Here is a 166,317-nt window from a genome sequence, read left to right on the forward strand (position 1 = left end):
ATGTGTCAGTTACATTCATGCTGACTGACACGACGCTTTCGCGAGCAGGCTCGCTCCCACAGTTGTTTTGTGTGTGCTGATCCTTGTGTGATACCCATGCTAGAGTGCTTGGCCCCGCCCCCCGGAGCCTGTCATGCGCCTCTTGACCCGCAGCCTCGCCGCCCTGTTTCTGACCCTCAGCCTGCCGCTGGCCGCCGCGCCGATGCACAGTCAATTCTTGCCGCCGGACGACCTGACCCTGCGCGACGCCGAACCCGAGCAGCAGCAACTGATGCAGGTCAGCGAATATTCCGTGGTGGTCGGTGCGCAGCGCCAGTCCAATCAGCAGCCGATCCCGGTCACTTCGTCGTTGTTGATTCGCCTCAAGGGCAAGTCGCTGAATAAAGGCGCGACCATCAATCAGGTGCTGGTGAGTTTCGATGGCGAAAGCAAGAGCCTGAAAAAGCCGCTTTACGACGACAAAAGCAAAACCCTGACGCTGTTTTACCCGCTTGCCCAATACCGCGTGGTGATTGATCTGTTGCGCAACGACACGGTGTATGTGCAGTTCCTCAGTTACGCCAACGGCCATATCTGGGCCGATTTGCACACCGGCGCGGTGCGAGCGCGTTGAGCCGGGCGGCCGGGCAGGGGTAAACTGCCGGCCCCGTATGATGTCTGCGAGCTGGAGTCGGCAATGCGTAAAGATAAGAAACAAGTGATTGGTGACGAGATCGGCGATGAGCAGATCAAGCTGTTCCTCGATTTTGAACCGGTCGACGCCACTTCGCCGTCGCTGCACAAACTGATCAAGGCTTACCGTGGTCTGCGCATCGATGATTTCGAGCGTTTTCTGGGCTTCTTCGTCGCCGCTGGTTATGACTTGGATGGCAAAGATGAGCAGGGCCAGACTTTCGTTGACCAGATCAAAGATCAGCGTAATGCCGCCGAGTACATCGAGTTGATCGACAAGGCCCGCAGTTGAGGTGTCCGCGATACCTGTGGCGAGGGGATTTAGCGAAACGTCGCACCGCCCCGTTGGGCGGCGAAGCGGCCCTGAAACCTGAATGCAGGGTGTGTCAGGCACACCGCAACTAATTTGCGACTGCTGCGCAGCCGAGCGGGGATAAATCCCCTCGCCACAAAGGTTGTGTTGTGAGCCAGCAGTATTGGTTGTTACCTGAGCATAAAAAAACGCCCCGCACTCAATGAGTACGGGGCGTTTTTCATGCGGCGCGATCAAGCGAAGCTTGGTGTCTCGCTGCTTTCTTCAACCAGTTCCAGCGCAATGTTGTTCTGCGTGTTGATCTTGCGATACAGCGCAGCATCGGTTTCCAGCACCTTTTCACGGGCCGGGAAGATTTCCGCCAGTTTGGCCGCCCACTCGCCGGACGCCTTGGCCGGGAAGCACTTCTCGATCAGTTCGAGCATGATCGAAACCGTCACCGAGGCACCTGGGGATGCGCCGAGCAGTGCGGCGAGGGAGCCGTCTTTCGCGGCAACCAGTTCGGTGCCGAACTGCAGGATGCCACCCTTTTTCGGGTCTTTCTTGATGATCTGTACCCGTTGGCCCGCCACTTCCAGGCGCCAGTCTTCGGCTTTCGCCTGCGGGTAGAAACGGCGCAGGGATTCCAGACGCTGTTCCATCGATTGCATCACTTCGCTGACCAGGTACTTGGTCAGGTCCATGTTGTTTTTTGCCACCGCCAGCATCGGCCCGATGTTGCCGGCGCGCACCGACAGCGGCAGGTCCATGAAGGAGCCGTGCTTGAGGAACTTGGTGGTGAAGCCGGCGTATGGCCCGAACAGCAGGGATTTCTTGCCATCGACTACGCGGGTGTCCAGGTGCGGCACCGACATCGGTGGTGAACCTACGGCAGCCTGGCTGTAGACCTTGGCCTGATGCTGCTTGACCACTTCCGGGTTGTCGCAGCGCAGCCACTGGCCACTGATCGGGAAGCCGCCGAAGCCTTTGCTTTCTTCGATGCCCGAGGCCTGCAGCAATGGCAGCGCCGCGCCACCGGCGCCGAGGAAGACGAATTTGGCGTCGACTTCACGGGTGTTGCCGTTGTTGACGTCCTTGATGCTGACGGTCCAGCCGGCGCCGTTGCGCTTGAGGCCGGTGACGCGCTTGCAGTATTTGACCTGGGTGTCCGGCGCGCTGGTCAGGTGCTTGAGCAACTGATTGGTGAGGGCGCCGAAGTTGACGTCGGTGCCGTTCATCACGCGAGTGGCGGCAAGGACTTCGTCCGGCGAACGGCCCGGCATCATCAGCGGCATCCACTCGGCCATCTTGCCTTTGTCTTCGGTGTATTCCATGTCGGCAAACGCATGGTGCTTGCTCAACACGTTGAAGCGTTGCTTGAGGAACGACACACCACTGTCACCCTGCACGAAACTCAGGTGCGGGACCGGGCTGATGAAGGATTTGCACGAGCCGAACGTGCCTTTTTTGGTCAGGTAAGACCAGAACTGCTTCGACACCTCGAACTGGGTGTTGATGTGCACGGCTTTCTTGATGTCGACGCTGCCATCGGCCGCCTGCGGCGTGTAGTTCAGCTCGCACAGGCCGGCGTGGCCGGTACCGGCGTTGTTCCACGGGTTGGAACTCTCCGCGGCACCGGAATCCATCAGCTCGACGACTTCCAGCTTGATCGCGGGGTCGAGCTCTTTGAGCAGCACGGCCAGGGTGGCACTCATGATGCCGGCCCCTACCAGAACTACGTCGACTGCTTCGTTATGCGCCATTTAACGCGTCTCCCAAATCTGCAGCACCAAATTGTCGGCATGGCTGCCAGGCGTTCCAGGGCAGGTCAGTGGGCCCGGGCTATCCGTGGTCAGGTTCGCCATGTCCGAATATTCGCAATTTTTCGCAACTTCGACGGATGCGTGCGGCCTGGTTTCAAGCGTTCAATGAACGCATTTTCGCGCAGGGCTGGCAATTCGACTTATGGTCGAGACATCCGTTTTCGTGCAACCAAATCCGTAGCGGACAGGCTTCAGGCTCCGATGTTCGAGGTATACCCGGTCCTGTGTCGTTGGGCTGTTTCAGACGCTAATGGTGCATGTTCAGACGCAAAACTATTCATTTGCTCGCCACACTCTTGTGAAGTTGTGAAAACCCGTTTTTTTCACGCTCTTTTGAAGACGTGAACCTCAAAAAAGGGCTGCCTTGGCCTGGCACCTGCCCGCAAGGGCAAAACAACGCGGTGGCCGAGCGTATGACAGCTCTGCAGATTCGCGAAAAGCAGGGGTTTTGCCGGAAGAACAGGCAAGCGCGCCAACTTCACTCGATCTGTGTGGGCGGCTCTCTGTGGGCGATTTTGATGTCGATGCAAGCGCATTGACGCTGTTGCGGGGCCCGATCAGGAGACGTCCTTATAATCGGGGGGAGATTGTAGCGAAGAAATGCGCGCAGTTGCTCGTGTTTAATGACTTTTATTAGGTATCCGGTCAGATGCTCAACTGCACCTGGGGCCGTGCGCGCATTTGTCGCGCTACCACCCGGGCGCTGGCGGGCAGCGGCTGGTTCAACCAGGTCAGGCGAATTTCTTCGATTTCCACCCAGCCGTCACCCATCGGTTGCAGGCTGCACTGTTTGAAAGCCTGGCAGTGACCGTTGCGATCGAGCAGGGCGAAGCTGCGGTGCAGCGGGCGTGGCGCGAACAGCGAGATCAGATAACGCATGGCAGAGTTCCTTGAAGGAGGACTGTTTCAAAGCTTGCCGGCGAGCCATGACGTCGCGGTGTATGGATGGTGAAGAATGTATGACAGGAACCGCCTTCGCCGGGGTGTGTCAGACATTTCAGTATTCACCGCGTCCCGCTGGTGAGCTGCAGTGGCCCACCGCTATACTGCCGGCCTGTTTGTGCCTGATTCTGGAGAGAAGAGCATGTTGCAACGCCTGTTGTTCGGTTTGATCACTGTCGCCGGTTTGACCCTGGCCGGCTGCGCCCACAGCCCGCAACAACTGAATCCGGAGCCGAAGCTGACCACGCAACTGGCACCGGTCGGTCGCGGCCAGCCTGTGGTCGTGCGTGTCGTCGACGGCCGTCCTTCGCCAACCCTGGGCACCCGTGGCGGTCTGTACCCGGAAACCAGCGCCATCACCGTGCAGCGCGAGCAGATCCTGCCCAAGCTGCAGGCCCAGGCTGAAGCCGCTGTGCGTTTGCTGGGGTTCACCCCGACCAACAACGCGCCGAACGCGCCGCAGTTGACCGTGACCCTGGCCGAGCTGAAATATCAGTCGCCGAAAGAAGGCATGTACGTGACCGAGGCGACCATCGGCGCGACCTTCCGCTCGGACGTGCAAAACGCCAACCGTCGTTACAGTGGCCGTTACGGCGCTTCGCTGGACCAGCGCTTCGGCATGGCGCCGAACCAGGAAACCAACACCAAACTGGTCAGCGATGTATTGAGCGATGCGCTGACGCGTCTGTTCAAGGATCCGACCGTGGGTCAGGTGCTGGCCGAGTAAGTTATCGGCCGCTGTGAAAAAGCCCGGTGCCAGTGATGGTTCCGGGCTTTTTTGTACCTGCCGATTCTTGATTCACCACCGCCCCTTGTAGGAGTGAGCCTGCTCGCGATGGCGCTCTGTCAGCAACATCAATGCTGGCTGACAATACGCTATCGCGAGCAGGCTCACTCCTACAGGGGAACGGTGGTGTGTCAGGCGGCTTGGGAATAGAACTCCAGCACGCTCACCCCTGTCAGCAAATCTGTCTCCGGCAAATCCGCATGCTGATGCCCGCCCAGCGCGCAATACACCAGCCAATGGCGATCCTGCACATTGAAGGCAAGGCTGCCGACCAGACTTTGCTGTTCGTCGTAAGGGGTGATGAGGTACAGGCGATCCTGGTTTTCAGCGTGCAGCATGTCGCGTTCCATGTGTGTTTCGAGGCGCGCAGGGTGAAGGATCCACATGACGATGCCGTGACACAGGACAGCCATCGGTCGATTGTCAGGTTATTTATCGCAAAGGCCGGGGCAGGGTGGCCAGGTTTGGGTAGAATTCGCGCCGCGGTCGTCGATCTGGCGCCTGCCACACCGATTTAGATTGAGGTCTGTGATGTCGTTGCACTTGATGACGCTGTTTACCGCCCATCCCGCCAAACTGATCAACCTGCTGGCCTTGCTGCTCGCGTTCCCCGGCAGTTGGCTGCTGCACGCAACCCGTCGCCGTGAGCAACGCGCGCAGGCCAGTCTTGCCGCACAGCGTCAGGCGCAGCCGAATGTCGAGCCGATTCTGGATTGGGCGACATTGCGCATGAACCGGTTTTTCTATCGTTTCGGTTTCGCCTGCCTGGGGCTGGCCCTGATCGTCTCCTGGATCAGCACGCGCTTCTGAAAGCAAAAGCAAATCCTGTGGCGAGGGGATTTATCCCCGTTGGAGTGCGCAGCGCTCCCCAGTTTCTTATCTGAGAAAAACAGGGCCTGCTGCGCAGTCCAGCGGGGATAAATCCCCTCGCCACAGCTGTTGCTTACAACGGCAACCCGGCCTTGACCCGGTACTGATTACGCACCGGCGTCGCATATTGCAGCACCAGGTATGGACGATGCTCCTCGGGGCAGGCGTCCAGCCGGTTCTGCCATTCTTCCTGCGCCTTGGCCAGTTCGTCCGCCGGGAACACTTCGGCCGCCTTCGGCACATTCAATTGCGGATCGGCATCGGCCCACTGTGCATACGCCAGGTAATGCACCGGGAACAGCCGATAGCCGCCGAGAATCTGCTTGTCCATCTCGATCGCCAATTGCTTGGTGTCTTCGAACAGCTCGGTGATCGGCGCAGCGAAGTTCACGTGCACCCGGCCCTTGTAGCCGGTGATGCCCTTGGCGATGCTCACATCATCTTCACCGGGCGCCTTGGTGTAGGTGCCGGTGGTGGCGCGGATATACAACTCGCGGGCCTTGGCCTGGTCGCACGGGTCATATTCATAGCTGATCGACACCGGCGTGAGATTCAGCGAACGAATCACTTCACCGAACGGCTCGTCCTTGCGGCTCATGTGGAACATCTTGAGGATCGCCGACTCGGTGCGGTCATCGCCATCCTTCGCCCGGCCTTCGGCCTGAGCGATCCAGATCGAGGCGCAATCGTTGCGGATCGAGTGGTTGATGTAGGCCGACAACAGTTGATAGGCGGCCATTTTCTCGCGGCGGCCAGTGATCGAACGGTGGACGATAAAGCTCTTGTTCAAACGCATCAGGTCGCTGACAAACGGCTTTTGCAGCAGGTTGTCGCCGATAGCGATGCGTGGCGTCGGCAGGCCGGCGTGGTACACAGCGTAATTGACGAAGGCCGGGTCCATGACGATGTCGCGGTGGTTGGCGATGAACAGATAAGCGCTGCCGGACTTGAATTGCTCGACCCCGGTGTAGGTCACACCGTCGGTGGCGCGCTCGATGGTGTGGTCGACGTAGAACTCGACTTTGTCCTGTAAGGTAGCCACGGACGTCACGTCGGCAAACTCACGACGCAGCCGATGGGCTATAAGAGGTTTGAGCATCCAGCCGAAGGCACCGGCAAAACGCGGGAAGCGGAAGTGGGTGAGGATATCTAGAAACGCCTTGTCGCCGAGCAGCCTTGCCAGTACCGCAGGTACTTCGCTGTCGTCGTAAGGTCGGATGGCATCGAATTCGCCCATCATGCTCTCTTGTTGGAAACGGCTAGGGTAAGTTAGGGGTTTGATCGAAAACCCGCAGGGCACGGTCTGAAAAAGTAGCCAGACAAAAATAGCCCTGCAAATAGACCGGCGATTATACGCACAAGTCACCTGGGAGACCGCGATGCTGGAAAATGCAGTGTATGAATGTCCGTATTGTGGTGAAGAGGTCGAGACCACGCTGGATCTGTCCGGCGGGGATCAGACGTATATCGAGGACTGTCAGGTGTGCTGCCGACCGATCACGTTTGTTTTGCAGGTGCATGATGAAGAATGGCATCTGGAAGTCTTCAGCGAAAACGAGTGAGGGGCGCTCATGCAGCGAATCTACGAACCGGCCAGCCTGATGGAAGGCGAAATGCTCAAGGGCATGCTCGCCAGCGAAGGCATCGAGGCGCATCTGGTCGGGCAGAATCTGCTAGGCGGCACGGGCGAACTGCCGATTTTTGGCCTGCTCGGCCTGTCCGTCGATAACGATCAGGCCGAATACGCCCGCGAGCTGATCACCGCGTACAATGCCGCGCTGCCGCTGCCCGGCGACGAACCGGAGAGCTTCCCCGGGACGCTGGTCTGTTAGGCTGACGTTCGTTTGATCAAGAGTCGTGTTGCCCCATGTGTGGACGTTATGCCCTGTTTCGCTGGAATCGCGACTTCGCGGCCCTGCCAGGTTTTCCCGCCGATCAGCAGGCGCAGTGGAACATTTCCCCTAATGATTCGGTGTTGATGCTGCGCGCCGCTGAAGACGGCGAGCGCACATTGGCCCGTGCGCGCTGGGGCCTGACGCCGCCGTGGCTGACCGACCTGTCGAAAACCCCCGCCCATGCCCGGGCCGAAACCGTGGCCGAGCAGCCGATGTTTCGTGAGGCGCTGCGGCTGCGGCGCTGCTTGCTGCCGGCCAACGGTTTCTACGAATGGCGCGGCACCCAGCGCAAGCGGCCATACTGGCTGACGCCGGGAGAGGGCTCGTCGCTGTTTTTCGCGGCGATCTGGGAGGCGTATCCGGTGCAGGAACAGGTCTGGCTGAGCACGGCGGTGATCACCCAGCCGGCGGCCAGTCAGCGCCGGCCTTTGATTCTCGATGAGGCCGGGCAGGCGGCATGGCTTGATCCCGAGACGCCGCTGCATGTCTTGCAGGGATTGCTTGCCAGTGAGCCGGCGGCGCTGCGTGAGCGGGTGCTGGCGAATCTGGTGAATGATCCGAAGCTCAATGGGCCGGAGTGTTTGACCCCGGGTTGAGTTGTCTGTGCCGGCCCTTTCGCGAGCAGGCTCACTCCTACATGGGAACGCATTTCAAATGTAGGAGTGAGCCTGCTCGCGATAAGGTTCGAAGAACCTTCCGGCGTCTTTAGACCTTGAACTGATTGATCAACCGCCGCTGCTGCTCGGCCAGCTTGGTCAGACTCGCGCTCGCCGAACTCGACTCATCCGCGCCGCCGGCCACTTCGTTCGCGACCTGGCCGATATTGATTACATTGCGGTTGATGTCATCGGCCACCGCGCTTTGTTCCTCGGCCGCACTGGCAATTTGCGTGTTCATGTCGTTGATCACCGACACGGCCTGGGTGATTGTCTCCAGCGCCTCGGCCGCTTTCGCCGCGTGTTGCACGCTTTCGTCGGTGCGGTTCTGGCTGTCCTCCATGACCCGCACTACATCGCGGGTGCCTTGTTGCAACTGCTGAATCATCGCCTGGATTTCTTCAGTGGCTTTTTGGGTCTTCTGCGCCAGATTGCGCACTTCATCCGCAACCACGGCAAAACCACGCCCCTGTTCACCGGCCCGCGCCGCTTCGATCGCGGCGTTCAGTGCCAGCAGGTTGGTCTGTTCAGCGATCCCGCGAATCGCCGTGAGGATCGCGTTGATGTTTTCGCTGTCCTTGGCCAGGGTCTGCACCACATCGACCGCCTTGCCGATTTCCACGGCGAGCACGCCAATCGAGTTCGAGGTGTCGCGGACGATCTGCATGCCCTGGCTGGCGGCCTGATCGGCATGGCTGGCCGCTTGCGCCGCTTGTGTGGCATTGCGCGCCACGTCCTGGGCGGTGGCGGTCATTTCCTGGACCGCTGTCGCCACTTGATCGATCTCGGCCAGTTGTTTTTGCACGCCGATGTTGGTGCGAATCGCGATGTCGGCCGTGTGTTCCGAGGAATCACTGACGCTCTGCACCGAGGTCACCACTTGCGTGATCATCGCCTGCAACTTGGCAAGAAAGGTATTGAAGCCTTTGGCAATCGAGCCCAGTTCATCACTGCGATCGCTGCTCAAGCGACGGGTCAGATCGCCTTCGCCCTGAGCGATATCGTCGAGCATGGCGACCATCTGCTTGAGGGGCCGCGCGATGCCGTGGCCCACCAGCCAGATCACCAGCAGACCGACAGCTGCGATGACCAAGCCGACCATGGCCATGCCAAAAGTGTCGGACTTGCGTTGGGCATCGAGTTCGGCCTGCAGGTTTTGCAGATCAGCCATGACCGCGTTGAGCGGCAGTTGCAGCATCAGCGTCCAGCGTGCATCGGTCTGGCCGATGCCGAACGGCAGGTACAGCTCGATGCGGCCCTTGTCGGTGTTCACCGAGTAGGTGACTTCGCCACGCTTGAGACTGGCCATGTTGGCGGTCTGTTCGGCGTCGAGGATGTCGCTGACTTTTTCGCCAAATTTGTTCGAGTCCCTGGTGTAGGCGACGATGCGGCCATTGCCGCCGATCAGCGCCATTTCACCCGCGCCGCTGTAGAGTTTCTGGTTGGCGGCGAGGAGCATGTCCTGAATGAAGTTCACCGACAGGTCAGCGCCGACGATGCCCTGGAAGGCGCCGTTGACCATGATCGGTTCGATAAAGGAGGCGAGCATGACGATCTTGTCGCCGACCTTGTAGGGCGCCGGATCGATCACACAGGGTTTTTTCGTTTCTTTCGAGCACAGATAGTACTCGCTGGCGCGCACGCCGGTGGACAGGGTTTTCTGATCGTCGACATCGGCCAGTTTGTCCACGCCTAGGGTGCCGTCGGTGTTGCGGAACCACCATGGCAGGAAGCGCCCGTTGGCGGGATCGATGCCGACCACGGCGCTGCCGATGTAGGCCGCGTCATTGTGGTCCAGTGCGTTTTTTTCCCAGCCAATGTAGGTACCGAGAATCTTCGGGTTCTTTTCGACGTTTTCCTTGATCAGGCTGATCAGTTGCTCACGGCTGATGCTCAGGCGCGGTTGGCCATCGGCACCCGCCGTGCCGAGCAGGGCATTGACCCGCACCAGGCCACCGGCAATCAGCAACGGTGCTTCGAGTTCGCGCTGGATCTGGCTGACCTGGGTCTGCGCCAGCGAGGTCAGGCGCTGCTCGATGACTTGCTCGAACTGCGCCTGGGTGCGCTGTTGCACCATCTCTTGCGTGCGTGCGCCGGAAAACAGCGCATACAGCACCAGCGCCGCGACCACGCTGAGGACGATGGCGCCGGCCAGGGCGGCGACGGAAAACTGGATCGACTTGAACTTCATGGGAACTCCGCACGCAAGAGGACAATCTGCGAGGGATTTATCGGCGGTGCCGGCAGGGCCATGAGCGGCGTTGGTCGGAATGAGTGGCCGGACGTCGCAAATGGATCGGTACGCGACGCAGTGGTTGTGTCGGGGTTATGCAGCTTTTCCGGCCGGCATGGCGGGAAACGTCTGAAAGTCGCTGCAACACGTCTGTTGTCTCTGGCGCCGATACCATTACCCGCCTAGGATACGCGACAGGTTTTCAGGGAGCTTTTGAATGAACAAGACATTGGTTGTAAGTGCACTGAGCGCAGCGCTGCTGCTGGCCGGGTGTCAGTCGGTCAACACCACCAGCGGCGGCGCCGTCGGGGTGGAGCGCAAGCAATACATGTTCAGCATGCTGTCCTCGCAAGAGGTCGACCAGATGTACGCGCAGTCCTATCAGAAGACCATCGGCGAGGCGTCGAGCAAAGGCGTGCTGGACAAGAGCAGCCCGGAAGCCAAGCGGGTGCAGGCCATCGCCAATCGTCTGATCGCCCAGGCGCCGAACTTCCGTCCGGATGCGGCGCAATGGCAATGGGAAGTCAATCTGATCAAGAGCGATGAGCTCAACGCCAACTGTGGTCCCGGCGGCAAGATCATTTTCTACACCGGGCTGATCGACAGCCTGAAACTCACCGACGATGAAATCGCCGCCATCATGGGCCATGAAATCGCCCACGCGTTGCGCGAGCACGGGCGTGAAGCGATGTCCAAGGCCTACGGCATCGAGATGGCCAAGCAGGGTGCCGGCGCATTGTTCGGTCTGGGTCAGGACAGCCTGGCGCTGGCCGACACTGTGGCCAACTACGGCATGACGCTGCCCAACAGCCGCGCCAACGAAAACGAAGCCGACCTGATCGGTCTGGAACTGGCCGCTCGCGCCGGCTACAACCCGAACGCGGCGATTACGTTGTGGAACAAGATGAGCAAGGCTTCCGAGGGTTCACCTCCGGAATTCATGAGCACTCACCCGGCCTCCACCAGCCGGATTGCCTCGCTGCAGGCGGCGATTCCGAAGGTGATGCCGTTGTACGAAAAAGCCCCGAAATCCTGAGTCGTCGCAGTTTCTGTAACGGATCGGATACAGGGGCCTGGAAGATCCATTGTGGCGAGGGGATTTATCCCCGATGGGGTGCGAAGCGCCCCGAAACCTGATGTCTCAGATAGACCGCATTTACAGGTTTGGGGCTGCTGCGCAGCCCATCGGGGATAAATCCCCTCGCCACAGGTTTTCAGTCGACAAGGTTAAACCCAGCCGCTGCTCTGCATCGCTTTATAAACCGCAACGATTGCCAGAATCAGGAACGCCGAAGCCGCCAGGCGACGGATCAGGGTCAGCGGCAACTTGTCCGCGGCAAAATTACCCGCCAGTACCACCGGCACGTTGGCAATCAGCATGCCCACGGTCGTGCCGATAATCACCAGCCACAGTTCCGGGTATTGCGCGGCGAGCATCACCGTGGCGATCTGGGTCTTGTCACCGATTTCAGCTAGGAAGAAGGCAATCAGCGTGGTCAGGAACGGCCCGAACTTGCGCGCGGTGCTGGCTTCGTCGTCATCCAGTTTGTCCGGGACCAGTGTCCACAGCGCAGTGGCGGCGAAGCTCGCGGCGAGAATCCAGTGCAGCACGGCGTCGGAAAAGAAACTGCCGAACCAGGCTCCTACCGCACCGGCTGCTGCGTGGTTGGCCAGGGTCGCGGCGACAATCCCGGCAATGATCGGCCAGGGTTTGCGAAAGCGAGCGGCGAGAATCAGCGCGAGCAGTTGCGTCTTGTCGCCGATTTCGGCCAAGGCAACGATAGCGGTGGGAACGAGTAACGAGTCCAGCATCAGGGATTTCCTAAGGGGCGGGTCGACACGGCTATGACACGTACAGCCTTCCCGCCCCGGGTAAGGTGTGCGTGTCATAGGTCTTGTCAAACCCTGCGATCCGTCTGTTGCGGACGCTGGGGTCGCATACGCCATGATCTGAGGATCAAGTATGTTGACGTATGCCGGACGAGCTTGGCGCTCGTGGGAGACTACTCCCCTAGGACGGAGCGGATTCTGCCTAGGCAAATCCGATTGGGCAAGAACAAATTTTCAACCGCGCTTGGCCCGATAAATTCGAAAGCCGTTGCCTTCTGCCTTGATCGCACAAACGCCCAGATGCTCTTCGATCAACGGCTGATACTTCAGGAAGCTATTGGCCACAAGTCGAAGTTCGCCACCGTTTTTCAGATGTTTGGCCGCTTTTCGCAGCAAGTTCTCCGTGGCGAAATAATCGGTATGCACGCCGACATGGAATGGCGGGTTGCTCAGAATCGCGCTCAAACCCATCGGCGCGGCGTCGATACCGTCGCCGGTCAGCACCTCTGCGTCCAGACCATTGGCGGCCAAGGTCAGACGGCTGCTCGCGGCGGCAAACGCATCCACGTCCAGCAGCGTCACCTGATTGTGCGGGTAGCGGCGTTTGACCGCCGCGCCCAGCACGCCGGCGCCACAACCGAAGTCGAGCAAATGGCCGCTCGGCAGTTTGTCCAGATGATCGAGCAACAGCGCGCTGCCGCGATCGAGCCGACCATGGCTGAACACGCCCGGCAGGCTGATGACTTTCAACGGGCCTTCAGCCAGCGGCAGTTCGTAGGTCTGCGCCAGGCTTTCCAGCGACTTGGCTTGCGGCGCGTTGGCTACGGTCACTTGCCAGAGCTGGCAATGGCGCGCGCTGTCGAGTTTGCGCGGCTTGCCGAACGGGTTGAGTTGCTTGGAGGCGCCTTCGATGCCGCTGCGCTTCTCCCCGACCAAGAACACTTCACGCCCGGCCAGACGCGACGCCACGGCGTTGAGGATGTAATCGGTCAGGTCTTTAGACTTGGGCAGGAACACCACGGCGCTGTCGAACTCACGCTCCGGCACGTTCACGCCGAACTGGCTGCGCCCTTCGAAGCGGGCTTCCAGCGCGGCTTGATCGCCCGCGTGCCAGCACCAGCCAAACGCGTTGGGCAGACGCCCAAGCAGATCGTCGGCGGGCAGCCCGGCCAGTAACAACGAACCCTGGAATAACTCGGCCTGACGAAGCAGTACTTCACTGCGCGGATCCATAACTGCTCCTCGAAAAAAAAGTGCCGCAGTTTATCAACTGACGACCCGCAGCGCCTCACCGCTGAAGAACGCCCGGGCGTTTTCGCTCAGTTGCCCGACGATGCGTTGCCGCGCCTCGCGACTGCCCCAGGCGTTATGCGGAGTGACGATCAGGCGCGGAATGTCGGCGGCGAGCAGCGGATTGCCGTGGCTCGGCGGTTCAACGCTGAGCACGTCCGTCGCTGCACCGCCGAGGTGGCCGCTGCGCAAAGCATCGGCCAGCGCCTGCTCATCGATCAAGCCACCCCGGGCGGTGTTGACCACGAACGCGCCGGGTTTCATCGCGGCCAGCTCGCGGGCACCAATGAAGTGGCGGGTGTGTTCGTTGAGCGGGCAGTGCAGGGTGAGGGCGTCGATCTGCGGCAGCAGTTGATCCAGCGGCAAGCGGTCTGCGCGAGCGGGGCGTCCGGGAATCTGCCCGAGCAACACGCGCATGCCGAACGCTTCGGCCAGCCGCGCCACGGCACCACCGAGTTCGCCGTGCCCGAGCAGGCCCAGGGTTTTGCCTTGCAGTTCAACGATTGGGTAGTCGAGCAGGCAGAACTGTTTGGCCTGCTGCCAGCGGCCTTCAGCGACGGCTTTTTGATAATCGGCCAGACGCGTGGCGAGGTTGAGCAGCAGCATGATCGTGTGTTGCGCAACGGACGGCGTACCGTAACCCTGACAATTGCACACAGTGATGCCGTGGGCGCGGGCGGCGCTGAGGTCGACGTTGTTGGTGCCGGTGGCGCTGATCAGGATCAGTTGCAACTGCGGGTTGGCAGCCATGGCGGCGGCGTCGATCACGACTTTATTGGTGATTGCCACGCTGGCGCCGTGCAGCCGTTCGCTGACGTGCTCGGGCAGGGTTTGCGCGAACAGTTGCAGATCGCTGAAGCATTCGCGCAACGGACCGAGGTCCAGATCGCCGAGGTCCAGCGAAGGGTGATCAAGAAATACCGCGCGGCGCGAGTTCGTCATCAACTGTACCTTTTGTGCTGTGAGCGGAGGGCGTACTCTGCCGAGCCTACCAGATGAAACAATTGGTTACTCAGAGCACGAAAGTCTGATGCGATGCATCGCAATGTGAATAACTCTGTGGCGAGGGGATTTATCCCCGTTGGCGCGCGAAGCGCGCCTGAAACTGGCAATCGCGTTGAAACAGTTACACCGCATGCACTGAATTTACGACTGCTGCGCAGCCGAACGGGGATAAATCCCCTCGCCACAGGTTCGAGTTCGCCGCGCATTTATGTTTGACCAAGCTGCCCCAAAGGAGCCCCCATGTACTGGACCGAATTCCTGACCGTTGCCCTGATCCACTTGCTGGCCGTCGCCAGTCCCGGCCCGGACTTTGCCGTGGTGGTGCGCGAAAGCGTGACCCACGGGCGTCGCGCCGGCACCTGGACGGCGCTGGGGGTGGGCACGGCGATTTTCCTGCATGTCGGCTATTCGCTGTTGGGCATCGGCCTGATCGTGTCGCAGTCGATCGTGCTGTTCAACGCGTTGAAGTGGGCGGCGGCTGCGTATCTGCTGTACATCGGCTTCAAGGCCTTGCGCGCGCAACCGGCCAAAGCCGTTGCCGATGATCTGCACCAGGAGGCCGGCGTCCGCACGGCGCGTGGCGCGTTTACCTCGGGCTTCGTCACCAACGGCCTGAACCCGAAAGCCACACTGTTTTTCCTGTCGCTGTTCACCGTGGTGATCAACCCGCACACGCCACTGGCCGTGCAGGCCGGTTATGGAGTTTACCTGGCGGTGGCAACGGCATTCTGGTTTTGCCTGGTGGCGCTGCTGTTCAGCCAGCAACGCGTGCGCGCCGGGTTCGCGCGCATGGGCCACTGGTTCGACCGCACCATGGGCGCTGTGCTGATTGCTCTCGGCGTGAAAATCGCGTTTACCGAGATGCATTGAGAGCTGGAACACATTAATCCCTGTGGGAGCGAGCCTGCTCGCGAAAGCGCTAGTACAGTCACCGAAGATGTCGACTGACCCGACGCCCTCGCGAGCAGGCTCGCTCCCACAGGTAGTGTTTTCTTCCAGATCAGCTCGAAATGCTGGCGCAAAGCTAGCATTTGTTCGGCTCTGCAAATCATTCCTTTGGCTGATTTGACGGTCACGCAGGCGCACTAGAGTACGAATCTCTCCGCCAACACCGTGCAGTCAGAAAAGGGATTCCTATGTTGCAGACTCGCGTCATTCCTCCGGCCGATGGGGCCTACCAGTATCCATTGCTGATCAAGCGGCTGCTGATGTCTGGCGCCCGTTATGAGAAAACCCGCGAGATCGTCTACCGTGACCAGTTGCGCTACAGCTACCCGACGCTGATCGAGCGCGTCGCTCGGCTGGCCAATGTGCTGACCGCTGCCGGGGTGAAGGCCGGTGACACCGTGGCGGTGATGGACTGGGACAGCCATCGTTATCTGGAGTGCATGTTCGCCATCCCGATGATCGGTGCGGTGATTCATACGATCAACGTGCGCCTGTCGCCCGAGCAGATTCTCTACACGATGAATCATGCCGAGGACCGCTTTGTGCTGGTCAACAGCGAGTTCGCCGGGCTGTATCAAGCCATTGCGCCGCACCTGACCACGGTCGAGAAAACCTTGCTGCTGACCGATCTGCCGGAGAAAACCGCTGACTTGCCGAACCTGGTCGGCGAGTACGAACAGCTACTGGCCGCGGCGAGCCCGCAGTATGACTTCGAGGATTTCGACGAAAACTCGGTCGCCACGACGTTCTACACCACAGGCACGACCGGTAACCCGAAAGGCGTTTATTTCACCCACCGGCAACTGGTGCTGCACACGATTGGCGTGGCGACGATCATGGGTTCGATCGACAGCGTGCGCCTGCTTGGCACCAACGATGTGTACATGCCGATCACGCCGATGTTTCACGTCCACGCCTGGGGTTTGCCGTACGTGGCGACGATGCTCGGCCTCAAGCAGGTGTATCCGGGGCGCTACGACCCGGAATATCTGGTGGCGCTGTGGCGCAAGGAGAAGGTCACGTTTTCCCACTGTGTGCCGACCATCCTGCAAATGCTGCTCAACGCCAAAGCCGCGCAAGACACCGATTTCGCCGGCTGGAAAATCGTCATTGGCGGCAGCGCGCTCAACCGCTCCCTGTATGAAAACGCCAAGGCCCGTGGCATTCAGCTGACGGCGGCCTATGGCATGTCGGAAACCGGGCCGTTGGTGTCCTGCGCCCATCTGAATGACGAGTTGATGGCCGGCAGCGAAGACGAACGCACCACCTACCGGATCAAGGCCGGCGTACCGGGACCGCTGGTGGAAGCGGCGATCGTCGACAGCGAGGGCAACTTTCTCCCGGCCGATGGCGAGACTCAAGGCGAACTGGTGCTGCGTGCGCCCTGGCTCACCGAAGGCTATTTCAACGAACCGCAGAAGGGCGCCGAACTCTGGTCCGGCGGCTGGCTGCACACCGGTGATGTGGCGACGCTCGACAGCATGGGCGTGATCGACATCCGCGACCGGATCAAGGACGTGATCAAGACCGGCGGCGAATGGATCTCCTCGCTGGACCTCGAAGACCTGATCAGCCGACACGCGGCGGTACGTGAAGTAGCAGTGGTGGGGATTGCCGATCCGCAGTGGGGCGAGCGGCCGTTTGCCTTGCTGGTGGTCCGTGAAGGCCATGTGATCGGTGCGCGGGAACTCAAGGAACACCTCAAGCCGTTCGTCGAGCTGGGGCACTTGAGCAAGTGGGCGATTCCGAGTCAGATCGCCCTTGTTACCGAAATTCCCAAGACCAGTGTCGGCAAGCTCGACAAGAAGCGCATCCGCCTCGACATCACCGAATGGCAGGCCAACAACAGCACCTTTCTGTCGACCCTCTGAGTACCTGCTGGCGCGCTGAAACCGGCGCGCCAGACCTCCCGAGCAAGCGCTTGGCTTGTGAAATCGAAAAAATCAGCCATCCTTGCCCTGCCGACCTGTGTCGGACTGGCGAAAGGACTGTTCCAGAGTGGTTGGCTGCTGCAAATCACACTTTAGAGGGATCAAGCAGTACCCCCTGCTGGCTATAGTCCGCTCAAGGACTTTTTAAGAACGGAGCACACGCACTGATCGGGGCGAGCAACTCTGGAGGTATTACGGGCAGCCCTGGCGCCCGGCCCTTCACAGCGTTTTTAAAAGTACTCACTGCCATAACAATAATGCACATGGAGTAGCGTCGATGACCTCAGTAAACCAGTTCTGGCGCCGGGCGAAACTGCCTCTGGCGGTCAGTCTTGCCTCCTCGCTCGCCGGGCCTGCATTCGGCGTCAGCTTCAACGTCGGTGAAATCGAAGGCCAGTTCGACTCGTCCCTGTCGATCGGTGCCAGTTGGTCTACTCAGAGCCCGAACAAGAACCTTATCGGCGTCAACAACGGCGGCCATGGCCTGTCGCAGACCTCCGATGACGGTCACGCCAACTTCAAGAGCGGCGAAACCTTTTCGAAAATCTTCAAGGGCATCCATGACCTTGAATTGAAATACGGCGACACCGGCGTGTTCGTCCGTGGCAAATACTGGTACGACTTCGAACTCAAGGACGAAAGCCGTCAGTTCAAGGACATCAGCGACAGCAACCGCAAGGAAGGCGCCAAGTCCTCCGGCGGGCAGATTCTCGACGCCTTCGTCTACCACAATTACTCGATTGCCGATCAGCCGGGCTCCGTGCGTCTGGGCAAGCAAGTGGTGAGCTGGGGTGAAAGTACCTTCATTGGCGGTGGCATCAACTCGATCAACCCGATCGACGTCTCCGCGTTCCGTCGTCCTGGCGCCGAGATCAAGGAAGGCCTGATTCCGGTCAACATGTTCTACGTCTCGCAGAGCCTGACCGACAACCTCTCGGCCGAAGCGTTCTACCAGCTGGAATGGGACCAGACTGTCGTCGACAATTGCGGCACGTTCTTCTCGCAGCCAGACATCATTGCCGACGGTTGCGACAACAACCTGCGCGTGCTGAACAAGCGTTCGCAGATTCCGGCCATTGCCCTTGGGCCGTTGGCGGGCGCCGGCGTCGATGTCAACCAGGAAGGCGTGCTGGTGCGTCGCGGTCCGGACCGCGATGCCCGTGACAGCGGCCAGTACGGCGTGTCGTTCAAGTACATGTACGAACCGCTGGACACCGAGTTCGGCGCCTACTTCATGAACTACCACAGCCGTGCGCCGATCTTCAGCGCAACCGGTGCGCCGCAGTCGGTCTACAACACCGCTGCCTCGCTGCCAGGGCCTTTCGCCGCGCTCGCGCCATTGCTGGTGGCGGGCAACTCGCAGTACTTCGTTGAATACCCTGAAGACATCCGCCTCTACGGTTTGAGCTTCTCGACCACCCTGCCTACCGGTACGGCATGGAGCGGTGAGATCAGCTACCGTCCGAATGCGCCGGTGCAACTGAACTCCACCGACATCCTGTTCGCCGGCGTGCGCCCACTGGGCGGCGCGCTGACCAACGCTTCGCTGCTCACGGGCGTGCCGGGTCAGGATCTGCACGGCTACGAGCGCAAGGAAATCACCCAGCTGCAAACGACCTTCACGCACTTCTTCGATCAGGTCATGGGCGCCAGTCGTCTGACCCTCGTCGGCGAAGTCGGCGCGACGTATGTCGGCGGGCTGGAAAGCCGCTCCGAGAAGCGTTACGGCCGCGATCCGGTCTATGGCCCGGGTGAGTTGCCGGCCACCGGCACTGCCAACACCTGCGCCAACATCCTCAACGCCAGCACCATCAACGGCGCAGGCCCCGGTTCACCGCAGAACAACCGCAGCCGCAATTGCGACAACGATGGCTTCACCACGTCGATGTCCTGGGGTTATCGCGGTCGGGCCATCTGGGATTACAACGACGTGTTCGCCGGCGTGAACCTCAGACCCAACGTGGCCTGGTCCCATGACGTCAGCGGTTACTCGCCAGGCCCTGGCGGCAACTTCGAGGAAGGTCGCAAGGCGGTCAGCCTCGGCGTCGATGCCGAATACCAGAACACCTATACCGCGAGCCTGGCCTACACCAATTTCTTCGACGGCAAGTACACCACCGTGGATGACCGCGACTTCGTGGCCCTCAGCTTCGGCGTGAACTTCTAAGCACTGCATTTCAGGACGAACACACATATGAAAATAACAAAGAGCCTGTTCCACGCCGGTGTATTGGGCCTGTCGCTGCTGGCGACCGGCGTCATGGCCGCGGTACCTGCTGCCGAAGCCGACAAGCTGGGCAAAAGCCTGACGCCAATGGGCGCGGAAATGGCCGGCAACGCTGACGGTTCGATTCCAGCCTGGAAACCGATGGCGAAGAACGCCGGCAGCGTCGACAGCAAGGGCTTCCTGTCCAACCCTTACGCCAGTGAGCAACCGCTGTTCACCATCACCGCCAAGGACGTCGACAAGTACAAAGACAAACTTGCCCCGGGTCAGTACGCGATGTTCAAGCGCTACCCGGAAACCTTCAAGATGCCGGTCTATCCGTCCCATCGCGGTGCCACCGTGCCGGATGCGGTGTTCGCCGCCATCAAGAAGAACGCCACGACCACCAATCTGGTGTCCGGCGGCAACGGTCTGGAAAACTTCGACACTGCCGTGCCGTTCCCGATTCCGAAAACCGGCGTGGAAGTGATCTGGAACCACATCACCCGCTATCGCGGTGGCAGCGTGACTCGTCTGGTGACCCAGGCCACGCCACAGCCGAACGGCTCGTACAGCCTGGTGTACTTCCAGGATCAGTTCGTGTTCCGCGACAAGATGAAGGACTACGACCCGGCGAACCCGGGCAACATCCTGTTCTACTTCAAGCAGAAAGTGACCGCACCGGCGCGTCTGGCCGGCGGTGTACTGCTGGTGCACGAAACCCTCGATCAGGTCAAAGAGCCACGTTCGGCGTGGGTCTACAACGCCGGTCAGCGCCGTGTGCGCCGCGCACCGCAAGTGTCGTATGACGGCCCGGGTACTGCTGCCGACGGCCTGCGTACCTCGGACAACCTCGACATGTACAACGGTGCGCCGGATCGTTACGACTGGAAACTCGTAGGCAAGAAAGAGATGTACATCGCCTCCGACAGCTACAAACTCGACGATCCGAAACTGAAATACGCCGACATCATCAAGGCCGGCCACATCAACCAGGATCTGGCGCGTTACGAGTTGCGCCGCGTCTGGCACGTGACGGCGACGCTGAAGGAAGGTCAGCGCCACATCTACGCCAAGCGTGATTTCTACATCGATGAAGACACCTGGCAAGCGGCAGTGATCGACCACTACGACGGTCGTGGTCAACTGTGGCGCGTGGCCGAGGCGCATGCCGAGAACTACTACGACAAGCAAGTGCCGTGGTACGCCCTCGAAACTCTCTATGACTTGCAGTCCGGCCGCTATCTGGCACTGGGCATGAAGAACGAAGAGAAGAGTGCGTATGACTTTGGCTTCACCGCCACCACCGGCGATTTCACTCCGGCCGCTCTGCGTCAGGACGGTGTTCGCTAAACCGCGATAAACCCGAGGCCGCACCCTCGCGAAACGCCCCGACTGGTTCGGGGCGTTTTTTTGCGTGCGGTTTTGCGCTGACCTGTGCACATCTCTTGTAGCCTTTTTGTAGCCATTTGTAGCAGCGACCTTCATTCCCTCTGCGTTTAAGGCTAGTCTGCGGACATCTGCAACGCCGCCAATAGCATTCAAACAAGAGCCGGCCATGACTGATCTGTCCCCGCTTCCGGGTCCTGCAAGCATTACCGTCGCCGCACTGGACGGGCGTTTTTTTCGCCCGCCACTGCCTGACGGCTATGTGCTGCGGCCGCGTCTGTGCGAACGCCTTCAAGCCGGGCTCGGTGGTCGGCTGTTGCTGGTCAGTGCCCCGGCCGGGTTCGGCAAGAGTTCGCTGGCGGTGGAGTTCTGTCAGAGTCTGCCGGCGCAATGGCAAAGCCTCTGGCTGGGCCTGAGTCCGCGTGACAGTGATCCCGGGCGTTTTCTCGAGCGCTTGCTCGAAGGTCTTCAGGACTATTTTCCAGCCCTGGGCGCCGGCGCCCTCGGCCTGTTGAAAATGCGTCAGCGCCATCAGCCGTTTGCTTTCGAAGAGTGGCTGGACGGTCTGCTGGATGAGTTGGCGCTGCAACTCGATCCTGCCGCGCCGTTGCTGCTGGTCCTCGACGATTACCACCTTGCCCAAGGCCCGGTGCTTGATCGTTGCCTGCAATTTTTCCTCAATCATTTGCCCGATGGCTTGCTGGTCATGGTCACCAGCCGGCAGCGCCCGGACTGGCATCTGGCGCGTTTGCGCCTGTCGCGCCAGTTGCTCGAACTGCACGAACAGGATTTACGCCTGACCCACGACGAAGCCCTGACCTTGCTTGACCGCCACAGCAGCTCACTGCGCGGTGAAGCATTGGAGAACCTGATCCAGCGCAGCGAAGGCTGGGTCGCCGGGCTGCGCTTCTGGTTGCTGGCGGTGTCCGAGGCGGGCAACGATGCCGCGCTGCCGCAAGCGCTGAATGGCGGGGAAGGGCTGATACGCGATTATCTGCTCGAGGAAGTCATCGATTGCCTGCCCGTCGAAGTGCAATCGTTTCTCTACGAAACCGCACCGCAGGAACGCTTTTGCAGCGAACTCTGTGACGCGGTGCGCGAAGCCCATGACAGCGCCGAGATCCTGCGCTTTCTGCTGGCCCATCAAGTGTTTCTGGTGCCACTGGACGAGCACGGTCACTGGTATCGCTACCATCATCTGTTCTCGGATCTGTTGCGCAGCCGGCCGATCGCGCAGGCGATGGTGCCTACCGCCACTCTGCATTTGCGTGCCTGTCGCTGGTTCAACGCGCAGGGTTTGCTCGACGAAGCCGTGGAGCAGGCACTGCGCGCCGGGCACCTCGATGTGGCGGCGAATCTGGTGCAGAACCTGTCCGAGGAACAACTGCTCGCCGAGCAGAACGTCGGCATGCTGCTGCGCTGGAAAATGGACTTGCCCGACAGCCTGCTTATCAGCACGCCACGGCTGATCGTGCTCTACAGTTGGGCGCTGGGGCTGGCGTGCCAGCTCGATGCTGCCGAAGAGTTGTCCAGCCACTTGAGCCGCTTCCTTCCGGCGCCTTCGGCCACGGCGCAGAAATCGATGCTGGCGCAATGGCTGGCGCTGAGCGGGATCATCGCTCGCGGGCGCGGCCACCGCGAGCTGACGCTGCGATATTGCACCGAAGCGCTGGAAAGCCTGCCGGCCAAGCGTTATGGCCAACGACTGATGTGTTTGTCGACGTTATCCAATCTGGCGATTGCCGACGGTGATCTGTGGCGCGCCCGGGGACTCAATCGCGAATCTCTTGAACTGGCACAGCGGGTCGGCAATCCGTTGTTCGAGGCACTGGCGCATTACGACCGCGCGCGGGTTTTGCAGTCGCGTGGCGAGATTCTGCGAGCGATGGATGAAGTGCATCAGGGGCTGGAGCGCTTGCGCGATCTGTCGCCGCAGCGATTGTACGCAGTGCGCGCGCGCCTGACGCTGTACGAAGGCTTTCTGTTGGCGATGCGCTTGCAGCCCCAGGCCGCGCGCGTGCGACTGCTGGCTGGAATCGCTGAGGCGCGCGCCTGTCGAGATATCAGCGTATTGATCGGGCACTGCGTCATCGCCCGCCTCGACGGTGCCAGCGGCGAGTTCGCCAAGGCTTTTGCCGAGCTCGCCGAAGCCGAGCGGCTGATGCACATCTGGGACGTGCCACCGATCTACTATCTGGCGATGATCACTCTGGTCAAATGTGAGCTGTGGCTGGCGCAGGGGCGTACCGATCTCGCCGAAGCGTGGCTCGCTCGGCTGGGGCAGACCTATACCGGCGAACGTGCCGCCGCACCGCCGGAGTTCCATCCACAGCTACCCTTGCATGTGGAACTGCAACAAGCGCTGCTGGATATGATTCAGGGGCAACCGATGCTCGCCGAAGGACGGCTGAACGTATTGCATGAAAACGGTCAACAGACCGGGCGGCAGTTGCTCAGTGTGATGGCGCTGACGCAGAAAGTCGCGTTGTTGCTGGCGGGTGGGCGTGAACCGGAGGCGCGCCGGGCATTGAACCAGGCCCTGGAAGCTGCGAGCGGAGGCGTGCTGCAGCCTTTTGACGCGTTGATCAACACGCATGCCGATTGGTTGCGTGGGCAATTGGCGTCCATCGCTTCGGCGCCCGTCGGCCTGCAACTACTTGAGCGCATCCCGCTTGCTGCCGCCCGTGCGGCAGCGGAATGTTCGGCAGCAGAACAACTGAGCAGCCGTGAATTAGCGGTACTGCGGCTTATCGCCCAAGGGTGTTCGAATCAGGAAATCAGTGAGCAGTTGTTCATTTCGCTGCACACGGTGAAAACCCATGCCAGTCACATCAACAGCAAACTTGGCGTCGAGCGGCGTACTCAGGCGGTGGCACGAGCCAAGGCAATGGGCGTTCTGAATTAGCCAAAAAACCCGACAAAAAAGCTCCGAACAAGCGGGGCTTTTTTGTCAGATACGGCCTGCCCGGCAGGCCGCGTGTCGCTGCTGCGAAGTCAGGCCACCAGATCGCTGGCGCCGAACGCGTTAACACCGACCAACTGGATTTCGAAGTCTGCCCCGGCGTTGCCCGTGACATTGCCCGACAGGACATGGTCGACGAAGCGCAATTGACCTGCACCCGTGAAATCAGCAGAACCGATGAAAGAGAAGCTATTGACGCCGCTCTGCAGCAGGTTGGCATCAAACATTCTCAAGTCGATCTTGTCGCCCTCCAAGCGGTTGAAGTCATTGATGACGTCGCTTGCAATGCCAATTCCCGTCTCGTTCAAGGCGCTGAAAACAAACTGGTCACTGCCGGTGCCACCGATCAGTGTGTCCTTGCCCCCGCCGCCCAGCAGGACGTCATTGCCAGCACCACCATCTAGCTGGTCGTTGCCTGCGCCGCCACTCAGTTGGTTTGCACCGCCATTGCCGAACAGCTTGTTGCTCTGGTCGTTGCCGAGCACGTTGAAGGCGCCAGTGCCGAAGAGTCGTACGCTTTCCACGTTGAGCAAATTGCTCAAGTTCAGATCGACTACGTTGTTCCCAAAGGCATCGTACTGAATATTGAGCAAGTCGCGGCCTGGGTCATTACCTTCCTGTATCCCTGCCAACTCGGCCGCATTATCCAGATTGTAGGTGTCGTTGCCGGCGCCACCGATCATCGTGTCGATGCCGGTGCCACCGTCAAGCACGTTGTTGCCGTCATTCCCCGTCAGCACGTTATTGAGTTCGTTACCGGTCAGGTTGATTGCTGCATTGCCCTGCAACAAGCCGTCTTCGACGTTATCGGCAAGTGTGTAACTCACGGAAGTCTTGACCAGGTCGTGACCACCCCATGGGTTTTCGCTGACGGTGTCGTTGGCATTATCGACCACATAGATGTCATCACCATCGCCGCCGCTCATTGAGTCCGCACCGCCACCGCCATCGAGCAAGTCGTTACCGTCCCCGCCGCTTATCGCGTTGTTGTCGGCATTGCCAAACAGTTTGTTGTCCAGGGCGTTACCCCAGATCGTGAAGGCACCTGCACCGTCGATTCGAACGCTTTCCACATTTACCAGCCCGGACATGCCAAGGCTGATGAACCCGCCCTGCCGGTCAGTCGAGAAATTGACAACCAACAAATCTCGCCCGCCGTCCGCCGTTTCCGTTATCCGCGACAGCTCGAAGGACTCATCGACGATATAGGTATCGTTGCCTGCGCCACCCTGCATGGTATCGACGCCAGCGCCGCCGTTGAGGATGTTGTTGCCGTCGTTGCCGATCAACACGTTGTCCAGTTCGTTACCGGTCAGGTTGAGTGCTGAGCTGCCCAGCAATTGAGCATCTTCCAGGTTGGCACCCAAGGTGTAGCTGATCCACGATTTGACCTGGTCACGACCTTCGTCCGCCAGTTCGACGATGACGTCGCCGACATTGTCAATGACGTAGGAGTCGTCACCCGCACCGCCTGTCAGCGTGTCGATCCCTGCGCCACCGTCCAGCGTATTGGCATCGGCATTGCCAAACAATTTGTTAGCCAGGGCGTTGCCGGTCACGGTAAACGCACCGGCACCGTTGAGGCGCACGCTCTCGACGTTTTGCAGGTTGGCCTGGGACAGATCAATCAAGTCGTTCTGTGAGGCGTTGTACTGGATGTCCAGCAGGTCCCGGCCTGTCTCGTCCGCTTCCTGAATCAGTGCAAGCTCCTGAGCCTGGTCGAGAATGTACGTGTCGTTACCACTGCCACCGATCAGGGTGTCGATGCCGGCACCACCGCTGAGGGTGTCGTTACCTGCGCCGCCGCTGAGGATGTTATTGGCCTCATTACCGGTCAGAACGTTGTTCTGTTCGTTGCCGGTCAGGTTGATGGCAGTGCTGCCCAGCAGTTGGCCGTCCTCCAGGTTGGCGCCCAGGATATAGCTGACCGACGTTCTGACCAGGTCGCGGCCGTCGCCCGCCAGTTCAACGACGATGTCACCGGCGTTGTCGACCACGTATGTATCATCGCCTGCGCCGCCGGTGAGGGTGTCCGTTCCGGCGCCGCCATCCAGAACGTTGGCTTGCGCGTTGCCGAACAGTTTGTTGTCCAGAGCATTGCCGAGCAGGCTGAAGGCCCCGGTGCTGTTGACCCGCACGCTCTCCACGTTCAGCAGGTTGCTTTGGTTCAGATCGACCACGCTGTTCTGTGTCGCGTCGTAATAGATGTTCAGCAGGTCGCGGCCCGTGTCGCTGTCTTCTTGCACGAGCGCCAGCTCAGCCGCCAGATCCAGGTTGTAAGTGTCGTTGCCGGCGCCCCCGATCATGGTGTCGATGCCGCCACCGCCGTTGAGGATGTTGTTGCCGGCATTACCGGTCAGTACGTTATTGAGACCATTGCCGGTCAGGTTGAGCGCGGCGTCTCCCGTCAGTTGGCCGTCTTCAATATTGGCACCCAGGGCGTAGTTGATCGAGGCGATAATCTTGTCGCGGCCCTCACCAGCGAGCTCGACGATGATGTCGCCGTAGTTGTCGACTACGTAGGTGTCATCGCCAGCGCCACCGGTGAGGGTATCGACACCACCGCCGCCATCGATCCAGTCATTGCCGGCATTGCCAAAAATTTTGTTGTCGAGGGCGTTACCGAGCAGGGCAAACGCTCCCTCACCGTTAATCCGGACACTTTCCACGTTGACCAGGTTGGCCTGGTTCAGGTCGACGGTATTGGTCGAGGGCCCTGCTGCGTAGTTGATCATCAACAAATCGCGGCCCGGTTCGTTGTTCTCTTGCAGGAGCGCCAGTTCGGCTACCTGATCCAGGTTGTAGGTATCGTTGCCTGCGCCACCGATCATGGTGTCGAGGCCGCCACCACCGTTGAGGACGTTGTTGCCAGCATTCCCGGTCAGCACGTTGTCGAGGTCGTTGCCGCTCAGATCAAGCGCAGCGTTACCCTGCAGTTGCCCGTCTTCAATGTTAGCGCCGAGTGCGTAACTGAGGGAGGTCACGAGTTTGTCGCGGCCTTCGCCGGCGAGCTCGACAACGACGTCACCGTAGTTTTCAACCACGTAAGTGTCATCGCCCGTGCCGCCGGTGAGTGTGTCGGCGCCCAGGCCACCATCAATCCAGTCATTGCCGGTGTTACCGAACAGCTTGTTGTCCTGTGCATTACCCAGCAGGGCAAAAGCACCGGTGCCGGTGACCCGCACGCTTTCCACATTGACCAGCGTGTCCATGTTCAAATCAACGACGTTGCTCTGCGCGCCGGCGGCGTAGGTAATCGTCAGCAAGTCGCGGCCTTCATTGACGCGTTCGCCAATCCATGCAAGTTCACTTGCATTATCGAGAACGTACGTGTCATTGCCCGCGCCGCCGACCATGGCGTCCATGCCGCCGGCACCATTGAGAACGTTGTCCAGGGCGTTGCCGATCAGTATGTCGTCGAAGTTGGACCCGATGGCATTTTCTATCTTGGCGCCAAACGCAATCGACAGGCCATCATTGACCAGAAAGCCGGTGTTGTAGTTGGAAAAAGCCTTGCCTATCGAGCTGTAGGCGCTTTCGTTGAGGTTGATGCCAACCGAGGTGAGCTGGTTGCTGGCATCGATCGTGTCGTTGCCGCCGGCATCCCAGATCGTTTCAAAAATTGACTGGTCGGCGTCCCATTTGTAAACGTTGTCGCCCGTCTGCCAAGCCATGTTGGCGCCATACAGGCTCTGGATCGCCAGGATGTCGAGCACCATTGGCGTCGTTGGCTGGTAGGAATAGTTACTGTTGTAGCTCATAACCGTGTAATGGACATCGTCCAGTGTCGGTTCAAGCAAGGTGCTGTTGGTTTTGCTGGTATCGAAAGGATGCTTGAGGCCCAGCGCATGACCGATTTCATGCACAAACGTCAGGTAGTCGTAGGACCCCTTCGACGGATTCGGGTCATTGGTTTGCGGGCCGATCCAAACGTCGCCGGCCACCGGTGAGTTCGCCGGGAAATAAGCCCATGCGGCCGTCTTGTCGTCCATCAAGCGGTAACCACCGAAGCGCAGGTCACCCACATTGGTCAAGGTATCGCTGGTCAATGTGAAGTTGATGTTGGCGACGGCACTCCACGCTCCCAGAGCCTGAATCACCGAGCTCTGTTGGCCCTGTGTCAGAGCGTATAGCGCGTTGTATTCATTATCAGGGCTATAGTTGGTAACGAAATACGAAGTATTCGGCGCCATAAAGCTATAGCTCAGATTGGTTGGCCCAAACTGGCTCCAGTTGGAACCCAACCAATAAGTGCCTGAAAGCAGACTGTCGACGATTGCGACGCCAGTCAGTGATGAAGGCATGCTGGGGGAATAAGTACTCGGCGAAGGCATAGGATTTTCCTGAGTGCGCTGCGGCCCTTCCTGTGTGCGACCGCTACAAAAAATGCGATTTTGCACCAGCGCTGAATAATTTGACATCATTTGGCCATCATTTTCTGATCGATGGCGCCAAATATCTGACCTGAACAGCTTTTATCGACCTTTGCAGTAGAATCGTGAGCACCTGCCATTCGCCGTTTGTCGAGGATATTCATGTCCGGCACCACTCTTGCGCTTATCCGCGAAACCTTCCCCGTTGGCCCCCTGCAATGCAACTGCACCATCATCGGCGACCCGATCACAAAGAAAGCCATTGTCGTCGACCCAGGCGGCAACCCCGATCTGATCATGGCGCGCCTCGATGCCCATGGTCTGAAGGTCGTCAGCATCATCCACACGCATGCGCATCTGGATCACTTCCTCGCTTCCGGGCAGATGAAAGAAAAAACCGGCGCAACCCTGCATTTGCACAAGGACGACCAGTTCCTCTGGGACAACCTCGAGATGCAATGCCAGATGTTCGGCGTGCCATACACCCCGGTGCCAGCGCCGGACCGCTGGCTGAGCGACGATGAAGAGCTGGCCTGCGGTTGCGGCGTGGCAATTCACACGCCGGGACATACGCCCGGTTCCATGAGCTTTTGGTTTTCCGAGGCTAAGCTGTTGATAGCCGGCGACACGCTATTTCGTCGCGGGGTAGGGCGCACGGATTTGTGGGGCGGCGATCAAGCCACCATTGTGCGTTCGATCAAGCAGCGCCTGTACACGCTGGACGAGGACGCAACGGTCGTGACCGGGCATGGTCCCGATACGCGTCTGGGTGACGAGATGCGCGAAAACCCGTTTGTGCGGGCTTAAAAATTTCGTCACGAGTGTCGCGCGGAATTTTTGCGCATTGTCATGATCCAACGCCCGCGCAGGTCCATTAGCCAAGTGGCCGCTGCACCATAGAATGCAAAAAACCAGGAGCTCTCCATGTTCACCACGCGTCGTTTGATTATTGTCGCTACTGCCGTGGCCTTGCTGTCCGGCTGCGCCTCGCCCAACCCGTATGACAATCAGGGTCAGGCCGACGGTGGCTCGCAAGGCATGAGCAAAACCGCCAAATACGGCGGCCTCGGTGCGCTGGCCGGTGCACTCGCCGGCGCCGCCATCGGCCACGACAACCGTGGCAAGGGCGCCCTGATCGGTGCGGCTGTCGTCGGTGCCTCCGCTGCCGGTTACGGCTATTACGCCGACCAGCAGGAAAAGAAGCTGCGCGCGAGCATGGCCAACACCGGTGTTGAAGTGCAGCGTCAGGGCGATCAGATCAAGCTGATCATGCCGGGCAACATCACCTTCGCCACCGATTCGGCGAACATTGCCCCGAGCTTCTACCAGCCGCTGAACAACCTGGCCAACTCGCTGAAAGAGTTCAACCAGAACCAGATCGAAATCGTCGGCTACACCGACAGCACCGGCAGCCGCCAGCACAACATGGATCTGTCTCAGCGTCGGGCGCAGAGCGTGGCGACCTACCTGACCTCGCAAGGCGTCAGCGGTGCCAACCTGTCGGCCCGTGGTGCCGGTCCGGATAATCCGATTGCCAGCAACAGTGACGTCAATGGCCGCGCGCAGAACCGCCGGGTCGAGGTCAATCTGAAGGCGATTCCGGGCCAGCAATATGGTGGTCAACAGCAACAGCCGGGTACGGTTCAGCAGTATCCGTAAGCGATTGTCTGAATGAAGAAATGCCCGGTCTTGTGATCGGGCATTTTTTTTGTGGTGTCGCTGCCGGCCTATCGCGAGCAGGCTCACTCCTACAGGGGAACGCATTTCAAACTGTAGGAGTGAGCCTGCTCGCGATGAGGGCCTGACAGGCACCGAAGAACCAGGCACAAAAAAGCCCCCTGACAACACATTTGTCCGGGGGCTTTTTTATCAGCGAAGGCTGACTACTTCTTCAAACCGTAATGCTCATCGAGCATGCCCGGTGAGTTCGGGCTCTTCGGCGCATAATCACGCGGCGGTTCCTGATCACGCGGTGGCGTCAGGCGTTCACGCGGTGCCTGCGCGGCGTCGGCGTGCAGTGCGGCGATCAGGCGCTGGCGGGTCTGCTCGTCCAGGGCCAGACGGTTGGCGCCCTCGGCGAGATGATCCTGCACTTCCTGATAACTCTGGGTCAGCTTCTTGACCAGCATCGCCGTGCTGTTGAAGTGGGTGACCACCTCGTTTTGATAACTGTCGAAACGCTCCTGGATATCATCCAGTTGACGCTGCGTACGGCTCGGTGCGGCGTTCGGCGCAACGCGCGCGATCAGGAATCCAATGGCGACACCCACAACCAGGGCAAGAGTCGGTAACAACCAAACTAAGAGCGAGTGTTCCACGAGTCCTTCCTCTATAAACGGCTTTGCTTTACGTTAACGGCTCGAACCTGCGCTGTATACCGCGATTCACTCGCAATAGATTGGCACAGACAATTTGCTAGACGAGTCGACCCGATTCGAGGTCACGGAGTTCCTCCCTTGCTGATGCGTGAAACCCCTGTAGTAATTGACGGCCCAGTCGGGCAAATCGAGGCTTTGTACCTGGAGACTGAGCAGCCACGCGGCATCGCGCTGATCTGCCATCCGAACCCGGTGCAAGGCGGCACCATGCTCAACAAGGTCGTCTCGACCCTTCAGCGCACCGCGCGTGATGCAGGCCTGATCACCTTGCGCTTCAACTATCGCGGCGTCGGCGCCAGCGAAGGTACGCACGACATGGGCAGCGGTGAAGTCGACGACGCCCAGGCCGCCGCTGCCTGGCTGCGGGAAAAACACCCGGACTTGCCGCTGACCCTGTTCGGTTTTTCCTTCGGCGGATTTGTTGCAGCAAGTCTCGGCGGCCGTCTCGAAGCGCAAGGCGTGCAGCTTGAGCACTTGTTCATGGTCGCCCCGGCGGTGATGCGACTGGGCGAGCAGGATCAGCTGCCGCAGCACGGCGAGTTGACGGTGATCCAGCCGGAAACCGACGAAGTCATCGATCCGCAGTTGGTCTATGACTGGTCGGAAAAACTCCAGCGCCCCCATGAGCTGCTGAAAGTGGCAGAATGCGGACACTTTTTTCACGGCAAGCTGACTGATCTCAAGGATCTTCTGCTGCCGCGTCTCTCGAATTGATTGCAGTCTGACAAGCGATTACCCATGACCAACCGTACCCGCATTCTCACCGGCATCACCACCACCGGCACGCCGCATTTGGGCAACTACGCCGGCGCCATCCGCCCGGCGATTCTCGCCAGCCGCGACAGCAATGCCGACTCGTTCTACTTCCTGGCCGACTACCACGCCCTGATCAAATGCGATGACCCGCTGCGCATCCAGCGCTCGCGTCTGGAAATCGCCGCGACCTGGCTGGCCGGTGGCCTCGATGTCGATCGCGTGACCTTCTACCGCCAGTCGGATATCCCGGAAATCCCCGAGTTGACCTGGCTGCTGACCTGCGTTGCCGCCAAGGGCCTGCTCAACCGTGCGCATGCCTACAAGGCCTCGGTGGACAAGAACGTTGAAACCGGTGAAGACCCGGATGCCGGTATCACCATGGGCCTCTACAGCTACCCGGTGTTGATGGCGGCGGACATTCTGATGTTCAACGCGCACAAGGTGCCGGTTGGTCGCGATCAGATTCAGCACGTCGAGATGGCGCGTGACATTGGCCAGCGCTTCAACCATCTGTTCGGCCAGGGCAAGGAGTTCTTCACCATGCCTGAAGCGCTGATCGAGGAAAGCGTGGCGACCTTGCCGGGCCTTGACGGTCGCAAGATGTCCAAGAGCTACGACAACACCATCCCGTTGTTCTCCAGGGCAAAGGAGATGAAGGACGCGATCTCGCGGATCGTCACCGATTCCAAGGCCCCGGGCGAAGCGAAAGATCCGGATAACTCGCACCTGTTCACTCTGTTCCAGGCCTTCGCCACTGCGGCGCAGTCCGACGAGTTCCGCAGCGAACTGCTCGGCGGTCTGGGCTGGGGCGAGGCAAAGAATCGCCTGTTCCAGTTGCTCGATAACCAATTGGGCGAGGCTCGCGAGAAGTATCACCAGTTGATCGAGCGTCCGGCGGATCTGGAAGATATCCTGCAACACGGTGCGAAAAAGGCCCGCGCGGTGGCGACGCCGTTCCTCAACGAACTGCGCGAAGCCGTTGGCCTGCGATCTTTCGTCAATCAGGTGCAGGTCGCCGCGACCACCAAAAAGAAAGCCGCGAAAGCCGCGCGTTTCGTCAGCTTCCGTGAAGACGATGGCAGCTTCCGTTTCCGTCTGCTGGCGGCCGATGGCGAGCAACTGCTCCTGTCGCGCAACTTCGCCGACGGCAAAACTGCCGGGCAGGCGACCAAGCAACTGCAATCCGGGCAACCTTTGGACGTACGCAGCGAAGGCCTGAATTTCAGTGTCTGGCTGGAAGGCGAGTGCATCGGCGACAGCCCGGTTTTCGCCGACGCTGACGCGCGTGACGCCGCCATCGAGGCGCTGCGCATCGCCCTGACCCCGGCTCAGGACTAAACGGCGGCACGACCCGACCAAGGGCCGATTGCCATTCCCACAGGCCGTCGCTACAGTGACGGCCCGTTTTTGTTGCCTTGCTAACGAATTATGACGCCCCTAGAACGATATCAAGCTGATCTGAAACGCCCGGATTTCTTCCATGACGCCGCGCAGGAAACGGCTGTGCGTCACTTGCAGCGTCTTTACGACGACTTGATCGCCGCCGACCAGAACAAGCCGGGCCTGCTGAGCAAGCTGTTCGGCAAAAAAGATCAGGCGCCGGTCAAGGGCCTGTATTTCTGGGGCGGCGTCGGTCGCGGCAAGACTTACCTGGTCGACACCTTCTTCGAAGCGCTGCCGTTCAAGGAAAAGACTCGCACCCACTTCCACCGTTTCATGAAGCGTGTGCACGAAGAGATGAAAACCCTCGGCGGCGAGAAAAACCCGCTGACCATCATCGCCAAGCGTTTTGCCGCCGAGTCGCGGGTGATCTGCTTCGATGAATTCTTTGTCTCCGACATCACCGACGCGATGATCCTCGGCACGCTGATGGAAGAGCTGTTCAAGAACGGCGTGACCCTCGTCGCGACTTCGAACATCGTCCCGGACGGTCTGTACAAGGATGGCCTGCAACGCGCGCGCTTCTTGCCGGCCATCGCGCTGATCAAGCAGAACACCGAGATCGTCAACGTCGACAGCGGCGTCGACTACCGTCTGCGTCACCTCGAGCAAGCGGAGCTGTTCCACTATCCGCTCGACGAAGCCGCTCACGAAAGCCTGCGCAAGAGCTTCCGCGCGCTGACGCCGGAGTGCACCGCTGCCGTCGAGAATGACGTGCTGATCATCGAAAACCGCGAAATTCGCGCGTTGCGCACCTGCGATGACGTGGCCTGGTTCGACTTCCGCGAATTGTGCGACGGTCCACGCAGCCAGAACGACTACATCGAGCTGGGCAAGATCTTCCACGCCGTGCTGCTCAGCGGCGTCGAGCAGATGAGCGTCACCACCGACGACATCGCCCGTCGCTTCATCAACATGGTCGACGAGTTCTACGATCGCAACGTCAAGCTGATCATTTCCGCTGAAGTCGAGCTGAAGGATCTGTACACCGGCGGACGCCTGAACTTCGAGTTCCAGCGCACGCTGAGCCGTTTGCTGGAGATGCAATCGCACGAGTTTCTGTCTCGGGCGCACAAGCCTTAAACAGATTCGACAAATAAAAAAGGCCTGCGATTGCAGGCACTTTTTTATATTTTGAATTCACCTCAAAACCCTGTGGGAGCGAGCTTGCTCGCGAAAGCGGTGTGTCATTCAGTGTTGAATTCGACTGATGCACTGCCTTCGCGAGCAAGCCCGCTCCCACAGGGGATCTCTGTGTAGTTCGAAACTAGGCAGCCTGCTGAAACTGCTGCCGATACTGGTTCGGCGACAGTTCAGTGTGCTGGCGGAACAGCCGCGCAAAGAAGCTCGCATCGTCGTAACCGACTTCATAACTGATGGTCTTGATGCTCTTGCGCGTGCCGGACAACAAACCCTTGGCCGTCTCGATGCGCAGTCGTTGCAGGTAGTGCAGTGGCTTGTCACCGGTGGCGGTCTGGAAGCGGCGCATAAAGTTGCGGATGCTCATGCCATGCTCGCGGGCGACGTCTTCGAAGCGGAATTTGTCGGCGAAATGCTCTTCGAGCCAGTGCTGGATCTGCAGGATGATCACGTCCTGGTGCAGTTTCTGCCCGCCGAAACCGATGCGGCCCGGCGAATAGCTGCGCTGCACTTCGTAAAGGATGTCGCGGGCCACGGCTTGCGCCACGTTCGAGCCGCAGAAGCGTTCGATCAGATAAATGTACAGGTCGCAGGCCGAGGTGGTGCCGCCCGCGCAGTAAAGATTGTCGGCATCGGTGAGGTGCTTGTCCTGATTCAGGTACACCTTGGGGAAGCGTTCGGCGAAGGCGTTGAAGAAGCGCCAGTAGGTGGTGGCTTCCTTACCGTTGAGCAACCCGGCCTCGGCCAGCCAGAACACTCCGGTCGCTTCGCCGCATAGCACCGCGCCGCGCGCGTGTTGTTCGCGCAGCCACGGCAGGACTTGGGGGTAACGGGCGCACAGCGTATCGAAATCGTCCCAGAACGCCGGGAGGATGATCACATCGGCGTTTTCCAGGCCGCCATCGACCGGCATGATCACATCGCTGAAGCTTTTCACCGGTTTGCCATCGGGACTGACCAGGCGCGTTTCGAATGCCGGTGTCAGGCCATGGCCCAGTTGCTTGCCATAACGCAGGCTGGCCACATGGAAAAAATCCTTGGCTTGCATGAGGGTGTAAGCGAATACCCGGTCAATGGCCAGGATGCTGACGCGCCGCAGGGGCGGGGAGACTTGCTTGGACATAATTCAACTTTTTGTTTTGTTTTTATAAGGGAAAGTGGTCACCAGACGGCTGGATCGTCTTATTTTTTGTCGGATGTGTCCAGTGTCCTGTAGCACAAGCCAGGCTTAGTCTCTGAAGGTCGTATTCCTTCAACAAGAAAGACAGGTGCCGCATGATCCCCAGAACCTTGTTCAGCCCCGAGCACGAATTGTTTCGCGACAGCGTACGAACATTCCTCGAAAAAGAGGCGGTGCCGTTCCACGGGCAATGGGAAAAGCAGGGGCATATCGATCGCCAGCTCTGGAACAAGGCGGGGGAGGCGGGGATGCTCTGCTCGCATTTGCCGGAGGAGTACGGCGGGCTGGGCGCGGATTTCCTGTACAGCACCGTGGTGATTGAAGAGGTCGGTCGCCTGGGCTTGACCGGTATCGGTTTTTCGCTGCACTCGGATATCGTCGCGCCGTACATCCTGCATTACGGCAGCGAGGCGCTGAAGCACAAATACCTGCCGAAACTGGTTTCCGGGGAGATGGTCACCGCCATTGCCATGACCGAGCCGGGCGCCGGATCCGACTTGCAAGGGGTGAAAACCACGGCGGTGCTGGACGGTGACGAGTACGTGATCAACGGTTCGAAAACTTTTATCACCAACGGCTTTCTCGCCGACTTGGTGATCGTGGTGGCCAAGACCGACCCGAAGGCCGGCGCCAAGGGCACCAGCCTGTTTCTGGTGGAGGCGAATACGCCCGGCTTCGAGAAGGGCAAACGCCTGGAGAAAGTCGGAATGAAGGCGCAGGACACGTCGGAATTATTCTTTCAGGACGTGCGCGTGCCGAAGGAAAACCTGTTGGGGCAGGCGGGAGCCGGGTTTGCCTACCTGATGCAGGAATTACCGCAAGAGCGCCTGACGGTGGCCATCGGCGGGTTGGCCTCGGCGGAAGCGGCGTTGCAATGGACGCTGGATTACACCCGTGATCGCAAGGCGTTCGGCAAGGCGATTGCCGACTTTCAGAACACCCGATTCAAATTGGCCGAGATGGCTACAGAGATTCAGATCGGCCGGGTCTTCGTCGACCGCTGCCTGGAACTGCATCTGCAAGGCAAACTCGACGTGCCGACGGCGGCGATGGCCAAATATTGGGGTACAGACTTGCAATGCAAGGTGCTCGACGAATGCGTGCAACTGCATGGCGGCTACGGCTTCATGTGGGAATACCCGGTGGCCCGGGCGTGGGCGGACGCACGGGTGCAGCGAATTTATGCCGGCACCAATGAAATCATGAAGGAGATTATTGCGCGGTCGCTTTGATGATCGTTCCCACGCGCAGCACAGGAATGCCGCCGGGGACGCTCCGCGTTCCGCTGTTGAGGTGATCTGACTGGCCTCTTCGCGAGCAGGCTCACTCCTACAGGGGAGCGCATTCCAAATGTAGGAGTGAGCCTGCTCGCGATCGGTTTTATGGATCAATCAGGGGGCAGGATTCGGATGATCCTTGTGAATCGCCTCGATCCCGGCCAGCACTTCATCGGAAAGCTTCAGGTCAAAACTGGCAATGTTGCTGTCCAGCTGTTCCAGCGTTGTCGCGCCAATGATGTTGCTGGTCACGAACGGTTGCTGCGTAACAAACGCCAGAGCCATTTGCGCCGGATCCAGGCCGTGTTCACGGGCCAGCGCGACATAACGGCTGCATGCCGCTTCCGATTGCGCGTTGAAATAGCGGCTGAAGCGGCTGTAGAGGCTCAGGCGGCCTTTCGGTGGGCGGGCTCCGCCTTCGTACTTGCCCGACAGGAAGCCGAACGCCAGTGGTGAATAGGCGAGCAGGCCGCATTGTTCACGGATGGCGATTTCCGCCAGTCCGATTTCAAAGCTGCGGTTGAGCAGGTTGTACGGGTTCTGGATCGACACCGCCCGGGGCCAGCCACGGGCTTCAGCCAGGGCGAGAAAACGCATGGTGCCCCACGGCGTCTCGTTGGACAGACCGATATGGCGGATCTTGCCGGCCTTCACTTGTTCATCGAGGGCTTCGAGGGTGTCTTCGAGCGGGGTGAGGTTGGCTTCGACCTTGTGCTTGTAGCCCAGCTGTCCGAAAAAGTTGGTGCTGCGCTCCGGCCAGTGCAACTGGTACAGGTCGATGTAATCGGTCTGCAGGCGCTTGAGGCTGGCGTCCAGCGCTTCGGTGATGTGCTGGCGGTTGTGGCGCAGGTTCTTGTCGCGGATGTAATCGATGGTGTTGCCGGGACCGGCGATCTTGCTGGCGAGAATCCAGTCGGCACGGTCGCCGCGGCTTTTGAAGTAATTGCCGATGTAACGCTCGGTGGTGGCGTAGGTTTCGGCTTTCGGCGGCACCGGGTACATCTCGGCGGTGTCGAGGAAATTGATCCCGGCCTCTTTGGCCCGTTCGATCTGGGCGAAGGCTTCAGCTTCAGTGTTTTGCTCGCCCCAGGTCATGGTGCCGAGGCAGATTGCACTCACGTTCAGGTCGGTACGGCCTAGCTGGCGATAGTCCATCGGGTGCTCCTTGGGCAAAACAATCATAAAAGCAGGTTGAAAAATTTTTCGCAATCTGCATAATTGCCGACCTCTTTCTGCAGTGGAAGTGATGCGCCGCCGCCGAAGAATCTTGCCGTTGAACGGACGCGCCGACCCGAGCCCCCGAAAGCGTCTGTATCCGGCTGCCTTTGACTTGTCAAAGTACGCACTATTCAGTAAGATCCGCCGTCTAATTTACAGGCGGCCCCTGAGGCTATAAAGAATGAAAACTTTTACTGCTAAACCGGAAACAGTAAAGCGCGACTGGTTTGTCGTCGACGCTGCTGGTCAGACCCTGGGTCGTCTGGCCACCGAAATCGCGAGCCGTCTGCGTGGCAAGCACAAGCCTGAGTACACTCCTCACGTTGACACCGGCGACTACATCGTCGTCATCAACGCCGAGCAGATCCGTGTTACCGGCGCTAAAACCACTGACAAAATGTACTACTCCCACTCCGGTTTCCCGGGCGGCATCAAGTCGATCAACTTTGAAAAACTGATCGCCAAAGCCCCTGAGCGCGTGATCGAGACCGCGGTTAAAGGCATGCTGCCTAAAAACCCGCTGGGTCGCGACATGTACCGTAAGCTGAAAGTCTATGCGGGCGCTGCACACCCTCATACTGCTCAGCAGCCCCAAGAACTGAAGTTTTAACGGAATAGTACATTATGTCGGCGACTCAAAATTACGGCACTGGCCGTCGCAAGACCGCAACCGCACGCGTTTTCCTGCGTCCGGGTACTGGTAACATCTCCATCAACAACCGTTCGCTGGATAACTTCTTCGGCCGCGAAACTGCCCGCATGGTAGTTCGTCAGCCGCTGGAGCTGACCGAGACTGTCGAGAAATTCGACATCTACGTCACCGTGATCGGCGGTGGTGTAAGTGGTCAGGCTGGCGCAATCCGCCACGGCATCACTCGCGCTCTGATGGACTACGACGAAACCCTGCGTAGCGCTCTGCGCAAAGCTGGCTTCGTTACCCGCGACGCCCGTGAAGTTGAACGTAAGAAAGTGGGTCTGCGTAAAGCGCGTAAGCGTCCGCAGTACTCGAAGCGTTAATTCCGCTTCCACGTTCAAAAAAGAACGCCCGATTCCTCACGGAAGCGGGCGTTTTTTTATGCCTGCGATTTATCAAAGAATTGCGTTGTGACAACTTGCCACATCCGTAGACCCCCTATACTCCAAGGCTTGAGGGGGTTAGCCCCGGGTAATTAACCTTGTCAGAATTGGGGGTTTTCATTACCATTCGGGCAAAATTTTTATAAGTAACATTTGATTTATTTAGTAGACGCCTGATTTAACAGGCCAAAAAGCTGATGGGAGAGGACTGAATGAGCAATGACGGCGTGAATGCAGGCCGGCGTCGCTTCTTGGTAGCAGCCACATCCGTGGTGGGTGCTGCAGGAGCGGTGGGGGCTGCGGTCCCGTTCGTGGGGTCATGGTTTCCCAGTGCCAAGGCGAAAGCCGCCGGTGCACCGGTGAAAGTGAATGTCAGCAAAATCGAGCCAGGACAGCAGATGATTGCTGAATGGCGCGGCCAGCCGGTATTCATTGTCCGCCGTACCGAGGAAATCCTGGGGAATCTCAAGAAGATCGAAGGCCAGCTCTCCGATCCGACTTCCAAAAACTCCACGCAACCCACCTATGTCGACCCTGAAGTGCGCTCGATCAAGCCGGAAATTCTGCTGCTGATCGGGATCTGTACGCACCTGGGTTGCTCACCGACTTTCCGTCCCGAAGTGGCACCTGCGGATCTGGGCAAAGACTGGGTAGGCGGGTATTTCTGCCCGTGCCACGGTTCCCATTACGATCTGGCTGGCCGCGTCTACAAGTCGCAACCTGCGCCTTTGAACCTGCCAGTTCCCCCGCATTCCTATGAGACCGATGACCTGATTGTCATCGGCGTCGATACGGAGAAAGCGTGATGAGCAAGTTCATGGATTGGGTTGATGCGCGCTTTCCCGCGACCAAAATGTGGGAAGACCATCTCAGCAAATATTACGCGCCAAAAAACTTCAACTTCTTCTACTTCTTTGGCTCCCTGGCGCTGCTGGTGCTGGTCAACCAGATCGTCACCGGTGTCTGGTTGACGATGAGCTACACGCCGTCGGCAGAAGAAGCGTTCGCCTCCGTCGAATACATCATGCGTGACGTCGAATACGGCTCGATCCTGCGGCTGCTGCACTCGACCGGCGCCTCGGCGTTCTTCATCGTGGTCTATCTGCATATGTTCCGTGGCCTGCTTTACGGTTCGTACCAGAAGCCGCGCGAGTTGGTTTGGGTGTTCGGCATGCTGATTTATCTGGCGCTGATGGCCGAAGCGTTCATGGGTTACCTGCTGCCGTGGGGGCAAATGTCCTACTGGGGCGCGCAGGTGATCATCTCGCTGTTCGGCGCGATTCCGCTGATCGGCGATGACCTGACCCAGTGGATTCGTGGTGACTACCTGATCTCCGGAATCACCCTGAACCGCTTCTTTGCCTTGCACGTCGTGGCGCTGCCGATCGTGATTCTCGGACTGGTGGTGTTGCACATTCTGGCGCTGCACGAAGTGGGTTCGAACAACCCTGACGGCGTCGACATCAAGAAGCACAAGGACGAAAACGGCATCCCGCTGGACGGCATCGCCTTCCACCCGTACTACACGGTGAAAGACATTGTCGGCGTCGTAGTGTTCCTGTTCATCTTCTGCTTCATTGTGTTCTTCTTCCCGGAAATGGGTGGCTATTTCCTCGAAAAACCCAACTTTGAGCCGGCTAACCCGTTCAAGACGCCTGAGCATATCGCCCCGGTCTGGTACTTCACACCGTTCTACGCAATCCTGCGCGCGGTGCCGGATAAGCTCCTTGGCGTTATCGCCATGGGCGCGGCGATTGCCGTGCTGTTTGTGCTGCCTTGGCTGGATCGCAGTCCGGTCAAGTCGATGCGCTACAAAGGCTGGCTAAGCAAAATCTGGCTGGTGGTGTTTTGCATTTCGTTCGTGATCCTCGGCGTTCTGGGCGTGCTCGCCCCGACACCGGGCCGCACGTTGTTGTCGCAGGTCTGCACCTTCCTGTACTTCGCCTACTTCATTCTGATGCCGTTCTACACCCGGCTCGAGAAGACCAAACCGGTTCCGGAAAGGGTGACTGGCTGATGAAAAAGTTATTTTTTGCTCTGATTTTTGCTGCGCTGCCTTCCCTCACTTTTGCTGCCGGGGGCCACGGTCCGGAACTGGAAAGTGTCGACATCGACGTCTCCGACAAAGCCGCCCTGCAGGATGGTGCGCGGACCTTTGCCAACTATTGCATGGGGTGCCACAGCGCCAAGTTCCAGCGTTACGAGCGCGTCGCCGATGACCTCGGCATCCCGCACGAGTTGATGCTGGAGAAGCTGGTATTCACCGGTGCCAAGATCGGCGATCACATGAATATCGGCATGCAGCCGAACGACGCCAAGACCTGGTTCGGTGCGGCGCCACCGGACCTGACTCTGGTGGCTCGCGTGCGTGGCACCGACTGGTTGTACGGTTACCTGAAGTCGTTCTACGAAGACCCGGCACGTCCATGGGGCGTGAACAACAAGGTCTTCCCGAACGTCGGCATGCCTAACGTGCTGGTCGGCCTGCAGGGTCGTCAGGTCATCGGTTGCAAACAGGTGCAGATCGTTGAGGACGGCAAGAAGCAATATGATCCGCTGACCGGCACGCCGCTGACCCATGAAGCGTGCGATCAGTTGACCATCGTGCCGAAATCCGGTGCTCTGAACGAAGAGCAGTTCGATGAGAAGGTCAAGAATCTGGTAACCTTCCTGGCTTACTCGGCTAACCCGGTTAAGCTGCAACATCAGCGCATCGGTACTTATGTCTTGCTGTACCTGGCGTTCTTCTTTGTGTTCGCCTACCTGCTCAAGCGTGAATACTGGAAAGACGTGCACTGATACGCTTCAAGCATTGCTGTTAATCGCGCGCGCCCAAGGGCGCCTCCGCTAAAGCAGGGTCTGCTCAGTCAGACCCTGTGGGAGGTGCCCTCTGGGCGCGCGCGTTTTTCCGGTTCCGACAATTTCAACAAGCGAGGAGGATCGCCATGGGCGTGACCAATCGGTTGGCCTGTTACTCCGACCCCGCCGACCACTATTCCCACCGAGTGCGCATCGTGCTTGCAGAGAAGGGTGTCAGCGCAGAGATCATTTATGTGGAAGCTGGTCGTCAGCCGCCTAAACTGATTGAAGTGAACCCTTACGGCAGTCTGCCCACGCTGGTCGATCGTGACCTGGCGTTGTGGGAGTCGACCGTGGTGATGGAATATCTGGATGAGCGTTACCCGCACCCGCCGCTGCTGCCGGTTTATCCGGTGGCGCGGGCCAATAGCCGTCTGCTGATTCACAGGATTCAGCGTGACTGGTGCGGGCTGGTGGATCTGATTCTGGATCCTAAAAGCAAAGAGGCCGCGCGGGTCGTGGCACGCAAGGAATTGCGCGAAAGCCTGACGGGCGTTTCGCCGCTGTTTGCCGACAAACCGTTCTTCCTCAGTGAGGAACAAAGTCTGGTGGATTGCTGCCTATTACCCATACTCTGGCGTTTGCCGATTATGGGTATTGAACTGCCGCGGCCGGCCAAGCCGCTGCTTGATTATATGGAGCGCCAGTTTGCGCGTGAGGCATTCCAGGCGAGTCTGTCTGGTGTCGAACGCGATATGCGCTAAGGCTTAAGGAGCCGCTATGAACTCCAGTCGACCTTATCTGGTCCGCGCGCTCTACGAGTGGATTGTGGATAACGATTGCACCCCGCACATGCTGGTCAATGCCGAGTACCCGGCAGTGCAGGTGCCGCAGGGTTTCGCCAGCGACGGGCAGATTGTCCTGAACATCTCGCCCAGTGCCGTGCGTCATCTGCACATGGACAACGACGTGGTGACCTTTGAAGGTCGCTTCGGTGGTGTCCCGCACAGCCTGTACGTGCCGATCAGTGCGATCCTGGGTATCTACGCCCGGGAGAATGGTCAGGGTATGGTGTTTGATCTCGAGTCGCCGCTGGACGACGAGGAAGAGATCGACCCGGACGATCTGCCGCCACCCGACAGAGAGCCACCGCGGCCAAGCGGCCGGCCAAGCTTGAAGGTTGTGAAGTAATAAAAAAGGCGATCCGAATGGATCGCCTTTTTTATTACGTAGGAGCTGACGAGTGCACAGCTCCTGCGTAATCAGGTCAGTCGATGTACTCGAACAGCTTCACGATTTTCTGCACGCCGGAAACGCCCTGAACCAGATTGGTCGCCTGGGCGGCTTCCTGTTTGGTCAGCAGGCCCAGCAGGTAGACGATGCCGTTTTCGGTAATGACTTTGATGCGCGAGCCAGGAATGCTGGCGTCGGTGAGCATCTGCGTCTTGATCTTGGTGGTCAGCCACGCGTCGTTCTGGCGGGCCAGCAAGGAGGATGGTTGCAGCACTTGCAGCTCATTGTGCACCTTCTTCACGCGCTGGACGTTGGCGGCAGCCTGTTCCGCCTTGGCCTTGAGGTCTTCGCGCGGGGTCTGACCGGCCAGCAGCACGACGCCGTTGAAGCTGGTGACGACAATGTGCGAATCGTTATCCAGGGCCGGATCGGCCTTCGCCACGTTCACACCGACTTTGGTTTCGATCAACGAATCGTCGATCTTGCTACCGAAGGTGCGCGTGCCGCGGTCGTCTTCGATCGGCGCTTCACGGCTGGCGTTCACCACCGAGGTGCAGCCGCTGATGCCGAGGCACAGGGTCAAGGCCAGAAGGCCAAGGCGATTAGGGGTCATTCTTCACTCCCGAACAGTTGGCTGTCGATCAGATCGCAGAGGCAATGGATCGCCAGCAAGTGGACTTCTTGAATACGTGCAGTGACATTGGCCGGTACGCGAATCTCGACGTCCTCGGGCAACAGCAGCGACGCCATGCCGCCGCCATCGCGTCCGGTCAAAGCTACGACAATCATTTCGCGATCATGTGCGGCCTGGATCGCTTGAATAATGTTCGCCGAGTTGCCGCTGGTCGAAATCGCCAGCAGGACATCGCCCGGCTGACCCAGTGCGCGAATCTGTTTGGAGAACACTTCGTTGTAGCTGTAGTCGTTGGCGATCGAGGTGATCGTCGAGGTGTCGGTGGTCAGGGCAATCGCCGGCAGGCTCGGGCGCTCGCGTTCGAAGCGGTTCAGCAGCTCCGAAGAAAAGTGCTGGGCGTCGCCGGCGGAGCCACCGTTGCCGCACGAAAGCATTTTGCCTTCGTTGAGCAGGGCGTTGACCATGATCTGGCTGGCTTGCTCGATGTGCGGTGCAAGTACGTCCATCGCCTGTTGCTTGGTGTCGATACTGGCCTGGAAAAGCTGGCGAATTCGGGATTGCATGTCCATCTGTGTGACCTTAAGTAGCGCGGCTGTCCGGCACATGAATGTGCAGCCCGCAAAGCAAAGAGCAAAATTTATCGGTGGGATTGTCCGGGACGCAGCGCAGACGATCAACTGTCGAAAGCATTCTGCAGCCAGTTCAACTGATCCGGATGGCTGTCGATGGCCACCACGTCGAAGCGGCAGGGGGCGTTGGCCCAACGCGATTCGCGCTGAAGAAAATACTGCGCAGCGAGAATCAGCTTCTGCTGCTTGCGCCCATCGATGCTAGCGAGCGCGCCACCCCATTGGGTGTCTTTTCTGTAACGAACTTCAACGAATACTACTGTATCGCCATCAAGCATGACCAGATCAAGCTCGCCGCGTTTGCATAACCAGTTCTGCGCCAGCAGGCGCAGACCGTGTTGTTGCAGATGCTCGAGCGCCTGGCGCTCGGCATCCTTGCCGCTTTGCGAGCGTGACCTGTCGGGCATCAGCGTGGGGTGTCCGGCAGGCGTTGAACCTGACCGCTGACGAACTGCGCCCAAGGCAACTGACGCACAACACGCTGGGTCTGGGTCATGCCGAGGCTGCCCGACTGACCTTCGATGCGGCTGTCCGGCAGGGCTTTGAGCTGGCCCAGGCGCGGTGCCAGGCGATACGCATCGGCGCCCATCGCATACAGGCGGCCGAGACTGCCGGCAGCCTGTGGCCATTGCGCGACGACTTGCTGGCGCAGCGGGTCGCTGGATTCAAGCAACCATGGGGTTTCGCAGAAGCGAATGCCGGCCATGTCGTTGTACTGGTTGACGTCGCCACTGGCGCTGTACACATGGGAGGTCGCATAGACCGGAACGTCACCGGCGTACTGGAAGTTCAGGGTTGGCTTGATCTGCTGGGCCTGTTGCGGCGTCGCGGCGAGGAAGATGAACTCGATGTCCTGGCGACGCGAAGGCTGCGCGGCAACGTTGGTGCCGGCGGCATTCTGCAGGCTCTTGGCGCGGGCTTCGCTCTGGCGCAGCTGGAACATGTCGGCGATCTGCTGGGCCAGTTGCACTGGCTGATCGACACGTTCGGTGGCAACGATGCTGCCACCATTGGCTTGCCAGTCCTGGCTGAACGCACGCAATACGCGGTCGCCCCATTCGCCTTTCGGCACCATGATCGCGGCGCGGTGCAGGCCGTCGGCGCGGGCGCGACGCGAGACTTCGCGGGCTTCGTCCTCCGCGGCAAGACCGAACTGGAACAGTTGCGCAGGGCCCTGATCGCCTTCGCTGTAGTTCAGCGCAAGGGTGGTGATCGGCAGTTGCGGTCGGGTGCTCAGTTGTTTGACCAAAGGTTTTTCCAGCGGACCGACCACCAGTTGCACACCGTCAGCCTGGGCCTTGCGGTAGAACTCATCCATCGAAGTCAGTTTCGAGCTGTCATAGAACTCGATGGCAGGCGGCTTTTGTCCGGCCTGTTGCGCCTGATAGTGCGCGGCCATGAAACCTTCGCGCAGCGCTTTGCCGACAGCGGCCAGTTGGCCGTCCTGTGGCAGCAGCAGGGCGATTTTGCTCAGCGGCTGGCTGGCCAGTTCCTTGAGTTTGGTCAGCGGCAGCGGCAGAGTGATTGCGGCCGGATGCTTTGGATTCTGCGCGCGCCAGGTGTCGATTGCGGCTTGCTGCTGTTCCAGCGTGCCGGCAGTTTTCACCGCTTGCGCCAGCGCCATCCAGCCACCGAGGTCATCGGTCGCGTTCGGTTGCAGTTGATCGGTCGGCAGTGAGGCGATCAGGGTCCAGATCGCTTCGTGGTTCTTGCCTGCGGCTTCGCCTTCGAGCATTGGCGCGATGAACACTCGCTCGCGTGCGGCGGCCAGGGTCTGGCCATCGGCTTCCAAGGCGCGGGCACGAACGGTGCCGGTGCGCACTTGCTGCTCTTCAGGCATCTCGCCCAATTGTTGCAGGCTTGGATGGCTCAGGGCGGTCAGCGCGGCTTTCGGCTGGTTGCGCGTCATCGCCAGTTCGGCGGACAGTGTGTTGGCGAAAATCTGCTGGCCGGGCTTGAGTTGCTCCATCGGCACTTGTTGCAGGATTTGCGCGGACTGCCCGGCGTTGCCCTGGCGATAAGCCAGGTCTGCCGCGCTCAGGCGCAACAGGGCGGCTTTTTCCGGGGTTTTCGCCTGGCCAGCCTGTTCGAGCAGCTGCTCGATGCTGGCGTCCGGGGTCCGTGGAAGTTCGCCAAGGCTGGAGGAAGGGGAGCTGGCACACGCCGCCAACAAGGCAGCGAGGCAGAGGGCAGTGAACAGCCGCAGGCAAGCGATCATGTAAGTGTTCCTGATACTCGATCAAATTAGCGTGGAATTGTACCCAAGCACTGGCCGGGGCGCGATGTTACTGGCGTGAATCGATCAATTTAGCTGGCGCAAAGGGTGTCGCGCCGCACAACGGCATGAAAAACCCGGGGCGGGTGAAGCGCATCGCAAGCTGCGTGACGCGCTACAATGGCCGCTTTTACCGATCACGAGGTGTGCGCTTTGACTGCTCCAGGTTCCCTGAATTCCGCTGCTGGCTCGCTTTATGTGGTGGCGACGCCCATCGGCAACCTGGACGACATCAGCGCCCGGGCCCTGAAAATCCTTCGTGAGGTGGCGCTGATTGCGGCCGAGGACACGCGTCACTCGGCGCGGCTGATGCAGCATTTCGGGATTTCCACGCCGCTGGCGGCTTGCCACGAACATAATGAACGAGATGAAGGTAGCCGTTTTATCACCCGTTTGCTGGCGGGCGATAACGTCGCGCTGATTTCCGATGCCGGTACGCCGCTGATTTCCGATCCGGGTTATCACCTGGTGCGTCAGGCCCGTGCTGCCGGAATCAATGTGGTGCCGGTGCCGGGCGCCTGTGCCCTGATCGCTGCACTGTCGGCGGCGGGGCTGCCGTCGGACCGTTTCATCTTTGAAGGTTTTCTGCCGGCCAAGTCGGTCGGGCGCAAGGCTCGGCTGGAGGCAGTAAAAGAAGAGCCGCGCACGCTGATTTTTTATGAGGCCCCGCACCGCATTCTCGAATGTTTGCAGGACATGGAAGCAGTGTTCGGTGGCGAGCGCCACGCGTTGCTGGCCCGAGAGATCACCAAAACCTTCGAAACGCTTAAAGGCCTGCCGCTGTCGCAGTTGCGTGAATTTGTCGAATCCGACAGCAATCAGCAGCGCGGCGAATGCGTGGTGCTGGTGGCTGGCTGGACCGCCCCGGAGTCTGAAGAGGCGGTCAGCAGCGAGGCGATGCGCATCCTTGACCTGTTGCTTGAAGAAATGCCACTCAAGCGCGCCGCCGCGTTGGCCGCGCAGATCACCGGTGAGCGCAAAAACGTGCTGTACCAGGTGGCGCTGGATAAACAGAAGGGCGAGTAACCCGTCGCGCAGACAGGTTTTGCGGCTATTAGCGCTTGTTCTTCAGGCGCGCTGCCGTTAACCTTCGCGGCGGAGAGTCGATCGGACAGTCGCTGCCCTCTATGAAAATTAGGGGGGGGAGGAAAGTCCGGGCTCCATAGGGCGAAGTGCCAGGTAATGCCTGGGAGGCGTGAGCCTACGGAAAGTGCCACAGAAAATAACCGCCTAAGCGCGCAAGCGCCGGTAAGGGTGAAAAGGTGCGGTAAGAGCGCACCGCACGACTGGCAACAGTTCGTGGCTAGGTAAACCCCACTTGGAGCAAGACCAAATAGGGTCCCAAGGCGTGGCCCGCGCTGGGACCGGGTAGGTTGCTAAAGATGTCCAGTGATGGCCATCGTAGACGAATGACTGTTCAAGACAGAACCCGGCTTACAGATCGACTCTCCACCTTTTTCTTTCCCTGCATGAAGCAAAGACCACAGGGCTGTGTAATATCGGCAGGCCTGCTCTGAAGTTCGGCAGCGGCAAACGCAGTAATAGCCATTTCCCACCTGCTTCAATCAACAGCAGAAGCGCTTTTGTAATACCGAAAAAATCTTACTCTTAACAAATTACTTTAACTTTCGAGCGCAGCTTTCAGTGCAGCCTCAAGTTATGGGTCAAAAGTCTCCGCCAGTATCCCGTTGCACCTCCTTTTAAGCTCCTAAATCTCCGTTCTGTAAGGGTTTTCCTTTAATCCGCGCCTTGACGGTGTGGTGGGCGCATTCCTATAGTGTGCGCAAGTGGCGGAAAGTGGCATGAAGTGGGTTTTTTGAGCTCAAAACGATAAAAATTGGAGAAACGCAGACGTGTTTCGCGGAGCTAACGCTATCAGTCTCGATGCAAAGGGCCGTCTCGCCATGCCGAGCCGGTACCGTGACGAGCTCGATTCGCGCAGTTCTGGCCAATTGATCGTGACCATTGATGCCGTTGATCCGTGTCTGTGTGTCTATCCGCTCGACGAGTGGGAAATTATTGAAACCAAGTTGCGCGCGCTCCCTTCGCTACGCGAAGAGAACCGTCGCCTGCAACGTTTGCTGATTGGTAATGCCGTCGACCTCGAGCTCGATGGCAGCGGTCGTTTCCTGGTTCCGCCGCGTCTGCGCGACTACGCCAAGCTGGATAAGCGCGCGATGCTGGTGGGCCAACTGAACAAGTTCCAATTGTGGGACGAGGATGCATGGAACGCGGTGTCTGCCGCTGACCTTGCTGCTATTCAACAACCGGGCGCGATGCCTGATGAACTGCGTGATTTGATCCTGTGACTATTGATAGCGGCTTTAACCACATCACCGTACTGCTTGACGAAGCCGTCGAGGCTCTCGCCGTACGTCCTGATGGCTGCTATCTGGACGGCACGTTCGGGCGCGGCGGGCACAGCCGGTTGATCCTCAGCCAGCTCGGGCCGGACGGTCGACTCATCGGATTCGACAAGGATCCACAAGCGATTGCCACCGGGCAAACGCTAGCGGCCGAAGACGGCCGCTTTGTCGTTGTGCAGCGCAGCTTTGCCGAGCTGGGTTCGGTGGTTGCCGAGCAAGGCCTGACCGGCAAGGTCAGCGGCATTCTGCTCGACCTGGGCGTGTCGTCGCCGCAGCTCGACGATGCCGAGCGCGGTTTCAGTTTCCTCAACGACGGTCCGCTGGACATGCGCATGGATCCGTCCCGTGGCATCAGCGCTGCCGAATTCGTCAACACCGCGCCGGCTGAAGAAATCGCCCGGGTGTTCAAGGAGTACGGCGAAGAGCGTTTCTCCGGGCGTATGGCCCGTGCCGTCGCCGAGCGTCGTGATATCAAGCCGTTCGAGCGCACTGCCGATCTGGCCGAAGTGTTGAAAGTCGCCAACCCGGCGTGGGAAAAGGGCAAGAACCCGGCCACCCGCGCATTCCAGGGTTTGCGCATTCACGTCAACAACGAACTGGGCGATCTGGAGGCCGGCCTCGAAGCCGCGCTCGAGGCTCTGGAAGTGGGCGGTCGTCTGGTGGTGATCAGCTTCCATTCGCTGGAAGACCGCATCGTCAAACTGTTCATGCGCAAGCTGGTGAAAGGCGAAGCCGACAACCTGCCGCGCAACCTGCCGGTTCGCCACGTCGCGTTCGAACCGAAAATCAAAATCCATGGCAAAGCGCAGACGGCCTCCGACGCCGAACTCAAGGCCAACCCACGTTCCCGTAGCGCCGTCATGCGCGTCGCGGAGAAGTTGCGGTGAGCAAGCTTTTCGCCAAGCCACTGCCCGGCGGCAGCTTTCTGATGCTGCTGCTGTTTGTCGGCGTGCTCGTATCGGCGATCGCCGTGTCTTACAGCGCGCACTGGAACCGGCAGTTGCTCAACACGCTTTATAACGAACTCAGCGTGCGCGACAAGGCGCAGGCCGAGTGGGGCCGGCTGATTCTCGAGCAAAGCACCTGGACCGCGCACAGTCGCATCGAAGTGCTCGCCACCGAACAATTGAAGATGCACATCCCTGGCGCGGCTGACGTGAAAATGGTGGCGCCATGATGAAACTCGAAGGCGCACTGTTCCCTTGGCGCTTCCGCCTGATGGTCGCACTGCTTGGCTTGATGGTCGCGGCGATCTGCTGGCGCATCATCGACCTGCAAGTGGTTGACCGTGACTTCCTCAAGGGACAGGGTGACGCGCGCAGCCTTCGCCACATCCCGATTCCGGCGCACCGTGGCCTGATCACCGACCGTAACGGTGAGCCGCTGGCCGTGAGTACGCCGGTGACCACGCTGTGGGCCAACGCCAAGGAAATGCAATCGGCCAAAGAGAAGTGGCCGGCACTCGCTGCTGCGCTGGGCCAGGACCCGAAGGCCCTGAGCGAACGCCTCGAAGCCCAGGCCAACAAAGAATTCATTTACCTGGTGCGCGGGCTGACCCCCGAGCAGGGCCAGTCCGTGCTCGACCTGAAAGTGCCGGGCGTCTATGGCATCGAAGAATTTCGCCGGTTCTATCCGGCCGGTGAAGTCACCGCGCACATGGTCGGTTTTACCGACATCGACGATCACGGTCGTGAAGGCGTCGAACTGGCCTATGACGAATGGCTGGCCGGGGTGCCGGGCAAACGACAAGTCATCAAGGATCGCCGTGGCCGGCTGATCAAGGATGTCCAGGTCACCAAAAACGCCAAGGCCGGCAAGCCCTTGGCGTTGTCGATTGACCTGCGTCTGCAATACCTGGCCAACCGCGAACTGCGCAACGCGATCATCGAGAACGGCGCCAAGGCCGGCAGCCTGGTGATCATGGACGTGAAGACTGGCGAGATCCTCGCCATGGTTAACCAGCCGACCTACAACCCGAACAACCGTCGCAACCTGCAACCGGCGATGATGCGTAACCGCGCGATGATCGACGTGTTCGAACCGGGTTCGACCATGAAAGCCATCTCCATGAGCGCCGCGATCGAAACCGGCCGCTGGAAGCCGACCGACACCGTCGAGGTGTATCCGGGCTCGCTGCAGATCGGCAAATACACCATTAAGGACGTGTCGAAATCCGAAGGCCCGGTCCTCGACCTGACCGGCATTCTGATCAATTCCAGTAACGTCGGCATGAGTAAGGTCGCCTTTGATATCGGCGGCGAAACCATTTTCCGTCTGGCGCAGAAAGTCGGCCTCGGCCAGGACACCGGTCTGGGCTTCCCGGGCGAGCGCGTTGGCAACCTGCCGAACTACCGCGAGTGGCGCAAGGCTGAAACCGCGACGCTGTCGTACGGCTACGGTATTTCCGTGACCGCGATCCAGCTGGTGCATGCGTTCTCGGCGCTGGCCAACAACGGTCGCCTCGCGCCGCTGACCCTGATCAAAACCGACAAGATGCCGCAGACCACGCAAGTGCTGCCCGAAGCCGTGGCGAAAACCATGCAAGGCATGCTGCAGCAAGTGATCGAAGCCCCGCGCGGCGTGTTCCGTGCGCAGGTGCCGGCGTATCACGTCGGCGGCAAGTCGGGTACGGCGCGCAAGACCTCGGTCGGCACCAAGGGCTATGCCGAGAATTCCTACCGCTCGCTGTTCGCCGGTTTCGGCCCGATGAGCGATCCGCGTTACGCCATTGTTGTCGTGATCGATGAACCGACAAAGGCCGGTTACTTCGGTGGTCTGGTCTCGGCGCCGGTGTTCAGCCGTGTGATGTCCGGCACCCTGCGTCTGATGAACGTGACCCCGGACAACCTGCCGACCACGCAGCAGGCCAATGCCACCCCGGTCGTTCCGCTGAAAGCCAATGGAGGGCGCGGCTGATGTCATTAAGTCTGAACAAGATATTCCCCCACGCCGGCCACGATCTGTTGATCCGTGAACTGGCGCTGGACAGCCGCAACGTGCGCGCCGGCGACCTGTTTCTCGCCGTGCCCGGCGGCAAGTTCGATGGCCGCGCGCACATCGCCGATGCCTTGCAACGCGGTGCTGCGGCAGTTGCTTATGAAGTGGAAGGCGCCACCGTGCTGCCGATTACCGACGTGCCACTGATTCCGGTCAAAGGCCTGGCGGCGCAGCTGTCCGACATTGCCGGGCGCTTTTACGGTGAGCCGAGCCATCACCTGAACCTGATCGGCGTCACCGGCACCAACGGCAAGACCAGCGTGACCCAACTGGTCGCGCAGGCGCTGGATCTGCTCGGCCAGCATTGCGGGATCGTCGGCACACTCGGTTCCGGCTTCTATGGCGCGCTGGAAAGCGGTCTGCACACCACGCCGAATCCGATCGCCGTGCAAGCGACCCTGGGCGACCTGAAAAAGGCCGGTGCCAAAGCCGTCGCCATGGAAGTGTCGTCCCACGGTCTGGATCAGGGCCGGGTGACAGCGCTGGCCTTCGACGTGGCAGTGATGACCAATCTGTCCCGCGATCATCTCGATTATCACGGCACCATGCAGGCGTACGCCGAGGCCAAGGCCAAGCTGTTTGCCTGGAATGACCTGAAGTGCCGAGTGGTCAACCTCGACGACGACTTCGGCCGGCAATTGGCGGCGGAAAAACGCGAGTCGCGTTTGATCACCTACAGCCTGCTCGACAGCAGTGCGTATCTGTATTGCCGCGAAGCACAGTTCGACGACCACGGCGTGCGCGCCACGCTGGTCACGCCGCAGGGTGAGCATCACCTGCGCAGCACATTGCTCGGGCGTTTCAACCTGAGCAACGTACTGGCCGCGGTCGGTGCCTTGCTCGGTCTGGATTACGCCCTCGACGAAATTCTCAAGGTGCTGCCGAAGCTCGAAGGCCCGGCCGGACGCATGCAGCGTCTGGGCGGCGGCACGCAACCGCTGGTGGTGGTCGATTACGCCCACACGCCGGATGCGCTGGAAAAAGTCCTGACCGCACTGCGCCCGCACGTCAAAGGCCAGCTGCTGTGCCTGTTCGGCTGCGGCGGCGATCGCGATCGCGGCAAGCGTCCGTTGATGGCCGAAGTGGTCGAGCGTCTGGCCGATCAAGTGTTGGTCACCGATGACAATCCGCGCACTGAAGACCCGGCAGTGATTTTCGACGACATCCGTGCCGGTTTCAGCGCTGTGGATAAAGTCACCTTCGTGGCCGGTCGCGGCCAGGCCATTGCGCAATTGATTGCCGGCGCGACCGCTGACGACGTCATTGTCCTCGCCGGCAAAGGTCACGAGGACTATCAGGAAATCAACGGCGTGCGCCATGCGTTTTCCGATCTGGTCGAGGCCGATCACGCCCTGACCGCGTGGGAGGTGGCCCATGCTTAAGGCCCTGACACTCAGCGAACTGACCAATGCACTCGACGCCCGCCTGATCGGCGACGATGCCAGTTTCAATGGCGTGAGCATCGACAGCCGCGCCATTCAGCCCGGCCAGCTGTTCATTGCCCTGACCGGCCCGCGTTTCGACGGGCATGACTATTTGAACGACGTCGCCGCGAAAGGCGCCGTGGCCGCACTGGTCGAGCGCGAAGTCGCCGACAGCGCGCTGCCGCAATTGCTGGTCAAGGACACCCGTCAGGCGCTGGGCCAGCTCGGCGCGCTGAACCGTGCCGCGTTTACTCAGCCAGTGGCGGCGGTGACCGGTTCCAGCGGCAAGACCACGGTCAAGGAAATGCTTGCGAGCATCCTGCGCACGCGCGGTCCGGTGCTGGCGACCCGTGGCAACCTGAACAACGACCTCGGCGTACCGCTGACCCTGATCGAACTGGCGCCGGAGCACACCTCGGCCGTGATCGAACTGGGCGCCTCGCGTCTGGGCGAGATCGCTTACACCGTCGGGCTGACCAAGCCGCACGTCGCGATCCTGAACAATGCCGGCACCGCCCACGTCGGTGAGTTTGGCGGTCCGGAAAAAATCGTCGAAGCCAAAGGCGAAATCATCGAAGGGCTGGCGGCCGATGGCATCGCCGTGCTCAACCTCGATGACAAGGCTTTTGCTATCTGGAAGGCCCGTGCAGCCGGTCGCCAGGTGCTGACCTTTGCCCTGAGCAACACCGAGGCGAATTTCCATGCCAGCGATCTGGCCACCGACGCCCGTGGTTGCCCGGCGTTCAATCTGCACACCCCTGAAGGCAGCGAGCGTGTGCAACTGAACCTGCTCGGTACCCATAACGTCGCCAACGCCATGGCCGCCGCCGCTGCCGCCCACGCCCTGGGCGTGTCGCTGTTCGGCATCGCCACCGGGCTGGGCGCTGTGCAACCGGTCAAGGGCCGCACCGTCGCGCAGCTGGCGAAAAATGGCATGCGCGTGATCGATGACACTTACAACGCAAACCCCACCTCGATGTGCGCGGCCGTTGATATACTCGCCGGCTTTTCCGGCCGCACCGTCCTGGTGCTCGGGGATATCGGCGAGTTGGGCGACTGGGCGGAGCAGGGGCACCGCGACGTGGGCGAATACGCCCGAGGCAAGGTTTCCGCGCTTTATGCCGTCGGACCCAACATGGTTCACGCCGTAAACGCATTCGGTGAACAGGCGCATCACTTCGGCAGCCAAGCCGAACTGATCCAGGCCCTCGACGCCGAGCAGGACACAAACACCACCATTTTGATCAAGGGTTCGCGCAGTGCAGCGATGGAAAACATCGTTGCGGCTCTGTGCGGGTCCAGTCTGGAGAAACATTAATGCTGCTGCTGCTAGCGGAGTATCTGCAACAGTTCCACAAAGGCTTCGCGGTCTTTCAGTACCTGACCCTGCGCGGGATCCTCGGTGTGCTGACCGCGCTGGTCTTGTCGCTGTGCTATGGCCCGTGGATGATCCGCACGTTGCAGAATCGTCAGATCGGCCAGTCCGTTCGCAATGACGGCCCGCAATCGCACCTGTCCAAATCCGGCACGCCGACCATGGGTGGCGCGCTGATTCTGTCGTCGATTGGTGTCAGCACGCTGCTCTGGGCAGACCTGAGCAACCGTTACGTCTGGGTGGTGCTGTTGGTGACCCTGCTGTTCGGCGCCATCGGCTGGGTCGACGATTACCGCAAAGTCATCGAGAAGAACTCCCGCGGCTTGCCGAGCCGCTGGAAGTATTTCTGGCAGTCGGTGTTCGGCCTCGGCGCGGCAATCTTCCTTTATATGACTGCTTCCACGCCGGTGGAAACCACGCTGATTCTGCCGATGCTCAAGGACTACAGCATCCCGCTGGGCGCCGGTTTTATCGTGCTGACCTATTTTGTGATCGTCGGCTCGAGCAACGCGGTCAACCTGACTGACGGTCTCGACGGTCTGGCAATCATGCCGACGGTGATGGTCGGCGGTGGCCTGGGCATTTTCTGCTACCTGTCGGGTAACGTGAAATTCGCCGAATACCTGTTGATTCCTTACGTGCCGGGCGCGGGCGAGCTGATCGTGTTCTGCGGCGCGCTGATCGGTGCCGGCCTCGGCTTTCTCTGGTTCAACACTTACCCAGCGCAAGTGTTCATGGGCGACGTCGGTGCCCTGGCACTAGGCGCGGCACTGGGCACCATCGCGGTGATCGTCCGTCAGGAAATCGTCCTGTTCATCATGGGCGGCGTGTTCGTGATGGAAACCCTGTCCGTGGTCATTCAGGTTGCCTCATTCAAACTGACCGGTCGCCGTGTGTTCCGCATGGCGCCGATTCACCACCACTTTGAACTCAAGGGCTGGCCCGAGCCGCGTGTGATTGTCCGTTTCTGGATCATCACCGTGATTCTCGTCCTGGTCGGCCTTGCCACCCTGAAGCTGAGGTAGAACGAGTGTCTCTGATCGCTTCTGACCACTTCCGCATCGTTGTCGGCCTCGGCAAGAGCGGCATGTCCCTGGTTCGCTTCCTGGCGAACCGGGGCACGTCGTTTGCCGTGGCCGACACGCGGGAAAATCCACCGGAACTGGCCACGCTCAAGCGTGACTATCCGCACGTGGAAGTGCGTTGTGGCGAGCTGGACGTCGAATTCCTCTGCCGTGCCGACGAGCTCTACGTGAGCCCCGGCCTGGCGCTGGCGACCCCGGCCCTGCAAGCCGCCGCGGCCCGTGGCGTGAAACTGTCCGGCGACATCGAACTGTTCGCGCGTAACGCGCGGGCGCCGATCGTCGCCATCAGCGGTTCCAACGCGAAAAGCACCGTGACCACCCTGGTTGGCGAGATGGCGGCTGCGGCCGGCAAGCGCGTGGCCGTCGGCGGTAACCTCGGCACCCCGGCGCTGGACCTGCTCAGCGATGACATCGAGCTGTACGTGATGGAGCTGTCGAGTTTTCAACTGGAGACCACCGACCAGCTCAACGCCGAAGTCGCCACCGTGCTGAACATCAGCGAAGACCACATGGATCGCTACAGCGGTCTGCCGGCGTACCACCTGGCCAAGCACCGGATCTTCCGCGGCGCCAGGCAGTTCGTGGTCAACCGTCAGGATGCGTTGACCCGGCCGCTGATGGGCGAGGGCCAGCCATGCTGGACCTTCGGCCTGACCAAACCGGATTTCAAAGCCTTCGGTATCCGCGAAGAAGACGGCGAGAAGTATCTGGCCTTTGAATTCCAGAACCTGATGCCGGTGCGCGAGCTGAAGATTCGCGGTGCGCACAACCAGGCCAACGCCCTCGCGGCGCTGGCGCTGGGTCATGCTGTCGGCCTGCCGTTCGATGCCATGCTCTCGGCGCTGCGCACCTTTGCCGGTCTCGAACATCGCTGCCAGTGGGTGCGCGATCTTGACGGCGTGGCGTATTACAACGATTCCAAAGCCACCAACGTTGGCGCCGCACTGGCCGCCATCGAAGGCCTCGGCGCGGACATCGACGGCAAGGTCATTCTGATCGCCGGCGGTGATGGCAAGGGCGCCGAGTTCAAGGATCTGCGCGATCCGGTGGCGGCCCACTGCCGCGCCGTGGTGCTGATGGGCCGTGACAGCGACAAGATCGGTGAGGCCATCGGTGATGCCGTGCCACTGATTCGCGCGTCCTCGCTGGTCGACGCCGTCGCGCAATGCCGCGCCGCCGCCCAACCGGGTGATGTGGTGCTGTTGTCGCCGGCCTGCGCCAGTTTCGACATGTTCAAGAATTACGAAGACCGTGGTCACCAGTTCGTCCGCGCTGTGGAGGAATTGGCATGAACCTGAGAAACATCATCAAGCCGTACCCGTCGCCGCTGATCACCGGGCGTGGCATCGACCTCGACTTCCCGATGCTGGCCGGTTGTCTGGCGCTGCTCGGTCTGGGCCTGATCATGATTGCTTCGGCCTCCACCGAAGTGGCGGCGGCGCAGTCGGGCAGTCCGCTGTATTACATGATTCGCCACCTTATTTATGTGGTGCTGGGGCTGGGCGCGTGCATCGTCACCATGATGATCCCGATCGCCACGTGGCAACGCCTCGGCTGGTTGATGCTGCTCGGCGCCTTCGGTCTGCTGGTGATGGTGATCATCCCGGGCATCGGCCGCGAAGTGAACGGTTCGATGCGCTGGATCGGCTTCAGCTTCTTCAACGTGCAGCCCTCGGAAATCGCCAAGGTGTTTGTGGTGATCTACCTCGCCGGTTATCTGGTGCGCCGCCAGAAAGAAGTGCGCGAGAGCTGGATGGGCTTCTTCAAGCCGTTCATCGTGCTGCTGCCGATGGCCGGTCTGTTGCTCATGGAACCGGACTTCGGTGCCACTGTGGTGATGATGGGCGCGGCGGCGGCGATGCTGTTTCTTGGCGGGGTCGGACTGTTCCGTTTCTCGCTGATGGTGGTCCTGGCGGTTGGCGCAGTCGTGCTGTTGATTCAGATGCAGCCCTACCGAATGGCGCGTCTGACCAACTTTGCCGACCCGTGGGCCGACCAGTTCGGCGCCGGCTATCAGCTGTCCCAGGCTTTGATCGCGTTCGGTCGCGGCGAGTGGCTGGGCGTTGGCCTGGGCAACAGCGTGCAGAAACAGTTCTACCTGCCGGAAGCACACACCGACTTCGTGTTCTCGGTATTGGCCGAGGAGCTTGGCGCCGTGGGTTCGCTGTGCACCGTCGCGCTGTTCGTGTTCGTGTGTATTCGCGGCATGTACATCGGCCTGTGGGCGGAGAAGGCCAAGCAGTTTTTCGCCGCTTACGTGGCTTACGGTCTGTCGTTCCTGTGGATTGGTCAGTTCCTGATCAACATTGGCGTGAACGTCGGCCTGCTGCCAACCAAAGGCCTGACCTTGCCGTTCCTCAGCTATGGCGGCAGCTCCTTGGTGATCTGCTGCGCCTGTCTGGGCTTGTTGCTGCGCATCGAGTGGGAGAGTCGAACCCATCTGGGCAGCGAAGAGATGGAATTCCATGAAAGCGACTTCGCCGAGGAGCCGACTCATGGGCGCTAACGTATTGATCATGGCCGGCGGTACCGGCGGCCACGTGTTCCCGGCGCTGGCCTGTGCCCGCGAGTTTCAGGCGCGCGGCTATACCGTGCACTGGCTCGGCACACCACGCGGGATCGAGAACGAATTGGTCCCAGCCGCGGGTCTTGAACTGCACCGCATCAACGCCAGCGGTCTGCGCGGCAAGGGCAAGCTGTCGCTGCTCAAGGCGCCATTGATGCTGCTCAAATCGGTGTGGCAGGCGCGGGCAATCATGCGCCGCTTGAAGCCGGTATGCGTGGTGGGCTTTGGTGGTTATGTGACCGGCCCCGGCGGTCTGGCCGCGAAACTGGCCGGTGTGCCGGTGATCGTTCACGAGCAGAACGCCGTTGCCGGCACCGCCAATCGGTTGCTGGTGCCGTTCGCCGCCCGGGTGTGTGAAGCGTTCCCCGACACCTTTACTCTGTCGGACAGCCGCCGTACCACCGGTAATCCGGTGCGCAGCGAGCTGTTCCTCGATACACCGCGACCGGCGCTGGCCGGGCGCAAAGCGCGTTTGCTGATCCTGGGCGGAAGCCTGGGCGCAGAGCCGTTGAACAAATTGCTGCCTGAAGCCCTGGCCCAAGTCGCTGCCGACCTGCGCCCGGACGTGTTTCATCAGGCCGGCAAAAATCACGATGAAGTGACTGCCGAGCGTTACCGCGCCGCGGGCGTGGACGCGCAAGTGCAGCCATTCATCAAAGACATGGCCCAGGCCTATGGCTGGGCTGACCTGGTGGTGTGCCGCGCTGGCGCGCTGACCATCAGTGAGCTGGCGGCCGCCGGTCTGCCCTCGATGCTGGTGCCTTTGCCCCACGCGATCGACGATCACCAGACCCGCAACGCCGATTATTTGGCCCGCGAAGGCGCTGCCTTCCTGATGCCGCAAAGAACGACTGGTGCCGCGGACCTTGCCGCGCGCCTGACAGAGGTCTTGATGCAACCGCAACGACTCGAAGCAATGGCCCAAGCGGCCCGCCGACTGGCCAAACCCGATGCCACCCGTAGCGTGGTCGATACCTGTCTGGAGGTGGCCCATGGTTGAGAATCAGAAAGCCATGCCACAACCGGAAATGCGCCGCATCCGTCGCATCCACTTCGTCGGCATCGGCGGCGTGGGCATGTGCGGTATCGCCGAAGTGTTGTTGAACCTGGGCTATCAAGTCTCCGGTTCCGACCTCAAAGCGTCGCCGGTCACCGAGCGCCTGGAATCCTTCGGTGCGCAGATTTTCATCGGCCACCGGGCCGAGAACGCTGCTGCCGCTGATGTACTGGTGGTGTCGAGCGCTGTAAACACCTCCAACCCGGAAGTGGCGACTGCGCTCGAGCGCCGTATTCCGGTGGTGCCGCGTGCCGAAATGCTCGCCGAGCTGATGCGCTACCGCCACGGCATTGCCGTCGCCGGTACCCACGGCAAAACCACCACCACCAGCCTGATCGCTTCGGTGTTCGCCGCCGGTGGCCTCGACCCGACGTTCGTTATCGGTGGCCGTCTGAATGCCGCGGGCACCAATGCCCAGCTTGGCACCAGTCGCTACCTGATCGCTGAAGCTGACGAAAGCGATGCGAGCTTCCTGCACCTGCAACCGCTGGTGGCCGTGGTCACCAACATCGACGCCGACCACATGGCGACCTACGACGGTGACTTCAACAAACTGAAGAAAACCTTCGTCGAGTTCCTGCACAACCTGCCGTTCTACGGTTTGGCGGTGATGTGCCTGGACGATCCAGTGGTGCGTGAAATCCTGCCACTGGTGAAACGTCCGACCGTGACCTACGGCTTCAGTGAAGACGCTGACGTGCGTGCGATCAATGTGCGCCAGCAAGGCATGCAGACCTTCTTCACCGTGTTGCGTCCAGATCGCGAGCCGCTGGAAGTGTCGGTGAACATGCCCGGCAACCACAACGTGCTCAACTCGCTGGCCACCATCTGCATCGCCACCGACGAAGGCGTCAGCGATGAAGCCATCGTCCAGGGCCTGTCGGGTTTCCAGGGTGTCGGTCGACGCTTCCAGGTCTACGGCGAACTGCCGGTGGACGGCGGCCACGTGATGCTCGTTGACGACTATGGCCATCACCCGACCGAAGTCGCAGCCGTGATCAAAGCCGTGCGCGGTGGCTGGCCGGAGCGGCGTCTGGTGATGGTCTACCAGCCGCACCGCTACAGCCGCACCCGCGATCTGTACGACGATTTCGTCAATGTGCTGGCCGACGCCAACGTGCTGCTGCTGATGGAAGTCTATCCGGCCGGCGAAGAGCCGATCCCCGGCGCCGACAGCCGCAAGTTGTGCAACAGCATTCGCCAGCGCGGTCAGCTCGACCCGATCTACATCGAGCGTGGCGTCGATCTGGCGCCGCTGGTCAAGCCACTGCTGCGCGCCGGCGACATTCTGTTGTGCCAGGGCGCCGGTGATATAGGCGGTCTCGCGCCGAAGCTGTTGAAAAGTGAATTGTTCGCCGGCGCCGTGGCGGCGCCGGTCGAGGGGAAGTTGAAATGACTGCTGCCTACGCCAAACTGTTCTCCACCCTCGCGCCGAAAGACTTCGGCCGCGTCGCCGTGCTCTTCGGCGGCTTGAGTGCCGAGCGTGAGGTTTCGTTGAAATCCGGTAACGCCGTGCTCGAGGCGCTGCAAAGCGCTGGCGTGGACGCGTTCGGCATCGACGTTGGCGCGGACTTCCTGCAGCGTCTGCTCAGCGAAAAGATCGACCGCGCATTCATCATTCTCCACGGTCGTGGCGGTGAAGACGGCAGCATGCAGGGCCTGCTCGAGTGCGCGGGCATTCCGTACACCGGCAGCGGCATTCTGGCGTCCGCCCTGGCGATGGACAAACTGCGCACCAAGCAGGTCTGGCACAGCCTCGGGATCCCGACGCCGCGTCACGCCGTGCTGTGCAGCGAAGCCGATTGTATTTCGGCAGCGACGGAACTGGGCTTCCCTTTGATCGTCAAACCGGCCCATGAAGGTTCAAGTATCGGGATGGCCAAAGTGAGTTCTGCGTCCGAGTTGATCGACGCATGGAAAGCGGCCAGTACCTACGATTCGCAAGTGTTGGTCGAGCAATGGATTCAAGGTCCGGAGTTCACCATCGCCACCCTGCGTGACCAGGTGTTGCCTCCTATTGCCCTGGGTACACCGCACACATTCTACGACTACGACGCCAAGTACATCGCCAACGATACCCAGTACCGCATTCCGTGCGGGCTGGATGCCGCCAAGGAACAAGAACTCATGGAACTCACGGCCAAGGCCTGTGAGGCGCTGGGTATCGCCGGTTGGGGCCGGGCGGACGTGATGCAGGACGCCGACGGGCAGTTCTGGTTCCTCGAAGTGAACACCGCACCGGGCATGACCGACCACAGTCTGGTGCCGATGGCGGCCCGTGCCGCCGGTCTGGATTTCCAGCAACTGGTCCTGGCCATTCTGGCGGCCAGCGTTGAAGAGTCGAGAGGTTAAGGGCATGCAAGGCGCGCATCTCAGACATCAGCCACCCGCACCCGGCCGCAAGCCGGTGCCGCGGGGTGCCAGCCGAATGGTGGCGAAAGAGCCGATGTCCGCGCGCCTGCCGAAAGCCAATTTCAGCTTTCTGAAAAGTCTGTTCTGGCCGGTGCTGCTGGTGGCGCTGGGCTTCGGTACTTACGAAGGCGCACAGCGTCTGCTGCCCTACGCCGACCGGCCGATCAGCAAGATCGCGGTGCAGGGCGACCTCAGCTACATCAGCCAGCAGGCGGTGCAGCAGCGGATCGCACCGTTTGTGGCGTCGAGCTTCTTCACCATCGACCTTGCCGGCATGCGCACCGAGCTTGAGCAGATGCCCTGGATTGCCCACGCCGAAGTGCGCCGGGTGTGGCCGGATCAGGTGGTGATTCGCCTCGAAGAGCAACTGCCGGTGGCGCGTTGGGGTGACGAGTCGTTGCTGAACAACCAGGGCCAGGCGTTCACGCCCAAGGAACTGGCGAACTACGAACACCTGCCACAGCTGTTCGGCCCACAACGGGCCCAGCAGCAAGTGATGCAGCAGTATCAGGTGCTGAGCCAGATGCTGCGCCCGCTGGGCTTTTCGATTGCACGCCTGGAATTGCGTGAACGCGGCAGCTGGTTTTTGACCACCGGTGCCGGCAGTTCCGGCCCCGGCATCGAGTTGCTGCTGGGACGCGGCAACCTGGTGGAAAAGATGCGCCGCTTCATCGCCATCTATGACAAGACGCTGAAAGAGCAGATTACGAACATTGCGCGGATCGATCTGCGCTATGCCAACGGCCTCGCTGTTGGCTGGCGGGAACCCGTAGCGCCGACGACAGCCCAACCCGCTGTCGCAAAGAATTAAGAAGAGGCAGGACCCATGGCAAACGTGCAAAGCGGCAAAATGATCGTCGGTCTGGATATCGGCACCTCCAAGGTGGTGGCGCTGGTAGGCGAGGTCGCGGACGACGGCACGCTGGAAATCGTCGGTATCGGTACGCACCCGTCCCGCGGCCTGAAGAAGGGCGTGGTGGTGAACATCGAGTCCACCGTGCAATCGATTCAGCGCGCGATCGAAGAAGCCCAACTGATGGCGGGCTGCCGCATTCACTCGGCATTTGTCGGCGTGGCCGGCAATCACATCCGCAGCCTGAACTCCCACGGCATCGTCGCGATTCGTGATCGCGAAGTCAGCTCGGCTGACCTTGAGCGTGTGCTCGACGCCGCCCAGGCCGTGGCGATCCCGGCCGACCAGCGCGTGCTGCACACCCTGCCGCAGGATTACGTGATCGATAACCAGGAAGGCGTGCGCGAGCCACTGGGCATGTCCGGCGTGCGTCTGGAAGCCAAGGTTCACGTGGTCACCTGCGCCGTCAACGCCGCCCAGAACATTGAAAAATGCGTGCGTCGCTGCGGCCTGGAAATCGACGACATCATTCTTGAGCAACTGGCCTCGGCCTACTCGGTACTGACCGACGACGAAAAAGAGCTGGGCGTGTGCCTGGTCGACATCGGCGGCGGCACCACCGACATCGCCATCTTCACCGAAGGTGCGATCCGCCATACGGCAGTGATCCCGATTGCCGGTGATCAGGTGACCAACGACATCGCCATGGCGTTGCGCACCCCGACCCAGTACGCCGAAGAGATCAAGATCCGTTACGCCTGCGCCCTGGCCAAACTGGCCGGTGCCGGTGAAACCATCAAGGTGCCAAGCGTCGGCGACCGTCCACCGCGCGAGCTGTCGCGTCAGGCCCTGGCCGAAGTGGTCGAGCCGCGTTACGACGAACTGTTCACGCTGATCCAGGCCGAGCTGCGTCGCAGCGGCTACGAAGACTTGATCCCGGCCGGCATCGTGCTCACCGGTGGTACGTCGAAGATGGAAGGCGCCACTGAACTGGCCGAAGAAATCTTCCACATGCCGGTGCGCCTCGGTGTGCCGCATGGCGTGAAAGGTCTGGATGACGTGGTGCGCAACCCGATTTATTCCACTGGCGTGGGCTTGCTGATGTACGGCCTGCAGAAGCAGTCCGACGGGGTTTCGTTCTCCGGCATCGGCAGCCGCGACAGCTACAGCAACGACGAGCCACAGGCGCCGTTGCTGGACCGCTTGAAGAAGTGGGTTCAGGGCAACTTTTAAGCGCAGTTCGAAGCGTCAAGCTTCGAGCGGCAAGCAGTAGCAGTAGATGCACCGCGACAAAAATGCAGTAGGCGAAAAAACTAGAGAATGTAAGGAGAGGGAAAATGTTTGAACTCGTAGACAACATCCCCGCAAGCCCGGTAATCAAAGTTATCGGTGTTGGCGGTGGCGGCGGCAACGCTGTCAATCACATGGTCAAGAGCAACATCGAAGGCGTTGAATTCATCTGCGCCAACACCGATGCTCAAGCGCTGAAAAACATCGGCGCGCGGACCATCCTGCAACTGGGCACTGGCGTGACCAAAGGCCTGGGTGCCGGCGCCAATCCTGAGGTCGGCCGTCAAGCCGCTCTGGAAGACCGCGAGCGTATTGCCGAAGTGCTGCAGGGCACCAACATGGTGTTCATCACCACCGGCATGGGCGGTGGTACCGGTACCGGTGCGGCGCCAATCATCGCCGAAGTGGCCAAGGAAATGGGCATCCTGACCGTTGCGGTCGTGACCCGTCCGTTCCCGTTCGAAGGCCGCAAGCGTATGCAGATCGCCGACGAAGGCATCCGCATGCTCTCGGAAAGCGTTGACTCGCTGATCACCATCCCGAACGAGAAGCTGCTGACCATCCTTGGCAAAGACGCCAGCCTGCTGTCGGCTTTCGCCAAGGCTGACGATGTCCTGGCCGGTGCCGTTCGCGGTATCTCCGACATCATCAAGCGTCCGGGCATGATCAACGTCGACTTCGCCGACGTACGTACCGTGATGAGCGAAATGGGCATGGCAATGATGGGCACTGGCTGCGCCAGCGGTCCGAACCGTGCGCGTGAAGCCACTGAAGCGGCAATCCGCAACCCGTTGCTGGAAGACGTGAACCTGCAAGGCGCACGCGGCATCCTGGTCAACATCACCGCCGGTCCTGACCTGTCCCTGGGTGAGTACTCCGACGTCGGTTCGATCATCGAAGCCTTCGCTTCCGAGCACGCCATGGTCAAGGTCGGCACCGTGATCGATCCGGACATGCGCGACGAGCTGCACGTCACTGTGGTTGCCACCGGTCTGGGCGCGAAAATCGAGAAGCCTGTGAAGGTCATCGACAACACCGTTCACACCTCCATGGCTTCGGCTCAGGTGCAACAACCGGCTCCGGCCCGTCAGGAAGCGCCAGCGGTGAACTACCGTGATCTGGACCGTCCGACCGTCATGCGCAACCAGGCTCAGGCCGGTGCTGCGGCTGCCGCGAAGATGAATCCGCAAGATGACCTGGACTACCTGGACATCCCGGCTTTCCTGCGTCGTCAGGCTGATTGATGGAATGTATCAGGGCTATGAAGGTGATTGGTGTTCAGCAAAGGCATGGTCTGCTATCATCGCCAGCCTTTGTTGATACCAGTTCGCAATTTGCGCTGAAGCGGCCCAAGCCATGATTAAACAACGCACACTGAAAAATATTATCCGTGCCACAGGTGTAGGCCTGCATTCCGGTGAGAAGGTCTACCTGACCCTCAAGCCTGCGCCTGTCGACACTGGCATTGTGTTTTGTCGCGCTGACCTCGACCCTGTGGTGCAGATTCCTGCCCGCGCGGAAAACGTCGGTGAAACCACTATGTCGACGACGCTGGTCAACGGCGACGTCAAAGTGGACACGGTAGAGCACTTGCTCTCGGCCATGGCTGGCCTGGGCATCGATAACGCCTACGTCGAGCTCTCCGCGTCCGAAGTCCCGATCATGGATGGCAGCGCTGGACCCTTCGTATTCCTGATTCAATCGGCAGGCCTGGAAGAACAGGACGCCGCCAAGAAATTCATCCGCATCCTGCGTGAAGTGACAGTGGAAGACGGCGACAAGCGCGCCACTTTCGTCCCTTTCGAAGGCTTCAAGGTGAGTTTCGAGATCGATTTCGATCACCCGGTATTCCGGGACCGCACCCAGAGTGCAAGCGTGGATTTTTCCAGCACTTCGTTCGTAAAAGAAGTCAGCCGCGCCCGTACCTTTGGTTTCATGAGTGATATCGAGTACCTGCGCAAGCACAACCTCGCACTCGGCGGCAGCGTTGAAAACGCGATCGTGGTCGACGCGGATGGCGTGTTGAACGAAGACGGTCTTCGTTATGAAGACGAATTCGTCAAACACAAGATCCTCGATGCGATTGGCGACCTGTACCTGCTGGGCAACAGCCTGATTGGTGAGTTCAAAGGCTTCAAGTCCGGTCATGCACTGAACAACCAGCTGCTGCGCAAATTGATTGAGCAGACAGATGCCTGGGAAGTGGTGACGTTCGAAGACGCCAGCACCGCACCGATCTCTTACATGCGCCCGGTTGCGGCCGTGTAAGTAAAAAACCTCTCTAGTTTTTTGAAGGCCATCCTCGGATGGCCTTTTTTTATACCTGTGGTTTTTGTGTTGATTGGGATGACGCTATCGCGAGCAGGCTCACTCCTACAGGGAACGCATTCCAAGTGTAGGAGTGAGCCTGCTCGCGATAGGGCCGGTGAGGTCACCGCATCTCTCAAACCGACACCACGACCCGATTCCGCCCGCCTTCCTTAGCCTGATACAGCGCCTTGTCTGCCGCAAACAGCAACTGCTCCAAGGTCATTTCGCTGGCCGATGTCCACGTCGCGATGCCGATACTCACCGTCATCGCCCGCTCAGCCCCATCGACCCACGGCAAGTTCTCCACGGCCTGACGAATCTGCTCGGCAATCTGTTGCGCGCCGGCACTGTCGGTTTCGGCGAGAATCACCGAAAACTCCTCGCCGCCGTAACGCGCCACCAGATCCGCCGGGCGCCGGACGTTTTCGCTGATGACCCGGGCCAGCGTCTTCAACGCCTGATCGCCAGCCTGATGGCCATGCCGGTCGTTGAAGGCCTTGAAATGGTCGGCATCGATCATCATCACCGACAGCGGCTGGCCCGAACGCTGGGCGCGGAACCACTCGTGACGCAACGTCTGATCGAGCATGCGCCGATTGGCTACGCCGGTCAGGTCGTCGGTGGCCGCCAGCTGCGCCAGTTCGCGCTCGGCGCGCTGGCGCCGGCGCAACTCGCGGGCCAACAGCCAGGTCAGCCACAGCAGGCCCATGCACAGCACGCCGGTGGCGCCGCTGATCAGCAGGGCCGTGCGCCGCCACGTGCCGAACACTTCAGCGCTGGACAGCGCGACCATCACCGTTAACGGCAGATTGCCGACCCGTGAGTAGGTGTAGAGCCGGCGTTGTTCATCCATGCTGGACGTACTGGTGAAACTGCCGCTGCCATCGCGGTCGTTGAGAATCCGTATAACGTTGGGCCGATTGCCGAAGCTCTTGCCTACCGAGTCGCTCTGCAGGTACGGCTTCTGTGCGAGCAGAACGCCGTCGCTGTTGATGATGTTGAGCGTACTGTCGGTGCCGATGTCGAGGCTTTTGAACAGGTCGTCGAAATAATCGAGTTTCAACGAAGCGACGGCTACGCCAAGGAACTCGCCGGTCTGCGAAGCAATGCGCCGGCTGAAGCTGATCCGCCACTGGTCAGCCTCGTCGCAGTCGCAACGGGTCTTGAACGGTCGGCTGATAAACATGCCCATGTCGCGGTTGAACGCATGGGCGAGAAAATAATCCCGGTCAGCGAAATTGCCCGGTTTCGGTTCGATGCGCGAGGAGTCGGCGATCACCTCGCCGTGCTTGTCGAGCAACAGGATGTCGCCTTTGAAGCGTGCGGTGGTGGAGCGATCGAACAACGCCAGATGGCGGATCTGTGGCGAGACGTTTTGCAGATCATCACGCTGGGCGGCGGCGATCAGGCCTTGCAGCGTCAGGTCGTACAGTTCGACGGTACGCAGCACATCGGCGTCAATCAGTTGCGCAATGGTGGTGGCGCGACGGGTGGCAGCTTCCTGTGCACTGGCGTGCTCGCGGATCAGCAAGAAGGTGACGATGCACACCATCGCAATCACGGTCAGCAGGCTGCCGCCGATCAACAACAGTTCGGGGCGACCGGTCTGGCCTGTGATCGACGGGGTGCGGTTGGCGATCATGATGGGGTTTCGGTTGGAGTGGTTTCATAAGCTTAGTAGGTGCTGACGCCGGACAACCTTGTGGGAGCGGGCTTGCTCCCACAGGTACATCGCTCTGTCTGATAGCGTGGCGCAGCGCCGATCTTAGAAGACGTTGATCGGGTAGTCGATGATCACGCGGTATTCATCGGTATCTGAATCAATCGCGCCATAACCGTTGCCGCCACGGTTGGTCGCCCATTGCAGGCGCACCGTCAGGTCCTTTGCCTGGCCGCTTTGCACGACGTACTGCAAATCGACGTCGCGTTCCCAGTGTTTGGCGTTGCGGCCATCGGCGCTGTACCAGTTGGCATAGCCCTGACTGTCTGGATCAGCCTTGCTAAGGTCCAGCGTACCGCGCGAATAGGACAGCGCCGAGGTCAGCCCGGGCACGCCGACGCCAGCGAAGTCATAGGCATATTTGAGCTTCCACGAGCGCTCGTTCGGCCCGTTGAAATCCGAGTATTGCTGGGAGTTGTCCAGATAAACGCTGTCGCCCTGGCTGATGTAGTCGAACGGCGTGCTGCCATTGACCCGCTGGTAGGCGGCGGTGACGCTGTGGTGGCCGATGTCGACGGTGAAATGCAGGCTGTAGGTGTTGTTGTCGATCTCGCCGAGCAGCGCATCGCCGGTGTCCTGCGTGTGGTAGAAGTGCGCGCCTGGGTTGAGGCTGATCAGGTCGTTCAGTTGCCAGGTGTAGTCGAGGTCGTAGTAGTACTGGTGCCAGATGTCTTTCAATTCGGACGCGTACAGGCTGCTGGTCAAACCTTCGACGCCGCTCCAGGCCACGCCGGCCCAGTTCAAGTGCTGGCTCTCGGCGCCGTCCGCAAGGGTGCCGTATGAAGTGCCGATACGCGTATGACCGCTCTGGTTGTAGGGCTTGGTGAAGCTGGCCTGGCCACCTTCGATCAGCCAGCCATCGAAGCTATGGTTGCTCAGGCTGACGCCACGAAAAGTCTGCGGCAGCATGCGCGTGTCGCCGCCGGCGATCACCGGGTTGGTGAGGAACAGATCGCCGGCCTTCAACTCGGTATCGAACGCACGCATCTTCAACGTCGCGCCCGCGGTGGAAAACGACCCCGGCGCTTTGCCGTTGCCATCGCTGATCGGCAGGATGCTCGAGCCGTCCGTGCCGCCACCACCGTCGAGCTTCAGCCCGAGCATGGCGTGGGCATCCAGACCGAAGCCGACCGTGCCTTCGGTGTAGCCCGATTGAAACACGCCGAGAAAGCCCTGGCCCCACTCGATGTTGTCGTCCGCTTTCTGCAAGCGGTTGCGATTCATGTAGTAGTTGCGGGCGTTGAGGTCGAGGCTTGAACCGGCGACGAAACCTTGCGCGGGGGATTCATCGGCGTGGGCGACGGGTGCAATCGTTGCGGCTATTGCAATGAATAGCGGAGTAAAACGGACTGGGTAACGCACGTGCAGTGGAGCTCCTTGGGTCAGCTGACACCTCAATGGCTTGAGGGTGTTGATGTTTATTGTTGTTACAGACGAACCGGACGGCTTTCAGACCACAACGAAAAAAGGCCGCTGAACGGCAGCGGCCTGGAATGACGACGGTTGAACGGGAAGAGCCAAACAACCGCGTCGAGGGAAACGTTGGTGTGTTGCGCGATTCAGCTGTCGGTCTCGCTGGCTTGCGCCTGGGAAGTCGCAGCCTGCGGGGCTTGCGTGGCGTTTTGCGCCTTGGCCATCACCTCGGCCTGATGCTGGTCGAACGCCTGAGCGCGAGCGACGTTGTGCGCCACGAACGACTGCGATTCTTCAGCCATCGCCATTGGCGAGAGGATCAATGAGGACAAAACGAACGCGCTGGCAATACCCATACTGTTGGACATCTGGAAAACCTTCTTGCTTGGCAAGTGCTGTTTGGTGCGGGCAAAGATAAGGTTGCCGAGGCTGGCGAAACAGCGTGATTTTCATAAATGACTGTTACAGCACAAGCAAAGATCGGCACGGGGAACAACCCGGTCTGTGCTCAATGGTGGCCTGTGGCGAGGGGATTTATCCCCGTTGGGCTGCGAAGCGGCCCCAAGAATTCCAGCCTCAAAGATTCCTTAGACCTTGTGTACAGGATTTGCGACTGCTGCGCAGCCGAGCGGGGATAAATCCCCTCGCCACAGCGCTTGGCTGAGCATTCAGACCGGGAGTTGAATGCCGAAGGTATTCATCCCCCGGTCACTGCGCACAAACACATCCCCGCCATGCATCAGCGCAATCGCCTTGACGATCGCCAGCCCCAGGCCATGGTTGTTGCCACTGTTGCTGCGCGACGCATCGACCCGATAAAAGCGCTCGAACAATCGCGGCAAATGCTCATTGGCAATCGGTGCGCCGGGGTTGGCGACACCGATACTCACTTGACGTTCCTGCACCTCGATCAGCACTTCGATCACCTGACCCGGCTCGGTATGCTGCACCGCGTTGCTGAGCAAATTGATCAACGCCCGGCGCAGATGTGCGACCTCGATCTGTACCTGCGCATCGCCGCTGACCTGCACTTGAACCTGCGCGTCCTCAAGGATGAAATCCAGATACTCCAGCGTCGTGGCTACCTCCTCAGCCAGTGACGTCGAGGTCAATTTGGTCGCTTTGTTGCCCTGGTCGGCACTGGCGAGAAACAGCATGTCATTGACGATCGAGCGCAGTCGCTCCAGCTCTTCAAGATTGGATTGCAGCACTTCGAAGTAATGTTCGGCAGAACGGCCGCGGGTCAGCGCCACCTGGGTCTGGCCGATCAGATTGGTCAGCGGCGAGCGCAGTTCGTGGGCGACATCGGCGTTGAACGATTCCAGCCGCGACCAGGCCAGTTCGACCCGCTCCAGCGTCGAGTTGAACGACTCGACAAACTGCTTGAGTTCCGGCGGCAACGGCGACAGACGCAAGCGCCCGGCTCTTAGCGGTGGCGCCAGACGCTGGGCCTCCTGAGACAATTTGATCAACGGCTTCAAACCGATTCTTGCGACCCAGTAACCCAGCGCCGAGGCCAGCAGCACTCCGACAATCGCCAGGCTGATCAGGGCGATGAGCAATTGATGCTGGGTCTGATGCAGCGTCTCGGTGTTGATACCGATCATGAAGCGCAGCGGCGGGCGCTGGTCCTTGGCCGGGAACTGACTGACCAGCACTTTCAGCGGGTAAGGCTGATCGGGCAGGTGCAGGTCGTGCGTACCCAGCGGACCGTTGGCGGCAGCGCGGATCTGCGCGGTGAAATGGCCGTATTCGTAGCGCGGATCGCCGCTGCTGATCCAGAAACTGATGCGCTTGTCTTCTTCGCCGAGCAGCTTGAGTTTGTTGTTGATCTTCACCCAATGCTCCGGCGTGCCGTAACGGCCGACGGTGGATTCGAGCACGCTGTAGCGCGCGTCGAGTTCGGCTTCCGGCAGCAAACCCAGACCTTTGTCGACCTGTTGATAAAGCGCACCGCCAATCAACACAAACACCAGCAGCGCCACCAGCGTGAACATCCCGCTGAGTCTTAACGCAATCGAGTTACTGGACACCACGGCTCTCCAGCACATAACCCATGCCGCGAATGGTGTGCAGCAGTTTTTCATCGAACGGCCCGTCGAGCTTGGCGCGCAGGCGTTTGATCGCGACCTCGACGACGTTGGCATCGCTGTCGAAATTGATGTCCCAGACCATTTCGGCAATAGCGGTTTTCGAGAGGATTTCGCCTTGGCGGCGAGCGAGTACGCTGAGCAGGGAGAATTCCTTGGCGGTCAGGTCCAGGCGCGTGCCGGCGCGGGTGGCTTTGCGGCTGATCAGATCGATCCAGAGGTCGGCGATGGTCACTTGCACCGGTTCGTGGCCACCGCTGCGGCGGGTCAGCGCTTGCAGGCGGGCGACCAGTTCGAGGAAGGAAAACGGTTTGCCGAGGTAATCGTCGGCGCCGTCGCGCAGGCCTTTGATGCGGTCTTCGACGCGCTCGCGGGCAGTGAGCATGATCACCGGAGTCTGCTTGCGTGCGCGCAATGCCCGCAGCACGCCGAAGCCATCGAGGCCTGGCAGCATGACGTCGAGGACGATCACCGCGTAATCGCACTCCAGCGCCAGATGCAGACCTTCAACGCCATCGCGGGCGCGGTCCACGGTGTAGCCCTGTTCAGTCAGGCCACGGTGCAGATAGTCCGCGGTTTTTTCTTCGTCTTCGATAATCAGAACGCGCATGACCGCCTCAGTCTGTGGTCGCCAATGCCGCTGCAGGCAAAGGTTTTGGCCGGTGAAACAGCCGCTCGAGCCATAAGTATATGACCGGCGTGGTGAACAGCGTCAGCATCTGGCTGACCAGCAAGCCGCCGACCACGGCAATACCCAGTGGCTGGCGCAGTTCGGCGCCGGTGCCGTAGCCGAGCATCAGCGGCAGGGCGCCGAGCAGGGCGGCGAGGGTGGTCATGATGATCGGCCGGAACCGCGTGATGCACGCCTCGAAAATCGCCTCCTGCGGTGACAGCCCACGCTGGCGCTGCGCCTCCAGAGCAAAATCGATCATCAGGATGCCGTTCTTCTTGACGATGCCGATCAGCAGCACCAGCCCGATCAGCGCCATGATCGAAAAATCCTGGCCGCAGATCCACAACATGATCACCGCGCCCAGGCCTGCCGCCGGCAAGGTCGAGATGATCGTCAGCGGGTGCACGAAGCTTTCATAAAGCACGCCGAGAATGATGTACACCGCCACCAGCGCCGCGAGAATCAGCCACGGCTGGCTGGCCAGCGAACTCTGGAATGCCTGCGCTGCGCCCTGGAAGTTGCCGCTGATCGCGGTGGGCATGCCGATCTCGGCCTTGGCCTGATTGAGCAGAATCACTGCATCGCCCAACGCCACGCCGGGGGCGAGGTTGAACGACAGGTTGGCGGCGGGAAACATGCCGTCGTGGGCAATCGACAGCGGGCCGATGGTCGGTGCGTCGAACCTTGCCAGCGCCGACAGCGGCACCATTTCCCCGCTGAGCGGTGAGCGCAGGTAGAAATAGTTGAGGCTCTCGGCTTTGCCGCGCTGTTTGGTATCCAGCTCCAGAATCACGTTGTACTGATTGACCTGAGTCTGGAATTCGTTGATCTGCCGTTGACCGAACGCATCGTACAACGCCTCGTCGACATCGCTGGCGGTCAGGCCGAAACGCGCCGCGGCGCTGCGATCGATGTTGATGTGGGTGATGCTGCCGCCCAGTTGCAAGTCATTGGAAATGTCGCGAAACGCCGGGTTGCTGCGCAGTTTTTCGGTCAGGCGCTGGGTCCAGGTCGCCAGCGTTGCGCCGTCGTTACTCTTGAGTACGTATTGGTACTGCGCGCGGCTCGGGCCGGAGCTGAGGTTGATGTCTTGCCCTGCGCGCAGGTACAGCACGATGCCGGGGACTTTCATCAGTTGTGGACGGATGCGGTCGATAAACTGGCTCGCGCTCACGTCACGGTCGCCGCGTTTTTTTAGCGCGATCCAGAAGCGGCCGTTGGCGATGGTCTGGTTACTGCCGGAGACACCGACCGAATGGGAAAACGCCTGCACCGCCGGATCGGCGGCGACGATTTCGGCCATCGCCAAGTGTTTTTTCACCATGTCGCCGTAGGAAATATCCGCAGCGGCTTCGGTGGTGCCAAGGACAAAACCGGTGTCCTGCACCGGAAAGAAACCCTTGGGGATAAAGATGTAGCCGCCGACGGCCAGTGCCAGCGATAAACCGAACACACCGATCATCAGCTTCTGATGGGCGAGGGCGCGGCGCAGACCTTTCTCGTACCAGCCAAGCAAGCGTTCGCTGAAGCCGGGTTTGGCGTGGGCGTGATGCACCGGTTTGCGCATGAACAGTGCGGCAAGAGTGGGGGCCAGCGTCAGCGACACCACCACGGAAATCATGATGGTCGAGGTCGCGGTCAGGGCGAATTCCTTGAACAGTCGGCCGACCACACCGCCCATGAACAGCAGCGGAATAAACGCCGCCACCAGCGAGAAACTGATCGACACCACGGTAAAACCGATCTCGCCGGCCCCTTTGATCGCCGCCTCGCGCATGCCGTCGCCGGCCTCCAGATGGCGGTGGATGTTTTCCACCACGACAATCGCGTCATCCACCACGAAGCCGACCGCGACGACGATCGCCACCAGCGTCAGGTTGTTCAGGCTGAAGCCGAGCACGTACATCAACGCAAAACTGGCGATCAGCGAGACGCCGAGTACCGCCGAGACAATCAGCGTTGCCGACAACTGGCGCAGGAACAGCGCCATCACCGCGACCACCAGCAGGATCGCGATCAACAAAGTGATTTCCACCTCATGCAGCGAAGCGCGGATGGTTTGCGTGCGATCGATCAGGGTTTTCACTTCCACCGAGGCCGGCAGCATCGCTTCGAGGCCGGGCAGGGCCGCTTGAATGCGGTCGACGGTCTCGACGATGTTGGCGCCGGGCTGGCGCGAGATCACCAGGTTCACCCCCGGCCGACCACCAGCCCAGGCCTGTACGTAGGCGTCTTCTGCGCCATTGACGACTTTAGCGACATCGCGCAGGTGAACCGGGGCGCCATCCTTGTAGGAAACGATGAGTTGGCTGTAGTCCTCGGGATGGAACAACTGGTCGTTGGTCGACAGTGTGGAAATACTTGATTCACCGTACAGCGCACCTTTCGCCAGGTTGAGGCTGGTCTGCTGGATTGCCAGTCTGATGTCAGCGAGAGTCAGACCAATTGCCGCGAGTTTGTCCGCCGACGCCTGCACCCGAATCGCCGGACGTTGCTGACCGGTGATGTTGATTTGGCCTACGCCGTCGATCTGACTGATCTGACGGGCGAGCAGGGTTTCCACCAGGTCACTGAGTTCGGTGCCGGGCATCTGCGTCGAGCTGACGCTGAGGATCAGCACCGGACTGTCGGCCGGGTTGACCTTCTTCCAGGTCGGCAGCGTCGGCATGTCCTTGGGCAGCTTGCCGGCGGCGGTATTGATCGCCGCCTGCACTTCCTGGGCGGCGGTGTCGATGCTTTTGTCGAGGGTGAATTGCAGGGTCAGCAGGGTTGAGCCCAAGGCACTGCTCGAGGTCATCTGCGTCATGCCGGGGATGGCGCTGAATTGCACCTCCAATGGCGTGGCCACCGACGAGGCCATGGTGTCGGGGCTGGCACCGGGCAACTGCGCCGAGACCTGAATCGTCGGAAATTCCGCTTCCGGCAGCGGGGCAATCGGCAGGCGCGGGAAGGCAATCGCTCCGACCAGCACCAAGGCAATCGTCAGCAGGATCGTCGCCACCGGGTGATCGATGCACCACGTTGAAATGCCCTTGTGCGAGGTCATGGCTTCGGCTCCGCCTGCACCACTTGCGGCGGCTCGGTCATGACTTGCACAGTCGAACCCGGTTTGAGCCGCGACTGGCCGTCAGTGACCAGCACGTCACCGGCGTTGACGCCCTTGATGATGTCCTGACCGCTGCCCTGATAAACCATCTGCACCGGTACGGCTTCAACCTTGTCGCCGTTCACGCGATACACAAAATGTTGCTCCAGGCCGCGTTGTACGACGGTGGGCGGAACGACCAGCGAATCTTTATCCACAGCCGTCTGAATCTTTACCGTCACCAGCAAACCAGGCCAGAGCTTTTGGCTGGCGTTGGCGAATTCGGCCTTGGCGCGAAGGGTGCCGGTGTTGGCGTTGATCTGGTTGTCGATCAGGGTCAGATGACCTTCGCCGAGCAGGTTGGCGGTTTCGCCATCCGTGTCGGCGCCGATGTAAGCCTTGACCGGCGCTTTCTGTGGGTCGTTGAGCAAGCCTTGCAGGGTCGGCAGCATTTGCTGCGGCAGGGAAAACTCGACGGCGATCGGATCGATCTGGGTCACGGTAAACAGGCCCAGGGTGTCGGTCATGCGCAGGAAATTGCCTTCATCAACGGTACGAATACCGACGCGGCCGGTGACCGGGGAGCGAATCTGCGTGTAGGACAGTTGCACTTGAGCGGCGTCGATGGCGGCCTGATTACCTTGAGCCGTGGCCTTGAGTTGATTGACCAGGGCTTGTTGCTGGTCGTAGGTCTGCTTCGAAACGCCGTCGTCGACGCTGAGCAGCTTGTAACGCTTGAGGTTGAGCAGGGCAACTTGCAGTTGCGCCTGGCTTTCGCCCAGTTGCGCGCGGGCCTGATCGAGGCTGGCGCGGATCGAGCGGTCGTCGATGGTGGCGAGCAGGTCGCCTGCTTTGACCAGTTGGCCTTCTTTGACGAGGATTTTGGTGAGAATGCCGTCGATCTGTGGACGCACCACGACGCTATGCAGTGAAAGCACCGAGCCGATGCCGCTGGTGTAGCGCGGCACGTCTTTGGCGCTGACTGCGACGACGCGCACTGGAATAGCGGTCGGGGTGGTGAGCCTGGTCGGAGCGGGTTTGAGTGCAAACCACAGGCCGGCGGCTGCCAGCAGGATTAACAGAATGGCGAGCAGGGCTTTGTTTTTCTGGATTGGCATGCGGGGCGCCGGGGTTCGGAGTTGGGGCAGGTTGGGTAGTTATAAACGGGTTTGCAGGTCGGGAGGGTGACGGCTGGCTGTCAGCGCTGTCAGTTTCGGTGTGTATATATCCGTTGCTGCGGTAACGGCGGCTTAGGGTTTCGCCCTTACGGCGACTCACTTTTTTACAAGCGCCGAAAAAAGTAAGCAAAAAACGCTTGCTCCTGCGTTCGGCCCGCTCGCTGGGGCTCGGGGTTCCTTCGCTGCGGGATCGATACGGGGGGCAGCGCCTCCGGTTTGCTTCGCTGCACCTCCTCTCGCTGTGTTTGGCTGCGCCAAACGGTCGCTGCGCTCCCGCCCCCGGATCAATCCCTCCACTCAGCCTTCCGATGTCGCCCGTGGATCAAGATCAAGATCAAGAGCGGTACTCGAGCTTGCGCTCATTGTTTTGAGAGGGGCGGCTGCGCCGCGAGCTCCATGCAGGAGCTGTCGAAGGCTGCGATCTTTTGATCTTGCTTCTGCTTTTCTGTGGGAGCGAGCCTGCTCGCGAAGGCGAGTGATTGGGCAACACATCTCTACCGGTCAGTTTTGTTAAACGGTCCCCAAAAGGGACCGATCGTTCCCAGAAAAGGATTTGCTGGTCTGCAAGCCGTTCGGCGTGCGCTGCAAATCTCCAGGTGCCGAGCCATGGCGCACAGGTATACTGCGCGCCTTTGCGGCTCACTGATCGGGCCGACTTTTTGTTCCCGGAGCTTTTATGACTTCCCCGACCCAACCGTCGGTTGACGACGCTGTGAGCGACGTCCCGGCTGAAGTTGCTGACGCCAGCGAAACCAAAGCCGATATCCCCGCGTTCAAGTTCCCCTTCAAACCGGGCGAGCTGGCGTCGGCGAAAGGCTCGAATCAGCCGTGGTACAAGAATGGTGCGAAGAACGGCCACACCAAGACCCCGGGGATGGCACCGCCGGGGACGCGTCGGTCGATGGGTAAGCGCTGATATTCGCAAGTGACCGTGTCTTTGCTGGCCCTTCGCGAGCAGGCTCGCTCCCACAGGTCTAGTGTTCGGCACAGATCCAATGTGGGAGCGAGCTTGCTCGCGAAGGCGGCAGCCGCTACACCACGAATGTCAGATCAAGCCGCGCGCAATGAAATAAACGCATACGTCTGCGCCGGCTCAGTCACTACCTGCCCACCCGCGGCCAGCACTTGCCCCGCTACATCATCGCCGGATAAATGAAACAGCCAGTCGCTCTGTTCAGGCGTCAGCGGTTGCGCGCTCACTTGGTCGATCACCGCTGCAAACGCATCCATGTTCGGCAAGTACGCGGTAAACCCGTCACCCTTGAGCGCCGTGGTACGAATCCCCAGCCTTGCACAGATCGCATCCTTGAGCTGAATGTCATCCCGGTCCGCCTGCCGTGAGCGCTGGATCAGCGTCAGCAGTTCCTGATCGACCAACTCGCCGCCAACGATCAACGCCGCCCCTTGTGCCCAGGACTCGGGCGGGCAATCCTTGGCTGCGGGGTTGAGCGGGATGTGCGGATTGATTTCCGCCGGGTAAATCCGGCACACCAAGGGGCGCCGTTCATAGATCCGGCAGCGTTTGTCGTCGTCAAGATTCCGGCAGGGGCCGACGTTGTAGGCTGCGAAGGTGATTGCCACATGCGCATCTGTGGCCCCGCTGCGCACCACCACCGAACGGCGTTCGGCATGTTCGCGTTGCTGCGCCGGCAAGCCCAGGCCATTGCCGAGAAACGCCTCGACCAGGACGATCACCTGACCGCCATCCGCAGCCCACATACGGGCTTCGGTCAAGGTCAGCGGGACATGGTGGTCGGTGCAGCACTTGCCGCAGCCTACGCAGGAAAACGTCGTATTCATTGAGCGATCTGTCTTCAATCAAGGTATGAAACGGTGGCGGAAAACCACCGCACAGACTCGGATCGAAGCAAGTTATGCGCCACTCAACGGGTTTTCGCGGTTGGACGGATCGAGTCCCATTCGGTAACGAAGGCGGTTTTTGACTGTTTGTTGTACAGGCACAGTTCGCTGCCCTGCTGGCCTTTCATGTGTTTCTGCGGGTATTGGCCTTGCAACAGCACGGCGGTGTAGCCGACGCGATCATCGAATTGAGCGGGTGTGCCGACCGGTTTGACGTTTTTCAGGTTGCTGGCCTTGGTGCAGCTGGCGAGCACGGTTTTGTCGTACGCGGCCCAGGCGTCTGGGCTGGAGGCGCGGGCCTGGGGGGCGAGGGCGGTGAGGGCGAGCAGGGCCAGGGTGATGGCTTTCATGGTAAGGGCATCCTTGGTCGTGAGTGGCCAGGGTTGGAGTATGCCTGAGGGTTGGAAGTTGCCTGTGCCGGCGTCATCGCGAGCAGGCTCACTCCTACAGTTGGAACGCATTTCAAATGTAGGAGTGAGCCTGCTCGCGATGGCGCTGGATCATTCAGCGACCATCTCCCGTCGAACCACGTACATCCCGACACTTTCATACAACCGCTGCGCCCGCAGGTTGTCCTCCAGCACTCTCAAATCAACAAACCCTTCGCGCCGTTGCTCGAACACCTTGAAGGCATGCAGCAGCAACCCTCGCCCAAGCCCGCGGCCCTGCCAGCGCGGATGCACCACCAGATTCTTGATATACGAACTGGTCCAGCACTGCGCTACACCAACGACGCCCCCGGCATCGCAAGCAACGAAACACAGCGCCGGATCGTATTCAGGATCGCTGAGAAACCGCTGCTGCCAATCGTTCAGCGGCGGCACGCGGCCGCCACCGTCACGCTGCCCGAGTTGCATCAACTGATGCACCGCTGGCGCCAGTTCAGCGCAGTAAACGGACAATTCGATACCTGACGGCCATTGCGCATCCGGCCCGACTGCACCCAGGTCGCGCCGCATCAGAAAGCAAAACGTCTCGGCCAAGACTCAGTGACCGTTGGCCGCGACGTGCTTGGCCGCTTCGATCAATCGTTGGGTCAATTCCGGCGAGGAGAACTTGGTCAGCACCGCATTGGCCCCGGCCAGTCGCGCTTTTTCGCTGTTCATCGCACTGTCGAGCGAAGTGTGCAGCAACACGTAGAGGTGGGCGAAATCCGGGGTCTCGCGCAGGGTGCGGGTGAAGGCGTAGCCGTCCATCTCGGACATTTCGATGTCAGAAACAATCAGATTGATCTGCTGCGCGGTGCCTTGCAGGTCGAGCAGGCAGTCGATGGCTTCCTTGGCACTGCGCGCGGTGTGGCATTGCAGGCCGAGGTTGCGCAGGGTGTGCACCGATTGCTGCAACGCCACCTGGCTGTCATCGACCACCAGAATCCGCGCATTGCCGAGGACTTCGGCATCTTCCATGGACAGGTCGGTCGGGGCCATTTCGATCTGCGCCGGGGCGATGCTGTGGATGACTTTTTCGATATCCAGCACTTGCACCAGTGTGCCATCTACCGAGGTCACGCCAGTGATGTAAGCGCGCGAGCCGCCGGAGCCGAAGGGCGGCGGCTTGATGTCGGTGGTCAGGCAATGGACGATCTTGCTCACCGCCTGCACATGCAGGCCTTGCTTGGAACGGCTGACGTCGGTAACGATCAGGCAGCCGCCGTTCGGGTCTTCCAGCGGGCGTTCGCCGATGGCGCGGCTCAGGTCGATCACTGACAACGATGCACCGCGCAGAGACGCGATGCCTTTAACATGCGGATGCGACTCCGGCAGCTTGGTCAGCGGCGGGCAGGGGATGATTTCACTGACTTTCAGCAGGTTGATCGCCATCAGCTTGCCGCTGCGCAAGGTAAACAGCAGAAGCGAAAGTGAATCTGCGCGGGCTTTGGTGGAGGACATAAGAACCTTCTGTGGAAAAAGGTGATGGGCGAGGATGGAAATCGCCAGAAACCATTGATGCCGGGTTATCGGCGTCAAAGGGTGGGGCTTTAGGTCAGTTGTCGGCAGGAAAAAACATCTGTGGCGAGGGGATTTATCCCCGTTGGGTCGCGTAGCGGCCCCAAAAGATGGGACTGCTGCGCAGTCCAGCGGGGATAAATCCCCTCGCCACAGGTCATCAAGCAAGCTACATGGCGTGGTTATTTCATGCCCAAGCGCTTGGCCATTCGCCCAAGATTCGCCCGGTCCACCCCCAGCTCCCGGGCCGCACTCGCCCAATTATCCTGATTACGCTCCAGCGCTGCGCTGATCAACCGCCGCTGGAACTCATCGGTGGCACTGCGCAAATCCCCGTTGATCATTGGCATCTCGTCAGGCAGACCCGCTGGAGCCGGCTCAGCCAAGTTATCCACAACCTCTCGCGGCAAATCCAGATCTGTCGCGCTCAAGCTGAGAATCTTCGGTCGCACTTTGCAATTGCCCAGCGCCTTCAATGCACTGCGCCCGATCAGGTGTTCCAGTTCGCGTACATTGCCCGGCCATGCGTAGGCGAGCAGCGCCTCCTGGGCGTCGGCGGTCAGGCGCAGGCTGTTGAGGCCCATGCGCGAGCGATTCTGCTCAAGGAAAAAACCGCTGAGCAACAAGACATCGCGCCCGCGATCGCGCAGCGCCGGCACTCGCAGCGGGTACACGCTCAAACGGTGATAGAAGTCGGCACGGTAACGCCCGCTGCGCACCTCTTCGGCCAGATCGCGGTTGGTTGCCGCAATCAAGCGCACATCGACCTGATGCTCCTTGTCCGAGCCCAGTCGCTGCAACTGGCCGCTTTGCAGCACGCGGAGCAATTTAGCCTGCACGGTCAGCGACAATTCGCCGACTTCATCGAGAAACAAGGTGCCGCCATTGGCCAGTTCGAACTTGCCGCGGCGGTCGCTGGTGGCGCCGGTGAAGGCGCCGCGCACATGGCCGAACAACTCGCTTTCTACCAGCGTGTCGGGCAGGGCGGCGCAGTTGAGGCTGATGATCGGCTGGTTGGCGCGCGGCGAGGCGGCATGGATGGCTTGGGCGACGAGTTCTTTGCCGACGCCCGTTTCACCGGTGATCAACACGGTCAAGTCGCTGCCACCGACCAGATTGATTTCTTCGATCAGGTGTTTGTGCGCCTTGCTTTGGCCGATCATCTCGCGGTGCTGCTGGCCGCTGGCCTGACGGTAAACCTCGGCGCGTTGATGCTCGTCTTCGGCGCGAATCGCCAGGCGCTCGATGCGCTCGGCGGCGTTGACCGTGGCCGCGGCGAGGCTGGCGAAGGCTTGCAATACATCGAGTTCGATCGGTTCGAAACGCTCCGGGTCCAGCGCATCGAGAGTAATCAGGCCCCACAGCTTTTCATCGACAAATAAAGGACAGCCGAGACAGTCGTGCACTTCAAGGTGCTCGTCGAGGCCCTCGACCAGGCCGTCATAAGGGTCGGGCAAGTCGCTGTCGGCGGCGAAGCGCGTCGGCCCGGCGCCGGCCAGAAGAATCTCGAAACGCGGGTGCTCGCTGACCTTGAAGCGCCGGCCGAGGGTGTCGGTGCTTAAACCGTCGACCGCCAGCGGCACCAGGGATTCGCCATCCAGACGCAATAACGCCGCCGCATCGCAGGGCAACAGCGCGCGCATGGCTTCCAGCAGACGGCGGTAGCGCTCGCCCTCGGGCAGTTCGCGGGACAGGTCAGCGACCAGGGGCAGCAGGGTGGTGAGTAACGATTTGGCGATCATAGGCTGCTAGTCAAAAAGACACGATGTAGTCGAGATGACTATACGGCGTATCGAGTCGATATGACTACTCAATTTTTAAGTTATTGATCTATAACGATTATTTAGTTGGCACGAAACCTGATACCGCTAAAGCACTTTTCAAGAAAGCGCAGGAGTCACCTTATGCTTAGCATTCAGGATCGTGCCATCATCAAATCCACCGTGCCTCTGCTCGAAAGCGGCGGTGAGGCGTTGATCACCCATTTCTACCGGATGATGCTGTCCGAGTACCCCGAAGTGCGCCCCCTGTTCAACCAGGCTCACCAGGCCAGTGGCGACCAGCCACGGGCGTTGGCCAACGGCGTGCTGATGTACGCCCGTCACATTGATCAGCTCGACCAGTTGGGCGATCTGGTGGCAAAGATCATCAACAAGCACGTGGCCCTGCAGATCCTGCCAGAGCATTATCCGATTGTCGGCGCCTGCCTGCTCCGGGCCATTTCCGAGGTACTTGGCGACGAGATTGCCACACCCGAAGTGATGAGCGCCTGGGGCGCGGCGTACGGGCAACTGGCCGACATCCTGATCGGTGCGGAAAGCGCCATTTATGACCAGAAGGAACAGGCCGTCGGCGGCTGGCGCGGTGCGCGGGAATTCATCGTCGCGGCCAAAGTGCAAGAAAGCGCTGAAATCACCTCGTTCTACTTCGAGCCGGCGGACAAAGGCCCGATTCTCGCGGCTGAACCGGGTCAGTACATCGGCATGAAACTGATCCTCGACGGCGAAGAAATCCGCCGCAACTATTCGTTGTCGGCGCTGGCGAACAACGGTCAATACCGGATCAGCGTCAAGCGCGAGCTGGGTGGTCGCGCATCGAATTACTTGCATGATCAACTGCACGTGGGTGACAGCATCCAACTGTTCCCGCCATCGGGCGAATTCACCTTGGCGGCGAGTGACAAACCGCTGGTGCTGATCAGCGGTGGCGTCGGCATCACTCCGACTCTGGCGATGCTCGAAGCGGCGCTGGCAACCGAGCGCCCGGTGCACTTTATCCACTGCGCGCGCAACGGCAGCGTTCACGCGTTCCGTGATTGGGTCGACGGCTTAGCGGCGCGTCATCCACAGCTCAAGCGCTTTTATTGCTACGCCGAAGACGATGGCGCGAGCCCGGCAGCGGACAGCGTCGGTTTGCTCAGTCGGGAACAGCTCGGCGAGTGGTTGCCGGCGCAGCGGGATGTCGATGCGTACTTCCTCGGGCCGAAAGGGTTCATGGGCGCGATCAAGCGGCACCTGAAAGCGCTGGGCGTGCCGGAACAGCAAAGCCGATACGAGTTCTTTGGGCCGGCTGCTGCCCTGGAATGATCTGAGACCGAGTTGCCTATTCGCGAGCAAGCCCGCTCCCACAGTGGATCGGCGTCGAGCACAAGTCTTGTGTAAGGCGCGGTCAAATGTGGGAGCGGGCTTGCTCGCGAAGCAGGCGCCTCGGATCGGAATCATGAGCGCTGCCGCAAGGTTAATCATTCCTTAACCGCTCTATCGTTTATTGCCCCGGTGTAGACTTGCGACAATTTCAGCCGCCGGCCGGCTGGACCATGGACTAACAAGGGAAAGGCAATGAGCGAGGAAACGATTCGATTGGGCCGTGAGCGGCGTTATCTGGTGTTGCTGGGGATCATTTGCCTGGCGCTGATCGGTGGCGCGCTGTACATGCAGATCGTGCTTGGCGAAGCTCCGTGCCCGCTGTGCATTCTGCAGCGTTACGCGTTGCTGCTGATCGCCGTGTTCGCGTTCATCGGCGCGGCGATGCGCAGCCGTCGCAGCATCACCGTGTTCGAAACGCTGGTGGTGATCTGCGCGATTGCCGGGGCCGGTGTCGCCGGGCACCACGTGTACACCCAGTTCTATCCGGCGGTCAGTTGCGGCGTCGATGTGCTGCAGCCGATTGTTGATGATCTGCCGCTGGCAAAAGTCTTCCCGCTGGGTTTCCAGGTTGATGGCTTCTGCTCGACGCCGTACCCGCCGATCCTCGGCCTGTCGCTGGCGCAATGGGCGCTGGTGGCGTTTGTGCTGGTGGTGATTCTGGTGCCGCTGCTGACCTCGCGTAATCGAAAAGCGCTGCGCTGAGTCAACTTTTCAGCACAGGTGCCGATAAACAAAACGCCCCGATTCTCCGTGAGGAAAATCGAGGCGTTTTGCATTTCAGAGCGCTGGTGAAAACGCCGTGACGAACGGCAATGAAGTGTGCGGCAAGTGTGCGACATGTTGTCACACGCGAGCTGTCGCAGGGGCTGGCGAAGCGCTCGATTGCTCGCCTGTTACATAAAAACATTGGCCAGTTTCGACGTTTTCGGGCTTTAGGATGCATGTCCCGGATCAGGCAGTTTTAACAGCCTCGGGCAATCGGCCAAAACCCTTGGATCATCGGGCTTTGCGCCGATCGCACCCTCGCAGCAGGGTGGCGGAGCTGTCTGATTTGAGGCGGTTACACCTACAAATTTTGACGTTTTTGTTGAGAAACGATTTCGATAACATGGGCGACTTTTGCAAAAATGGCGAGGGATTGTTGCTCTGAGTGATAAAAATTATTTCGGGATAAGACATGGTGTATAGGGCGCTACCTATCTACAATCGCCCGCACTGAATTCCCGGCACTGTTCAGCCTTTATTAAGGAACTGATCAAGAGGTCGGGTGTCGAGCGAGCCGCGAGGCTTTCGAGACACCCAGGTGTCGGTGCCTTCCAACTTTCCGCACCAAATGGAATTGGTCTGTAACAAGGCCTTTGACCACGAATTCGAATAAGAACTGAACGCTGTCCCAAGGTTTTGTCGAGCGGCTGACGCGCGACGGGCGGCCCTTATTCAATCCAAAGAAAATGCCAACCCTTGGCAGGGTGAAGTGTTGGCGATCAAAACCCAACTGCATTGCGCAAGCTGCTTTAGAGGTCGTGAGATGAGTAAAAACAGGTACCCCAGATTACTAGGCCTAGTGCCGCTGCTCGGCACGTTGCTGCTGGGAGGCTGCAACATGACCTTGCTCAATCCAACGGGCCAGGTCGGCCTGGAACAGCGCAACCTGATCATCACCGCCACGCTGCTGATGCTGTTGGTCGTCGTGCCGGTCATCGTCATGACCTTCCTGTTTGCCTGGAAGTACCGCGCTTCGAACAAGAACGCCGTCTACACGCCGAAGTGGTCGCACTCGACCAAAATCGAAGTGGCGGTATGGACTATCCCGGTGCTGATCATCATTGCCCTGGGTTACATCACGTACATCTCGACTCACGAGCTGGACCCGTATCGTCCGATCGAGTCTGACGTCAAGCCAGTGACCATCGAAGTCGTCGCGCTGGACTGGAAGTGGCTGTTCATCTACCCGGAACAAGGCATTGCCACGGTCAACAAGATCGTATTCCCGGCGCACACCCCGATCAACTTCAAGATCACCTCTGACGCTGTGATGAACTCGTTCTTCATCCCGGGTCTGGGCGGCCAGATCTACGCGATGGCGGGCATGCAGACCAAGCTGCACCTGATCGCCGACCGCAACGCTGAAATGGACGGTATCTCCGCCAACTACAGCGGCGCCGGTTTCACCGGTATGAAATTCAAGGCTATCTCCACCACTCAGGAAGATTTCGACGCCTGGGTAAGTGAAGTCAAGAAGTCACCTAAACAGCTTGATCAAGCTGAATACGCGGCCCTTGCCAAACCGAGCCAGAACAACCCAGTCGAGCTCTACTCGTCGGTCACGCCGAACCAGTTCCAGATCATCGTCGACAAGTACGAAGGTATGAAGCCGGGCAAGCCGCTGAAGCACGAGAAGAAAGAGAAAGAAGTGGCGGCCACGGATATTGACGCGGGTTCGCATTCAGCTGCCGGGGCAGAGGAGTAAACGATGTTTGGTAAATTAAGTTGGGAAGCAGTCCCATTCCACGAGCCGATCGTGATGGTGACCATCGCCATGATCGCCCTCGGTGGTCTGGCGCTGTTCGCTGCGATCACTTATTTCAAGAAGTGGACGTACCTGTGGACCGAGTGGCTGACTTCGGTCGACCACAAGAAGATCGGCGTGATGTACATCATCGTCGCCATGGTCATGCTGCTGCGCGGTTTTGCCGACGCGATCATGATGCGTACCCAGTTGGCCATGGCCACCGAGGGTTCGCCTGGCTACCTGCCACCTGAACACTATGACCAGATCTTCACCGCTCACGGTGTGATCATGATCATCTTCATGGCGATGCCATTCTTCACCGGCCTGATGAACCTTGCAGTGCCGCTGCAGATCGGCGCGCGTGACGTTGCGTTCCCGTTCCTGAACTCCCTGAGCTTCTGGCTGCTGGTATCGGGCGTAGTGCTGATCAACCTGTCCCTGGGCGTCGGCGAATTCGCCAAGACCGGCTGGGTTGCCTATCCACCGCTGTCGGGTCTGCAATACAGCCCTGGCGTGGGGATGGACTACTACATCTGGGCGCTACAGCTATCCGGGTTGGGTACAACGCTGACGGGGGTCAACTTCCTCGCCACCGTGCTGAAAATGCGTACCCCTGGCATGAAACTGATGGACATGCCGATCTTCACCTGGACCTGCACCTGGGCCAACGTTCTGATCGTGGCTTCGTTCCCGATCCTGACCGCGACCCTGGCACTGCTGACCCTTGACCGTTACATGGATTTCCACATTTTCACCAATGAACTTGGTGGCAATCCGATGATGTACGTCAACCTGTTCTGGGCGTGGGGCCACCCTGAGGTTTACATCCTGATCCTGCCGGCCTTCGGCATCTTCTCGGAAGTGATCTCGGCGTTCACCGGCAAGAAACTGTTCGGCCACCACTCGATGATCTACGCCTCGGGCGCAATCTCGGTGCTGGGCTTCATGGTATGGCTGCACCACTTCTTCACCATGGGTTCGGGTGCCAGCGTCAACGCCTTCTTCGGTCTGGCGACGATGCTGATTTCCATCCCGACGGGTGTGAAACTGTTCAACTGGCTGTTCACCATCTACCAGGGCCGTCTGCGTTTCACCAGCCAGGTGCTGTGGACCCTGGGCTTCATGGTGACCTTCGCCATCGGCGGCATGACCGGCGTACTGCTGGCCATCCCGGGTGCTGACTTCGTGCTGCACAACAGCCTGTTCGTGATCGCGCACTTCCACAACGTGATCATCGGCGGTGCGGTATTCGGTTACATCGCAGGCTTTGCGTTCTACTTCCCGAAAGCGTTCGGCTTCAAGCTGCACGAAGGCTGGGGCAAAGCAGCGTTCTGGTTCTGGATTTCGGGCTTCTTCGTCGCGTTCATGCCGCTCTATGCACTGGGCTTCATGGGCATGACCCGTCGTCTGAACGCCACCACCAACCCTGAGTGGGTACCGTACCTGTACGTTGCCATGTTCGGTGCGGTGATGATCGCTGTCGGTATCGCCTGCCAGCTGATCCAGCTGTACGTCAGTGTGCGTGACCGCAACAAGCCAGAGAACATGTGCGAACACGGCGACCCGTGGAATGCACACACCCTGGAATGGTCGACCTCGTCGCCACCACCGTTCTACAACTTCGCTGTGCTGCCTAAGGCCGACTGCATCGACCCGTTCACCGAAGCCAAGGAAAACGGTACCGCGTACCAGCGTCCGGCCAAGTACGAGCCGATCCACATGCCGAACAACACCGCCACTGGCGTGGTGATGGGCGCGCTGTTGACCGTCTTCGGTTTCGCGATGATCTGGCACATCTGGTGGCTGGCGATCGCGAGCCTGGTGGGCACCGTCGTTTACTTCGTGATCCACGCTGCACGTGACGACCAGGGCTATATGGTTCCGGTTGAAACGATCGAGCGTATCGAAGCCGAGCAGCACAAGCGTCTGGTCGCGGCAGGGAAAATCCCGGCCGGTGCCACCCGTGTTGAAACCTCGTTGGAACAGGCTTAAACCATGTCGAACTTAGTGACCAATGTTGGACACGCCCATGGTGACCATGGGCACGATGACCATCACCACGACTCGGGCGAGATGACCGTATACGGTTTCTGGCTCTACCTGATGACCGACTGCATTCTGTTTGCGTCGATCTTCGCGGTGTACGCAGTACTGGTAAACAACGTTGCCGGTGGCCCGTCGGGCCACGACATCTTCGAACTGCCTTACGTGCTGGGCGAAACCGCTCTGCTGTTGTTCAGTTCGATCACCTACGGCTTCGCCATGCTGGCGTTGTACAAAGGCAAGAAGCAGGCGGTCCTGGGCTGGTTGTTCATGACCTTCCTGCTCGGCGCGGGCTTCATCGCCATGGAGATCAACGAGTTCCACCTGCTGATCTCCGAGGGTTTCGGTCCTAGCCGTTCGGGCTTCCTGTCGGCGTTCTTCACCCTGGTCGGTACTCACGGTCTGCACGTTTCGGCCGGTCTGATCTGGATGGGCGTGATGATGTACCAGGTCAACAAGCATGGCCTGACGGCGACCAACAAGACCCGTCTGAGCTGCCTGAGCCTGTTCTGGCACTTCCTGGACGTGGTGTGGATCTGCGTATTCACCGTTGTTTACCTGATGGGGACCCTGTAATGGCTAATGCACACTCCCATGACAGCCACGATGCTGGCCACGGCAGCGTAAAGTCGTACGCCATCGGCTTCATCCTGTCGGTGATCCTGACTGTGATCCCGTTCGGCCTGGTGATGTACCCGACCCTGCCGAAGTCCACCACGCTGGCGATCGTTCTGCTGTTCGCAGTGATCCAGGTGATCGTTCACCTGTATTACTTCCTGCACCTGGACCGTTCCATTGCTCAGCGTAACAACGTGATCGCGTTCGTCTTCACGGCGATTGTGATCGTGCTGCTGGTTGGCCTGTCGCTGTGGATCATGTTCAGCATCCACACGTACATGATGGCGAAGTGAGGTAGACCCGATGTCGCTCAAGCACTTTATCCAAATCACCAAACCGGGGATCATTTTCGGTAACGTGCTTTCTGTGGCAGGCGGGTTCTTCCTGGCCTCGAAAGGGCATGTCGATCTGGCGGTGTTTCTGGCCGCCATGATCGGTACTTCCCTGGTCGTGGCCTCCGGTTGCGTGTTCAACAACTGCATCGACCGCGACATCGACCTGAAGATGGAACGCACCAAGAACCGCGTGCTGGTGCAGGGCTTGATCTCCCTGAAACTGGCGCTGGTTTACGCGACCATACTGGGTGTTCTCGGCGTTGCATTGTTGTACAAGGTGGCCAACCCGTTGGCCGCGCTGTTCGCAATCATCGGCTTCGTGATCTACGTCGGCTTCTACAGCCTGTACCTCAAGCGCAAGTCGGTTCACGGCACGCTGGTGGGCAGTCTGTCGGGCGCCATGCCGCCAGTGATCGGTTACGTTGCCGTGACCAACAGCTTCGACATGGCCGCACTGACCCTGCTGGTGATGTTCAGCCTGTGGCAGATGCCGCATTCCTACGCCATCGCGATCTTCCGCTTCAACGATTACCTGGCCGCATCGATTCCGGTGTTGCCAGTGAAGCGCGGAATTCAAGTGGCGAAGAAGCACATCCTGCTCTACATCCTGGCGTTCCTCGTGGCGACCTTGATGCTGACCTTCAGCGGCTACGCCGGCATGAGCTACCTCGCCGTCGCCGCGGCCATGGGCATGTACTGGCTGTACATGGCCTGGACCGGCTACAAGGCAGTGGATGACACCGTCTGGGCACGCAAGCTGTTCGTGTTCTCGATCTTCACCATCACTGCGTTGAGCGTCATGATGTCCCTGGACTTCAAGGTGCCGGGCGAGCTGCTGCTGACGTACGCGCCATAAGGCTGCAGGCTTCATGAAAAACCCCGCACATTGAGAGATGTGCGGGGTTTTTTGTTGGCTGGCTTTAGGACGTGCCGATTTGCTTGCTTCTTGGTCCAACAGCTTGTCACGGTGGCTTGATGGGTGCGTAAGCTAATCCCAAATTTATGCAGGTGGTGAGACAGTCACCCGCCTCATGAACTCATCAAACAGCGGAACGGTGAATGCTATGAGTGCATATTCCGGACTGTAGATCATGCCCTTTTTGATCAGGCTATCGCGTACCGGGCCCAGGCTCGTAGCGTTTCGCCCCAGCGCTTTAGCTACATCGGTAGAGCGTTGTGGTCCTTCTCCCAACTCGGCAAGACAACGCATGTATTCCCTTTCAGCCGGCGTGGTGCGATCAAAGCGGACCCTGAAAAAAGACTCGTCAAGTTTCCGGATGCTTTCCTCTGTCGCTGCCTGCGCATCTGCCTCGGTTATGGACTGTTCTTTGGCAATGTTCCAAGCGGTATAGCCCCACTCCTGCAAAAAATAGGGATAGCCGTGGGTTTTTTCAAAAATCTCGCGCAATGCGCCGTCAGAGATGCTCGCGCCTTCTTCTTCAACAGGATCACGTAAGGCTTTCCAGGCATCTATCTCTAATAGAGCGCCCAGACGAGGAAACTCGAATAGTCGCTCAGCATAACTTTTGGCATCGCCCGCTTGCCCCGCAAGCTGCGGGAGACCCGCACCAAAAAGGATCAGAGGCAGAGCAGCCTGATTAACTGCGTGGATGCCGCGGATAAGCGCGCCCAGCTCGTCTTTGGAAAGATACTGTAATTCATCAATCAAAATGGCGACGGGTGTCCCTGCGTCCCTTGCCGCCTCCGCTGTTGCTATCAGGACGTCACGCAGATCATCTTCCAGATTGCCACTGTCGGCATAGCCAGCTTCGGAGTCTCCGCCAAGCGTAACTTCGGCCCCACCCGCTGCAATAGTGATATTGCCGATAAAGCTACGAAGTATGCGTATCCCTCTTTTGACCGCCTCGACCGTGCTCTGCACTCGGTCCAAACGCAATAGCACGCGGCGTAATACCGGAATCAGAAGCTGTTTCAACTCAGCTCCATCGTGAGCCTCCTGCATTTCGGCGAGATAACCCAATGCTAAAGCCCGGTCTTTGATCTGATTCAGGAGTACCGTTTTTCCGACACCGCGTAAGCCTAATATCATCAAGGATTTGGCGTGCTTGCCGCGCTTCGTGCGCGCCAATGCAGTATCTGCCGTTTCCAGTACTTCCGATCGCCCCGCTAACTCCGGTGGGGAAACACCTGCTCCGGGGTTGAAGGGGTTGGTATTCTTGTCCACAGCTTGATCTCATATGGAAATATTCATACTTATAGTGATAAATCGCTATAACTGCAAATAGTAGCTAAAGTACTTAGCACCAAGGCTGATTGCTTGGTTCGTTTCCCTATGACACTAGGTTTGCTGTCGGATGGAGACAATCGTAGCGATGTGCCCGCTCGACTGGCTTTAGTGTGGCGGGAGAGCCGAAGTGCTTTAAAACCGGCCTCTGTATAGGCTGGTTGCTCAGTGCAGGTAAAAGACCTAAATTTGGATCCAGATATGTCATCCGCACGTCCGCGATCCTGATGCGGGCTACAACTGGCTAAACAATTGGCTTAACTCAAAAGGCTGGGCGCAATGACCGAACGGATGACCTGCGATGAGCGCTTTATCGCCCTGGCCGAAGAACTGAGCTACGACATCTATGGCGAGAACACCGTCGGCGGCAATTACGCGCCGCTGATTCGTCATCATGATGAGCTGTACATCAGCGGCATGGTGCCGCGGGTCAATGGCAAGATTCTGTACCCAGGCCGGGTAGGGCTGGAGTTGAGTCTCAAGGACGCGCAAGCCGCCGCGAGCATCAGTGCAATGCGGTGTCTGGCGCTGATCGTCGATGCGGTCGGCTCACTGGACAAGATCCGTGCGTTGTTGCGGGTCACGGTGTATGTGAAATCGACCGCAGATTTCGTTGACCTGAGCGAAGTGGCCAATGGCGCTTCGGATGTGTTCAGTCATGTACTGGGGGACGCCGGGCGGCATACCCGCACGACCATTGGGGTGTATCAGTTGCCGAAGAATGCGGCGATTGAGGTGGACATGATCGCGGCCTTGCATCCTTCGGCTTGAGGTCGTCGGCGGCCCAAACAAAAAGCTCCGCCTGATCATTCAGCGCGGGGCTTTTTCGTGAAGCGCTCGTCAAATTACTGCGCCGCGATGCTGTAACCATCAAACGCCGTCTGCTGCTGCAGTGCGGTGATGATGTTCTTGCGGTTCACCGCCTGTTCCGTACCGGCGTTATCGACGAAGGTTTCGCTTTCCAGCTCGGCTTCATCGCCTTCGCCCACGAAGGTGAAGCCCAGAAATTCCAGCGCCTCACGGTCGACGTTCAGACGTGAACGCGGGGTGCGCATTGGCAGGGTTACGCTGGCGCCGTCCTTGCTGATAGTGAAGATTTCGACTTCTTTCTTCTTCGCAGCCTTGCTCTTGCCGCCGCTCGGATTGCTGATCGCCTGATGGGTCTGATTCAGTACTTTCAGCGCCAGACCATAAACGATTTCCTGAAACGCCGGATCGTCCTTGAAGCTGGACAGAATGCGGCCGATCGAGAACTTGCTGCTCAGATCCTCCAGCGCGGCGATGTCCGCTGCCTCTGCGTCTTTCAGACGCTTGAGTTCGCCCATCAGCTCGTACGCCTTATCGTCATCAAAGCTGTCATGCGCCTGGCGGATCGCCGCACGCAACTCGCGGATCTGGTCGCTTTCGCGGGTCGACTGGAACGCGTCCAGGACCATCTCGCTGATGATTTTGGCTTGTGGCAGGTGTTGTGAAAGATTGATGGAGTTTTCGTATTCCGCTTTGGACGACTGGGTGACTACGGATTCAGCGGTGTTGAAATCGGACATTGAAATTTCACTACTTTTTAACTTGGGTTGAGACGAGAAAGCACGAGGTCTTTTTCAGGCCGACTAATTTAGGGGAGCGGGGCGGCGTTGTCACGGGGCAACGGTCTGGTGGTCGGGATTTTTCAATGGCCCGGTCATTTCCCGTTCATGGCATCTTGCGGCTTGCCCCAAGTGCGCATCGCAAATTCGACAAACCGTCTCAGCTTCGGCAGTCGATAGCGATCCTGCGCATACAACAGGTGCATCGGCCGGCTCGGTGGTTGGTAATCGGCCATGACCTTGACCAGTTTGCCGTCGCGCAGATCCTGTTCCACCAGCGCATCGGGCAACATCATGATCCCCATGCCATTGCGCGCTGCCTGGTGCAAGCCGGCAGAGCTGTTGATCAGCATCGGCCCGCTCACGTCGACGAGCACTTCGCCTTCCGGGCCGCTGAGGCGCCAGCGTTTTTCCACCGATTGCCAATCGTCGCCGGCAGGGTAGGCGAAGGACAGACAATCGTGTTGCTGCAAGTCCTGTGGCGTGTGCGGCATGCCGCGTCGCGCGATGTACTGCGGGGAGGCGCAGACCGTCAGGGTGTAGTCGATCAAGGGCCGGGCGATCAGGTTGGATTGGTCGAAATTGCCCAACCGGAACGCGACATCGAGGCCGTTCTCCAGCAGATCCGGGCGGCGGTTGGTCAACACCACGTCCAGTTTCACTTGCGGATACAGCAAGGCATATTCGCTGAGGGCCGGGGTCAGTCGTTCGACGCCAAAGGTCAGTGGCGCGGCAATACGCAGCAAGCCGCGCGGCTCGTCCAGCGCTTGTTCGGCAAGGCGTTCGGAGTCGGCCACCAAGCCAAGCACTTCCAGACAACGTTGATAATAGACGCTGCCGAATTCGGTCAGCCGCTGGCGGCGGGTGGTGCGTTGCAACAGTTGTACGCCGAGCCGTTGCTCCAGCGCGCGCAGGTGATTTCCGACCATCGTTGTCGACATTTCGCACTCCGAGGCGGCTGCCGTCATGCTCCCGGTTTCGACCACTTTGACGTAGACGCCCATCGACTGGAACAAATCCATTATCAAGCTCAGCTTTTAAATGATTGAAGTTTTCGTGAGTTTATCCAGCTCAGGTGGCTAACCATACTGCAAACACACCGACCTGCACTGGAGTTTCGCGTCATGACCGCCGCCCTGATGAACACCTACCAACCCCTGGCCCTGAGTTTCACCAAAGGCCTGGGCACGCGCCTGTGGGATCAGGCGGGGCGTGAATATCTGGATGCGGTGGCCGGTGTTGCCGTGACCAACGTCGGCCACTCGCATCCGCGGATTGTTTCGGCGATCAGCGAGCAGGCGGGATTGCTGCTGCACACCTCCAATCTGTACAGCATCGACTGGCAGCAACAACTGGCCAAACGGCTGGCAGCGTTGTCGGGTATGCAGCGGGCGTTCTTCAACAACTCCGGCGCCGAAGCCAACGAGACAGCACTGAAACTGGCGCGACTGTACGGCTGGCGCAAAGGCATCGAGCAGCCGCTGGTGGTGGTCATGGCCAACGCTTTTCATGGCCGCACCCTCGGCACTTTATCCGCCAGCGATGGCCCGGCGGTACGCTTGGGTTTCAGCGACTTGCCGGGGGATTTCGTCAAAGTGCCGTTCGGCGATCTCGCGGCGCTGGAGCAAGTACAGCGCAAACACGGGGCGCGCATCGTGGCGATTCTGGTCGAACCGATCCAGGGCGAAAGCGGCGTACAAATCGCACCGCCCGGCTACCTCAAAGCCTTGCGTGAACTGTGCAATCGCCATGCGTGGCTGCTGATGCTCGACGAAATTCAGACCGGCATTGGCCGCACCGGGCGGTGGTTTGCCTTTCAACACGAAGGCATCGTTCCCGATGTCATGACCCTGGCCAAAGGCCTGGGCAACGGCGTGCCGATCGGCGCCTGTCTGGCACGCGGCCACGCGGCGGATCTGTTCACTCCGGGCAGCCACGGCAGCACTTTCGGCGGTAATCCACTGGCTTGCCGGGTCGGCTGCACGGTGCTGGATATCATTGAAGAACAAGGTCTGCTGGAGAATGCGCGGGGGCAGGGCGCACGGTTAATTGAACGCCTGCGCGCAGAGTTGGCGGAAAATCCGAATGTACTGGCGATTCGTGGAATGGGATTGATGATCGGCGTCGAGCTGAAACAACCGGTACGCGACCTGACGCTGATTGCGGCGCGGGATCATGGCTTGTTGATCAACGTGACTCGGGGCAAGACGATACGGTTGCTGCCACCGTTGACGATTGATGAGCGGGAGGTGGGGATGATTGTCAGAGGGGTTGGGCGGGCTCTGATGAACCACTCAGCTCAGGTTCAATAGTGATAGCGGCAACTGATGACACAAATTTCGCCGTCCTCAACTCCATAGACCAAACGATGTTCGGCCGTTATCCGGCGTGACCAGAGGCCGCTCATATTATGTTTGAGCGCCTCTGGTTTACCGACACCCTCAAAAGGTTCGCGCTTGATTGCTTTGATCAGAAGATTGATACGCTTGAGCCCAGCCTTGTCGTTCTGCTGAAACCACAAATAGTCTTCCCAGCCTGTGGGCGTGAACTCGATTTTCATTCTTCGATCAATTGCCTGACTTTGGCTTTGCCGGCGCGCAACTCACCAATGGATTTCATCAGCCGTTCGGCGTTGGCGGGGGAGCGAAGCAAGTAGGCTGTTTCTTCCAATGCGTTGTATTCGGCCAAAGACATCATCACTACTGGTTCACCTTTCTGCCGGGTGACCAATAGCGGCGCACGATCTTCATTGACGCGGTCCATAGTCTCAGCCAGGTGCGCACGGGCGGTGGTGTAGTTGATGGTTTGCATATTGAAGTCCTCGCTGGATGCAGAGAACGTACAGAAATGAGTACAGGATGACAAGGCGACACCTACCAGTGGTTGTTTCGCAGAAGGGCTGACTGCGATTTCACCCAGTATCGCTCAGTAATTATCGAGACGTTTCTGAGAAGGTTGTAATCCCCCTCCCTCCTGTCGAGTGTCACGAAGCCTTAGTATTGTCGTCCTGTGACATGCCCGTCGTAGGAAATGGCTACGGGTTCAATCCCGCTCATCCCCCAACTCCGGCGCCAACATCCTCGTCTTTATCGCCCCATTCGAGTTGTGCTGGACAATCTCGCTCGGCTGCCCCTGTTCATTGAAAAACACCTGACCAATCCCCGCCGAATTCCACAGCCGTTCCCCGGCCTCGGCATGTTCCGGGGTGTACGGCACGATGCGCATCAGCCGGCGCTTGGTGAACCAGTTCAACGGTGAACGCGGTGAGTAGAGCCAGCGGTTGAGGCGGTCGAACCATTCCAGCAGAGTCGGTGGAAACTCGTTCTTGATGCCGCTGCTGGTGATCTGCCAGATTCGCGGGCCGGCCTTGCGGTGTCGGATCAGGACTTCGTAGACGAAGGAATAATGCACATCGCCTGACAGCACCACGTAGTTCCCCGGGGTGCGCGAGTGTCGGAAAATGTTCAGGATCACCTGCGCGGCGCCGCGGTGGGCCATCCAGTTTTCCGCGTCGACCAGCAACGGATAACCGCACCAACTGAAAACCTTTTGCACGGTTTCAATCAGCTTCACACCAAAGATTGGCGCCGGCGAAACAATGATTGCCGAAGGGTGATCGAGCAATTCCTGCTGCAATTCGCTCAAGGCTTCCCAGTCGAGCAGGCCCGACGGTTGCTTGAGGGCCATTTCGCTGCGCCAGCGCCGGGTGCGCGTGTCAATCACCACCAATGCCGGACTGCTCGGCAGCACGAAATGCCACTGCTGAAAGCGCAGCAACCGATCAATCAGATCGTCCTGCACCGGCATGTCCAGATACCCGTCATCGCCGCTGGCGCTCAGCTGCGCGGTCTGCGCCAGTACATCCTTGAAGGCATCCGGGTTATTGCCCCAGCCCTGACACAACAAATAAGCAATCAGCGCATTGCCGATGATGCGCTTGGAGAACGGATGGCCGTAGGCCGTTTCTTCCCACTGCGCGGACAGATTCCAGTCATCGGTGATGTCGTGGTCATCGAAAATCATCAGGCTCGGCAGATGCGCCAGTGCCCGCGCGACGTTGCCAAGGCCAGCCTTGAAAGCATCGATGCGCGTCTGTTCGAGGGTGTAACGCTTCAGGCGTTCGGGTGTCAGCACCGGCGCGGTCGGGTTGATTAGCGTCCAGGGTGTCGGCGACCAGACCAGCATGTACATCGCCATGACTTCGGCGAACGTCACCAAGTGGTTGTCGGCGCTGCTGCTGGTGAAAATCGGTTTACGCGCGCCGCCGAAAAATCGCTCGCGCAAAGTCTCGTTGCTTTCCAGCGCCGGTAACAAATCCGCACGGTGGTAGTAACTGGCCGGGTGTTCGTAGAGCTTGGCGCTGTCGCTGACCACGGCACCTTCGAGGTGTTCGTCGAACAGGCCGAGACGCTCGATCAAGGCATGAATCGCCCGCAACATCGGCCCGGCGACATCGTCGGCGTAGACCTGATCGCCGCTCATCATCAGCAGCGCCGGACGTTGTTGCGCGTCGGTTTCGTCGGCCAACAGTTGATCGGCGCAGAGCAAACCATCGGTGGCCGGGTGATGCGGCTTGCGGCAGGAGCCATGCAGCAGTTGATCGATCCGCGAACGCACCACAAGGTTGGCTGAGGTGGCGCCGGCGTAAAGCAGATGCGGCGCCCATTCCGCGATGCCGTTGTTGCCGTCGATCAGCAGGTCGTAGTCGATAAGAGTGTCGCAGGGCAGGGCGCTTTCCAGTTGAACGTCGATCAAATGCACGAAGGCATGACGACCTACGGGAATGACCGTGCAATTCTGCGCATCGAGCGGAATATCTCCTACACCTTGCAGGCGCAAGGTCAGCGACAATTCACGCGTGCCCACCAGCCACAGCACCACGCGCGTCGGCTCCAGTCGCCGCAGCAGCGGGCCGGCGACAACGGCGGGCAATGGGGTCAAGTCATCAAGTGTTCGGGACATCCGCTTCAAGCTCTGGGCGCACAGCCGGCGATGATAACGCAGCCGGCGCCCGGAACGCTTAAGCGAGGCTTAAGTCGAGGTTTTCTGAAGATTCAACGCCAACAACCGCCACTCGCCTGATGACGCTTGCTCCTGCACCGAGCAGTCGAAACGGTAGGTGACATCGTCGCCATTCATGTTGCGCGCGGTCACGCTGTTGCTGAAGCTGTAGACCTGATCCTTGAAGCGCTTGGTCGTCAGCAACTGGCTGTCAGCGAAACGCGCCGAGGCCGGGAAGCGCAAAGCGCTGGTCACCAACGGGCTGCACATGACATAGGCGAGCATCGACTTGTCGCTGTCCGCATCGTGGCCGAGCTTTTTACTCAGAGCGGTAAGCGCTTTGCGACCCTCGGCATCACTTTGCTCCAGCACGGTTTGCTCCGCGATCGACTTCGGCGCGCGGCTGGCGTAATTCGGTAGCAGGGCTGACTCGGGAGGCGACGGTTGATTATCAGGCTCGATAGGCGAAAAAGTCGGCGCGGCAGCAAGTTGAGCGGCGCTCGATTCGCTTTCAGGCAGCAGCGAAGTCGGCTCGACGGTCTGTGCCACGATGCTCTCGGGTTGCTCGTCTTTATAGGCGGAGGGAAACAGCGATAGCGTGATCGACAGCACCACCAGACCCACAATGAAACCACCTGCCGCGCCAACGATATTGCCGTAGAAAATATTCCAGCTACCGCGGTTCTTCACCACCCAGCGCCACATGAAACCCCAGACAGCGACGAACGCCAGAAAACGCAGAAACTCCATTTGATCCTTTCCTTACCTTTCAACAATCCAGGCGCGATGCTAGATGAACAATGAGCGCCGACGATGCGCGGCAAGATAGCAAAACGGACGCGTCGTCCGGTTACGGTTGCGGAAAATAATTCGCTGCCAGAAACATCAACGTGACCATCCCGGCGGCAATGAGTGGACGGCACGATAGCAAAATAGTAGCGTCGCGCCACTTTCTTCACCTGCGTAACGGACTACACATGCACACGTTCTCGTCAGTCTCGCGTCTGATTTGCGCGATCATCTTCTCTGCCCTTACCACCCCGGCTTTTGCCTACTGGGAAGAAACTCCCGAAGTCGCCTGGAAGGGCTACCTCTCCGATTGTCACAATTATCAGGACGCGTTGAACAAGGTTCAAAACGGGGCCATGACTGCCAGGGACGCGATGATCCGAATCGATAGCTTGAACCGCACTGTTTTCGTCCATCGCGATCAACTCGCTCAGGCAAGCCTCGACTCTCCCGATTATGCCCGTTGCGAAAACGTCATTGCTCAAGCGACCGAAATCTGGAACAGGGAACATGACGTCCAGGACAAAGAGATTCAACAGCGATACTTCGAGGCTCAGGCCGAGCACGTAAAGTCACCGGAATACCAGCGCGCTCGCGCTCTCGGCTTTAGCGACGTCGGCGGACTCGGCAAGCTCAAAGAGCTCGCCGAGAATTCGGAAACGGATGGCGAAGCGTATCTGAAGACACTGATGATCACGGTCGATTGGGGATGCGGCCGACATTTTCGCGCCGTGCGATACGTCAAACCCTACGTGATCTACACCGCCCATCCCGATGAGGGGAGCTGCGCAGTCTATAAAGAGGTCGCGGTGCTGGGCGCAGACACGGTGGAGCAAGGCGAGACCATCGATCGCGACGCTATTTTCCAGTACGTGGGATGGAAAAAACTGACCGGGCCGGGCGGGTTTCCGCTCGACATCCGCGTCGTCAAAGTGCGCAAGTAATCCGCAGGTTTTTATTCAGCCAGAGGACGGACAGATGATCGACTTCGGCACTCAAAGAATGTCGCGCAAATACCCCTTCAGCGCGAGTAGCGGCTGACCCAGTTGCTCCAGCGAGCGCGCCTGACCAAACTCCGCCGACAACTTGTGCAACTCCCGCCCCAACGGCTTCTCGACCCCGCCCAGCGCATCCATCGCCAGGTTCAGGCATTGGTTCAGCTTGAACTGAATGGTCTGGACATCGCCGCGTTTGACCAACAACTCGAACACGTCCTTCTGGTAGTCGCCCATGACCATGTCATCGCGCAGGATCGGGCTCAGGCCCTCTTCTTCATAGGCGAGTTTAAGGGAGAAAAGGGCGACGGTTTCCAGTGAGGTTTCCATGGGTGTCTTGTCGTGTGAAGTGGAGGACTTGGAACCAATGCACTTACGGAAGACCGGTGGAGGTCTGCCGTGCGAGCGCGATTATACGGGCGGTGAATGCATTCAGGGCAACGAGCAATCGGTCAGCTTGCGTGGTTGCGGGATCTACACTCACAGTCGCTGGCGCAGCATTGACATCCACTTTGATACAGCGCTTTGATGACAAAGGCCTGAACATAAGTGGAGACCGCCATGGAATACGACACAAAACTGATTGACGACGCCGTCCTTGCCCTCTTGGCGGCTTACAGCTTCAACGACGGCAATGCCTGGAAAGGGTATGACTTCGAGATCATGAACCGTTTGCACGAGCAGGATTTGATCAGTGATCCGGTTAACAGGAACAAGTCGATCTGGCTGACGGAAGAAGGGCTGGAGCGGGGGCGGGAAATAGCTGAGCGGATGTTTGGAGCTAAGGCTGAGGCGGGAAAGGCATCAGGCTCTGAGAGCTGACCTGGAGCCCGCACGGCAAAAAACGCTTTCCCCCAAGCGAAAAAAAGACCCTGCTTTCGCAAGACCTTTTTCTCTATCTTGGTGCCGAGGGAGACTCGAGTCTTCCATGTAATCCGTGGTCTTCAGAGTATCCGCCGTTGAAGGGATACAAGCAGGGATACACCGCTGCTCCTACTGACGATCCGTTAAATCGTATATACGGTCTCAGAATGATTCTGAGCTACCACCAACAGTGAGTCATTCAACTTTTGTCGATCCGCTGAAAAATGTGCATCTCGGTGGCAATTTGGGCAAAGGGCAACACAGTTGGCCACGCGATCGCTTATCTCGACACCCAATATGTGGTGCACATCAAGGAATCCAGAATAGGAGCGGCTTGCTCCACATCCAGGGCGTTCACAACGTCCGTTGCAACGGTCAATGACAGCTCTTCGGACGTTGGGGTCTCTCGCTACCCTGGACACCGTGGCTTGATAACGTGACGCTTCGTCGCGACCCAGCAGCGATAAGTCGAGCCCAGCAACATCATTGAAAGTGTCGTCAATTAGCCCTATGCGATCAGTGGTGAGTGGTCGCTTGGCTATGTCCTCCACCCCGTCCCACTGCCATAGAACATCAGAGACTTGATGTCCTTCCTCAGAACGGTTGTCCATCAGCCACATCGTTGGGCTATCGCCATTGACCGCATGATTTTTCTTTTGACGTCCTAATTTTCCTGCGGCGATGAGGTTAGCGCTGACTCTTTTCTGCTCGTTGATGATGCCAGTCATGGCGGTGACAGGAATCAAAGCAGCAAACTTGATCTCACTCTTGTAGCGCTGCACCAGCAGTGCATGCGTCACTCCTTGGGGAGCTTCGCGACCGACTAGCTCAGCGATTGTTAAATCCCAATCGCCATCGTTTAACCGCGCCCGTAACTGCGCTGCGGAGTATTTCTCCGGTTGATCCTCCCAGCGCCAACATAACCTGACCCGAGCGCTGAACTTCACCCCCTCAGGATTGGTGGCCGTGAGTAATTGAGAGTGCCCTTTACGGCGGTCAGTAACATCGGTGAACCCCCTGCTTTCTAGAAATGGTTTGAGCATTCCTCGGGTTTCCCCTTCGGCTTGGATACTCTCAGGGGTGCGAAAAGCGCGCTTCTGGCTTTTGGATTCCATTCGTGCATACCGTTGGGTAGTGGAGATGAGGCATGTGCCAATCCGATTTTGAAGAGAGTAGCAGCGAGGATGATTCAGGTAGGCGGCCAACATTTTTCTGCCGGGGGCCCCTGAGGATTACCAATCCATACGGGGTCGGAAACCCGCAGAACTGCGTTAGTGGAAGGTTTTCAAAGTTACTGAAATTTCAGCCATTGAAATTGAAAGAATTCTGCTGAAAAGAGGCCATCGTTACCGCATCGGTAACGATGGCCTTTTGTGTTGATGATTATGGACACCTTGAGCCGTCAACCGAGTCAACCTGTCAACCAATGTAAAAAAATTAGCCACTACCAAGACCGCGCGGGTTTCGTGCCCCGTGTCATTCACAAACGCTCAGGGTCCCCGGCGACCTCCCATCATTGTGCAACTGCATTGGTGAACGGGGTGTTCACCCGGTTCACCTGTTCACTAAGCTGGGCACCCGTCCGCTAACAAAGTCCTGCGGGTTTTATGCCCCGTGCTATTCAGAAATCCTCAGGGGCCCCGGCAGTGTCTCATCCTCTTGTGCGATTGCACTGGTGAATTATGTATTTACCCAATTCACTTAGCTGGGCTCCTTCCGCTAACAGAGCCGGCGGGTTTCCGACCCTGTTTTAAAGTCACGCACGCCCTCCTCGGAGTCATAAACCGCGTTACGTTGAGCACTGTGAGATCGGGGGGAGGGTCCCAGTTGAAGGGCTGGCTCAAGTGAGAGCACGCATGCCGCGTTCGCGCTGAGGGTTTTCATGCATAGGGGTAAGGGGATATTGATTGTCAAAATTGGTGTTACAGGTGTTACTCGTGTAACAAAGACGCTATGCCTCTGTTTTATAAAGGTTTTTATGGTGTTACACACTCGCGGCTGCTGTGAAATAGAGCGTGTTACAAAACATTCCGGTGTTACATCCCGGCCGACGAAAAATCGCGTATAGACTGACTAGGTATGGCTAGAGATTGAGGGCGCTGTCTCAGCGTCGACGAAGCGAAAGGTGTCCTTCACCGAGTTTGAGAAAGGCTATTTGCCATCAGTATGGGGTCGGTCGTATTCTGAGTCAGCGAAACGAGCCAAATCTGAAAGAGCATTAGTCTGTAGTACAGACGGATACTTAAAAGAATTTTAATTTTACCAAGGAGAACTGGGTGAGTTTTTTTACGGAAGAGGAGACCAGCAACCTAAGAATCACAAATATGATTCTACACGTCGTTGGGAATGACGAGTTCGTTGCTGAGCCAGTTCGTGAAATTGAACACGAAGAGTTTTTTATTGCGAGAATACTAGATACTTCTGCTGATGCTATATATACGTTCAGAGAAGATTCTGCTACTAAATCGCTGCTTCAAGAGATTGCCCGGGGTACGTCAACTTTTGAACGAGGTGCTCAAAGCTTATCCGCAACATTTTCTCGCTGGCATGTGAATAGTAGTCGCGACGGCGCTCTTTTTATATTTGAGATGTCGGCAGGTAGTGAACGAACGAAAATCTATAGTTTGATTAAATATGACTATAGTGAGGCGATTGAGCAAGCAGCACCGGAAGACGGTGGTCTGCTGCGTCGCATAGTTCACGCGTTCGTCGCGGATAAAAAGGCAATTCAAAAGTCAGCGTTGATACGAGTTGTCGACGGAGAAGCTGAGCCGCTGGTGTGCGCTCGGGATCGGATGAAACGGGCTCCCGAGATAGTGGATTATTTTGCTAATTTCCTCGATGTTGTGAGGAGTATGTCGGATCAAGAGCTAAATCTGAAGGTCGTTACCCTACTCCGAGATACACTGTCTGCCTGCAAAGCCGACTTGCCGACATCAGTGCCAAGTGCATTTTCTATCGCCAAAGGGGCGTTGGCTCAAAGGAGAGAGATAAATGAGGACGCTATTATCGACTCGATTCTTTTAGCCGCAGGGAATCCTTCTGACGAGAGAGTTATTTCAAGGCTGCAAAGTACCACCCAAAGGAAAATACGTACTGCTAAGATCGAGAATCTTGTTTTTCCTACAGATCAATCGGTATTGGGCCGCCCTCCGATGCGGAGAATTCGAACTACTGAAGGAGTAACTGTGCTATATCCAGATGGCGTTGGAATGACCGTTGTACGTGAACCCAAAGCCTCGGGTGGCGAAATTATTACTATTGACACTCAGTCAATAACGGAAGATAAACTTGTATCTGATAACCCTCGCTGAACTACTGGATGAGCTAGTAGCTCGAGCAGGCGTTCTAGTGAACGAGGGCGATGAGCATCTAATTGTCTCTAACTTAACAGCTCAAGCGACGTTGCATATCCTTGGATTATGTCGTGATCTCCAGTGGGAATGTAGTGCTGTTGACGAAGAGCAGAATTTTACAGAACTCTCGAGTATTGTTGAGGATTTCGCGCCGTTTAAAGCTTTTATCAGAAAGCCTGAGCGCTCCGATGGCGCGTTGAGTATATTGACGCTTTCTGGTTTCAGTGCCTTTTTGGATCGGGGACATACTGCCCCCTGCTGGCGTATTGCTCGGCTGTCAAAACCGTTGACTACTCATGCCCATCATTTTACTGACTGGAGTTCGGAGTCGTCGTTTATCAGAGCTTCAGAAACTAAGTCCCCGAAATCGATAGTTAGAGAGGTCGGCTCCTCTAAATCCGTTCCTTTGGATATTCGACCATGGCTATTAACTAATATTTCTGAGCTTGATTTAGAGTTTCTATATCATGCAGTTTGGAGCGTAAAAGCATTCGGGGCATTGATATGCGCTATTCCGAATGAAATAGATCCTGGCAGTAATTCATTGATTTTCAAAGGGCCTCCAAAGCTAACACTTGAAAGGCCCTCAGTTACTGTTGAATTAATTTCTGATTTCGGACTTGAATCTTTCGCTGAACTTCAGAATGCGGTGGCTTGGTGTTATGAGAATTTTCGTGATGCAGAAATAAAGCACGGTCTCCTTGCGATAGAGATTGCTCGATCAGGCCGCTCAGATGGACGTGTTCAGGATTATCTGAAAGCAAATCTAGAAACCGCTTTGGAAAGTGCGAAAATCGCCTATCAGATGTCTATCTCTGACATAGCGAAAGACACGTTGAAATCTCTCACTGATCTTCGAAAGGCAATTACCGAAGACACGGCTAAAACTACCGATGCGACTCGGCAAACTATAACTGCCATAACTGGCGCCTTTGCCGTCGCGATTGGACTTGTTGCAGCGAGGCTCAGTACTACTATAAACGCTTGGCTGATATTGACCGTACTTGGAGTGGCGATAGCCTATGTTGGCATGATCGTATATTCGGGGTGGAGCTTTATCAGGCTGCAGCGCAACTTACGTGCGGATTGGCAGGCAAAATTGTATAGATTCCTGCCCTCGGTAGAGTACGAAAAAATGGTTGCAGCGCCAGCTAGGATTGCAGAGTCAACATTCAGAAATACCGCAATTACTGGGGTGATAGCTTTCATTTTGATGTGCGTCGGCGTGGCGATATTTGGGTTTGTGGAAGAATCGTCTATTCTCACAAGCAGTGCTGAGAACGATGAAATGAAAGTAGTGGGTAAGAAGGTTAATGCTGCAAATACCGTTAATGATTTACAGAGGTCTTCGTTTGTATTCCCTAGCCATTATCCGTTTCGCTCGGTATGGCTCTCACCATTAGCTGTGCGTAAGGGAGATCTATGGTACCCAATTGGAAGCTCGATAGAATCAGAAAGCTCACCGATGAAGTGAAGGACCTTCATCCGGTTCTTCATGAGCTGTTTCGGAACATGCCAAGCATTACTGAGGTTAATTATACTCAGGGTAATAGGGAGATGGGGGCTGACTTTGTATTAACAAAGTATGATGAAATCCTGATGGAGCAAGACTACGTCGGTGTAATTGTAAAATCCACTCCTATTAAGCAAAATCATGAAGATGTTCGACGGCAAATTAGAGAATGCGAGCACCGACGTCCAATTGAAGGTGGTAAGAAAGAAATATTCTTGAACGAGATCTGGATAATAACAAGTCAGGATATTACTCGTTCAGCTCAAGACAGTATTCATCACGAGCATAAGAATACAAAAATAAAATTTTTCGATTGTGAGAAGTTAACGCATTTGATTGATAGGTTGTACTCGCGGTACTGGGATTTTTCAAACTTCAATATCAATCAGTATGTTGCGAAGCAATTAACAATGATTGATAGTTATGGCGCGGATCATTCGTTGATCCCTCAAAAATTTGGCCATATAGAAATAATTCAACAAATTGTCAGAATTCCCCCAGAATTCAATCGGAAGTTCCGTAGAAAGCCGGCGATTCCTGTTGTGTTGTTAGACGAGTTGAAGAAAAACAGATTTATATTCATTCAAGGTAGCATGGGTGCGGGTAAGTCAGAGCTTGTAAGGGCTACCGCGCGAAAGCTATGTGAGCGCCAAACTCTGGATGAATTCAATGTTATTCCTTACTTTACGACATTTAGAGAAATCCGGGACAAGGCTAAATCGCTTCCTGAGATTGTTTCCCGAGTGGAGGCCGAGCTGAATGAAGAGAATAAGACGATTGTTTTGTTCATTGATGGATTGGACGAGACGGACGAGGATATGGAGGAAAAAGTCCGTTTTTTATGCGAGTCTGCGGTTTCGATATCCCCGCTAACTCACGTAAAGATGGTTGTTACATCCAGAATAATCCAGCAGGAAAATCATCAGGAAAAACTCGAAAAGCATTTTGATCGATATAATATTTGTGACTTGTCGCACTCGACTATCATAAATTTTATCGAGACACTTTGTGGTCAATTGAAAGTTAGTTCAAAATTTAAGGAGGATCTGCAAACATCTCCGTTAATGAAAGCTCTTCCTAAGACCCCGTTAAGCGCTATATTGTTAGGGCGATTAGTGTCCGAAAATATCAAGGAGTTGCCCTCGACATTGCCGGAATTGTATTCTAAATATACAGAGCTAGTGTTAGGTCGTTGGGATCTCCAAAAAGGCAATGGTTCCGAAAAAGAGTATGAGACGATCCAGCGAATAATTTCATTTGTAGCAGGGTACATGACTGAGAATGATCTCGAGTTTTTGGGGGTCGTAGAGCTTGAAGGTATTTTTATTGATTACCTTAAAGTGCGGCGCACTGGGCAGGATCCAAATCTTCTAATACGATCTTTTAAAAAGAAAACAGATATCATTGGTTTTGATCCCGATAGGAATGCGATATTTTTCAAGCACAAAACTTTCAAAGAGTTTTTCTATGCAACCTTGCAGTTTCAACAAAAGGGGTTGGAGGCGCCCATTAACAAACCTTTCGATTTGTATTGGCAAGGAACGGAATATTTTTATCTGGGGCTGGTGAAGGATGCGCCTCATAGGATAGAGCAGATAAGTAGGTTGACACCCGAGAATGAACTCGAATCTTTGGTAAAGTTATCATCTTTGTCCGATTTTCTTTTAGCGGCTTATCAAACACCGTACAAGGAGATTGAGACTGCGCTAAGTCGCGTCTTGGTAGATGCGGCTATACTATATGATGATGTTGTAAATAAGAAGAAAGACAGTTGGCTGAGGCAGTTACCTGAGCTTCAAATTCTTTGTCTCTTAACGACAGCTATTAAAAAATCGTACTCTTACGAATTTTTCCTGCCTGCACTGCATGAGTCAAAAATATTAGCGGAACTTGATGCGACGTTAAGTGCTGATCAAAAAAATGTGCTTTTGTTCTTCATCGATTCGGTGTTGGCAAATTTGAATGATGATCAGGCCTTTGTTTCTCTTGTGGAAACATATGAAGGTTCCTTGAGTTGGACACTTAAATTAGGAATTGATTTTTCCTCCCAGGATGCCAGTTTTATAAACTCTGCTACAAAGCAAATACAGAAAAAGATAAATAAATCAACTAAAAATAATAGAAATTTACATAGTTATATTTTGGAACTTCAAGATCGCCCGCTTAAAGACAGAAAAGATTTGGCGTAAAGCTATCGGAGCTCTTGAGCGTAGTTTTCTTGTTTTTCTAACTCAATAAAAAAGGCCCGATAGGGCCTTTTTTAGACGATGCTAATTATTTTTTCAACCATCCTTCTACGACATCGGCTCCATGCTTTGCTTTCCACTCTTTCAAAACTTTGTGATTCCCGCCTTTGGTTTCGATCATTTCACCGGTATTCGGGTTTTTGTAGACCTTGAGCTCACGTGGTTTTCGTGTGCTGACGGCCGGGGCTGCGGCTGTACGCCTCGCCGTGGTTTGCGGCTCTAGAATGTCGACGATATGCTTCAGGCTAAAACCGTAGTGTTCGAGCAGCTTGCGCAGCTTCGTTTCGAACTCGATTTCTTTCTTCAGTCCGTCATCACCTTTCAGTGCTTCCAGTGCCTGGAGCTGCTCAGCGAGGTGTTTTTCCAGCTGGCGGTATTCTGCGAGTTTAGACATTGTCTTTCCTTTTCGAAGTGGTCGTACTTAGTTATTAGGATAAAATGAGCTGGTTATAGTTCAGCGCTATTTTCGACGGTTCAGTTGGCTGTCAATGTGCGCAATTTCCGATTTAATCGCGTTAATGGTCAGCGTTTGTATTGGACTAGCTTTGCGCGGCCCTGAGTTGATGGTCGTCAGCAGGGCAGTTAGATGGGCCTTCCGAGTTATGAGCGTTTCAGACCAACTGGCGCTATTCTGTATCGGCTTGTTCATTACGTTCATCCTTACGTTGTTCCAGATCGCTCATAACTTCAGGTTGGTTCGGTGTCGCTAAGCCGTCGAGCCGGAACAAGTCCTGCGCGCAATACTGACGCGAGCGAGCTGATAGCTCTTCCCATGTCCACTTTCCAAAGTTCTCGCCTTGCTCCGGAACGGTGAGTTTCATAAGTCCAATCTGGTCACGGCCGATCAGGTTGTAATTCGCCCAAAGCTTTCCGCCCACCTCGAACAGCGTTTTTGCGGCCTCGTTCCATTGCTCTTCAAGTACCGTCTGCGAAAGCAACAGGGCATTGCGCTCTATCTCTTTGTGCTTTACCTGTGCTTCTGCGATGTATTTATCTACGGTGACCAGCTCCTGCTCTAGGGCTGTCATGATCAGGTGTTGGCGACGATTGTGTTCGGTGGCCACGGTGAGGTTCTTCGCAGCCTTTTGCGCATCAGTATTGGCTGTCTTCTCGCCTTCGATGTCGCCCCACGCTACAGCCTGCGCGTACGCCGTGGCGGCGTCCGTTTCGGCTTGGCGAGCTTTTGCCATGTCCTCTTCCGCCTGCTGCTGAATTTGCTCCAAGCGAGTGCTGAGGCTCTGACGTTTTTCCCTCAATTCCTGCTCATCAGCGGTCCAGTTATCCATCGCTTCGATGTACCCCGCCATCAGGGAATCGCAGTTGTCGAGGTTTTCTCGGCGACTGATTCGCCGGTCCAACAGATCTGCATTGAGATTGCGCGAGTCGAATTTGCCTTTCAATTCGCTGTACTTGTCCCGCAGTTCGCGCTGGCGATCCGGTTCGATATCCTCGTCGTTTTCCAATATCGTTTCGAGGGGCAGCATGTCGGCGCGGAGCTGTTGTGCCTCGCTACGCAGTTGGTCGCGACGGTCTTTCAGGTCTTGAATCTCGTTCATGTATTTAGTCTCTGTTCAATTCGATTGTGGGTTGGTTGGTTGAGTGGCTGGCGAGGCCGGGGAAAAGCCGGCGCTACCTCAATCAGCAGAGATGCCCTCAGGCAGCCCGAGCCTCGCTCTCATCCATTCCCGGAATCGTGTTTACGATGTAGCAGCGTTGTGTGCCTAGGCCCGGCAACCGCACCAAACTCGACGCCTTACCGTCATTCCCCGGCTCAAGGACGCCGCGCCGTAGAAGCTCTTTGTTCACCGCATTGATGTTCATGCCCCGGAAGATCTCCGAGCGCCATGCTTCAGGCAGTACGTAATAGGTGTTGGTGGTGTGCAGGGCATCGCCCAAACCGTGCTCCAACGTCTTACGAAAACCGAGTCGGTCGATGGTGCGCGGCCCGTGTTCATCGATTTTTGCCGCCGCCGATTCCCAGCGCGTGAAACGGCTTTCACCAAAGCGCTCGATGACCTGGCGCAGCCGCGCCAAGATCGCATCGCCCTCGAAGTTGCCAGCACCGCCGCGCTCGTTCATCCATGCGTTGAGGCACACGCGAGCAGCGGTGGTGGCGGTCCCGTCGGGCCAGCCGGTTATTCCCATCGCGGTGGCCAGCTCGCCCGCGGCGGCGGCGAGACCGAAGCGAGCGGCGGCTCGGTGCGCTTGTCCGCTGGCCGATGCCGGTAATGACTGGGCGATAAAACCTTCCAACGTGCGGCGCAGGATGGCGGACCATCCGTGACGCTTTCCGGGTTCACATAGCGCCGTCAGGAAGGCCGTGAGTGGTGTGCCGTAGTACTTCGTTACGCGAGCTTTGAGCGCGTCGGACAGCGCGGCCGCATCTTCGAAACCGTTAAGCACATCGAACATGCCGAGGCCCTTGCTGGCATCGGCTGGGACAGCGAGCATGCGCACTTCCATACCCGCCTTCAGTTCCTTGTTCGCTTCGGCCATGTGCTGCGCCAATGTTTTCTCCCCGGTGGAGAGAAATAGCAGGCGCCACTCCTGTACCTGGCGGCCAGCTTGCCCTCGATCGTTGGCGCGTGCCTTGCCGGTGCCGTTGCCGAGCATGTACACCGTCTCGCCGATGATGCGGGGGTCGCACATGCCGATTTCATCCAAGACCAGAAGGCCGTCGGAATGAGCGGCGGCGATGGATTCGAGCGCGTTGTCGGTCGAGCGCCACGAACGCACCAGACGCGGCCCGCCATAGATCGAGGCGGCGACTTGTAAATGCGTGGTCTTGCCGCCGGAGCTGTCGCCGTACAAGTGAAAGCCGCCCGACTCATGGCCAAGCATGTGCAGCAGCGGCCCCGCGAAGGCTACGCCGACGACAAACGCCAAACGGTGATTACCGATGCACAGCGCGCCGATCTTTTCCTGCCATTGCTCAAGCGTGCCGGCTTCGCTGATTGGCGGAAGTTGCGAACCGGCTTCGTAGAAGTGCAGGTGCTCGCTGTGCGCACCTACCTGCTGCTCGGGCAGAAGAAACGCAGTGTCATGCCAACCCAAGCGCGTGACCAGTCGTGCCCTTCGGGCGCTGTCGAAGCTGCCGAGATAGCTCTGCAAGTCATTGCGTGCATTGCGCCCTGACCGACTGCCTGCGAGGCGTAGCCCCATGTCCACCAGCGGCCCGAGCACGTCTTTGCCGAAGTCACCCGTCATGGTGCGGGCCGGGATGTTCCAGCGTTTCTTGGCGCCGTCGGGATCGTCGAATTCAACCAACAAACCCCAGTTCTGACCCTTGTCGTCGCGAGTACGGGCGAGGATCTCCAGTGGTGAACACACTGGACGCGCTTCACCGTCCTCACCGGCATAAAACACACCTTCGGACGTGAGTCGAAAGCCGCCGGGCATCAGGTCGGTTTTCGATTTTGTCGGACGCTTGGCTGCGGGTTTCATCTTCGCGTCCGGCTTGGCTTCAGTTTGCTCCGGGGATGGTTTTTCCTCGACCAAACCAAACAGCTCGCCGCTGCTTTGCAGCTCGGCGAAATGCGCGGCTGTCCAATTTTTGGTGAGCGCATCGGCGGCGTCATCACCGTCATCCCATTGACCACCTTTGGAGAAAGCGGCGCGGCCACTTTTCAGCGTGGGCTTACGTTTGAACGAGTCCAGAGCGATGAAACGGACCGAGTCGACGCCGATTTCGCGCAGCTTCTCGGCGACGGCCTCCATGCATGCTTTACCGCTGTTGTCGTTGTCAGGCCACAGCAGCACGTCTCGGCCTTTCAGCGGTGTCAGGTCGGCTTTGTGCCAAGAGTTGGAGCCGTTCGGCCAGCAGGTGGCCACGTGGCTCGGCAGCAGTTCGGCGGCAGCGTCGGCAGCTTTTTCGCCTTCGCACAAAACTACCGGTGCATCACTACGTTGAGCCAGTTCATCAAGTCGCAACAGCGGACGTGGATCGGGCAGACCCTGCCAGCGCCATTGCTTGATTTGGCCATCGGCGCGCTCGCACCATGTAAGGGGGGCAAAAACCTTCTTCGGCTTGCAGCCCTCATCGGGCGCGAGGTCGAAGCGATAGAGCGCCATAAGCGGCTGACCTTGAGCGTCACGGTAGATCCACACCTTGGACGGTGCGCCGTGCTGCCGATGCTTGGCCGGGCACTTGTTCATGGCCTCCGCTGGTATCGGCTGAATGGCAATCCACTCAGGTGCCTTTGTTTTGGCAGGAGCTGTCTTCGCATGGGCGGCGCCGGGCGACACGTTGAGCAATTCTGCGAGTTGGTTGCAGGCCTCGATGTCGGTGCCGCCGTCCAGATAGCGCACCAAATCAATCAGGTCGCCGCCCTTGTCGCCGGTGGCAAAGTCGGCCCATGTGCCTTTGCTCAAACTGATCTTGAGCGAACCGGCGCGCTTATCGCTGCGGGTCGGATTTGGAGCGGTGTATTCCTTGCCGCCGTCGACGCGCTTGCCGTTGGGCAGCCAGTGCGACAAGACACGATCAATGTCTTTCAGCGCGGCGGCTTTCACGTCGGCAAAACTTGGACGTTTCGTGTTGCTATTCGGGCGCTGGCTCATGTGTCAGCCCTCGGCAGAAACAGTGCGTCGTTGATGTCATCAATCAGCGCTTTGGCCATCTCGCCAAGGTACAGAGCAGGCCAACTGAAACGTTCACCGCTGTCACTCATGGCGGCGTCGAAGTTGAGTTGGTTGGCGTGATGCTGCAGCAGGGAAACCATCTCCAGTGCATCCTCGACCGGTACTCCGGCATTGACCCGGAACAACTTCAAGTCGGAGGCATTTACGCGAGTAAATGTGGCGTGACCGAGTGTGGTGGAGGTGTTCATAACGCACCGCCTTTTTGCATGGCGGGTGTCGAGGTGGTGTCACCGTGCAAGGCGAGGGTTTTGATCAGGCCGAGGGTGCCGCGCACGTCCCAAAGGATGGCTGCAATAACGTGGTTTGCGAGGCGGGGTGACTCGCTGTCGAAGTGATCTTCAAGCAGCGTCAGCACCGAGTCGGCTCGCGTAATAGCGCAGGTGATTGCGTCGATGGGCACGCCGGCTTCTGCGGTCGGATTCACGCAGAGCAGGTCTTCGGGCAGGGCGAAACTCAAAGCGTTGTTCATTGGGCACCGCCTGCGGTTTCGAGTGCGCGGGCTTTGGCCATGTGAGCGTTGTAACGGGAGAGGCGTGTAGCGAGGCTGGAATTGGCGTGTAGAGCGGCGAGAGCCATTGCACGGTGTGCAGCGGCGCGAATTTTGGACGGATTGAGGGCGTGCATCTGGCGAAGCTCCTATTGTTGAGGAGCTGCCACGTTCGTTACCAAGCGAATGGGTGGCAGCTGTGCGCAGGTTGGTAAACCGGGACAATAGGAACCCGGCAGACCCGAAGGTCTCCCACGCACAGCCGCCATAAAACGGATTTGCGGGCGCAAAAAAAGCGCCTGCAAAAGAGATATGGGCGCTGTTGCGCCTATTGTTCAACGGGTTACCAAGCCCGGTCACTGAGTTTGCAGCGACGGCCAAAGAGTAACGTCCGTTTTTCGAAAGTGCAACTGCGCTGATGGCTTGCGGTTTCTTCAGGTGCGGCATAAATTGTTCGTGCATGTAGATTGACCTCAACGCCTCCGGATCGCCCCCGGAGGCGTTTTCGTTTCAGGCATGGGCTTCCCAGCGCAGGGAAAGAAGGGGCAGGAAGCCACCCCTGAGCATCGAGCGGGCGTCTTCGTAGGCGTGAGTTTGCTGGCCTTCGTCGACGACCACGGCCCCGGTCTTTTCGCAGTGGAGAGAGAGGGCGCACCAGGTGCCGTCCGCCCAGCTCAGGACACTGACTATGCGACCTTGCTTTTCCTGTCGGCTGCGGTGGCGTTCAAGGCGCTGCATGAGGCGAGTAGAGAATCCGATCCGGCGCAGCACGGAGAACGGATGCATCAAGGCGTTATCCGCGATCCTGCGATTCATGCTGCCTCCTGCGCATTAGCGAACAGTGGAGGCGGTGTTTCGCCTTTGAGCCAGGCGAGGATTTTGCTGTCTTCAACACAGCGGCGACGGTGTACAACGGCCATTTGCTCGCGGCGTTGTGCGAGACACTCCTCGACATAACCGTTCAGGTCGGAGGTCAAGCGCATATCTTGATGAGCGCGCTCGGTTGTCGTCTTCTCGACGGCAAGATCCTCATCCGTGATGCGTTGCCATACCGCCGGATCGTTCGCGAATCCCGCTGATTGATCGACAAGCCAGTAGGTAACCCAGTCGGTCATGCCGCGCGATTTCAACGAGGCGAGGCGGCTTTCGCTCATAGCAAAATAGCCGGAGCCGTGAACGCTCGAAAACTCTCTGCGCACCGCATTTTTGCGGATCAGTTCGGGCAATTCCCAAGGATTGGCTTTGAGTGGAAGTACGAGACCGTCAGGGCTGAAAAAGAACGCTTCTTGCTCTTCGCCGTTCCAGCTCACGCCCGCAATAGTGCGATGGCGCCAGTTAATTTCACCAGGTTGATAGAGGCGGAATCCGATGCTGTACGAGTCAAAGAATGGTCCCTTGAAAGGGCAGTAATTGCGCTTCATGCGGCCACCTGATCCCGGGCCTCGATGCGGCTTTTGACCCAGCTCTGGACTTCAGAAAGAACCCACGCGACAGGAGCTCCGCGTGCGTTGCTATTGCTCAGTTTTACCGGTCGTGGAAAACCACTTTCAGGGCACTGCATCAGCTTGTATAGAGTCGAGCGCTTGAGTCCCGTAGCGATCTCAAGACGCGGCATGCGAATGAGGGTAGTGGCGGGATCAAACGGAGTGGCTAGATCTGGTACGGCGGAAGTAGAGTCAAAAGGATTAGCAAGATTTGAAAAGGTTGGAGCGGGGAACTGGGTGAGGTTCTTTGTCATTGGTATTGCTCTCGATTGGTTTGGACGAGAGCAATGGTCTAGAGATTGGGCGCCGGTGAGCAGTTCACTTCCATTTGAAATTTCAGGTTTACACCACGAAGTTGCGCTTGAGAATTGCCTCGACACTTTTACGAGACAACGCCTTTTCGGTTTCAAGGGCGATCCACTCAGGGCGCTGCGCGGGTGGCTTTGCAACTTCCTGCTCGAGCCAGGAATGTACCTTCGAGGTGATATCCCTGTGTGACATGCCGCTCGCCAAGTAATGAAGGGCCTGCTTAGTGATAGCAGCATCGCGAGTGGTCATGTCTTGAGCTCGCCCTATCCCACTGACGACGCCACCTTTCTTGCGAATGGCGTTTTTGATAGCCCTATCTGCGGTTGGGGTCAGCTCATCATCGATAAGGCAGGGAAGTGAAGTAATCGGCTCCAGATGAAGCGCGTATTGCTCGAGCGCCTCAATGCGTTCCCGCGGGTCAATCTGAGTCTCGACGAAATTACAGTAGAAGCTCCAAGGCCAGTCGGTCGGATGCTTCGACACGTATGACCAGACCTTCTGATCGGCTTCACGCATCCAGTCGCTCAAAATGCCGAGTGCCTTCACAGCGCAGGCCATGATGTAGGCCGCATGTGCCTCTCGATCCGAAGCAGCGTGACAACCGCTGTATTGACGAACCCAGTGTGCGAGGCGCGCTCTGTGGTCGGTAGAGGCGTACTGGAAAATGGTTTCCTCATGCATGGTCGCCTTGATGCACATGCTGCTGAGATCGCTGCTGATGCCGCTGCTCTGGATGCGCTGGCAACACTGATCGATCAAGTAACACACATCAGTGAGCTGTTCACGGCACAGGGCATAAAGCGACTGGTCCGATAGGAAACCCCTCAAGCCAGACGTGAGTGCCGAATGCGCGATGCTTTGGTTAGTAGTCATTGGTCAGTGGCTCGCGCATCGTCTGCGCTTTGATCCCGCGCCCTATATTTTGCGAGCGTAACCAGCGAAACCCCTCTTCAGCACGCGGTGAGCAGCGGCCCGCAGTGGGGAAAGGGCTCGTTTTGGCGTTACACATTTGTGCCGAGTTACACCGGGAGTAGGGAGCGCCGCGCATTCGTGTAACGGACTCGAAAGCCAATGAATTCGGTCGTTTCGCATAGGTCGTTACGCGAGTAACACCTGTAACACCGCTTTTGGAGGAAGTACGGATGTACGTGCTCATACCACCTCATCAAGAGGTGCGTGAGTGAGATTACCAGCAGCCAACTGATCTAGGTAATCCGCGTACCACTGCATCATTTTCACTCTGTGATCGAGATATTGAGCCTTGTTGTAGATCCCAGAGATTCCCTCTTCTTTGTGAGCTAGCTGCGCTTCTACGTGTTCTTTTGGCCAACCGTGTTCTCTGAGCAAGGTACTAGCGGTGTGGCGAGTTCCATGACCGACCAAACGACCTTTATAACCAACCGTTGCGAAGACTTTGTTGATGGTGTTCTCACTGATTGTCGGGTTCTTGGCTCCGACGCCCGGAAACAACCACCGACTGCGGCCTGTTAGACATTGGAGTTCTTTAAGAGCGGATAACGCCTGCTTGGGAAGTGGGCACACGAAATCCCTGCGCATCTTCATTTTGGCGGCCGGTGTCGTCCAGATGGCTTTATCAAGGTCGAACTCTTTCCATTCGGCCAAGCGGACCATTCCCGGTCTCGATGCCGTCCATATGCAGAGCCATGCTGCGGTTCGGGCCGTTAGTCTGCTGGGTGTGTGTTTTAGCGCGATCAGAAAGTCGCCAAGTTCAGGTTCCAGCAAATGAGGATGCTGTTGCGTTTTCGGTGCTTGAGCGGCGATATCGCGAAGTCGGCTTCCCGGGTCGTTCTCGGTCAGGCCTAATCCGATGGCTCGACCAAAGATTTGATTGATCCAGGTGCGACACTTTTCCGCAACGTTATGAGCGTCTCTCGCTTCTATGGATGCTTGCAGATCTGCGCAATCTGTCCGAGTGATTTCGTCGAGAGGTTTGTCCCCGAGCGCTGGGAGAATGTCCTTGTCGAGGTATGTACGAATCTTATTGAGGGTGGACGGAGCTAGACCCTTTTCTTCTTTCGCCTTTAACCAAGCATCAGCAGCAGCTCGGAAAGTTCGCGTTTTAGCTGCATCTATTGCCGCTTTTGCTGATCGCTTTTGCTCGAGGGGGTCAGCGCCACTGCTTACTACTTTGCGTAGCTCGGCAGCTTTGTCTCTGGCTAGCGCGCCGCTTACCTCTGGGTAACCCCCCAGCCCCATCCACGCCCAATTACCCGCCGGGCGTTTATAGCGGAGCTGCCAAGATTTGCCCCCATCAGGTTTGACCCTGAAGTAGAGGCCATTTCCATCCAGCTCCCGGTATTCCTTTGATTCCGGCTCCAGCCCCGCGAGTGTGGTATCTGCCAGAGGCCGACGCTTGATGTCTGCGCGCTTCATCCTTGTATCCCAAAGTTCGGTATTTTTCTCAGGATACAAGCAGGGATACAGGGATACAACGGATAAGGATGGACAGGGGTAGACAGACAGACACAAAAAAACCGGCCAAGTGGCCGGTTTCTTTGGGTCTGAGAGACTGGTAGAGACTCTCAGATACTGCTATGTGGTGCCCCGAGGGAGACTCGAACTCCCACTCCTTTCGAAAACGGATTTTGAATCCGCCGCGTCTACCAATTCCGCCATCAGGGCTCAATGGCGGCGAAGTATAGAGAGGTGATTACCGTTGGTCAATCACGTTTCATGGTCAATTTTCGATATTTCCGCTAGACTTTCCGGCCCTGCTAGACGAACCCCATCATGCGCGTTGCTGACTTTACTTTCGAGCTTCCTGATTCGCTGATCGCCCGCCACCCGTTGGCCGAGCGTCGCGGTAGTCGCCTGCTGACCCTCGATGGGCCGAGCGGCGCCCTGGCACACCGTCAATTCACTGATTTGCTTGAGCATTTGCGCCCGGGCGATTTGATGGTGTTCAACAATACCCGGGTGATTCCGGCGCGGCTGTTCGGGCAGAAAGCGTCCGGCGGCAAGCTGGAAATTCTCGTCGAACGCGTGCTTGATGCGCATCGCGTGCTGGCCCATGTGCGTTCCAGCAAGTCGCCGAAGCCGGGTTCGAAGATCCTTATCGACGGCGGTGGCGAAGCCGAGATGCTCGCGCGTCACGATGCGTTGTTCGAGCTGGGTTTTGCCGAGGAAGTGTTGCCGCTGCTCGACCGCGTCGGGCACATGCCGTTGCCTCCTTATATAGACCGCCCGGATGAAGGCTCGGATCGCGAGCGTTATCAGACCGTGTACGCCCAGCGTCTGGGCGCAGTCGCGGCGCCGACGGCGGGGCTGCATTTTGATGAGCCGTTGATGCAGGCGATTGCCGCCAAGGGCGTCGAGACTGCGTTCGTGACGTTGCACGTGGGCGCGGGGACGTTCCAGCCGGTGCGCGTCGAGCAGATCGAAGATCACCACATGCACAGCGAGTGGCTGGAAGTCGGCCAGGACGTGGTCGATGCCGTGGCGGCGTGCCGTGCGCGCGGCGGTCGGGTGATTGCTGTGGGCACGACCAGTGTGCGTTCGCTGGAGAGTGCGGCGCGCGATGGTGTGCTCAAGCCGTTCAGTGGCGACACCGACATCTTTATCTACCCAGGCCGGCCGTTTCATGTGGTCGATGCGCTGGTGACCAATTTCCATTTGCCGGAATCCACGCTGTTGATGCTGGTTTCCGCGTTTGCCGGTTATCCCGAAACCATGGCCGCCTACAAGGCCGCCGTCGATAACGGTTACCGCTTTTTCAGCTACGGTGATGCGATGTTCATCACCCGCAATCCCGCTCCAACTGCCCCTGAACAATCAGGCCCAGAGGAAACACAATGAGTCGCGAATGTCGAATGTCCTTTGAGCTCCTGGCCACCGATGGCAAGGCCCGCCGTGGTCGCCTGACGTTCCCCCGTGGCACCGTCGAGACCCCGGCGTTCATGCCGGTCGGCACCTACGGCACGGTCAAGGGCATGTTGCCGCGTGACATCGTCGCCACTGGCGCGGAGATCATTCTGGGCAACACCTTCCACCTGTGGCTGCGTCCTGGCACTCAGGTGATCAAAGAGCACGGCGACCTGCACGATTTCATGCAGTGGAAAGGCCCGATTCTTACCGACTCCGGCGGCTTCCAGGTGTTCAGCCTCGGCGCGATGCGCAAGATCAAGGAGGAGGGCGTGACCTTCGCTTCTCCGGTCGATGGCGCCAAAGTGTTCATGGGCCCGGAAGAGTCGATGCAGGTGCAGCGCGATTTAGGCTCCGACATTGTGATGATCTTCGACGAGTGCACGCCGTACCCGGCTGACGAAGACGTCGCGCGCGTGTCGATGGAGCTGTCGTTGCGCTGGGCCCAGCGTTCGAAGAATGCCCATGGCGATAACACCGCGGCGCTGTTCGGCATCGTTCAGGGCGGCATGCATGAAAATCTGCGCATGCGCTCGCTCGAAGGCCTCGACAAGATCGGCTTCGACGGCTTGGCCATCGGCGGTCTGTCGGTGGGCGAACCGAAGCACGAAATGATCAAGGTGCTGGATTATCTGCCGGGCCAGATGCCGGCTGACAAACCTCGTTACCTTATGGGCGTTGGCAAACCGGAAGATCTGGTTGAGGGTGTGCGCCGCGGGGTGGACATGTTCGATTGCGTGATGCCAACCCGTAATGCCCGCAATGGGCATCTGTTCATCGATACCGGTGTGCTGAAGATCCGTAACGCGTTCCATCGCCATGATGAATCGCCGCTGGATCCGACCTGCGATTGCTATACCTGCCAGAACTTCTCGCGTGCTTATCTGCATCACCTGGACAAGTGCGGCGAAATGCTCGGCAGCATGCTCAATACCATCCATAACTTGCGCCATTATCAGGTGCTGATGGCTGGTTTGCGCGAGGCTATTCAACAGGGTACATTGGCCGCCTTTGTCGATGCCTTTTACGCCAAACGCGGACTTCCCGTCCCGCCTTTGGACTGAGTTTTCTGACCCCAAGATTCAACATTTGCAACTGGAGTGCTAAATGAGCTTTTTTATCTCTAACGCCATGGCTGACGCAGCTGCACCGGCTGCTGCAGGCCCAATGGGCGGCGGCTTCGAGTGGATTTTCCTGGTCGGCTTCCTGGTCATTTTCTACCTGATGATCTGGCGTCCACAGGCCAAGCGCGCCAAAGAGCAGAAGAACCTGCTGAGCAGCCTGCAAAAGGGTGACGAAGTTGTGACCACTGGCGGCATCGCCGGCAAGATCACCAAAGTTGCCGATGACTTCGTGGTGCTGGAAGTGTCCGACACCGTTGAAATGAAGTTCCAGAAAGGCGCCATCGCCGCCACGCTGCCAAAAGGCACGCTGAAAGCGATCTAAGAGCAACAACTTCTACTCAATCGACGGGGCGCGCAAGGCGCCCCGCGTTCATAACGGGCGGCGTGATGCTGAACAAATACCCTCTGTGGAAATACATTCTGATCCTGGCGGTGCTGGCGGTCGGTCTGATTTATTCCGCTCCCAATCTTTATCCTGATGACCCGGCCATCCAGGTCAGCGGTGCAAGCACTGCGCTGCAAGTCAATCAGGCTGATCTGGATCGTGTGAGCACGGCGCTCAAGGAATCCGGCATCAACGTCAAGGCTGCGACGCTGGCGGCCAACGGCAAGGGCGGGCTGATCCGTCTGAGCAAGGCTGAAGACCAGTTGCCGGCCAAGGATGTTGTGCGCAAGGCGTTGGGTGATGACTACGTCGTCGCGCTGAACCTGGCACAGACCACTCCGCAATGGCTGCGCAACCTGGGCGCGCACCCGATGAAGCTGGGTCTGGACTTGTCCGGTGGTGTGCACTTCCTGCTCGAAGTGGACATGGACAAAGCCCTCGATGCTCGCCTGAAAGTCTACGAAGGCGACGTCAAGAGTCTGCTGCGCAAAGAGAAGCTGCGCTATCGCAGCCTGCCGCAACTGGGCGGCGCCATTCAGTTGGGCTTCAGCGATGAAGATTCCCGCGAACAGGCCCGTGCGCTGATCCGCAAGAACTTCAACGATTTCGACATTGTTCCGGCCGACCTCAACGGTCAACCGGTGCTGCGTCTGGCGATGACCCCGGCCAAGCTGGCGGAAATCCGTGAATACTCCATCAAGCAGAACCTGACCACGGTACGTAACCGCGTCAACGAGCTGGGTGTTGCCGAACCGATCGTTCAGCGTCAGGGCGCCAACCGCATTGTGGTTGAGCTGCCGGGCGTGCAGGACACGGCCGAAGCCAAGCGTATCCTCGGCAAGACGGCCAACCTCGAGTTCCGACTGGCTGCAGAGCCGGGCGCTTCGAAAGCCACTTCCGAATCGTTCGAATTCCGTGAAGGCAACCGTCCTCCGGCGCAGATCGAACGTGGTCTGATCATCACCGGTGACCAGGTCACTGACGCCAAGGCCGGTTTCGGCGAGCACGGCACGCCTGAAGTGAACATCCGTCTGGATGGCCACGGCGGCGAGTTGATGAGCCGTGCGACCCGTTCCAACGTCGGTCGCAGCATGGCGGTGATTTTCATCGAGCAGCGTCCGGTCACCACTTACACCAAACAAATGGTCAACGGCGTCGAGAAAGACGTCGCGGTGCAGACGTTCAAGGAAGAGAAGAAAATCATCAGCCTGGCGACCATTCAGTCGCCGCTGGGTGCGCAATTCCGCATCACCGGCCTGAACGGCCAGGGCGAGTCGTCTGAACTGGCGCTGCTGCTGCGTGCCGGTGGTCTGGCCGCACCGATGTACTTCGCTGAAGAGCGCACCATCGGCCCGAGCCTGGGTGCTGACAACATCACCAAAGGTATCGATGCGTCGCTGTGGGGCATGCTGTTCGTGTCGCTGTTCATCATCGCCATCTACCGCTTCTTCGGCGTCATCGCTACCGTCGCGCTGGCGGTGAACATGGTGCTGCTGCTGGCTTTGATGTCGCTGCTCGGCGCCACGCTGACCCTGCCGGGTATCGCCGGTATCGTGTTGACCATGGGTATGGCGGTCGACGCCAACGTACTGATCTTCTCGCGGATTCGTGAAGAGATCGCCGCTGGCATGACTGTGCAGCGGGCAATCAACGAAGGCTTCGGCCGGGCATTCACTGCGATTCTCGACGCCAACCTGACCACACTGTTGGTCGGCGGCATTCTCTTCGCCATGGGCACCGGCCCGGTGAAGGGCTTTGCAGTGACCATGTCCCTCGGGATCTTTACCTCGATGTTCACGGCCATCATGGTGACCCGCGCAATGGTCAACCTGATCTTTGGCGGACGTGACTTCAAGAAGTTGTGGATTTAAGGGGCTGCCATGTTACGTACAATCAACTTCATGGGCGTTCGCAACTTCGCGTTCGGCGTCACGGTTTTTCTGACATTGCTGGCCTTGTTCAGCGTCGCCACCAAGGGCATGAACTGGGGTCTGGACTTCACCGGCGGTACGCTCATCGAGCTGACCTACGAGCGTCCGGCGGATGTCACCAAGGTGCGCGAGCAACTGGCGACTTCCGGCTACCACGACGCCGTCGTGCAGAACTTCGGTGCGACCACCGATCTGCTGGTGCGTATGCCGGGTGAAGATCCGCAACTGGGTCATCAGGTCGCTGAAGCGCTGCAGAAGGTCGGCGGTGACAACCCGGCGACCGTCAAGCGCGTCGAGTTCGTCGGCCCGCAGGTCGGTGAAGAACTGCGCGACCAGGGCGGCCTCGGCATGCTGCTGGCGCTCGGCGGCATCCTGATCTACCTGGCCTTCCGCTTTCAGTGGAAATTTGCGGTCGGCGCCATTGTTTCGCTGATTCACGACGTGATCGTGACCATCGGTATTCTGTCGTTCTTCCAGATCACCTTCGACCTGACAGTGCTGGCGGCAGTCCTGGCGATCATCGGTTACTCGCTGAACGACACCATCGTCGTGTTCGACCGCGTACGTGAGAACTTCCGCGTGCTGCGCAAGGCGACGCTGATCGAGAACATCAACATCTCGACCACCCAGACCCTGCTGCGCACCATGGCGACATCGATCTCCACATTGCTGGCGATCGCGGCGCTGCTGTTCTTCGGCGGTGACAACCTGTTCGGCTTCTCCATCGCGCTGTTCATCGGTGTACTGGCGGGTACCTACTCGTCGATCTACATCGCCAACGTGGTGCTGATCTGGTTGAACCTGACCACCGAGGATCTGATTCCTCCGGCCAACACCGAAAAGGAAGTCGATGACCGTCCATAACGGCGATCGTTTTTCCGGCTGTCAGCCCAAGAAAGGCGCGAGTTGAACTCGCGCCTTTTTTTATGCTCCAAGGCTGGGAGAAGCGCGGGCTTGTCCCGTATGTGATGGTCAGGAGGTTCATGTGAACAAGTCGATGCTGGTTGGTGCGGTATTGGGTGCTGTCGGTGTGACTGCCGGGGGTGCTGTTGCCACCTACAGCCTGGTTAAAAGCGGCCCTGAGTATGCGCAGGTACTGGCCGTGGAACCGGTCAAGACACAGATCAAGACTCCACGTGAAGTGTGCAAGGACGTGACGGTCACTCGTCAGGCGCCTGTGAAGGATCAGCACCAGATCGCCGGTACGGTGGTCGGTGCACTGGCAGGCGGTCTGCTGGGCAATCAGATCGGCGGCGGCACCGGCAAGAAAATTGCCACGGTAGCCGGTGCGGTCGGTGGCGGTTACGCCGGTAACAAGGTGCAGGAGGGCATGCAGGAGCGTGACACCTACACCACCACGCAAACCCGCTGCAATACGGTCAATGACATCAGCGACAAGGTGGTCGGTTACGACGTGCGCTATTCGCTCGATGGCAAGGAAGGCAAAGTGCGGATGGATCGCGATCCGGGCAACCAGATTCCGGTCGACAAGGAAGGCAAGCTGATCCTGTCGCAGAATGAGCCGGGTCAGTAACGACCGACTGGTTTACAAGAAGCACCCTGCGGGGTGCTTTTTTTGTGCCTGCGATTCAAGCAACACCGCAATCCCCTTGTAGGAGTGAGCCTGCTCGCGATAGCTATTTATCATTCAAAACAAGTGGTGGCTGAAACACCGCTATCGCGAGCAGGCTCACTCCTACATTGGGTTTGTGGTGTGTCAGGCAAATTGCAGGCATAAAAAAAGCACCCCGAAAGGTGCTTTTGTGGTTCCGCAAAAAGCTTAACGCTTCAGCGAAGCCGGCAGGTGCGGCTGAATCGCCGTCAGGACTGCCTTGAAGCATTTGGTGTTGCCGGCAACGATGTGACCTTTTTCCAGGAAGTCGTGACCGCCGGTGAAGTCGCTCACCAGGCCGCCGGCTTCTTGAATCAACAGGGCGCCTGCAGCCATGTCCCACTCGGACAGGCCCGATTCCCAGAACGCATCGAAACGACCGGCAGCTACATAAGCCAGGTCCAGGCTCGCCGAACCGGCGCGGCGGATGCCGGCAGTCTGGCCAACCAGGGCGCGGAACATGCCCAGGTAGTTGTCGAGGTTGTCCATCTGATCGTCACGGAACGGGAAGCCAGTGCCGAGCAGGGCGCCGTCGAGGCTGGTGCGACCGCTGACGCGCAGGCGACGGCCGTTCAGTTGAGCGCCGCGACCACGGCTGGCGGTGAATTCTTCCTGGCGAACCGGATCCAGAACCACAGCGTGTTCCAGGCGACCACGGTATTTGCAGGCGATGCTGACGGCGAAGTGAGGAATGCCACGGAGGAAGTTGGTGGTGCCGTCCAGTGGATCGATGATCCACAGGTACTCTTCGCCTTCGATGCCGGTGCCGGCGTGCAGGCCGGTCTCTTCACCCTGGATCGAGTGATTCGGGTAAGCCTTGCGCAGGGCATCGATGATTTTCTGTTCAGCGGCGCGATCGACCTCGGATACATAATCCTTGGCGTCTTTTTCGTCGACCTTGATGGTATCCAGGCGCTCGATGGAGCGGAAGATCAGTTCACTGGCGCTGCGGGCGGCGCGCAGCGCGATATTCAGCATGGGCTGCATGGATGTGTCACCTAAGGTTGTTAAAGAAAGCCGCGCATTCTATCAGAACTTTTCTTCAGGTGAAGGACGCTGTTCGCTTTCATAGCTTAACGGTAGGCTGTTCTGTAAGATTTGCCCCCCTTTCCTGTGTCCGAGAGCGCCTCCCTTGCTGCAGAACATTCGTGTCGTCCTGGTCAATACCAGCCACCCCGGCAACATCGGCGGGGCCGCGCGCGCCATGAAAAACATGGGTCTGTCGCGACTGGTGCTGGTCGAACCGCGGCTCTTCCCGCATCACGAGGCCGATGCCCGCGCCTCCGGTGCCGGGGATATCCTTGAAAATGCGCAAGTCGTCGCCACCTTGGAAGATGCGCTGGTCGGCTGCAATCTGGTGCTTGGTACTAGCGCCCGTGACCGGCGTATCCCCTGGCCGCTGCTCGATCCGCGCGAATGCGGCAGCAAAGTGGTCGAGGAAGCCGGGCAGGGCGCAGAAATTGCCCTGGTGTTCGGCCGTGAAGACTCCGGCCTGACCAACGAAGAGCTGCAGCGATGTCACTTTCACGTACACATCCCATCTGACCCGACGTTCAGTTCGCTGAACCTTGGGGCGGCGGTGCAGGTGTTGAGTTATGAAGTGCGCATGGCCTGGCTGGCGGCACAGGGTCAGCCGAGCAAGATCGAGAAAGAAGAAGTGGCCTCGGTGAAAAGTGCCGAGCTGGCAACCATGGATGAGCTGGAGCGATTCTATGAGCATCTGGAGCAGACGCTGGTCGCCATCGAATTCCTCGATCCGGAGAAGCCGCGGCATTTGATGGCGCGCCTGCGCCGGTTGTACGGACGCAGCTCGGTCAGCCGGGCGGAAATGAATATTTTGCGTGGCATCCTCACGGAAACCCAAAAAGCGGCCCGTGGCGAGCTTCTGAAGCGGAAGGACTAAATGATGTTTGAGCGTTTGCGTGAAGATATCCAGAGCGTATTCCATCGAGACCCGGCGGCGCGTAACGCTTTTGAAGTCCTGACCTGCTACCCCGGCATGCATGCGATCTGGATTCATCGTCTGGCCGGCATGCTCTGGCGCAACGAGCTGAAATGGCTGGCGCGACTGGTGTCGAACTTCGGTCGCTGGCTGACCGGGATCGAGATCCATCCTGGTGCGAAAGTCGGGCGGCGTTTCTTCATCGACCACGGCATGGGCATCGTGATTGGCGAGACCGCCGAAATCGGCGACGACGTGACTATCTATCAAGGCGTGACCCTGGGTGGCACCAGTTGGAACAAAGGCAAGCGCCATCCGACGCTGGGTGATGGCGTGGTAGTCGGTGCTGGTGCCAAGGTGTTGGGGCCATTCACTGTGGGTGCCGGCGCCAAGGTCGGCTCCAACGCCGTGGTGACCAAAGAAGTGCCGCCGGGTGCCACCGTAGTGGGGATTCCGGGGCGGATCATCGTCAAGACCGATGAAGAGCAGGACGCCAAGCGCAAGGCCATGGCGGAGAAGATCGGTTTCGATGCCTACGGTGTCAGTGAAGACATGCCCGATCCGGTGGCCCGCGCCATCGGCCAGTTGCTCGATCACCTGCAAGCGGTGGACGGTCGGTTGGAAGGGATGTGCGGCGCGCTGAAAGATCTGGGCAGCAATTACTGTGCGAAAGATCTGCCTGAGCTGCGCGAAGAAGACTTCGCCAGTGTGAAGGGCAAGGATCAGAGTCAGGCCAGTTAAACCGAGCCGTTGCTATCGCGAGCAGGCTCACTCCTACAGGGGAGCGTATTTCAAATGTAGGAGTGAGCCTGCTCGCGATGAACGATGGCTCGGTATCACTGGCTGTCCACAACCCGTCTTTGCTATAGTGCGCGCGCTCTTTTGCGGGTAAACCCGACTAAAGCACTAGGTCTTATAGTTGACTTAAATGCTCGGGAATTGCATACTCCCGCCCATTCCGAACTCCGTGGTAACTGTCCATGCGACTGACTACAAAAGGCCGATACGCCGTGACCGCCATGCTTGACCTGGCGTTGCACGCGCAGCACGGGCCGGTGTCTCTGGCCGATATCTCCGAGCGCCAAGGCATCTCCCTGTCCTACCTCGAACAGCTGTTCGCCAAGCTGCGCCGCAGCAACCTGGTTTCCAGCGTTCGCGGTCCGGGTGGTGGCTACCAATTGTCCCGCGACATGCAGGGCATTCAGGTCGCCCAGGTGATCGATGCGGTGAACGAATCGGTCGATGCGACCAAGTGCCAGGGCCAGGGCGATTGCCATTCCGGCGACACCTGCCTGACCCATCATCTGTGGTGCGACTTGAGCCTGCAGATTCACGAATTTCTGAGCGGTATCAGCTTGGCCGACCTTGTGACTCGCCGTGAGGTACAAGAAGTGGCCCAGCGTCAGGACCAGCGCCGTTGCAGCAGCAAGGCGCCACGCCTGGACAAGATTGAAGCGTCCGCCGTCGAATGACAGCCGAAGAGCTACCCGCGGCACGCCAGCCCTGATTTAGGAGATAGTCCATGAAATTGCCGATTTACCTTGATTACTCTGCAACCACCCCGGTTGATCCGCGTGTTGCGCAGAAAATGAGTGAATGCCTGCTGGTCGACGGAAACTTCGGTAACCCGGCGTCCCGTTCCCACGTGTTCGGCTGGAAGGCTGAAGAGTCCGTCGAAAACGCTCGCCGTCAGGTGGCCGATCTGGTCAATGCCGACCCGCGCGAAATCGTCTGGACCTCCGGTGCGACCGAGTCCGACAACCTGGCTATCAAGGGCGCGGCACATTTCTATGCCTCCAAGGGCAAGCACCTGATCACCAGCAAGATTGAGCACAAGGCTGTCCTCGACACCATGCGCCAGCTGGAGCGTGAAGGTTTCGAAGTGACCTACCTCGAGCCTACCGAAGACGGCCTGATCACCCCTGCAATGATCGACGCGGCACTGCGCGAAGACACCATTCTGGTGTCGGTGATGCACGTCAACAACGAAATCGGCACCGTCAACGACATCGCCGCCATCGGCGAGATGCTGCGCGCCAAAGGCGTGCTGTTCCACGTAGACGCCGCTCAGTCCACTGGCAAGGTCGAGATCGATCTGCAGAAACTGAAAGTCGACATGATGTCGTTTTCCGCCCACAAGACTTATGGCCCTAAAGGCATCGGCGCGCTGTACGTCAGCCGTAAACCGCGTGTGCGCATCGAAGCGACCATGCACGGCGGCGGTCACGAGCGCGGCATGCGTTCCGGTACCCTGGCGACCCACCAGATTGTCGGCATGGGCGAAGCGTTCCGCGTGGCCAAAGAAGACATGGCCGCCGAGAACGTGCGCATCAAAGCCTTGAGCGACCGCTTCTACAAGCAGGTCGAGCACCTGGAAGAGCTGTACGTCAACGGCAGCCTGACCGCCCGCGTTCCGCACAACCTGAACCTGAGCTTCAACTACGTTGAAGGCGAGTCGCTGATCATGGCGCTCAAGGATCTGGCGGTATCGTCCGGTTCGGCCTGCACCTCGGCGTCGCTGGAGCCTTCGTACGTACTGCGCGCCCTGGGCCGCAACGACGAACTGGCACACAGCTCGATCCGCTTTACCTTCGGCCGTTTCACCACCGAAGAAGAAATCGACTACGCCGCGCAGAAAGTCTGCGAGGCCGTTACCAAGCTGCGCGCTTTGTCGCCGCTGTGGGACATGTACAAAGACGGCGTCGATATCTCGAAGATCGAGTGGGCGGCACACTAACTATAGAAGCCGCCGGATACAGACCCTGTAGCGACGCGGCGATTTACGCAGCGCAGTTGCAGGGCCTCAAGAGCGGCCCTGATGAGTGAGGATTGAGAATCATGGCTTACAGCGAAAAGGTCATCGACCACTACGAAAACCCGCGCAACGTCGGCAAGATGAACGCGGAAGATCCTGATGTCGGCACCGGCATGGTCGGCGCGCCGGCGTGCGGCGACGTGATGCGTCTGCAGATCAAGGTCAACGATCAGGGCGTTATCGAAGACGCCAAGTTCAAGACCTACGGTTGCGGTTCGGCAATCGCCTCCAGCTCCCTCGCTACCGAGTGGATGAAGGGCAAGACCCTGGACGAAGCCGAAACCATCAAGAACACTCAGCTGGCCGAAGAACTGGCCCTGCCGCCAGTGAAAATCCACTGCTCGGTGCTCGCTGAAGACGCTATCAAGGCGGCTGTTCGCGATTACAAGCAGAAGAAAGGCTTGATCTGATCCGCGTTAGGTAAGGAGTTTCCATGGCTATCCAGATGACAGAAGCGGCTGCTCAGCATATTCAGCGCTCTTTAGCAGGGCGCGGTAAGGGCGAGGGTATCCGCCTGGGTGTTCGCACCACGGGCTGTTCCGGTCTCGCCTATGTACTGGAATTCGTCGACGAAGTGGGTGAGGAGGATCAGGTTTTTGAAAGTCATGGTCAGAAAGTGATCATCGACCCGAAAAGCCTGGCCTACCTGGACGGCACCGAGCTCGATTTCGTCAAGGAAGGGTTGAACGAAGGCTTCAAGTTCAACAACCCCAACGTGCGCGGTGAATGTGGCTGCGGCGAAAGCTTCAACATCTGAGGCTGGTCGTGGGTATTCCTTGTCATTTCGCTTTATTCGAGCTGCAACCGAGCTTCCGCCTGGATCTCGAGCAGTTGGCCACGCGCTATCGTGAGTTGGCGCGCGGCGTTCATCCTGACCGCTTTGCCGACGCTTCCGAGCGTGAGCAGCGCTCGGCGCTCGAGCAATCGGCGCGGCTCAACGACGCCTATCAGACGCTCAAGAGCCCGGCCCAGCGTGCACGCTATCTGCTGAAAATCAGCGGCCATGAAGTGCCGATGGAAGTCACGGTCCACGATCCCGAGTTTCTTTTGCAGCAGATGCAATGGCGCGAAGAACTCGAAGATCTGCAGGACAGTGCCGACCTCGAAGGTGTCGCGGTTTTCAAGCGTCGCCTCAAGGCCGCTCAGGAACAACTCAACGAAAGCTTCGCAGCCTGTTGGGATGATGCGGCACAACGCGAGCAGGCCGAACGCCTGATGCGGCGCATGCAGTTCCTCGACAAGCTCACCTACGAAGTGCGCCAGCTAGAAGAGCGCCTCGACGATTAACCCAGTGCTGCCCTGATTGCACGCCTGACAGACAGATAAGACCTGATCACCATGGCTCTACTGCAGATCGCCGAACCCGGCCAAAGTCCTCAACCGCACCAGCGCCGTCTGGCTGTGGGGATCGACTTGGGTACTACCAATTCGCTGGTCGCTGCGCTGCGCAGTGGTCTGTCCGAGCCGCTGGCCGACGCCAACGGGCAGGTCATCCTGCCGTCCGCCGTGCGTTATCACGCCGACCGCGTCGAAGTCGGCGAGTCGGCCAAGCTGGCCGCAGCCTCCGATCCTCTGAACACCGTGCTGTCGGTCAAGCGCTTGATGGGTCGTGGTCTGTCCGACGTCAAGCAACTGGGCGAACAATTGCCGTATCGCTTCGTTGGTGGCGAGTCGCACATGCCGTTCATCGACACTGTGCAAGGCCCGAAAAGCCCGGTCGAAGTCTCCGCCGATATCCTCAAGGTCCTGCGTCAGCGTGCTGAAGCGACTTTGGGTGGCGAACTGGTTGGCGCGGTGATTACCGTTCCTGCCTATTTCGACGATGCTCAGCGCCAGGCCACCAAGGACGCGGCCAAACTCGCCGGTTTGAACGTATTGCGTCTGCTCAACGAGCCGACCGCCGCAGCCGTGGCTTACGGTCTGGATCAGCACGCCGAAGGGCTGGTGGCAATCTACGATTTGGGCGGCGGCACTTTCGATATTTCGATTCTGCGTCTGACTGGCGGTGTGTTCGAAGTACTGGCCACCGGCGGCGACAGTGCGCTGGGCGGCGATGACTTCGACCACGCGATTGCCGGCTGGATCATCGAGAGCGCCGGCCTGTCCGCCGATCTCGACCCGGGTGCACAACGCAATTTGTTGCAAACCGCCTGCGCGGCCAAAGAAGCCCTGACCGATGCGGCCAGCGTTGAAGTGGCTTACGGCGACTGGAAAGCGCAACTGACCCGCGAAGCCTTCGATGCGCTGATCGAGCCGATGGTCGCGCGCAGCCTGAAAGCCTGCCGCCGCGCCGTGCGCGATTCCGGCATTGAACTGGAAGACGTCCACGCCGTGGTCATGGTCGGCGGTTCGACCCGTGTGCCACGCGTTCGCGAAGCGGTTGCCGAAGCCTTCGGTCGTCAGCCGTTGACGGAAATCGACCCGGATCAAGTGGTGGCCATTGGGGCCGCGATCCAGGCTGATACCCTGGCCGGCAACAAGCGCGACGGCGGCGAATTGCTGCTGCTCGACGTGATCCCGCTGTCCCTGGGGCTGGAAACCATGGGCGGCCTGATGGAGAAGGTGATTCCGCGCAACACCACCATCCCCGTCGCTCGTGCCCAGGATTTCACCACCTATAAAGACGGCCAGTCGGCCATGGCGATCCACGTCTTGCAGGGCGAGCGCGAGCTGATCAGCGACTGCCGCTCCCTGGCACGCTTCGAATTGCGCGGCATCCCGGCGATGGTGGCCGGTGCAGCGAAGATCCGCGTGACTTTCCAGGTTGATGCCGACGGTCTGCTCAGCGTGTCTGCCCGTGAGTTGGGCTCGGGCGTTGAAGCGAGCATACAGGTCAAGCCGTCCTACGGTCTGACCGACGGCGAAATCGCTAAAATGCTCAAGGATTCGTTCCAGCACGCCAATGACGATAAGGTCGCCCGCGTACTGCGCGAGCAGCAAGTCGATGCCCAGCGCCTACTCGAAGCCGTGCAGGGTGCTCTGGATGCCGATGGCGAGCGTTTGCTCGACGCCGAAGAGCGCATGGTCATTGAACTGCAAATGCAGGAACTGGCCGAACTGATGAAAGGTACCGATGGTTACGCCATCGAGCAGCAGACCAAACGTCTGTCGCAAGTGACCGATGCTTTTGCCGCCCGCCGCATGGATTTGACGGTGAAAGCCGCTCTGTCGGGGCGCAACCTGAATGAAATCGAGGATATCTGATGCCGCAGGTCATTTTTCTGCCCCACGAGAAGTTCTGCCCTGAAGGCATGGTGGTCGAGGCTGCGCCCGGCACATCGATTCTCGAACTGGCCCACGAACACCACATCGAGATGGAAAGTGCCTGCGGCGGCGTCTGCGCCTGCACCACCTGCCACTGCATCATCCGCGAGGGTTTCGACTCGCTGGAAGAAGCTGACGAGCTGGAAGAAGACTTCCTTGATCGGGCCTGGGGTCTTGAGGCGCAATCGCGTCTGGCCTGTCAGGCCATCGTCGGTGAAGAAGACCTCACCGTCGAGATTCCGAAATATTCGCTTAACCATGCGGCCGAAGCGCCGCACTGACTGGTAAGACTGTCATGAGCTACGGTTGGAATGATGTTCAACGCATTGCCGAAGAGCTGGCCGAGGCCCACGAGGGCGTCGATCCGTACTCGGTAGGTTTCGTCCGTCTGCAGCAGATGATTCTTGAACTGCCAGACTTCGATAGCACTTCTGGCCGTGTCGGCGAGAAGGTGCTCGAAGCGGTTCAGGAGCTTTGGGCCGCAGAATTGGACTGATCGTCTCGCAGGTTAGGCAATACCCAAGAACCCGCGTATAATTCGCGGGTTTAATTTTTCGCAAATTACCGTTTCTGGAGTTACACCATGGCTGTTCAACGTACTTTCTCCATCATCAAGCCTGACGCCGTTGCTAAAAACGTGATCGGCAAGATCACCACTCGCTTCGAAGACGCTGGCCTGCGCGTTGTAGCTTCGAAACTGAAGCAACTGTCCAAAGCCGAAGCCGAAGGCTTCTACGCTGAGCACAGCGAGCGCGGTTTCTTCGGTGACCTGGTTGCTTTCATGACTTCCGGCCCGGTTGTCGTTCAGGTTCTGGAAGGCGAAAACGCTATCGCTCGCAACCGTGAGCTGATGGGCGCTACCAACCCTAAAGAAGCAGCTCCAGGCACCATTCGCGCTGACTTCGCCGAATCGATCGACGCCAACGCCGTTCACGGTTCGGACTCCGAAGCTGCTGCCGCTCGCGAAATCGCTTACTTCTTCGCAGCTACTGAAGTAACCACTCGCTAAGCATTGCTTAAAGAGTGAAGGTGAATCCATGACGACATCGACTGTTAAAACAAACCTGCTGGGTCTGACCCAGCCGGAAATGGAAAAATTCTTCGACTCAATCGGGGAGAAGCGTTTCCGTGCCGGTCAGGTAATGAAATGGATTCACCACTTTGGCGTCGATGATTTCGACGCCATGACGAACGTCAGCAAAGCCTTGCGCGACAAGCTCAAGGCTATTGCTGAAGTGCGTGGTCCGGAAGTGGTCAGCGAGGACATCTCCAGCGACGGCACCCGTAAATGGGTGGTGCGCGTTGCGTCCGGCAGCTGCGTCGAGACCGTGTACATTCCCCAGGGCAAACGCGGCACGTTGTGCGTTTCGTCCCAGGCAGGCTGTGCCCTGGATTGCAGTTTCTGCTCCACTGGCAAGCAAGGCTTCAACAGCAACCTCACCGCCGCCGAAGTCATCGGTCAGGTGTGGATTGCCAACAAATCTTTCGGCAGCGTCCCGGCCACTGTCGACCGCGCCATCACCAACGTGGTGATGATGGGCATGGGCGAGCCGTTGCTGAACTTCGACAACGTCGTCGCCGCCATGCATCTGATGATGGATGACCTCGGCTACGGGATTTCCAAGCGCCGCGTGACCCTGTCCACCTCGGGCGTGGTGCCGATGATCGATGAGCTGGCCAAGCACATCGACGTGTCCCTGGCGTTGTCCCTGCACGCACCAAATGACGCATTGCGTAACCAATTGGTGCCGATCAACAAGAAATATCCGCTTAAGATGCTGCTTGAGTCGTGCCAGCGCTACATGTCCGCCCTTGGCGAGAAACGTGTGCTGACCATCGAGTACACCTTGCTCAAGGACATCAACGACAAGGTTGAACACGCCGTTGAAATGATCGAGCTGCTGAAGAACATTCCATGCAAGATCAACCTGATTCCGTTCAACCCGTTCCCGCATTCCGGGTACGAGCGGCCAAGCAACAACGCGATCCGTCGTTTCCAGGATCAGTTGCATCAGGCCGGTTTCAACGTCACTGTCCGCACCACCCGTGGTGAAGACATCGACGCTGCATGTGGTCAATTGGTAGGGCAGGTGCTGGATCGCACCCGTCGCAGCGAACGTTATATCGCCGTGCGCGAGTTGAGCGCCGACAGCGATCTGGCACAGAACGCCGCGAACACTAACTAAGAGAGGATCTCTATGTCCCTGCGCTTTGCGCTGCTGTTGCTGTTGGCCAGCCTGTGTGCTGGTTGTGTCCTGTCGGGTGACTACAACCCGATGAAGACCAGCAAGGGCCGCGATGAAGCGCGGGCTGCCTACGTGCAACTGGGGCTGGGATACCTGCAGCAGGGCATGACCGAGCGGGCCAAGGTGCCGTTGAAGAAAGCGCTCGATCTGGACAGTTCGGACCCAGACGCCAATGCAGCCCTGGGTCTGGTGTTTCAGGCCGAAATGGAGCCTGCACTGGCCGACGAGCACTTTCGCAAGGCCTTGTCCTCACGTCCCGCCGATGCGCGCATCCTCAACAACTACGGCAGTTTTCTCTACGAACAGCAGCGCTACAAGGAAGCCTACGAGCGTTTTGAACAAGCGGCCGCCGATACCCTGTATCCTGAGCGTTCACGGGTGTTCGAAAACCTCGGCATGACCGCCGCCAAGCTTGGCCAGCGTGATCTGGCGCAGCAACAGCTGGAAAAAGCCCTGCGTCTGAATCGCCAACAACCGCGCGCATTGCTGGAAATGGCTGAGTTGTCGTTCGAAGACAGGCATTATGTGCCCGCGCGTGACTATTACGACCGTTTCAGCCAGCTGACCGAACAAAATGCACGTAGCCTGTTGCTCGGCGTTCGGCTGGCAAAAGTGTTTGAAGATCGCGACAAGGCCGCCAGTTACGGCCTGCAATTAAAACGACTCTATCCCGGTACGCCGGAATATCAGCAATACCTGTCGGAGCAATGATGAAAGCGGCGCATCCCGAAGTTGTAGCAGCGAATCGCGTTAACCCCGGTGAGACTCTGCGCCAGGCCCGCGAAAGCAATGGCTGGTCGCTGGCCGAAGTGGCCCTCAAGCTCAACCTCACCGTGACCTCCCTGAGCAATCTTGAAGCCGGCGCGTTCGACAAGCTGCCGGGGCATACCTTCGCTCGCGGTTACATTCGCGCCTATGCCAAATTGCTCGGCATGGACCAGACCGTTCTGGTGCAGCAATTCGACCAGTCCACCGGCACCGATTCCCAGGGCAGCAACGTTCATGCCCTCGGCCGCATCGAAGAGCCGGTGCGGGTTTCCCACACCATTTTGCGCATTGTCAGCCTTCTGCTGCTGGTGGCGGTCATCGGCGGCGGTTTCGTCTGGTGGCAGGATCAGACGTCGCTGAGAAGCAAGGACCTGACCACGCTGGCGCCTGAACACGTCGAAGTCGAAGGCGCGGACGGCACCACCCAGATTCATCCGATCGACGAGCCGGAAGACCAGGCCGTCGCCGAGAATCAGGCCGACGGCTCCACCGCTCTCGCGCTGCCGCAGTCGGAAACCAGCGCCGAATCGACGGGCGCCGAGCCTGCCGCACCGGCAACCGGCGCCGCGACGTCTGCACCGACCGCACCGGCTGCTCCAGCCGCAACCCCAGCCGCTCCGGTGGTCGCCGCACCTGCGACGCCTGTCGCCCCGGCGCCTGCGGTGCCGAACGCGCCCGCGCCCGCCGTGACCGCCCCGGTGGCTCCCGCTCCAGCCGCGCCTGCCGCGGCGCCGGTCGCCGGCCAAGGCCAGGTTGCGGTGCAATTTGTCGCCGACTGCTGGACGCAAGTCACCGATGGCAGCGGCAAAGTCCTGTTCAGTGGTCTCAAGCGTAAAGGCGACAGCCTGTCCGTTGCCGGCAAGCCGCCTTTCGCCGTTCGCCTGGGCTATGCCCGTGGCGCACAGGTCAGCTACAACGGCCAAGCGGTCGATGTCGCTCCGTTCACCAGTGGCGAGACTGCTCGCCTGAAGTTGGGTCAATAAGTCATGCACGGCGAATCTCCAATCAAACGTCGCGAATCGCGCAAGATCTGGGTCGGTAACGTACCGGTGGGCGGCGATGCGCCGATCGCTGTGCAGAGCATGACCAACAGCGACACCAATGACGTGGCCGCCACCGTTGCGCAGATCAACCGTCTGGAAGGCGCCGGTGTCGACATCGTGCGCGTCTCGGTGCCGGACATGGACGCCGCCGAGGCGTTCGGCAAGATCAAGCAACTGGTCAAGGTGCCGCTGGTTGCCGACATCCACTTCGATTACCGGATCGCCCTGCGTGTCGCCGAACTCGGTGTGGATTGCCTGCGCATCAACCCGGGCAACATCGGGCGTGAAGACCGCGTGCGTGCCGTGGTCGATGCCGCCCGCGACCGTGGCATCCCGATCCGCATCGGCGTCAACGCCGGCTCGCTGGAAAAAGACCTGCAAAAAAAATACGGCGAGCCGACCCCGGCCGCGCTGGTCGAATCCGCCTTGCGTCACGTCGAACACCTCGAACGCCTGAATTTTCAGGACTTCAAGGTCAGCGTGAAGGCCTCCGACGTGTTCATGGCCGTCGAAGCCTACCGCCTGCTGGCCAAGGAAATCGTCCAGCCGCTGCACCTGGGTATCACCGAAGCCGGTGGTTTGCGTTCGGGCACAGTGAAATCCGCCGTGGGCCTAGGTATGCTGCTCGCCGAAGGGATTGGCGATACTATCCGCATCTCGCTGGCGGCCGACCCGGTCGAGGAAGTGAAAGTCGGTTACGACATTCTCAAGTCTTTGCATCTGCGTTCCCGTGGCATCAATTTCATTGCCTGCCCGAGCTGCTCGCGGCAGAACTTTGATGTGGTGAAAACCATGAACGAGCTGGAAGGGCGCCTTGAAGACCTGCTGGTGCCGCTGGATGTCGCGGTCATCGGTTGCGTGGTCAACGGCCCCGGCGAAGCCAAGGAAGCCCATATCGGCTTGACCGGCGGCACGCCAAACCTGATTTACATCGACGGCAAGCCGTCGCAGAAACTGACGAATGACAATCTGGTGGACGAGCTGGAAAGGCTGATCCGCCAGAAAGCGGCCGAAAAGGTCGAAGCTGACGCTGCGGTTATCGCGCGTGGCTGATCGAACGAATTAAGGAATCTTTGTGAGCAAGTCTCTGCAAGCCATTCGTGGCATGAACGACATCCTGCCCGAACAGACCCCGCTGTGGCGTTATTTCGAGAGCACTGTCGCGCGTCTGCTGGATAACTACGGTTACAAGCAGATCCGCATGCCGATCGTCGAGTTCACCGAGCTGTTCAAGCGCTCGATCGGTGAAGTGACCGATATCGTCGAAAAAGAGATGTACACGTTCGAAGACCGCAACGGTGACTCCCTGACCCTGCGTCCGGAAGGCACCGCGGCGTGCGTGCGTGCCGTGCTTGAACACGGTATTACCGGTGGTGGCCAGGTGCAGAAACTCTGGTACATCGGCCCGATGTTCCGCCACGAGCGTCCGCAGAAAGGCCGTTATCGCCAGTTTCACCAGATCGGTCTGGAAGTGTTCAACCTCGACGGTCCGGACATCGACGCCGAGCTGATCATCATGACCTGGCGCCTGTGGGGCGAGCTGGGTATCCGTGATGCGGTCAAGCTCGAACTCAACAGCCTCGGTACCAGCGAGTCCCGCGGCCGTTATCGTGAAGCGCTGGTCGAGTACCTCTCGGCGCACCACGACAAGCTCGACGAAGACAGCCAGCGTCGCCTGAAGACCAACCCGCTGCGTGTGCTCGACACGAAAAATGCCGACACCCAGGCCGTGCTGGTCGATGCGCCGAAAATGGCCGACTACCTGGACGACGAGTCCCGTGCCCACTTCGAAGGTTTGAAGGCGCGTCTGGATGCCGTTGGCATTCCTTACGTGCTCAACCCGAAACTGGTGCGCGGCCTCGATTACTACAGCAAAACCGTATTCGAATGGGTCACCGACAAGCTCGGCGCCCAGGGCACCGTCTGCGCGGGCGGCCGTTACGACGGTCTGGTCGAGCAGATGGGCGGCAAGCCGACCCCGGGCGTGGGTTTCGCCATGGGCATCGAACGTCTGGTCTTGATGCTCGAAACCCTGGAGCAGATCCCTGCGGAAATTTCCCGTCAGGTCGACGTTTACCTCTGCGCCTTCGGTGAAGAGGCCGAACTGGCCGGCCTGGCGCTGGCCGAACGGGTTCGCGATCAACTTCCAAACCTGCGCCTGCAAGTCAATGCCGGCGCTGGCAGCTTCAAGAGCCAGTTCAAGAAGGCCGACAAGAGCGGTGCGCTGTACGCGCTGATCCTCGGTGACGACGAAATGGCCGGGCAAGTGGTAGGTTTCAAACCCCTGCGTGGCCAGGGCGAACAACAAAGCATTGCCTGGGATGCGCTCGCCGCTCACCTGGCCACCTGCGTCGTGCAGGGTTGAAGCTGTCTTAACAGCCGATTTAGCGATTAAGGAGTATTGGGGTGTCGAGTACCGAAGACGAACAGTTGGCGGATTTGAAGGACTGGTGGACACGCAACGGCAAACCTCTGGTCACCGGCGGCCTGTTGGCGCTGGTCATCGTGTTCGGCTGGCAGGCTTATCACAAATATCAGGGCAACCAGTCGCAAGGCGCTTCGGTGCTCTATCAGCAACTGCTGGAAACCACACTGACGCCTGACGGCAAGCCTGATGCCGCCCGCGTTGCGGATCTGGCCGGCAAGCTCAACAGCGAGTTCGGCGGCACTGCCTACGCGCAGTACGGCAGCCTGTTCGTCGCCAAAGTTGCGGTCGACAGCGGCAAGCTGGACGACGCGGCGACCGAACTCAAAGCCATCGTCGACAAACCGGCCAACCCGGCGCTGGGCGAAATTGCCCGTCAGCGTCTGGCGCAGGTGCTCGGCGCGCAGGACAAGGCCGAAGACGCCCTGAAACTGCTCGATGGCGACGCCGACCAGGCATTCCTCGCCACTCGCGAAGAACTCAAGGGCGACCTGCTGGTGCGCTTGGGCCGGACCGATGACGCGAACAAGGCGTATCAAAAAGCCAAGGCAGCACTGTCGGATGAAGCGGCGGTCGGTGGCCTTCAAATCAAGCTCGACGACCTGGCCAAAGGGGATGCGTGACGTGATCCGTTGGAAGCATGCAGCATTGCTGGCTCTGGCCCTTCTGGCCGCGGGTTGCAGCAGCAACAGCAAGAAAGAATTGCCACCGGCCGAACTGACCGACTTCAAAGAAGAAGTCGTTCTGCAGAAGCAGTGGAGTCGTTCGATCGGTGACGGTCAGGGCGAAACCTACAACATGCTGGTGCCGGCGATCGACGGTGACACCATCTACGCGGCCGATGTGACGGGCGTGGTGATGGCCATGGATCGCAGCAACGGCGACGTGAAGTGGGACCAGGATCTGGAACTGCCTGTCTCCGGCGCCGTTGGCGTGGGTTACGGCCTGGTACTGATCGGTACGCTGCGTGGCGAAGTCGTCGCTCTGGACACCAGCAACGGTGAAGAAAAGTGGCGTGCCCGCGTCAACAGTGAAGTCCTCGCGCCGCCAGCCAACAACGGCGACGTGGTCGTGGTGCAGACCCAGGACGATCGTCTGATCGGTCTGGATGCGGCCACCGGCAACCAGCGCTGGGTGTATGACAGCACCCCGGCGGTACTGACCCTGCGTGGCACCAGTGCGCCGCTGGTCACCAACCGCCTCGCGCTGGCCGGCCTGTCGACCGGTAAAGTGGTCGCGCTGGACATCTCCAACGGCGTGCCGGTGTGGGAACAGCGCATCGCCATTCCGCAGGGCCGTTCGGAACTGGAGCGCGTGGTCGACATCGACGGCGGCCTGCTGCTGTCCGGTGGCACTCTGTACGTTGCCAGCTATCAGGGCCGCGTCGCGGCGCTGGATGTGGAAAGCGGTCGTCAACTCTGGCAGCGCGATGCCTCGAGCTACGCCGGTATTGCTCAGGGTTTCGGCAGCGTCTACGTGAGCCTGTCCTCGGGCACCGTTGAAGGTGTCGACGAGCGTTCCACTACCGCGCTGTGGAGCAACGATGCGTTGGCTCGCCGTCAACTGTCGGCTCCGGAAGTGTTCTCCAGCTACGTAGCTGTGGGTGACCTGGAAGGTTATCTGCACCTGCTGAGTCAGGTCGACGGTCGTTTCGTCGGCCGCGAGCGCATCGACAGCGACGGCCTGCGTGCCCGTCCGCTGGTGGTGGGCGACACGATTTATGTGTATGGCAACAGCGGCAAACTGGAAGCCCTGACCATCAAGTAACAACTATGCTTGGGGTTAACACCCCCAAGCAGCTTCACTTGTGAGCAAGAAGGTGGGAGCGAGCCTGCTCGCGATGGGCGTCAACGATTACGCTGATGACCTGAATGAACACGCTGTTTTGGCGTTTTTCGCGAGCAGGCTTGCTCCCACAAAAAACACTCACAGTGTTGCCCCGAGCACCAGCCGCTGCCTCGCAGCGGCTTTTGTATTTTCTGAAATAACGCAGTGGAGAGCCGCATGGTTCCCGTAATCGCCCTGGTGGGCCGACCGAACGTCGGCAAGTCCACCTTGTTCAACCGCCTGACTCGGACTCGCGACGCCATCGTCGGCGACTTGTCCGGTCTGACCCGTGATCGCCAGTACGGTGAGGCCAAGTGGCAAGGGCGTTCTTACATTCTGATCGACACCGGCGGTATCTCCGGTGACGAGCATGGTATGGACGAAAAGATGGCCGAGCAGTCGCTGCTGGCCATCGAAGAAGCCGATGTGGTGCTGTTTCTGGTAGATGCCAAGGCCGGTTTTACCGCTGCCGACCAGATGATTGCCGAGCATTTGCGCAAACGTAACAAGCGTTCCCACGTGGTTGCCAACAAGGTCGACAACATCGACCCGGAAATGGCCCGCGCCGAATTCGCCCCGCTGGGCATGGGCCACGCGATTCCGATCGCCGGTGCCCATGGCCGTGGCATCACGCAATTGCTGGAAGCCGCCCTTGGCGATTTCCCGCGCGATGATGACGAGCTGGCTGAAGGTGAAGAGGAAGAGGTCGTTGCCGAAGGCGAGGAAGCCAAGCGCATTCCTGGCCCGAGCGAAAAAGACGGGATCAAGATCGCCATCATCGGCCGGCCGAACGTCGGCAAGTCGACCTTGGTCAACCGCATGCTCGGTGAAGATCGGGTCATCGTCTACGACCAGCCGGGCACTACCCGCGACAGTATCTACATCCCGTTCGAACGCAACGAAGAAAAGTACACCCTGATCGACACCGCCGGTGTGCGCAAGCGCGGCAAGATCCACGAAGAAGTCGAAAAGTTCTCCGTGGTCAAAACCCTGCAGGCGATCAAAGACGCCAACGTGGTGATCTTCGTCATGGACGCCCGCGAAGGTGTGGTCGATCACGACCTCAACCTCCTGGGCTTCGCGATCGAATCCGGTCGTGCACTGGTTATCGCCATCAACAAGTGGGACGGCATGACGCCGAGCGAGCGCGACTTCGTCAAGGTCGAGCTGCAACGTCGCCTGTTCTTCGTTGACTACGCTGACATCCACTTTATCTCGGCACTGCACGGTACGGGCGTGGGCAACCTCTACGCCTCGGTGCAGAACTCGTTCAAGTCGGCGGTCACCCGCTGGCCGACCAACCGCCTCACCCAGATTCTGGAAGATGCGGTCGGCGAGCACGCGCCACCGATGGTCAACAATCGCCGGATCAAGCTGCGTTACGCTCACCTGGGTGGCGCTAACCCGCCGATCATCGTGATCCACGGTAACCAGATCGAGAAAGTGCCGAAGTCGTATGTGCGCTATCTGGAGAACACTTACCGTCGTGTGCTGAAGCTGGTCGGTACGCCGATCCGCATCGAGTTCAAGGGCGGCGAGAACCCGTACGAAGGCAACAAGAACACGCTGACCGACCGCCAGGTCAACAAGAAGCGTCGCTTGATGTCGCACAACAAGAAAGCCAGCAAGAAGCGCCGCGACAAGAAGTGATCCGAGGCCCTGCACAATTTTGTGTGGGGCTTTTGTGGCGAGGGGATTTATCCCCGATGGGCTGCGCAGCAGCCCCAAAACCTGTGTCCGCGGTGTATCAGTCAAACCGCATTCAACGGGTTTGCGACTGCTTCGCAGCCGGAACGGGGATAAATCCCCTCGCCACAGGATTGGGTCTGTTCAATGAGAGAAGGGTGCCGTCTGGCGCCCTTTTTTTATGGGCGCCGGATGGGCTATCCTCGGGCTCTCCCGCGCCGTCGTCAGAGCCGGGTGTTTAGCAGAGAACCCCCGATGATCACCAGCAAGCTGCCGAATGTCGGCATCACTATTTTCACGCAGATGTCTCAGCTCGCGGCGCAGACCGGCGCGATCAACCTGTCCCAGGGTTTTCCTGATTTCGATGGTCCGCAATCGTTGCGCGACGCGGTGGGTCGGCACATCGCCAGCGGCCACAACCAGTATTCGCCGATGACCGGCTTGCCGGCGTTGCGTCAGCAGATTGCCGCCAAGATCGCGCGCAGCTATGGCGTGAATGTCGATGCCGACCATGAAGTGACGGTGACGCCGGGCGCGACCCAGGCGATTTTTTGTGCGATTCAGGCGGTTATCCACAGCGGTGACGAAGTCATCGTTTTCGATCCGGCCTATGACAGCTACGAACCCGCAGTGGAATTGGCTGGCGGCCGTTGTGTGCATGTGCAACTGGGGCTGCAGGATTTCTCTATCGATTTCGATCAACTCAGCGCTGCGCTCACCCCGCGCACGCGGATGATCATCCTCAACACCCCGCACAACCCGAGCGGTGCGCTGATCAGCCGTGACGAGCTGGATCAACTGGCGGCGTTGATCCGTGACCGCGACATCTATGTGATCAGCGACGAAGTTTACGAACACCTGGTGTTCGACGGTGTGGCGCATGTCAGCGTGCTGGCCCATGAAGAGCTTTATCAGCGCGCGTTCGTGGTCAGCTCGTTCGGCAAGACTTACCACGTCACCGGCTGGAAAACCGGCTACGTCGTCACACCGCCAGCGCTGACCGCAGAGTTACGCAAAGTGCACCAGTACGTCAGTTTCTGCGGCGTCACCCCGCTGCAATATGCGCTGGCCGATTACATGGCCGAGCACCCGGAGCATGTCGAAGAACTGCCGGATTTCTATCAGGCCAAGCGCGATCTGTTCTGTGATCTGTTGGCCCCTTCGCGGTTCAGCTTCAGCCGTGTCACCGGCACCTATTTCCAGTTGGTCGATTATTCGCGGATCCGCCCTGATCTGAATGATGTCGACATGGCAATGTGGATGACCCGCGAGCACGGTGTGGCGAGCATTCCGGTGTCGGTGTTTTACCAGAATCCACCGCAAGGCCAGCGCCTTGTGCGCCTGTGCTTTGCCAAACGCGAGGAGACGCTGCGTGAAGCGGCGGCGAAACTATGCGTGATCTGAGTGCGTTGCCCGATCTGACCCTGGCGCTGATCCAGACCAGCCTGGCCTGGCATGACCGCCAAGCCAACCTTGAGCATTTCGAGCTGTTGCTGGAGCAGGCCCGTGGCGCCGACCTGATTGTTCTGCCAGAGATGTTCACCACCGGCTTTTCCATGGAATCGGAAACCCTCGCCGAAGCCGAAAACGGTCCGACCAGCAAATGGCTGCGGGCGCAGGCGGCGAAGTTCGACGCAGTGATCACCGGCAGCGTGATCATTCAGGCGGCCGACGGTAGCCATCGCAACCGCTTGCTGTGGGCGCGGCCGGACGGTGAAGTGCTGCACTACGACAAGCGTCACCTGTTCCGCATGGCCGGCGAACACAACCACTACACCCCCGGCGAGCGTCAGGTGCAGTTCGAACTCAAGGGCTGGCGGATTCGTCCGTTGATCTGCTACGACCTGCGCTTCCCGGTGTGGAGCCGCGATGCGCAGGACACCGATCTGCTGCTGTACACCGCCAACTGGCCGGGCGCACGGCGCTTGCACTGGAATCGTCTGTTGCCGGCACGAGCGATTGAAAATCTCTGCTACGTGGCGGCGGTAAATCGCATCGGCAGCGATGGCAAGGGTTTCGCTTACACCGGTGACAGCCAGGTCCTGGATTTCCAGGGCGAGACCTTGCTGGCGGCGGGGGAGGCGGATGGCGTGTTCAAGGTGGTGCTGGAGGCGGCGCCGTTGGCGGCTTACCGTGAGCGCTTTCCGGCGAATCTGGATGCCGATACCTTCGCGTTCACTTAAGCCTTTCATTGCCTGCTCGCGATGGGGCCATCAGCTTCACCGCAAAACCTGCGGGTAAAAAGAAAGGCCCCGGAGCTCACACTCCGGGGCCTTTCGCATTTCTGCGGTCGATTACGCCGCTTTCGCCTCAGGCTGGCTCAGCGAGCGGTTCAATGCGCTGAACAGGGCCTTGAAGCTCGCCGTGGTGATGTTTTCATCAATGCCCACGCCGTGCACCGCACGTTCACCATTCACACGCAATTCGATGTAAGCCGCGGCTTTGGCGTTAGTGCCTGCGCCGATCGCATGTTCGTTGTAGTCCATGATCTCCACTGGAATCGGCAGGCCGGCGACCAGCGCTTCCAGCGCGCCGTTGCCCTTGCCGCGCCAGTGCAGGTTGGTTTCGCCCTGACCCTGGCTGGCCACTTCCACTTCGACGGCGCTGTTGCCGTTCTCTTCCTGCAGGCGATGGCTGACCAACGCGTATGGCGTGTTCGCTTGCAGGTATTCGCTGATCAACAGCGAGTGAATCTGCTTGGCGGTCATCTCCAGGCCCAGGCGATCGGTTTCACGCTGCACGACCTGGCTGAATTCGATCTGCATGCGACGCGGCAAGCTGATGCCGTATTCCTGCTCCAGCAAATAAGCGATGCCGCCCTTGCCCGACTGGCTGTTGACGCGGATCACTGCCTCGTAGCTGCGGCCGATGTCGGCTGGGTCGATCGGCAGGTACGGCACTTCCCACAGGGTGTCCGGTTTCTGCTGGGCGAAACCTTTGCGGATCGCGTCCTGGTGCGAGCCGGAGAACGCGGTGTGCACCAAATCGCCAACGTACGGGTGACGCGGATGCACCTGAATCTGGTTGCACTCTTCGACGACTTTGCGCACGCCATCGATGTCGGAGAAGTCCAGCTCAGGGTCGACGCCCTGGGTGTACATGTTCAGCGCGACGGTGACGAGGTCGACGTTACCGGTACGCTCGCCGTTGCCGAACAGGCAGCCTTCGACACGGTCGGCGCCGGCCATCAGGCCCAGCTCGGTGGCGGCCACGCCAGTGCCACGGTCGTTGTGGGTGTGCAGGCTGATGATCACGCTGTCACGGCGGTTGATGTTACGACCGAACCACTCGATCTGGTCGGCGTAGACATTCGGTGTTGCGCATTCAACGGTGGCCGGCAGGTTGAGGATCATCTTGTGTTCAGGTGTCGGGTTCCACACCTCGATCACGGCGTCACAGACTTCCTTGGCGAATTCCAGCTCGGTGGCGCTGAAGGTTTCCGGCGAGTATTCGAAGGTCCACTCGGTTTCTGGCTGCATGGCTGCGTACTTGACGAACAGCTTGGCCGCATTGACCGCGATGGCCTTGATGCCGTCCTTGTCCTGGTTGAAGACGATGCGACGGAAAGAAGGCGAGGTGGCGTTGTACAGGTGAACGATGGCTTTCTTCGCCCCGCGCAGGGATTCGAAGGTGCGCTCGATCAAATCTTCGCGGCCCTGGGTCAGCACCTGAATGGTGGTGTCGTCCGGGATGTGGCCTTCTTCGATCAGGGTACGCACGAAGTCAAAATCGGTTTGCGAAGCGGCCGGGAACGACGCCTCGATTTCTTTCACGCCCACCTGCACCAGGGTCTTCCAGAAGCGCAGCTTCTTCGCCGCGTCCATCGGCTCGATCAGCGACTGGTTGCCGTCACGCAGGTCGGAGCTGCACCAGATCGGCGCGGCGTCGATGGTTTTCGACGGCCAGGTGCGGTCCGGCAGGTTGATGACGGGAAACGCGCGGTATTTCGAAGACGGGTCTTTGAGCATGCTCATCGGGAAATTCCTTGTTGTCTGGGCCGAAAAGAGGCGGCCTGCCGGTTGAACGTATGTTCTTGGAAAAGCGTGGGACGAGGCGCAGCGATTCAGCCCGGCAGTCGTGCACTGACGAGGCACAGGCTACGGTGCTGGCGAAGCTGAATGAGGGTGTGAGAGGTTTTCATGGCTTCAACCCTAACCTTGAGGGGGAAGGATGGCAAGCAGTCGAAAAAAATTGAGAGGAATACCCGAAAAGCGGTTTTTTGCGCGATTTTATTGTGCTTGATGGCGGGGATTGTCGTTATTTTTGCGTGGGGTTTGATTGGGGCGCAATTGAGCGGGCGGTGTGTCATGGGGCCTTGCGGTGTCGGTCAGGACGCCTTCGCGGGCAAGCCCGCTCCCACAGGTTATTCGGGTGTACATAAAATTTGTATACGACACGGACACTGTGGGAGCGGGCTTGCCCGCGAAGAGGCCAGCAGCCTCGACACAACGATTATGGTTGGAACGCACCAATGAATATCGCCGGATCCACCCGCGCATCATTCAGGCTGACGTTCCAGTGCATATGCGGCCCGGTCGCCCGCCCTGTCGCGCCAACCTTGCCCACCACCGCGCCCCGGGCCAGTTGCTGGCCGTTCTTCACGTCGATCTTCGACATATGGCAGAACATGCTGATAAAGCCTTGGCCATGGTCAACAAACACAGTGTTGCCATTGAAGAAGTAGTTGCCGATCAGAATCACCTTGCCCGCCGCCGGCGTCTTGATTGGTGTCCCGGCCGGTACCGCGAAATCAAGCCCGGCGTGGGGATTGCGCTCTTCGCCATTGAAGAAACGACGCACACCAAACTTGCTCGACAGCGGGCCGTTGACCGGTTTGTCCAGCAGCAGGTTGCTCGGCGTGTTCGGGCTGAAGCTGCGATAGGCCTTGATCTGCTCGGCCAGTTCGCCCTCGATGCGCTTGAGGTTGTTGGCGTCTGGATTGACCTGTTGTTTGTTCTTCAGGGTGATGTGCTGTTCCGGGTATTTCTTGCTGCCGACGGTGAACGGCAGCGTGCGGCCAGCGCTATTGATTTGCTGGGCGCCCGGTTTGACTGTCAAAGGGACGCCGACGATCGCCAGCCAGTTGTTCTGCTCTTTCACCACCAGTACCGGTCTGCCCTGATAAGTCGCCTTCGGGGCCTGCGCGGCCGCGCCCAGATCGACCACCGCAACGCCGCCGGGCACCGGCTTGTTCAGCAGTCGGGTGATGTAACTGTCGGCGTGGGCGTTGAAAGACAAACAGAGCAAAAGCAGTGGTGCGAGAAAACGCGGCATGGATCAGTCCAGTAAAGAGAGGGTGACGGGCGTCAGGTGATTGTCCTCGACGCGCACTTGCAGTTCGCCTTCGCCCAGTTTGGCTTTCAGGCGCTGGCCGGTGTGGGTCTGGGCAGCGTTGCGGATCGCATGGCCGCGCTCGTCGAGCAAGATGCTGTAACCACGACCGAGAGTCGCCAGCGGGCTGACTACGTGCAGCGTCTGCATCTGGCTGTGCAATTGCTGATGACGGTTTTTCAGACCTTCGCGCATGGCTCGGGGCAAGCGGTCGGCGAGGCTTTCGAGGCGCTGGCGGAGCATCGCCAGTTGCCGTCCCGGGTGTTGCCCGGCCAGGCGGGTTTCCAGGCGGATCAAGCGTTCGCGACGGGTGTTGAGGCTGCGCTCGAAAGCCCGGCGCATGCGCATGTCCAGATCATCCAGACGTTGCGCTTGCTGGCGCAGACGTTCGCCGGGATGCCGCAGGCGCCGCGCCATGCCTTCCAGACGCAGGCGATCGCGCATCAAGCGATCACGCATGCGCATGACCAGGCGGCGATGCAGGCTTTCAACCTGACGGATCAGGTGGCTGGAATCCGGGGCAAGCAATTCGGCCGCCGCCGAGGGCGTCGGTGCGCGCACGTCGGCCACAAAGTCGCTGATCGACACGTCGGTTTCATGGCCGACCGCGCTGACAATCGGCGTCACACAGGCATCGATCGCGCGGGCCACGGCTTCTTCGTTGAAGCACCAGAGGTCTTCCAGCGAGCCGCCGCCACGGGCGAGGATCAACGCATCGAAGCCGCGGGCGTCAGCCATTTTCAAGGCGCGGACGATTTGCGCGATGGCCTCGCGGCCCTGCACGGCGGTCGGAATCAGCGTCAGTTGCACCTGCGGCGCGCGGCGGCGGAATACGCTGATGATGTCGCGAATCACAGCGCCGGTCGGCGAACTGATGATGCCGATGCGTTGCGGATGGGCCGGCAGCGGCACTTTGCGTTCGGCACTGAACAGGCCCTCGGCGCTGAGCTTTTCCTTCAGCGCATCGAAGGCCAGACGCAGCGCACCGTCACCGGCCGGCTCCACGGTGTCGAGAATCAGCTGATAGTCGCCGCGGCCTTCGAACAGCGAAACCTTGCCGCGCACCTTGACCGCCAGACCGTCCTTCAACGCCTGGCGCACCCGCGCGGCGTTCTGCCGGAACAGCGCGCAACGCACCTGCGCGCCGCTGTCCTTGAGGGTGAAGTAAATGTGGCCGGACGCCGGGCGGGCGAGGTTGGAGATTTCGCCTTCGACCCAGATGTTGCTGAACACGTCTTCGAGCAACACCCGCGCGCGGCCGTTGAGCTGGCTGACGGTCAGGACTTCACGGTCCAGGCCAAGTCTTGCAAAGGGATCTTTAATCATGGGGCGCAGTTTAAAGGCATTTGCCGTCGGATCACCACCGATCCCCCGTAGGAGTGAGCCTGCTCGCGATAGCGGTGGGTCAGCAAACATTGATGTGTCTGACCCACCGCTATCGCGAGCAGGCTCACTCCTACAGGGGGATGTTACAGTCAGCCCAGTCTTATAAAGGATGCGGACAGATGAGTGTGATGGAGCTGTTGGGGGCGTGGTCGTGGGGGGCCGGCGGCTGGGCAGTGGTCGGATTGGCTATCGCAATGGCCTACATCGTCTTCGGTATCGCCGGTTTCGGCACGGCGCTGGTCGCGGGGCCGATTCTGATTCTGTTCATGCCGTTGTCGAAAATCGTGCCGCTGCTGGTGCTGCTGGATTTCGTTGCGGCGTTCGGCAATCTGTTGCCATCACGGCGCGACGTCGCCAAGCCCGAATTGCTCAGGCTATTGCCATGCATGGCGGTCGGCTGCACGTTGGGGGTGATCTTTCTGCTCAATCTCAAATCCGATCTGCTGCTGTTGTTGATGGGGCTGTTTATCAGCGCCTATGCGGTTTACAGCCTGTGGGTCAAAGTGCGGCCGGCGCAGTTGTCGGCGGCTTGGGCAGTGCCGATGGGCACCGTGGGCGGTTTGTTCGGCGCGTTGTTTGGCAGTGGCGGCTTTCTTTATGCGATCTATCTGAACAGCCGTCTGCCGAAGGAAGCGGCGCGGGCCACGCAAAGTGCCTTGATCAGTTGCAGCACGGTGGTGCGATTGTGCCTGTTCGTCATTGCCGGGGTGTACGCCGAGCTACCCTTGTTGATGTTGGCGCTGTGTCTGTTGCCGGCCATGGCACTGGGCTTGTGGATTGGTCGGCGGCTGACCATGAAATTGTCGCGCGAGGCGTTTGTGCGCCTGGTGACGTGGCTGGTGCTGGCCAGCGGGATTGCGTTGATCGTGCGCTATTTCAGTACTTGACCGGATTTCTTCAGGGATTAAGCTGCCGGCCGCCATTCCCTTGTAGGAGTGAGCCTGCTCGCGATCGCGGTGTATCAATCACATAGATGTGTCTGACCCACCGCTATCGCGAGCAGGCTCACTCCTACAGGGGGTATACGGGTATTTTCAGCAGGCTCCACCATGAACACGCAAAGCATCATCGTCCCGAAAATCTCCACCCTGCCGGTCCACGAACCCCGGGCGCGGGCGATCGTGCGCTGGCTGGTGCGCAAGAACATCATCGAAGAGCAACTGACCACCTGCGGCCGCACCGGCAACCGCATGGCCCATGCGATCGCCGATGGCGCCCGTGCCGTGGTCCTGCATCCTGAAGCGCTGCCGTTCGGCGAGCCGATCAATGGCCTGGAGATCGTCACCAAGCGCTGCATCTATACCCCGGCGAAGGGTTTTCTCGAAGAGGCGGGTTGCGCCGAGTGTCGTCGCGAAGTCGGCGAAGCCCTGTTTGAAAGTCTCGAAGAGTGGATGCCGGGGCGCACCGACAATTTCACCTGCCCCGAATGCGGACATGAAGACGACATCAACGGTTTCCTGTTCTTGCAAGAATGCGCGTTTTCCAACCTCGGCTTTATCTTCAATAATTGGCTGGAAGCGGGGTTCAAGCAGAGCTTTATCGACGAGTTCGCCGACTGGCTCGATCAACCTGTCTCGTGGGTCAAGGTGGAGCTGTAGGGCCGGGCTTTTCCGTACATCAATTAAGCTGAGTTTTACATTGAACAGCAGGGGGTGTCTGACTATAATGGCGCGCTTCCATTTTCCCGCTCGGGAGCCCCCGCGATGCTGCGTATCAGCCAAGAAGCTCTGACATTCGACGACATTCTCCTAGTGCCCGGTTATTCCGAGGTGCTTCCCAACGAAGTCAGTCTCAAGACCCGTCTTACCCGTGGCATCGAACTGAATATTCCTCTGGTTTCTGCTGCAATGGACACCGTGACTGAAGCCCGTCTGGCAATCGCCATGGCTCAGGAAGGTGGCATCGGCATTATCCACAAGAACATGACCATCGAGCAGCAAGCTGCCGAAGTGCGCAAGGTCAAGAAGTTCGAAGCCGGTGTGGTCAAGGATCCCATCACCATCGAGGCCGATGCCACGGTGCGTGATCTGTTCGAACTGACCCGTCTGCACAATATTTCCGGCGTTCCGGTTCTGCACGATGGCGACCTGGTCGGCATCGTCACTTCCCGCGACGTACGTTTCGAAAACCGTCTGGAAGCCACTGTCCGCGAAGTGATGACGCCTAAAGAGCGTCTGGTCACGGTCAAGGAAGGCGCCGACAAGAACGACGTGCGCGAACTGCTGCACAAGCACCGCATCGAGCGCGTGCTGATCGTCGACGACAAGTTCGCCCTCAAGGGCATGATGACCGTCAACGACATCGAAAAAGCCAAAGCCTACCCGCTGGCCAGCAAGGACGATCAAGGTCGTCTGCGCGTCGGCGCTGCGGTCGGCACCGGTAAAGATACCGGCGACCGCGTGACCGCACTGGTCAATGCCGGCGTGGACGTGGTGGTGGTCGACACCGCGCACGGTCACTCCAAAGGCGTGATCGACCGCGTACGCTGGGTCAAAGAGAACTTCCCTGAAGTGCAGGTGATCGGTGGCAACATCGCCACCGGCGCCGCCGCGAAGGCCCTGGCCGAAGCGGGTGCCGACGCAGTCAAGGTCGGTATCGGCCCTGGCTCGATCTGCACCACCCGTATCGTCGCCGGTGTCGGCGTGCCGCAAATCAGCGCCATCGCCAACGTCGCCGCCGCCCTTGAAGGCACCGGCGTGCCGTTGATCGCCGACGGCGGTATCCGTTTCTCCGGTGACCTGTCCAAGGCCATCGTGGCCGGTGCGTCCTGCGTGATGATGGGCTCGATGTTCGCCGGTACCGAAGAAGCGCCGGGTGAGATCGAGCTGTTCCAGGGCCGTTCGTACAAGGCGTATCGCGGCATGGGTTCGCTGGGCGCCATGTCCCAGGCCCAAGGCTCGTCCGACCGTTACTTCCAGGACTCCTCGGCCGGTGCCGAGAAACTGGTTCCGGAAGGCATCGAAGGCCGCGTGCCATACAAAGGCACCCTGAGCGCGATCATTCACCAGCTGATGGGCGGTCTGCGTTCCTCGATGGGTTACACCGGCAGCGCCGACATCGAAGAAATGCGCACCAAGCCCGAGTTCGTGCGGATCACCGGCGCCGGCATGGCCGAATCCCACGTACACGACGTGCAGATCACCAAGGAAGCGCCAAACTACCGCGTAGGTTGAGGCTTCCAGCAAAACGTTTAATCACCGGGGCTGTTCATTCAGCCCCGAGTTGTTTCTGATTCACTACATGAGAATGAGTCATGGCCCTCGACATTCACGCTCACCGCATCCTGATCCTCGACTTCGGCTCGCAATACACCCAACTGATTGCCCGCCGCGTGCGCGAGATCGGCGTGTACTGCGAACTGCACCCGTTCGACATGGACGAAGATGCGATCCGCGAATTCGCCCCTAAAGGCGTCATCCTCGCCGGTGGCCCGGAGTCCGTGCACGAAGCCAACAGCCCGCGCTGCCCGCAAGCGGTATTCGACCTGGGCGTTCCGGTCTTTGGTATCTGCTACGGCATGCAGACCATGGCCGAGCAACTGGGCGGCAAGGTTGAAGGTTCCGAACTGCGTGAGTTCGGCTACGCCCGCGTTGACGTGGTCGGCAAGAGCCGCCTGCTCGACGGCATTGAAGACCACATCGACGCCGACGGCCTGTTCGGTCTCGACGTATGGATGAGCCACGGTGACAAAGTCACCAAAATGCCGGAAGACTTCCATATCCTCGCCAGCACCCCGAGCTGCCCGATCGCCGGTATGTTCAACGATGAACGTGCTTACTACGGCGTGCAGTTCCACCCGGAAGTGACCCACACCAAGCAGGGCGGTCGCATCCTGTCGCGCTTCGTTCTCGACATCTGTGGCTGTGAAGCCCTGTGGACGCCGTCGAAGATCGCTGAAGACGCCATCGCCAACATCCGTGCCCAGGTTGGCACCGACAACGTCCTGCTGGGGCTGTCCGGCGGCGTTGACTCCTCCGTTGTGGCGGCCCTGCTGCACAAAGCCATCGGCGACCAACTGACCTGCGTCTTCGTCGACAACGGCCTGCTGCGTCTGCACGAAGGCGAGCAAGTGATGGCGATGTTTGCCGAGAACATGGGCGTCAAGGTGATCCGCGCCAACGCTGAAGAGCAGTTTCTCAACAACCTGGCCGGCGAAGCCGATCCGGAGAAGAAGCGCAAGATCATCGGCCGCACCTTCATCGACGTATTCGATGCCCAGTCCAACAAACTGGAAAACATCAAGTACCTGGCGCAAGGCACCATCTACCCGGACGTGATCGAATCGGCTGGCGCGAAAAGCGGCAAGGCCCACGTGATCAAGTCGCACCACAACGTGGGCGGCCTGCCGGAAGAAATGAACCTGAAACTGGTCGAGCCACTGCGCGAACTGTTCAAGGACGAAGTCCGTCGTCTCGGCCTGGAACTGGGCCTGCCGTACGACATGGTCTACCGTCACCCGTTCCCGGGCCCGGGCCTGGGCGTGCGCATCCTCGGTGAAGTGAAAAAGGAATACGCCGACCTGCTGCGTCGTGCCGACCACATCTTCATCGAAGAACTGCGCAAGGCCGACTGGTACCACAAGGTCAGCCAGGCGTTCGTGGTGTTCCAGCCAGTCAAATCGGTGGGCGTGGTCGGTGATGGCCGTCGTTACGCCTGGGTTGTGGCCCTGCGTGCCGTAGAGACTATCGATTTCATGACCGCACGTTGGGCGCACCTGCCTTACGAACTGCTGGAAACCGTGTCCGGCCGCATCATCAACGAAATCGAAGGCATCTCGCGCGTTACCTATGACGTGTCGAGCAAGCCGCCGGCGACGATTGAGTGGGAGTGATCCCGCACATGCCCTGATGGCGTGAACGCAGGCACACAAAAAGGCCGCGTGAAACTCTGTTTCACGCGGCCTTTTTTATTGCGATTTGGCTCAGTCAGGAAGCCGGCTCTGCAATGTCAGCCCGGTCTCGGACAGGCGGTTAGACAAATCCTTCAGGCTGGCGAAGGCGATGTCGTTCACCCGCGGCCACGAGGGGCGGTGAAGGGACACGCGACCTTCACTCGATCGGGTCACAGGCGTGCGCTGGATCATGCCTTGCTTGCTGCGGTGCACAAGGGTGTAGCTGTCGCCGGTTTTCTTGAACAGGTACATGCCGCGTCGGTGCAGCAGGTTTTCCAGCGACTGCTCGGTCCAGTTCACCTGGTGTGCTGGTACCCGCAGACGCAAATCGGCACGTAGCAGGTCCGGAGCGCCCTGACGGACTGTGCCACCGGTAGAGGTGCCTTGAGGTACTTCGATGCCCGGGTCGGCCTCGATGCCCAAATCCTCACCAAGTCCCGCTTCCTCGATTCGCAGGCCGATCCCTCGTTTGATTTCGCTGAGTCCCGGCACACCCCGGAACGCATTGGTGTTTTGTGCATCGGTCAGTACGATCCATTTTTGCGGCGCATTGAGCAGGGCGTCGCCGGTCATGATGTCGCTGGCCAGGTAGGTGCCGATGATTTGCTCATCGGTCGGGGGCAGGGGCGTCTTCATTTTGTAACTGGCTGCGCAATCGATGGCCTGCACCCTGATCCCGTTCGCCTTGGCGGTTCTGACCAGCTCCAATGGCGTGAAACGTCCTTCAGGATCGGCGCCCAGGCTGCGCAGGTACTCCTCAAGGTCTTCGGACATTTCGCCACTGGTGAAATAGCGATTCAGTTCCACCTGCGCGAAGTCGCTGAGCAAGCCGCGCATGTAAAGGGTTTTTGCGTGCCGCGCGAGTGACGGCATGCTTTCGATCAGCCAGCGCAGGCTCGCGATACGATCGAGGGTTTGCCCGATCACCAGCCCTGAGGCGGCCTCATAGACCTGATCGACAAGCTCGGCATTTGACATCAACCGGCTGACATCCGGTAGGGCCGGGCGCTCCGGTTCGATCGTTCTGGGCATGTTCTGGAAAAACTTTATGGCCGAGGTTTGCAGTAGCTGACGCTTATCAGCCGCATAGGACTCGAACGGGTCTTCCATATCCATACCGCCAGCGCCGTCGGGCTGCATGACAACATGGGTTTGCTCCAGATTCATCGCCCAGGCTTTGAGTGATCGGCGCACCGTTGGATCGACGTCGTAGGAAGACCGCACGACCCGCGGGGGGCGTAGTTGCGAAGATTGCGGCGACTCCACCGCAGGGGCTTCGACTTCAGGCGGGACGAGCTCAAGGGTGTCGAGTTCGATGTCGGGCGCGCATTGCTTGCCGACGCATTGACCGCCGCCCTTGAGGCCCAGGGCAGGCATGCGCTCCCACAAACCTTCGCCATTAATGCGAACCGGCAATGCGTGAACGAGTTGGTTGGGCCTTGCCGGGTCGACAATAGCCCAGTCGCCAGCACCGCTTGAATCGGCGAACCAGCGCACGTAGTACGGTGTGTCATGCATCAGGATGGCGTAGGGCGGATCGCTGTCGAGACGGTAGATGCCGGCGAATTTTCCGGCTTCTTCACCGGGTGCCGTGCCATCAAGCAGCTCGTTGCATTGGTAGCGTTCGGGCACAGGCGCCGGTGTTTCGCTCGTTGCCGGTGCGGGCGGGGTTTGTTCGACGATCGGCAAAGGTGTGTCGAGGTCTTCCGGCGCGCGGATTTGTGCCTGCTCAACCGTGGTGCCGGACGTATTCAGCGCGTCGCTCATCTCGGCCATTTCCGCGGCTTCGGCCGCTTCAACCTGCGCCCCCACTTCCAGCATCGAGCCAGTTCCAGCGAGCAACGGAAGGTTAAACAACAGGTTGATACCACTTACCACTGCGCCCAGCACGCCGGACTTGCGCTCCGCCTCGCTCTTGCCATTTTCCGCCTGGTCGATATTCAGGCCCATGCTGGCAACTGTCGCGCCAATCACCGGCAGCGCCACCGGCCAGCCGATGACGGCCATTGGACCAAAAACCTTGAGGCCTGCGCTCAGGTAACCGATCCAGAGTTTCTTGCGCAGATCGGCGTTGGACGTCAGGGTCAGGTCGGCTTCGGCGAACATCGCGAGGCGGGTGCTATCGCGCAGCCAGGTGAACGCATCGCCGGCAAGCACAAGGTTTTTCCGATTGATCAGATGATGATCGGCACGCCCCCAAGTGCTGACCAGCCGATTCATCAGATCGGTCAGGTTCTCGGTCAGTTGTTGACGATTGGCGAGGGAGAAATGGTTCAGGAAGGATGCTCGGCGGGTTGCGTCGTTCATCTGTTCGAGCACCCACCAGTGCAACGCTGAAGGCGTCGCCTTGACGACGAACGCTTCGGTGGCGCCTGGCACATACAGGATCTGCCGGCCGTCGGGGGCGACGATGCGTAGCAATTGAGTTGCCACAGAGCCGTCAACATCGAAGGCACGGACGTCGCCTTTTGTCGTGTGGGCGGTCTGCAACATGTTCAGGGTGACGGGCCAGCTCAGCTTGCCGATCACAGAACCGGTCAGCCATTGAAAGTCGCTGTGGCTAATGTATTCACGTTCCAGCGCCTGTACTGCCTGGATGAGGAAATTGCACTTGGCCAAGGTGCGGAAGTTATCGGCGTGGCTGTCCCAGAAAGAACTCAGTTCATCGCGGTAATGAGCGCTGAAATCGAGGCTCCAGAACGCCTTTAATACTTCACTGCCATGCAGGCGCACCTCGTTGCGCTCGCTGAAGTTTTCGGCGTCCGGCCCTTCGCTGTAGAAGCCGCCATACAAGTCCAGAAGGTCGGCGTTGTCCTGGTCAGTGGCACGAAAGCGATGAATCACCAGTTGCGTGAGGGTCGTCGATTCGTAGGGCTTTTCAAGGCTGTGTTCCCAGCCGGTAAACGACCGGGTGCTGCTTAGGGCAGTCTTGAAACGGTGAAAGTAAACACGGTCCGGGTCGTGTTCGGGCAAGCCTTGGTCTTGCAGTAACTGGCGGGCGACTTGCTGCGCTGCATCGTGCAGGCCGGGGCAGGCCTGCACGACCAAAGCCGCGATTGCCTCGAGGGCGGCTTTGTCGGTTGCGTTGGGCAAGGGGCGCGGTGCGGTGACGTTCATGCTTTCTCCATCCTTGAGAAATGAAGCCTGAGCATGTCCGATTCACCCACCGAGGGTGCATTAACTATGTACCGCAGATGGCCGGTCGAAATGTGCGGGGGTCAGCGCCGCGCCACATCCGAAAAATAAAATTTATCCAGCGTATGCCGCGATTCGGTGTACTCGAATTGCCGACCGTCCTGCAGAAACGTCTGGTTGCTGACCACGATGACATGGCTCTGCCCGTCGAGGTCCAGATGCTGCTGGTCGTCCTTGCTGCACGGCACCGCTTCGATGGTGCGCTGGGCGTAGGCGATGTGCAGTTGCAGGGTTTGTTCGATGTGGGCGTAGATCGAGTGTTCGGCGATGTCTGCAGTCAGGTCGGGAATCACGGCGCTGACGAAGTGGTTGATGTCGAGGATGACCCGTTTGCCATCGATGCGCCGCACGCGCTTGATTCGGGTGATCGGGCTGCCGGGTTCGGCATGGATGTGTTCGAGCAGCGCACCGTCCAGCGGAACCTGGCACATCTCGACCACTTCGGTGCTGACATCGTTGCCCAGGCGCGGGTAGGTCTCCTGGAAGCTGACGATGCCGCCGAGCTGGAATTCGATCGGATGGGTCGACAGCACGAACGCGCCTTTGCCGTGAATTTTCTGGGCGAAACCGCGTTCCTGCAGCAACTCGATGGCTTTGCGCACGGTGCCACGGCTGGCCTGATAAGTGCCCATCAGTTCGGTTTCCGAAGGCAGCCGTGCGCCGCGTTCCAGGCGTTCAGTGGTGATGCTGGCAAGCAAATCGCTGTAGATCTGGTTGTATTTGCTCATTGGGTGGGCTCTGTGCTGGCACTACTCAAACGTCGAACCTTAAGGGCAGGGTAGGGGTTTGTCCATGTGAATGACGGAAATCATCTTAGGTCAAAGTAGGAAAAATCGTCGCTGATCCGATGTTTATCGGCAAACACAAACTCGTACAGACGAGTTGTTGCATAAACTCGTACAGACGAGTATTTTTCGCTTCTGCGTGCTGCCAATAACAACAATCCACGACGGAAGAACGAGCATGAGCCACGACTACCCCAACATTGCCCGGGAACTGCTGAAAAGCCTCGGTGGCAGCGACAACCTCGAACAGGCTGCGCATTGCGTGACGCGGTTGCGCCTGGCGCTGAAGAACCCCGCGCTGGTCAACGCTGCCGCGCTCAACGTGATCGATCTGGTCAAGGGCTCGTTCTTCACCGGCGGGCTGTATCAGGTAGTGATCGGGCCGGGGGAAGTGGAAAAGGTCTACGCCGAATTGCGTAAACAGACCGGTCTGGCCGCTTCGACCATCGCGGACGTTAAACAGAAAAGCGCCGAGAAGATAAACGCCATGCAGCGTCTGGTGCGGGTGTTCTCCGACGTGTTCATGCCGATCCTGCCGGCGCTGATCATCGCCGGCCTGTTGATGGGCATCAACAACCTGCTCGGCGCCAAGGGCATGTTCATCGAGGGGCAAACCCTGCTCGATGCCTACCCGAATCTCGACGGGCTGTGGAGCCTGATCAATCTGATGGCCAACACCTCGTTCGTGTTTCTGCCGGCGCTGGTGGGCTGGTCGGCGGCCAAGCGTTTCGGCGGCAGCGAAATCCTCGGCATCGTCCTCGGCCTGATGCTGGTGCACCCGGACTTGCTCAACGCCTGGAACTATGGCAAGGCTGTCGCCGGTCTGGACGGGCAACAACTGCCGTACTTCGACATCCTCGGCCTGTTCCAGGTGGAAAAGGTCGGTTATCAGGGGCAGATTCTGCCGATCCTGCTGGCGGCCTACGTGATGAGCGTGATCGAAAAATGGCTGCGGGCGCGAGTGCCCAATGCGGTGCAATTGCTGGTGGTGCCGATCACTACCATCGTTGTTACCGGCGTGCTGGCGCTGGCGATCATCGGCCCGGTAACCCGGCATATCGGTATCTTCATCACTGAAGGGCTGGTGATGCTGTTCGATCTGGCACCACTGGTAGGCGGGGCGATTTTCGGCCTCCTGTATGCGCCGCTGGTGATCACCGGCATGCACCACATGTTCCTCGCGGTCGATCTGCAATTGATCTCGACCCAAGGCGGCACCTTCATCTGGCCGATGATCGTCATGTCCAACCTCGCCCAGGGCAGTGCCGCGCTGGCGGTGTTCTGGATGACGCGCAACGCGCGGGATAAAAGCATGGCGTCGACCTCGGCGATTTCCGCCTATTTCGGCATTACCGAGCCGGCGATGTTCGGCGTCAATCTGCGCTACAAGTTTCCGTTCTACGCCGCGCTGGCCGGCTCGGCGCTGGGCTGCATGTTCCTGTCGCTGAACAAGATCCAGGCCTCGGCCATCGGCGTCGGCGGCCTGCCCGGATTTATCTCGATCATTCCGCAGTTCATTCCGATGTTTGTCATCGGGATGCTGATCGCCATGCTGGTTCCGTTTGCCCTGACCTGCGTGCTGAGCATGAAGATTGTCCGGCCGGGCTACCGGGTCGCCTGAAATCCAACCAAGGAATTGCGTCATGCAAGACTGGCAACGTTCGGTGATCTACCAGATCTACCCGAAAAGCTTCCACAGCCACGCCGGCAACGCGACCGGCGATCTGCTCGGCATCGTCGCCAAGCTCGATTACCTGCAATGGCTGGGAGTCGATTACTTGTGGATCACGCCGTTTTTGCGTTCGCCGCAACGGGACAACGGTTATGACATCAGCGACTACTACGCCGTCGATCCGAGCTACGGCAGCATGGCCGATTGTGAATTGCTGATTGCCGAAGCGGGCAAGCGCGGCATCAAGCTGATGCTCGATATCGTGGTCAACCACACTTCGATCGAGCACGTCTGGTTTCAGCAGGCGCGCAGCAGCCTCGATAACCCTTACCGTGACTTCTATATCTGGCGCGATCAGCCGAACAACTGGGAATCCAAGTTCGGCGGTTCGGCCTGGGAGTACGAAGCGCAGACCGGGCAATATTATCTGCACCTGTTCGACCACACCCAGGCTGACCTCAATTGGGACAACCCGAAGGTCAGGGACGAAGTGTTCAAGATGATGCGCTTCTGGCGCGACAAGGGCGTCGGCGGCTTTCGTCTGGATGTGATCAACCTGATCTCCAAACCTGCCGACTTCCCCGAGGACGACAGCGACGGTCGGCGTTTCTACACCGACGGGCCGAATGTGCATGCCTATCTTCAGCAGATGCACCGCGAGGTCTTCGAAGGTCATGACCTGATCAACGTCGGCGAGATGTCCTCCACGCGTCTCGAGCACTGTATCCGCTACTCGAACCCGCAATCGAAAGAGCTGTCGATGACTTTCAATTTTCATCATTTGAAGGTCGATTACCCCAACTTGCAAAAGTGGGTCCGCGCTGACTTCGATTTCCTTCAGCTCAAGCAGATCCTCTCGGACTGGCAAACTGGCATGCAGGCCGGTGGCGGCTGGAATGCGTTGTTCTGGTGTAACCACGATCAGCCGCGGGTGGTCTCGCGATTTGGCCATGACGGCGAGTACCGCGAGCTCTCGGCAAAGATGCTTGGCACCGCGTTGCACTTTTTGCAGGGCACGCCGTTTGTGTATCAGGGCGAAGAGCTGGGCATGACCAATCCGGGGTTCGAGAGCATCGAGCAGTACCGCGACGTCGAGACCCTGAATATCTTTCGTCTCAAGCGCGAAGCCGGCATCAGCGACCTCGACAACATGGCGGCGATCATGCAGAAGTCCCGCGACAACGGGCGTACGCCGATGCACTGGCACGCCGGCCACAATGCCGGTTTCAGTCGCGGCGAACCGTGGATCGGCGTGCCGGCCAATGCCGCGCAGATCAACGTCGCGCATCAGCTGCACGACCCGGACTCGGTACTGCATCACTATCGACGGCTGATCGCCTTGCGCCGCAGCGAAGCGCTGATCTGCGACGGCGTCTATCGCCAGTTGCTGCCCGAGCATCCACAAATCTGGGCATACCTGCGCGAGGGGGAGGGCGAACGCCTGTTGGTGGTGAACAACTTTAATGGCGGCCCGTGTGACGTCGAGTTACCGCCGGTGATCGACGAAACGCAGGCGCAGCGACTGTTGATCAGCAACTACCCGGACTGTCCGCTGCGCACGCGACATCTGCGCTTGCGACCTTATGAATCGTTCGTGGTGCACCTGACCGATCCCTGATCGATAACTGAAAAAACAATCTTTTTAAAAACACGCAGAACACTGCGCGGGTGACTTTTGCGCGCCGAATTCCTGCAACCACACAATAAAAACAACGGGTGGCATATGAAAACAACAATAAATCACAGCCTGGTCGTTGCCGGTTTTTGTCTGGCAATACCCACTTCTTCGCACGCACTGGAGTTCGGCGGCTACTTGCGCAGCGGGGTCGGTACGTCGCTCAACAGCAGCGGCCAATCGTGTTTCCAGCTAGCCGGTGCGCAAACCAAATACCGCTTGGGCAATGAATGCGAGCAGTACGGCGAACTCGAGCTGCGCCAGGACCTGTACACCCTCGACGATGGCTCGGTGTTAAGCGTCGACGGCATGGCGTCGCTGTATAACCGCTACGACCGCAGCCTGACGTTCAAGGAGGACAACGGCTCGATTCGCTTACCGCAGGCTTACGCGCAATGGTCGGCCATGCCCGCGCTCAACGGCGGCTCGCTGTGGGCCGGGCGGCGCTACTACAAACGTAACGACATCCATATTTCTGACTTCTACTACTGGAACCAGAGCGCTACCGGCGGCGGTATCGAAGACGTGCTGATCGACGGCCTGAAATACAGTTACGCCTTCTCGCGCAAGGACAATCTTTATCAGAAGGATTACATCAACCGGCATGACTTCAACGTTGGCGGTTTCAACAGCAACCCGGGCGGCGAACTGGAGTTCGGCCTGAGTTACATCGACAAGCCCGACCGCCGCGATGCGCACCGCGGCTGGGCCATTACCACGCAACATGTGCAGCAGGACTTTCTCGGCGGCAAGAACAAACTGGCTTTGCAATACGGTGAAGGCCCCGGCACCGGGCTGGGCTACACCGGCGACGTGATGCTCGACGATCGCAACAAGAGTTACCGCATCGTTGAGTTCTTCGACTGGCAGTTGACACCGCGTTTCGGCGGACAGGTCGCAGCGGTGTATCAGAAAGACATTCGTGCGGACGGTGCCGACCAGAACTGGATTTCTCTGGGCGTGCGCCCGACTTATGCGCTGACCGAGCAGTTCAAACTGGTGAGCGAACTGGGCCATGATCAGGTCGACGCGCCGGGAGGCACGCGCAAACTGAGCAAGTTCACGTTCGCCCCGACCTGGTCACCCAAAGGCCCGGAATTCTGGGCCCGCCCCGAGGTGCGGCTGTATTACACCTATGCGAGCTGGAACGAAGCCGCCAAGCGTGCGGCCAACCAACTGGCCAAAGGCTCGGCGTTGTCCGACACCGGTGCCTTCGGTCGCGCACGGCACGGCTCCAACGTCGGCTTGCAGGTCGAATACTGGTGGAAGTGAGCGATGCCGACGGTGTTTCGCGCGCCGTCGGCCCTTCAAAGAACGAACAAGCAGGTGATGTCATGGCCGTACCCCAACAATTGCAACTGCTGGCGCCGTTGTCCGGCGTTCTGATGGCGCTGGATCAGGTGCCCGATCCGGTGTTCGCCGGTCGGGTGATCGGCGATGGGCTGTGCATCGATCCGACCTCGTCGACGCTGTGTGCGCCGCTGGCCGGCGTGGTGAGCGACATACAGGCCAGCGGGCACGCCGTTACCGTGACCAGTGATGAAGGTGTGCAGGTGCTGATGCACATCGGCCTGGACACGGTGAACCTCGCCGGCGCGGGTTTCACTCCGCGCGTCGAAGCGGGCCAGCGGGTCGAGGCCGGGCAGGCGCTGATCGACTTCGATGCCGATTACATTGCCCTGCATGCACGCAGTCTGCTGACCCTGATGCTGGTGGTCAGTGGTGAACCGTTTACTTCGCTGGTCGGGACGAAAAGGCTAGTGCAAAGCGGCCAGCCAGTGCTGAGTGTCGGCAGCGCCGGAACGGCCAGCGTGACGCCGGACATGCCAAAAGGTGAGGCGCTGTTCTCCCCACCGATCAGCCTGCCCAACCCCAATGGACTGCATGCGCGACCAGCGGCGGTGTTCGCCCAGGCGGCCAAGCGCTTTACGGCAACGATCCATCTGCACCGGTTGCAGGCGCAAGCCAATGCCAAGTCGCTGGTGGCGATCATGGCGTTGCAGACTGGCCCCGGCGACAGCGTGCAGGTGAGCGCGCAGGGGGAGGATGCCGAAGCCGCCCTCGACACGCTGACCCGGCTGCTGGCCGAAGGCTGCGGCGAAAACGTGCCGGTGCCGGTCGCAACCAGCGAGCCGGAACTGCCCAACGTGCTGCGTGGGGTGTGTGCTTCGCCCGGTTCGGCGTTGGGGCAGGTGGTGCAGATCGTGGAGCCGACGCTCACCGTCAACGAGTTCGGTGCCGAGCCCACCGTTGAACGGGCGGCGCTGACCGATGCCCTGGTGGAGGCCGACATGGCTTTGCAGCACCTGTGCGACACGGCCAGTGGTGAAGCGCAGGCCGAAATCTTCAAGGCGCATCAGGAGTTATTGGCGGACCCCAGCCTTCTGGATCAAGCCCAGGCCCTGATCGATGAGGGCAAAAGCGCGGCGTTTGCCTGGAACACCAGCACCGAAGCGACAGCGGCGATGTTCCGGTCGCTGGGCAGTGCTTTGTTGGCCGAGCGGGCGGCGGATCTGGTCGACGTCGGCCAGCGAGTCTTGAAATTGCTTCTGGGTGTGCGCGAACAGACGCTGGTGTTGCCGGACGACGCCATCCTGATTGCCGATCAATTGACCCCGTCACAGACCGCCGGGCTGAACACAGATAAAGTGCTAGGATTTGCCACGGTCGGCGGCGGTGCCACCAGCCACGTGGCGATTCTTGCGCGGGCCTGTGGCTTGCCGGCAATTTGCGCGATGCCGGTGCAGATGCTCGCACTGGCCGACGGCACCCAGGTGCTGCTGGACGCAGACAAGGGCGAGTTGCAGCTCAACCCGAACGCGGAGTCCATTGATCAGTTGCGCGCCCGGCATGAACGGCAACGCCAACGCCATCAGCATGAACTGGCGCAGGCAACGCTCGCCGCGTGCACCCGCGACGGGCAGCACATCGAGGTGACCGCCAACGTGGCGTCACTGAGCGAAACCGCCCAGGCCATGGACCTCGGCGCGGGCGGCGTCGGGCTGTTGCGTTCGGAGTTTCTCTACCTGGACCGCCATCAGGCGCCCAGCCATGACGAGCAAGTGTCCACCTACAGTGCCATCGCTCGCAGCGTCGGTCCGTCGCACAATCTAGTGGTGCGCACCCTCGACGTCGGCGGCGACAAACCATTGGCCTATGTGCCGATGGACGCAGAGACCAATCCCTTCCTCGGCTTGCGCGGCATACGTCTGTGCCTGGAGCGCCCGCAACTGTTGCGTGAACAATTGCGTGCGGTGCTGGTTTGCAGTCAGCTGACGCGCTTGCACATCATGCTGCCGATGGTCACGCAGCTATCGGAGTTGTGGCTGGCGCGGCAGATGCTCGAGCAAGAAGCACAGGCGCTGGGCCTGGCTGAAATGCCGAAGCTGGGGGTCATGATCGAAGTGCCAGCGGCGGCGCTGATGGCCGATCGGTTTGCCCCCCATGTCGATTTTTTCTCCATCGGCACCAACGATCTGACGCAATACACCCTGGCCATGGATCGCGATCATCCGCGCCTGGCCAGTCAGGCGGACAGCTACCATCCAGCGGTGCTGCGCCTGATTGCCACGACCGTGCAAGCGGCACATGCCCACGGCAAATGGGTCGGGGTCTGCGGCGCCATGGCTTCCGAGCGTCTGGCGGTGCCGCTGCTGTTGGGCTTGGGCGTAGATGAACTGTCGGTGAGCGTGCCGTTGATTCCTGCGATCAAATCAACCGTGCGCGAGCTGAATCTGCCCGAGTGTCAAACCATCGCTCGGCAGGTGCTCGACCTGGAAAGTGCCGAGCAGGTGCGTGAGGCATTGCGCCTGCACAGCGAAGCGATTGCCGACACCACACCGATTCTGGAGAACTGATGATGTTCGATAAGTTGCAGCAGGCATTCTGGAAAGCGCTGACGCCGGATCTGGTAGCAGACGAGCCGAAAACGCCGACCGAGCCGGTCGTCGGCTTGAGTGCTGAAATCGTCGCGGCATTGGGCGGTGTGGATAACCTCAAGTCGCAGCAGGCGGTGGCGCTGACGCGGGTACGGGTGGAGCTGGCAGACGTCGCCTGCGTTGATCGTGAGGCATTGAGCCTTGCCGGTGTCGCCGGGGTCATGGCGCTTGCGGGCGGCGTTTTGCACCTGATTACCGGCCTGCGGGAATAGGCCAAAGCAGGCGTGCGGCCCCAGGTCGCCCTTACTGTTTCTCAACTGCGGGTGTATCGTATTCGCCTTTTACGGGCCCCCCGGGGCCTGTCGCTGATACGTGAGGTAGTTGAGTTCATGTCCTTTACCCGTCGCCAAATCCTCGGTGGCCTGGCCGGTCTTGTTGTCGTTGGCGTTGGCGCGGGGGGCGCATCGCGGTACTGGCTGGGCAAAATGGCCGACGCCGAGGCCGGTCACGACTATGAGCTGATTGCCGCGCCGCTGGATGTGGAGCTGGTGCCGGGCCACAAGACCCAAGCCTGGGCGTTCGGTCCGTCGGCGCCGGGCACCGAGCTGCGCGTACGTCAGGGCGAATGGCTGCGGGTGCGTTTCATCAATCACCTGCCGGTGGCGACGACGATTCACTGGCACGGCATCCGCCTGCCGCTGGAAATGGACGGCGTGCCCTACGTCTCGCAACTGCCGGTGCTGCCGGGCGAGTATTTCGATTACAAGTTTCGCGTGCCGGATGCCGGCAGCTACTGGTATCACCCGCACGTCAGCAGCAGCGAGGAACTCGGCCGTGGCCTGGTCGGGCCGCTGATCATCGAGGAGCGCGAGCCGACCGGTTTCAAGTACGAGAAGACCCTGAGCCTGAAGAACTGGCACGTCGATGAGCAAGGTCAGTTCGTAGAATTCAGCATCCCGCGCGAAGCGGCCCGTGGCGGTACCGCCGGGCGTCTGTCGACAATCAATGGCGTGCCGTTGCCGGTGATCGATCTGCCGGCCGGGCAGATCACTCGGGTGCGTTTGCTCAATCTTGATAACACACTGACCTACCGCATCAACATTCCCGGCGTCGAAGCGAAGATCTACGCGCTGGACGGCAACCCGGTCGAGCCGCGCCCGCTGGGTAAGGAATACTGGCTCGGCCCCGGCATGCGTATTTGTCTGGCGATCAAGGCACCGGCGGCCGGTGAAGAACTGTCGCTGCGCAACGGCCCAGTGCGTCTGGGCACGCTGCGTTCAGTCACCAACACCGATGCGCCGACTGACTGGCCGAAAGCCCTGCCGGCCAACCCGGTGGCCGAGCCGGATCTGGCCAATGCGGAGAAACTCAACTTCAATTTCGAATGGGTCGGCTCGGTGTCGGTGAACACCGAAAACGGCAAGCCGCCGAGTCTGTGGCAGATCAACGGCAAGGCCTGGGACATCACCGACAAGACCTGCGCCGATCGACCGATCGCCAGCCTCAAGCTCGGCCAGAGTTACATTTTCGAACTGAAGAACATGACGCAGTACCAGCACCCGATCCACCTGCACGGCATGAGCTTCAAGGTGATTGCGTCGAACCGGCACAAGGTCGTTCCGTACTTCACCGACACCTATCTGCTGGGCAAGAACGAGCGCGCGCAAGTGGCGCTGGTGGCGGATAACCCGGGGGTATGGATGTTCCACTGCCATGTCATCGACCACATGGAAACCGGCCTGATGGCCGCGATCGAGGTGAAGTGATGCGCCAGATTCGCCCGGCGGCGATCATCGACCGCAGCCGCGACCGCGACTTCATGCGCGAAGCCCTGATCCTCGCCGAACAGGGCGCTGCGCTTGGCGAAGTGCCCGTGGGCGCGGTGCTGGTGCAGGACGGCGCCATCATTGGTCGCGGTTTTAACTGCCCGATCAGCACCAGCGACCCGAGTGCCCACGCCGAAATGGTCGCGATCCGCGCCGCCGCGCAGGCAGTGGATAACTATCGCCTGCCGGGCAGCACCCTGTATGTGACGCTGGAACCGTGCAGCATGTGCGCCGGACTGATCGTGCATTCGCGGGTGGCGCGGGTGGTGTATGGCGCGCTGGAGCCGAAGGCCGGGATTGTGCAGAGTCAGGGTCAGTTTTTTACCCAGGGCTTTTTGAATCACCGGGTGCTGTATGAGGGCGGGGTATTGGCTGAAGAATGTGGCGCGGTGTTGACCGAGTTCTTCCGCGCCCGCCGAGCGAAACCCGCTGAATAAACACCGCCCCCGGTAGGAGTGAGCCTGCTCGCGAAAGCGTCAGCAATTACAACATCGAGGGTGTCTGACACACCGCTATCGCGAGCAGGCTCACTCCTACACAGGGCCGCATTTCAACGGCAGTAATGCAGTCAAATTGTGGGAGCGGGCTTGCTCGCGAAAGCGTCGGTACATTCAGAATGAATGGTGACTGACACACCGCCTTCGCGAGCAGGCTCACTCCTACACAGGGCCGCATTTCAACGGCAGTAATGCAGTCAAATTGTGGGAGCGGGCTTGCT

Annotated in this window: 149 protein-coding genes, 1 tRNA gene, 1 other RNA gene, 1 pseudogene and 1 riboswitch; of the genes and pseudogenes, 97 read left to right on the forward strand and 55 right to left on the reverse strand. The window is 59.2% G+C overall.

The window, feature by feature from the left end:
• The first annotated feature begins 133 nt into the window (after nt 1–133).
• Together HU765_RS08770 and HU765_RS08775 are read left to right on the forward strand one after the other, a co-directional pair.
• Complete coding sequence (locus HU765_RS08770) at nt 134–613, forward strand: hypothetical protein (protein WP_186551184.1); 480 nt, start codon at nt 134–136, stop codon at nt 611–613.
• Nucleotides 614–676: 63 nt separating this feature from the next.
• Nucleotides 677–964: a PA4642 family protein gene (locus HU765_RS08775; RefSeq protein ID WP_186551185.1), complete on the forward strand. Its 288-nt coding sequence runs from the start codon at nt 677–679 to the stop codon at nt 962–964.
• Between the two features lie 254 nt (nt 965–1,218).
• Here HU765_RS08775 and mqo read toward each other — a convergent pair whose 3' ends face one another.
• A complete protein-coding gene (gene mqo / locus HU765_RS08780; protein ID WP_186619789.1) occupies nt 1,219–2,727 on the reverse strand; it encodes a malate dehydrogenase (quinone) in 1,509 nt (502 codons plus the stop codon).
• 705 nt (nt 2,728–3,432) lie between these two features.
• On the reverse strand, nt 3,433–3,666 hold the full coding sequence (locus HU765_RS08785; protein WP_186619790.1) for a hypothetical protein: 234 nt from the start codon (nt 3,664–3,666) through the stop codon (nt 3,433–3,435).
• A 205-nt stretch (nt 3,667–3,871) separates the two neighbouring features.
• Here HU765_RS08785 and HU765_RS08790 point away from each other — a divergent pair, with 205 nt between their 5' ends.
• Nucleotides 3,872–4,456, forward strand: a complete 585-nt coding sequence (locus HU765_RS08790) for a YajG family lipoprotein (protein WP_186551188.1) — start codon at nt 3,872–3,874, stop codon at nt 4,454–4,456.
• Nucleotides 4,457–4,647: 191 nt separating this feature from the next.
• On the opposite strand, the gene HU765_RS08795 is transcribed toward HU765_RS08790, so the two are convergent.
• On the reverse strand, nt 4,648–4,854 hold the full coding sequence (locus HU765_RS08795) for a hypothetical protein (protein WP_186619791.1): 207 nt from the start codon (nt 4,852–4,854) through the stop codon (nt 4,648–4,650).
• A 193-nt stretch (nt 4,855–5,047) separates the two neighbouring features.
• Between HU765_RS08795 and HU765_RS08800 the strand changes: the two genes are divergently transcribed.
• Nucleotides 5,048–5,326, forward strand: coding sequence for a hypothetical protein (locus tag HU765_RS08800; RefSeq protein WP_186551189.1), 279 nt, complete (start codon nt 5,048–5,050; stop codon nt 5,324–5,326).
• A 133-nt stretch (nt 5,327–5,459) separates the two neighbouring features.
• Here HU765_RS08800 and HU765_RS08805 read toward each other — a convergent pair whose 3' ends face one another.
• Nucleotides 5,460–6,623: a 1-acyl-sn-glycerol-3-phosphate acyltransferase gene (locus HU765_RS08805; protein ID WP_186551190.1), complete on the reverse strand. Its 1,164-nt coding sequence runs from the start codon at nt 6,621–6,623 to the stop codon at nt 5,460–5,462.
• Between the two features lie 142 nt (nt 6,624–6,765).
• Between HU765_RS08805 and HU765_RS08810 the strand changes: the two genes are divergently transcribed.
• Genes HU765_RS08810 through HU765_RS08820 form a run of 3 tightly spaced genes read left to right on the forward strand, consistent with a single transcriptional unit; the run spans nt 6,766 to nt 7,877 of the window.
• Nucleotides 6,766–6,948, forward strand: coding sequence for a CPXCG motif-containing cysteine-rich protein (locus HU765_RS08810; RefSeq protein ID WP_186551191.1), 183 nt, complete (start codon nt 6,766–6,768; stop codon nt 6,946–6,948).
• Between the two features lie 9 nt (nt 6,949–6,957).
• A complete protein-coding gene (locus tag HU765_RS08815) occupies nt 6,958–7,218 on the forward strand; it encodes a DUF2007 domain-containing protein (protein WP_186551192.1) in 261 nt (86 codons plus the stop codon).
• A gap of 35 nt (nt 7,219–7,253) precedes the next feature.
• The gene (locus tag HU765_RS08820) at nt 7,254–7,877 is read left to right on the forward strand and encodes an SOS response-associated peptidase (protein WP_186619792.1); all 624 of its coding nucleotides are present in this window, start codon (nt 7,254–7,256) and stop codon (nt 7,875–7,877) included.
• A 109-nt stretch (nt 7,878–7,986) separates the two neighbouring features.
• Here HU765_RS08820 and HU765_RS08825 read toward each other — a convergent pair whose 3' ends face one another.
• Nucleotides 7,987–10,128 (reverse strand): methyl-accepting chemotaxis protein, encoded by a 2,142-nt coding sequence (locus HU765_RS08825; RefSeq protein WP_186619793.1) that lies wholly within the window; start codon nt 10,126–10,128, stop codon nt 7,987–7,989.
• Nucleotides 10,129–10,387: 259 nt separating this feature from the next.
• Between HU765_RS08825 and HU765_RS08830 the strand changes: the two genes are divergently transcribed.
• Complete coding sequence (locus HU765_RS08830; protein ID WP_186551195.1) at nt 10,388–11,206, forward strand: M48 family metallopeptidase; 819 nt, start codon at nt 10,388–10,390, stop codon at nt 11,204–11,206.
• Nucleotides 11,207–11,397: 191 nt separating this feature from the next.
• Here HU765_RS08830 and HU765_RS08835 read toward each other — a convergent pair whose 3' ends face one another.
• From HU765_RS08835 to HU765_RS08845, 3 genes are all read right to left on the reverse strand, one after another.
• A complete protein-coding gene (locus tag HU765_RS08835) occupies nt 11,398–11,982 on the reverse strand; it encodes a TMEM165/GDT1 family protein (RefSeq protein ID WP_186619794.1) in 585 nt (194 codons plus the stop codon).
• A gap of 89 nt (nt 11,983–12,071) precedes the next feature.
• A riboswitch (yybP-ykoY riboswitch) is annotated at nt 12,072–12,194 on the reverse strand.
• A 40-nt stretch (nt 12,195–12,234) separates the two neighbouring features.
• Complete coding sequence (locus tag HU765_RS08840) at nt 12,235–13,233, reverse strand: class I SAM-dependent methyltransferase (protein ID WP_186619795.1); 999 nt, start codon at nt 13,231–13,233, stop codon at nt 12,235–12,237.
• A gap of 33 nt (nt 13,234–13,266) precedes the next feature.
• On the reverse strand, nt 13,267–14,232 hold the full coding sequence (locus tag HU765_RS08845) for a 2-hydroxyacid dehydrogenase (RefSeq protein ID WP_186619796.1): 966 nt from the start codon (nt 14,230–14,232) through the stop codon (nt 13,267–13,269).
• Between the two features lie 303 nt (nt 14,233–14,535).
• Here HU765_RS08845 and HU765_RS08850 point away from each other — a divergent pair, with 303 nt between their 5' ends.
• From HU765_RS08850 to HU765_RS08870, 5 genes are all read left to right on the forward strand, one after another.
• Complete coding sequence (locus tag HU765_RS08850) at nt 14,536–15,165, forward strand: LysE family transporter (protein ID WP_186619797.1); 630 nt, start codon at nt 14,536–14,538, stop codon at nt 15,163–15,165.
• A 266-nt stretch (nt 15,166–15,431) separates the two neighbouring features.
• Nucleotides 15,432–17,114, forward strand: coding sequence for a fatty acid--CoA ligase (locus tag HU765_RS08855; RefSeq protein ID WP_186619798.1), 1,683 nt, complete (start codon nt 15,432–15,434; stop codon nt 17,112–17,114).
• A 337-nt stretch (nt 17,115–17,451) separates the two neighbouring features.
• Nucleotides 17,452–19,341, forward strand: coding sequence for a DUF1302 domain-containing protein (locus HU765_RS08860; RefSeq protein ID WP_186619799.1), 1,890 nt, complete (start codon nt 17,452–17,454; stop codon nt 19,339–19,341).
• Between the two features lie 27 nt (nt 19,342–19,368).
• Nucleotides 19,369–20,733 carry a DUF1329 domain-containing protein gene (locus tag HU765_RS08865; protein ID WP_186619800.1) on the forward strand — a complete coding sequence of 455 codons (1,365 nt, stop codon included), beginning with the start codon at nt 19,369–19,371 and terminating at the stop codon, nt 20,731–20,733.
• A gap of 205 nt (nt 20,734–20,938) precedes the next feature.
• Nucleotides 20,939–23,674 carry a LuxR C-terminal-related transcriptional regulator gene (locus tag HU765_RS08870; protein ID WP_186619801.1) on the forward strand — a complete coding sequence of 912 codons (2,736 nt, stop codon included), beginning with the start codon at nt 20,939–20,941 and terminating at the stop codon, nt 23,672–23,674.
• 89 nt (nt 23,675–23,763) lie between these two features.
• Here HU765_RS08870 and HU765_RS08875 read toward each other — a convergent pair whose 3' ends face one another.
• Nucleotides 23,764–28,065 carry a M10 family metallopeptidase gene (locus HU765_RS08875; RefSeq protein ID WP_186619802.1) on the reverse strand — a complete coding sequence of 1,434 codons (4,302 nt, stop codon included), beginning with the start codon at nt 28,063–28,065 and terminating at the stop codon, nt 23,764–23,766.
• Between the two features lie 201 nt (nt 28,066–28,266).
• Here HU765_RS08875 and HU765_RS08880 point away from each other — a divergent pair, with 201 nt between their 5' ends.
• Both HU765_RS08880 and HU765_RS08885 read left to right on the forward strand, forming a co-directional pair.
• Entirely contained in the window at nt 28,267–28,911 is a 645-nt protein-coding gene (locus tag HU765_RS08880; RefSeq protein ID WP_186619803.1) for an MBL fold metallo-hydrolase, read from the forward strand.
• Between the two features lie 117 nt (nt 28,912–29,028).
• The gene (locus HU765_RS08885) at nt 29,029–29,763 is read left to right on the forward strand and encodes an OmpA family protein (RefSeq protein ID WP_186619804.1); all 735 of its coding nucleotides are present in this window, start codon (nt 29,029–29,031) and stop codon (nt 29,761–29,763) included.
• A 224-nt stretch (nt 29,764–29,987) separates the two neighbouring features.
• Here the strand turns inward: HU765_RS08885 and HU765_RS08890 are convergent, their stop codons facing one another.
• Entirely contained in the window at nt 29,988–30,422 is a 435-nt protein-coding gene (locus tag HU765_RS08890) for a DUF1043 family protein (RefSeq protein ID WP_016773251.1), read from the reverse strand.
• Between the two features lie 144 nt (nt 30,423–30,566).
• Here HU765_RS08890 and HU765_RS08895 point away from each other — a divergent pair, with 144 nt between their 5' ends.
• From HU765_RS08895 to zapE, 3 genes are all read left to right on the forward strand, one after another.
• Complete coding sequence (locus HU765_RS08895) at nt 30,567–31,196, forward strand: alpha/beta fold hydrolase (RefSeq protein WP_186619893.1); 630 nt, start codon at nt 30,567–30,569, stop codon at nt 31,194–31,196.
• A gap of 24 nt (nt 31,197–31,220) precedes the next feature.
• A complete protein-coding gene (locus tag HU765_RS08900; protein WP_186619805.1) occupies nt 31,221–32,576 on the forward strand; it encodes a tryptophan--tRNA ligase in 1,356 nt (451 codons plus the stop codon).
• Between the two features lie 90 nt (nt 32,577–32,666).
• A complete protein-coding gene (zapE, locus tag HU765_RS08905) occupies nt 32,667–33,761 on the forward strand; it encodes a cell division protein ZapE (protein ID WP_186548982.1) in 1,095 nt (364 codons plus the stop codon).
• Between the two features lie 70 nt (nt 33,762–33,831).
• On the opposite strand, the pseudogene HU765_RS27080 reads toward zapE, so the two are convergent.
• Nucleotides 33,832–33,921 (reverse strand): annotated as a pseudogene (locus HU765_RS27080) (metal ABC transporter ATP-binding protein); the annotation flags it as partial.
• 24 nt (nt 33,922–33,945) lie between these two features.
• Nucleotides 33,946–34,842, reverse strand: coding sequence for a GlxA family transcriptional regulator (locus HU765_RS08910; protein ID WP_186549152.1), 897 nt, complete (start codon nt 34,840–34,842; stop codon nt 33,946–33,948).
• 251 nt (nt 34,843–35,093) lie between these two features.
• Here HU765_RS08910 and HU765_RS08915 point away from each other — a divergent pair, with 251 nt between their 5' ends.
• Complete coding sequence (locus HU765_RS08915) at nt 35,094–36,230, forward strand: acyl-CoA dehydrogenase family protein (protein ID WP_186548984.1); 1,137 nt, start codon at nt 35,094–35,096, stop codon at nt 36,228–36,230.
• A gap of 159 nt (nt 36,231–36,389) precedes the next feature.
• Here the strand turns inward: HU765_RS08915 and HU765_RS08920 are convergent, their stop codons facing one another.
• The gene (locus HU765_RS08920) at nt 36,390–37,430 is read right to left on the reverse strand and encodes an NADP(H)-dependent aldo-keto reductase (RefSeq protein ID WP_186619806.1); all 1,041 of its coding nucleotides are present in this window, start codon (nt 37,428–37,430) and stop codon (nt 36,390–36,392) included.
• Nucleotides 37,431–37,674: 244 nt separating this feature from the next.
• Here HU765_RS08920 and rplM point away from each other — a divergent pair, with 244 nt between their 5' ends.
• From rplM to HU765_RS08955, 7 genes are all read left to right on the forward strand, one after another.
• The gene (rplM, locus tag HU765_RS08925; RefSeq protein WP_007917032.1) at nt 37,675–38,103 is read left to right on the forward strand and encodes a 50S ribosomal protein L13; all 429 of its coding nucleotides are present in this window, start codon (nt 37,675–37,677) and stop codon (nt 38,101–38,103) included.
• 14 nt (nt 38,104–38,117) lie between these two features.
• Entirely contained in the window at nt 38,118–38,510 is a 393-nt protein-coding gene (rpsI, locus tag HU765_RS08930) for a 30S ribosomal protein S9 (RefSeq protein ID WP_003228056.1), read from the forward strand.
• Nucleotides 38,511–38,782: 272 nt separating this feature from the next.
• Nucleotides 38,783–39,376 (forward strand): ubiquinol-cytochrome c reductase iron-sulfur subunit, encoded by a 594-nt coding sequence (gene petA / locus HU765_RS08935; protein WP_007917031.1) that lies wholly within the window; start codon nt 38,783–38,785, stop codon nt 39,374–39,376.
• The gene (locus HU765_RS08940) at nt 39,376–40,587 is read left to right on the forward strand and encodes a cytochrome bc complex cytochrome b subunit (protein ID WP_186548989.1); all 1,212 of its coding nucleotides are present in this window, start codon (nt 39,376–39,378) and stop codon (nt 40,585–40,587) included. The genes petA and HU765_RS08940 overlap by 1 nt, the downstream gene beginning before the upstream one ends.
• The gene (locus HU765_RS08945; RefSeq protein WP_186619807.1) at nt 40,587–41,369 is read left to right on the forward strand and encodes a cytochrome c1; all 783 of its coding nucleotides are present in this window, start codon (nt 40,587–40,589) and stop codon (nt 41,367–41,369) included. The genes HU765_RS08940 and HU765_RS08945 overlap by 1 nt, the downstream gene beginning before the upstream one ends.
• Before the next feature lie 146 nt (nt 41,370–41,515).
• Complete coding sequence (locus tag HU765_RS08950; protein ID WP_186530436.1) at nt 41,516–42,133, forward strand: glutathione S-transferase N-terminal domain-containing protein; 618 nt, start codon at nt 41,516–41,518, stop codon at nt 42,131–42,133.
• 16 nt (nt 42,134–42,149) lie between these two features.
• Nucleotides 42,150–42,560 (forward strand): ClpXP protease specificity-enhancing factor, encoded by a 411-nt coding sequence (locus tag HU765_RS08955; protein ID WP_186619808.1) that lies wholly within the window; start codon nt 42,150–42,152, stop codon nt 42,558–42,560.
• Nucleotides 42,561–42,636: 76 nt separating this feature from the next.
• Here the strand turns inward: HU765_RS08955 and HU765_RS08960 are convergent, their stop codons facing one another.
• The 4 genes from HU765_RS08960 to HU765_RS08975 form a co-directional block, all read right to left on the reverse strand.
• The gene (locus tag HU765_RS08960; RefSeq protein WP_186548995.1) at nt 42,637–43,215 is read right to left on the reverse strand and encodes a BON domain-containing protein; all 579 of its coding nucleotides are present in this window, start codon (nt 43,213–43,215) and stop codon (nt 42,637–42,639) included.
• Complete coding sequence (locus HU765_RS08965) at nt 43,212–43,805, reverse strand: phosphoheptose isomerase (RefSeq protein ID WP_008082788.1); 594 nt, start codon at nt 43,803–43,805, stop codon at nt 43,212–43,214. Before HU765_RS08965 ends, HU765_RS08960 begins: the two co-directional genes overlap by 4 nt.
• A 104-nt stretch (nt 43,806–43,909) precedes the next feature.
• Nucleotides 43,910–44,272 (reverse strand): YraN family protein, encoded by a 363-nt coding sequence (locus HU765_RS08970; RefSeq protein WP_186548997.1) that lies wholly within the window; start codon nt 44,270–44,272, stop codon nt 43,910–43,912.
• On the reverse strand, nt 44,272–46,083 hold the full coding sequence (locus HU765_RS08975) for a penicillin-binding protein activator (RefSeq protein WP_186619809.1): 1,812 nt from the start codon (nt 46,081–46,083) through the stop codon (nt 44,272–44,274). The genes HU765_RS08970 and HU765_RS08975 overlap by 1 nt, the downstream gene beginning before the upstream one ends.
• 177 nt (nt 46,084–46,260) lie before the next feature.
• Here HU765_RS08975 and rsmI point away from each other — a divergent pair, with 177 nt between their 5' ends.
• The 18 genes from rsmI (at nt 46,261) to lpxC (ending at nt 65,833) form a co-directional block, all read left to right on the forward strand.
• Nucleotides 46,261–47,166, forward strand: coding sequence for a 16S rRNA (cytidine(1402)-2'-O)-methyltransferase (rsmI, locus tag HU765_RS08980; RefSeq protein WP_186619810.1), 906 nt, complete (start codon nt 46,261–46,263; stop codon nt 47,164–47,166).
• 73 nt (nt 47,167–47,239) lie between these two features.
• An RNA gene (rnpB, locus tag HU765_RS08985) (RNase P RNA component class A) lies at nt 47,240–47,593 on the forward strand.
• A gap of 400 nt (nt 47,594–47,993) precedes the next feature.
• On the forward strand, nt 47,994–48,449 hold the full coding sequence (gene mraZ / locus HU765_RS08990) for a division/cell wall cluster transcriptional repressor MraZ (RefSeq protein ID WP_122590036.1): 456 nt from the start codon (nt 47,994–47,996) through the stop codon (nt 48,447–48,449).
• A 2-nt stretch (nt 48,450–48,451) separates the two neighbouring features.
• On the forward strand, nt 48,452–49,393 hold the full coding sequence (gene rsmH / locus HU765_RS08995; protein ID WP_186619894.1) for a 16S rRNA (cytosine(1402)-N(4))-methyltransferase RsmH: 942 nt from the start codon (nt 48,452–48,454) through the stop codon (nt 49,391–49,393).
• Nucleotides 49,390–49,683: a cell division protein FtsL gene (gene ftsL / locus HU765_RS09000; RefSeq protein WP_095123194.1), complete on the forward strand. Its 294-nt coding sequence runs from the start codon at nt 49,390–49,392 to the stop codon at nt 49,681–49,683. The genes rsmH and ftsL overlap by 4 nt, the downstream gene beginning before the upstream one ends.
• Nucleotides 49,683–51,422, forward strand: coding sequence for a penicillin-binding protein 2 (locus HU765_RS09005; protein ID WP_186619895.1), 1,740 nt, complete (start codon nt 49,683–49,685; stop codon nt 51,420–51,422). The genes ftsL and HU765_RS09005 overlap by 1 nt, the downstream gene beginning before the upstream one ends.
• The gene (locus HU765_RS09010; RefSeq protein ID WP_186619811.1) at nt 51,422–52,885 is read left to right on the forward strand and encodes a UDP-N-acetylmuramoyl-L-alanyl-D-glutamate--2,6-diaminopimelate ligase; all 1,464 of its coding nucleotides are present in this window, start codon (nt 51,422–51,424) and stop codon (nt 52,883–52,885) included. Before HU765_RS09005 ends, HU765_RS09010 begins: the two co-directional genes overlap by 1 nt.
• Nucleotides 52,878–54,245, forward strand: a complete 1,368-nt coding sequence (gene murF, locus HU765_RS09015; protein WP_186619812.1) for a UDP-N-acetylmuramoyl-tripeptide--D-alanyl-D-alanine ligase — start codon at nt 52,878–52,880, stop codon at nt 54,243–54,245. Before HU765_RS09010 ends, murF begins: the two co-directional genes overlap by 8 nt.
• A complete protein-coding gene (gene mraY, locus HU765_RS09020) occupies nt 54,245–55,327 on the forward strand; it encodes a phospho-N-acetylmuramoyl-pentapeptide-transferase (protein ID WP_126366224.1) in 1,083 nt (360 codons plus the stop codon). The genes murF and mraY overlap by 1 nt, the downstream gene beginning before the upstream one ends.
• Nucleotides 55,328–55,332: 5 nt before the next feature.
• Nucleotides 55,333–56,679 carry a UDP-N-acetylmuramoyl-L-alanine--D-glutamate ligase gene (gene murD / locus HU765_RS09025; protein ID WP_186619813.1) on the forward strand — a complete coding sequence of 449 codons (1,347 nt, stop codon included), beginning with the start codon at nt 55,333–55,335 and terminating at the stop codon, nt 56,677–56,679.
• A 2-nt stretch (nt 56,680–56,681) separates the two neighbouring features.
• Nucleotides 56,682–57,893: a putative lipid II flippase FtsW gene (gene ftsW, locus HU765_RS09030; RefSeq protein WP_186549160.1), complete on the forward strand. Its 1,212-nt coding sequence runs from the start codon at nt 56,682–56,684 to the stop codon at nt 57,891–57,893.
• Nucleotides 57,883–58,953, forward strand: coding sequence for an undecaprenyldiphospho-muramoylpentapeptide beta-N-acetylglucosaminyltransferase (murG, locus tag HU765_RS09035; protein WP_186619814.1), 1,071 nt, complete (start codon nt 57,883–57,885; stop codon nt 58,951–58,953). The genes ftsW and murG overlap by 11 nt, the downstream gene beginning before the upstream one ends.
• The gene (murC, locus tag HU765_RS09040) at nt 58,946–60,406 is read left to right on the forward strand and encodes a UDP-N-acetylmuramate--L-alanine ligase (RefSeq protein WP_186619815.1); all 1,461 of its coding nucleotides are present in this window, start codon (nt 58,946–58,948) and stop codon (nt 60,404–60,406) included. The genes murG and murC overlap by 8 nt, the downstream gene beginning before the upstream one ends.
• A complete protein-coding gene (locus tag HU765_RS09045) occupies nt 60,403–61,362 on the forward strand; it encodes a D-alanine--D-alanine ligase (protein ID WP_186549013.1) in 960 nt (319 codons plus the stop codon). The genes murC and HU765_RS09045 overlap by 4 nt, the downstream gene beginning before the upstream one ends.
• A gap of 4 nt (nt 61,363–61,366) precedes the next feature.
• Nucleotides 61,367–62,233, forward strand: coding sequence for a cell division protein FtsQ/DivIB (locus HU765_RS09050; RefSeq protein WP_039761388.1), 867 nt, complete (start codon nt 61,367–61,369; stop codon nt 62,231–62,233).
• A 15-nt stretch (nt 62,234–62,248) separates the two neighbouring features.
• Nucleotides 62,249–63,508 carry a cell division protein FtsA gene (gene ftsA, locus HU765_RS09055; RefSeq protein WP_186549015.1) on the forward strand — a complete coding sequence of 420 codons (1,260 nt, stop codon included), beginning with the start codon at nt 62,249–62,251 and terminating at the stop codon, nt 63,506–63,508.
• Nucleotides 63,509–63,612: 104 nt separating this feature from the next.
• Complete coding sequence (gene ftsZ, locus HU765_RS09060; protein WP_016986475.1) at nt 63,613–64,809, forward strand: cell division protein FtsZ; 1,197 nt, start codon at nt 63,613–63,615, stop codon at nt 64,807–64,809.
• A gap of 112 nt (nt 64,810–64,921) precedes the next feature.
• Nucleotides 64,922–65,833 (forward strand): UDP-3-O-acyl-N-acetylglucosamine deacetylase, encoded by a 912-nt coding sequence (lpxC, locus tag HU765_RS09065; protein ID WP_007939852.1) that lies wholly within the window; start codon nt 64,922–64,924, stop codon nt 65,831–65,833.
• A 175-nt stretch (nt 65,834–66,008) separates the two neighbouring features.
• Here lpxC and HU765_RS09070 read toward each other — a convergent pair whose 3' ends face one another.
• The 7 genes from HU765_RS09070 to HU765_RS09100 form a co-directional block, all read right to left on the reverse strand.
• A complete protein-coding gene (locus HU765_RS09070) occupies nt 66,009–67,517 on the reverse strand; it encodes a sensor domain-containing diguanylate cyclase (protein WP_186619816.1) in 1,509 nt (502 codons plus the stop codon).
• Nucleotides 67,518–67,640: 123 nt separating this feature from the next.
• Entirely contained in the window at nt 67,641–68,957 is a 1,317-nt protein-coding gene (locus tag HU765_RS09075) for an OprD family outer membrane porin (protein WP_186619817.1), read from the reverse strand.
• 197 nt (nt 68,958–69,154) lie between these two features.
• Nucleotides 69,155–69,376 carry a hypothetical protein gene (locus HU765_RS09080; protein WP_186619818.1) on the reverse strand — a complete coding sequence of 74 codons (222 nt, stop codon included), beginning with the start codon at nt 69,374–69,376 and terminating at the stop codon, nt 69,155–69,157.
• 300 nt (nt 69,377–69,676) lie between these two features.
• On the reverse strand, nt 69,677–71,041 hold the full coding sequence (locus HU765_RS09085) for a heavy metal sensor histidine kinase (protein ID WP_186619819.1): 1,365 nt from the start codon (nt 71,039–71,041) through the stop codon (nt 69,677–69,679).
• Nucleotides 71,031–71,708, reverse strand: coding sequence for a heavy metal response regulator transcription factor (locus HU765_RS09090; RefSeq protein ID WP_186549026.1), 678 nt, complete (start codon nt 71,706–71,708; stop codon nt 71,031–71,033). The genes HU765_RS09085 and HU765_RS09090 overlap by 11 nt, the downstream gene beginning before the upstream one ends.
• A gap of 7 nt (nt 71,709–71,715) precedes the next feature.
• Nucleotides 71,716–74,817, reverse strand: coding sequence for a multidrug efflux RND transporter permease subunit (locus tag HU765_RS09095; protein ID WP_186619820.1), 3,102 nt, complete (start codon nt 74,815–74,817; stop codon nt 71,716–71,718).
• On the reverse strand, nt 74,814–75,974 hold the full coding sequence (locus HU765_RS09100; RefSeq protein ID WP_186619821.1) for an efflux RND transporter periplasmic adaptor subunit: 1,161 nt from the start codon (nt 75,972–75,974) through the stop codon (nt 74,814–74,816). Before HU765_RS09100 ends, HU765_RS09095 begins: the two co-directional genes overlap by 4 nt.
• A gap of 736 nt (nt 75,975–76,710) precedes the next feature.
• Here HU765_RS09100 and HU765_RS09105 point away from each other — a divergent pair.
• A complete protein-coding gene (locus HU765_RS09105) occupies nt 76,711–76,950 on the forward strand; it encodes a hypothetical protein (RefSeq protein WP_186549037.1) in 240 nt (79 codons plus the stop codon).
• A 134-nt stretch (nt 76,951–77,084) separates the two neighbouring features.
• On the opposite strand, the gene HU765_RS09110 is transcribed toward HU765_RS09105, so the two are convergent.
• From HU765_RS09110 to norR, 5 genes are all read right to left on the reverse strand, one after another.
• The gene (locus tag HU765_RS09110) at nt 77,085–77,834 is read right to left on the reverse strand and encodes a YkgJ family cysteine cluster protein (RefSeq protein ID WP_186619822.1); all 750 of its coding nucleotides are present in this window, start codon (nt 77,832–77,834) and stop codon (nt 77,085–77,087) included.
• 83 nt (nt 77,835–77,917) lie between these two features.
• On the reverse strand, nt 77,918–78,244 hold the full coding sequence (locus tag HU765_RS09115) for a hypothetical protein (protein WP_186619823.1): 327 nt from the start codon (nt 78,242–78,244) through the stop codon (nt 77,918–77,920).
• A gap of 150 nt (nt 78,245–78,394) precedes the next feature.
• On the reverse strand, nt 78,395–78,853 hold the full coding sequence (locus HU765_RS09120; protein ID WP_186619896.1) for a GNAT family N-acetyltransferase: 459 nt from the start codon (nt 78,851–78,853) through the stop codon (nt 78,395–78,397).
• Nucleotides 78,854–78,880: 27 nt separating this feature from the next.
• Nucleotides 78,881–79,783, reverse strand: coding sequence for a chemotaxis protein (locus tag HU765_RS09125; RefSeq protein WP_133338371.1), 903 nt, complete (start codon nt 79,781–79,783; stop codon nt 78,881–78,883).
• 239 nt (nt 79,784–80,022) lie between these two features.
• On the reverse strand, nt 80,023–81,582 hold the full coding sequence (gene norR / locus HU765_RS09130; RefSeq protein WP_186619824.1) for a nitric oxide reductase transcriptional regulator NorR: 1,560 nt from the start codon (nt 81,580–81,582) through the stop codon (nt 80,023–80,025).
• A gap of 162 nt (nt 81,583–81,744) precedes the next feature.
• On the opposite strand from norR, the gene hmpA reads away from it, so the two are divergent.
• The 7 genes from hmpA to cyoE all read left to right on the forward strand — a co-directional run bounded on the left by hmpA (nt 81,745) and on the right by cyoE (nt 89,350).
• Entirely contained in the window at nt 81,745–82,926 is a 1,182-nt protein-coding gene (gene hmpA, locus HU765_RS09135) for an NO-inducible flavohemoprotein (RefSeq protein WP_186619825.1), read from the forward strand.
• Between the two features lie 252 nt (nt 82,927–83,178).
• Nucleotides 83,179–83,688 (forward strand): disulfide bond formation protein B, encoded by a 510-nt coding sequence (locus HU765_RS09140; protein ID WP_186549048.1) that lies wholly within the window; start codon nt 83,179–83,181, stop codon nt 83,686–83,688.
• Nucleotides 83,689–84,514: 826 nt separating this feature from the next.
• Complete coding sequence (gene cyoA, locus HU765_RS09145) at nt 84,515–85,456, forward strand: ubiquinol oxidase subunit II (protein WP_024014231.1); 942 nt, start codon at nt 84,515–84,517, stop codon at nt 85,454–85,456.
• A gap of 3 nt (nt 85,457–85,459) precedes the next feature.
• Complete coding sequence (gene cyoB, locus HU765_RS09150) at nt 85,460–87,490, forward strand: cytochrome o ubiquinol oxidase subunit I (protein ID WP_186619826.1); 2,031 nt, start codon at nt 85,460–85,462, stop codon at nt 87,488–87,490.
• A 3-nt stretch (nt 87,491–87,493) separates the two neighbouring features.
• Nucleotides 87,494–88,117 (forward strand): cytochrome o ubiquinol oxidase subunit III, encoded by a 624-nt coding sequence (gene cyoC, locus HU765_RS09155; RefSeq protein WP_090286077.1) that lies wholly within the window; start codon nt 87,494–87,496, stop codon nt 88,115–88,117.
• Nucleotides 88,117–88,452: a cytochrome o ubiquinol oxidase subunit IV gene (gene cyoD, locus HU765_RS09160; RefSeq protein ID WP_011335842.1), complete on the forward strand. Its 336-nt coding sequence runs from the start codon at nt 88,117–88,119 to the stop codon at nt 88,450–88,452. The genes cyoC and cyoD overlap by 1 nt, the downstream gene beginning before the upstream one ends.
• Nucleotides 88,453–88,462: 10 nt before the next feature.
• Nucleotides 88,463–89,350: a heme o synthase gene (gene cyoE, locus HU765_RS09165; protein WP_186530385.1), complete on the forward strand. Its 888-nt coding sequence runs from the start codon at nt 88,463–88,465 to the stop codon at nt 89,348–89,350.
• 144 nt (nt 89,351–89,494) lie between these two features.
• Here cyoE and HU765_RS09170 read toward each other — a convergent pair whose 3' ends face one another.
• A complete protein-coding gene (locus HU765_RS09170; protein ID WP_186619827.1) occupies nt 89,495–90,679 on the reverse strand; it encodes an AAA family ATPase in 1,185 nt (394 codons plus the stop codon).
• Nucleotides 90,680–91,018: 339 nt separating this feature from the next.
• Between HU765_RS09170 and HU765_RS09175 the strand changes: the two genes are divergently transcribed.
• Nucleotides 91,019–91,510, forward strand: coding sequence for a RidA family protein (locus HU765_RS09175; protein WP_186619828.1), 492 nt, complete (start codon nt 91,019–91,021; stop codon nt 91,508–91,510).
• 74 nt (nt 91,511–91,584) lie between these two features.
• On the opposite strand, the gene HU765_RS09180 is transcribed toward HU765_RS09175, so the two are convergent.
• On the reverse strand, nt 91,585–92,286 hold the full coding sequence (locus tag HU765_RS09180) for a hypothetical protein (RefSeq protein ID WP_016773307.1): 702 nt from the start codon (nt 92,284–92,286) through the stop codon (nt 91,585–91,587).
• 134 nt (nt 92,287–92,420) lie between these two features.
• Nucleotides 92,421–93,347, reverse strand: a complete 927-nt coding sequence (locus HU765_RS09185) for a LysR family transcriptional regulator (RefSeq protein ID WP_186549057.1) — start codon at nt 93,345–93,347, stop codon at nt 92,421–92,423.
• 102 nt (nt 93,348–93,449) lie between these two features.
• Between HU765_RS09185 and HU765_RS09190 the strand changes: the two genes are divergently transcribed.
• Nucleotides 93,450–94,637, forward strand: a complete 1,188-nt coding sequence (locus HU765_RS09190) for an aspartate aminotransferase family protein (RefSeq protein WP_186619829.1) — start codon at nt 93,450–93,452, stop codon at nt 94,635–94,637.
• Here the strand turns inward: HU765_RS09190 and HU765_RS09195 are convergent.
• The 4 genes from HU765_RS09195 to HU765_RS09210 all read right to left on the reverse strand — a co-directional run bounded on the left by HU765_RS09195 (nt 94,631) and on the right by HU765_RS09210 (nt 98,076).
• Nucleotides 94,631–94,885, reverse strand: coding sequence for a Txe/YoeB family addiction module toxin (locus tag HU765_RS09195; RefSeq protein ID WP_186619830.1), 255 nt, complete (start codon nt 94,883–94,885; stop codon nt 94,631–94,633). The two genes, HU765_RS09190 and HU765_RS09195, sit on opposite strands and share 7 nt — an antisense overlap.
• A complete protein-coding gene (locus HU765_RS09200; protein ID WP_042608352.1) occupies nt 94,882–95,136 on the reverse strand; it encodes a type II toxin-antitoxin system prevent-host-death family antitoxin in 255 nt (84 codons plus the stop codon). Before HU765_RS09200 ends, HU765_RS09195 begins: the two co-directional genes overlap by 4 nt.
• Before the next feature lie 231 nt (nt 95,137–95,367).
• Nucleotides 95,368–97,287 carry an alkaline phosphatase D family protein gene (locus HU765_RS09205; protein WP_186619831.1) on the reverse strand — a complete coding sequence of 640 codons (1,920 nt, stop codon included), beginning with the start codon at nt 97,285–97,287 and terminating at the stop codon, nt 95,368–95,370.
• Nucleotides 97,288–97,356: 69 nt separating this feature from the next.
• Nucleotides 97,357–98,076: a hypothetical protein gene (locus HU765_RS09210; RefSeq protein ID WP_186619832.1), complete on the reverse strand. Its 720-nt coding sequence runs from the start codon at nt 98,074–98,076 to the stop codon at nt 97,357–97,359.
• 227 nt (nt 98,077–98,303) lie between these two features.
• On the opposite strand from HU765_RS09210, the gene HU765_RS09215 reads away from it, so the two are divergent.
• Entirely contained in the window at nt 98,304–99,059 is a 756-nt protein-coding gene (locus tag HU765_RS09215; RefSeq protein ID WP_186619833.1) for a hypothetical protein, read from the forward strand.
• Nucleotides 99,060–99,110: 51 nt separating this feature from the next.
• Here HU765_RS09215 and HU765_RS09220 read toward each other — a convergent pair whose 3' ends face one another.
• Nucleotides 99,111–99,440, reverse strand: coding sequence for a hypothetical protein (locus HU765_RS09220; RefSeq protein ID WP_186619834.1), 330 nt, complete (start codon nt 99,438–99,440; stop codon nt 99,111–99,113).
• A gap of 231 nt (nt 99,441–99,671) precedes the next feature.
• Here HU765_RS09220 and HU765_RS09225 point away from each other — a divergent pair, with 231 nt between their 5' ends.
• Entirely contained in the window at nt 99,672–99,932 is a 261-nt protein-coding gene (locus HU765_RS09225) for a DUF6429 family protein (RefSeq protein ID WP_186619835.1), read from the forward strand.
• Between the two features lie 185 nt (nt 99,933–100,117).
• Here HU765_RS09225 and HU765_RS09230 read toward each other — a convergent pair whose 3' ends face one another.
• On the reverse strand, nt 100,118–101,017 hold the full coding sequence (locus HU765_RS09230) for an HNH endonuclease (protein ID WP_186619836.1): 900 nt from the start codon (nt 101,015–101,017) through the stop codon (nt 100,118–100,120).
• A gap of 1,233 nt (nt 101,018–102,250) precedes the next feature.
• On the opposite strand from HU765_RS09230, the gene HU765_RS09235 reads away from it, so the two are divergent.
• The 3 genes from HU765_RS09235 to HU765_RS09245 are packed head-to-tail and all read left to right on the forward strand — an operon-like array spanning nt 102,251 to nt 107,032.
• Nucleotides 102,251–103,288, forward strand: a complete 1,038-nt coding sequence (locus tag HU765_RS09235) for a nucleoid-associated protein (RefSeq protein WP_186619837.1) — start codon at nt 102,251–102,253, stop codon at nt 103,286–103,288.
• Nucleotides 103,266–104,804, forward strand: a complete 1,539-nt coding sequence (locus HU765_RS09240; protein ID WP_186619838.1) for a hypothetical protein — start codon at nt 103,266–103,268, stop codon at nt 104,802–104,804. Before HU765_RS09235 ends, HU765_RS09240 begins: the two co-directional genes overlap by 23 nt.
• Nucleotides 104,805–104,842: 38 nt before the next feature.
• On the forward strand, nt 104,843–107,032 hold the full coding sequence (locus HU765_RS09245; RefSeq protein WP_186619839.1) for an NACHT domain-containing protein: 2,190 nt from the start codon (nt 104,843–104,845) through the stop codon (nt 107,030–107,032).
• 85 nt (nt 107,033–107,117) lie between these two features.
• Here the strand turns inward: HU765_RS09245 and HU765_RS09250 are convergent, their stop codons facing one another.
• From HU765_RS09250 to HU765_RS09300, 11 genes are all read right to left on the reverse strand, one after another.
• On the reverse strand, nt 107,118–107,483 hold the full coding sequence (locus HU765_RS09250) for a histone-like nucleoid-structuring protein, MvaT/MvaU family (RefSeq protein ID WP_186619840.1): 366 nt from the start codon (nt 107,481–107,483) through the stop codon (nt 107,118–107,120).
• A gap of 232 nt (nt 107,484–107,715) precedes the next feature.
• Complete coding sequence (locus tag HU765_RS09255; protein WP_186619841.1) at nt 107,716–108,645, reverse strand: chromosome segregation protein SMC; 930 nt, start codon at nt 108,643–108,645, stop codon at nt 107,716–107,718.
• A 97-nt stretch (nt 108,646–108,742) separates the two neighbouring features.
• Nucleotides 108,743–111,649 (reverse strand): DUF927 domain-containing protein, encoded by a 2,907-nt coding sequence (locus HU765_RS09260; RefSeq protein WP_186619842.1) that lies wholly within the window; start codon nt 111,647–111,649, stop codon nt 108,743–108,745.
• Nucleotides 111,646–111,918 (reverse strand): DUF3077 domain-containing protein, encoded by a 273-nt coding sequence (locus HU765_RS09265; RefSeq protein ID WP_102901546.1) that lies wholly within the window; start codon nt 111,916–111,918, stop codon nt 111,646–111,648. Before HU765_RS09265 ends, HU765_RS09260 begins: the two co-directional genes overlap by 4 nt.
• Nucleotides 111,915–112,199, reverse strand: coding sequence for a hypothetical protein (locus HU765_RS09270; RefSeq protein ID WP_186619843.1), 285 nt, complete (start codon nt 112,197–112,199; stop codon nt 111,915–111,917). Before HU765_RS09270 ends, HU765_RS09265 begins: the two co-directional genes overlap by 4 nt.
• Before the next feature lie 528 nt (nt 112,200–112,727).
• Complete coding sequence (locus HU765_RS09275; RefSeq protein WP_186619844.1) at nt 112,728–113,033, reverse strand: hypothetical protein; 306 nt, start codon at nt 113,031–113,033, stop codon at nt 112,728–112,730.
• Nucleotides 113,030–113,638 (reverse strand): hypothetical protein, encoded by a 609-nt coding sequence (locus tag HU765_RS09280; RefSeq protein ID WP_186619845.1) that lies wholly within the window; start codon nt 113,636–113,638, stop codon nt 113,030–113,032. The genes HU765_RS09275 and HU765_RS09280 overlap by 4 nt, the downstream gene beginning before the upstream one ends.
• Nucleotides 113,635–113,955: an AlpA family phage regulatory protein gene (locus tag HU765_RS09285; RefSeq protein WP_186619846.1), complete on the reverse strand. Its 321-nt coding sequence runs from the start codon at nt 113,953–113,955 to the stop codon at nt 113,635–113,637. Before HU765_RS09285 ends, HU765_RS09280 begins: the two co-directional genes overlap by 4 nt.
• Nucleotides 113,956–114,043: 88 nt before the next feature.
• Nucleotides 114,044–114,883: a hypothetical protein gene (locus tag HU765_RS09290; protein WP_186619847.1), complete on the reverse strand. Its 840-nt coding sequence runs from the start codon at nt 114,881–114,883 to the stop codon at nt 114,044–114,046.
• Nucleotides 114,884–115,162: 279 nt separating this feature from the next.
• Nucleotides 115,163–116,404, reverse strand: coding sequence for an integrase arm-type DNA-binding domain-containing protein (locus HU765_RS09295; protein ID WP_186619849.1), 1,242 nt, complete (start codon nt 116,402–116,404; stop codon nt 115,163–115,165).
• 164 nt (nt 116,405–116,568) lie between these two features.
• A tRNA-Leu gene (locus tag HU765_RS09300) sits at nt 116,569–116,653 on the reverse strand.
• Nucleotides 116,654–116,761: 108 nt separating this feature from the next.
• Between HU765_RS09300 and queA the strand changes: the two genes are divergently transcribed.
• The 6 genes from queA (at nt 116,762) to HU765_RS09330 (ending at nt 122,866) form a co-directional block, all read left to right on the forward strand.
• Nucleotides 116,762–117,826, forward strand: a complete 1,065-nt coding sequence (queA, locus tag HU765_RS09305) for a tRNA preQ1(34) S-adenosylmethionine ribosyltransferase-isomerase QueA (RefSeq protein WP_186619852.1) — start codon at nt 116,762–116,764, stop codon at nt 117,824–117,826.
• 14 nt (nt 117,827–117,840) lie between these two features.
• A complete protein-coding gene (tgt, locus tag HU765_RS09310) occupies nt 117,841–118,956 on the forward strand; it encodes a tRNA guanosine(34) transglycosylase Tgt (RefSeq protein WP_160768392.1) in 1,116 nt (371 codons plus the stop codon).
• 43 nt (nt 118,957–118,999) lie between these two features.
• A complete protein-coding gene (gene yajC, locus HU765_RS09315) occupies nt 119,000–119,338 on the forward strand; it encodes a preprotein translocase subunit YajC (RefSeq protein WP_007916913.1) in 339 nt (112 codons plus the stop codon).
• 65 nt (nt 119,339–119,403) lie between these two features.
• The gene (secD, locus tag HU765_RS09320) at nt 119,404–121,272 is read left to right on the forward strand and encodes a protein translocase subunit SecD (protein ID WP_186619857.1); all 1,869 of its coding nucleotides are present in this window, start codon (nt 119,404–119,406) and stop codon (nt 121,270–121,272) included.
• A 9-nt stretch (nt 121,273–121,281) separates the two neighbouring features.
• Nucleotides 121,282–122,196, forward strand: coding sequence for a protein translocase subunit SecF (secF, locus tag HU765_RS09325; RefSeq protein WP_186619859.1), 915 nt, complete (start codon nt 121,282–121,284; stop codon nt 122,194–122,196).
• Nucleotides 122,197–122,317: 121 nt separating this feature from the next.
• Nucleotides 122,318–122,866 (forward strand): glycine zipper 2TM domain-containing protein, encoded by a 549-nt coding sequence (locus HU765_RS09330; RefSeq protein WP_039765699.1) that lies wholly within the window; start codon nt 122,318–122,320, stop codon nt 122,864–122,866.
• 246 nt (nt 122,867–123,112) lie between these two features.
• Here the strand turns inward: HU765_RS09330 and suhB are convergent, their stop codons facing one another.
• Nucleotides 123,113–123,931 carry an inositol-phosphate phosphatase gene (suhB, locus tag HU765_RS09335; RefSeq protein WP_016773320.1) on the reverse strand — a complete coding sequence of 273 codons (819 nt, stop codon included), beginning with the start codon at nt 123,929–123,931 and terminating at the stop codon, nt 123,113–123,115.
• Nucleotides 123,932–124,076: 145 nt separating this feature from the next.
• Between suhB and trmJ the strand changes: the two genes are divergently transcribed.
• The 21 genes from trmJ (at nt 124,077) to HU765_RS09440 (ending at nt 143,143) form a co-directional block, all read left to right on the forward strand.
• On the forward strand, nt 124,077–124,847 hold the full coding sequence (gene trmJ / locus HU765_RS09340) for a tRNA (cytosine(32)/uridine(32)-2'-O)-methyltransferase TrmJ (protein WP_126366138.1): 771 nt from the start codon (nt 124,077–124,079) through the stop codon (nt 124,845–124,847).
• Nucleotides 124,848–124,850: 3 nt separating this feature from the next.
• Nucleotides 124,851–125,627, forward strand: coding sequence for a serine O-acetyltransferase (cysE, locus tag HU765_RS09345; protein ID WP_186549095.1), 777 nt, complete (start codon nt 124,851–124,853; stop codon nt 125,625–125,627).
• A gap of 239 nt (nt 125,628–125,866) precedes the next feature.
• Nucleotides 125,867–126,358: a Fe-S cluster assembly transcriptional regulator IscR gene (gene iscR / locus HU765_RS09350; RefSeq protein ID WP_016773323.1), complete on the forward strand. Its 492-nt coding sequence runs from the start codon at nt 125,867–125,869 to the stop codon at nt 126,356–126,358.
• Nucleotides 126,359–126,408: 50 nt separating this feature from the next.
• Nucleotides 126,409–127,623: an IscS subfamily cysteine desulfurase gene (locus HU765_RS09355; protein ID WP_186549097.1), complete on the forward strand. Its 1,215-nt coding sequence runs from the start codon at nt 126,409–126,411 to the stop codon at nt 127,621–127,623.
• 101 nt (nt 127,624–127,724) lie between these two features.
• A complete protein-coding gene (gene iscU / locus HU765_RS09360; RefSeq protein WP_003227907.1) occupies nt 127,725–128,111 on the forward strand; it encodes a Fe-S cluster assembly scaffold IscU in 387 nt (128 codons plus the stop codon).
• A gap of 23 nt (nt 128,112–128,134) precedes the next feature.
• Nucleotides 128,135–128,458 carry an iron-sulfur cluster assembly protein IscA gene (gene iscA / locus HU765_RS09365; RefSeq protein WP_186549099.1) on the forward strand — a complete coding sequence of 108 codons (324 nt, stop codon included), beginning with the start codon at nt 128,135–128,137 and terminating at the stop codon, nt 128,456–128,458.
• Nucleotides 128,459–128,466: 8 nt separating this feature from the next.
• Nucleotides 128,467–128,988 (forward strand): co-chaperone HscB, encoded by a 522-nt coding sequence (gene hscB / locus HU765_RS09370; RefSeq protein WP_186619860.1) that lies wholly within the window; start codon nt 128,467–128,469, stop codon nt 128,986–128,988.
• Nucleotides 128,989–129,039: 51 nt separating this feature from the next.
• Nucleotides 129,040–130,905 carry a Fe-S protein assembly chaperone HscA gene (gene hscA, locus HU765_RS09375; RefSeq protein WP_024014218.1) on the forward strand — a complete coding sequence of 622 codons (1,866 nt, stop codon included), beginning with the start codon at nt 129,040–129,042 and terminating at the stop codon, nt 130,903–130,905.
• Nucleotides 130,905–131,246, forward strand: a complete 342-nt coding sequence (gene fdx, locus HU765_RS09380; RefSeq protein WP_016773327.1) for an ISC system 2Fe-2S type ferredoxin — start codon at nt 130,905–130,907, stop codon at nt 131,244–131,246. The genes hscA and fdx overlap by 1 nt, the downstream gene beginning before the upstream one ends.
• A gap of 14 nt (nt 131,247–131,260) precedes the next feature.
• Nucleotides 131,261–131,461 carry a Fe-S cluster assembly protein IscX gene (iscX, locus tag HU765_RS09385; RefSeq protein WP_186619866.1) on the forward strand — a complete coding sequence of 67 codons (201 nt, stop codon included), beginning with the start codon at nt 131,261–131,263 and terminating at the stop codon, nt 131,459–131,461.
• A gap of 87 nt (nt 131,462–131,548) precedes the next feature.
• The gene (gene ndk / locus HU765_RS09390) at nt 131,549–131,974 is read left to right on the forward strand and encodes a nucleoside-diphosphate kinase (protein WP_016773329.1); all 426 of its coding nucleotides are present in this window, start codon (nt 131,549–131,551) and stop codon (nt 131,972–131,974) included.
• A gap of 28 nt (nt 131,975–132,002) precedes the next feature.
• Complete coding sequence (gene rlmN, locus HU765_RS09395; protein ID WP_186549103.1) at nt 132,003–133,151, forward strand: 23S rRNA (adenine(2503)-C(2))-methyltransferase RlmN; 1,149 nt, start codon at nt 132,003–132,005, stop codon at nt 133,149–133,151.
• Nucleotides 133,152–133,163: 12 nt separating this feature from the next.
• Nucleotides 133,164–133,922, forward strand: a complete 759-nt coding sequence (gene pilW, locus HU765_RS09400) for a type IV pilus biogenesis/stability protein PilW (protein ID WP_186549106.1) — start codon at nt 133,164–133,166, stop codon at nt 133,920–133,922.
• Nucleotides 133,922–134,962 (forward strand): RodZ family helix-turn-helix domain-containing protein, encoded by a 1,041-nt coding sequence (locus tag HU765_RS09405; RefSeq protein ID WP_186619867.1) that lies wholly within the window; start codon nt 133,922–133,924, stop codon nt 134,960–134,962. The genes pilW and HU765_RS09405 overlap by 1 nt, the downstream gene beginning before the upstream one ends.
• Nucleotides 134,963–134,965: 3 nt before the next feature.
• On the forward strand, nt 134,966–136,075 hold the full coding sequence (gene ispG, locus HU765_RS09410) for a flavodoxin-dependent (E)-4-hydroxy-3-methylbut-2-enyl-diphosphate synthase (RefSeq protein WP_186619868.1): 1,110 nt from the start codon (nt 134,966–134,968) through the stop codon (nt 136,073–136,075).
• Nucleotides 136,076–136,097: 22 nt separating this feature from the next.
• A complete protein-coding gene (hisS, locus tag HU765_RS09415; protein WP_186549110.1) occupies nt 136,098–137,387 on the forward strand; it encodes a histidine--tRNA ligase in 1,290 nt (429 codons plus the stop codon).
• Nucleotides 137,388–137,428: 41 nt separating this feature from the next.
• A complete protein-coding gene (locus HU765_RS09420) occupies nt 137,429–138,070 on the forward strand; it encodes a tetratricopeptide repeat protein (RefSeq protein ID WP_186549112.1) in 642 nt (213 codons plus the stop codon).
• Entirely contained in the window at nt 138,063–139,214 is a 1,152-nt protein-coding gene (gene bamB, locus HU765_RS09425) for an outer membrane protein assembly factor BamB (RefSeq protein WP_186549114.1), read from the forward strand. The genes HU765_RS09420 and bamB overlap by 8 nt, the downstream gene beginning before the upstream one ends.
• A gap of 237 nt (nt 139,215–139,451) precedes the next feature.
• Complete coding sequence (gene der / locus HU765_RS09430; protein WP_186619871.1) at nt 139,452–140,924, forward strand: ribosome biogenesis GTPase Der; 1,473 nt, start codon at nt 139,452–139,454, stop codon at nt 140,922–140,924.
• 291 nt (nt 140,925–141,215) lie between these two features.
• Nucleotides 141,216–142,364 (forward strand): pyridoxal phosphate-dependent aminotransferase, encoded by a 1,149-nt coding sequence (locus tag HU765_RS09435; RefSeq protein ID WP_186619872.1) that lies wholly within the window; start codon nt 141,216–141,218, stop codon nt 142,362–142,364.
• On the forward strand, nt 142,352–143,143 hold the full coding sequence (locus HU765_RS09440) for an amidohydrolase (protein WP_186619873.1): 792 nt from the start codon (nt 142,352–142,354) through the stop codon (nt 143,141–143,143). Before HU765_RS09435 ends, HU765_RS09440 begins: the two co-directional genes overlap by 13 nt.
• A 111-nt stretch (nt 143,144–143,254) precedes the next feature.
• Here HU765_RS09440 and leuA read toward each other — a convergent pair whose 3' ends face one another.
• The 3 genes from leuA to xseA form a co-directional block, all read right to left on the reverse strand.
• Nucleotides 143,255–144,934: a 2-isopropylmalate synthase gene (gene leuA, locus HU765_RS09445; RefSeq protein ID WP_186549123.1), complete on the reverse strand. Its 1,680-nt coding sequence runs from the start codon at nt 144,932–144,934 to the stop codon at nt 143,255–143,257.
• A gap of 478 nt (nt 144,935–145,412) precedes the next feature.
• Nucleotides 145,413–146,234 carry a peptidoglycan DD-metalloendopeptidase family protein gene (locus HU765_RS09450; protein WP_186619876.1) on the reverse strand — a complete coding sequence of 274 codons (822 nt, stop codon included), beginning with the start codon at nt 146,232–146,234 and terminating at the stop codon, nt 145,413–145,415.
• A 3-nt stretch (nt 146,235–146,237) separates the two neighbouring features.
• Complete coding sequence (gene xseA, locus HU765_RS09455; protein ID WP_186619878.1) at nt 146,238–147,617, reverse strand: exodeoxyribonuclease VII large subunit; 1,380 nt, start codon at nt 147,615–147,617, stop codon at nt 146,238–146,240.
• Nucleotides 147,618–147,796: 179 nt separating this feature from the next.
• Here xseA and HU765_RS09460 point away from each other — a divergent pair, with 179 nt between their 5' ends.
• The 4 genes from HU765_RS09460 (at nt 147,797) to guaA (ending at nt 152,508) form a co-directional block, all read left to right on the forward strand.
• Nucleotides 147,797–148,564, forward strand: a complete 768-nt coding sequence (locus HU765_RS09460; protein WP_186619879.1) for a sulfite exporter TauE/SafE family protein — start codon at nt 147,797–147,799, stop codon at nt 148,562–148,564.
• Between the two features lie 162 nt (nt 148,565–148,726).
• Nucleotides 148,727–149,275 carry a sugar ABC transporter ATPase gene (locus HU765_RS09465; protein ID WP_186619880.1) on the forward strand — a complete coding sequence of 183 codons (549 nt, stop codon included), beginning with the start codon at nt 148,727–148,729 and terminating at the stop codon, nt 149,273–149,275.
• A gap of 105 nt (nt 149,276–149,380) precedes the next feature.
• A complete protein-coding gene (guaB, locus tag HU765_RS09470; RefSeq protein ID WP_186530299.1) occupies nt 149,381–150,850 on the forward strand; it encodes an IMP dehydrogenase in 1,470 nt (489 codons plus the stop codon).
• Between the two features lie 80 nt (nt 150,851–150,930).
• On the forward strand, nt 150,931–152,508 hold the full coding sequence (guaA, locus tag HU765_RS09475) for a glutamine-hydrolyzing GMP synthase (protein ID WP_123530493.1): 1,578 nt from the start codon (nt 150,931–150,933) through the stop codon (nt 152,506–152,508).
• Nucleotides 152,509–152,598: 90 nt separating this feature from the next.
• Here guaA and HU765_RS09480 read toward each other — a convergent pair whose 3' ends face one another.
• A complete protein-coding gene (locus tag HU765_RS09480; protein WP_186619881.1) occupies nt 152,599–155,685 on the reverse strand; it encodes a membrane-targeted effector domain-containing toxin in 3,087 nt (1,028 codons plus the stop codon).
• 101 nt (nt 155,686–155,786) lie between these two features.
• Nucleotides 155,787–156,491: a trehalose operon repressor gene (gene treR / locus HU765_RS09485; protein WP_186619882.1), complete on the reverse strand. Its 705-nt coding sequence runs from the start codon at nt 156,489–156,491 to the stop codon at nt 155,787–155,789.
• A gap of 235 nt (nt 156,492–156,726) precedes the next feature.
• Here treR and treP point away from each other — a divergent pair, with 235 nt between their 5' ends.
• The 7 genes from treP to tadA all read left to right on the forward strand — a co-directional run bounded on the left by treP (nt 156,727) and on the right by tadA (nt 166,036).
• Complete coding sequence (gene treP / locus HU765_RS09490; RefSeq protein WP_186619885.1) at nt 156,727–158,169, forward strand: PTS system trehalose-specific EIIBC component; 1,443 nt, start codon at nt 156,727–156,729, stop codon at nt 158,167–158,169.
• 22 nt (nt 158,170–158,191) lie between these two features.
• Nucleotides 158,192–159,838: an alpha,alpha-phosphotrehalase gene (gene treC, locus HU765_RS09495; RefSeq protein ID WP_186619886.1), complete on the forward strand. Its 1,647-nt coding sequence runs from the start codon at nt 158,192–158,194 to the stop codon at nt 159,836–159,838.
• A 105-nt stretch (nt 159,839–159,943) separates the two neighbouring features.
• Complete coding sequence (locus HU765_RS09500) at nt 159,944–161,167, forward strand: carbohydrate porin (protein ID WP_186619887.1); 1,224 nt, start codon at nt 159,944–159,946, stop codon at nt 161,165–161,167.
• Between the two features lie 62 nt (nt 161,168–161,229).
• Nucleotides 161,230–163,752: a phosphoenolpyruvate--protein phosphotransferase gene (ptsP, locus tag HU765_RS09505; RefSeq protein ID WP_186619888.1), complete on the forward strand. Its 2,523-nt coding sequence runs from the start codon at nt 161,230–161,232 to the stop codon at nt 163,750–163,752.
• Between the two features lie 2 nt (nt 163,753–163,754).
• Complete coding sequence (locus tag HU765_RS09510) at nt 163,755–164,045, forward strand: PTS transporter subunit EIIB (protein WP_186619890.1); 291 nt, start codon at nt 163,755–163,757, stop codon at nt 164,043–164,045.
• Nucleotides 164,046–164,162: 117 nt separating this feature from the next.
• The gene (locus tag HU765_RS09515) at nt 164,163–165,539 is read left to right on the forward strand and encodes a multicopper oxidase family protein (RefSeq protein ID WP_186619892.1); all 1,377 of its coding nucleotides are present in this window, start codon (nt 164,163–164,165) and stop codon (nt 165,537–165,539) included.
• A complete protein-coding gene (tadA, locus tag HU765_RS09520) occupies nt 165,539–166,036 on the forward strand; it encodes a tRNA adenosine(34) deaminase TadA (RefSeq protein ID WP_186549148.1) in 498 nt (165 codons plus the stop codon). Before HU765_RS09515 ends, tadA begins: the two co-directional genes overlap by 1 nt.
• Nucleotides 166,037–166,317: the final 281 nt, after the last annotated feature.

Origin of the sequence: Pseudomonas sp. SWRI81, assembly GCF_014268545.1 — a bacterium.
In the GTDB taxonomy this organism is placed as follows: domain Bacteria; phylum Pseudomonadota; class Gammaproteobacteria; order Pseudomonadales; family Pseudomonadaceae; genus Aquipseudomonas; species Aquipseudomonas hamedanensis.

Bases quoted from the DNA above. Each gene is read 5' to 3' on its own strand.
- HU765_RS08770 (WP_186551184.1), top strand. From the start codon at position 134: ATGCGCCTCTTGACCCGCAGCCTCGCCGCCCTGTTTCTGACCCTCAGC.
- HU765_RS08775 (WP_186551185.1), top strand. From the start codon at position 677: ATGCGTAAAGATAAGAAACAAGTGATTGGTGACGAGATCGGCGATGAG.
- mqo (WP_186619789.1), bottom strand. From the start codon at position 2,727: ATGGCGCATAACGAAGCAGTCGACGTAGTTCTGGTAGGGGCCGGCATC.
- HU765_RS08785 (WP_186619790.1), bottom strand. From the start codon at position 3,666: ATGCGTTATCTGATCTCGCTGTTCGCGCCACGCCCGCTGCACCGCAGC.
- HU765_RS08790 (WP_186551188.1), top strand. From the start codon at position 3,872: ATGTTGCAACGCCTGTTGTTCGGTTTGATCACTGTCGCCGGTTTGACC.
- HU765_RS08795 (WP_186619791.1), bottom strand. From the start codon at position 4,854: ATGCTGCACGCTGAAAACCAGGATCGCCTGTACCTCATCACCCCTTAC.
- HU765_RS08800 (WP_186551189.1), top strand. From the start codon at position 5,048: ATGTCGTTGCACTTGATGACGCTGTTTACCGCCCATCCCGCCAAACTG.
- HU765_RS08805 (WP_186551190.1), bottom strand. From the start codon at position 6,623: ATGGGCGAATTCGATGCCATCCGACCTTACGACGACAGCGAAGTACCT.
- HU765_RS08810 (WP_186551191.1), top strand. From the start codon at position 6,766: ATGCTGGAAAATGCAGTGTATGAATGTCCGTATTGTGGTGAAGAGGTC.
- HU765_RS08815 (WP_186551192.1), top strand. From the start codon at position 6,958: ATGCAGCGAATCTACGAACCGGCCAGCCTGATGGAAGGCGAAATGCTC.
- HU765_RS08820 (WP_186619792.1), top strand. From the start codon at position 7,254: ATGTGTGGACGTTATGCCCTGTTTCGCTGGAATCGCGACTTCGCGGCC.
- HU765_RS08825 (WP_186619793.1), bottom strand. From the start codon at position 10,128: ATGAAGTTCAAGTCGATCCAGTTTTCCGTCGCCGCCCTGGCCGGCGCC.
- HU765_RS08830 (WP_186551195.1), top strand. From the start codon at position 10,388: ATGAACAAGACATTGGTTGTAAGTGCACTGAGCGCAGCGCTGCTGCTG.
- HU765_RS08835 (WP_186619794.1), bottom strand. From the start codon at position 11,982: ATGCTGGACTCGTTACTCGTTCCCACCGCTATCGTTGCCTTGGCCGAA.
- HU765_RS08840 (WP_186619795.1), bottom strand. From the start codon at position 13,233: ATGGATCCGCGCAGTGAAGTACTGCTTCGTCAGGCCGAGTTATTCCAG.
- HU765_RS08845 (WP_186619796.1), bottom strand. From the start codon at position 14,232: ATGACGAACTCGCGCCGCGCGGTATTTCTTGATCACCCTTCGCTGGAC.
- HU765_RS08850 (WP_186619797.1), top strand. From the start codon at position 14,536: ATGTACTGGACCGAATTCCTGACCGTTGCCCTGATCCACTTGCTGGCC.
- HU765_RS08855 (WP_186619798.1), top strand. From the start codon at position 15,432: ATGTTGCAGACTCGCGTCATTCCTCCGGCCGATGGGGCCTACCAGTAT.
- HU765_RS08860 (WP_186619799.1), top strand. From the start codon at position 17,452: ATGACCTCAGTAAACCAGTTCTGGCGCCGGGCGAAACTGCCTCTGGCG.
- HU765_RS08865 (WP_186619800.1), top strand. From the start codon at position 19,369: ATGAAAATAACAAAGAGCCTGTTCCACGCCGGTGTATTGGGCCTGTCG.
- HU765_RS08870 (WP_186619801.1), top strand. From the start codon at position 20,939: ATGACTGATCTGTCCCCGCTTCCGGGTCCTGCAAGCATTACCGTCGCC.
- HU765_RS08875 (WP_186619802.1), bottom strand. From the start codon at position 28,065: ATGCCTTCGCCGAGTACTTATTCCCCCAGCATGCCTTCATCACTGACT.
- HU765_RS08880 (WP_186619803.1), top strand. From the start codon at position 28,267: ATGTCCGGCACCACTCTTGCGCTTATCCGCGAAACCTTCCCCGTTGGC.
- HU765_RS08885 (WP_186619804.1), top strand. From the start codon at position 29,029: ATGTTCACCACGCGTCGTTTGATTATTGTCGCTACTGCCGTGGCCTTG.
- HU765_RS08895 (WP_186619893.1), top strand. From the start codon at position 30,567: ATGCGTGAAACCCCTGTAGTAATTGACGGCCCAGTCGGGCAAATCGAG.
- HU765_RS08900 (WP_186619805.1), top strand. From the start codon at position 31,221: ATGACCAACCGTACCCGCATTCTCACCGGCATCACCACCACCGGCACG.
- zapE (WP_186548982.1), top strand. From the start codon at position 32,667: ATGACGCCCCTAGAACGATATCAAGCTGATCTGAAACGCCCGGATTTC.
- HU765_RS08915 (WP_186548984.1), top strand. From the start codon at position 35,094: ATGATCCCCAGAACCTTGTTCAGCCCCGAGCACGAATTGTTTCGCGAC.
- HU765_RS08920 (WP_186619806.1), bottom strand. From the start codon at position 37,430: ATGGACTATCGCCAGCTAGGCCGTACCGACCTGAACGTGAGTGCAATC.
- rplM (WP_007917032.1), top strand. From the start codon at position 37,675: ATGAAAACTTTTACTGCTAAACCGGAAACAGTAAAGCGCGACTGGTTT.
- rpsI (WP_003228056.1), top strand. From the start codon at position 38,118: ATGTCGGCGACTCAAAATTACGGCACTGGCCGTCGCAAGACCGCAACC.
- petA (WP_007917031.1), top strand. From the start codon at position 38,783: ATGAGCAATGACGGCGTGAATGCAGGCCGGCGTCGCTTCTTGGTAGCA.
- HU765_RS08940 (WP_186548989.1), top strand. From the start codon at position 39,376: ATGAGCAAGTTCATGGATTGGGTTGATGCGCGCTTTCCCGCGACCAAA.
- HU765_RS08945 (WP_186619807.1), top strand. From the start codon at position 40,587: ATGAAAAAGTTATTTTTTGCTCTGATTTTTGCTGCGCTGCCTTCCCTC.
- HU765_RS08950 (WP_186530436.1), top strand. From the start codon at position 41,516: ATGGGCGTGACCAATCGGTTGGCCTGTTACTCCGACCCCGCCGACCAC.
- HU765_RS08955 (WP_186619808.1), top strand. From the start codon at position 42,150: ATGAACTCCAGTCGACCTTATCTGGTCCGCGCGCTCTACGAGTGGATT.
- HU765_RS08960 (WP_186548995.1), bottom strand. From the start codon at position 43,215: ATGACCCCTAATCGCCTTGGCCTTCTGGCCTTGACCCTGTGCCTCGGC.
- HU765_RS08965 (WP_008082788.1), bottom strand. From the start codon at position 43,805: ATGGACATGCAATCCCGAATTCGCCAGCTTTTCCAGGCCAGTATCGAC.
- HU765_RS08970 (WP_186548997.1), bottom strand. From the start codon at position 44,272: ATGCCCGACAGGTCACGCTCGCAAAGCGGCAAGGATGCCGAGCGCCAG.
- HU765_RS08975 (WP_186619809.1), bottom strand. From the start codon at position 46,083: ATGATCGCTTGCCTGCGGCTGTTCACTGCCCTCTGCCTCGCTGCCTTG.
- rsmI (WP_186619810.1), top strand. From the start codon at position 46,261: ATGGCCGCTTTTACCGATCACGAGGTGTGCGCTTTGACTGCTCCAGGT.
- HU765_RS09005 (WP_186619895.1), top strand. From the start codon at position 49,683: ATGAAACTCGAAGGCGCACTGTTCCCTTGGCGCTTCCGCCTGATGGTC.
- HU765_RS09010 (WP_186619811.1), top strand. From the start codon at position 51,422: ATGTCATTAAGTCTGAACAAGATATTCCCCCACGCCGGCCACGATCTG.
- murF (WP_186619812.1), top strand. From the start codon at position 52,878: ATGCTTAAGGCCCTGACACTCAGCGAACTGACCAATGCACTCGACGCC.
- mraY (WP_126366224.1), top strand. From the start codon at position 54,245: ATGCTGCTGCTGCTAGCGGAGTATCTGCAACAGTTCCACAAAGGCTTC.
- murG (WP_186619814.1), top strand. From the start codon at position 57,883: ATGGGCGCTAACGTATTGATCATGGCCGGCGGTACCGGCGGCCACGTG.
- murC (WP_186619815.1), top strand. From the start codon at position 58,946: ATGGTTGAGAATCAGAAAGCCATGCCACAACCGGAAATGCGCCGCATC.
- HU765_RS09045 (WP_186549013.1), top strand. From the start codon at position 60,403: ATGACTGCTGCCTACGCCAAACTGTTCTCCACCCTCGCGCCGAAAGAC.
- HU765_RS09050 (WP_039761388.1), top strand. From the start codon at position 61,367: ATGCAAGGCGCGCATCTCAGACATCAGCCACCCGCACCCGGCCGCAAG.
- ftsA (WP_186549015.1), top strand. From the start codon at position 62,249: ATGGCAAACGTGCAAAGCGGCAAAATGATCGTCGGTCTGGATATCGGC.
- ftsZ (WP_016986475.1), top strand. From the start codon at position 63,613: ATGTTTGAACTCGTAGACAACATCCCCGCAAGCCCGGTAATCAAAGTT.
- lpxC (WP_007939852.1), top strand. From the start codon at position 64,922: ATGATTAAACAACGCACACTGAAAAATATTATCCGTGCCACAGGTGTA.
- HU765_RS09070 (WP_186619816.1), bottom strand. From the start codon at position 67,517: ATGATCGCCAACCGCACCCCGTCGATCACAGGCCAGACCGGTCGCCCC.
- HU765_RS09080 (WP_186619818.1), bottom strand. From the start codon at position 69,376: ATGTCCAACAGTATGGGTATTGCCAGCGCGTTCGTTTTGTCCTCATTG.
- HU765_RS09090 (WP_186549026.1), bottom strand. From the start codon at position 71,708: ATGCGCGTTCTGATTATCGAAGACGAAGAAAAAACCGCGGACTATCTG.
- HU765_RS09095 (WP_186619820.1), bottom strand. From the start codon at position 74,817: ATGACCTCGCACAAGGGCATTTCAACGTGGTGCATCGATCACCCGGTG.
- HU765_RS09100 (WP_186619821.1), bottom strand. From the start codon at position 75,974: ATGCCAATCCAGAAAAACAAAGCCCTGCTCGCCATTCTGTTAATCCTG.
- HU765_RS09105 (WP_186549037.1), top strand. From the start codon at position 76,711: ATGACTTCCCCGACCCAACCGTCGGTTGACGACGCTGTGAGCGACGTC.
- HU765_RS09110 (WP_186619822.1), bottom strand. From the start codon at position 77,834: ATGAATACGACGTTTTCCTGCGTAGGCTGCGGCAAGTGCTGCACCGAC.
- HU765_RS09115 (WP_186619823.1), bottom strand. From the start codon at position 78,244: ATGAAAGCCATCACCCTGGCCCTGCTCGCCCTCACCGCCCTCGCCCCC.
- HU765_RS09120 (WP_186619896.1), bottom strand. From the start codon at position 78,853: ATGCGGCGCGACCTGGGTGCAGTCGGGCCGGATGCGCAATGGCCGTCA.
- HU765_RS09125 (WP_133338371.1), bottom strand. From the start codon at position 79,783: ATGTCCTCCACCAAAGCCCGCGCAGATTCACTTTCGCTTCTGCTGTTT.
- norR (WP_186619824.1), bottom strand. From the start codon at position 81,582: ATGATCGCCAAATCGTTACTCACCACCCTGCTGCCCCTGGTCGCTGAC.
- hmpA (WP_186619825.1), top strand. From the start codon at position 81,745: ATGCTTAGCATTCAGGATCGTGCCATCATCAAATCCACCGTGCCTCTG.
- HU765_RS09140 (WP_186549048.1), top strand. From the start codon at position 83,179: ATGAGCGAGGAAACGATTCGATTGGGCCGTGAGCGGCGTTATCTGGTG.
- cyoA (WP_024014231.1), top strand. From the start codon at position 84,515: ATGAGTAAAAACAGGTACCCCAGATTACTAGGCCTAGTGCCGCTGCTC.
- cyoB (WP_186619826.1), top strand. From the start codon at position 85,460: ATGTTTGGTAAATTAAGTTGGGAAGCAGTCCCATTCCACGAGCCGATC.
- cyoC (WP_090286077.1), top strand. From the start codon at position 87,494: ATGTCGAACTTAGTGACCAATGTTGGACACGCCCATGGTGACCATGGG.
- cyoD (WP_011335842.1), top strand. From the start codon at position 88,117: ATGGCTAATGCACACTCCCATGACAGCCACGATGCTGGCCACGGCAGC.
- cyoE (WP_186530385.1), top strand. From the start codon at position 88,463: ATGTCGCTCAAGCACTTTATCCAAATCACCAAACCGGGGATCATTTTC.
- HU765_RS09175 (WP_186619828.1), top strand. From the start codon at position 91,019: ATGACCGAACGGATGACCTGCGATGAGCGCTTTATCGCCCTGGCCGAA.
- HU765_RS09180 (WP_016773307.1), bottom strand. From the start codon at position 92,286: ATGTCCGATTTCAACACCGCTGAATCCGTAGTCACCCAGTCGTCCAAA.
- HU765_RS09185 (WP_186549057.1), bottom strand. From the start codon at position 93,347: ATGGATTTGTTCCAGTCGATGGGCGTCTACGTCAAAGTGGTCGAAACC.
- HU765_RS09190 (WP_186619829.1), top strand. From the start codon at position 93,450: ATGACCGCCGCCCTGATGAACACCTACCAACCCCTGGCCCTGAGTTTC.
- HU765_RS09195 (WP_186619830.1), bottom strand. From the start codon at position 94,885: ATGAAAATCGAGTTCACGCCCACAGGCTGGGAAGACTATTTGTGGTTT.
- HU765_RS09200 (WP_042608352.1), bottom strand. From the start codon at position 95,136: ATGCAAACCATCAACTACACCACCGCCCGTGCGCACCTGGCTGAGACT.
- HU765_RS09205 (WP_186619831.1), bottom strand. From the start codon at position 97,287: ATGTCCCGAACACTTGATGACTTGACCCCATTGCCCGCCGTTGTCGCC.
- HU765_RS09210 (WP_186619832.1), bottom strand. From the start codon at position 98,076: ATGGAGTTTCTGCGTTTTCTGGCGTTCGTCGCTGTCTGGGGTTTCATG.
- HU765_RS09215 (WP_186619833.1), top strand. From the start codon at position 98,304: ATGCACACGTTCTCGTCAGTCTCGCGTCTGATTTGCGCGATCATCTTC.
- HU765_RS09220 (WP_186619834.1), bottom strand. From the start codon at position 99,440: ATGGAAACCTCACTGGAAACCGTCGCCCTTTTCTCCCTTAAACTCGCC.
- HU765_RS09225 (WP_186619835.1), top strand. From the start codon at position 99,672: ATGGAATACGACACAAAACTGATTGACGACGCCGTCCTTGCCCTCTTG.
- HU765_RS09230 (WP_186619836.1), bottom strand. From the start codon at position 101,017: ATGCTCAAACCATTTCTAGAAAGCAGGGGGTTCACCGATGTTACTGAC.
- HU765_RS09245 (WP_186619839.1), top strand. From the start codon at position 104,843: ATGCCAAGCATTACTGAGGTTAATTATACTCAGGGTAATAGGGAGATG.
- HU765_RS09250 (WP_186619840.1), bottom strand. From the start codon at position 107,483: ATGTCTAAACTCGCAGAATACCGCCAGCTGGAAAAACACCTCGCTGAG.
- HU765_RS09255 (WP_186619841.1), bottom strand. From the start codon at position 108,645: ATGAACGAGATTCAAGACCTGAAAGACCGTCGCGACCAACTGCGTAGC.
- HU765_RS09260 (WP_186619842.1), bottom strand. From the start codon at position 111,649: ATGAGCCAGCGCCCGAATAGCAACACGAAACGTCCAAGTTTTGCCGAC.
- HU765_RS09265 (WP_102901546.1), bottom strand. From the start codon at position 111,918: ATGAACACCTCCACCACACTCGGTCACGCCACATTTACTCGCGTAAAT.
- HU765_RS09270 (WP_186619843.1), bottom strand. From the start codon at position 112,199: ATGAACAACGCTTTGAGTTTCGCCCTGCCCGAAGACCTGCTCTGCGTG.
- HU765_RS09275 (WP_186619844.1), bottom strand. From the start codon at position 113,033: ATGAATCGCAGGATCGCGGATAACGCCTTGATGCATCCGTTCTCCGTG.
- HU765_RS09280 (WP_186619845.1), bottom strand. From the start codon at position 113,638: ATGAAGCGCAATTACTGCCCTTTCAAGGGACCATTCTTTGACTCGTAC.
- HU765_RS09285 (WP_186619846.1), bottom strand. From the start codon at position 113,955: ATGACAAAGAACCTCACCCAGTTCCCCGCTCCAACCTTTTCAAATCTT.
- HU765_RS09290 (WP_186619847.1), bottom strand. From the start codon at position 114,883: ATGACTACTAACCAAAGCATCGCGCATTCGGCACTCACGTCTGGCTTG.
- HU765_RS09295 (WP_186619849.1), bottom strand. From the start codon at position 116,404: ATGAAGCGCGCAGACATCAAGCGTCGGCCTCTGGCAGATACCACACTC.
- queA (WP_186619852.1), top strand. From the start codon at position 116,762: ATGCGCGTTGCTGACTTTACTTTCGAGCTTCCTGATTCGCTGATCGCC.
- tgt (WP_160768392.1), top strand. From the start codon at position 117,841: ATGTCCTTTGAGCTCCTGGCCACCGATGGCAAGGCCCGCCGTGGTCGC.
- yajC (WP_007916913.1), top strand. From the start codon at position 119,000: ATGAGCTTTTTTATCTCTAACGCCATGGCTGACGCAGCTGCACCGGCT.
- secD (WP_186619857.1), top strand. From the start codon at position 119,404: ATGCTGAACAAATACCCTCTGTGGAAATACATTCTGATCCTGGCGGTG.
- secF (WP_186619859.1), top strand. From the start codon at position 121,282: ATGTTACGTACAATCAACTTCATGGGCGTTCGCAACTTCGCGTTCGGC.
- suhB (WP_016773320.1), bottom strand. From the start codon at position 123,931: ATGCAGCCCATGCTGAATATCGCGCTGCGCGCCGCCCGCAGCGCCAGT.
- cysE (WP_186549095.1), top strand. From the start codon at position 124,851: ATGTTTGAGCGTTTGCGTGAAGATATCCAGAGCGTATTCCATCGAGAC.
- iscR (WP_016773323.1), top strand. From the start codon at position 125,867: ATGCGACTGACTACAAAAGGCCGATACGCCGTGACCGCCATGCTTGAC.
- HU765_RS09355 (WP_186549097.1), top strand. From the start codon at position 126,409: ATGAAATTGCCGATTTACCTTGATTACTCTGCAACCACCCCGGTTGAT.
- iscU (WP_003227907.1), top strand. From the start codon at position 127,725: ATGGCTTACAGCGAAAAGGTCATCGACCACTACGAAAACCCGCGCAAC.
- iscA (WP_186549099.1), top strand. From the start codon at position 128,135: ATGGCTATCCAGATGACAGAAGCGGCTGCTCAGCATATTCAGCGCTCT.
- hscA (WP_024014218.1), top strand. From the start codon at position 129,040: ATGGCTCTACTGCAGATCGCCGAACCCGGCCAAAGTCCTCAACCGCAC.
- fdx (WP_016773327.1), top strand. From the start codon at position 130,905: ATGCCGCAGGTCATTTTTCTGCCCCACGAGAAGTTCTGCCCTGAAGGC.
- iscX (WP_186619866.1), top strand. From the start codon at position 131,261: ATGAGCTACGGTTGGAATGATGTTCAACGCATTGCCGAAGAGCTGGCC.
- ndk (WP_016773329.1), top strand. From the start codon at position 131,549: ATGGCTGTTCAACGTACTTTCTCCATCATCAAGCCTGACGCCGTTGCT.
- rlmN (WP_186549103.1), top strand. From the start codon at position 132,003: ATGACGACATCGACTGTTAAAACAAACCTGCTGGGTCTGACCCAGCCG.
- pilW (WP_186549106.1), top strand. From the start codon at position 133,164: ATGTCCCTGCGCTTTGCGCTGCTGTTGCTGTTGGCCAGCCTGTGTGCT.
- HU765_RS09405 (WP_186619867.1), top strand. From the start codon at position 133,922: ATGAAAGCGGCGCATCCCGAAGTTGTAGCAGCGAATCGCGTTAACCCC.
- ispG (WP_186619868.1), top strand. From the start codon at position 134,966: ATGCACGGCGAATCTCCAATCAAACGTCGCGAATCGCGCAAGATCTGG.
- bamB (WP_186549114.1), top strand. From the start codon at position 138,063: ATGCGTGACGTGATCCGTTGGAAGCATGCAGCATTGCTGGCTCTGGCC.
- der (WP_186619871.1), top strand. From the start codon at position 139,452: ATGGTTCCCGTAATCGCCCTGGTGGGCCGACCGAACGTCGGCAAGTCC.
- HU765_RS09435 (WP_186619872.1), top strand. From the start codon at position 141,216: ATGATCACCAGCAAGCTGCCGAATGTCGGCATCACTATTTTCACGCAG.
- HU765_RS09440 (WP_186619873.1), top strand. From the start codon at position 142,352: ATGCGTGATCTGAGTGCGTTGCCCGATCTGACCCTGGCGCTGATCCAG.
- leuA (WP_186549123.1), bottom strand. From the start codon at position 144,934: ATGAGCATGCTCAAAGACCCGTCTTCGAAATACCGCGCGTTTCCCGTC.
- HU765_RS09450 (WP_186619876.1), bottom strand. From the start codon at position 146,234: ATGCCGCGTTTTCTCGCACCACTGCTTTTGCTCTGTTTGTCTTTCAAC.
- xseA (WP_186619878.1), bottom strand. From the start codon at position 147,617: ATGATTAAAGATCCCTTTGCAAGACTTGGCCTGGACCGTGAAGTCCTG.
- HU765_RS09460 (WP_186619879.1), top strand. From the start codon at position 147,797: ATGAGTGTGATGGAGCTGTTGGGGGCGTGGTCGTGGGGGGCCGGCGGC.
- HU765_RS09465 (WP_186619880.1), top strand. From the start codon at position 148,727: ATGAACACGCAAAGCATCATCGTCCCGAAAATCTCCACCCTGCCGGTC.
- guaB (WP_186530299.1), top strand. From the start codon at position 149,381: ATGCTGCGTATCAGCCAAGAAGCTCTGACATTCGACGACATTCTCCTA.
- guaA (WP_123530493.1), top strand. From the start codon at position 150,931: ATGGCCCTCGACATTCACGCTCACCGCATCCTGATCCTCGACTTCGGC.
- HU765_RS09480 (WP_186619881.1), bottom strand. From the start codon at position 155,685: ATGAACGTCACCGCACCGCGCCCCTTGCCCAACGCAACCGACAAAGCC.
- treR (WP_186619882.1), bottom strand. From the start codon at position 156,491: ATGAGCAAATACAACCAGATCTACAGCGATTTGCTTGCCAGCATCACC.
- treP (WP_186619885.1), top strand. From the start codon at position 156,727: ATGAGCCACGACTACCCCAACATTGCCCGGGAACTGCTGAAAAGCCTC.
- treC (WP_186619886.1), top strand. From the start codon at position 158,192: ATGCAAGACTGGCAACGTTCGGTGATCTACCAGATCTACCCGAAAAGC.
- HU765_RS09500 (WP_186619887.1), top strand. From the start codon at position 159,944: ATGAAAACAACAATAAATCACAGCCTGGTCGTTGCCGGTTTTTGTCTG.
- ptsP (WP_186619888.1), top strand. From the start codon at position 161,230: ATGGCCGTACCCCAACAATTGCAACTGCTGGCGCCGTTGTCCGGCGTT.
- HU765_RS09510 (WP_186619890.1), top strand. From the start codon at position 163,755: ATGTTCGATAAGTTGCAGCAGGCATTCTGGAAAGCGCTGACGCCGGAT.
- HU765_RS09515 (WP_186619892.1), top strand. From the start codon at position 164,163: ATGTCCTTTACCCGTCGCCAAATCCTCGGTGGCCTGGCCGGTCTTGTT.
- tadA (WP_186549148.1), top strand. From the start codon at position 165,539: ATGCGCCAGATTCGCCCGGCGGCGATCATCGACCGCAGCCGCGACCGC.